This window comes from Chitinophaga ginsengisoli, assembly GCF_003014595.1.
Lineage (GTDB): Bacteria > Bacteroidota > Bacteroidia > Chitinophagales > Chitinophagaceae > Chitinophaga > Chitinophaga ginsengisoli.
The window spans coordinates 403,700-634,385 of the sequence record NZ_PYGK01000001.1 but is presented as its reverse complement, the minus strand read 5'-3'; the positions used below and the strand labels follow the sequence as shown (position 1 = coordinate 634,385).

200 protein-coding genes and 1 tRNA gene (2 of these 201 cut by a window edge) are annotated in these 230,686 nt (G+C 46.2%); 93 read left to right on the top strand and 108 right to left on the bottom strand.

What is annotated here, in order from left to right:
* The 4 genes from murA to CLV42_RS02680 form a co-directional block, all read right to left on the bottom strand.
* Window positions 1-152, bottom strand: partial view of a UDP-N-acetylglucosamine 1-carboxyvinyltransferase gene (murA, locus tag CLV42_RS02695; protein WP_106600343.1) — the beginning only. It extends 1,162 nt beyond the left edge of the window; only the first 152 of its 1,314 coding nucleotides appear in the window; its start codon is at window positions 150-152; its stop codon lies off the left edge, out of view.
* Window positions 149-868, bottom strand: a complete 720-nt coding sequence (locus CLV42_RS02690) for a DUF4290 domain-containing protein (RefSeq protein WP_106600342.1) — start codon at window positions 866-868, stop codon at window positions 149-151. The genes murA and CLV42_RS02690 overlap by 4 nt, the downstream gene beginning before the upstream one ends.
* Window positions 869-1,051: 183 nt before the next feature.
* Complete coding sequence (locus tag CLV42_RS02685) at window positions 1,052-1,978, bottom strand: tryptophan 2,3-dioxygenase family protein (protein WP_106600341.1); 927 nt, start codon at window positions 1,976-1,978, stop codon at window positions 1,052-1,054.
* 102 nt (window positions 1,979-2,080) lie between these two features.
* Window positions 2,081-2,548 carry an Lrp/AsnC ligand binding domain-containing protein gene (locus tag CLV42_RS02680; RefSeq protein ID WP_012788686.1) on the bottom strand — a complete coding sequence of 156 codons (468 nt, stop codon included), beginning with the start codon at window positions 2,546-2,548 and terminating at the stop codon, window positions 2,081-2,083.
* An 818-nt stretch (window positions 2,549-3,366) separates the two neighbouring features.
* Between CLV42_RS02680 and trmB the strand changes: the two genes are divergently transcribed.
* The 6 genes from trmB to CLV42_RS02650 all read left to right on the top strand — a co-directional run bounded on the left by trmB (window position 3,367) and on the right by CLV42_RS02650 (window position 8,092).
* Window positions 3,367-4,137, top strand: a complete 771-nt coding sequence (trmB, locus tag CLV42_RS02675; protein WP_245901424.1) for a tRNA (guanosine(46)-N7)-methyltransferase TrmB — start codon at window positions 3,367-3,369, stop codon at window positions 4,135-4,137.
* On the top strand, window positions 4,109-4,318 hold the full coding sequence (locus CLV42_RS02670; protein ID WP_106600340.1) for a DUF5522 domain-containing protein: 210 nt from the start codon (window positions 4,109-4,111) through the stop codon (window positions 4,316-4,318). Before trmB ends, CLV42_RS02670 begins: the two co-directional genes overlap by 29 nt.
* A gap of 146 nt (window positions 4,319-4,464) precedes the next feature.
* On the top strand, window positions 4,465-4,908 hold the full coding sequence (locus CLV42_RS02665; protein WP_106600339.1) for an IPExxxVDY family protein: 444 nt from the start codon (window positions 4,465-4,467) through the stop codon (window positions 4,906-4,908).
* Window positions 4,905-5,216, top strand: coding sequence for a 4a-hydroxytetrahydrobiopterin dehydratase (locus tag CLV42_RS02660; RefSeq protein ID WP_317047974.1), 312 nt, complete (start codon window positions 4,905-4,907; stop codon window positions 5,214-5,216). Before CLV42_RS02665 ends, CLV42_RS02660 begins: the two co-directional genes overlap by 4 nt.
* A gap of 17 nt (window positions 5,217-5,233) precedes the next feature.
* Entirely contained in the window at window positions 5,234-7,315 is a 2,082-nt protein-coding gene (locus tag CLV42_RS02655; RefSeq protein ID WP_106600337.1) for a histidine kinase, read from the top strand.
* A 21-nt stretch (window positions 7,316-7,336) separates the two neighbouring features.
* The gene (locus CLV42_RS02650) at window positions 7,337-8,092 is read left to right on the top strand and encodes a LytR/AlgR family response regulator transcription factor (RefSeq protein WP_106600336.1); all 756 of its coding nucleotides are present in this window, start codon (window positions 7,337-7,339) and stop codon (window positions 8,090-8,092) included.
* Window positions 8,093-8,165: 73 nt separating this feature from the next.
* On the opposite strand, the gene rho is transcribed toward CLV42_RS02650, so the two are convergent.
* Window positions 8,166-9,884, bottom strand: coding sequence for a transcription termination factor Rho (gene rho, locus CLV42_RS02645; protein WP_106600710.1), 1,719 nt, complete (start codon window positions 9,882-9,884; stop codon window positions 8,166-8,168).
* Between the two features lie 472 nt (window positions 9,885-10,356).
* Here rho and asnS point away from each other — a divergent pair, with 472 nt between their 5' ends.
* The 3 genes from asnS to CLV42_RS02630 all read left to right on the top strand — a co-directional run bounded on the left by asnS (window position 10,357) and on the right by CLV42_RS02630 (window position 13,830).
* Window positions 10,357-11,796, top strand: a complete 1,440-nt coding sequence (asnS, locus tag CLV42_RS02640) for an asparagine--tRNA ligase (RefSeq protein WP_106600335.1) — start codon at window positions 10,357-10,359, stop codon at window positions 11,794-11,796.
* Between the two features lie 517 nt (window positions 11,797-12,313).
* On the top strand, window positions 12,314-12,844 hold the full coding sequence (locus CLV42_RS02635; RefSeq protein ID WP_106600709.1) for an ExbD/TolR family protein: 531 nt from the start codon (window positions 12,314-12,316) through the stop codon (window positions 12,842-12,844).
* A gap of 29 nt (window positions 12,845-12,873) precedes the next feature.
* A complete protein-coding gene (locus CLV42_RS02630) occupies window positions 12,874-13,830 on the top strand; it encodes an isopenicillin N synthase family dioxygenase (protein WP_106600334.1) in 957 nt (318 codons plus the stop codon).
* A gap of 83 nt (window positions 13,831-13,913) precedes the next feature.
* Here the strand turns inward: CLV42_RS02630 and CLV42_RS02625 are convergent, their stop codons facing one another.
* Window positions 13,914-14,954 carry an alpha/beta hydrolase gene (locus CLV42_RS02625; protein ID WP_106600333.1) on the bottom strand — a complete coding sequence of 347 codons (1,041 nt, stop codon included), beginning with the start codon at window positions 14,952-14,954 and terminating at the stop codon, window positions 13,914-13,916.
* Between the two features lie 256 nt (window positions 14,955-15,210).
* On the opposite strand from CLV42_RS02625, the gene chrA reads away from it, so the two are divergent.
* Window positions 15,211-16,365: a chromate efflux transporter gene (gene chrA / locus CLV42_RS02620; RefSeq protein WP_245901422.1), complete on the top strand. Its 1,155-nt coding sequence runs from the start codon at window positions 15,211-15,213 to the stop codon at window positions 16,363-16,365.
* A 2-nt stretch (window positions 16,366-16,367) separates the two neighbouring features.
* Here chrA and CLV42_RS02615 read toward each other — a convergent pair whose 3' ends face one another.
* Genes CLV42_RS02615 through ku form a run of 3 tightly spaced genes read right to left on the bottom strand, consistent with a single transcriptional unit; the run spans window position 16,368 to window position 20,193 of the window.
* Window positions 16,368-16,805, bottom strand: coding sequence for a hypothetical protein (locus CLV42_RS02615; RefSeq protein WP_106600332.1), 438 nt, complete (start codon window positions 16,803-16,805; stop codon window positions 16,368-16,370).
* Between the two features lie 26 nt (window positions 16,806-16,831).
* On the bottom strand, window positions 16,832-19,399 hold the full coding sequence (ligD, locus tag CLV42_RS02610; protein ID WP_245901419.1) for a DNA ligase D: 2,568 nt from the start codon (window positions 19,397-19,399) through the stop codon (window positions 16,832-16,834).
* Window positions 19,396-20,193, bottom strand: a complete 798-nt coding sequence (ku, locus tag CLV42_RS02605; RefSeq protein ID WP_106600330.1) for a non-homologous end joining protein Ku — start codon at window positions 20,191-20,193, stop codon at window positions 19,396-19,398. Before ku ends, ligD begins: the two co-directional genes overlap by 4 nt.
* 97 nt (window positions 20,194-20,290) lie before the next feature.
* On the opposite strand from ku, the gene CLV42_RS02600 reads away from it, so the two are divergent.
* Window positions 20,291-20,638, top strand: a complete 348-nt coding sequence (locus CLV42_RS02600; RefSeq protein WP_106600329.1) for a hypothetical protein — start codon at window positions 20,291-20,293, stop codon at window positions 20,636-20,638.
* A 49-nt stretch (window positions 20,639-20,687) separates the two neighbouring features.
* Here CLV42_RS02600 and CLV42_RS02595 read toward each other — a convergent pair whose 3' ends face one another.
* The 3 genes from CLV42_RS02595 to CLV42_RS02585 all read right to left on the bottom strand — a co-directional run bounded on the left by CLV42_RS02595 (window position 20,688) and on the right by CLV42_RS02585 (window position 22,964).
* Window positions 20,688-21,779, bottom strand: a complete 1,092-nt coding sequence (locus CLV42_RS02595; RefSeq protein ID WP_106600328.1) for a DNA topoisomerase IB — start codon at window positions 21,777-21,779, stop codon at window positions 20,688-20,690.
* 135 nt (window positions 21,780-21,914) lie between these two features.
* On the bottom strand, window positions 21,915-22,571 hold the full coding sequence (locus CLV42_RS02590; protein WP_106600327.1) for a YciE/YciF ferroxidase family protein: 657 nt from the start codon (window positions 22,569-22,571) through the stop codon (window positions 21,915-21,917).
* Window positions 22,572-22,598: 27 nt separating this feature from the next.
* The gene (locus CLV42_RS02585) at window positions 22,599-22,964 is read right to left on the bottom strand and encodes a hypothetical protein (protein WP_106600326.1); all 366 of its coding nucleotides are present in this window, start codon (window positions 22,962-22,964) and stop codon (window positions 22,599-22,601) included.
* 317 nt (window positions 22,965-23,281) lie between these two features.
* Between CLV42_RS02585 and CLV42_RS02580 the strand changes: the two genes are divergently transcribed.
* The 3 genes from CLV42_RS02580 to CLV42_RS02570 are packed head-to-tail and all read left to right on the top strand — an operon-like array spanning window position 23,282 to window position 26,569.
* Window positions 23,282-24,676, top strand: a complete 1,395-nt coding sequence (locus CLV42_RS02580) for a sensor histidine kinase (protein ID WP_170117366.1) — start codon at window positions 23,282-23,284, stop codon at window positions 24,674-24,676.
* Window positions 24,663-25,118 carry a response regulator gene (locus CLV42_RS02575; RefSeq protein WP_106600324.1) on the top strand — a complete coding sequence of 152 codons (456 nt, stop codon included), beginning with the start codon at window positions 24,663-24,665 and terminating at the stop codon, window positions 25,116-25,118. The genes CLV42_RS02580 and CLV42_RS02575 overlap by 14 nt, the downstream gene beginning before the upstream one ends.
* A 2-nt stretch (window positions 25,119-25,120) precedes the next feature.
* A complete protein-coding gene (locus CLV42_RS02570; RefSeq protein WP_106600323.1) occupies window positions 25,121-26,569 on the top strand; it encodes a hybrid sensor histidine kinase/response regulator in 1,449 nt (482 codons plus the stop codon).
* Window positions 26,570-26,619: 50 nt separating this feature from the next.
* Here the strand turns inward: CLV42_RS02570 and CLV42_RS02565 are convergent, their stop codons facing one another.
* The 3 genes from CLV42_RS02565 to CLV42_RS02555 form a co-directional block, all read right to left on the bottom strand.
* The gene (locus CLV42_RS02565) at window positions 26,620-27,099 is read right to left on the bottom strand and encodes a low affinity iron permease family protein (protein ID WP_106600322.1); all 480 of its coding nucleotides are present in this window, start codon (window positions 27,097-27,099) and stop codon (window positions 26,620-26,622) included.
* A 117-nt stretch (window positions 27,100-27,216) separates the two neighbouring features.
* A complete protein-coding gene (locus tag CLV42_RS02560) occupies window positions 27,217-28,686 on the bottom strand; it encodes a sigma-54-dependent transcriptional regulator (protein WP_106600321.1) in 1,470 nt (489 codons plus the stop codon).
* Window positions 28,687-28,745: 59 nt separating this feature from the next.
* Window positions 28,746-29,174 (bottom strand): response regulator transcription factor, encoded by a 429-nt coding sequence (locus tag CLV42_RS02555; RefSeq protein ID WP_106600320.1) that lies wholly within the window; start codon window positions 29,172-29,174, stop codon window positions 28,746-28,748.
* A 650-nt stretch (window positions 29,175-29,824) separates the two neighbouring features.
* Between CLV42_RS02555 and CLV42_RS02550 the strand changes: the two genes are divergently transcribed.
* Both CLV42_RS02550 and CLV42_RS02545 read left to right on the top strand, forming a co-directional pair.
* A complete protein-coding gene (locus tag CLV42_RS02550) occupies window positions 29,825-30,808 on the top strand; it encodes a helix-turn-helix transcriptional regulator (RefSeq protein ID WP_106600319.1) in 984 nt (327 codons plus the stop codon).
* A 49-nt stretch (window positions 30,809-30,857) separates the two neighbouring features.
* Window positions 30,858-32,168: a DEAD/DEAH box helicase gene (locus tag CLV42_RS02545; protein ID WP_106600318.1), complete on the top strand. Its 1,311-nt coding sequence runs from the start codon at window positions 30,858-30,860 to the stop codon at window positions 32,166-32,168.
* A gap of 53 nt (window positions 32,169-32,221) precedes the next feature.
* Here CLV42_RS02545 and CLV42_RS02540 read toward each other — a convergent pair whose 3' ends face one another.
* The 3 genes from CLV42_RS02540 to CLV42_RS02530 all read right to left on the bottom strand — a co-directional run bounded on the left by CLV42_RS02540 (window position 32,222) and on the right by CLV42_RS02530 (window position 38,147).
* Complete coding sequence (locus CLV42_RS02540) at window positions 32,222-33,736, bottom strand: SusD/RagB family nutrient-binding outer membrane lipoprotein (protein ID WP_211303375.1); 1,515 nt, start codon at window positions 33,734-33,736, stop codon at window positions 32,222-32,224.
* Between the two features lie 22 nt (window positions 33,737-33,758).
* Window positions 33,759-37,055 carry a SusC/RagA family TonB-linked outer membrane protein gene (locus CLV42_RS02535; protein WP_106600316.1) on the bottom strand — a complete coding sequence of 1,099 codons (3,297 nt, stop codon included), beginning with the start codon at window positions 37,053-37,055 and terminating at the stop codon, window positions 33,759-33,761.
* Window positions 37,056-37,145: 90 nt separating this feature from the next.
* Complete coding sequence (locus tag CLV42_RS02530; RefSeq protein WP_245901418.1) at window positions 37,146-38,147, bottom strand: NAD(P)H-dependent glycerol-3-phosphate dehydrogenase; 1,002 nt, start codon at window positions 38,145-38,147, stop codon at window positions 37,146-37,148.
* 159 nt (window positions 38,148-38,306) lie between these two features.
* Between CLV42_RS02530 and CLV42_RS02525 the strand changes: the two genes are divergently transcribed.
* A complete protein-coding gene (locus CLV42_RS02525; protein ID WP_106600314.1) occupies window positions 38,307-39,320 on the top strand; it encodes a hypothetical protein in 1,014 nt (337 codons plus the stop codon).
* A gap of 248 nt (window positions 39,321-39,568) precedes the next feature.
* Here the strand turns inward: CLV42_RS02525 and CLV42_RS02520 are convergent, their stop codons facing one another.
* Together CLV42_RS02520 and CLV42_RS02515 are read right to left on the bottom strand one after the other, a co-directional pair.
* The gene (locus CLV42_RS02520; RefSeq protein WP_106600313.1) at window positions 39,569-41,614 is read right to left on the bottom strand and encodes a glycoside hydrolase domain-containing protein; all 2,046 of its coding nucleotides are present in this window, start codon (window positions 41,612-41,614) and stop codon (window positions 39,569-39,571) included.
* 110 nt (window positions 41,615-41,724) lie between these two features.
* Window positions 41,725-42,003 carry a hypothetical protein gene (locus tag CLV42_RS02515; protein ID WP_106600312.1) on the bottom strand — a complete coding sequence of 93 codons (279 nt, stop codon included), beginning with the start codon at window positions 42,001-42,003 and terminating at the stop codon, window positions 41,725-41,727.
* A gap of 213 nt (window positions 42,004-42,216) precedes the next feature.
* Between CLV42_RS02515 and CLV42_RS02510 the strand changes: the two genes are divergently transcribed.
* Complete coding sequence (locus CLV42_RS02510) at window positions 42,217-42,771, top strand: RNA polymerase sigma factor (protein ID WP_106600311.1); 555 nt, start codon at window positions 42,217-42,219, stop codon at window positions 42,769-42,771.
* A 92-nt stretch (window positions 42,772-42,863) separates the two neighbouring features.
* On the opposite strand, the gene CLV42_RS02505 is transcribed toward CLV42_RS02510, so the two are convergent.
* The 9 genes from CLV42_RS02505 to CLV42_RS02465 form a co-directional block, all read right to left on the bottom strand.
* Window positions 42,864-44,219, bottom strand: a complete 1,356-nt coding sequence (locus CLV42_RS02505; RefSeq protein ID WP_106600310.1) for an efflux RND transporter periplasmic adaptor subunit — start codon at window positions 44,217-44,219, stop codon at window positions 42,864-42,866.
* Between the two features lie 33 nt (window positions 44,220-44,252).
* Window positions 44,253-45,707, bottom strand: a complete 1,455-nt coding sequence (locus CLV42_RS02500) for a TolC family protein (RefSeq protein ID WP_170117365.1) — start codon at window positions 45,705-45,707, stop codon at window positions 44,253-44,255.
* 169 nt (window positions 45,708-45,876) lie between these two features.
* The gene (locus CLV42_RS02495; protein ID WP_106600308.1) at window positions 45,877-46,539 is read right to left on the bottom strand and encodes an ABC transporter ATP-binding protein; all 663 of its coding nucleotides are present in this window, start codon (window positions 46,537-46,539) and stop codon (window positions 45,877-45,879) included.
* A 72-nt stretch (window positions 46,540-46,611) separates the two neighbouring features.
* Window positions 46,612-46,791 carry a hypothetical protein gene (locus CLV42_RS02490; RefSeq protein ID WP_106600307.1) on the bottom strand — a complete coding sequence of 60 codons (180 nt, stop codon included), beginning with the start codon at window positions 46,789-46,791 and terminating at the stop codon, window positions 46,612-46,614.
* 102 nt (window positions 46,792-46,893) lie between these two features.
* On the bottom strand, window positions 46,894-49,281 hold the full coding sequence (locus CLV42_RS02485; protein WP_106600306.1) for an ABC transporter permease: 2,388 nt from the start codon (window positions 49,279-49,281) through the stop codon (window positions 46,894-46,896).
* A gap of 21 nt (window positions 49,282-49,302) precedes the next feature.
* The gene (locus tag CLV42_RS02480) at window positions 49,303-51,660 is read right to left on the bottom strand and encodes an ABC transporter permease (RefSeq protein ID WP_106600305.1); all 2,358 of its coding nucleotides are present in this window, start codon (window positions 51,658-51,660) and stop codon (window positions 49,303-49,305) included.
* A 43-nt stretch (window positions 51,661-51,703) separates the two neighbouring features.
* Window positions 51,704-52,393: an ABC transporter ATP-binding protein gene (locus CLV42_RS02475; RefSeq protein ID WP_106600304.1), complete on the bottom strand. Its 690-nt coding sequence runs from the start codon at window positions 52,391-52,393 to the stop codon at window positions 51,704-51,706.
* Between the two features lie 36 nt (window positions 52,394-52,429).
* Window positions 52,430-54,832 (bottom strand): ABC transporter permease, encoded by a 2,403-nt coding sequence (locus tag CLV42_RS02470; RefSeq protein WP_106600303.1) that lies wholly within the window; start codon window positions 54,830-54,832, stop codon window positions 52,430-52,432.
* A gap of 93 nt (window positions 54,833-54,925) precedes the next feature.
* Window positions 54,926-56,173: an efflux RND transporter periplasmic adaptor subunit gene (locus tag CLV42_RS02465; protein WP_106600302.1), complete on the bottom strand. Its 1,248-nt coding sequence runs from the start codon at window positions 56,171-56,173 to the stop codon at window positions 54,926-54,928.
* 287 nt (window positions 56,174-56,460) lie between these two features.
* Between CLV42_RS02465 and CLV42_RS02460 the strand changes: the two genes are divergently transcribed.
* From CLV42_RS02460 to CLV42_RS02440, 5 genes are read left to right on the top strand one after another with little or no spacing between them, the layout of a single operon-like run.
* Window positions 56,461-57,813, top strand: a complete 1,353-nt coding sequence (locus CLV42_RS02460; RefSeq protein ID WP_106600707.1) for a sigma-54-dependent transcriptional regulator — start codon at window positions 56,461-56,463, stop codon at window positions 57,811-57,813.
* A gap of 9 nt (window positions 57,814-57,822) precedes the next feature.
* Window positions 57,823-59,160 (top strand): sensor histidine kinase, encoded by a 1,338-nt coding sequence (locus tag CLV42_RS02455; protein WP_106600301.1) that lies wholly within the window; start codon window positions 57,823-57,825, stop codon window positions 59,158-59,160.
* A gap of 48 nt (window positions 59,161-59,208) precedes the next feature.
* Window positions 59,209-59,925, top strand: coding sequence for a lysoplasmalogenase (locus CLV42_RS02450; RefSeq protein ID WP_106600300.1), 717 nt, complete (start codon window positions 59,209-59,211; stop codon window positions 59,923-59,925).
* A 30-nt stretch (window positions 59,926-59,955) separates the two neighbouring features.
* Entirely contained in the window at window positions 59,956-61,554 is a 1,599-nt protein-coding gene (gene nadB, locus CLV42_RS02445) for an L-aspartate oxidase (RefSeq protein ID WP_106600299.1), read from the top strand.
* 11 nt (window positions 61,555-61,565) lie between these two features.
* A complete protein-coding gene (locus CLV42_RS02440; RefSeq protein ID WP_106600298.1) occupies window positions 61,566-62,426 on the top strand; it encodes a lysophospholipid acyltransferase family protein in 861 nt (286 codons plus the stop codon).
* 59 nt (window positions 62,427-62,485) lie between these two features.
* On the opposite strand, the gene CLV42_RS02435 is transcribed toward CLV42_RS02440, so the two are convergent.
* From CLV42_RS02435 to CLV42_RS02410, 6 genes are all read right to left on the bottom strand, one after another.
* Window positions 62,486-62,818, bottom strand: coding sequence for a BON domain-containing protein (locus CLV42_RS02435; RefSeq protein ID WP_106600297.1), 333 nt, complete (start codon window positions 62,816-62,818; stop codon window positions 62,486-62,488).
* Window positions 62,819-62,891: 73 nt separating this feature from the next.
* Window positions 62,892-63,701: an SDR family oxidoreductase gene (locus tag CLV42_RS02430; RefSeq protein WP_106600296.1), complete on the bottom strand. Its 810-nt coding sequence runs from the start codon at window positions 63,699-63,701 to the stop codon at window positions 62,892-62,894.
* Between the two features lie 96 nt (window positions 63,702-63,797).
* On the bottom strand, window positions 63,798-65,219 hold the full coding sequence (locus CLV42_RS02425) for an MBL fold metallo-hydrolase (RefSeq protein WP_317047973.1): 1,422 nt from the start codon (window positions 65,217-65,219) through the stop codon (window positions 63,798-63,800).
* A gap of 247 nt (window positions 65,220-65,466) precedes the next feature.
* Complete coding sequence (locus CLV42_RS02420; protein ID WP_012788619.1) at window positions 65,467-65,826, bottom strand: ArsR/SmtB family transcription factor; 360 nt, start codon at window positions 65,824-65,826, stop codon at window positions 65,467-65,469.
* A 294-nt stretch (window positions 65,827-66,120) separates the two neighbouring features.
* Window positions 66,121-66,798, bottom strand: a complete 678-nt coding sequence (gene tsaB / locus CLV42_RS02415; protein WP_170117364.1) for a tRNA (adenosine(37)-N6)-threonylcarbamoyltransferase complex dimerization subunit type 1 TsaB — start codon at window positions 66,796-66,798, stop codon at window positions 66,121-66,123.
* Window positions 66,799-66,817: 19 nt separating this feature from the next.
* On the bottom strand, window positions 66,818-67,495 hold the full coding sequence (locus tag CLV42_RS02410; RefSeq protein ID WP_211303374.1) for a 3-hydroxyacyl-CoA dehydrogenase family protein: 678 nt from the start codon (window positions 67,493-67,495) through the stop codon (window positions 66,818-66,820).
* Window positions 67,496-67,556: 61 nt separating this feature from the next.
* On the opposite strand from CLV42_RS02410, the gene CLV42_RS02405 reads away from it, so the two are divergent.
* Entirely contained in the window at window positions 67,557-67,937 is a 381-nt protein-coding gene (locus tag CLV42_RS02405; RefSeq protein WP_106600293.1) for a RidA family protein, read from the top strand.
* Between the two features lie 57 nt (window positions 67,938-67,994).
* On the opposite strand, the gene CLV42_RS02400 is transcribed toward CLV42_RS02405, so the two are convergent.
* The 4 genes from CLV42_RS02400 to CLV42_RS02385 form a co-directional block, all read right to left on the bottom strand.
* Complete coding sequence (locus CLV42_RS02400; protein WP_106600292.1) at window positions 67,995-69,644, bottom strand: L,D-transpeptidase family protein; 1,650 nt, start codon at window positions 69,642-69,644, stop codon at window positions 67,995-67,997.
* Between the two features lie 158 nt (window positions 69,645-69,802).
* Window positions 69,803-71,353, bottom strand: a complete 1,551-nt coding sequence (locus CLV42_RS02395; protein ID WP_089834638.1) for an Rne/Rng family ribonuclease — start codon at window positions 71,351-71,353, stop codon at window positions 69,803-69,805.
* Between the two features lie 435 nt (window positions 71,354-71,788).
* Window positions 71,789-72,625: a tetratricopeptide repeat protein gene (locus CLV42_RS02390; protein WP_106600291.1), complete on the bottom strand. Its 837-nt coding sequence runs from the start codon at window positions 72,623-72,625 to the stop codon at window positions 71,789-71,791.
* Window positions 72,626-72,648: 23 nt separating this feature from the next.
* Window positions 72,649-72,936 (bottom strand): HU family DNA-binding protein, encoded by a 288-nt coding sequence (locus tag CLV42_RS02385; protein ID WP_073084475.1) that lies wholly within the window; start codon window positions 72,934-72,936, stop codon window positions 72,649-72,651.
* Window positions 72,937-73,507: 571 nt separating this feature from the next.
* Between CLV42_RS02385 and mutY the strand changes: the two genes are divergently transcribed.
* From mutY to CLV42_RS02350, 7 genes are all read left to right on the top strand, one after another.
* Window positions 73,508-74,572: an A/G-specific adenine glycosylase gene (gene mutY, locus CLV42_RS02380; protein ID WP_106600705.1), complete on the top strand. Its 1,065-nt coding sequence runs from the start codon at window positions 73,508-73,510 to the stop codon at window positions 74,570-74,572.
* Window positions 74,573-74,751: 179 nt separating this feature from the next.
* On the top strand, window positions 74,752-75,207 hold the full coding sequence (locus CLV42_RS02375; RefSeq protein WP_089834641.1) for a single-stranded DNA-binding protein: 456 nt from the start codon (window positions 74,752-74,754) through the stop codon (window positions 75,205-75,207).
* A gap of 169 nt (window positions 75,208-75,376) precedes the next feature.
* A complete protein-coding gene (gene gldE, locus CLV42_RS02370) occupies window positions 75,377-76,738 on the top strand; it encodes a gliding motility-associated protein GldE (protein WP_245901415.1) in 1,362 nt (453 codons plus the stop codon).
* Between the two features lie 29 nt (window positions 76,739-76,767).
* The gene (gldD, locus tag CLV42_RS02365; protein WP_106600289.1) at window positions 76,768-77,364 is read left to right on the top strand and encodes a gliding motility lipoprotein GldD; all 597 of its coding nucleotides are present in this window, start codon (window positions 76,768-76,770) and stop codon (window positions 77,362-77,364) included.
* Window positions 77,365-77,458: 94 nt separating this feature from the next.
* On the top strand, window positions 77,459-78,034 hold the full coding sequence (locus CLV42_RS02360; protein WP_106600288.1) for a DUF3109 family protein: 576 nt from the start codon (window positions 77,459-77,461) through the stop codon (window positions 78,032-78,034).
* 124 nt (window positions 78,035-78,158) lie between these two features.
* Complete coding sequence (locus tag CLV42_RS02355) at window positions 78,159-79,535, top strand: LutB/LldF family L-lactate oxidation iron-sulfur protein (protein WP_106600287.1); 1,377 nt, start codon at window positions 78,159-78,161, stop codon at window positions 79,533-79,535.
* Between the two features lie 12 nt (window positions 79,536-79,547).
* Window positions 79,548-79,748 (top strand): YqaE/Pmp3 family membrane protein, encoded by a 201-nt coding sequence (locus CLV42_RS02350; RefSeq protein ID WP_106600286.1) that lies wholly within the window; start codon window positions 79,548-79,550, stop codon window positions 79,746-79,748.
* Window positions 79,749-79,752: 4 nt separating this feature from the next.
* Here CLV42_RS02350 and CLV42_RS02345 read toward each other — a convergent pair whose 3' ends face one another.
* The 4 genes from CLV42_RS02345 to CLV42_RS02330 form a co-directional block, all read right to left on the bottom strand.
* Window positions 79,753-81,078: an energy transducer TonB gene (locus CLV42_RS02345; RefSeq protein WP_170117363.1), complete on the bottom strand. Its 1,326-nt coding sequence runs from the start codon at window positions 81,076-81,078 to the stop codon at window positions 79,753-79,755.
* Window positions 81,079-81,091: 13 nt separating this feature from the next.
* Window positions 81,092-81,646: an RNA polymerase sigma factor gene (locus tag CLV42_RS02340; protein WP_245901413.1), complete on the bottom strand. Its 555-nt coding sequence runs from the start codon at window positions 81,644-81,646 to the stop codon at window positions 81,092-81,094.
* Window positions 81,647-81,759: 113 nt separating this feature from the next.
* Complete coding sequence (gene purH, locus CLV42_RS02335) at window positions 81,760-83,274, bottom strand: bifunctional phosphoribosylaminoimidazolecarboxamide formyltransferase/IMP cyclohydrolase (protein WP_106600283.1); 1,515 nt, start codon at window positions 83,272-83,274, stop codon at window positions 81,760-81,762.
* A gap of 12 nt (window positions 83,275-83,286) precedes the next feature.
* On the bottom strand, window positions 83,287-85,299 hold the full coding sequence (locus CLV42_RS02330; RefSeq protein WP_170117362.1) for a ComEC/Rec2 family competence protein: 2,013 nt from the start codon (window positions 85,297-85,299) through the stop codon (window positions 83,287-83,289).
* A gap of 782 nt (window positions 85,300-86,081) precedes the next feature.
* Here CLV42_RS02330 and CLV42_RS02325 point away from each other — a divergent pair.
* Entirely contained in the window at window positions 86,082-89,273 is a 3,192-nt protein-coding gene (locus CLV42_RS02325; protein WP_106600281.1) for a S41 family peptidase, read from the top strand.
* 251 nt (window positions 89,274-89,524) lie between these two features.
* Here CLV42_RS02325 and carB read toward each other — a convergent pair whose 3' ends face one another.
* Window positions 89,525-92,341 carry a carbamoyl-phosphate synthase large subunit gene (carB, locus tag CLV42_RS02320; protein ID WP_106600280.1) on the bottom strand — a complete coding sequence of 939 codons (2,817 nt, stop codon included), beginning with the start codon at window positions 92,339-92,341 and terminating at the stop codon, window positions 89,525-89,527.
* 504 nt (window positions 92,342-92,845) lie between these two features.
* Between carB and CLV42_RS02315 the strand changes: the two genes are divergently transcribed.
* Window positions 92,846-93,919, top strand: coding sequence for a hypothetical protein (locus tag CLV42_RS02315; RefSeq protein ID WP_146154298.1), 1,074 nt, complete (start codon window positions 92,846-92,848; stop codon window positions 93,917-93,919).
* 256 nt (window positions 93,920-94,175) lie between these two features.
* Here CLV42_RS02315 and CLV42_RS02310 read toward each other — a convergent pair whose 3' ends face one another.
* Both CLV42_RS02310 and CLV42_RS02305 read right to left on the bottom strand, forming a co-directional pair.
* Window positions 94,176-95,327: an MFS transporter gene (locus CLV42_RS02310; RefSeq protein ID WP_106600704.1), complete on the bottom strand. Its 1,152-nt coding sequence runs from the start codon at window positions 95,325-95,327 to the stop codon at window positions 94,176-94,178.
* Window positions 95,328-95,364: 37 nt separating this feature from the next.
* Window positions 95,365-96,111, bottom strand: a complete 747-nt coding sequence (locus CLV42_RS02305; RefSeq protein ID WP_106600278.1) for a DeoR/GlpR family DNA-binding transcription regulator — start codon at window positions 96,109-96,111, stop codon at window positions 95,365-95,367.
* Between the two features lie 94 nt (window positions 96,112-96,205).
* Between CLV42_RS02305 and CLV42_RS02300 the strand changes: the two genes are divergently transcribed.
* On the top strand, window positions 96,206-96,727 hold the full coding sequence (locus tag CLV42_RS02300; RefSeq protein ID WP_106600277.1) for a 5' nucleotidase, NT5C type: 522 nt from the start codon (window positions 96,206-96,208) through the stop codon (window positions 96,725-96,727).
* 2 nt (window positions 96,728-96,729) lie between these two features.
* On the opposite strand, the gene CLV42_RS02295 is transcribed toward CLV42_RS02300, so the two are convergent.
* Both CLV42_RS02295 and CLV42_RS02290 read right to left on the bottom strand, forming a co-directional pair.
* The gene (locus CLV42_RS02295) at window positions 96,730-97,218 is read right to left on the bottom strand and encodes a hypothetical protein (protein WP_106600276.1); all 489 of its coding nucleotides are present in this window, start codon (window positions 97,216-97,218) and stop codon (window positions 96,730-96,732) included.
* 132 nt (window positions 97,219-97,350) lie between these two features.
* Entirely contained in the window at window positions 97,351-97,974 is a 624-nt protein-coding gene (locus CLV42_RS02290; RefSeq protein WP_106600275.1) for a helix-turn-helix domain-containing protein, read from the bottom strand.
* A gap of 387 nt (window positions 97,975-98,361) precedes the next feature.
* On the opposite strand from CLV42_RS02290, the gene CLV42_RS02285 reads away from it, so the two are divergent.
* The 4 genes from CLV42_RS02285 (at window position 98,362) to CLV42_RS02270 (ending at window position 103,606) form a co-directional block, all read left to right on the top strand.
* Window positions 98,362-98,658, top strand: a complete 297-nt coding sequence (locus tag CLV42_RS02285; RefSeq protein WP_106600274.1) for a hypothetical protein — start codon at window positions 98,362-98,364, stop codon at window positions 98,656-98,658.
* A 208-nt stretch (window positions 98,659-98,866) separates the two neighbouring features.
* The gene (gene acs, locus CLV42_RS02280; RefSeq protein WP_106600273.1) at window positions 98,867-100,780 is read left to right on the top strand and encodes an acetate--CoA ligase; all 1,914 of its coding nucleotides are present in this window, start codon (window positions 98,867-98,869) and stop codon (window positions 100,778-100,780) included.
* A gap of 163 nt (window positions 100,781-100,943) precedes the next feature.
* Window positions 100,944-102,569: a RagB/SusD family nutrient uptake outer membrane protein gene (locus CLV42_RS02275; RefSeq protein ID WP_106600272.1), complete on the top strand. Its 1,626-nt coding sequence runs from the start codon at window positions 100,944-100,946 to the stop codon at window positions 102,567-102,569.
* A gap of 92 nt (window positions 102,570-102,661) precedes the next feature.
* Window positions 102,662-103,606 (top strand): alpha/beta hydrolase, encoded by a 945-nt coding sequence (locus CLV42_RS02270; RefSeq protein ID WP_106600271.1) that lies wholly within the window; start codon window positions 102,662-102,664, stop codon window positions 103,604-103,606.
* 239 nt (window positions 103,607-103,845) lie between these two features.
* Here the strand turns inward: CLV42_RS02270 and CLV42_RS02265 are convergent, their stop codons facing one another.
* The 6 genes from CLV42_RS02265 to CLV42_RS02240 all read right to left on the bottom strand — a co-directional run bounded on the left by CLV42_RS02265 (window position 103,846) and on the right by CLV42_RS02240 (window position 110,534).
* Complete coding sequence (locus tag CLV42_RS02265; protein WP_106600270.1) at window positions 103,846-104,418, bottom strand: L,D-transpeptidase family protein; 573 nt, start codon at window positions 104,416-104,418, stop codon at window positions 103,846-103,848.
* A 187-nt stretch (window positions 104,419-104,605) separates the two neighbouring features.
* Window positions 104,606-107,551 (bottom strand): M16 family metallopeptidase, encoded by a 2,946-nt coding sequence (locus tag CLV42_RS02260; protein ID WP_106600269.1) that lies wholly within the window; start codon window positions 107,549-107,551, stop codon window positions 104,606-104,608.
* A 94-nt stretch (window positions 107,552-107,645) separates the two neighbouring features.
* On the bottom strand, window positions 107,646-107,891 hold the full coding sequence (locus CLV42_RS02255; RefSeq protein ID WP_106600268.1) for a hypothetical protein: 246 nt from the start codon (window positions 107,889-107,891) through the stop codon (window positions 107,646-107,648).
* Between the two features lie 28 nt (window positions 107,892-107,919).
* Window positions 107,920-108,834, bottom strand: a complete 915-nt coding sequence (locus CLV42_RS02250; RefSeq protein ID WP_170117361.1) for an outer membrane beta-barrel protein — start codon at window positions 108,832-108,834, stop codon at window positions 107,920-107,922.
* A 23-nt stretch (window positions 108,835-108,857) separates the two neighbouring features.
* On the bottom strand, window positions 108,858-109,997 hold the full coding sequence (locus CLV42_RS02245; protein ID WP_106600266.1) for an anti-sigma factor family protein: 1,140 nt from the start codon (window positions 109,995-109,997) through the stop codon (window positions 108,858-108,860).
* Window positions 109,998-110,048: 51 nt separating this feature from the next.
* Complete coding sequence (locus tag CLV42_RS02240; RefSeq protein WP_106600265.1) at window positions 110,049-110,534, bottom strand: RNA polymerase sigma factor; 486 nt, start codon at window positions 110,532-110,534, stop codon at window positions 110,049-110,051.
* 369 nt (window positions 110,535-110,903) lie between these two features.
* On the opposite strand from CLV42_RS02240, the gene kbl reads away from it, so the two are divergent.
* The 7 genes from kbl (at window position 110,904) to CLV42_RS02205 (ending at window position 119,486) form a co-directional block, all read left to right on the top strand.
* On the top strand, window positions 110,904-112,106 hold the full coding sequence (gene kbl / locus CLV42_RS02235) for a glycine C-acetyltransferase (protein ID WP_106600264.1): 1,203 nt from the start codon (window positions 110,904-110,906) through the stop codon (window positions 112,104-112,106).
* Between the two features lie 347 nt (window positions 112,107-112,453).
* Window positions 112,454-113,257, top strand: a complete 804-nt coding sequence (gene blaOXA, locus CLV42_RS02230; protein ID WP_106600263.1) for a class D beta-lactamase — start codon at window positions 112,454-112,456, stop codon at window positions 113,255-113,257.
* 431 nt (window positions 113,258-113,688) lie between these two features.
* Entirely contained in the window at window positions 113,689-114,726 is a 1,038-nt protein-coding gene (locus tag CLV42_RS02225) for a VWA domain-containing protein (protein ID WP_106600703.1), read from the top strand.
* Window positions 114,723-115,514 (top strand): tetratricopeptide repeat protein, encoded by a 792-nt coding sequence (locus CLV42_RS02220; protein WP_106600262.1) that lies wholly within the window; start codon window positions 114,723-114,725, stop codon window positions 115,512-115,514. The genes CLV42_RS02225 and CLV42_RS02220 overlap by 4 nt, the downstream gene beginning before the upstream one ends.
* 75 nt (window positions 115,515-115,589) lie before the next feature.
* Window positions 115,590-117,533 (top strand): (E)-4-hydroxy-3-methylbut-2-enyl-diphosphate synthase, encoded by a 1,944-nt coding sequence (gene ispG / locus CLV42_RS02215; RefSeq protein ID WP_106600261.1) that lies wholly within the window; start codon window positions 115,590-115,592, stop codon window positions 117,531-117,533.
* Window positions 117,534-118,098: 565 nt separating this feature from the next.
* On the top strand, window positions 118,099-118,479 hold the full coding sequence (locus CLV42_RS02210) for a hypothetical protein (protein WP_211303373.1): 381 nt from the start codon (window positions 118,099-118,101) through the stop codon (window positions 118,477-118,479).
* A gap of 74 nt (window positions 118,480-118,553) precedes the next feature.
* Window positions 118,554-119,486, top strand: a complete 933-nt coding sequence (locus CLV42_RS02205) for a LysR substrate-binding domain-containing protein (protein ID WP_106600260.1) — start codon at window positions 118,554-118,556, stop codon at window positions 119,484-119,486.
* A 68-nt stretch (window positions 119,487-119,554) separates the two neighbouring features.
* On the opposite strand, the gene CLV42_RS02200 is transcribed toward CLV42_RS02205, so the two are convergent.
* From CLV42_RS02200 to CLV42_RS02180, 5 genes are all read right to left on the bottom strand, one after another.
* Window positions 119,555-120,052: a lipocalin family protein gene (locus CLV42_RS02200; protein WP_106600259.1), complete on the bottom strand. Its 498-nt coding sequence runs from the start codon at window positions 120,050-120,052 to the stop codon at window positions 119,555-119,557.
* 86 nt (window positions 120,053-120,138) lie between these two features.
* Entirely contained in the window at window positions 120,139-120,612 is a 474-nt protein-coding gene (locus CLV42_RS02195) for a hypothetical protein (RefSeq protein WP_106600258.1), read from the bottom strand.
* Between the two features lie 202 nt (window positions 120,613-120,814).
* A complete protein-coding gene (locus CLV42_RS02190) occupies window positions 120,815-121,279 on the bottom strand; it encodes a hypothetical protein (protein ID WP_106600257.1) in 465 nt (154 codons plus the stop codon).
* Window positions 121,280-121,789 carry an RNA polymerase sigma factor gene (locus tag CLV42_RS02185; RefSeq protein WP_106600256.1) on the bottom strand — a complete coding sequence of 170 codons (510 nt, stop codon included), beginning with the start codon at window positions 121,787-121,789 and terminating at the stop codon, window positions 121,280-121,282. It abuts the gene before it with no gap.
* Between the two features lie 80 nt (window positions 121,790-121,869).
* Window positions 121,870-122,337: an SRPBCC family protein gene (locus CLV42_RS02180; RefSeq protein WP_106600255.1), complete on the bottom strand. Its 468-nt coding sequence runs from the start codon at window positions 122,335-122,337 to the stop codon at window positions 121,870-121,872.
* 48 nt (window positions 122,338-122,385) lie between these two features.
* On the opposite strand from CLV42_RS02180, the gene CLV42_RS02175 reads away from it, so the two are divergent.
* The 3 genes from CLV42_RS02175 to recR all read left to right on the top strand — a co-directional run bounded on the left by CLV42_RS02175 (window position 122,386) and on the right by recR (window position 127,761).
* On the top strand, window positions 122,386-125,562 hold the full coding sequence (locus CLV42_RS02175; protein WP_106600254.1) for an ATP-dependent helicase: 3,177 nt from the start codon (window positions 122,386-122,388) through the stop codon (window positions 125,560-125,562).
* 83 nt (window positions 125,563-125,645) lie between these two features.
* Window positions 125,646-127,127 carry an Ig-like domain-containing protein gene (locus CLV42_RS02170; protein ID WP_106600253.1) on the top strand — a complete coding sequence of 494 codons (1,482 nt, stop codon included), beginning with the start codon at window positions 125,646-125,648 and terminating at the stop codon, window positions 127,125-127,127.
* A gap of 16 nt (window positions 127,128-127,143) precedes the next feature.
* Entirely contained in the window at window positions 127,144-127,761 is a 618-nt protein-coding gene (gene recR, locus CLV42_RS02165) for a recombination mediator RecR (RefSeq protein ID WP_106600252.1), read from the top strand.
* Window positions 127,762-127,954: 193 nt separating this feature from the next.
* On the opposite strand, the gene CLV42_RS02160 is transcribed toward recR, so the two are convergent.
* Window positions 127,955-128,146: a hypothetical protein gene (locus CLV42_RS02160; RefSeq protein WP_106600251.1), complete on the bottom strand. Its 192-nt coding sequence runs from the start codon at window positions 128,144-128,146 to the stop codon at window positions 127,955-127,957.
* Between the two features lie 503 nt (window positions 128,147-128,649).
* Between CLV42_RS02160 and CLV42_RS02155 the strand changes: the two genes are divergently transcribed.
* The 6 genes from CLV42_RS02155 to CLV42_RS02130 all read left to right on the top strand — a co-directional run bounded on the left by CLV42_RS02155 (window position 128,650) and on the right by CLV42_RS02130 (window position 134,478).
* Complete coding sequence (locus CLV42_RS02155; protein WP_106600702.1) at window positions 128,650-129,666, top strand: homocysteine S-methyltransferase family protein; 1,017 nt, start codon at window positions 128,650-128,652, stop codon at window positions 129,664-129,666.
* 32 nt (window positions 129,667-129,698) lie between these two features.
* On the top strand, window positions 129,699-132,449 hold the full coding sequence (gene metH / locus CLV42_RS02150) for a methionine synthase (RefSeq protein ID WP_106600250.1): 2,751 nt from the start codon (window positions 129,699-129,701) through the stop codon (window positions 132,447-132,449).
* Between the two features lie 64 nt (window positions 132,450-132,513).
* Entirely contained in the window at window positions 132,514-133,314 is an 801-nt protein-coding gene (locus CLV42_RS02145) for an exodeoxyribonuclease III (protein ID WP_245901411.1), read from the top strand.
* A 15-nt stretch (window positions 133,315-133,329) separates the two neighbouring features.
* A complete protein-coding gene (locus CLV42_RS02140) occupies window positions 133,330-133,632 on the top strand; it encodes a DUF4286 family protein (protein WP_106600249.1) in 303 nt (100 codons plus the stop codon).
* A gap of 306 nt (window positions 133,633-133,938) precedes the next feature.
* Window positions 133,939-134,208 (top strand): HU family DNA-binding protein, encoded by a 270-nt coding sequence (locus CLV42_RS02135; protein ID WP_029465307.1) that lies wholly within the window; start codon window positions 133,939-133,941, stop codon window positions 134,206-134,208.
* 153 nt (window positions 134,209-134,361) lie between these two features.
* Window positions 134,362-134,478 carry a 30S ribosomal protein THX gene (locus CLV42_RS02130; RefSeq protein ID WP_089829760.1) on the top strand — a complete coding sequence of 39 codons (117 nt, stop codon included), beginning with the start codon at window positions 134,362-134,364 and terminating at the stop codon, window positions 134,476-134,478.
* 80 nt (window positions 134,479-134,558) lie between these two features.
* On the opposite strand, the gene pdxH is transcribed toward CLV42_RS02130, so the two are convergent.
* Window positions 134,559-135,203 carry a pyridoxamine 5'-phosphate oxidase gene (gene pdxH / locus CLV42_RS02125; protein ID WP_211303372.1) on the bottom strand — a complete coding sequence of 215 codons (645 nt, stop codon included), beginning with the start codon at window positions 135,201-135,203 and terminating at the stop codon, window positions 134,559-134,561.
* 107 nt (window positions 135,204-135,310) lie between these two features.
* Between pdxH and CLV42_RS02120 the strand changes: the two genes are divergently transcribed.
* A complete protein-coding gene (locus tag CLV42_RS02120; protein ID WP_106600248.1) occupies window positions 135,311-136,396 on the top strand; it encodes a DUF3298 and DUF4163 domain-containing protein in 1,086 nt (361 codons plus the stop codon).
* Window positions 136,397-136,488: 92 nt separating this feature from the next.
* On the opposite strand, the gene pyrH is transcribed toward CLV42_RS02120, so the two are convergent.
* From pyrH to CLV42_RS02090, 6 genes are all read right to left on the bottom strand, one after another.
* Window positions 136,489-137,202, bottom strand: coding sequence for a UMP kinase (pyrH, locus tag CLV42_RS02115; RefSeq protein ID WP_089829756.1), 714 nt, complete (start codon window positions 137,200-137,202; stop codon window positions 136,489-136,491).
* Window positions 137,203-137,399: 197 nt separating this feature from the next.
* On the bottom strand, window positions 137,400-138,227 hold the full coding sequence (gene tsf / locus CLV42_RS02110) for a translation elongation factor Ts (RefSeq protein WP_106600247.1): 828 nt from the start codon (window positions 138,225-138,227) through the stop codon (window positions 137,400-137,402).
* A 132-nt stretch (window positions 138,228-138,359) separates the two neighbouring features.
* The gene (gene rpsB, locus CLV42_RS02105; RefSeq protein ID WP_106600246.1) at window positions 138,360-139,391 is read right to left on the bottom strand and encodes a 30S ribosomal protein S2; all 1,032 of its coding nucleotides are present in this window, start codon (window positions 139,389-139,391) and stop codon (window positions 138,360-138,362) included.
* Window positions 139,392-139,465: 74 nt separating this feature from the next.
* A complete protein-coding gene (gene rpsI / locus CLV42_RS02100) occupies window positions 139,466-139,855 on the bottom strand; it encodes a 30S ribosomal protein S9 (RefSeq protein ID WP_106600245.1) in 390 nt (129 codons plus the stop codon).
* Window positions 139,856-139,869: 14 nt separating this feature from the next.
* Window positions 139,870-140,313 (bottom strand): 50S ribosomal protein L13, encoded by a 444-nt coding sequence (rplM, locus tag CLV42_RS02095; protein ID WP_106600244.1) that lies wholly within the window; start codon window positions 140,311-140,313, stop codon window positions 139,870-139,872.
* Between the two features lie 605 nt (window positions 140,314-140,918).
* On the bottom strand, window positions 140,919-141,608 hold the full coding sequence (locus tag CLV42_RS02090; RefSeq protein ID WP_106600243.1) for a zinc metallopeptidase: 690 nt from the start codon (window positions 141,606-141,608) through the stop codon (window positions 140,919-140,921).
* 620 nt (window positions 141,609-142,228) lie between these two features.
* Between CLV42_RS02090 and radA the strand changes: the two genes are divergently transcribed.
* The 5 genes from radA (at window position 142,229) to CLV42_RS02065 (ending at window position 147,751) form a co-directional block, all read left to right on the top strand.
* Window positions 142,229-143,599, top strand: coding sequence for a DNA repair protein RadA (gene radA / locus CLV42_RS02085; RefSeq protein WP_106600242.1), 1,371 nt, complete (start codon window positions 142,229-142,231; stop codon window positions 143,597-143,599).
* Window positions 143,600-143,655: 56 nt separating this feature from the next.
* On the top strand, window positions 143,656-144,345 hold the full coding sequence (locus tag CLV42_RS02080) for a ComF family protein (RefSeq protein WP_106600241.1): 690 nt from the start codon (window positions 143,656-143,658) through the stop codon (window positions 144,343-144,345).
* A gap of 98 nt (window positions 144,346-144,443) precedes the next feature.
* The gene (locus CLV42_RS02075) at window positions 144,444-144,974 is read left to right on the top strand and encodes a glutathione peroxidase (RefSeq protein WP_106600240.1); all 531 of its coding nucleotides are present in this window, start codon (window positions 144,444-144,446) and stop codon (window positions 144,972-144,974) included.
* Between the two features lie 9 nt (window positions 144,975-144,983).
* Window positions 144,984-146,123 (top strand): DNA polymerase III subunit, encoded by a 1,140-nt coding sequence (locus CLV42_RS02070; RefSeq protein ID WP_106600239.1) that lies wholly within the window; start codon window positions 144,984-144,986, stop codon window positions 146,121-146,123.
* 128 nt (window positions 146,124-146,251) lie between these two features.
* On the top strand, window positions 146,252-147,751 hold the full coding sequence (locus CLV42_RS02065; RefSeq protein WP_106600238.1) for a PSP1 domain-containing protein: 1,500 nt from the start codon (window positions 146,252-146,254) through the stop codon (window positions 147,749-147,751).
* Window positions 147,752-147,991: 240 nt separating this feature from the next.
* Here CLV42_RS02065 and CLV42_RS02060 read toward each other — a convergent pair whose 3' ends face one another.
* Window positions 147,992-149,044: a nucleoid-associated protein gene (locus CLV42_RS02060; RefSeq protein ID WP_106600237.1), complete on the bottom strand. Its 1,053-nt coding sequence runs from the start codon at window positions 149,042-149,044 to the stop codon at window positions 147,992-147,994.
* 22 nt (window positions 149,045-149,066) lie between these two features.
* Window positions 149,067-150,536, bottom strand: coding sequence for a hypothetical protein (locus tag CLV42_RS02055; RefSeq protein ID WP_106600236.1), 1,470 nt, complete (start codon window positions 150,534-150,536; stop codon window positions 149,067-149,069).
* A 204-nt stretch (window positions 150,537-150,740) separates the two neighbouring features.
* Here CLV42_RS02055 and CLV42_RS02050 point away from each other — a divergent pair, with 204 nt between their 5' ends.
* Window positions 150,741-151,631 (top strand): SMP-30/gluconolactonase/LRE family protein, encoded by an 891-nt coding sequence (locus CLV42_RS02050; RefSeq protein WP_106600235.1) that lies wholly within the window; start codon window positions 150,741-150,743, stop codon window positions 151,629-151,631.
* A gap of 59 nt (window positions 151,632-151,690) precedes the next feature.
* Here CLV42_RS02050 and fabG read toward each other — a convergent pair whose 3' ends face one another.
* The 3 genes from fabG to lptB form a co-directional block, all read right to left on the bottom strand.
* On the bottom strand, window positions 151,691-152,440 hold the full coding sequence (gene fabG, locus CLV42_RS02045) for a 3-oxoacyl-[acyl-carrier-protein] reductase (RefSeq protein WP_106600234.1): 750 nt from the start codon (window positions 152,438-152,440) through the stop codon (window positions 151,691-151,693).
* 30 nt (window positions 152,441-152,470) lie between these two features.
* On the bottom strand, window positions 152,471-153,958 hold the full coding sequence (locus CLV42_RS02040; protein WP_449384884.1) for a GH3 auxin-responsive promoter family protein: 1,488 nt from the start codon (window positions 153,956-153,958) through the stop codon (window positions 152,471-152,473).
* 72 nt (window positions 153,959-154,030) lie between these two features.
* Complete coding sequence (lptB, locus tag CLV42_RS02035) at window positions 154,031-154,795, bottom strand: LPS export ABC transporter ATP-binding protein (RefSeq protein ID WP_106600232.1); 765 nt, start codon at window positions 154,793-154,795, stop codon at window positions 154,031-154,033.
* 213 nt (window positions 154,796-155,008) lie between these two features.
* Here lptB and metF point away from each other — a divergent pair, with 213 nt between their 5' ends.
* Window positions 155,009-155,962: a methylenetetrahydrofolate reductase [NAD(P)H] gene (metF, locus tag CLV42_RS02030; protein ID WP_106600231.1), complete on the top strand. Its 954-nt coding sequence runs from the start codon at window positions 155,009-155,011 to the stop codon at window positions 155,960-155,962.
* Window positions 155,963-156,239: 277 nt separating this feature from the next.
* On the opposite strand, the gene CLV42_RS02025 is transcribed toward metF, so the two are convergent.
* From CLV42_RS02025 to CLV42_RS02010, 4 genes are all read right to left on the bottom strand, one after another.
* On the bottom strand, window positions 156,240-156,941 hold the full coding sequence (locus CLV42_RS02025; RefSeq protein ID WP_170117360.1) for an outer membrane beta-barrel protein: 702 nt from the start codon (window positions 156,939-156,941) through the stop codon (window positions 156,240-156,242).
* Between the two features lie 252 nt (window positions 156,942-157,193).
* Entirely contained in the window at window positions 157,194-157,808 is a 615-nt protein-coding gene (locus CLV42_RS02020) for a porin family protein (protein WP_170117359.1), read from the bottom strand.
* A gap of 131 nt (window positions 157,809-157,939) precedes the next feature.
* Window positions 157,940-158,635 carry a porin family protein gene (locus CLV42_RS02015; RefSeq protein WP_106600228.1) on the bottom strand — a complete coding sequence of 232 codons (696 nt, stop codon included), beginning with the start codon at window positions 158,633-158,635 and terminating at the stop codon, window positions 157,940-157,942.
* 117 nt (window positions 158,636-158,752) lie between these two features.
* Window positions 158,753-160,156 carry a redoxin domain-containing protein gene (locus CLV42_RS02010; protein ID WP_106600227.1) on the bottom strand — a complete coding sequence of 468 codons (1,404 nt, stop codon included), beginning with the start codon at window positions 160,154-160,156 and terminating at the stop codon, window positions 158,753-158,755.
* A gap of 82 nt (window positions 160,157-160,238) precedes the next feature.
* Here CLV42_RS02010 and rlmD point away from each other — a divergent pair, with 82 nt between their 5' ends.
* From rlmD to CLV42_RS01975, 7 genes are all read left to right on the top strand, one after another.
* Complete coding sequence (gene rlmD / locus CLV42_RS02005; protein WP_106600226.1) at window positions 160,239-161,651, top strand: 23S rRNA (uracil(1939)-C(5))-methyltransferase RlmD; 1,413 nt, start codon at window positions 160,239-160,241, stop codon at window positions 161,649-161,651.
* Between the two features lie 12 nt (window positions 161,652-161,663).
* A complete protein-coding gene (locus tag CLV42_RS02000; protein WP_106600225.1) occupies window positions 161,664-162,494 on the top strand; it encodes a rhomboid family intramembrane serine protease in 831 nt (276 codons plus the stop codon).
* A gap of 18 nt (window positions 162,495-162,512) precedes the next feature.
* A complete protein-coding gene (locus CLV42_RS01995; protein ID WP_106600224.1) occupies window positions 162,513-163,265 on the top strand; it encodes a rhomboid family intramembrane serine protease in 753 nt (250 codons plus the stop codon).
* Between the two features lie 310 nt (window positions 163,266-163,575).
* Complete coding sequence (locus tag CLV42_RS01990) at window positions 163,576-164,691, top strand: endonuclease/exonuclease/phosphatase family protein (protein WP_106600223.1); 1,116 nt, start codon at window positions 163,576-163,578, stop codon at window positions 164,689-164,691.
* A gap of 79 nt (window positions 164,692-164,770) precedes the next feature.
* Window positions 164,771-166,273 (top strand): cysteine--tRNA ligase, encoded by a 1,503-nt coding sequence (gene cysS, locus CLV42_RS01985; RefSeq protein WP_106600222.1) that lies wholly within the window; start codon window positions 164,771-164,773, stop codon window positions 166,271-166,273.
* Window positions 166,274-166,304: 31 nt separating this feature from the next.
* Complete coding sequence (locus CLV42_RS01980; RefSeq protein WP_170117358.1) at window positions 166,305-167,294, top strand: M28 family peptidase; 990 nt, start codon at window positions 166,305-166,307, stop codon at window positions 167,292-167,294.
* A gap of 121 nt (window positions 167,295-167,415) precedes the next feature.
* Window positions 167,416-168,036 carry a DNA-3-methyladenine glycosylase family protein gene (locus tag CLV42_RS01975; protein ID WP_106600220.1) on the top strand — a complete coding sequence of 207 codons (621 nt, stop codon included), beginning with the start codon at window positions 167,416-167,418 and terminating at the stop codon, window positions 168,034-168,036.
* A gap of 307 nt (window positions 168,037-168,343) precedes the next feature.
* Here CLV42_RS01975 and recA read toward each other — a convergent pair whose 3' ends face one another.
* The 5 genes from recA to CLV42_RS01950 form a co-directional block, all read right to left on the bottom strand.
* The gene (recA, locus tag CLV42_RS01970) at window positions 168,344-169,354 is read right to left on the bottom strand and encodes a recombinase RecA (protein WP_106600219.1); all 1,011 of its coding nucleotides are present in this window, start codon (window positions 169,352-169,354) and stop codon (window positions 168,344-168,346) included.
* A gap of 270 nt (window positions 169,355-169,624) precedes the next feature.
* Window positions 169,625-170,317, bottom strand: a complete 693-nt coding sequence (locus CLV42_RS01965) for a phosphatase PAP2 family protein (protein WP_106600218.1) — start codon at window positions 170,315-170,317, stop codon at window positions 169,625-169,627.
* Window positions 170,318-170,361: 44 nt separating this feature from the next.
* Window positions 170,362-171,861, bottom strand: coding sequence for an RNA polymerase factor sigma-54 (gene rpoN, locus CLV42_RS01960; RefSeq protein ID WP_106600217.1), 1,500 nt, complete (start codon window positions 171,859-171,861; stop codon window positions 170,362-170,364).
* Window positions 171,862-171,907: 46 nt separating this feature from the next.
* Window positions 171,908-172,573, bottom strand: coding sequence for a ribonuclease HII (locus tag CLV42_RS01955; protein ID WP_106600216.1), 666 nt, complete (start codon window positions 172,571-172,573; stop codon window positions 171,908-171,910).
* A gap of 52 nt (window positions 172,574-172,625) precedes the next feature.
* Window positions 172,626-173,057 carry a hypothetical protein gene (locus CLV42_RS01950; RefSeq protein ID WP_106600215.1) on the bottom strand — a complete coding sequence of 144 codons (432 nt, stop codon included), beginning with the start codon at window positions 173,055-173,057 and terminating at the stop codon, window positions 172,626-172,628.
* A gap of 164 nt (window positions 173,058-173,221) precedes the next feature.
* Between CLV42_RS01950 and CLV42_RS01945 the strand changes: the two genes are divergently transcribed.
* The gene (locus tag CLV42_RS01945) at window positions 173,222-175,378 is read left to right on the top strand and encodes a S46 family peptidase (protein WP_106600214.1); all 2,157 of its coding nucleotides are present in this window, start codon (window positions 173,222-173,224) and stop codon (window positions 175,376-175,378) included.
* Between the two features lie 231 nt (window positions 175,379-175,609).
* Window positions 175,610-175,966 (top strand): IPT/TIG domain-containing protein, encoded by a 357-nt coding sequence (locus CLV42_RS01940; RefSeq protein WP_106600213.1) that lies wholly within the window; start codon window positions 175,610-175,612, stop codon window positions 175,964-175,966.
* A 66-nt stretch (window positions 175,967-176,032) separates the two neighbouring features.
* Here CLV42_RS01940 and CLV42_RS01935 read toward each other — a convergent pair whose 3' ends face one another.
* The 6 genes from CLV42_RS01935 to CLV42_RS01910 all read right to left on the bottom strand — a co-directional run bounded on the left by CLV42_RS01935 (window position 176,033) and on the right by CLV42_RS01910 (window position 183,556).
* The gene (locus CLV42_RS01935; RefSeq protein WP_106600212.1) at window positions 176,033-176,467 is read right to left on the bottom strand and encodes an META domain-containing protein; all 435 of its coding nucleotides are present in this window, start codon (window positions 176,465-176,467) and stop codon (window positions 176,033-176,035) included.
* Window positions 176,468-176,527: 60 nt separating this feature from the next.
* On the bottom strand, window positions 176,528-177,403 hold the full coding sequence (locus CLV42_RS01930) for a hypothetical protein (protein ID WP_106600211.1): 876 nt from the start codon (window positions 177,401-177,403) through the stop codon (window positions 176,528-176,530).
* A gap of 22 nt (window positions 177,404-177,425) precedes the next feature.
* Window positions 177,426-178,043 carry an alpha-ketoglutarate-dependent dioxygenase AlkB family protein gene (locus CLV42_RS01925; RefSeq protein ID WP_106600699.1) on the bottom strand — a complete coding sequence of 206 codons (618 nt, stop codon included), beginning with the start codon at window positions 178,041-178,043 and terminating at the stop codon, window positions 177,426-177,428.
* A 104-nt stretch (window positions 178,044-178,147) separates the two neighbouring features.
* Window positions 178,148-179,956: a translational GTPase TypA gene (gene typA, locus CLV42_RS01920; protein ID WP_106600210.1), complete on the bottom strand. Its 1,809-nt coding sequence runs from the start codon at window positions 179,954-179,956 to the stop codon at window positions 178,148-178,150.
* A 225-nt stretch (window positions 179,957-180,181) separates the two neighbouring features.
* On the bottom strand, window positions 180,182-182,437 hold the full coding sequence (locus tag CLV42_RS01915) for a patatin-like phospholipase family protein (protein ID WP_106600209.1): 2,256 nt from the start codon (window positions 182,435-182,437) through the stop codon (window positions 180,182-180,184).
* A 66-nt stretch (window positions 182,438-182,503) separates the two neighbouring features.
* Window positions 182,504-183,556, bottom strand: a complete 1,053-nt coding sequence (locus CLV42_RS01910) for a COX15/CtaA family protein (RefSeq protein WP_106600208.1) — start codon at window positions 183,554-183,556, stop codon at window positions 182,504-182,506.
* A 200-nt stretch (window positions 183,557-183,756) separates the two neighbouring features.
* On the opposite strand from CLV42_RS01910, the gene CLV42_RS01905 reads away from it, so the two are divergent.
* Window positions 183,757-184,185 carry a hypothetical protein gene (locus CLV42_RS01905; RefSeq protein WP_106600207.1) on the top strand — a complete coding sequence of 143 codons (429 nt, stop codon included), beginning with the start codon at window positions 183,757-183,759 and terminating at the stop codon, window positions 184,183-184,185.
* 110 nt (window positions 184,186-184,295) lie between these two features.
* On the opposite strand, the gene CLV42_RS01900 is transcribed toward CLV42_RS01905, so the two are convergent.
* Window positions 184,296-187,253: a glycoside hydrolase family 3 N-terminal domain-containing protein gene (locus CLV42_RS01900; RefSeq protein ID WP_245901405.1), complete on the bottom strand. Its 2,958-nt coding sequence runs from the start codon at window positions 187,251-187,253 to the stop codon at window positions 184,296-184,298.
* A 443-nt stretch (window positions 187,254-187,696) separates the two neighbouring features.
* Between CLV42_RS01900 and CLV42_RS01895 the strand changes: the two genes are divergently transcribed.
* Together CLV42_RS01895 and obgE are read left to right on the top strand one after the other, a co-directional pair.
* Window positions 187,697-188,284, top strand: a complete 588-nt coding sequence (locus CLV42_RS01895; protein ID WP_106600206.1) for an adenylate kinase — start codon at window positions 187,697-187,699, stop codon at window positions 188,282-188,284.
* A gap of 155 nt (window positions 188,285-188,439) precedes the next feature.
* Window positions 188,440-189,444, top strand: coding sequence for a GTPase ObgE (gene obgE, locus CLV42_RS01890; RefSeq protein WP_106600205.1), 1,005 nt, complete (start codon window positions 188,440-188,442; stop codon window positions 189,442-189,444).
* 134 nt (window positions 189,445-189,578) lie between these two features.
* On the opposite strand, the gene CLV42_RS01885 is transcribed toward obgE, so the two are convergent.
* Window positions 189,579-190,163, bottom strand: a complete 585-nt coding sequence (locus tag CLV42_RS01885; protein ID WP_146154297.1) for a collagen-like protein — start codon at window positions 190,161-190,163, stop codon at window positions 189,579-189,581.
* Between the two features lie 622 nt (window positions 190,164-190,785).
* On the opposite strand from CLV42_RS01885, the gene CLV42_RS01875 reads away from it, so the two are divergent.
* Both CLV42_RS01875 and CLV42_RS01870 read left to right on the top strand, forming a co-directional pair.
* Entirely contained in the window at window positions 190,786-191,526 is a 741-nt protein-coding gene (locus CLV42_RS01875; protein ID WP_146154296.1) for a hypothetical protein, read from the top strand.
* A gap of 3 nt (window positions 191,527-191,529) precedes the next feature.
* Window positions 191,530-192,219 carry a DUF2306 domain-containing protein gene (locus CLV42_RS01870; protein WP_106600201.1) on the top strand — a complete coding sequence of 230 codons (690 nt, stop codon included), beginning with the start codon at window positions 191,530-191,532 and terminating at the stop codon, window positions 192,217-192,219.
* Here the strand turns inward: CLV42_RS01870 and CLV42_RS01865 are convergent.
* The 3 genes from CLV42_RS01865 to CLV42_RS01855 form a co-directional block, all read right to left on the bottom strand.
* Window positions 192,164-193,318 (bottom strand): TPR end-of-group domain-containing protein, encoded by a 1,155-nt coding sequence (locus CLV42_RS01865; protein WP_106600200.1) that lies wholly within the window; start codon window positions 193,316-193,318, stop codon window positions 192,164-192,166. The genes CLV42_RS01870 and CLV42_RS01865 overlap by 56 nt on opposite strands.
* 390 nt (window positions 193,319-193,708) lie before the next feature.
* Window positions 193,709-193,784: transfer RNA gene (locus CLV42_RS01860), tRNA-Thr, on the bottom strand.
* Window positions 193,785-193,835: 51 nt separating this feature from the next.
* Window positions 193,836-194,147, bottom strand: coding sequence for a YbaB/EbfC family nucleoid-associated protein (locus CLV42_RS01855; RefSeq protein WP_106600199.1), 312 nt, complete (start codon window positions 194,145-194,147; stop codon window positions 193,836-193,838).
* A gap of 66 nt (window positions 194,148-194,213) precedes the next feature.
* Between CLV42_RS01855 and CLV42_RS01850 the strand changes: the two genes are divergently transcribed.
* Genes CLV42_RS01850 through CLV42_RS01840 form a run of 3 tightly spaced genes read left to right on the top strand, consistent with a single transcriptional unit; the run spans window position 194,214 to window position 199,148 of the window.
* Complete coding sequence (locus tag CLV42_RS01850; RefSeq protein ID WP_106600198.1) at window positions 194,214-195,461, top strand: NAD(P)/FAD-dependent oxidoreductase; 1,248 nt, start codon at window positions 194,214-194,216, stop codon at window positions 195,459-195,461.
* 2 nt (window positions 195,462-195,463) lie between these two features.
* Window positions 195,464-196,570: a DUF2891 domain-containing protein gene (locus CLV42_RS01845; RefSeq protein WP_245901403.1), complete on the top strand. Its 1,107-nt coding sequence runs from the start codon at window positions 195,464-195,466 to the stop codon at window positions 196,568-196,570.
* 16 nt (window positions 196,571-196,586) lie between these two features.
* Window positions 196,587-199,148 (top strand): DUF3857 domain-containing protein, encoded by a 2,562-nt coding sequence (locus CLV42_RS01840; RefSeq protein WP_106600197.1) that lies wholly within the window; start codon window positions 196,587-196,589, stop codon window positions 199,146-199,148.
* An 88-nt stretch (window positions 199,149-199,236) separates the two neighbouring features.
* Here CLV42_RS01840 and CLV42_RS01835 read toward each other — a convergent pair whose 3' ends face one another.
* From CLV42_RS01835 to CLV42_RS01820, 4 genes are all read right to left on the bottom strand, one after another.
* The gene (locus CLV42_RS01835) at window positions 199,237-199,539 is read right to left on the bottom strand and encodes a Dabb family protein (RefSeq protein WP_106600196.1); all 303 of its coding nucleotides are present in this window, start codon (window positions 199,537-199,539) and stop codon (window positions 199,237-199,239) included.
* A gap of 33 nt (window positions 199,540-199,572) precedes the next feature.
* Window positions 199,573-200,772: an FtsX-like permease family protein gene (locus tag CLV42_RS01830; protein WP_106600195.1), complete on the bottom strand. Its 1,200-nt coding sequence runs from the start codon at window positions 200,770-200,772 to the stop codon at window positions 199,573-199,575.
* Window positions 200,769-201,419 carry an ATP-binding cassette domain-containing protein gene (locus CLV42_RS01825; RefSeq protein WP_106600194.1) on the bottom strand — a complete coding sequence of 217 codons (651 nt, stop codon included), beginning with the start codon at window positions 201,417-201,419 and terminating at the stop codon, window positions 200,769-200,771. The genes CLV42_RS01830 and CLV42_RS01825 overlap by 4 nt, the downstream gene beginning before the upstream one ends.
* Before the next feature lie 108 nt (window positions 201,420-201,527).
* Complete coding sequence (locus tag CLV42_RS01820) at window positions 201,528-203,303, bottom strand: DUF4836 family protein (protein ID WP_106600193.1); 1,776 nt, start codon at window positions 203,301-203,303, stop codon at window positions 201,528-201,530.
* A gap of 263 nt (window positions 203,304-203,566) precedes the next feature.
* Here CLV42_RS01820 and CLV42_RS01815 point away from each other — a divergent pair, with 263 nt between their 5' ends.
* A complete protein-coding gene (locus tag CLV42_RS01815; protein ID WP_106600192.1) occupies window positions 203,567-203,854 on the top strand; it encodes a YciI family protein in 288 nt (95 codons plus the stop codon).
* A gap of 62 nt (window positions 203,855-203,916) precedes the next feature.
* On the opposite strand, the gene msrB is transcribed toward CLV42_RS01815, so the two are convergent.
* The gene (gene msrB, locus CLV42_RS01810) at window positions 203,917-204,384 is read right to left on the bottom strand and encodes a peptide-methionine (R)-S-oxide reductase MsrB (RefSeq protein ID WP_106600191.1); all 468 of its coding nucleotides are present in this window, start codon (window positions 204,382-204,384) and stop codon (window positions 203,917-203,919) included.
* A gap of 346 nt (window positions 204,385-204,730) precedes the next feature.
* Between msrB and mutL the strand changes: the two genes are divergently transcribed.
* On the top strand, window positions 204,731-206,620 hold the full coding sequence (mutL, locus tag CLV42_RS01805) for a DNA mismatch repair endonuclease MutL (protein WP_106600190.1): 1,890 nt from the start codon (window positions 204,731-204,733) through the stop codon (window positions 206,618-206,620).
* On the opposite strand, the gene CLV42_RS01800 is transcribed toward mutL, so the two are convergent.
* Entirely contained in the window at window positions 206,586-208,082 is a 1,497-nt protein-coding gene (locus CLV42_RS01800; RefSeq protein ID WP_106600189.1) for a gluconokinase, read from the bottom strand. The genes mutL and CLV42_RS01800 overlap by 35 nt on opposite strands.
* A 102-nt stretch (window positions 208,083-208,184) precedes the next feature.
* Here CLV42_RS01800 and CLV42_RS01795 point away from each other — a divergent pair, with 102 nt between their 5' ends.
* From CLV42_RS01795 to CLV42_RS01775, 5 genes are all read left to right on the top strand, one after another.
* Window positions 208,185-209,924 (top strand): GMC family oxidoreductase, encoded by a 1,740-nt coding sequence (locus tag CLV42_RS01795; protein WP_106600188.1) that lies wholly within the window; start codon window positions 208,185-208,187, stop codon window positions 209,922-209,924.
* 22 nt (window positions 209,925-209,946) lie between these two features.
* Entirely contained in the window at window positions 209,947-210,633 is a 687-nt protein-coding gene (locus CLV42_RS01790) for a gluconate 2-dehydrogenase subunit 3 family protein (RefSeq protein ID WP_106600187.1), read from the top strand.
* An 81-nt stretch (window positions 210,634-210,714) separates the two neighbouring features.
* Window positions 210,715-212,163 (top strand): Gfo/Idh/MocA family protein, encoded by a 1,449-nt coding sequence (locus CLV42_RS01785; protein WP_106600186.1) that lies wholly within the window; start codon window positions 210,715-210,717, stop codon window positions 212,161-212,163.
* A 195-nt stretch (window positions 212,164-212,358) separates the two neighbouring features.
* Window positions 212,359-213,657, top strand: a complete 1,299-nt coding sequence (locus tag CLV42_RS01780; protein WP_106600185.1) for a carboxypeptidase-like regulatory domain-containing protein — start codon at window positions 212,359-212,361, stop codon at window positions 213,655-213,657.
* 168 nt (window positions 213,658-213,825) lie between these two features.
* Window positions 213,826-214,422: a hypothetical protein gene (locus tag CLV42_RS01775; protein ID WP_146154295.1), complete on the top strand. Its 597-nt coding sequence runs from the start codon at window positions 213,826-213,828 to the stop codon at window positions 214,420-214,422.
* On the opposite strand, the gene CLV42_RS01770 is transcribed toward CLV42_RS01775, so the two are convergent.
* From CLV42_RS01770 to CLV42_RS01760, 3 genes are all read right to left on the bottom strand, one after another.
* The gene (locus CLV42_RS01770) at window positions 214,419-215,741 is read right to left on the bottom strand and encodes a D-alanyl-D-alanine carboxypeptidase/D-alanyl-D-alanine-endopeptidase (RefSeq protein WP_170117356.1); all 1,323 of its coding nucleotides are present in this window, start codon (window positions 215,739-215,741) and stop codon (window positions 214,419-214,421) included. The genes CLV42_RS01775 and CLV42_RS01770 overlap by 4 nt on opposite strands.
* 67 nt (window positions 215,742-215,808) lie before the next feature.
* Complete coding sequence (locus CLV42_RS01765) at window positions 215,809-217,146, bottom strand: Gfo/Idh/MocA family protein (RefSeq protein WP_106600182.1); 1,338 nt, start codon at window positions 217,144-217,146, stop codon at window positions 215,809-215,811.
* Between the two features lie 35 nt (window positions 217,147-217,181).
* On the bottom strand, window positions 217,182-218,153 hold the full coding sequence (locus CLV42_RS01760) for a formylglycine-generating enzyme family protein (RefSeq protein WP_106600181.1): 972 nt from the start codon (window positions 218,151-218,153) through the stop codon (window positions 217,182-217,184).
* A 173-nt stretch (window positions 218,154-218,326) separates the two neighbouring features.
* On the opposite strand from CLV42_RS01760, the gene CLV42_RS01755 reads away from it, so the two are divergent.
* From CLV42_RS01755 to CLV42_RS01745, 3 genes are read left to right on the top strand one after another with little or no spacing between them, the layout of a single operon-like run.
* Window positions 218,327-219,253 (top strand): hydroxypyruvate isomerase family protein, encoded by a 927-nt coding sequence (locus CLV42_RS01755; RefSeq protein WP_106600180.1) that lies wholly within the window; start codon window positions 218,327-218,329, stop codon window positions 219,251-219,253.
* A 46-nt stretch (window positions 219,254-219,299) separates the two neighbouring features.
* On the top strand, window positions 219,300-219,647 hold the full coding sequence (locus CLV42_RS01750; RefSeq protein WP_106600179.1) for a phage holin family protein: 348 nt from the start codon (window positions 219,300-219,302) through the stop codon (window positions 219,645-219,647).
* 11 nt (window positions 219,648-219,658) lie between these two features.
* The gene (locus CLV42_RS01745) at window positions 219,659-221,638 is read left to right on the top strand and encodes an alpha-ketoacid dehydrogenase subunit alpha/beta (RefSeq protein ID WP_106600178.1); all 1,980 of its coding nucleotides are present in this window, start codon (window positions 219,659-219,661) and stop codon (window positions 221,636-221,638) included.
* A 281-nt stretch (window positions 221,639-221,919) separates the two neighbouring features.
* Here the strand turns inward: CLV42_RS01745 and CLV42_RS01740 are convergent, their stop codons facing one another.
* Window positions 221,920-222,660, bottom strand: coding sequence for an NYN domain-containing protein (locus CLV42_RS01740; protein ID WP_106600177.1), 741 nt, complete (start codon window positions 222,658-222,660; stop codon window positions 221,920-221,922).
* 120 nt (window positions 222,661-222,780) lie between these two features.
* Here CLV42_RS01740 and CLV42_RS01735 point away from each other — a divergent pair, with 120 nt between their 5' ends.
* Complete coding sequence (locus CLV42_RS01735) at window positions 222,781-224,010, top strand: MFS transporter (protein WP_106600176.1); 1,230 nt, start codon at window positions 222,781-222,783, stop codon at window positions 224,008-224,010.
* 68 nt (window positions 224,011-224,078) lie between these two features.
* Here the strand turns inward: CLV42_RS01735 and CLV42_RS01730 are convergent, their stop codons facing one another.
* From CLV42_RS01730 to CLV42_RS01720, 3 genes are read right to left on the bottom strand one after another with little or no spacing between them, the layout of a single operon-like run.
* A complete protein-coding gene (locus CLV42_RS01730; RefSeq protein ID WP_106600175.1) occupies window positions 224,079-225,155 on the bottom strand; it encodes an iron-containing alcohol dehydrogenase family protein in 1,077 nt (358 codons plus the stop codon).
* 23 nt (window positions 225,156-225,178) lie between these two features.
* The gene (kdsB, locus tag CLV42_RS01725; RefSeq protein WP_106600174.1) at window positions 225,179-225,907 is read right to left on the bottom strand and encodes a 3-deoxy-manno-octulosonate cytidylyltransferase; all 729 of its coding nucleotides are present in this window, start codon (window positions 225,905-225,907) and stop codon (window positions 225,179-225,181) included.
* A gap of 9 nt (window positions 225,908-225,916) precedes the next feature.
* A complete protein-coding gene (locus CLV42_RS01720; RefSeq protein ID WP_106600173.1) occupies window positions 225,917-227,107 on the bottom strand; it encodes a DegT/DnrJ/EryC1/StrS family aminotransferase in 1,191 nt (396 codons plus the stop codon).
* A gap of 80 nt (window positions 227,108-227,187) precedes the next feature.
* Here CLV42_RS01720 and CLV42_RS01715 point away from each other — a divergent pair, with 80 nt between their 5' ends.
* On the top strand, window positions 227,188-227,610 hold the full coding sequence (locus tag CLV42_RS01715; protein ID WP_106600172.1) for a YybH family protein: 423 nt from the start codon (window positions 227,188-227,190) through the stop codon (window positions 227,608-227,610).
* Between the two features lie 138 nt (window positions 227,611-227,748).
* Here the strand turns inward: CLV42_RS01715 and CLV42_RS01710 are convergent, their stop codons facing one another.
* Window positions 227,749-227,940, bottom strand: a complete 192-nt coding sequence (locus CLV42_RS01710) for a hypothetical protein (protein ID WP_106600171.1) — start codon at window positions 227,938-227,940, stop codon at window positions 227,749-227,751.
* A 521-nt stretch (window positions 227,941-228,461) separates the two neighbouring features.
* Here CLV42_RS01710 and CLV42_RS01705 point away from each other — a divergent pair.
* Window positions 228,462-228,674: a general stress protein CsbD gene (locus CLV42_RS01705; RefSeq protein WP_106600696.1), complete on the top strand. Its 213-nt coding sequence runs from the start codon at window positions 228,462-228,464 to the stop codon at window positions 228,672-228,674.
* Window positions 228,675-228,754: 80 nt separating this feature from the next.
* Here CLV42_RS01705 and CLV42_RS01700 read toward each other — a convergent pair whose 3' ends face one another.
* Together CLV42_RS01700 and CLV42_RS01695 are read right to left on the bottom strand one after the other, a co-directional pair.
* Window positions 228,755-229,033: a hypothetical protein gene (locus CLV42_RS01700; protein WP_146154294.1), complete on the bottom strand. Its 279-nt coding sequence runs from the start codon at window positions 229,031-229,033 to the stop codon at window positions 228,755-228,757.
* Between the two features lie 11 nt (window positions 229,034-229,044).
* Window positions 229,045-229,812, bottom strand: a complete 768-nt coding sequence (locus CLV42_RS01695; RefSeq protein WP_106600169.1) for a glycoside hydrolase family 25 protein — start codon at window positions 229,810-229,812, stop codon at window positions 229,045-229,047.
* Between the two features lie 146 nt (window positions 229,813-229,958).
* Between CLV42_RS01695 and CLV42_RS01690 the strand changes: the two genes are divergently transcribed.
* Window positions 229,959-230,686, top strand: the 5' portion of a protein-coding gene (locus CLV42_RS01690) for an SPASM domain-containing protein (RefSeq protein WP_106600168.1). The gene runs 298 nt beyond the window's last position; only the first 728 of its 1,026 coding nucleotides appear in the window; it begins with the start codon at window positions 229,959-229,961; the stop codon falls past the right edge of the window.

Below are 230,686 nucleotides of genomic sequence, written 5' to 3'. Positions count from 1 at the left end.
ACATCAAGGATATCGGGGATGTTGCTGATGGTTACTTTCTCGGCTGTCAGGAGGACAGCGCTGATGATCTGTAAAGCTTCGTTTTTGGCACCCTGGGGCACAATATCCCCCTTTAGACGGTTGCCGCCTCTGACTTCAAAAGCACTACTCACTTGTTCCTATTTTTATTGTATTTGTTACTGTGCTTGTTACTGCTTTTCCCGCCGCTGTTTTTGAACTTGTTTTGCTGGAAGTTCTTACGTTTGTTGCTTCCACCGCTGCTACTGCTGCTTGTACGTGGCAGGAACTCAGCGCTTGTGTTGAAGTTAGGCGCGTTGGCTATTGCGGCTGCACTTGGCGGAGGGGTATAACCCGGATGGAATTCCAGTTTACCGTCAGTGATGCCGTTTAACTCAGCCTTGATAGCATCGTCATGCACACTTTCTTTGTGCCAGTTGCTATAAGCCAGTTTCATATAGTTGCCTATACATTGGGTGAACCCTTCTTTCTTTTCAGGATTATCCTCAGCGATCGCTTTATCGATCACCATCTCCAGGTTCTTGCCGAAGTGACGGTTGCGTGGATACTTCTTAGGATATGGCAAACGTTCCGGTTTTGCCCTTAGGGTTTCCCTTGTAGGGATCGGATAGGGTGATTCCACATCCAGTTTGAAGTCGGATATTAAAAACAAATGGTCCCATAGTTTATGCCTGAAGTCCTCCACATTGCGCAGGTGAGGATTCAGCGTACCCATCAGCTCAATCAATGACATGGCGTTCTGTTGACGGTGGTCAGCATCCTCGATACTCAGCACGTATTCTATCATCTTCTGGATGTTCCTTCCGTACTCCTTCATTATCAAATGGTTACGGGTTGTATTATATTCCATATGGCTAATTAAAAAATAATCTTTGTGTAAATATTGAAAGGTAAGATCTGCTTGCGCATTCACAAAGCAACAAAAGCTGATTGGAGAACATCTTTGTAACTGGTCTCGTCCCAGTACGGAATGACTTTTAATGTGAAAGCTACCGTTCTATGCAAACATACCAAAAATAATACTAATTAAGAATTATTCGAACGCCAGTTTCCCCCAGTTTTCAAGCTCTTCTTCCGTCCAGATCTCAGGGAAGAACACGATCCGCTTATGCCGGGGAGGCAGGTATTGTTGCCAGTTGGTACCACCGGTCGCTGCAATATCTTCCGGCTTGCGGTTCAGGTACCTTACGGCGGACTTATAATGCATCAGAGGCCATTTCACATTAATATTCAGGTCGTATTCCTTCAGCAGTGGCATCACCTCCAGCTGTTCTTCCGGCGACAACTGCTTGTATCGCAACTGCATATTGTTCTCCCGGTAACGCCCTGCCAGGAACAGGAATTCATGCATATACTTCTGCTCAAACTGCCGCAGGGTCAGCGTTTTCTTCCCGGTGGCCAATTCTGTGGCACCGCTACGCCAGTAGATATTATCCAGGACCTCAGACAGTTCACTGGCTCTCAGTCCTTCGCGCTGCGGCTCATACACCAGGTTTACCAGGGCAGTGGAGCATATCTCTATCTTACGGAATTGCCCGCTCTGGAAGCCGCTGGCTGGCAACAGTGCCATCCTGAACTGCAGGAACTGTTGTTTATCCATGCCATCAACCATAATCTCAAAAGAGTTAATCAGGTTCCGGAAATAATTATTGATACGCCTTAACTGTGTCTTAAACAGGTCTGCCGTCAGTACGGGCGCCTGGCATACCTGCTCGATGGCCTGTAATGCCAGTTTGAAATAGAGCTCTGTGATCTGGTGGTAAATAATGAAGATGTTTTCATCGGGTATAGGCGTTCGGGGATGCTGCAGGTTTAATAAAACATCCAGTTGGATATAATCCCAATAGGTAAGATAATCCGCGTACAGGAGCCCGTCAAGATAAGAAGAAAGATCCTGACCCATAGCGGCATACTTCTCTTCCAGCCGCTTTATTTTGTCGGCAATTTCAGTTGTAACCATAAATAATAAAATTAGTGATCCCTTCCCGGCCGCCAGATCATATGCTACACTACAGATAATATACTACAGATAAGCAGACAGGAAGGGGTGGCGGGGGTATCCCTATTCCACAACGTTGATAGTGCGGTAAAAGCTTTCTTCCAGTGAAATCAGCGTCTCGGTCCTTTCTATACCTTTTATTTTCTGTAATTCGTCGTGCAGTATCCTTCTCAGCTGGGTAATATCCTTACAGATGATCTCTGCAAACATACTATAACTTCCGGTGGTGTAGTTCAGACGAACCATTTCAGGGATCTTGCGTAATTCTTTGGCCACAGTATCATACATGGAACTCTTTTCGAGGTAGATCCCTATGAAGGCAATGACATCATAACCAATCATTTTTAAATCTACATGCAATTTTGTACCTTTAACGATACCCAGTTCTTGCAATTTCTTCATTCTAACGTGGATCGTGCCACCGGAAACGAACAGCTTCTTCCCGAGGTCAGCGTAGGAGATTTCTGCATTATGCATCATTTCACTGATGATCTGCAAATCTAGTTTGTCAATATTCAAATTGTGGCTCATTTTTACAATTTGTTTTGGAATGTTTTAAACCTATATGCAAATATTTGAAAAATTTCGAAAATTCAAAAATTTTTCTTAAAAAATTTGCAAGAAAAGGGTTATGTCTTTAGATTTGCATCATAATAGTTCTTCAAACGGCGGTTTTCAACAAATAGTCAGCCTAAAAAGCTGAATATAATCGAAAAAACACTGCAAATTATTGAATAACTAGCTCTTTTAAATTGTGGGGTGATGAAACTGGCAGACATGCCCTCTTGTCTCGGGGGTGGGGATCACAGGATAAACACAACATAATGGGTTGACCACTAATCTTATTTGTGTTGCGGCTAACTGCCTCGTGGAGGTTCGACTCCTTCCCCTACAGCGATTTTAAAAGCCTGTTCCGTTAAAAGCGGAGCAGGCTTTTTTGTTTTTATAGCATTCCCCCTTTCCTGCCAACCTATCTAGCCATACTCTCTTTCTCCACATATAAGACATTTATCTATTGTACATACTCCTCTCTTATAACCCAGTATATAATCAAGTATTTATATCGTCTCAGCAAAGCCGCTACCATAGTGTATTCCCTGAGATAACCCATATATAACCCATATATAAGCCATATATGACCCATATATAATCCATATCTAAGAGGTATGGGTTATATATGGGTTATATATGGCTGGATAGTAGTTTATAGATGAATTACGATAAGTAAAGCACCGGTAAATGGCTAAGTTCAGAATCACAGAAAAGCGAAGTTGAATGGATCAGGGGGAAACAAGGCGACAAACCCCGGGGGTGTTTATACCGCCGGGTGACAAACCCGGGGTTGATGGATGATAACCGGCGATCCCCCGGGTCTGGGTGGTACGTCCCGGGAAAACATTATTTTTGCAGCGATGGGACAAAAGAAATTACAACGCTTTGCTGAAATTGAGACGTTTCCGAATGTATTGATATACCCGGAAGGCATGCCTGGAAAATGGCATACGTTCTACAAGAATAACAATCCCCTGACCCTGGAACTGGCCTGTGGTAAAGGAGATTATACGCTGGGGCTTGCCCGCCGCTTCCCTGAACGGAACTTTCTTGGGGTGGACCTGAAAGGCAACCGCATCTGGCGTGGCGCCAAAACCGCCATGGAAGAGCCGATACCCAATGCCGGCTTCCTCCGTACCCAGATCGATAAATTAGGTAACTATTTCGCCCCCGGCGAGATAGCAGAGATCTGGATCACCTTCCCTGATCCGTTCCTGCGTAATTCCAAATCCAAAAAGCGTTTGACACATCCAAGGTTCCTGCAGTTGTATCAACCACTGCTGGCCAAGGACGGGACTATCAACCTGAAAACAGATTCTGCTGAATTATATGCCTTCACACAGGAAGTGATCGCAGCGAGCGGCTGTACCTTAGTAGAAGATATTCCGGATATCTATGCCATGACGGAAGTGCCACCCCTGTTACAGATAAAGACCTTCTATGAAGGAATGCACCTGGAAGACGGCCGTACCATCCGTTACCTGAAATTCAGGCTGCCGGAAGCTCCGCTTGACTGGCGTGCCATAAAACTGCCATCTGATGCCGAAGCCCTTGCAGGAGAGGATTGATTTCTATTACAATGAACACGGTTACATGGTGTTCACTGCACATTTCCTCCTGGAACGAGGCTACTGCTGTGGCAATGGCTGCAAACATTGCCCGTACTCATATGAAAAAGTACCGGAGCCTAAACGTACCGCCCTCCTTGCCAGCCGGCAATCCGATAACAAGGAAGAGCAAGGTCTGTGATGCAGGAATTACCTGCACCGGAAGGCATTAAAATAAAGGATAAGGGAATATTAAATTTTAAAGCCGTACTTTGGCCTCCCGAAAGGCAACAGGTAAAAACAGACTAAAACTAAGCCCCTGGCGCATACTGTATTAGAATTTATTATATGTCGGTATTAAAGTTAAAGCTGGACCAGGATCAACTGCTGGAAGATTTCTTTGAATCAACCCATGTTATTGGTATTGTGTCTTCCGCCCGCGACTACCAACTGTGCTGGCAGATTAATAACTATATGCACCTTGATTTCCGGGTAAATAATTCCCTGGAAATTAACCTGTCCAAAAACAACAGGGCATTCTACTTCAGCGTTTTTGAATTTGAGGAGCCGACAAAATCGTCTGTTCATTATTTCTATAATAATCACTGTCAGGCCGAGTTCCTGCTGCCTGAACTGAAGAATGTAGACTATCTCTGGATGGTCAAAGGCGATTATTATCAGTTGGCTGACGTTAAGAAATTAATCGAGCAGTTACGCCACGTAGAGCTTGTACAATTAGTATCTTTATTGGATATTAGAGAGATTAAAAATAAGATGAACCTCATCTTCTGACCGGCATTTCCCGGTTCGTTCCTTCGCCGAATTGCACCCGTGAACAAGGCTTTGTTTCATGTTTAAATTCTTTTGTTATGTGGGAAGAAAAAAAGAACCAACTATATCGTTCCTTCGAATTTAAAAACTTCAGAGAAGCGTTTGCGTTCATGACAAAAGTCGCTCTTGTTGCTGAAAAAATGGACCATCACCCTAACTGGACAAATGTTTATAATAAGGTAGAAATATCCTTGTGTACACATGATGCGGGGGATGTGATCACCGAAAAAGACCATAAGCTGGCGAAAGCCATAGATGGCTTGTTGTAAAAATATATTAGCAAACAGTGATTCGTATTTATTTACTTTTCCTGTTGTTTTGTTACTCCATTAATGCTTCGGCGAATACACCCGCAAAAGATACCCTGGTAGCAGATTTCGATCATCTGCGTTCAGCTGTTGATTTGCGGCCGTATGTCATGAGCCTGGAGGATAAACGGGGGGTACTGACACCACAACAGATTATCTCGGCATCATTTAACCACAACTATCACCTATTCCATGTAGAGAAAAAACATATTGGAAAGGGCAATAATTGCTGGCTGAAGCTGCACGTGAAAAACGCAGGCAGCCATGATTCTGTACTGACACTCTTCACAGGCTGGCATGACGACATGAACTGGTATGTGCAGGATACAACAGGCGGCAAACCCCGCATGCTCATGCAAACCGGCCTGATGAAAGATCATGGCGATGTTCACCGTTGGGAACATTATGGGTTCTGTGTAACAGTACCTCCTGGACAAACGCGTACTTTCTTTCTTCATATCAACAATAAGTACTATAACGAGAACGGGCTGATGCCTGTGCTTTTCAATGCCCTTCAATACGCGCGATTCCGCAGCGGACAACTGGAATATTTCCGTGGAGAGACGATCCTGATCCATGTATTGCTGGGTATGTTGCTGGTATGCCTGGCTATTGCCGTGATCAACTATATACAGTTGCCGGACAAATCGTACATGTACTTTGCGGCGTATATGCTGGGCCTGATCTTCTTCTTTACACTGCGACTGGAAAGCCAGCCCTACCAGTTGTCTGTCTTCTACCGATGGCCCATGTTGAAATATTACTGGGATATCCCTGCCCTGCTATTCTGCTTTTACCTGATGTACCTGGCATTCGGGAATACCTTCCTGAACCTGCAGGAGCGGTATCCTTTTATGGAGAAGCTATTTACATCAGTAGCAGCCATCATTGGTGGTATCATCATCATCTGTTTTTATTGTATTGCACAGGAGCAATACCAGGTGCCGGTGCTGATCTACAGTTATGTATATATTTCCACCTTACTCCCGTTTCTGGTAGTTTTCATAGCATTGGCCAAACGTTCCCGGCATCATCCACTGGTGCGCTTTTTTCTCTTTGGTTCCCTTTGCTTTTACATGGCCAGCTTTGGTTCCTTCCTGATGCTTGTCCGTCCCCTGGGACTGATCAATGCATTAGGAGAAATGTCGGCTCCCTCCCTACTGATAGTAGCAGGGGTATTACTACAATCCATGTTTTTCCTCGCAGGCCTTAGCTACCGGAATAAACTGGTACATCATGAAAGGACGCGTACACAGGAACTGCTCATCAAACAGCTGAACAAGAATAAAGAGCTGCAACGTAAGCTGAATGAGCAATTGGAAGAACTGGTGAAAGAGCAGACCACTGAAATATTACGCAAGAAGCAGGAACTGGAAGAACAACGTAAGGCGCACCTGGAAACGGAATACGATAAAAAGCTGACAGAAATAGAACTGAAAGCTATCCGTGCACAGATCAATCCACACTTTATTTTCAACTGCCTGAATTCCATTCAGCTCTTTGTGATGCAACGGGATTTTGAGTATGCGCAGAAATACCTGTCAGATTTTTCTTATCTGATACGTAAAACACTGGACTTCTCCCGACGGAATTTTATTTCCCTGGCAGATGAAATTGCGTATCTGAATACTTATCTTGGGTTGGAGAAAATGCGGTTTGAGCATAAGATGGAATACGAGATCATTGTCGATCCTGCCATTGCCACTTCAGAACTGGAAGTTCCCGCTATGTTGCTGCAACCTTATGTAGAAAATGCGGTGAAGTACGGGATGACCAACACGAATTATCCGATCGGCAAGTTGCTTATACAGTTCAATCAGACAGACCCGGATATGCTGGAATGCCTGATAGAAGATAATGGTATCGGTATTATCCGCTCCAAAACATTGCGTACCCTGCCCAAACACCACCAGTCATCCGGTATGGAGATCAGCTTTAACCGGGCGGAGCTGCTGAACAAAATGTACAATACAGGCATACATATCGACGTCATTGACAAATCGGAAAACAATGATACGGAAAGTGGTACTATTGTAAGGATCCTGATTCCCCAACTCTAAGCCATACAAGCATATTGGACTATGATAAAAGCTGTTATTATAGATGATGAGCGCAATAGCCGGGACATCATATCCCTGATGCTGGAAAAATATTGCCCTGATGTGCAGATTGCAGCAACAGCATCTGACTGTGCAGATGGTATTGCCACCATTCGCGAACATCAGCCGCAATTAGTATTCCTCGATCTTGAAATGCCCGATGGAACCGGCTTTGATGTGCTACTTGGCACGAAGGATGCGCCCCCCTTTGAAGCAGTGTTTGTGACTGCTTTTGAAAAGAAATTCCTCCACACCATCCGTTTCAGTGAAGTGGAGATCATACTAAAGCCCATTGACAGGGAAAGCCTGATGACGGCTGTCAACAAGATCACCGGCCGTATTCATGCCCATGCCAGCACGACCCGTTATAAAGTGCTCCTGGAAAATTTCAACAGTGGGAAGAATATTAATATGGACCTGGTGATCCCGGTTACACAGCAGGATGATATGATCATTCCGTTGAATACGATTGCCTATCTCGAAGCGAATACCGAAAAATGTACCATTCACCTGGTGGATAAAGAAGCGCTACAGGCGGAGCGTTCATTCCGTTATTACACAGATCTGTTTGGCGCGCTGCGTTTCTACCAGATCAACAATCACCAGATGGTGCAACTGTCGCAGATCAGTAATATTGAGCATGATGGCAATAAGGTGGTGCTGAAAAACGGCGTGAAGCTGGAGGTTGCCGACAGAAGGAGAAAAGATCTTGTCAGTCACTGGAAACAGTACAGATAATATAGAAAGTAGAGAAAAAGAAAATGCCATGTCTTGAGACATGGCATTTTCTTTTATCTGGATGATGGAGATATTATCCATTCATGGAGATCAGGAATTCTTCATTATTCTTGGTTCCCCTCATGTGTTGCAGCATGAAATGCATAGACTCTTCTGTATTCATGTCTGCGAGGTGATTACGCAGAATGTGAATACGTTTCAGGATATCTTTTTCCAGTAGCAGGTCATCACGACGGGTAGAGGAAGCAGATACGTCAATAGCAGGGAAGATACGTCTGTTAGCCAGTTTACGATCCAGTTGCAGTTCCATGTTACCGGTACCTTTGAATTCTTCAAAGATCACCTCGTCCATTTTGGAACCTGTATCGATCAATGCTGTAGCAAGTATTGTTAAGGAGCCACCGTTTTCAATTTTACGGGCAGCACCAAAGAACTGTTTAGGTTTCTGCATAGCGTTTGCTTCCACACCACCGCTCAATACTTTACCGGAAGCGGGAGCTACGGTGTTATGCGCACGGGCCAGACGGGTGATGGAATCCAGCAGGATCACTACATCGTGTCCACACTCTACCAGGCGTTTTGCCTTCTGCAGTGCGATGGCAGATACCTTCACGTGTTTTTCAGCCGGTTCGTCAAATGTAGAAGCAATGACTTCTGCTTTTACACTACGTTCCATATCGGTTACCTCTTCCGGACGTTCATCGATCAGTACTACCATGAGGTATACTTCAGGATGGTTTGTTGCGATAGCGTTGGCTACTTCTTTCAGCAACATCGTTTTACCAACTTTAGGCTGTGCTACGATCAGGCCACGCTGACCTTTACCGATAGGGGTAAACAGGTCCATGATGCGGGTTGAGTAGTTATTTGAAGTAGTGGTCAGGCGTAATTTCTCGAAAGGGAATAACGGTGTCAGGTAATCAAATGGTACACGGTCGCGTACTTCTTCAGGAGACTTACCGTTGATTGTTTCAACTTTCAGCAGTGCAAAGTATTTCTCACCTTCTTTTGGAGGGCGTACGGAGCCTTTCACAGTATCACCTGTTTTCAGTCCGAATAATTTGATCTGGGAAGGAGAAACGTAGATATCGTCTGGTGAACTGAGGTAGTTATAATCGGAGGAGCGCAGGAAACCGTAGCCATCAGGCATCATTTCGAGTACACCTTCACTGATAATTATACCATCAAATTCTATATTAAAGGCAGGTTCTTTCTTATTTGCAGGGAAGCGCTGTTTCTGCGCCAGTACCGGTTCTTCCGGCATTACGAAATCATCTTCGTCCTCTTCTTCCTCGTCTTCTTCTTCAGCTTGTGGCAAAGTTGTTATTACATCTTCCTCTTCTTCCTCTTCTTCTTCAGCATCTTCTGTAAACTGTGGAATGATTACATCATCATCATCGTCGAAAGTAAGAGAGGGGATGTCAAGGTCTATATCGAAGTTCTTTTTCTTTGGTTTGGTTTCCTGAGTTTTAGGTTCTTCTAATTCAGACTCTTTTGTTTTTACGCCGCTGGCAGCTGGTTTCCTGCCACGTTTAGGTTTTTCGTCTGCAGCTGTGGTTTCTGCTACATGTGCTTCTTCAGCTTCTTCGTCTTTCTTTGATTTCCGCTTACGTGTTTTCTTTTCTTCTCCATTTGCCGGGTTACCTTCAGAGGCCATTACTGCCTGCTTATCGAGTATTTTGTAGATAAGATCCTGTTTGCTCAGTTTTTTGGCGTTTGGCACATCAAGTTTCTCTGCAATGTCAAGCAGCTCAGGAACGAGCATGTCGTTCAATTGTAAGATGTCGTACATCATCGTGTGTTGTCAAATTTAAAAGTGTTGTGAGGTGGGTACCACTACATACCAACATACACCAATTACAAATAATTGTTTTTTGAGTCCAATAAATTTAATCTGGTTATTAAATCTGATAGGGAATGTTGAGTTTAGGACTGCCGATGAAGATGGAAATTAGAACTTAATCAGGCAGATTATAACGCAAGATTAAAACAAGTTTCGCTATTATCCAAAAAAAATGCACTGCTCTAACCCGTTACAACAGCAGCCAGACAAGCCTCCGTGCGGTACCTCCCCTTATAGAACCCTGTCCCATAGCCTGTCTATGGTCTTGATCCTCTATATCTATCAACATTCCTGCCAACCAGCGCTTAATGGGCCGCTATTTAATTTAACATTTTATTTACTCCTTCCGGCATTGCGATCAATTCTCCCTATGCAGTCTGCGCTATAACTCTTAAATTTGCACACCAAAATTTATATTAATATGAGCCAAAGAGTGAAAGTCAAGCAGATACTGCAGGACGAAAAAACAGATTATCCTGTTGTGGTAAAAGGTTGGATACGGTCTTTCCGTAACAATCAATTCATAGCGTTGAATGATGGCTCTACCAATAATAATATCCAGGTTGTACTGGACATGGATTCCGTAACGCCGGATCTGTTAAAACGTCTGACCACCGGGGCCGCTATCAGCGTGTCCGGACAGGTGATCCCTTCCATGGGTAAGGGGCAGCGGGTGGAAGTGAAGGCAATAGAACTGGAAATATTAGGCGACTGTGATCCGGAGAAATATCCGCTGCAGCTGAAAAACCGTCCCAGCCTGGAATACCTGCGTGAGATAGCACATCTCCGTTTTCGTACCAATACATTTGGCGCCATCTTCCGCCTTCGTCATTCCCTGGCATTTGCAGTACATAAATTCTTCAACGAGAGAGGATTTGTATACCTGCATACGCCTATCATCACGGCTTCTGACGCAGAAGGTGCGGGAGAAATGTTCCATGTAACTTCCTTTGATATCAAAAATCCGCCACTGACAGAAAGCGGTGAGATCGATTATAAAGAAGATTTCTTCGGCCGTGCTACCAACCTGACGGTATCTGGTCAGCTGGAAGGAGAACTCGGCGCCATGGCCTTTGGTGATATCTACACCTTCGGCCCTACCTTCCGTGCAGAAAACTCCAACACCGCCCGTCACCTGGCGGAATTCTGGATGATCGAACCGGAAATGGCGTTCTACGACCTGGAAGATAACATGAACCTGGCAGAGGCTTTCATCAAATCCGTTATCGGCTATGCACTGGAAAATAACAAGGAAGACCTTGAATTCCTGGCACAACGCCTGGCTGAAGAAGAAAAACAGAAGCCACAGCAGGAACGCAGTGAAATGGGACTGATCGAAAAACTGGAATTCGTACTGAACAATGAATTCATGCGCCTTACCTATACCGAGGCTATCGACATCCTGAAGAACAGCAAACCTAACAAGAGCAAGAAATTTAACTACCTGATAGAAGACTGGGGCGCTGACCTTCAGAGCGAACACGAACGTTACCTGGTAGAGAAACATTTCAAGAAACCAGTGATCCTGACAGATTATCCGAAGGCCATCAAAGCGTTCTACATGAAGCAGAACGAAGATGGTAAAACTGTAAGGGCAATGGATATCCTCTTCCCTGGCATCGGTGAAATAGTAGGTGGTTCACAGCGTGAAGAGAACTACGATAAACTCGTTACCCGCATGCAGGAAATGCACCTGCCTGTTGAAGAAATGAGCTGGTATCTCGATACCCGCCGCTTTGGTACCGCACCGCATGCAGGCTTTGGTCTTGGTTTTGAAAGGCTTGTGCTGTTCGTAACAGGTATGGGTAACATCAGAGATGTAATACCATTCCCAAGAACACCGAAGAGTGCTGAATTCTAAATAAATTCTGAACTCTAACAGAAAGATATAAACGCCGTTCCGTGATACAGGGACGGCGTTTTGTTTTAATGAATGTTTGTTATGTATCGTTGTCATTGTCATTGTCCCCGGGGTTAAAAACCCCGGGCTACAAACAATGAGGCTCCTAAAGGAGCCTATCGATGTTTTGTTTATCGGGTTTATGCCAGCATTATGTATTGTTTGTTTAATGGCATACATGCCAACAAAGCATAATAGACTCCGTAGGAGTCCCCTTGTTTGTAGCCCGGGGTTGCAAACCCCGGGGCCACGTGATGTACCCTGGGACCACGCGATGTTCCCCGAAACACATGACATTCCGGCGGGGATGCGATATCCCGGGGAATATATTCCCAGATATACGAAAACGTGCAACACAACAATTGCTATATATATCCCGACGCATACAATATCCTTTATGGAATTTCCCTACAGCCGCATCTATATCCTTGAAAGCGCTTTCAGTCATTTATTCTTATACCCTTTAAACCTATTCACAATGGCTGAAATAAATACCGGCAGCTCCGATCGCGGCCACAAAAAAGGCACCCGTTCAAGAAAATTAAGTACGCGTGTAGATATGACACCTATGGTAGACCTGGGATTCCTGCTCATTACTTTTTTCATGCTTACTACAGCGTTGGCAAAACCTCAGATAATGGACCTCAGGATGCCTGCAGACGATAAGGAGCATCCACAGATGCTGGCGGAAAGCAAATCGCTCACGATCCTGCTTGGTGCAAACAACAGCGTCAGTTACTATGAAGGCATCGGGAATGACCCTGCACATCCTCCGGTAGTAAAACATTCCTCCTTCGCCAATAGAAATGGCATACGCGATGTTATTATCGATAAACGTGAGCGTGTCATTCAGCAGCACAAAAAAGATGAACTGATGGTCCTGATCAAAGCAGATAAATATGCCAATTATAAAAACGTGGTGGACATTATGGATGAGATGCTGATCAATCATGTGGGAAGCTATGCCATGGTTGACATTACGCCGGAAGATGAAGCTTACCTAAAATGAGTTAACTTAGTAAGGTAAAATTCATTACTATGGCACTAACTCAATCCATTCCAGTTGTGGACCTCGCCGCATTTACTTCGGGCGATGCTGCCAGTAAACGCGCTTTTGTAGAGCAGCTTGGCAAAGCATACGAAGAAGTAGGGTTTGTAGCGGTAAAAAATCACGGCATTTCCGATGACCTTATTGCGAAACTGTATAAGTACGTACAGCTGTTCTTCACCTTACCGTCGGATATCAAGCGTTCCTATGAGATCCCCGAACTGGCCGGCCAGCGTGGGTATACATCCTTCGGTAAAGAACACGCCAAAGGGTATGATGCGCCGGATCTGAAGGAATTCTTCCAGTTTGGACAAACAGTAGAAGATGATGATCCCATCACTAACGAATATCCTCCAAATGTGGCTGTAAAAGAGATCCCGGCTTTTTCGCCGACCTTTTACGATGCATACCGCGCATTCGAAACATCAGGGAAAGCGCTGCTACAGGCAATTGCGATCTACCTGGGACTGGATGAGCATTATTTTGATGAATACATACACAATGGCAATTCTATATTGAGGGCTATCCACTACCCTCCTATCACACAGGAACCTGCCTCTGCTATCCGTGCAGAACAACATGAGGATATCAACCTCATTACCCTGCTGGTAGGCGCTTCTGCCGATGGTTTACAGATACTGGATAAACAGGATAACTGGGTGCCTGTGACTTCACTGCCGGAGCAGATCGTGGTGAATGTTGGCGATATGCTGCAAAGGCTCACCAACAATCGCCTGAAGTCTACTACCCATCGCGTAGTGAATCCTCCGCGCGACATGTGGCATACCAGCCGTTATTCCATTCCGTTCTTCCTGCATCCTAAATCAGAGATGCCGCTGAACGCACTGGAGAGCTGCATAACGGCAAATAATCCGCTGGCATATGAACCGATCACCGCAGGTGAATACCTGGATGAGAGATTGAGAGAGATCGGCCTGAAGAAATAATAGCCTCGCATAAATAGTAACAGGGCTGAAAAGACAGATCGTCTGTTTTTCAGCCCTGTTATATTCAGCAACTTCGTTGTTTGCTAATTCACAGTTTCCAGCGCCCCAGGTTGTTTTTTGGCCAATGTCTTTTCCTCTTCCAGCACAGCGCCGTTTCCACTGAACAGTTGTGCAAAATAATCTCTCATCTCCTGCGTCATCCGGTAATCATTCTGTGGAAAGTTCAGGAAGTAACTATGTTGCCGGCCTCCCTGGTCATGAAAATTAATATAGTTCGCATTGGCTGCCCGCGAACGTTTCGGCTTTTCTCCCAGCTGGGATGCAAGCGTAAGCAGGTGGGCCCCCTTCAGTTGCCAGTCTGACCTGTTGTAATTGATGTAGATCTTATTGGCAAACCGGATACGCTCTATCCATTCCTTATGGTGTTTTGAAGGTACACATGCAGCATTCAGTACCACATTATCAATAAAAGGTGTTTTGTTCAGCTGATCATAAGGCTGGTGTTTCATCATTTCCATGAAAATGATGTTCCCCATACTATGGCAGAAGGTAGAGACCTTTACGTGTTCCACCCAGTCTTCCTTATCCTGGCGGGCCTGCTGAATGAGCTGCAGTAACCGGAAGTACTGCGGGGCTGACAGGCGGGCATTGCTACGGGCGAACCTGAAGTTTCGGGAGGGTCTGTAAGTAGTATTGATGCTGGCATAGTCGAACATCACCACATTTACATTATACTGTGAGCGCATCAATAATGCCCGTTCCACATTGGCCGTGAAGATCTTTCCCATCCCTTCCGCATACACGACTACATCCCGTTTTTCCGGCATAAGTTGCATGGCATCTGTCAGGGTCGGTACCTGGAATACATTCCATTTCTCAGCCTGCTTTTGCAGCACGAAGTATTTTAGCCCTGTAGTATCTACAAATTCGTCCACGAAGCGTAAACTATCCCTGTTGAAGTGTCTGTTGCTCACAAATACAAGACAAGTATCCGTCAGCGCCGGCTTGATACAATTGGCCTGCAAACAAAAGTTGGTCCAGTAGGCATCGCTGTTGTAATAAGACAATTGTGCATGTGCGCTGAACGAAACTGTTATGCATAGGAGGATCAGGAGTCTTCTCATAAACTATATCTATTATTAAACCATTCAATACCAGTTTCTTAAAGGCTATCATACCAGGGTGGGAAATACTGATTGACCTGAAAGTACCATTTATTTACAACAAGGATTATGCCTGTACGTTTTTTACTTAACAGAAGAAAATCAACAGTTTGTCGTTTTCCTGTTTGATATTGTCCGGAAATTATTGAAATTCGGGCAGCCGATTAATGCCATTAACGTGTTTCTACGTCACATTCCTTTCCTACGGGCTGTCTTTATGCACAGCATCACAGCGTACGGGGGGCCCCAGGGTCACCTGGCTATGATGTTGAAAACATTTGTGCACCAGCGAAGGGATGTGACTGAGCAGGAACTGATGGAATACAATGCATTTTGTCAGCTATTGCCGGGTGCGTCTTCTTCCCAGACGCTGACCCTCATAGGTTACAAACGGGGTGGAGTAACATTGGCTGTAGCTACACTCCTGATCTGGATAGCTCCCGCGTGCCTGTTAATGGGATCACTCAGCTTCCTGCTGCAATACTTCGATCAGAAAGCGCTGAACACCGATATCTTTAAGTATGTACAGCCAATGGCTGTTGGTTTTCTGATATACGGCAGTATGCGGGCGTTTAAGGTCAGCATCCGCAGCCTGGCTACCGCTATCATTATGGCTGTATCCCTGCTGACGGCTTACTTCTTCAAATCACCCTGGACATTCCCCGCGCTGATCATTCTGGGGGGGATCGTGTCCAATTTCAGCGATAAGCGTATTCCGGACATTCAGGACAAGCCTAAGAAAATACAATGGACAAACATCTGGCTGTTTGCCCTGCTGTTCATACTGGCGGGGTTCTTTTCCGAGCTGGCACGTACGCACAACTGGATCACCCGCCGTCCGTTCAACCTGTTTGAGAACTTCTACCGTTTCGGCAGCCTGGTGTTTGGTGGTGGGGATATTTTGATAGCAATGATGCTGGAACAGTATGTATCGCGTGCAAATACCCGCTTTATGAACGCGGAGGAACTGCTGACCGGAGCTGGTATCATGCGGGCTTTACCTGGCCCTACTTTTTCTATTACAGCGTATGTAGGCGGCATGGTCATGCGCAACCTGGGTCCGGGTTATCAATTACTGGGATGCCTGCTGGCGCCTGTTGCCGTTTTTCTACCTAGCCTGCTGCTGGTTTTATTCTTCTTCCCCATATGGCATAATCTGAAGAAATATGTGGTCATCTACCGGGCATTGGAAGGAATCAATGCCACTGTGGTGGGGATCATGTGGGCAGCTACGATCATATTGTTCCTGGCCATCCCACTTACCTGGTATAACATTGCCATCACTATTGCCACTTTAGTGATACTCTCCACATCCCGTATACCATCCCCTTTTATAGTACTTGCCTGCCTGCTCTTAGGCTGGCTAATGTAGCATCACTCAGGTTTGGTCGTTGTCTGATCCCTTTTGAACACCATAGCGGCCAGGACCGCTGCCAGCAAACCAACAATAACATTTGAGAAAAACACACTACCAAACAGGTAGATCCAGAAGTTATTCTCCCGTTCTGCACCAGAGATAAAATGCAGCGCTACCGTGAACAATGTAATAATAAACACAGCCCATAGCGTAGTCCTGAACCCCATACCAAATAAGGCCCATGCAGAAGTTTTCTCATGGTGCTGGCTATTGTAATGAATAACGGAGAACAATATACCGAGGAACATCAGCAGATTGCCAAAATATCCTGTCCATAAAGCACCCGCCATATCTGTGTAGTAAAAGATCACGGTGAATACAATGGACACTACTGCTATCATGATCCCGTAAACAGGAGCAAGATTAACATGGTGACGATGATTTACTGTTTGCATAACTCTTCAGTTTTAAGGTGAAAAAATTATTGGGCTGTTGCCTCAATTTGCTGGATCACTTTACGCAGATCATTCTTTGTTTTATCAATATCCTTCCACAGGTCACCTACGTCCCTGATCCTGTCTGCCATGTTCCCGATATTGAAATCAGCAATGGCAAGATCGTCGGTCAGCTCATCCCAGTTCAACGGCGCCGAAACAGTAGCTCCCGGTTTTGGACGTACGGAATATGGCGAAGCGATGGTCTGTCCACGGCTGTTCTGCATATAGTCTATATACACTTTTTTATTTCGCTTTGACTTATTGCGGATCACGCTTGTGATAGCCGGCAATTCCTGCTGCACCTGTTTCGCTACATACTCGGCAAACAGGCGACAGGTTTCATAATTATATTTCGCTCCGGTAGGCACATAAATATGCAGACCTGAAGCACCGGAAGTTTTACAAAATGCCGTCAGCCCCAGTTGATCCAGCAGCGCCTTTATTGCCCGCGCTGTTTCTACCACGTATTTAAAGGCGATATTTTCGGGATCAAGGTCCAATACCAGGTAATCCGGATTATCGAGGTTCTTCACCCGCGACAGCCAGGGATTGATCTCTATACATCCCAGGTTGACCATGTATGCCAGTGTGGCGGCATTGTTACATACCAGATAATCCACATCACGGGAAGCAGACGCTGCATGCAGTTGAATTGTTTTCAGCCAGTCGGGCGCTGCTGCTTTATCAACATCCTTCTGATAGAAGCCTGCGTCGTTAATACCATTAGGAAAGCGGTGCAGGCTTAAAGGGCGGTCTTTCAGGAAAGGCAATACGTAGTCAGCCATCTCCATATAGTAATCCAGCAGTGTGCCTTTGGAGATCTTCTCATCCGGCCAGAATATTTTCTGCTGGTTGGTCAATGTCACCTTCTTCCCATTCAGGGTTACTACTCTTTCCTTTTCGTGTGTATGTGCAGTAGTAGTAGTAGTAGTAGTAGTAGTGGTATTAGTAGTAGCTTGTACTGCGGCTTTCTTTGTGGCCATCTTTGTAGATTTTGCGGTTTCCTTATGCACTTCCGTTGCCGGCTTGTCCTTTCTCAATCCCAGGAATATCGGCATACGCAGATGCCTGTCGCTCGTCCAGGCATGGAACTTTACCTGGCATACCAACTCGGGCTTTATCCAGGTAACGGGCGTATTCGTCTTCACTTTTTCTTTGAATGGAGAGGTCTTTTGCCGGAAAGGCTGCATCTTGTCGTAGAGTTCATTGATCAGTGCTCCATTCAGTCCGCCGCCACAGTTACCGACATATTTCAACTCATTATTATCATCATAAACCCCCAGCACCAGCGATCCTATTTTCTTTCTGCTTCCCTGCGGTTCAGTGTATCCGCAGATAATTGCCTCCTGTTCATCCACAATCTTGATCTTCAGCCAGGACATAGACCTGCGGCCTTCTGCATACAGACTTTCTGCCTCTTTGGCGATGATGCCCTCCCAGCCTTTCTGCTGAGCTGTTTTATATAGCTTCTCACTATCATTGAGCACATGTTCAGAGAAGATCACGGTCTTGCTGTCCAGCTGTGTAACAACATCCTTCAACAGCTCTTTCCGCTGAATAAGCGGCATTGCCTGCAGGTCCTGACCATCCAGCTGCAACATGTCAAAAACCACATACACCAGGTTGCCAGAGGCATTATTCTTATAGTTCTGCAAAGACTGAAAGTCGGACGAGCCATCTTTCTTCAGGATCACCACTTCTCCATCCAGTACGGCATCGTGTGGCAGGTCTTCCAGTGCCTCCACTATCTTCGGATAGTCTTTGTTAAAAGACAGATGATTCCTTGAATACAATTCCACCTTCCCTTTCCGCACATCGGCGATTGCCCGGTAACCATCCCACTTGGTTTCAAACAACCAGCCTTCCCTACTGAAGGGCTTATCTACCAGTGTTGCCATCATGGGTGTAAACTGTTCCCGCTTAGTGGGAGCGGCTTTTGCCTTTGCCCGCACTACTTTTTTTTTAGGCGCCTTCATCTTCTCTTTCTCCTTCACGCCTCTGTCCTTGATACGCTGTGGCGTAAAGTTCTCACTGTCGTAAGCCCCCTTTACTGCAAAGTCATCTTTGTGTTTCAGCAGCAGCCAGGCATTATCGTCTGAGTTTTTCATTTTCACCAGGGCAAACTCACCTTTCACTTTCTTGCCTTTCAGGCGTATTTTCAGATTGCCTTCCCGGATCTCTTTGTTTGCTTCTTTATCGAAGTCTTTTCCGTCTTCGTGCAGTAATTCATAGTTTCCTTTATCCCACACATAGACGAACCCTGCGCCATAATTTCCTTCCGGGATGACGCCTTCAAAGTCTTTATAATCGTAAGGGTGATCTTCTACCTGCATGGCCAGTCTTTTATCAGACGGGTTCATGGAAGGACCTTTCGGTACTGCCCAGCTTTTCAGTACGCCATCTACTTCCAGGCGGAAGTCGTAGTGTAAACGGGAAGCATGGTGCCGCTGAATCACAAAGATGTGCTGTTTAGCTGCACCCTTTTTCTTCGCGCCTTTAGGCTCGGAGGTGACGTTAAAATTGCGTTTTTCATCGTATGTTCTCAGGCTCATGATGCACGTTTTTTATTGCTGCCACCGCTGCGGCCGGGACTACCAAGACTTGCCTTCAGCTGGTCGAACAGATCAGTGCTCTTGGTATGTACTATCTTCATCTTCTTCACTGTGCGGCGCTTACCGCTTGCTTTGGCTTTGATGATATTGAGCAGTTCTTCATGATAAGTATCTTTAAACTGGCTGATGTCAAATGCAGTAGTATAACTTTCCACAAGTTGCACGGCCATATCCAGTTCCCGTTTGCTGATCTTGCTATCGGCAGGAAGTGTTAATTCTTCCGGTGAGCGTATTTCCTGTTCAAACCTCAGTTGTTGCAACATGAGGTAATTGTCCCTCGGGCGGATAATGACGAGATGTTCACTCGTTCTGAGTACAAAACGCCCCAGTCCGGCCTTACCCGTTTTCTGCAATGTTTTCAACAACAGTTCATATGCTTTCACGCCAGCCTTATCTGGCTCTATGTAGTAAGGCGTTTCAAAATAGATATCATCTATTTCTGCCTGTTCCACAAAGGATTCGATCGAGATGATCTTACTTTTTTCTGGTGCTGCTTCCTGAAAATCTTCGTCTTCCAGTATGACATACTCATCGTTATACAGGTATCCTTTTACGATCTGTTCCCAGGGCACTTCCTTTCCGGTATCTTCATTCACGCGTTTAAATTTGATATGGGCGTGATCTTTTTTATCCAGCATGTCCAGGTCCAGTCTGCTGTCCTGCACGGCGCTGTACAATTTGATGGGTATATTGACTAACCCAAAACCGATTGTTCCTGACCAAACAGCTCTCATAAAAAAATAATTTAAGGGTGATATTGAATGAAAACCAAACTATATGCCATGGCACGCGATTTGAATTTTTATTCCCTGTATCAAAAAACCTTTGTTTATGGAAAAGCCAGGCGAAATGACCACCCTTAGCCGGGTGATGCAAAAATTGCATGAAAAAGGCCTCGATCATGAATTGAAGATGAGTGATCACGGCAGAATGCAGAATATCGAAAAACAGAAAATATACAATCCGGAAGAACTCAAAATCATTAAAACCTACCGGTTTGAAGGGGAGTCCGATCCGGCCGATATGTCTGTGTTATATCTGATAGAAGACCAGGAAGGTGAAATAGGCTATGTGCTGGATGCATATGGTGCTTATAGTACGCATGAAGAATCCGGGTTTGACGAATTTCTCCAGAAAATACCAGTAGAAGACAGGGAAGATCAGTTGATCTTCGCATAACATAACTTACCTTAAAAAAGCAGGGTTCGGGATGAAGCGCCGGATGATATTAGCTAATTCCTGATCCCTGCTTTCTTTTTAAACCTTTCTTCTCCTGTGAGAGTGATTTCATAAATTTCAGCAGTATTTTTTCATCATTGTACAAGCCTCCGGCATCTTCCTTATTCCTTCCCGCCCTCAGTTCCTCCAGATAAGGTTCCAGGTTACATTGTTCATAGGCGTCCAGTATCCCTGGATGGATATAGTATTTCTTACACACCGCTCTTGTATTACCCAGTTTTCCGGCCACACTGTCGATAATATGTATCAGGTTCTGCTTACATTCTGTTGCTGAGCTGAAAGGAGTAAGATCTGCCAGCAGGTTAAGGGCATTGACAGTTCCTGACCATGTTCTGAAATCTTTGCAGGTATAGTCTTCTCCTGTCCATTGCTTCAGGTATTCGTTGATATCTCCCGAGTCCAGGCTTTTATGGTCTTCTCCTTCGTAATATTGAAACAATTCCTGACCGGGGATGTCCTTCACCTTCTGCAATAATTTGGCTAATTGGGCGTGTTTAAGCGTTATTTTATGCAGGACGCCCTTTTTCCCCTTGAACTTAAAAAAGGCCTTATTTCCGTCTATTTTCACGTGCTGTGCGTGCAGAGTGGTCAATCCATAAGAGCCATATAGCTTTTCATAGGAAGCATTACCTACCCGGATCAGGGTTTCCTGCATAACGCTAAGCGCGATAGCTGTAACTTTCTCTTTATCAAGGCTTTTCTTACGCAGGGCGGCGGCAATATACTTGCGTAATTGCGGTAGTTTCTCCCCAAAATGTAGCAGGCGGTCGTATTTGGTCTCATTGCGCACCTTTGCCCAGGTAGAGTGGTAGCGGTATTGCCTTCTTCCTAAGGCGTCGATGCCGGTAGCCTGCAGATGGCCATTGGCATATGGGCAGATCCATACCTCTTCCCAGGCAGGGGGCAGTACCAGGCCCTGAATCCTTGCCAGGGTGTCTTCATCTGTAATAATATCTCCATGCTGATCGCGGTACTGAAAGCCGTCTTTCACTCTTTCGCGGCTATATCCTGTAGTACCAGACTTCACATATCTTAATTTCACTGCTTTGGCAGTAGCCATTGCTTCGGCAATCAGGTCCATCATCAGTTGTTTTTCTATCCATCACAATTCCGGTGCATCATTCCGGTCATATAGCAGGCATTGCCAGCATGTAAGAAAGGCCTCTGACATTGTCATAATGCAGAGGCCTTCGGGTTCCCATCTGAAATGTTTTTCTTATTCAGCAGCAGCTTCTTCATTTACGGAAGATTCTGCCAGTTGAGTAAGTAATGCATCTGTTTCCTTTTCTTCGCTCAGGGTCTGATCCAACAGCCTTGCTGCATCTTCATGTCCCATTTTGCCTGCCAGAGTACGCAGGCTACCATAGCTGGCGATCTCGTAGTGTTCGATCTTCTGGCTGCAGATGATGATACCTGCATCTCTTACAGCGCTATCTTCTTCTGTATCGTCTATCACTTCCTGACCTTCTGCTATCAGGCCTTCCATAGCAGGACATTTTTTCGCCTTTGCAGTCTGACCAACGAATTCAAATACCTGTTCCAGGCGGCTTACATGTTCTCTTGTCTGCTCCTGGTGAGTAGCGATAGCATCAGCCAGTTCTTCTGAAGTAGCGGCCTTCTGCATTTTACCGAGGGCTTTCACCAGTGCTTTTTCTGCCCAGTAGATGTCTTTTAACAGATCCAGGAACAGTTGATGGAACTTAGAGTTGGGCATATCTTCATTCTGGCTTTTGCTGCTCCTGGAGCGGGAAGAGCTGCTGCTTGTTTTCTGAGCAGGTCGGGAGGAGGACATTGATTTGTTACCTGCAGCGCTTCTAGCTGTTGTTCCGGACTGGCTGCTTGTCCGTGATTTGGATTGGGTTCTTGTTGCCATGTTATTTGGAGTTTAATAGTGATCAATTTATTCTTCCGGAATGACCCTGGAATCATCTTTATCATAACTATCGCCTGTTTCCATGATCGTTGTGTCGGGGAAAAGGCTCGGCGATCTTTCCTGTACATCTTCCCTGTCCTGTTCCGCTATGAGTTCTGCCATTTCTTCTATTGCTGTTTCTTCTTTCTTTTTCTTTGCTTTCGGATTGGGAGGAGTACGTGTGATATCGTGATCAGGCACCTCATTCGGCACAGGAGGCGGAGGTCCTGGCGGAGATGGAGGAGGCGTTATTTCTGGTCCTGAAGGTCTTGGCGGTTCCTCTTTGGGAGGGGGTTGCTTTTCAGGCACTCCTCCCGGAGAAGGATTCCCTGCTGACATATGATAATATTGCATAGTCTGATTTTTTAACGTGATCGATTGCTTTTACGGGTGCTGTAGTAGCCGGATATACTTCAACTAAGTGTCGTTCAATATGAAAAACAAAGTTCATTCCATCACCAGCCAGCATACTTATAAGATACATATCAGACATAGCTATATTATGTTGAAATACTTTCCAGCAAAGCATTTCAGCAACACAATATCTACTATAACGAGTATATGAAGTGATTTAGCAGCCACGGCAGGAATGTTTGTAGAATATGCATTTCACTGTGTGGAAATTGTTGGATAGTTGTAAATTCGAAAACTTACTACAATCAGCGGGAAAAATGCACATACCTGTACAAAAGAAGATCAGACTAGGGTTCTTTATCGCTTTTACTGTTATTATTGTTGCCTCCATATGTTCTTTCCTGGTAACAAAGACGCTGCTGGATAATGCCCGGTGGCTGAATCATACTATTGAGATTTCCAAAAGCCTGGAGGTGATCACCAAACAGCTGAAGGATGCGGAATCGGCTGTCCGGGGATACAGTATTACCGGGGATACCACTTTTCTGCGCCCCAATATGCAGCAACGCAGTATCAAGATAGAAGATGAATATATGATGCTCCGCAGGATCACCGCAGACAACCGGCAACAACAACTGCACCTGGACACCCTGAAAAAACTGCTTGATAAAAAATATCAGCAGCTGAAAGCGGGAGAGGCGAAAGCGACCTCGCGTCAGAAGGATACCTCAGCTGTACAGGAGGGGGAAAAGTCGATGGCCCGGATAGACCGTAAAGTGCAGGATATGTTGAATATAGAGAACGCCAAGCTGCGGCAAAAGTCCAGGTTACAGAGCTTCTTTTCGGCCATCTGGATACCGGTGATCTTTATATCCTCGCTCATGGCGATCCTTATCGGCATCTATTCCTACGTCACACTTACGCGGGAATTCCGGTTGCAGCTGCATATTGAGTCCCGCCTGAAGTCTTATCAGCATGACCTGCAACAGAACATCAAGCTGCTGAATAAATCCAACGAGGAGCTGGAGCAGTTTGCCTATGTGGCCTCTCACGACCTGCAGGAGCCTTTGCGTAAGATCTCCACCTTCAGCGACCGCCTGCAGACGAAATACGGCGAGCACCTGCCCACTGAGGCCACTGACCTGATACTCCGTATGGTGGGCGCCGTAGGAAGAATGCGGATACTGATCAATGACCTGCTCCTTTTCTCAAGGGCCGGCCGTATCACACCTGAGAACATTGTAAAAGTAGATATGACCCAGCTCATACAGGAGGTGATCAGCGACCTGGAAGTGAGCCTACAGGAAAAGCGGGCGGTAGTCAACATCGCTCCCATTCCCATGATAGAAGGGACTCCTACTTCGTTCCACCAGCTATTTCAGAACATTATTGCTAACGCTATTAAATTCGCCCATCCTGAGAGGCAGCTGGTGATCAATATCAGGGCTGAGCAGGAAAATAATGAATGTAAAATATTTGTAGAGGATAATGGTATAGGTTTTGACCCTACATATGCCGAGCGCATCTTTTTATTATTTCAAAGACTACACGGCATGAGCGAATATTCCGGTACTGGTATAGGACTGGCCATTTGTAAAAAAATAGTGGATAGCCACCACGGTCATATTACGGCGTTAGGAACACCTGGCCAGGGAGCCACCTTTATCATTACATTACCTATCACACAAACCCTCTACAATGAAGAAAATTAAAAGTGCCGGAAAAATTAGCATTCTTATTGCAGATGATGATGCTGACGACAGAGAGCTGATCCGTGCAGCTTTTGATGAAAGCTGTACGCGGCATCACATCAATTTTGTCGAAAATGGCGAAGAACTGTTGCATTACCTGAATCGAAACGGCCACTATGCGGATGAAACGCTACACCCATTTCCACAGATCATCCTGCTGGATCTCAACATGCCTAAAAAGGATGGAAGAGAGGCACTGAGGGAACTCAAATCAAACAATGCTTTTAAAAGTATTCCCGTTATTATATTGACTACCTCCATGGAAGAAAAAGATATTCTTAGAAGTTATGAGCTGGGCGTAAACAGCTTTATCATAAAACCAGTTACCTATTCTGGCCTCGTGGAATTTACACGCGTGCTCGGGCAATATTGGTTCGAAATAGCGGAACTGCCAAATGTTTGAGAATGACAGATCAACCAGTACACATATTGATGATAGACGATGACGAGGACGACTTTTTCCTCGTCAATCAGTTGCTACAGGACATTTCTCCGGGACAATACCAACTGGATTGGGCGCCTACTTATTCTAAAGCGGTAGAACAGATAGACAGGAAGGTACATGACATTTACCTGGCCGACTACCGTCTGGGGCCTTATACGGGTATAGACATCCTGCACCATTTCCAGCAGCTGGATTACAAAGCGCCGGTGATCATGCTTACCGGTAAGGGCGACTACTCTATAGATAAGGAAGCGATGCAGGCGGGCGCTTCTGACTACCTGGTAAAAGGTGAGATCAGCGCAGACCTGCTGGAACGCTCTATCCGTTATGCGCTGGACGAAGCGCGACATCTTCGCATCATAGAAGAAAATGAGAAGAAGTATTTCGGCGTGTTCGAAAAGGCGTATGACCTTATTATCCTTGCAGACAGCGACAAGAATGTGATTGATGCCAATCCTTCCGCTATCAGGAGCTTACAATACAGCAAAGAAGAGATGTTAGGGATGAACCTCCGGCAACTCTTCTTCCAGGAGGACCAGTGCAAACATTTCTTTGATCACATTAACGCCCGGGCGGACTCCAGCCTGCGTACAGAGTATAACTTCGTCACCAAACATGGTAAGAAGCTTGACGTAATGGTCAGTGCCGTCATGCTGGATGAGCAGGAGCAGATCTTTTTATGTGTTGTGCAGGATATTACTGAAAGAAAGCGGGAGGAACTAGAAAAGCAACAACAGCAGAAATTCGTTGTGACGGGTCGTATTGCCCGTGTGATCGCACACGAGGTGCGGAATCCCCTCACCAATATCCTGCTGGCTGTCAGTCAGTTCAAGGGAGAGCCGGTAAGTGTGGAAGACAGCCAGGTATATGTCGATATCATTGAGCGGAACTGTACACGTATCAATCAGCTGATCACAGAGCTACTGCACTCTACCCGAATGATAGAACTGAACATCCGTCCTCATGGCATCAATGAACTGACAGACAAAGCCCTTGCGCTTGCGCAGGACCGCCTGCAGCTCAACGAGATCAGTGTCCGGAAAGAATACCTCAAGCAGGACGTAATGATCCCAGCGGATGAAGACAAGGTGATTATTGCGCTGTTGAATATTATTATCAATGCAGTGGAAGCCATGACACCGGGAAAAGGATTGCTTACTTTACAAACCGCCAAACAGCGGGATAAAGCAGTGATCACGATCAGCGATAATGGCCCGGGTATTCCGGAGGAAACCAAGACCCGTTTGTTTGATCCATTCTTTACCAATAAGCCCAAAGGAACGGGTTTAGGGTTGACGAGCACACAGAATATCATTATGAATCATAAGGGTACCGTACATGTGGAGAGTGAGATGGGAGCAGGAAGTGTATTTACTATTGTGCTACCACTGAACGGAGAAAATCAATAATCAGGAAATGAGTGCTGCAGACAGTCAAGCATTCATTTCCTGGTTTTATGTTACATCGCTTCAAACTTTTCATCCGTATTTTCAATTGCTTCTTCTACGGAGTGAGATTCTTTCATCGCCATTCTTTTCTTCGTCTCTTCTGCCAGTTTCATGTAGTAGTTATGCAGCGTATCCAATTCCTCTTCCGTCAGTTCTTCCACTACGATAAGGCGGTTGCTGGCCAATTTATTAGCTGCGATCAATTCATTCAGTTTCAGTTGTACTGATTTTGAGTCTTTATTCTGCGATTTCTGGATAATAAATACCATCAGGAAAGTGATGATTGTTGTACCCGTATTGATCACAAGCTGCCAGGTATCAGAGTATGCGAATATCGGTCCTGTAATGCCCCATACGATAATAGCCGCCAGCGCAATGAAGAAGGCCCATTGCGATCCGGTTGCCTGCGCCACTTTCGAAGAATAACGCTCAAATAATCCTGCTGTCTTCTTTTCAGCATTATCTGTCTGCTGCTTGTTTTGCGGAGCCATAAATACAAAGGTTTTATACTATCTAAAAGTGCAAATAACATACCGGACAGACATAGAAAAGGCCCGTTGGATAACGGGCCTGCATGTTGAGTATAAACAAACATTATATTGATATCGCTAATAGTTTATGTTTAATAATCTGAGTTTATTGTACAGGGTTTTACGGTCGATGTTCAGCAGCTGTGCAGCCTTCGTTTTATTATATTTCACCTCTTTGAGTACATTGATAATCTTGTTGTACTCAGCCTGCAGTGCCACTGTTTTCAGATCATTTTCATTTGTGATGGAGATCAGTTCACCGGACATATTCACCTGGTGATCTTCCTCATATGGTTGCTGTGCAAATGACTCTTTCATTTCCAGTGGTAATGTAGACAGGGTGATGTCGTCATGCTCCGGAGTGAGCAGGCATGCACGGCGTATCACGTTTTTCAGTTCACGGATATTACCTGGCCAGTTGTATCTGCTGAAGCATTCCCATACTTCATTCGTGATCTTACCGCAGTTCTTCTGTAGTTCTCTTTCTACCTGGCGCATGAATGCATCTACAAACAGTGGCAGGTCTTCCACTCTTTCGCGCAATGGCGGAATATAGATAGTGAACTCATTGAACCTGTGGAAGAGGTCTTCACGGAAGCGGCCCTTCGCAACTGACTCAGACAGTTTTTCATTGGATGCTACGATGATGCGTACATCTATCGGTATCTCTTTCAGGCTACCTACTCTGCGGATCACCTTTTCCTGGATCACGCGCAACAAGGCCACCTGTATATCGTAAGAAAGGTTTGCTACTTCGTCGAGGAACAGTGTGCCACCGTGGGCCTGTTCGAAGGCGCCTATCTTGGTATTAATAGCGCCTGTAAATGATCCTTTCTCATGGCCGAACAGTTCACTTGCTGCCAATTCTTTGGAAAGGCTACCGCAATCCAGCGCCACGAAGGGCTGGTTATGTCTTTTACTGTGATGATGGATGAGATGTGCTACTGACTCTTTACCAGTACCTGTTTCACCAAAAATGATGACACTATAGTCGGTAGGCGCCACCAGCTTGATCTGGCGGAATAGTTCTTTAGCACCATTACTCTCGCCATATACGTATTTATGACTTTTATCCAGCATCTCACCATCCGGTTCTCCTTCAGATGATTCCACTGCCGCACCGTTACCGGCGGAGGTGCCATTCACGGTACGTATCGGCATGGATTCTTCGCGTTCGCGCTCTGCGTCCATGTGTGCAAATGCTTTGTGTACCAGGTTCAATATTTCGTCCGGATAAAGCGGTTTGGAAAGGTAATCGTAGGCACCGTTCTTCACCATATCTACAGCAACTCTAACATCCGTATATCCGGTAATGATGATCACGATAGTACGTGGGTTGATCTGAAGAATATCCTGCAGCAACTGCGCACCGTCCGTGTCTTTCAACCTGTAGTCGCATAACACCAGGTCAAAAGTTTTCTCTTTCATCATTTTCAAAGCAGTTGCACCGCTCATGGTAGTATCCACCTTGAAGCCATGTTTACCTAAAAACTTGCTTAATAACGTACAAATATTGATCTCATCATCAATTATCAGAATATTTCTCATAATATTTATATGTGGTGTTTGACAACTGCTAGTTTAAATTTACAAATTAATCACCTATACTATTTCTGCCTTAACATATCACTCATCAATTCATCCAGGTTCGTCACATTAAATGGCTTAGCCATGAAGTAACTGGCCCCGGCGTTTAATGCTTTCTGCTTTTCCATGCCATTGTCGTACGCACTAATTGTTATCACCGGCAGGGCAGGGCATTTCTTTTTGATGGCTGGCAATGCTTCCAAGCCTGAGCCATCAGGCAAATGTATATCCAGGAAAAGCAAATCCGGTTGCTGATGCTGTAAGTATTGCATTCCTTCTGTTAGCGCATGAACATATTTCACTTTATATCCATGTTTCACAAGGCTTAACTGCAATAGTCTACAAATATCAGGTTCATCATCAATGATCAAAATAAACGACCCTTTGTTCCCCTTGGTCAATACTTTATCTGACGGACGGTCTATGTCCGTTTTTATATGCTGTGCCATGCTTTCACTTGTACCATTAAGTTGATTATCAAATGCTTGAAGGTGTATTCGTACAAAAACCGGTTCTATTATAATACTAAATCCGCGCTGATCCGTCCAAAATACTCAGATATCATGCATCCAAATATCAATCCATCGCCAACCCCATGATTTCCATAGGTATTCTCATCCTATTAGCTGCAATAGTGTAGAAATAATTCCACACTATTTGTAGACACTCCCCTAAATGCGATAAGATTTACAGCATTCCTCCGGGTAGAGATGGGTGGTATGGTAATTGAACCTTTTCAATGGAATAGAGATTTTTCATTCATAGCTGTTGTTTTAGTTATTGTCCCGGGTAGCGATTCCCGGGACAATTTTTTTTCATTAACATCTCATTCACACTTTTCTTATTTCAAGCATCTACATTTGATCATCCAATATGTTTAATCCATACATCTGCGGGTGCAGATGTCAAATATTTTAACAGGTTGTTTTCTTGTTTTAAGTAAAGAGCCAGGTTGTTTAGCCTGGCTCCTTTCATTCTTAATAATTACTTAACGTGGTTTATTTTGTTGTCTTTACTATTACAATTAATATTAACATGCTAGCTAGATTAGGCCTTTAATGCCCCTTTATCCACATCCCTCAGAGTAAATGTGACCTATATGAACGTGACTATCGAATATGGTATAGTCGGAATTCCTGAACACCATATAAAAATAACCCATCAGTTACCGCCACAGTATGCGGCTTATCGCTGCGATTTTGCAGATCCTGTCCTTGTGACCAGTCCGCCTGTGGATATTATTTATCATACGACCGTGGCCGATGGCTGCAGCCTCAGTAACAACATATTCATTGTTAAAGAACCCGTGCAGCTACTGCCGAAGGTGAAGGAAGGGGTAAGTATGGTATGCTGCATGATAGAGGGTAGCATCAACCTTACTTATGTAGATATGACAACGATTCCCCTGCTCCAGGGACAATATAATTGTTTTCATATTATCGGCTCTCAGCAACCTACGCTTTTTAGTCCGGGGATATATGAGGTGCAGTATTACGGATTTAGCCGGGAACTGATTGCTGTGTATACCAGTCATTCAACACTTGCCAAGAAATGGCTGTATAAGGTGGATATGGGCATGCCTATACTCCTCACCCCTACCCCGGGGATTATCTGGGATGGATTACATCATCTTAACCACGAACTCAAATTCTCGGTTATAAGTACTGGTCTACGGAAGACATGGTTGCTGGGCAAATTACAAGAGCTGCTAATTCTTATTCTTGAACAACAGGATAGTAATACGGTGTCTTCTTCGCAGGATATTACATTTAATACTATTAAAACCTTCATCCGTAATAATGTGGATAAAGAGCTGACTATTTCTCAGCTTGCTTCGACTTATTTTGTCAGCGCGTCCAAACTGCGACAGAGCTTTATAAAGTACTGCGGGATGTCGTTTAGTGATTATCAGCTGAAGGTAAGGATGGAAAGAGCGAGAGTGCTGTGTTTGGAGAATGAGGTGAGTATAGCGCATATTGCGTATGTGCTGGGGTATAAGAATCCATCGGCGTTGACAAAGGTGTATAAGAATTATTATGGGGAGACGCCGAGTGAGACGAGGAAGAATGGGGTACCGGGTTGAAAAAACCGCCCTCCAGCCCCTATAATAAGAAATACGTACTTTTGCCCTAATGCAAAAATACGCTAACATACTCTCCGCCTTCAAAATCGACGCGCTCAATGAAATGCAGCTCGCGAGCATTGAAGCCAATCAACAGGCTGACAATATCATCCTCCTCTCCAATACCGGCTCAGGAAAAACCCTCGGTTTCCTCCTCCCTGTATTAGAGTTATTAGATAAAAACATACCCGGCACCCAGGCATTAGTCATCGCCCCTTCCCGCGAACTGGCCATGCAGATCGAAAAAGTCTGGAAGACCATGAGCACTGGTTATAAAGTAACCTGCTGCTACGGCGGACACCTCAGAGAAACGGAAGAAAACAACCTGCTGGAAGCACCAGCATTGATAATAGGTACTCCGGGAAGATTGGGAGACCACATCCGTAGGGAGAACATCAAAACAGAAGGTATCAAGACCCTAGTCCTGGATGAATTCGACAAATCACTCGAACTCGGCTTCCAGGAAGAGATCGAATTTATCATTGAATCTCTGCCGAATCTGAAGAAACGCATCCTCACCTCTGCCACTGAAACCGTAGAGATCCCTGATTTCGTAGGACTCCAGGACCCGGTAAAACTGAACTTCCTCACAGAAGAAAAATCAGAAGCACTGGCTATTCAATATGTAGAAAGTGAGGATAAAGATAAGATAGACACCTTATTCAGACTGATCTGCCGACTCGGTAACCGGTCAACGATCGTCTTCTGCAACCACCGGGAAGCAGTAGAACGGACAAATGGTCTCCTAAAAGACAAAGGCCTGACAACCGTATTCTACCACGGCGCCATGGAACAACAGGAAAGAGACGCGGCATTGTGCAAGTTCAGGAATGGTACATCAAATATACTGGTAACTACCGACCTCGCCGCCCGCGGCCTCGACATTCCAAATATCAGGTACATCGTCCACTACCACCTGCCACACACAGCAGAAACATATACCCACCGTAACGGCCGTACCGCAAGAATGGACGCCAGCGGTACCGCTATCCTCATCATAGGACCAGATGAAAAAATGCCGGCCTATGTAGAAGAAGAAGCGACCCAAATCACGCTGGAAGACAACTACGAACTACCGGAAAAGCCCAAATGGACCACCTTCTTCATCGGCGCCGGTAAAAAAGATAAAGTGAACAAGGTAGATATCGTCGGCTTCCTGACCAATAAAGGCCAACTGAAGAAAGAAGACGTAGGGTTAATCGAAGTAAAAGACTTCTTCTCTTTCGTAGCCATCCGTAAAAGCAAAGCCGCTCACACACTCGCACTCATCCAGAAAGAAAAGATCAAAAATAAAAAAGTTAAGATCGACGTAGCAAAATAAAAAATCCGGCCGTTCACCAACAAAGGCGAACGGCCGGACAATGCAAAAAGAAATCACTTCGCTATCCAGGGACGCGTATTCAAGTCATCCGCACCTTGGCGGCTAACAGCTGTGTTACGATTAGTCCCGTTCAATGACTGCTCTTTCTGAGGATAAATAAATCTTACAGGTACCTTGTTGTCATTCAGGTTAGACGGTCCGGGAACGATCGCCGGCATACCTGTTCTCTTCCAGTCAAACCAGGCTTCCAATCCATTGAAGTAATAAGCGATCCATTTCTGTAATGCGATCTTCGCCAGCTTCTCTGCCTGTGCGCCGGTATAGGCTACGGTAGCTTGTGTCAGGTAGTTAGCTGGCATCGTTACGTCAATACCATATTGAGCAGGTACAATGCTCTTCCAATAGTTAAAGTTGGCAGTAATACCATTAGCGTAGTAAGTAGCCGCATCACCAGTAGTGATCATATTACGTTCCCTTGCTTCTGCCAGGGTGAACTCCAACTCAGCATAGGTCATGAGCAGGGCTCTTGGGGCTGCAGGATCTGGTGGGGCCTGACCGATGTCGTTACATACCAGGCAAGCGAAAGTATAACCTACCCTTGATACACCCTGTACACCACCATTATATTTTAACGCATCTGCGTCGTTCAATCCGTTCGGAATACCGGAGATTACCGGCGTACCAGCTGCCACAGACTTCTGCGTCGGACGACCGAACACTTTCAAACGGGGATCACCCAGTGTTGTCAGACGGTCAACCAGCGTCTGGCTCACCCTGAACTCATCAAAGGAACCTACACGCGCAGTATACATCGGCCATTGGTTAGGTGCTGCAGACAGGTATTTCAGTTCCGCATTATCTTCATTACCGGTGAAAACAGGATAGGTAGCAGCATCCGCAAGAATACTTGTCATTTCCGCACTTACATCCTTCTGCTTTGACAAACGCAGCAGATAACGCAGACGCAACGAGTTGGCCAGCTTGCGCCATTTCACGATCGCAGTAGCGCCGCCACCATACAGGATATCGCCTTCAAGATTAGGTCTCGCCTTAACCAAAAGGGCATTCGCTATTCTCAGATCTTTCAAAATGCCGGTATATACATCTTCCTGTTTATCGTACTCCGGCTGATAAATGCCTTCCAGGTTCGCCCTTCCGGCCTGTGAATAAGGTACATCACCATATGCATCAGTCACCTGGGCAAACATCCAGGACTTCAGTACCAGCGCTACGCCGAGATAAGGACTAGTAGAGTCAGTGCCCACAGCCCTCAAAATGTTCTGCAGATTACGGTAGTTGTTATACACCGCATCCCAGGTACCGTTCTGCTCTCCCCAGAGATAACGGTCTTCGTTCACAAACTGGATCTTCGCATGATGCTGTACAACGATGTTACCGATACCCCAGGCGGAGTTCACCTGCTGGTTCATCATATTCCTGATCACACCACTTAACAGCAGATCAGGGGTTACACTGGTGGGGTTATTCTCATTAGTATTCGTCTCACTAAAGTCATGCGTGCAGGCGGATAAAAGGCCGGCTAGTAAAAATATCTTTAAGAATTTCATAATTGCTTGTTTTGGATGATCATCATAATTTGAAGCTCAGGTTCACACCGTAACTACGGCTGCTCGGTAAACTCATGTACTCAATACCTGGCAATGCAGTACCTCCGGAATAAGACATCACCTCTGGATCAACGTGTGGTACATTATCCCACAGGAAGAGGTTACGACCCACCAGCGATACGTTCATACCTTTAATGATCCCCTTTTTGAAAGAACCCGGGAAAGAATAACCGATCTGCAACTCACGCAGCTTTACAAAGGATGCATCGTACATCACACCCTCTGCTATATTACGACCTCCGGTCCAGGCACTATGCCACTCGCGTACTGCTACTTTGGTAGTATTCTGTGTGAAAGCACCATCAGCCGTTTGTACTACGCCATTACCAATTACACCATTACCTGGTTTGCTGATATCATACCCATCCGCACGGCCTTCCAATGTTTCTTTGATGATACCACCTTCGCGACCTACTGTCTGCGTATGAGAATATAGTTTACCACCATGACGGATATCGAACAGGGCACTCAGTCTTACACCTTTATAAGTGAAGCTATTGCCAATACCCATCAGCCAATCAGGATTATAGTTACCCAGCCTGATCCTTTCTGTAGTAGCCACCGGACGGCCATTCGCCGCAAATACCATCTGACCGGTGAACTTACCACTCGGATCATAGTATGCTGCTTTAGGATCTGAACTCTGCACCCGCGCGAAACCGATACCATATAGATCTCCCATACGCTCTCCTACCCTCGCTTCTACAGAGACGCTCCTGTCAGCCATTACATAATTCTTCAGACCATCAGTCAGCTCAATAACTTTACTGCGGTTAGCAGAGAAGTTCACGTAAGCATCCCACGCGAAGTTTTTAGTTTTCACCGGAGTGACATTCAGCATTACTTCCACACCATTGTTACGGATAGAACCGGCATTGATTACACGACTTTCATAACCACTGGTATTAGACAAAGGAATATTCAGGATCTGGTTCTTGGTGTTACTCTGATAATACGTTACATCCAATCCGATCCTGTTCTGCAGAAAGCGGATGTCTGCACCAAATTCAAACGCAGAGCTGATCTCCGGTTTCAGGTTCAGGTTGGATAGACGGTTGGTCTCTTCATATACCTGGTATGCACCATAAGGATCGCTACGGTTGAAGGTCTGTGTGAATGCGAAAGGATCAGTATCATTACCCACCTGCGCGAAGCTGGCTCTTAATTTAGCGAAGCTGATCACAGCAGGCAGTTTGATCATATCACTGATAATACCGCTCAGCGCTACAGAAGAATAGAAATAAGAATTTTGCTCATTACCAAAAGCCTTCAGATCTTCCGGCAGACTCAGGGCGCTGCTCCAGTCGTTACGACCAGTTACATCCAGGAACAGTTTGTTCTTGTAAGAAACACCGGCAGAGCCGTAGAAACTGTTGATACGTTTACCAACATTGTTCTGGTTATTTACCAACGCTATCCTGGAATTGGTCAGACGGTAAATGCCAGGTATGTTCAATTGTCCGGCGATATCTTCATTGAAACGAGAAGTCTGACGCATCTGGTTGCCACCCAGTGTAGCATTCACAGAGAAGTCACTATTGATTGCTTTATCCGCAGTGAACAGGAAGTCTGTATTACGCTCCTGGTTGATGATGTTCACCTCGCGATACTCACCATATGGGAAACGCTGGGTACTGAATGCCCTGTGGTATTCCCTGCGCTCGCTGCTCCAGTCGGTAGCAGTGCGCACCTGCAGGTTCAGCCAATTGGTCAGATCATATCTTAAGATGATATTTCCGATGATACGGTCATAATACTGACCATTGGTGTTCTGGTAAACAGTTAAGTAAGGGTTATCATGATAGTTGTAGTTCCAGTTGTACTGCTGCTTGCCATCCAGGAACTTGCCATCCAGACCACGCTGCCAGAGACGTTTCAGGTCGCTTACACGTACAGATGCAGGTAACCAGCAGTTGAACAGGTACATGATACTTTCTGTACCATAGCTAATGGAAGGACGGTTATCACTTTCACCTTTGATATAACTTACAAAAGCTCTTGCGGTGAATTTAGGCGTCAGGTGATACCCTGCTGAGAAACTGGTGGTATGCCTGTCAAGCCCTGTATTAGGTACGATACCCTTCTGATGCAGGTTGGTATAGCTCAAACGGAAGTCGCCGTTGTCATTACCACCTACCAGGGCTACGTTATTGGTAATAGTATTTCCTGTTTGCAGGAAGTTCTTCAGATTATCATTATCCGGCAGCCATGCAGATGGAGTGATCACACTACCTGCAGGCGCGTTCATATCACCACCGGTATAAGGAATGGCCTGGCCATTCAGTGTACGGGGAGAGTTGAACTGCGGAAACAGTTGTCCTTTAAACGCTGGTCCCCAGCCTTCGTCAGTACCATCAGATAAACCAGCGCCACCGCCGTTTACGAAGGCGAAATCACCGCCACTGGCATTACCCTGGCCATATGTTTTCTGATACTCAGGCAGCTTCAGGGCTGATTCAAAAGTAACATTGCTGTTCACTTCCACACCCAGACCTTTCTGTTTCTTGCCCGATTTGGTTTTGATCATTACTACGCCATTCGCTGCGCGGGAACCATACAATGCGGCAGCGGCAGGACCTTTCAGGACGCTCATGCTTTCCACATCATCAGGATTGACAAAGCTGGCGCCATTTCCGAAGTCCACTTCCAGGTTGTTACTACCGGAGCCGCCGTTGATAGCATTGCTGATCGGTACACCATCCACTACGTATAGCGGCTGGTTCTTGTTCAGGTCTACTGAACGTTCACCACGGATGGATACCCTGGCGGAACCACCTACTCCCGAAGGACTACCAATCACAGTAACACCAGCTACTTTACCCGCCAGCTGATTCACAATGTTGGACTCCCTGGCAACAGTCAGGTCTTCGCCTTTTACTTCCTGTAAGGCATATCCCAGCTTCTTACGTTCTTTTTTTATACCCAGTGCGGTTACCACCACTTCACCCAGTCCCCGGGTATCTGTGGCCAGTATGATGTTGGCGGCAGCTCCACCTTTTACTTCCTGTGTAGTGAAGCCAATGCTGCTGATAATAAGGATGTCATCATTGCCGGCGGAGAGGCTGAAATTGCCGGCATTGTCTGTAATGGTCTTTCTGGCAGCACCTTTCACTTGTACGGTGGCTCCAGGTAATGGTTGCCTGTCATCTCCGGATATTACTTTCCCGGTGATGACCTGCTGGGCCATCGCTCCAAAGGAAAATAACAGGAGGAAAATGCCTGCAAGAAATGTCTTCAGGCGCAGACTGGTTGCGGTCATAGCAGAATATTAGGTTTAAGTAAGTTGTTATTCTGCTGCGAAGATTACAATCCAATCTTATCAAGGCTTTAACAAACCGTTAACAGTCAGTTAAATAAATCCCTTTTCCAGGGACAAGAAAACTTCACGGGGATTTAAGTGTTGCCATAACATGGTATAAACTGCCTGAGCCACAGGCATATAGGCGCCCACTTCCATGTTCATTTCGAATAAACACTTGCTGGCATAATAGCCTTCAGCGATCATATTCAATTCCAGTTGGGCGGCTTTTACGGAATATCCCTTACCGATCATATTACCGAAAGTGCGGTTACGGCTGTGGAGGGAATAACAGGTTACGAGCAGATCGCCCAGATAGGCGCTGGCGTTATAATTATGTGTACCTGCTTCTGTATGGTCTTTCCCATAGGCATCCAGGAACTGCTGCATTTCCCGGAAACAGTTAGTGATATATACACTGAGGAAGTTATCGCCATATTCCAGGCCATGGGCAATACCTGCACCCATCGCATAAATGTTTTTCAGTACGGCCGCCAGCTGCACACCGATCACATCGTGGTTCACGATCGTTTGCAGGTAACTGTTAGTGAACATATCTGCTATCTCCTGCGCAGACTTTTCCTGCTGTCCTGAAAATGTCAGGTAAGACAGCTTCTCATTCGCCACTTCTTCCGCATGACAAGGACCCGTGATCGCAAAATATTGTTCCGGTGGGAAATCGAACATTTCAGACAGGTAATCATTGATCAGCAGGTTGTTGCCCGGCACCAGGCCTTTCACCGCAGAAACGATCTTTTTGCCTTTCAGTGCCTCTGGCGTTAACTGTAGCATGACTTCTTCAAGAAAAGCAGAAGGTACTGCCAGTACCAGTACATCGCTGTTGGCAACTACCTGTTCCAGGTTGCTGCTCAGGTCTACTAAAGTTGTATCGAAATATACTGAGGTGAGATAATGCCTGTTGTGATGACGCAGCTGCATATAACGGATTGTATCTTCATTCCTGATCCACCAGGAGATCCTGTTCCCATTATCCGTTAAAATCTTGGCTAACGCTGTTGCCCAACTGCCGCTGCCTATAATACCTGCTTTCACGTATCTGTCTTTTTCCCGCAAAGTAAGGAATTAAGGGCTAATATTACCATATCGTTAAGCCCACCCCGCCGATGGTTAAAATGCCTTCTCTGTGAAACTTACTCTGGTAGTCCCTCATTATCCCGGCACTATTTATTAAAAGACAACAATTGCGAACCTATGAAAACACTCCTCCACAAACTGAGCCTGCCAGCTCTCCTGTTCGTGCTGGCATCCACCATCCTCGTTTCCTGTAGCAAAGAAGACGCGCAAAAATTGAAACCGGAAACGCTTGGCGCCACGCAGGCTGCTGTAAACTTCAATGAGGACCTGGCTTACCGCTGGGCGCCTGTTCACTACCAGGACGTTGACCAAACTGGTGATTACGCTGTTGGTGGTAAAGCTGACTACATCACCGCTATCAATTTCGATGGTGACTGGGTTGGTACCAACAACTGGAACAACATTGCAGGTAACTACACCGCTGCTGCCAATGTATATTATTCAGTAGCTGAAACCAGCACACACTGGTTCATCAACTACGCATTCTTCCACCCACGCGACTGGACAGATAACCCTTTCGGTTACTACCTGGACCAGCATGAGAATGACTTCGAAGGTATCGAGGTAATTGTCAGAAAAGATGGTTCTACCTATGGCGCACTGCAGGCAATGGTAACCACCTTCCACAAAGATTTCTTTAGCTATACCGTTTCCGGTAGCTCATGGCAGAATAACCACGAGACCAATGACGGTACCCTCACTGTGGAAAACTACAACAACGAATCTCACCCTACTACCGGTCAGGAAGCTAAGGGTCATGGCCTGAAGGCTTACCCTTATGTGAACATCGTTGGCGATGGTATCCGCTATGTGCCAGGCCGCACCGCTGGCGTTCCTACCGGTCCGGATGACCGTAACGTATCCTACAAACTGGTAGATGTTTTTGCTGCCGGTGGGTTATGGGAACAGCGTAACAATACCCAGCTGTTTAACAGCCCTTCAGGCGGTCTGGTTAGCAGCTACGGCGATGGCGGTGCCAACGCTCCATGGGCATGGAACGACGGCGACGATGGAGATGTTCAGAGCGGTGAGATCGCCACTGATCCTGCCAAGATGATCAACATCTACTACAAGAACCTGGGTACGTTCGACCTGACCTATATCCATAACCAATACAAGGGTATTAACTGATGCTGATAAGGGCCGGGTGCCTGGGGCTACTCATATATAAACTGTAGATGACCTACATATAACCCATATATAACCCATATCTTTTTAGATATGGATTATATATGGGTCATATATGGCTTATATATGGGTTATATATGGGTTATCTCAGGGAATGCACCAGGATAGCGACCTTACAAGGATTGTATGAAAAGCTATAAATGTACTCTCTTTGTTATCAGATAATTGTATAAGTATATAATGTGCTATATCTATTGTTGGCTGCCTATTTCTGCGATCCATTTGTTACCTAAACCTTGTTTCTCATCCGGCTTATCGCCGGCTACAATTTCCAGCTTTCCCCCATTGGTGATCTCTGCATGCGTGATCCAGTTACGGTCCAGTTTCTTCCCGTTCAACCATACCTCGTGGATGTAGACATTCCGGTCATTGAAGTTCTTTACGTGAACAGAGAAAGGTTTACCGCCCGGCCATTGCCATTCCACTGACTCGAACAAAGGAACGTTCAGGTAATATACCGGCGATCCTATACAGGCGGGAAAGATACCGGTGGATACCAGCACGAACCAGGAAGACATGGTACCGGCATCGTCGTCCATCGTTCTGACGTAGGCTGCTGGCTGGTTTTTGTAGATGATATCTATCTCAGACCCAATACCACGGCTGTTATCGTTGAAGTAATGCTGTACCATAGTATCCACGGCAATCTTGTGTATCAGGGCCTGCGATTTCCATGGCTGGTTGGTTACATTGTACATGAACGGTACCTGCAGGTCCGGTTGGTTGGCATGGCAGTAATAATCATCCCTAAAGAATTCGTCCAGTTGGGAAGTGTAAGCCTGCTCACCACCACATAACTCCATCAGGCCTTTCAGGTCAAAAGGCACAAACCAGCGGTACTGCCAGATAGTTCCCTGGTATAATCCCCTGGCCTGCATACGGTCTACATCCTTGCGGGTGAGGTCCTGGAAATCTTTCTGCCAGTGCTTTTTATATTCCGCCGCCTGCTGCCGGTACTGGTCGCCACGGGTTTTATCTTTTAAAGCATAATAGATCTCAGATAATGCCCAGGCATCGTAAGAAGACTCCAATGCCTTGTCAGGATGCGCATAATCGAGGTTCTTAACCTCCTTCTCCACCGAGTCGGCAATGGCCTTAAAATCGAGCTGATAGCCCTTTTTTATCGCGTCCAGCAGTACTACAATGGCATGTTCTGTTCTTACGGTAATAGACGGCTCATGCAGGGTAGCATAATCCTTTTTGCCATGCTGATATAATCCGGCGATGGAGGTGGTCATATCCTGGTATTCCTGTGGGAAGGCGATAGACAATAAAGGCAGCTGCGCACGATAGTTATCCCAGATGGCCCAGCCATTATAGATCTTACCGCTGGTGTGCTGCAAGGTGCCATTAGTGGCTGCATAAGCGCCATCAGGTTCAGACACTACGTAAGGAGATTGCATAGACCTGTAGAACAGGGAATAAAATAACTTCTCCCTTGCAGGATCACCTTTCACTTTGATATGGCCCAGGGCATTGTTCCAGTCCTGCTCACTTTTGTGTTTTATCACATCAAAGGCGTCCCGGTTGATAGCTGCTTTTGCATAGGAAGTACCTACAGAAGATAGTCCAACCCTTACACCAAGGTCATTTTCTGTAGTAGTCGCCACCAGTTCATGCGCCTGGGTGGCGGTCCATTTTACCGGATGATCTGTTTCCAGGTAATAGTAGATTCTGTATACACCGGCGCTACAGGTCGTTTTTGACTCGATCCAGCCGCTAACAGCATTTCCGTCAACAGTATGCTCCTCTGCTACAAAACGGCCTACATGGGCATGTCCCAGATCCAGTAGCAGTCCTTTTTTACCTACCGGGAAATGGTACTGGTGCTGGCCGGTGTTTTTGTATACGGTGAAAGAGGCGTTGATGCCATTGGTAAATCCTACATGATAATAACCTGGCGACGCCTGTTCCTCATATTTGATCAGGTCTGCCTTTACAGGACCATCACCGAGAAAGGGGCGCACCAGCAGGTTGCCACCACATCCCTGACAGCCTACACCCTCCATACGATTGTGGGTGAAGCCCAGGAATTCTTTGGCGAGATACTCGTATCCTGTATGGGTGTCGGGATAGGTTTCCGGGCCAATACTTAACATGCTGAAAGGATAGGAAGCTGAGGGAGACATTTGTCCATGATCCCCGGAAGAACCCAGGAACACATTCACCTGACCTGTTTGCTGAGCAGCTGCGGAAAGGGAAAGCAGGCTCAGTAAGTATAATAGACTCTTTTTCATACTAAAGCAAAAGCCCTAAATATATAGCACACAGCCCGCATATAACAGTTAACTGTTACAGGCGGGCTGTTAAATATATATTATCAGTATTTGCTCCTGATGAGGTGTATTTATTCGGCTGCTTTTACTACTTCTGCTTTCGCTGGTTTAGCCGGTTTAGCAGCTTTCTTGGCTACTTTTTTCTTGGCGATCGCTTTCTTTTTAGGTTTGTCCAGACCTTTACTCAAAAGTTTGGCAGCTTTCCTGATACGGTTCCTGAACTTAGTGTCCCCTAGTTCGGCTTTCAGATCAGCTAATAAGAGGTCCAGCTTCTTTTCAATGGTTGTGCGTGCTTCTTTACGCGATGCTTTAGCGGGCTTTGCAGCCTTCGCTGTATCTGTACTTGACATAATCCTTAAGTCGTTGTTTTATTCGATAACATAAATTTAATGTTAAATTAACATAGGCCAATGTTAAGTTTTTGCCGAGAGCGATACTGGTCTGTAATTTCCTGCTTGTCTATAGTTGTCAAGGCGCCCTCCAATATTAAGTCTTCATGATAATTTGACATCACCCTTTCTCCACGCCACTCCTTCCCCTATTTTTAGTGACCGCTTGGAAATATGACTACAGATCAACCCGAGACGCTGACAGACCTCCCCCACGTCGGAGAGTCGCCTGCCTTTGAAACCCTTTTTAACACTTACTGGGAATCCCTATACCAGTATACAGCCCGTGTATTGTGCAGTGAGGCCGATGCACAGGACCTGATCCAGGACCTCTTTACAGACCTCTGGGAAAGACGGCATACCCTGCGTATCACTTCCCACATCCGCTATTACCTGTTCAGCGCTGCCCGGAAGATGATACTTCGTAAGTTCAGGGACGATGGCCTGAAGGAGAAACACCTTGAAAGGTTTGTGCAGTATGAGGAACAAGGCACTGAACTCACTATGAGCGCTATTATCCACAAAGACATTATTGCCCAGTTGCAGGATGACCTGCGGGCCCTTCCCGAAAAGGAGCGCCAGGTATTTGCCTGGTCGCATTTTGATGAATTGAGCATCCGGGAGATAGCGTCAAAGACGGGGACAGCAGAACAAACCGTACGGAATCAGTTGAACAGTGCCTACCGGAAAGCGCGCCTGTTGATGAATAAACTGCTTATTGTCCTATAGATCCCGTTATACCTATACCATTTAACCATTTAGAGACATAAAAAAAGCGGCCCCGTTTTTACGAGGCCGCCCTTTTTTATGCTGGAATATTTTTACTTACCTGTGTTTTCAAACAGTTCTTTCTTCGGTACCACTCTTACCTTCTTGCCCTGATCCAGATCTTTGGATACTGCGGAATAAGGAGCACTGATCACTTTGTCTCCAGGCTTGAGGCCTGTTAACACTTCAATGTTGGCGTCATCCTGCACACCGGTGGTAACTGTCACCAGTTTCACTGTTTTATCAGCCTGTAGTACGAAAACAACCTCTTTCAGATCTTTACCGGTTTCCTTTGCAGCGGCCAGGTCTTCTTTCTTGGCACCTACTGCTTTGGAGCTGTCAACAATATCCCGGGTGGTTACTGCATTGATAGGCACTGCCAGCACATTGCTCTTCCTGCGGGTCTGGATATCCACGCTGGCACTCATGCCCGGGCGGAAGGGGAAGTTCTTTGGATGGGCGGGATCAATCAGGTCCTTATAGCTATCAGGCAGAATGCGGATATGTACGATATAGCTGGTTACCTGTTCTGCAGAAGAAGAGGAGGTCGCCGTACTGGTAGCAGCGCCTTTGCTGGAGCTGGCAATCTGTGTCACAATACCTTTGAACTTACGGTCGCTGTAGGCATCTACTTCTACAATAGCCGTATCGTTATATTTTACGCGGGGAATGTCATTCTCTCCTACATCCACCTGTACTTCCATGATGTTCAGATCAGCAATACGCATGATCTCTGTACCGCTCATCTGACCGGTGCCTACCACGCGTTCTCCTTTTTTAACAGGCAGCAGTGATACCACACCACTCATCGGCGCTACGATAGTAGTACGTTTCAGATTGGTGTTTGCTTCTGTCAGTCCTGCTTTTGCACTCTGTACAGCGTAACGGTTACTGTTCACCTGCTCTGAAGCAGCGTTATAGTCTGCCAGGGCTGAGCGGTAAGTAGCTTCTGCTGTTTCAAATTCACTGCGGGACACTACTTTCTGTGCCAACAGTTCTTTGTTACGGTCATAAGCAGCTTTGCTCTGTTCCAGTTTGGCTTTGAATGCATTGAGTGAAGCAGCGGTATTAGCTAGCTGGGCCTGTGCCTGGCTGAGGGAAGCGGTTGCCTTATCGCGTACAGAACCATATACATCGGCATAGATACGCACCAGTACCTGTCCTTTCTGTACGGAGTCGCCTTCCAGTACAGGAAGGTCTACAATTTCACCAGATACGTCAGAGCTGACCTTTACTTCTGTTTCAGGGTAGATCTTACCGCTGGCAGAAACCACCTCTATTATAGTTTTTTCAGCGGCATTATCTACTGCCACTTTTATGCTGTCGTCTTTACCGGCTTTACTTACGGCTACAATGACAACCGGCAAAATAATGATCCCCAAGATCCAGAAAAGTGTCTTTCTCTTCATATAAAACGGCGTATTTCAAAAGGAAGGGAGCTGCTACAGAGAGACCTTCTGGTCCCTGTAAAACTCCAGTAGTTTCATTCTAAATATATATTCGTATTGGGCTGATACCTTATCGATCTGCGCTCGGAACAGGTTGTTTTGGGTAGTAATATAGTCAATTGTATTCATTAAACCCAGATCGAACCTTTTGGTGGCAAAATCGTATGCACGCTGAGAAGACGCCACTCCTTTGGATGCGGCGGAGAACTTCTGTATAGCGGCCATTGCGTTGGCATGAGCAGTATAAATATCCCTGCGTAATTGCTGAAGGTCCTGATCCAGTGTCAGCTTTTGTGTTTCAATATTCAGCTTGGCTTGCTTTACGGCCGTTCTCTGTTGCCAGCCGTTCAGGATAGGAATGTTCAGCGAAAGTCCTACGGACTGACGGAAGTTATTGTTGATCTGATCGCTGAAAGGAATGGTAACCAGTTTATAACTTGGCGTCTGACCAGTAGACTTTACTGTATAGGTGGTTCCACCTATTGCCACTTCACCGATATCTTGTGTAAAAGGAGTATATCCTGTAATCACCTGGTTTTTCGCACTGTTGGCATAACTGGTGTTCAGGTTACCGGAGGCAGACAGGCTCGGATATAATAATCCTTTCTGAGAAGCGTAAGTACGCTCCAGGGATTTTATCCTTAACATATCGCCTTTTATGGCCGGGTTGTTTATCTGTGCGGCGCTGAAAACCATTTCAGGGTCTACTTCATCCAGGCGGGGAATGGCTATTTCAGTAATATTTCCTGGTACCTGTGGCACATAAGGCACATCAAAGCCCAGGTTCAGATAGGCTTTCATCTCTAATGTAGACATGATCACATTGTTCTGTGCTGTGATCAGGTTTACACTGTCATTCGCCAGTTTGGTTTCCAGGTCAGCCTGGTCACTTTCCGGTTTGGAACCGGCAATCACCAGCTTCTTAGTATTCTCCAGCTGGGAAGCGGTCAGTTTCACCTGCAGCTCACTGATATGTACCTGTTCCATGTTGAGCAGGATCTGTAGGAAAGAAGCGGCAATATTAAACGACACATTATTCTTCGCCTTCTCCAGGAAACGGTCCTGTGCCTGCGACTCATAGTTTGTGGCGGCTATCTGGTTACGACGGTAAAACCAGTTGAAGAGTGTTACATTGGCATTTGCCCCTGCACCTACGTTAAAGTAAGACTGGGTAATGATCGTATTGGTATACGGGTCAATGTTACGGCCGGAACCATAAGTAGCCTGCACGCCTGTGCTAAGGGTAGGGATCTGCGCTAACTTGCTTTGCTGGTACGTCAATGCTGCAAAACGCTTTTGTACGTCTTGTTGCTTGATCGATATGTTGTTTGCCAGCGCGTAATCAACAGAACGTTGCAGTGTCCAGGTGTCCTGCGCCTTTACGGTCGCAGAGTTAGCAAACAAGATGCACAGTGCCAGGATACATCCCGGGATTTTGGATATTTTCATGACCTTCCAAAAATATAATAATTGTGATGATAACATAAATAAATTCTTTATGAATGGCGTAAAATATTCGCAGACAAACAATTCCCGACACCGGGATCCCTATCAGACCCAGTGCCTGCGCACAACAGCTTGATAAGATTACCTGACGTCGGGAATTACCTGTTAGAAATTATGCGATTATCCCGTCACGGATCTGTATGATCCTGTGACCATAAGTTGCATTAAGTTCGGAGTGTGTTACCTGTACTATCGTAATCTTATCCTTTTCATTTAACTGTTTGAAGAGTTCCATGATCTCCTTGGCCTGATCTGAATGCAGATTACCTGTCGGTTCATCTGCCAGGATCACTTTGGGTTCTCCCACCAATGCACGGGCAATGCCCACCAGCTGTTGCTGTCCGCCTGATAACTGGCTAGGGAACAGGTCTTTCTTGGCCACAATATTAAAGCGGTCCAGGATATCGGCTACACGGCTTTTCCGTTCAGCGGCCGGCATGTTCTTATACAATAAAGGCGTCTCGATATTTTCGTACACGGTCAACTCGTCTATCAGGTGGTAAGCCTGGAATACAAATCCTATTGCTCCCCGGTGCAACTGCGTACGTTTCTTTTCATTCATTTTATGCACCGGTTCCCCGTCAAACAGGTACTCTCCCTGGGAAGGTTCTTCCAGTAATCCTAAAATATGTAGCAGGGTAGATTTACCGGAACCCGAAGGTCCCATAATGGATACAAACTCTCCTTCAAAGATTCTGAGATCAATATCTTTTAATATTTCGTTCTTACCAAATCCTACGGGATAATGCTTGGAGATATGTTTTAACTGTATCATTATTATATGCTGTTTAGTAGTTTAGCCGACCCGGTCCTCCCCGGTTGCCGGTCGTTTGTATTTCAATATAATCTATTCTGTTCTTAATGCCTTCACCGGATTCATGGACGCCGCCTTCACTGATTGTATACTCACCGTCAGCAGCGCGTATTTACGCTTGTAAGACGCCTCTACGAAAGAATATTCGAAGGGATAGAACACGCGGTTCCTCCATAAATTCCTCCAGGCTATTTTCAGATAATTCTTTATCATAAAATTTCTTTTTAGTAAGTAATTAAAAGCTATGGGCGGGTAGACACCTGCCCATGACACATTTCACTTGTCATATTTAAACGTAACTACTAAAGAAACTTCTTACTCGGTGCGTAATGATTTAACCGGGTTAGTCATTGCTGCCTTCATGGTCTGTATGCTGACTGTAGCCAGCGCTATAACCACCGCCACACTTCCAGCCGCCAGGAATACCCACCAGGGCATATCAATACGATAGGCGAAATCCTGCAGCCACTTGTACATCAGGTACCAGGCCAGCGGCGTTGCCACCACCAGCGCAATGGCTATCAGTTTAATGAAATCGGTAGACAGCAAGAGGAGAATATTATTAACGGAAGCCCCCAGTACCTTCCGGATGCCAATCTCTTTTGTACGCTGTATGACGATGTAAGAGATCAATCCCAACAATCCCAACGTAGCAAGGAAAATAGCCAGGATGGCAAATGTCAGCACCAGCTGACCGAAACGGAAGTCGCCCCGGTACTGGCGGTCAAAATCATCATTCACAAAGAAATAATTAAATCTTCCTTCCGGTACATACCTACTGTATATGGCTTCTACACCCGCAATGACCTTTTTAATATTTTTTGGATCAACAGTAATGGTCAGCGGGCCAAATGCTTCCGGTTCAATACGCATGGTCAGAGGAGAAACGGTCTCTTTCAGGGAGCGGTAGTTGAAGTTCTTCATCACACCAATAATGGTCCCCTTTCTTCCCCACTGGTCGAATTTCTTTCCAATGATCTCTTCCGGTTTGTTATAACCGAGAGAAGAAACCACCGCTTCATTCACCAGCATGGCCTGTGTGCTATCTGTTGCCATCTCAGGCAAAAAAGTACGCCCTGCCACCATTTTGATCTCGTATTGTTTTATGAAATCATAGTCTACAAAGTACAGGTTAATATTGCTCGCTTGCATCTCCCCGTTCTTCATCTCGATATTACTATATGCCGAGTTCTGGAACCTGCCCGGTATGGCAGATGAGAAGGTTACACCCGACACGCCCTGTACATTCAATACCTGCTGTTTGATGTCATGCCACCTCTCTTTCATATTATTGACACCACCAAACTCCACTACCAGCTGTTGCTCCTTTTTAAAGCCCAGATCACGGCCCTGCAGGTATAACAACTGATAGTAAACGATCATTACCCCTACTATCAATACAATAGTGATAACGAACTGAAACACTACCAATCCCCTTCTCAGGAACAATCCTTTGTTACTGCTGCTGAAAGCACCTTTCAGCACAACTACCGGTTTGTAAGAAGACAATACAAGGGCAGGATAAATACCGGCCAGTAAACCCACGCTTATTGCAATGAGCAGGAACCATACAATAGCGCCGGTGCTGAATATATTGTAAGCTATTTCCTTCCCGGCCAGCAGGTTAAAAGGAGGCAGTAGCAACTGGCTTAACGCCACAGACAATACGAAAGCGAATAAACTGAGCAACATGGTCTCACACAGGAACTGGAATGTGAGCTGCGATTCATACGCCCCTACCGACTTCCGGACCCCTACCTCTCTGGCTCTTTCTGTTGCCCTGGCGGTAGCCAGGTTCACAAAGTTAATAACAGCTATCAGGAGGATGAGAATAGCAACTATAGAGAATATGTATATATTGGTCATGCTTCCCTTTACAGGTGCGTTTCTTTTAGAGGTCATGTATACATCCTTCAAAGGTTCCAGATGTAAAGTGTAGTACATGTTATTCCCCTTCATTGTGCTTCCTATGTGGCTTTCCATAAAGGCAGGCAGCTTCTTCTCCAGTTTGGCAGGATCAGTCCCTGGTGTCAGCAGCAGGTATGTCAGCATACCAAAGTTACCCCATGACTCAGTAAGGTTTTGTCCCATTGCTTCAGCAGTAGCCAAAGAGAGTACCATATCAAAAGGCAGATGGGAATTCTCAGGCACATCCTTCATCAGCCCAGTCACCTTGATGGTAGCTTTTCCGCCGTCTATCTGAAAAGTCTTCCCTATCGGATCTTCCGATCCGAAATATCTCTTTGCATTACTTTCAGTCAGTACAGCTGTGAAAGGCGCTGTCAATGCCTCCTTTGCATTACCTCTGATAAGCGGGAACGAGAATACGTCAAAGAATGTGGCATCAGCATACACCATTTTATCCTCGTCATACTTATTATTACCGATGGCGACCAGTGTATTTGATTGATTTATCCTGACAGACGATACCACTTCAGGGAAATCTGCCTTGATATTAGGGCCCATGGGAGCAGATGTAATGTCTGCTTCTATCAGCTCTGTCGGTGTCTTTACATCTGTTACGACCCTGTAGATCCTGTCTTTATTTTTATGGAATGAGTCATAGCTCAACTCGAAACGCACGTACATAAATATCAGGAAGCAGCAGGTCATACCTATTGTTAGCCCCAGTATATTGATGAAGGAGTAGAATTTCTGCTTTCGAATATTCCTCCAGGCAATCTTCAGATAATTCTTAATCATTACAGTTCTTTTTATGGTTGGCTATTCAGTTCTTAAGGAGCGTACAGGATTGGCCAATGCAGCTTTCACCGCCTGGAAAATTACTGTCAGCAGTGCTACCATGATAGCCAGGCCGCCGGCCATTATAAATACGCCCCAGTTGAGTGTGATGCGGTATGCATAGTCTTCCAGCCATCTGTTCATAATATACCAGGCAAGCGGAACAGACAATGCTATTGATATCATGACGATCTTCAGGAAATCGCTGGTTAACAGCGTTACAATGTTGGTGACAGAAGCACCCAGTACTTTCCTTACACCTATCTCCTTCACCCTTTGTCCGGTGGCAAACGTAGCCAGTCCGAAGAGGCCCAGGCAGCTGATAAAGATGGCGATGCCTGCGAAATAGTTGAACAGTTTACCGGTACGTCTATCCAGTTTGTATATCTTGTCCAGATTGTCGTCGAGGAAATTATACCTGAAAGGAAAGCCCGCATTGTAGCGTTTATAAAGCCGCTCTGCGGATGCCACTGCCTTGTCCATTTCTCCTGGTTTTGTTTTCACATACACCATAAAACTAACGGGACTATAATGGATCACCAGTGGCCCAATTTTCTCATGGAGGGAGGCGTAATGGAAGTCTTTTATAACACCAATGATGATGCCGTCTTTATTCCAAAGTCTGAACTTCTTACCCACCGGGTCTTTCATTCTCATCATTTTTGCTGCCGTTTCATTAATGATGAAATGTGCAGAATCAGCCTTTGAGTTGGTAAAGTTTTGTCCTGCTGTGAATCTGAACTTCATCATTTCCATGAAGTTTTTATCTGCAGAGAATGCATGTGTTATCAGCGATTCATTCTTTTCTTTGCCATCCCAATAGGTATCGCCGGTACTGTTGTCAATGCCGGTCATACTTTGATTGGCCGTTGCCGCTGCGGCAATACCGGGAGAGCTTGACAACTCCTGTACAGCAGCTTCCAGGTGATCGTACATCTGGCCCGAGTAAAAGGAAAAGATATTCTCCTTATCATAACCCAGCGCTTTTGATTTTATATACCGCAGCTGCTGGCCCACTACCAGCGTACTAACGATCAGCACTGTGGCAATGAGGAACTGTACTACTACCAGGGCACGACGGAAAGACACGTTACTGCCGGAAAGGGTCAGTCCTCCCTTTAATGTTTTCAGGGGGTTAAACGAGGATAAAATAACTGCAGGATAAATACCAGCTACTATCAGGGTTACCAGCATGGACAGACCGATGGCAAATATCATTTGCAGGTTCTTCAGACCAAACGAAAGATGTTTGTCAGTAAGATTATTATAGAAAGGGATCAGTAAGAGGATCATAATAACAGCCAGTACCAATGCCAGTGCAAATACCAGCACAGATTCCCATATAAACTGAATGAACAGCTGCCTCCTGCTGGCGCCTACTATTTTACGAACACCCACTTCAGCAGCTCTTTGCATGGCCCTGGCGGTGGACAGGTTCACATAATTCACACAGGCGATCAAGAGTATCACTATGGCGATGATCAGGAATATCCGCACGATCTTGATGCTACCTTCACTCAGATCGGGGTTATACAGGTGTACATCAAACAGCGGCTGTACATTGTATTTTATTGCAGCCTCCTGCTGACCGTCCGGGCGTAATTTGGCCAGTCCGGCAGACACTTTTTCAATGGACGTATGGGGCGCCAGTTGCAGATAGGTAGTGAAAAAGAAGTCTCCCCAGTCATCATCCAGTGTGGTCCAGGATCCATTCCCTCCAAATTTTGCCTGAAGTATGCTGAACGGCAGCATGAACTCATACCGGATACTGGATTGCTCCGGAAAATCTTCCACTAGTCCGGTTACAACATAATTCTTTCCGTCTCCTGCTATAACCTTTCCCATTACATCCGTAGTGCCAAAGTATTTCAGAGCAGCGCTGCGTGTTACAACGAGAGAAGTGTTGTCAAGGAAAGGATGTTGTGCATCACCTTTCAACAAGGGGAATGTGAACATTGTGAAAAAGGACGGTTCCACAAAGCCTATCTTGATATCAAAGAAGTCATTATTGTTGTACGAGAACTTCGAGACGTCCCCCCAGTTATCCCTGGTGCGTACTGCCTTCTGTACACCGGGGATCTCTTTTACAGCATGTACCGCTACAGGTCCCGGCATACCTTCCCAGGTCTGTACATCAGTCCCTGAGGTAAAGCTGACGCTCAGCTTATAGAGGTTATCCCCTTTCTCATGGAACCTGTCAAAACTTAACTCATCCTGCACCCATACAAGTATCAGGATACCTACTGCGAGGCCGATAGCCAGGCCACCTATATTTATACTGCTGTACATTTTATAGCGGCGCAGGTTCCGCCAGCCGATCCGCAGATAGTTATTAAGCATGTGAGTAAGTTTAAATAATGATTGATGTATCTATACCAGGTGCTCAGACATGGAATTGTTCCTTGATATTCTCTGTCACCACACGACCATCGAACAGGTTGATCACGCGGTGCGCAAAACCCGCATCATAAGGGCTATGTGTTACCATCACCATGGTGGTGCCAGCTTCGTTCAGTTCCTGCAGCAGTTTCATTACTTCTTCCCCATTGGTGGAATCCAGATTACCGGTAGGCTCATCCGCCAGGATCATTTTAGGATTGGCTACTACAGCACGGGCAATGGCCACACGTTGTTGCTGACCACCAGATAGCTGCTGTGGGAAGTGGTTACGACGGTGCATAATGTTCATACGTTCCAGTACTTTTTCCACCTTGTCTTTTCTTTCACTGGCAGGTACTTTCAGGTATAACAACGGCAGTTCCACATTTTCGAATACGGTCAGTTCGTCTATCAGGTTAAAACTCTGGAATACGAAACCAATAGAACCCTTTCTGAGCTGTGCGCGCTGACGCTCGCTCATTTTGGCTACCTCATGATCCCAGAAATGGTATTCACCGCCACTGGGATTATCCAGCAGACCCAGGATATTCAGTAAGGTAGACTTGCCGCAACCTGAAGGGCCCATAATGGCAACAAACTCTCCTTCCTTTATTTCCATATTGATTCCATTCAGGGCAGAAGTTTCTATTTCTTCTGTTGTAAAGATCTTTTGCAGATTGACTGTACGTATCATCGACTTCGGTTTAATAATTTTTAAATTGGACGTATATTATTCACTTCTCAACAGCCCTGTAGGGTTAGCACTGGCGGTACGGAAGCATTGTAAGGCAATCAGAATATAGGTTAAACTGAAGGTAATAACACCCGCAATTATAAATGGCACTACACTCATACTGGTACGGTAGGCATAATCATCCAGCCAGCGATCGGCGATGAAATAGGCTACCGGCCATGCAATGATATTGGCAATTAATATAACTGATGTGTATTCTTTCAGGAACAGGTAAATAATATTTCGGGTATCTGCCCCCAGCACTTTTCTTACCCCGATCTCTTTGGTGCGGCGGGTGAGGCTGAAGGCCACCACACCGGCAGCGCCCAGCAATATAATGATAAAGTTCAGCGCTGTGGCTACATTAGCCGCCTGCTTCAGCCGGGTTTCTGTGTTATACATTGACTGAAATTTGTCATCCATAAAGAAATACTCAAACGGGGCATCCGGGAAGCGGGCCTTCCACACAGATTCAATACCGGCTATGGCCTTCCTGGCATCAGCCGTTTGCAGCTTGATACTGAGAAAGCGATAGTATGCCCCTGTATTCTGGGAAAAGAATATCATAGGTGCGATCTTCTGCTGCATATTGGTGAAGTGAAAATCCTTCACGATACCTTTTATCCTAAACGTTCCTCCCAGGGGGCCAGGCGCCTCTATTTGCTCTCCTACTCCTGTTTTCAGGTGTAAAGCCTTTACAGCGGATTCGTTGAGCACCACATCCATAGCGTTATCCTGGTCTGTAAAGAATGCGCCTGCTACTATCTTCAATCCGAAAGTAGCTGCATAATTACCATCGGTTACAAGCATTTCCACATTCACGGGTGCATCACTGGTGCCACCCGGAGGTATGACGGGTAAACTTCCTCCATTCATTCCATCAGGTACTTCATAAGAAATTGTAGCGCTTTTCACGGCAGTATTCCTCATCATTTCATCTCTTACCTGCTCTATACGTTTTAAACCTACGGTATCCCACTGCCGGGGTACGGAAGAGATGACAAACACCTGTTCCTTGTTGTATCCCAGTTCTTTTTTGAAGAAATAATCTATCTGCCGGGAGATGTACAATGTGCATACGAATACCAGCACTGCCAAAGAGAACTGTATTACCAGTGAGCCCTTTCTGAACAATAGTTCCCCTTTGCCTACAGAGATTTTTCCTTTCAACACTTTCAACAGATGGCTAGCTGTGAGCACGAAAGCGGGATAGACTCCGGCAATTATTCCCACAACAGCTACCAGCAACAGGTAAAACAACACCATCATTCCTGAGAAGGACCATACATGCGGTAAGGTTTTGTTCAGCACCTGTCCGAACAGTGGTCGTAACAGTTCAAAGAAGGCAATGGAAAGAAAGGCCGCTATAGCAGTCAGTACAAGTGATTCTGAGAGAAACTGTGCGATCAGCTGTTGGCGTCTGCCACCAAACACTTTCCGCAAACCGATCTCTTTTAACCTGTATACAGAGGTACCTATACTGATATTCACATAATTGATTACAGCCATCAGCAAGACGAAAAAGGCAATGACAGCCAGGATGTAACACATCTTTCTTACCAGTCCGTTATTCGTATCAAGGTAGAAGGTGTTCATTGCTACCAGTTGAATGCTCATGTTATCTTTCAGCTGCTGGTTACAGTTCATCATCACCAGTTTTCTGATGGGCACCGCCAGTTGTTCCGGCTTCACCCCTGGTTGCAGTTTTATATAAGAAGCCGTGCATACACTATTCCAATCCTTATCTGAATCAGGCCCAATGAAGTAACCAATGTTCGGCATAGGCATGAAAATATCACTCTTAAAACCGTTGATAGTAGTCACGGTATTGAGACGTGTTTCACTTTTCAGCACTCCGGTGATAGCATAGTTCCTTTTACCATTTTTGCGGGTATCAACAGTCAGCACTTCATCCAGTACATTCGTTCTGCCGAAAAATTTCATTGCCGTTTCCTCGGTGATCACAATGGAATTGTCATCCCTGAAAGGATGAGCGGGGTTCCCCTGTAACAGCGGTAGTCCAAAAGTGCTTATCGCAGTTGTATCGCCTGGCTGTAGGGACATCCTGAAATGGCGGTCCTTATAGGAGACGTTCGCACTACAGGGAAAAGTTCTGTAGTAATTGGCCACCAGGGAAGGGTAATTATCCTTTAATGCTTTGGCCAGCGGCCCCGGTGTAATGAGCGGCATGTACATATTTTCTGCTTTCCAGGCAGATTGCAGGTAATACTGCCGGGGGAGATCTTTCAGGTTACTGTTCACCTGTTTCTCTTCCCAGATGTATACGGCTATGAGCAGTGAGAAAGTAATACCTATAGCTAATCCTGCGATGTTGATAAAGGAAAACAGCTTCCGTTTGGCCAGGTGCCTTAATGCAATGGTGATGTACATGCCAGTCATGCTGTATATGATTTTCAGGTGAGCGTTCGTGGCGCCACCTCTGCCTGCTTGCAGAGGCGGTCACCCGGAACTAAAACAACTGTAACTGCCGGATTAAAATACTAAAACCTCTTTGTCTCCGAAATTCTCATACGAAGAGGTAATCACCTGTTCGCCCTCCTGCAAACCTTCCAACACTTCGAAATACTGTGGGTTTTTCTGTCCAAGGGAAATATTACGTTTCACCGCTCGCTTACCACCCTTATCTACCACATACACCCAGTTACCACCGGTATCAGAGAAGAAGCCGCCAACCGGCAACAGGATAGCCGAAGAGGACTTACCCAGCTCCAGACGGATAGGAGAAGATTGTCCGCGGCGAATACCTTCCGGTGTCTCCTTTTCAAACCGCATATCCACATTAAAACGTGCGTTCTTTATCTCCGGATATACTTTGATGATGGACAGGGGGTAACTTTTATTATTGAATTCAAAAGTCGCTTTCAGTCCGGGGAATACCCTGGCTACATAATGCTCGTCTACTTCAGCGCGCATCTTGAACCCATCCAGGTCATCTATCTGACCGATGTTCTGACCGGCGGTGATGCTACCTCCTACTTCTGCATCCACGGAAGACAGCTGTCCGTCTATGGGTGCCCTTAACACCAAGTTGTTCAGGTTATCTTTCATCATCTGCAGGTTACGCTGGGTACGTGAGATGGTAGATTCAAGGCGGTCTATCTGTATCATAGCATTCTCCTCCTGGAAACGCTGGCTTTCTATTTCTATCTGGCGTTTCTTCACAAGACGCTCATAGTCAATCTTATTCTTATTGAATTCCTGACGGGATACGATCTTGTCATCTACCAGTTGTTTGGTACGGTCGTACAGGTCTTTGGCCTGTTCTATCTGGTAATCCAGGTCAGCCACTGTCTGTTGCATGGTATACCTGTTCTGTTTCAGGGACTGCCTGGTGTTCTGTAACTCGTTGATCAGGCGGTAGATCTCTGTTTCGTGGTTCACGAAGTCCATCATCAGGTTCTGGTTTTCCAGGCGCAGGATGCTGTCTCCTCTTTTGACCATACTACCTCCTTCGAGGTATTTCTGGCTTACATAACCTCCTACGATGGCATCCAGGCGGATGGTTTTCAGAGGTAACACCACTGCCGTTACAGCTATATATTGATCAAAGGTCCCTTTTGTAACAGTAGACACGGTGATTTTATCCTTCTCGACATTCAACTTCGAGCGGTGATCAGCAAATATCAGATTATACAGAAGTAACATCGCGACAACGGCGCCCCCGCTGATAAGGGAGATCCTCTTTTTTGACCAGTACTTCTTTTCTATTTTTCTGTCCATAGGTTAAACTAAATTCCTGTTCCAGATAAGACAACCGGCATGCCAAAGCAGGAAACTCAATACTACAGAGGGATTCCGGCAATACCCTCTGAGTTTATCGTCCTGTAGCGCACACAGGACGTCCATTTCCGGACAATTTCCCTGAAGCCCGCCTTGGGCCGCAGGAAAACCGAAATCTTTTTATAATATTGCCAGTGGCCACATCCGCCAGGGCTGTCAGTTCACTCCTTCTGTCAGGAACACTGTTTGCGGATCATTTGCAGAAATCAATAGATAAGATCTTATTTATGACTACACCCTTGCCCGGTAAAATCCTTATTGTAGATGATGACATGGACGTGCTCAGAGCAGCCCGGTTATTATTGAAACGTCACTTCGAGCAAGTAGACTTTGAGCGTAATCCACAGAAGATACCCTACCTGGTGTCCAATTTCGAGTATGATGTGATCCTGCTGGATATGAATTTCACCCGCGACCTGAGTAGTGGCAAGGAAGGATTTGAATGGCTGGACCGCATCCTGGATATCCGGCCCGATGTGGCAGTGGTACTCTTTACAGCTTACGGTGATGTGGAGATGGCCGTAAGGGCCATCAAGGCAGGCGCGGTAGACTTTGTGCTGAAACCCTGGGAGAACGAGAAGCTCCTGGCAACCATGCAGGGCGCCTATAATAAGAAACATGGCAATAAGGATAAACTCAATGGCGCACCGGCGGCACCGCAGTCGGATGTACATATTATCGGCAACAGCCCTGCCATGCTACAGGTACTGGATACTGTAAACAGGGTAGCAGCTACAGATGCTAACGTACTGATACTTGGGGAGAATGGTACGGGAAAGGACCTGCTGGCCAGGCATATCCACCAGCTTTCCCTGCGGAATAAAAAACCTTTCGTGAGCGTGGATCTGGGCGCTATCAGCGAAACACTATTCGAAAGTGAGCTGTTCGGTCATGTTAAAGGCGCCTTCACAGATGCCCGGGAAGACCGGACCGGCCGTTTTGAAGAGGCGAACGGAGGCACCATCTTCCTGGATGAACTGGGAAATATTTCCTTACCCCTGCAGGCCAAACTGCTCACTGTACTGCAGAACAGGGCCGTTACCAGAGTAGGCAGCAACAAGACCATCCCGATAGACGTCCGCCTGATCACCGCTACCAACAGGAATATACAACGCATGGCAGCAGAGTATCAGTTCAGGCAGGACCTTCTCTATCGTATCAATACCATTGAAATTCAACTACCACCGTTAAGGGAACGCCAGGAGGATATTGTGCCGCTGGCTGAATACTTCCTGCAACTATATTCCTCCAAGTACAAGCGCTCAGTCAATTCCCTGCATGAATCGCTGGTACAGCAACTGCGCCAGTATGAGTGGCCAGGCAACATCCGTGAGCTGCAGCATGCCATGGAAAGAGCAGTCATCCTCTCACAGGGTAAAACACTCATGCCTAAGGATGTATTTGTAAAGAATCCTGTGCAGGATCAATCCCTTAACACCGGCTATAACCTGGAGGAAATGGAACGCAACATCATTTCCCAGGCCATGAGAAAATGCAATGGTAATATCACTGAAGCAGCCAGGGAATTGGGCTTGAGCAGAGCAGCCCTTTACAGAAGACTGGAAAAGTATAACATTTAGCACTTCACAATGAACAAGTTCAGTGTCAATATATTACTGCGTATCATCTTACTTACGCTCAGCACTATCACCAGTGTGTGGGTATGGACTGTCCTTGGCCCCTTTCCGGGAGTAGCCATGGGCATCCTCATTTGTATGCAGATATATGGCATGTACTATTACATCAACCGGGTGAACAGGAAGCTGACTTTATTCCTGGAATCTATCCGGTATGAAGACTTCTCCATCCGCTTCAGCGCTGACAATAAACTGGGGAAAAGCTTCCAGGCGCTGAACCATCAGTTCAATGAAGTGCTGGAGGCCTTTCGTCAGACCAGGGCAGAGAAAGAGGCGAACCTGAAGTACATAGACACCATCGTACAACATATCAGTATCGGCGTCCTGTCGTTCGATGCCGAAGGGCGCATAGAACTGATCAACCCAGCCGCCTTCCGTCTGCTGGGTATCTATCGGCTACGCAATATATCAGAGCTGAAAAACAGCCACCCTGCCCTGCCGGAATACCTGATGGAAATACGGTCGGGCAATAAACTGTTATACCGTACCCGGCAGGAACAGCAGCTATCCATTCATGCTGCCAGTGTGCGCCTGCAGGGGCGCCTGGTGAAACTGATCTCTATCCAGAACATTCATGCAGAGCTGCAGCAGAAAGAGCTGGAAGCCTGGCAGAATCTTACCAAGATACTCCGCCATGAGATCATGAACTCCGTCACTCCTATCGTGTCCCTGATCGGTACCATGCAGGATATTGTGGAACAGGACATCTCTCCGGAGGCTGCACAGAAAGAAGCCATTGCCGACCTGCAGGAAGCCCTGGAAACCATCAAGAGCCGCAGCAAGGGTATCATGAATTTTGTGAATGCCTACCGTGATTATACCACCCTTCCCAAGCCGCAGTTTACCCACGTGAACATCAAGGAGCTGTTGACAGGAGTAAGCAGCCTGCTGCTGCCGGAACTGAAACAGGCAGGTATTTACTATCACTATGAGATAGAATCTGTCAGTACAGAAATACATGCAGACGTGGCACAATTGCAGATGGTACTGATTAACCTTATTAAAAACGCTATGGACGCACTGGAACAGACGCAGACGCCATCCATACAGGTAAAGGCCAGCATGAACACGCCCAGCCAGGTGCATATTGAGATCACCGACAATGGACCGGGTATAGATGCTGATGCCATGAATAAGATCTTCATCCCATTCTATACTACCAAGAAAAAAGGCAGTGGCATCGGCTTAAGCCTTTCACAACAGATTATACAATCCCATGGCGGACAATTGAAAGTGAGCCGTTCCGGCAATAATGGTACGACCTTTTCGGTTTTATTGCCTGTTGCGTGAAACCATTCAGACAAAGAAATCGTACTTTAAGTACATTAATGCCCATTTATGCGCAAAGCAAGTTCTTTTCACCTGTTGTATGCGACCACGTTATTAGTTCACCTGTCTGCCATCTTTTTTCACCTGGCCATTCTACGCTATGTTTCCAAGTTCTTCCTGCCATTTATATTAATCGCTTATTTCGTTACCGGAACTGAGGGTATTCCCGCTGTTTTCCGTATTTCATTGCTGGCAGCATTGTTCTTTTCCGGCTTTGGCGACATGTTCCTGTTATTCTATGAACAAAGTCCGCTCTTCTTTACCTGTGGGCTGGTCACCTTCATGTTTTCATTACTCTCTTATATCGGCTTTTTCCTGAAGATCAGGTATACCAATTATCCCCTTCCATTATGCAATTGGCCCTTCATCCTGGGGATGGCGGCTATCTTCATTGCATTCATTTTCTTCATGCTGCCATACCTTGGCCAGATGACGCTGCTCGTGCTCATTTTTTCGGTTATCACCTACATCATGGTGCAGTCTGTGATGCATGCCTTCCGGCTCAGAGATCAGCCATCGGGCTGGTATTCACTGGCGGGGGCCTGTATCTTTATCCTATCCTGTGTGCTCATTGCCGTTCATTATTTTTACCATCATCTGGAGATGGGCGCCGTATTTATCATGATGACCTACGGGATAGCGCAATGGGGGCTGGTAACCGGCGGACTCCGTTATCTGCAGATGCGCAGGGGCTATGCTCCCCCTCAGCGAATGGGAACAAATTAAACCGTACATTTGGTGTTCGCTTATGAACTTATGCAACAGACAGATTTCTTAGTGATTGGTTCTGGGATTGCGGGACTTACTTATGCCCTTAAAGTGGCGGCAGCATGTCCTGATAAAAAAATCACCATCATCACGAAAACACGTGAAGACGAAACCAATACAAAATACGCACAGGGTGGAGTAGCCGTAGTGAATGATCTTGAGAACGACAGCTTTGAAAAGCATATCGAAGACACACTGATTGCCGGCGACGGCCTGTGTAATGAGCAGATCGTAGAAATTGTAGTAAAGGAAGGGCCGGAACGTGTTAATGAGATCATAGAATGGGGCGCCAACTTTGACAAGAATGCCGCCGGAGACTTCTCTCTCGGCAAAGAAGGAGGCCATTCGGAATTCAGGGTGATCCACTATAAAGATATCACCGGGAAGGAAATAGAACGTGCCCTGCTGGATGCAGTACATAAAAACCCGAATATAGAACTGGTTACCCACTGCTTCGTGGTAGACCTCATCACCCAGCACCATTTAGGTTATCTTGTTACCAAGGCCATGCCTGATATAGCGTGTTATGGCGTGTATGTGCTGAACCTCATCACCAATAAGATTGAAAAGATCCTCAGCCGTATTACCGTACTGGCAACAGGCGGGAATGGGCAGGTATACCGCAGTACCACCAATCCGACCATTGCTACCGGCGATGGCGTTGCGATGGTGTATCGTGCCAAGGGAAGGATAGAGAACATGGAGTTCATCCAGTTCCATCCTACAGCCTTGTATGAGCCGGGTGTGAACAATGCCTTCCTGATCACAGAAGCAGTACGTGGTGACGGGGGTATTCTCCGTAATATCCATGGGGAAGACTTCATGCATAAGTATGACCCACGTCTTTCGCTCGCTCCGCGCGACATCGTGGCAAGAGCAATAGACAGTGAGATGAAGATCACCGGTACGGAATATGTATACCTCGATTGCCGCCATATGGACCAGGAGAAGTTTGTACATCATTTTCCGAACATCCATGAGAAATGCCTTTCAATAGGTATTGATGTAAAGAAGGATATGATACCGGTAGCGCCGGCTGCGCATTATAGCTGTGGTGGTATTAAGGTCAATGAATTCGGCCGCACTTCCATTAACAACCTGTATGCCTGCGGAGAATGCTCCAGCACCGGGTTGCACGGCGCCAACAGGCTTGCCTCCAATTCCCTGCTGGAAGCCATGGTGTTTGCACACCGTTGCTACCTGGATGGTGTAAACAAAATTGACAGCACGGCTCATAAGCTCAATGTACCGGACTGGAATGCAGCAGGTACCACTGCACCGAAAGAGATGATCCTCATTACCCAGAGCCTCAAAGAGCTGAAACAGATCATGAGTGATTACCTGGGTATTGTGCGCACTAATGAGCGTATGCAGCGTGCCAGCCGCAGACTGGACATCCTGCATGAAGAAACTGAATCATTATACGAAAGAACAGAGGTATCGCCACAATTATGTGAACTGAGAAACCTGATCACTGTTGGCTACCTTATAGTAAAAGGCGCTTCCTTCCGTAAGGAAAGCCGCGGTTTACATTTTAATACTGACTATCCTGAAAAGAGCGCCCTGGTACAGAATATTGTGTTATAGAAATTGATGACATGTATTATTTGTTACTGGTATTTATGTACGGCATGTCAATGCTGCCGTTATGGTTATTATATCGCATAAGTGATGTTTTATACCTGATCGTTTATCACATTGTTGGTTACCGCAAATCAGTAGTATTTGAGAACCTGCGCCAGGCATTTCCGGAAAAGACGCCTGAAGAGATCACCCGGCTGGCAAAGAAATACTACCTCAACCTGACAGACATGATGGTGGAAACCGTCAAGCTGCTGACTATGCGCCCAAAAGAACTGCAGCGCCGCTTTACCTGCGACCTCACCGTACTGCATGAGTTATATGCGAAAGGCAAAAGCTGCCAGATGCACCTTGGCCATAATTTCAACTGGGAATGGGCGAACCTGTTCTGCATGCAGGGTGTTAAGTATCCTTTTCTTGTAGTTTATATGCCGCTGACCAATAAAGCGGGCGACCGTATGTTCAGGCATTTCCGCGAGAAGTCAGGCAGTATACTACTGCCGGCCAATGATATCAAGGAAAGTATGCAGCCGTGGATCAACAAGCAATATCTTATAGCACTGGTAGCAGACCAGAACCCCGGTAATCCGCGCCGCAGCTATTGGTTTCCCTTTCTGAACAGGATGACGGCCTTTTATAAAGGGCCCGAAATGACGGCAAGAAGAAGTGATATTCCGGTGGTATTTGTGGATATCCGGAAGACGAGGAGGGGTTATTATCATGCCACACTGAAACTGGCATTCGAGGAACCTTCGGCTGTACCGGAAGGAACTATTACAGAATCATTTGTAAAATACCTGGAACATAATATCCGGGAACAACCGGAAGTATGGGTATGGAGCCACAGAAGGTGGAAACATGTGTACAACGGGGAATAAATAAGGCTGAATTGACCAGTTAACCGCTGAGCCGTTTCTGATCAATTCAGCTTCTGAATCTATTTCACTGTACCGCTGTCTTTCTTCATTGTAGTATCTGCAGCTGCGGGTGGGGGCGGTGGAGGAACTGCTGCCTGCACCATAATGTTATTTGTAACGGCTTTTACACCACTGACGCCTTTAACGGCATCTTCTGCAGCCATTTTAGCCGCTTCGTCAGGTACTTCACCACTCAGGGTCACAACTCCTTCTTTCACTTCAGCACTTACTCCAGGGGTAGCGGTCAGTTTTTCGTTTACCGACTGCTGAACACTACTGTCGCTAGGCTGACAGGCAAATAAGCTTACGGCCAGGAACATCATTCCGGCCATCAGGAATGTTTTACATTTCATGGTTAAAAGTTTAACAGTTTAAAACAAATAACATGCTAGACTATGGGATTGTTCTATCACAAACAACTGTTAATCAGCCATTATCTGCAAAACCGGGGTACAAGGTCATCCCTCCATCCACGAAAAGGGTGGTTCCTGTTACATAGTCGCTTTCATCGCTGGCCAGCCATACGGCGGCTTTGGCAACATCTTCGGGTACCCCTACCCTGCCATATGGGATCAGTTCCAATAGCTTTTTTTCATCCTCAGGGGTATCCCAGGCGTCTTCGTTGATACGTGTTTTAATAGCACCGGGAGCCAGGCTGTTGACCCTTATTTTATATGGAGCCAGTTCCTGAGCCATAGACTGCATCAGGAGTTTTACGCCACCCTTGCTGGCGGCATAGTTCACATGTCCGGCCCAGGGTATTACTTCATGAACGCTGCTCATACAGATGATCTTTCCGGCAGCCCTTGAGCGGCCTTCAACAACACCTCTCCGTTTAAATTCACGGGCGGCTTCCCTTGCACAAAGAAACTGACCGGTAAGGTTTGTACTGATCACCTTATTCCATTGCTCTATTGTCATGTCCAGCAGGGCCGCATCCTGCTGAATGCCAGCATTAGCAACAACGATATCCACCGTACCATAGCGGGAAAATACTTCCGCAAACATGGCTTTGACTTCTTCCTCCTTGCTGATGTCGCATTGCCTGACGAAGCCATCACTGCCGGCAGCTTTGATCTTTTCCAGCACCGCTTCTGCCTCTTTCAGGCTCTTATCGCTATGGTGGTTCACAACCACATTGGCCCCCGCTTCTCCCAACGCTATGGCGATGGCAGCACCTATACCGCTGCTGCTACCGGTAACAAGTGCAATTTGTCCGTCTAAAAGTTTTTCCATTGCAAGGTTTTTCTGTAAAGGGTCAAAAAGCATACCTGCAAAAGAAAAAAGGCCCCGTGGTAGTACCAGGGAGCCTTCATTTCGGATATCTTAACCTTAGTTTAATACGTTCTTTTCCTTTACGACTTTCAGGCCTTTCTGTTCTTTCATGGCATTGTAACCACCTTCCACGTTGCGTAAGTTGTGAATACCTTCCCGTTTCATAATGGAACATGCAATAATGCTACGGTAACCACCCTGGCAGTGTACATACAGATTGTGATTATCATCGAAATCAGCCAGATTTCCCGGGTCTGTCATGTCGCTGAGGGTAATATTCATCGCACCCTCGATATGACCGTCTGCATACTCCGCAGGCTTGCGCACGTCCACAATTATGAGGTTGTTATCGTGTGGCAGGTCCATCGCCAGTTCATCCGCTTCTACGGTGATGATGAGGTCACGCTCTTCACCAGCAGCAATCCAGGCTTCGTAGCCTCCTTCCAGGTAACCCGCTACATGATCAAACCCAACGCGGGCCAGACGTACGATGGTCTCTTCTTCTTTTCCGGGACTGGTCACCAGTATGATCTCTTCACCAAATGGCAGCAGGCTGCCTGCCCATTCTGCAAAACGTCCTTCCAGACCAATGCTGAGTGAACCCGGTACAAATCCTTCTGTAAATTCAGCGGCAGGACGTGTATCCAGGATCAGAACCTCTTCCTTCATTTTCTCCTTGAACTCAGAGATGGATAAGGGACGGTTGCTTTTCTCCATTACGGCCTGCAATGCATCATACCCTTCTTTGTTGATCCGTGCATTGATAGGGAAGTAAGAAGGCGGTGTATTCAGACCGGAAGTTACTTCTTTGATAAATTCCTCTTTGTTCTCTGCCTTCAGTGCGTAGTTCGTGCTCTTCTCATCACCCAGCGTGCTATAGGTATGAGGCCCCAGGTTTTTACCGCAGGACGAGCCGGGACCATGCGCCGGATATACGATCACATTATCTGGCAGTACCTTGACCTTATTGTTGAGAGAATCATACAGGTAACCGGCCAGTTCTTCCTTGGTAAGGTTACCGCTAAACAAGTCGGGGCGTCCTACATCTCCTACGAAGAGCGTATCGCCTGTGAAAAGGCTATGCGGCTGTCCTGCTTCATCGCTTAACAGGTAGCAGGTAGATTCCAGTGTGTGACCGGGTGTATGTAATACTTCAAGCGTAAGTTTACCGATGGTAAATTTCTCCCTGTCTTTAGCGAGATATATCGGGAAGTTGGTAACTGCTTCAGGACCGTATACGATAGGAGCTTTAGTAGCAGCAGCGAGATCGAGGTGACCAGACACAAAGTCGGCGTGAAAGTGTGTCTCAAAAATATACTTAATGGTTGCGTTGCGCTCTTTAGCCAGATCAAGGTAAGCGTCTATATCCCTCAGGGGATCTATCACAACAGCTTCTCCTCCGGACTCAATAAAGTAGGCAGCTTCTGATAAGCAATTGGTATAAAGTTGCTTGACGAACATGGTTTTTGATTTCTGCAAATTTACGGATTTATCCGCAGGAGGGAACGTCTGACAAATGGCCATATATATGCCGCATTAAAATGTCTTTGCTACCCGTTATTTGCACAACCAGTATCAACGCGCGCAGCTGTTTGTGTACGTATGAATAACGTACACACCAATACATGCAGAAAAATCAGGGCCTAACTAAAAGTTCTTCAGCATACTCTTAGTTAGGCCCGAATATTTTTTTTGTACTCTGTTTGACCAGTACTCCAAAACCAGATTAGCCTACCAGCTCCTCTACGAATTTGGCAACTTCTGCTATACGCTGTTTGTTGATCGTATAGTGAATGAATTTACCATCTCTCTCTGTAATCACAATGCCGGCACGGCGCAGAATAGCCAGATGCTGTGACGCTACTGACTGCTCGAGACGCAGCTTAACGTAGATTTCAGTTACTGTCATTTTTTTGTGGTCTTCCAGCAACTTAATCATTTGCTGGCGCAGCTTATGGTTTATTGCACGCAAAACCATAGCAGCCTTCTTAACGGCAATGTAATCCAATTTTATTTGGTCTTTTTCATTGGTACCTCTAGAAATAATAAGAGTATTAGAAGAGGTCGTTAATAATGTTTTTTCCATCGCATAATAGTTTTAAAAAATGATGAAATGAAAGGGATCAACGGACAGTAAACCCATAACTTGTTAGAAAACAATAACCGGGTATCGATTTATACAAAAATATAATATTAGTCGTAATAAAAAAAACTTCTATACCTTATTTTTTAATATATGCAGGGCGTTTACTTGCCAAATAAACATAATTTGACAGTTCTATGACATAAATTGACGTAAGTGTAGGGATTACGCTTCTTAATAAGACGTAAGAAGCCTGTTATCATGCCAATGGAGGTCATTTTTCGCATTACAAACGACCTATTTTTTCATTGTAGAATGGAAAGGTTTGAGATAAAAAGGGCTGAAATAAGCTACATCTTCAAACGCTTTATGCTCGTAAGCAGCCGTAGCCAGCGGCACCATATCCGCAGCGTTTAATATATAAGGGACAAATAAGGCGTTGAGATTGACGGGCATTAGTTGCTGCCATTTATCGCTGCCATTACCGAAAAAATAAGTCTTCTTTGCTGCCACCTGCTCACTAAAGGCTTCCGGCGTGAGTACCAGCGCCTGTGGCGCCACTATGACATTCAGAGAAGCATCATATACTGCAGTATACACTTCCATTCTCCGCGCATCCAGCATAGGGCAATATAAGGCTTCCGTATCTTTTACGCGGGACAGTAAGCCCTGTGCCATCATCTGTAGGGTAGAAACAGCTATCAATGGTTTCTCCCAGGTATAACACAACCCCTTCGCGGTAGCTACACCAACACGTAGTCCCGTATATGAACCGGGCCCCGCACTAACAGCGATTGCGTCGATGTCTTCAGGCGTCACTTGTTGATCCCGCATGATCTCCTGTACAAACAATACCATACTGGCAGCATGATCCTGTTGTTTATCATTCACCAATGTCTGTAAAGGCTGTCCGTCTTTCGACAGACAAACAGAGCCGATTGTAGTAGCCGTATCGATATGCAGTATCAGAGACAATATATACAGTTTAATTATTTCACACAGCGGTTACATTGGTGCCTGCTTCCTGTGCCAGCAGCGCACTTATTTTATACCGTTCATTTCCCGTAGCCTTGTACACGGCGTCCAGCACACTATACACCTGCCTTACACCAATTTCTTTGCACCATTCAAAAGGCCCTTTCGGATAGTTGGTACCCAGCTTCATCGCAATGTTAATATCCTCACGTGATGCTGTCCCCTCTTCCGCAGCCATGTAAGCTTCGTTGATGATCATGCAGACAACTCTCGGAGTCACCAATCCTACTCTGTCTTCCACTATTTCATACTCCCAGCCTAATTCCTGCATGATCTGGCCCAGGAGGGCCTTCTGCGATTCGTCCATCACAGATACTTCCATAACAGGCATTCCCACAAATCCAGGCAGCCAGTTACACCCCATCAGGTTAAATCCCTGTTCAAACGCATAATTATTCATGACATCTGCAAGGGAAGTTCTCACTATAGCCACCAATATGGGTACCTGCGGATATTTTGCATAAATGCGGGCCCGCTCTGTATGTTCATCAAAATCCAGGTCTATCACCAGCCCGTAATCGTCCAGCGTCTCTATACGTTCTGCTGTTGTAACCTGCTGCACCCGGTGCCCACTTAAACCACCCTTTTTAAGGAAAGCAGCATAATGTTGCTCTTCTCCTATAACGAGGATATTCATGTGCAAAATTTTCGCAAACCTATTAATTAATAACTAATAATAAGACCCTATTTTTACGGTCATGGAAAAACAAATCATCAATACAAAGAATGCGCCTGCTCCTATCGGCCCGTACAACCAGGCCATATTATCAGGTAACCTGCTGTTTGTATCCGGACAAATAGCACTGAATCCGGATAACAACCAACTGGTACTGGATGATATCAAAACCGAAACTCACCAGGTAATGAAAAACCTGAATGGTATTCTTTCCGAGGCGGGTATGGACTTCGACAATGTTCTGAAGACGACCATCTTCATTATGAATATGAATGACTTCGCACAGATCAACGAAGTATATGGCTCTTATTTCACCGGCGACTATCCTGCCCGTGAAACCGTTCAGGTAGCTGCGCTGCCTAAGGGTGTGAATGTGGAGATCTCCGTGATTGCCAGCAAATAATTCCAAAACAGATGGCCGGTATAACAGCCATCTGTTTTCTCATATCATATCGGGCGGCTATTTGGCACCAAATAATGTAGCCGCCAGTCTGGCGTCATGTCCATATACATCGTCCCGGAAATTCAGTCTGCCATCACTGTCTACAAAAGCAGTGAAATACCCTATATATACGGGCACCTTCTCTTTCAGTGTGATAAACTTCTCTTTATTCCCGTTCATAGCCGCTACAATCTTCTGTTCCGTCCAGGATGAGTCTTTACGCAGCAGCCACTCTGCCAGGTGCTGGGGTTCTGACACACGTATACAGCCATGACTGAAAGTACGTTTGTTCTCTCCGAACAATCCTTTGGATGGCGTGTCATGCAGGTAAATGTTGTACTCGTTCGGGAACAGGAACTTGACCTTACCCAGTGCATTTTTCCCTCCGGGTTTCTGACGGATTATATAAGGGAAATTACCACCCGAATACTTAGCCCAGTTCAACGAACCCGCATCGACAGGGCTACCGCTGCCTGTTACCACTTCCATATTCTGGTGGGCAAGGTAACCAGGATTTCTTTTCATGGCCGGCAATACCTCATGCACCAGGATGCCGGGAGGCACATTCCAGTAAGGGCTGAACACGATGTACTTCATTTCATTGCTGAAGATAACTGTATTCGTACCCGGCTTTCCTACCACTACATTGCAGGTCCAATCCAGTTTATTGTTATCATAAACGTAGAGTTTAAATGCAGGAATATTCACCAGCAGGTACTCGGCCGGTGTTTCGGCTGGCACCCAGCGAATGCGTTCCATGTTGATCAGGATCTGCTGTATGCGTTTTCGCGGAGATACGTTCAACGTATTCAGCAGGGAAGGCTGGATAGTGCCGTCTTTCTTCAGTCCCATACGATCCTGGAAGTTGCGTATAGCCGTATCGAGCACTGGTGTAAAGACCTGGGAAGTATCTGCAGCTGCCAGATCGCCCAATAAGTGCAGGCGCTGTTTTATAGCTGCGACAATGGCGTCACTTTCCCCTTGTTTATAGAGCTTGCGTGATGCCTTCAGTGAATCCCAAGGAACTTTCTCCAGTGCTACCAGTTTTTTGAGCTGCTCCCGCAGCAGTTTATATTGTTTGTTCACCGGCTCTTCAAAAGTGTTGGCCGGTCTATTGACCATAGAATCGAGCAGGCTTTGCATATTGATCTTCTTCCGCGGGATGAACCATTCGAGCGACTTTGCACTGTCTGAGGTCAGTCCGCTCCATACCTTATTCCCATAAGCAAAAAACTGGGTGGTAAGCAACAGTTCTGCTCTGGGCATCCCCTTATCACCCCGGCGAAATTTCTCCCCTTCCATGAGCAGTGTATCGTACAATTCACGCAGGGGTTTACTGATGATGGTACTATCGTTCAGACCATAATCGGCATCTGCTTTCATCATATTGATAAAGTTACCCGCCTGTTCTGTCAGCTGACCATCGTTGCCTATCCAGGCGTAGTGGAAATCCCTTTGCCGGTAGAAGTCACGGATATATTCCGCGTAGGCGGTATCATGTTGCAGGAAGCTGTTCACCTGGTTACTGTCCAGTTTACGATCGATATATTCCTGTTGGGTATAATGGCTGGTATCCCTGTCCCGCCCTTTCTTTCTTCTACCACCTCCACCACAGGCGGAGAGTAGCACCGCAGTTAACAACAAAAAGCAGCTATAACGTAAAAACATAAACGTAACTGAGTTTTAGTAATAAGTCTGATTGTCCCTTACGGGCAGCATGTTTTGTAGAACAACAGCTATCCGGGCAATAATGTTTGAAGGCACAAATGTAAAACGCTTAACACGATATTGTGTTAAGCGTTTTAGATAAAGCAGTTAGGCTGGAATTATAATTTAATCTCTTCTTCGTTGGCGTCAAAGAAACGATATTCAGTAAGATGGTAGTTAGAGTCAGCTTTGACTTTGACCCATTTCTTATACTGGAAGTACCACTTCCACTGGCGGGAGGTCAGGAAGCCTTTGGCCAGGTAGGCATAAAATATAGGGTGTACCCGGAGGGTAAGCCCCTTATGCTGATGGTTAATCAGGTATTGCAGATTCTTTTCGACCTCGTCGATGATCAGTACGGAGGCGCCGATCTTACCTGTACCATGACACGTCGGGCAATCTTCCGCCACTGAAATAGTGACTTCGGGTTTCACACGCTGGCGGGTGATCTGCATCAGGCCGAATTTGGAGATAGGCAGGATGGTGTGTTTGGCCCTGTCCTGCGCCATGAATTTCTCCATGGCTTCGTAGACTACCTTTTTATTCTCCGGCAACTTCATATCAATGAAGTCGATGATGATGATACCTCCCAGGTCGCGAAGCCTCAGCTGGCGGGCTATTTCTGCAGCAGCTTCCAGGTTGGATGCAAGGGCATTCTGTTCCTGGTTATTGCTGGAGCTTTTATAGCCGCTATTGACGTCAATGACATGTAATGCTTCTGTCGCCTCTATGATCAGGTATACGCCGCTGTCCAGGTTGACGGTCTTCCCGAAGGAAGCTTTCACCTGGCGGGTAACGCCATAGTGATCAAAGATAGGAGCGCCGTTATGATAATGTTGAACGATGTCCTGTTTTTCGGGGGCTATCTTTTGGATATAAGCCCTCGTATCAGTGAACATGTTCCTGTCATTGATAACGATCTTGTTAAAGCTCTCGTTAAGAAGGTCACGTAATATGCTGGTTGTTTTGGCCTGTTCACTCAGTATTTTCTGCGGAGGTTGTGCCGCGCGCAGGTTTGCCTGTATATTTTTCCAGGTTTCCACGAGTGTGGTCAGGTCCTCATGCAGTTCTGCCGTTTTCTTTCCTTCAGCCGCCGTACGGACAATCACACCGAAATTGGGTGTTTTGATGGCCTCTACGATCTTCTGCAATCTCTTTCTTTCTTCGGAAGAATGTATCTTTTTAGATACAGCAACAATGTCATTAAAGGGTGTTAACACGATAAATCTTCCGGGTAGAGAAATTTCGCAACTCAGGCGGGGGCCTTTAGAGGAAATGGGCTCTTTTAATATCTGCACGAGGATGTTGGGCTTTCCGCCCAGCACATCTGTGATCTTGCCGGTCTTTACGATTTCCGGCTCATTCTTAAACTTTGTAAAATCAAACCCCTCGGGGGTTTTATCTGAAATAGCCTGCTGGGTAAATTTTAGTATAGAACGTATATATGGGCTAAGATCAGTGTAATGTAAGAAGGCATCTTTTTCAAATCCTACATCGACAAAAGCCGCATTAAGGCCCGGGATCAACTTTTTCACCCGCCCCAGGTATAAATCCCCTACAGAAAAATTGGGATTGCCGCTTTCGTGATGCAATTCCACCAATTTCTTATCTTCCAGCAACGCTATTTCCACACCAGTAGGTGCCGCATTTATAATAAGTTCCTTGTTCAAGCGTCCAAAATTTTAACCATTATAACTTCACCTTGAGTTATGCACGGCTATTTAACAACAGCTTACTGCATACCAGATTATAGCCGGCGAAACGCCAGCATACGTAGATGATGGATTGCTTAAGGGTTTAGCGATCAGCAGGTAATATCCGGAATTCTAAGCGGGATTTGTGGAAAAACCTGCATGACTTTAGCAATTTAACAATAATCGCCAAAATCATGCAGGATATATAAAAATTTTTGTCCGATCACCGCGCCGCAAATAAAACCTGGTTAGTATAAATGGCGGGAAACAGGAGAAAATTATTTCTTATTCTTCTTATGCCGGTTCTTTCTCAGTCTTTTTTTACGTTTGTGAGTAGCAATCTTATGTCTTTTTCTTTTCTTACCGCAAGGCATACGCTAATAAGTTTTTAAATGTTTATAAAAATGAATATTATTTTATACTCCTGATATAACTATCAATTTCGGCTTTCAGCGAGGGATCTTTCACCAGTGTCTTACATTTCTCCAGCAATTCCACTGCTTTTTTAACGTCACCTTTGCCCCTGTAAGCTTCCGCTAATACAAATACTGCTTTGGCCTCTTCAGGATGTTTCTGAGTGAATGACTCCATCCTGTCTATGGCTTTATCAAACTGATTTGATTGAATAGCAAGATTTGCCAATGTGATCTGAGCTTCTGCATTGTCAGGATTGGCTGCAACCACATCTCTGAGTTTCTGGACACCTACCATAGGCTCTGTATTCATATACAGGAGCGCCTGTTTTATCTTAAGGGAATCATTACCCGGACTGAGCGTTATCGCTTTGTCCAGCAGGGTAATGGCCTGTTTGGTCTCCCAGTTCATTACAGCAGGGTCCTCTGCGTGTTCCAGATGTTCTAAAAATAAATTGGCTGCAAAGGTGAGGCTTTTTTCGGAATTTTCCAACTTGGCGGATTCGCCAAGGTAATACGCAGCTATGGGTAGTTGGTTAAGGCTATCCCAGGAGGCATATAATTGTTTGTAAGCGGCTATCTGCTGGTTCTTAACATCGCCCCGGACAATGTTTTCCAGACGGGCAATAGACATTAATTTATCAGCTGGGACCTTTTGCTTGGCGGAAGCCAGCAAATCGTCGAAGGCAATAGATTTTCCCTCCTGACCCTCATGCATATGAGTGGCAGTTGGCATCGCTTTTTTATCCGAATGAGGTACGGTGCGGCCAAACGCAACCAATACAATAAGTATTGTTGCTGCGGCACCGACCAGGAGAATTTGTGATTTTTGCACGCCTTAAATATTAGGCTGCAAAATTACGAACTTTTAAGCTTCTTTACTTCTGCAACGAATTCTTTAGAAGGCTTAAAGGCTGGAATGAAATGCTCCGGAATCTCAACGGCAACGTTTTTCTTGATGTTACGGCCAATTTTAGCAGCTCTCTTTTTCGTAATGAAGCTACCAAAGCCCCTTATATAGATATGCTCGCCATTAGCCAACGCTTCCTTGACCTCCTTAAACATGGCTTCTAGTGTTACTAACACATCTACTTTAGGTATGCCGGTTTTTTCAGCAATATTGTTAATTAAGTCAGCTTTTCTCATAATTGAAGCGAAGGATTACTTGTCCCAAAATTATTTATTTTTTTTTAATTGCTGAATTTTAAGCAAATAAATTTAATCTTTTTTTCTTATACCAAGGTTTTGTATAATATATCTTACTGTAAATCACCTAGTAATAATCTCTAACACGATAACGGGCAACCGGAAAAAGAGAGGGAGGCCATGCTCTAACCCAGTACAAGTACACTTCCATTAGGGTAATCACAATATTTCACTAAACCACTCATTAACGAATATACAAAAAATAATATTCATTTAGTCTTTTTTTTCTTCACTTAACGAAAAAAGACCTGTCGGGATCAGGCACTAACAAATAAAAGGTCTTTGTCTATTATAACGCATTTTCCGGCATATTCGTCTATCGATCAACAAGTTCTGTTAAACGCCACTGCAAAACTGCTACAGCTGAATATTATCAAAAATAAATCTAATGCAATCTTACATTTTTTCCACTGCCATCGTTATCATGATTTTCCGCCCCCGATACTCATAAAAAATGGGGCTGGCGCCACCCTTACATTCCTATTTCATTGATCCCATTATATTTGCAGAAATGAAGCAGTTTTTTACGAACACCCTGCTGGAGTGGAACAAGCATGAGAACACCCGCTCCATGCCATGGAAGGGTGAGAAAGACCCCTACCGGATATGGCTGTCTGAAATTATTCTCCAACAAACACGTGTAGAACAGGGATGGGCTTATTATGAACGGTTCATACTGAACTACCCGACAGTACAGGAACTGGCGGCCGCTCCGGAAGAAGCGGTATTCCGCCTGTGGCAGGGACTGGGTTATTATGCCCGTTGTAAAAATATGCTGGCCGCTGCCAGGCAGATCGTATCAGGATATCACGGTCATTTTCCTAATACATACGAAAGCATACAATCGCTCAAAGGTATTGGCCCCTATACTGCCGCGGCCATCGCCTCCTTTGCGTACAACCTGCCACATGCTGTTCTGGACGGCAATGTATTCCGCGTACTCTCCCGCTTCTTTGATATAGATACGCCAATAGACAGTACCGCAGGCAAGAAACAATTCTCTGAACTGGCTCAGGAGTTATTGCCTCATGGCCAGTCGGCTTCGTATAACCAGTCCATTATGGATTTTGGTGCCGTAGTATGTAAGCCCCAGCAACCGGCCTGCAGTTCCTGCCCCCTGACTGGCAAATGCAAAGCCTTCCAGTTGGGACTCACCGGATTACTGCCTGTTAAGACAAAGAAGCTGGTTATTAAAAAGCGTTACTTCTATTACCTTGTGTTACAGTATAAAGACCAGGTTTACATCCATAAACGTACGGAGAATGATATCTGGCAGAACCTCCACGAGTTTATTCTGATAGAAACTTCCGGTCCGGAAGATGTAACAGCGTTACAGTCTTCAGCCGCCTTTAAAGACGTCATGAAAGATATACGTTACAACATGGATGCGGTTTCCGGGGCATTCAAACAACAGCTTACACATCAGACAATCTATAGTCAATTCCTTATGCTATCGGTTAACAAAAAGCCTGAAATGCCCGGCTATATGGCTATTCCACGGAATCAACTGGATCATTACGCCTTTCCGAAAACTATTACAGACTTCCTTAAAAACAGGGAACTTACCCTATTCTGATACGAAAACTGACTGTGTACCAACAGCGCTCAACTTGCTGCGGCAAGGTATTTGAGCTAAAGTATACGTTAAATTTTTCACTGTCGATTTGAAAAAAACATTAACTTTAGAAAGGTTGTTCATTTAAAAGAAGCGTATATTTTCAATAGTTTAAAATCAATAGATTAAAACCTGCAACAATGAGAGGTGTTAATAAAGTAATCCTGATTGGCAACTTGGGTAGAGATCCAGACGTACAGTTCTTAGAAGGTAACATTGCTGTAGCCAAATTCTCTCTGGCAACAACAGAAACATTCAAAGACCGGGCTGGCAAGCTAATATCCCAAACAGAATGGCATACGGTAGTATTATGGCGCGGACTGGCTGAACTGGCCCAAAAGTACCTTCACAAAGGAAGCCTCGTTTATATAGAAGGACGCCTCCGTACCCGCAGCTGGGAAGACAAAGAGGGTAATAAGAAATTTGCCACCGAGGTGGTGGGCGACAATCTGGTTATGCTTGACAAACGTATGGACCTGAACAACTCTGAGCATGCCATACATCATAGCAACACAGGTAGTAACACTGGTGACAATTTCCCCAATATGGAAATCCCCCCCCAATTAAACGATACAGCGGACGATCTTCCTTTTTAACTATCCGATAAAAAATACTAATTCTTTTTTGATTGATAATCCCTTTATGGGACATTACTTATATTTGCATATAGGGAAAGCGATTCAATTTAAGACCTGAATTACTTTCCCCTTTTTTTGGAACTTACTTTGCTATACGCTGGGAGTTCTAATATTTATCACGTCAAAGTTGAACAATTTGTACACCTATCCGGCAAGCATTCTATCTGGTAAGCTTACCCTGTTGCAAGCAGCGGCGCCAATCGCCACTCCGAACGTGGTTATTTATCTGCTTGTAATATTCATACTCCTACTCATGGCGTTCATTGTTTCCGGTGCTGAAGTGGCGTTCTTCTCCCTGAACTATAAAGACCTGAATGCACTGAAAACGAGGCAAAATACCAGCGGTAAGCTGATTACCAAACTTCTGGAAAAGCCCCGCTCCCTGCTGGCCTCCCTCCAGATAGCTGGCATCCTCCTATCACTGGCGTTTATTATGGTTACCAGCTACCTCATCACCCAGATGGAAGATCTACAGACCTTCCCCGTTGTGTCTCTGGTAGTACGTATAGCCATTATCATTTTTGTGCTGCTTTTCTTTGGCCAGGTGCTTCCCCGTGTATGGGCAGCCCAGAACAATATCCGTTTCGCTACCTACTTCGCCTGGTTTGTCAGCATTGTACATGCAACGCTGGAACCTGTAAGCGACTTTTATGTAAGCCTCAGCGAAAGCATAGAAGCCCGCTTCTTCCACCGTGGCAGTGGCGCTGTAAACTACCAGGAGATAGATGAGGCCATTGAAATGAGTGTAGATCCTACCGCTTCCCAGGAAGAAAAGAATATACTGAAAGGCATCCTCAAATTCGGTAACATCACTGTTAAACAGATCATGCACACCCGCCTGGATGTGTCAGGTATCGAGTATGAAGATCCTTTTGACGCTGTGGTAAAAAGAGTGGCAGACCTTCATTATTCCCGTCTTCCGGTATACAAAGGCAACCTCGATAACATCGTGGGTGTGATCCATACCAAAGACCTCCTGCCCCACCTCGATAAAGGCAAAAGCTTTGACTGGCATACCGTTATGCGGCAGCCTTTCTTTGTACATGGTCATAAACTGATCGAAGACCTGCTGTCTGAATTCCAGACAAGGCGTATGCATTTTGCTGTTGTCGTGGACGAATTCGGTGGTACCTCCGGTATTGTTACCCTGGAAGACATTGTGGAAGAGGTAATCGGCGATATCAAAGACGAATTTGACGAAGAAGAATTCAACTACAGTAAAGTAGACAACTATACCTACGTTTTTGAAGGCAAGACCATGCTCAATGACGTCTGCCGTATTATGAACATTGCGCCCGACACCTTCGAGGTGGTAAAAGGGGAAAGCGACTCTATCGGAGGCCTGATCCTGGAACTGGCAGGTAAATTCCCTGAAGAGAACAGCGTAATATCCCACGACGACTACGATTTCACCGTACTGGAAGTAAGCAAGATGCGTATCCAGAAAGTGCAGGTGACGATCAGGCAGAATGTGGAAGACGAGAACTAGTGCAGGACTTTTAATTACAAGAAGCTACTATGAAATTAACCGGGAATACTCTTTGTCTGCTGTTGCTGCTGGCTTTTTCCGCCTGTCAGCAAAACTATACGCCCAAACCGCGCGGCTACTTCCAGATCAACTTCCCTAAGCGGGAATACCGCCTGTTTGACGTTCCCGGCTATCCATACACCTTCGAGTATCCTGTATATGCCAATATCGTGAAGGACAGCCTCTTTTTTGGCGAGAAAACCGAGAATCCATACTGGATCAATGTGGAGTTCCCGTCCCTGAATGGTAAGATCTATATGAGCTATAAAGAGATTGACAAAGAGGGTAAGAACAAGTTCCAGAAGCTGGTGGACGACGCCTTCAAAATGACCTACAAACACACCTATAAGGCTGAATATATCGACGAAAAGATCATCAATACCCCTTTTCATGTAACGGGCGAGTTCTATGACGTAGGCGGTAATGCTGCCTCCGCCAAGCAATTCTATGCAACCGACTCCTCCCGCCACTTCCTCAGAGGCGCCCTTTACTTTGACGCCACACCCAATGCCGACTCCCTCGCTCCGGTACAGCAGTTCCTGCAACAGGATATGTGGCACCTGGTGGAAACGTTAAAGTGGAGGTAGGCCATTTACTATTTTCGTACCTTTGCGCCTTTAAAGGAATAGCAGCCCGGAAAGCTCGTGCCAACACATCCGGACTGCCGGCTATCGTTTTTATATGATCATCATTGACGACAAGTACATCAGCGACGAATTAATTGAGGAACAGTTCGTCTGCAACCTGGGGGCCTGTAAAGGCGCCTGTTGCGTTGCAGGTGATTGCGGAGCGCCGCTGGATAAGGAGGAAGTAAAAATCCTGAAGAAGATCTATCCGAAGATCAAATCTTACCTGCGTCCTGATGGCATCGCTGAAATAGAACACACAGGTACCAACACCATAGACGATGAATATGGCTATGTTACGCCTATTGTCAACAAAGGTATCTGCGCCTATGCCACTATCGATGCCCATGGTATTGTGGGTTGTGGCATTGAAAAGGCCTTTAACGATGGTGTAATTGACTACAAGAAGCCCATCTCCTGCCACCTCTACCCTATCAGGGTAAAAAAATATGAATCTTTTGAGGCCCTGAACTATGACCGCTGGGACGTGTGCAAACCTGCCTGTAAGAACGGTAGAAGCCTGCGCGTGCCGGTATACCGCTTCCTGCGTGATGCATTGATCCGGAAGTATGGAGAGGAGTTTTACCAGGTGCTCGACAAGATCGCCACCAAACAGTATAAGGCAGAATAAGCCTCCTTGCTGATGCTATCCCTTCATTTCCCTATCTTTACCAGTACTAATTGTTGTTTAATCATTCCGGTGCATCGTAAACCGGTATGGGTTTTGTAATTCCGAATCAGCAATCCGACAACTTATGCATCAGAATGCCTCCACTTTTCTTGAAAATAGTGAGAAGAAAGCGACAAACCTCAGTCATCGCCAGACGATCAATTATAACATCGGTAAGTATAATACCGCTGTCAAAGCTGGGAAACAACAGTTTTCCGATCTGAATACTGCGCGGGAAAGAGCGAAGAATATCAAGTGGAGAGCGCTGGAGAATCTGGATAAACACCTGGAAGAATTTGAGACCAACTTCACCCGCCGCGGCGGCAAAGTGATCTGGGCGGAAAATTCACAACAGGTGCTGGACGAAATCCTGGCCATCTGCGAGGCAAAGCAGTGCAAAAGTATTGTGAAGAGTAAGTCTATGGCTACGGAAGAAGTGCATCTGAACCACTTCCTGGCAGAACACAACATAGAATGTGTAGAAACGGACCTCGGTGAATATATCCAGCAGCTGGATAATGAACCGCCCTATCATATCGTTACGCCGGCCATGCATAAAAGCAAGGAAGATGTAGCCCAACTATTCGCCGAAAAGCTGGGGACCCCTCCTAACCTGACACCGCAGGAACTCACTATGGTAGCCCGGGAAAAACTACGGCAGCGATACCTGGATGCGGAAATAGGCATCACAGGCGCCAACTTTATCATTGCAGATATAGGCGGTGTTGCGGTAACAGAGAATGAAGGTAACGCGCGACTCAGTACCGCATTTCCCAAAACACATATCGTGCTGGTGGGCATTGAAAAAATGCTCCCCTCCATCAATGACCTGGCGCTGTTCTGGCCTTTGCTGGCTACCTATGGAACCGGTCAGCAGGTAACCGTATACAACTCCATCTTCAGTGGCCCTCGCCAGGAAAATGAGATAGACGGTCCCGAAGAGATGTACGTAATACTGATGGATAACGGCCGTACCAACATCCTGGAAGACACAGAAGCCCGGGAAAGTCTCTATTGCATCCGCTGTGGCTCCTGCCTGAATGCCTGCCCCGTTTATAAAAACATTGGTGGTCATAGCTATGGCACTACTTACAGTGGCCCCATTGGCGCTGTTATTACCCCCCATTTACAGGGAATGGATAACTTTATGCACCTCAGCTATGCCTCTTCTCTTTGCGGTAACTGTACGGAGGTATGTCCTGTAAGGATCAATATTCATGAATTGCTGCTCCATAATCGCCATAAAGCGGTGGAGGAGAACTATACCTCCGGCGGTGAGAAAATGTCCTGGTTTGGCTGGAAACAGGCCAGTCTGAGTCGCAGGATGATGAACCTGGTGGGAGGCAAAACCAAGAACCTTTTCATGAAGAAGTTCTTCGCTAAGGCCTGGGGAGACAACAGGGAATTGCCTGTCTTCGCACCAAAATCTTTCAATCAGTTATGGAAAGAAAGAAAAAAATAGTATCTTTTTAATATGACACTTATCGCTATACTGTTACCCTGGCTTTCTTTTATATTAAGAGGAAGAATACTCACAGGCATCGTGTGCCTGCTATTACAAATCACGCTGATCGGTTGGATACCTGCAGCTATCTGGGCCTGTATATCATTACAGAACTCCCGGGAAGACAGAAGAACAAGACGGCTGATTAAGGCGATGAAAGAAAGTAAATAAGTAATTATTTAGGGGCGAAGTGCACATCTATCTGCACGCGGGTAGCCCTACCATCGGAAGCGGGTTTCCATTCCGGACCTTCTCTCACTAATCTCAGTGCTTCTGCATCGCAGTCCGGTTGTAATCTTCTTGTTATTTTAATGTCTTCCAGCGTACCATCGGGCATAACGCGGACAGATACTCTTACCCTCCCGGTGATATTTGCAGCTGCTGCTGATGCCGGATAATGTACATTTTTAGCCAGGTATTCCCTGTACAGCTCATATCCATTTACAGGCATTGGAAGCTGGTAGACGTTTTCCTGCTGCATGCTGTAGCCTTCTTTTTTTCTGTAACCACTCTTTTTACCGTAACCGCTTACAACCACATCAGACAGGGCATTTGCCTGTTCTTTCAGTGTGATATCCAGGTTATTGTCCGACCTGCTTACGTCAAGCTTCTTTGAATTGAACCCTATAGCAGCTACTACGAGTTTCAGATCTTTTGTCGTATCGGCTACGCGGATAGAGAAGTTTCCCTGATTATCTGTCAGCGCGCCTTTATCTGTACCTTCCACTCTAACGGTGACTCCCGGCATTCCTTCATTATCGGGTGCCTTTACTTTCCCCTGGATCAAACGGGTTGTCATAGCCGGAGCTGCCGGAGCAGGAGCTACGGCAACCGGACTTCTGCTTACCATTTCCTCCTCCATTGCTTTATATGTTGGAGCTGCTGCCACCCTTCCTTCTATGCTGTCGGCCAGGGAAGGTGCTATGGCCAGCGGCTGCCTGATAGAGTCATCTTTCCACATCACATTGGCATTGACTAAAGAGGGTTCCATGGCAGCGGCAAATGCACCTGCTCTGGCAGTTTTAGCGGCCAGCAAAGCGGTATCTGACGGTATTGACACAGCCAGTGGCTTCTCAGGAGTAGCCTTTCCCCATGCTACCGGTTCTTCCCGGTTATAATACTGTAGTGTATCTGTAATAGAGCTGTCAGAAACCATAGCACGTTGCAACGCAATGGAATGATCTCTTTGTTTTTCAATCTGCATAAGCCAGAGCAATCCTGTACCCACTACTAATAACACTCCTGCAGCGGCCAACCAGCGGTAATTGAGTACAAATACGCCTCCTTTCTTTTCTTCCTTACCCTGTACTCTCCTTTCAAGACGTCTGTTCAGATCAGCCAGATGAACACGTTGATCTGGTTTGCGCTCGGCAAAACCTTCCAGCGCATCAGCCAGGAACGGATCGTCCAGGGCCTGTTTCTCCAGAGCATGCATCGCCTTGTTATCCAGCTCTCCTGCCAGATACCGGCGGATCAGCTCAGGATCCACGCTATGGTTCATATGACTGTGCTTATCAGGCATCTTGTTGGTCCATACAAATTTTCAGGTTTCGCTTACCGTTTTGAATATAGCTCTTCACTTTCTTCATATCATATCCGGTAATATCTGCTACTTCACGATAGCTTTTTTCCTTCAGGTAAAACAGGTCTACACTGCGCTTTTGCTCTTCCGGCAAAGTTTCCAGGCATTTTTCCATGCCCTGCAGATGTATTTCTATGCTTACTCCGTTCTCATGATGTGCAAAAGAGTCGTTTTCCATAACGGGGAGTCCTTCGAGAGAAATTTCCCTTCCCTCCCTGTTTTTCATGGAGCGCAGTTTCATGAGACAATGATTCTTTGTAAGCACATGCAACCAACTCTTAAAGTTCTGAATCTCATGCTGCTGCAACTTCACGATCAAGTCCTCAAAGATTTGCATAACGGCATCCTTACTGGCCTCTTCATCAAAATAGCGCAGGCATACACCATACACCAGGTTCATGTAGCGTTGGTATAACGCCGCCAGATAATCCAGCTGACCGGAGCGTTTGAACTCCTGTATCAGTTCTGCATCATCTGCATCCTTCATGATATTATGGTGTAAAAATGCCATAGCTTAGATGAACAATAGTAAAGAATTTTTAGCAAAAAAGCACTGGCGTCTGCCAGTGCTTTTTTATAAGCTTTTACAAGCTGAAAGGCTTAGTGTCTGAAGTGACGGGTACCTGTCATCACCATTACCATACCATTCTGCTTACAGAATTCTATTGAATCATTATCCCTTACGGAACCACCTGGCTGGATCACAGATGTGATACCTTCCTCATGAGCAATACGGACACAGTCATCGAACGGGAAGAATGCATCAGAAGCCATAGCAGCACCTTTCAGATCAAAGCTGAACTGGGCAGCTTTCGCAATGGCATGACGCAATGAGTCAATACGGGAAGTCTGACCACAACCTTTACCGATGAGTTGTTTATCTTTTACCAAAGCAATAGCATTGGATTTCAGATGCTTACATACGAGGTTAGCAAATTCGAGATCTGCCTTCTCAGCAGGTGTTGATGGTCTTGCGCCTGCTTCATTCCATTCCTGGTAGTTCCCTTTATCATTTTCCTGCAGCAATACGCCGTTCAGGACATTCTTATACACATATGGTGCTTTCACCGGCTGCAGCTGCTGCAACAGGATACGGTTCTTTTTCGCCTGCAATACAGTCAGCGCATCAGCATCAAAGCCGGGTGCGATCAGTATTTCGAAGAAGATCTCACTGATGGATTCAGCAGTAACTTTGTCAATCACAACGTTTGTTACCAGTACACCGCCGAAAGCGCTTTCTTTATCACCAGCCAGTGCTGCATCCCATGCCGCCTTTAAGGTAGGACGGCTGGCAATACCACACACGTTGGTATGTTTGATCACTGCAAAAGTGGTTTCTGTAAATTCCTGGATCAGCTGGCAGGCAGCATCCACATCCACGAGATTGTTATAAGACAGTTCCTTACCATGCAGTTTGTTGAAGATCTCAGACAGGTTACCATAGAATACACCTTTCTGATGAGGGTTTTCTCCGTAACGCATTACCTGGCCCTGCGGAGCAGATACCTGGAAGTAAGCAGCAGGCTCATTGTTCAGGAAGTACTGTGCAATAGCCACATCATAGTTGGCACATACTTCAAATGCTTTTGCTGCAAACGCCCTGCGCTCTTCTACACTGGTAGCGCCGCCATTGTCGGTCAGCACTTTTTCCAGATCAGCATACTGATCTTTAGAAGCAACAATCACTACATCTTTGTAGTTCTTGCCTGCCGCCCTGATCAGGGAAACACCGCCGATGTCTATTTTCTCAATAATTGTCTGTTCTTCTTTGGTGCTCTTCACTGTTTCCTCAAAGGGATACAGGTCTACAATCACCAGGTCCAGCTCAGGAATAGCATACTGTTGCAGTTGCTCAAGGTCCTGTGGATTCTCACGGCGAGCCAGAATGCCTCCGAATACTTTTGGATGCAGGGTCTTTACACGTCCGCCCAGAATAGATGGATACGCTGTCAACTCTTCCACTGCTACACACTTCACTCCCAGATCTTCGATGAATTTCTGGGTACCGCCAGTTGAATAAATAGTTACACCCTGTTCACCTAACTTTTTTACAATGTTCTCCAGGTTATCTTTATAGAAAACGGAGATCAACGCTGATTTAATTTGCTTTTGCATGTATGGAAATCATTAGAAATTTACAACATAGGCTCCCTGATCCGGAACCGAAAAGAAGCGCAAAGTTAGCACGTAACAATCACTTTTCCACTGTTGAATGTTCCGCAGCCTGCTGGAAGCATCAAAAATATAGCATCCTACCTCGAACATCTTTTCCAATTGTCTGATATCCACCCGTGGATTATGTGATAGTAAAAGATAATCTGTCCGGAACTTTTTCTGCGGAATGACCCATGGAAGGATGCTGTCTATAATTACCAGCCGTTTTTGTCCCAGAGAGAGGACCTGTAAGCCGGCAAATGCCGGCTTGACAACATCATTTGTGCACAGCCGCTGTTTCATCCCATACAGCACATATGCCGGCCGTAAATAGCGATTGTATAGTGAATCATTGCTCATCACTTCCTTATCGCCGGCGTTAGTTAACCGGTGCGCCCGGATAACATCCACCCATGTATGTCCCGGTATATTATAAACAACCATTTTATGCTGATACTGTTCATTTATCTGCAATGACATCAGGGCTATACTCCAGAAAGCAGCACCAGTCAGGGCCACCAGTAGTCCCTGTCGCCATCGATGGAGCCACCAGATGAGCAGCCCGGTGATACAGATATACAGGCAGATCATACTAACAGGATGCATGCTGATGTCTGCGATCAGCGCACCGGGTAGGTGTCCTATCCAGCTAACCGCCTTATTCATCCATTGCATTATCATCTGCAAGGCCCATCCTGTACCTTGTGCCAGTACAGGTATCCGGCCCAGTATCAGCAACAGGATCTCGCCGTAAAGTACAATGGTGGATAAGGGCACCGTCAGCATATTTGCAGGAAGAAAGAAAACAGGGAACTGATGGAAGTAATAGAGGCAAACAGGCAACGTCAATACTTGTGCAGCTAAGGTCAGCGCTGTCATATCCCATAACTTATCCAGCCATCTGTTACTGCTTTGCAGTAAATAATAGGTTCGCCGGTAACAGATCACGATACTTAACACCGCCAGGTAAGATAGCTGAAACCCCACATCAACGAGCAATCGTGGTTCATAACACAGCAACAGAAAGGCCGATGCAGCCAGTGTGTTGTATATGTTTGTATACCGGTTCAGCATAAATTTTCCAACGGTGATGAATGTAAACATCACGGTTGCACGTAGTACCGAAGCAGCCCCTCCTGTCAATAAAGTAAAGGCCCATAACAGCAGGATGATAAGACATCCTTTGCCCCCTTCCGAAAAGCGATGCTTTGGCCACCACCGTAGTATCCATAGTAGTCCACCATAGATCAGCGCCAGGTGCATTCCGGAAATAGCGATAATATGCACAATGCCGGTATTGGTATATTCCTGCACCATTTCCCTGTCAAGATCATAACGGTAGCCGATTAGTAAAGCGGCTGCCAGACCAGCTTCCCGGCCGCCGATATATTGTTGTAGCGTATGCAGACAGTATTCCCGGCAGCGCGATATGCATCGTATAACAGCATTTTCATCCCTTCCCGGCAGCAGCCTCCACCCAGCGGATCGCAGGAATGCCTGCCTGTATATCTGCTGACTGGCGCAATAACTGCGGTAATCAAAGGCGCCGGGATTACCACTGTGTTGTACGGGTGTTGTTTGTACTTGTATGAGTAAGCGGTCGCCATCTCGCAAGCCTGCTGCGGCGCTGTCTTTTGTTAGGTATACTAACAATTTACCTTTTGCAGGGATTCTCGTCCTGTCACGTATGATGTCGCGCACCTCTACAACCGTTTTGTAAGACCGCGGCCTTTGTTGTAAGGGTTCATTTACCATTACCAGCAATAGGTCTCCAGGCCTTGCCAGGGACTCAAAATAACAGCTACTCCGACGGATGTCAGATTGATATACCAGCAAACTCCCACAGCAAACAATCAGCAGTTGTAATGCGATACCCCGCACCCAGTCATACTGATATCGGAAACGAAAAGACAGTTTCTGGAAACCCAATAAGACCATTCCCGGCAAACCCGCCGCAGTAAGCAGTATGAGCGGATTAAACGGCATATATAACTGTATTGATATACCGACGGATAAGGATAAAATCAGGCGCAGAAATGGCGCACGTTTAAGAAAGGCTACAAACATGACAACTTAATATGGTTAACTAATTCAAGTAATGAAAGTAAGCTTTTCACACATGAAATATGTTTTTAAGGTATGATAAATATCCACCCGCTTGATAAGTTTATGGGGCAAAAAATATTTTTAAAATAGGACGCTTTTTACATATTCATAAAATATCATAATTATTAATTAGCTGTATTACAATAACATAATAAATTATACATTTCCACATCTGTTATTGATTAGTTAACATCTTTTTAATATTTAATATTTATAGTAAACTGCATTACCGGTCACGCTATTTATACACATAAATAGTCGTGTCTTTAATGGTTATTTTGAGGGAAAAGAAAGAGCCTGATCTTCATCAGGCTCTGATTATTTTAAGACGTTCCAATACTTCTTCAAGGTAATTATCAAGTGTAGCAAATGCCTGCGGGAACGGGTGTATTGCCCGGGCGATATTCCCCAGCTTCGCCTGAGATTCACTCCGACTATACTACAGGCTCCTACATATAGGCGCTCTAGTCCTACATTACACCTACTTTTCTATAGCGATCGCTATACAAAGTGCCTATAATGCTATAGTAGAGGGCCTATAGGATATAGCCTTCCCCGAATCGCCAGCGAATACCAACCCTATAGATCCCCCTATTTCGCCTTTATTCCCCGGGAAAAAGTATAAATTAGTACATACACATCAACTGTTTAACACCAACAAAATGCTAAGAAGACCTATTGCCCTGCTTATGACAGGTATTGCCTGCCTTACAGCCAGCGCACAATCGACAGAAACCCTGCTACTGCGTTCCCCATCTATCAACCAACACCAGATCGCTTTTAACTACGCCGGCGACATATGGACCACAGATGAAAACGGGCAACACCCACAGCGTATTACTGTCAATCCCGATATAGAACTGGACCCTATGTTATCGCCTGATGGCAAATGGATTGCCTTCAGTGGTAACTATGAAGGCAACGTCGATATTTATGTCGTGCCTGCAACAGGCGGTATTCCCCGTCGTATTACCTACCATCCGGATGCTGATATCATACGCGGATGGCATGGTAACGATAAGATCCTTTTCGCATCTACCCGTCAGTCCATTTCGCCCCGCTTCCAGCAACTGTATGAAATAAGCATAGACGGCGGCATGCCAGTAAAGCTGAAAATGCCGGAGGCACATCAGGGCAACATCTCGCCTGACGGATTATACACTGCCTATATCAAAAATCCTGACCCAACGGAAAGAGGCGGTACCTATCATCCGTTTAAGCACTACAGGGGCGGTAATATGCCACGTATCTGGATTTTCAATAACCAGACAAGTGCTGTAACAGAGATCCCTGATGCGGGCTCCAATAACATCCGTCCGGTGTGGCTGGGCAACGACGTCTACTTCCTGAGTGACCGTAACAGCACCATGAATGTCTTCCGGTATTCAGTATCTACCAAGACAGTTACACAGATAACAAACCACAAAGACTTTGATGTAAAGACACTTTTCTCTGACGGGAAAACGCTCGTATATGAGCAGGGCGGCCGTATCAACAAATGGGACGCGGCTTCAGGCAAAAGCACTGCACTCAGCATCAGCCTGCAGCCCGACCTGCCTTATAAGCGCCCTCATTATGTTAATGCCTCTCTTAATACACTCGGCAGCATCAGCCTCTCTCCTACGGGCATCAGGGCTGTAGTACAGTTCAGAGGCGATATTCTGACGCTGCCTGCAGAAAAGGGTGATCTGCGTAATCTTACCGCTACTCCCGGTATTCACGAACGTACACCGGCATGGTCTGCAGATGGTAAATCCATTGCCTATTTCTCTGATGCCAGTGGTGAGTATGCGCTGCATATCCGTGATCAGAAGGGAGAGAAACCCGCTGTTATCATTCCACTGGAACCAGGCTTCTATTATAGCCCTGTCTGGTCGCCGGATAGTAAAAAGATCGTATTCCGGGATAAACGTCTGCGCCTCTTGTACGTGGAGGTGGACAGCAGGAAGATCTCTGTGATAGATGAGGATCCCTACGATCGTCCCGACCAGGACTTCGACGCCAAATGGAGCCCAGACTCCCGCTGGATCACTTATAACAAAAGGCTCCCTAACAACCTGCAGGCGATCTTCCTGTACAACCTTACAGACAAGAAAAGCAATCAACTCACTGATGGCCGTAGTGAGGCTAATGAGCCGGTATTCAGCAAGGATGGCAAATACCTGTTCTTCTATGCAAGCACCAATTATGCACAGAATACGGGCTGGCTGGATATGAGCTCTTACGAACGGAATACGCTGAGCAATATCTATGTTGTGGTGCTGGCCAACAACCTGCCATCTCCGCTCGCTCCGGAGAGTGATGAGGAACAGGAGAAAAAAGAAGCTGCTAAAGATACCTCCAAGCTGACACGCATAGACCTGGAGAATATTGACCAGCGCATAGTGGCACTTCCAATGCCGGCGCAAAGTTACAGGCAACTGAATGGCTTTGTGAATGGCAAGCTGTTGTACCTGTCTGATAACACTCTTTACAGTTACGATATCGCGAAGCGCAAAAGTGATGTGCTTATGAGCGGCATTAACAGCTATGCTGTGAGTCAGAATGGAGAGAAACTGTTGTATGTTACATCTACAGCGGCGGGCATTGTGGGTACTGCCAGCAAAGCAAATGCGGGAGAAGGCACCCTGAACATTGGCAATATCCGTACGCTGGTAGATCCTGCTGCTGAGTGGAACCAGATGTTTGATGAACTATGGCGTATAGAACGTGATTTCTTTTATGTAGATAATATGCATGGCGCCGACTGGAAAGCCGTGAAAAAGAAATACCAGCGCTTCCTTCCTTATGTAGGACACCGAGATGACCTCAACTACCTCTTCAGCGAAATGATGGGGGAACTGGTAATAGGCCATAGCTATGTCAGCCAGGGAGATTTTCCGAAACCGGTCATTGAATCTGTAGGCCTGCTGGGCGCCGATTACAGTATTGAGAATGGCCATTACCGCTTTGCGAAGATCTATTCGGGATTAAACTGGAATCCACAATTCCAGGCACCGCTGACACAACCCGGTATCAATGTGAAAGAAGGGGACTATCTGCTTGCAGTAAATGGTATTCCGCTGGATGCTAAGACCAACCTTTACAGCCTGTTCCAGGCCACTGCCAACAAGCAGGTACGCATACTTGTCAATCAGCGGCCGGATACGAGTGGTGCGAAGGAATATACCGTCGTACCTGTCACCAATGAGGTGATGCTGCGCCATATGAACTGGCTGGAAGGCAATCGTAAAAAGGTGGATCAGCTGAGTAATGGTAAACTGGCTTATGTCTACATGCCTAATACCGGAGGTGACGGTTATAACTATTTCAACCGTTATTACTTCTCCCAGTTGGATAAGAAAGGTGTGATCGTAGACGAGCGCTTTAATGGCGGTGGATCAGCCGCAGACTATGTCATAGACCTGCTGAACCGTGACCTGCTGAACTATTGGGGTACCCGCGAAGGCCAGCCGATGACTACTCCAGGTAATGCCATATTCGGCCCGAAAGCCATGATCATCAACGGTTATGCGGGCTCCGGCGGCGATCTGATGCCGTTCATGTTCCATGAAAAGAAACTAGGACCACTGGTAGGTACTACTACCATGGGTATATTGGTGGGTATCTACAATTATCCGCAGCTGATGGATGGTGGTTTCGTGACTGCACCACGACTGGGCATCTTCAGTAAAGACGGCAAATGGATCATCGAAAACAAAGGGGTATCGCCGGATGTTGAAGTAGAGATGACACCGGCCGATGTTATTGCAGGCAAAGATCCGCAGTTGGAAAAGACGGTGGAACTGCTGATGAAAGAGATCAAAGACACGCCTGCTATGAAGAAGCCAGCCGGACCTGTAAGAGCAGAATAAAGCTGTCTGGCCTGGACATCCGCCATGGACGTAAGGCATTCCAAAAGTGATATTATCTTAACATGGGAGGAATAGGGTTGGCTTTCCGTGAGAGAACCGGGCCTTCGCCCTACATCAGACACGGCTTAAGCATGCCTTTGACATGGCTTTGAGTTGGACTTGATCTTAATATGAACAGGTGAAGATTATATAAGAAACGGGCGTATCAGTTATCTGATACGTCCGTTTTAGTATGATTAAGATGTACGCGCTTATTTACTCAGGTACATGCTCTTCTCCTTATACAGGGTCCTGAAATAAGGGTCCCTGAGATCTTTGATGAAACGGATCGCTTCACCGGTAGATTTCATTTCAGGGCCGAGTTCCTTATTCACGCCCGGGAACTTATTGAAAGAGAACACTGGTTCCTTGATTGCAAAACCGTCCAGTTTCTTCTCGATCACGAAATCTGTCAGTTTGTTCACGCCCAGCATTACTTTGGTAGCAATATTCAGGTAAGGTACCTGGTATGCCTTCGCGATGAACGGTGTGGTACGGGAAGCGCGCGGGTTAGCTTCGATCACGTATACATTTCCACCCTTGATAGCAAACTGAATGTTGATCAGACCGCGGATGTCCAATGCACGGGCAATCTTTTCTGCATAGTATTCCATGGTGGTTACTTCCATTGGGCTCAGGTTGAACGCGGGCAGTACCGCGTTACTGTCGCCACTATGGATACCAGCTGGCTCTATATGCTCCATCACACCCATTACATGGAAGTTCTCGCCGTCGAAGATACCGTCGATCTCTGCCTCCTGGCAACGGTCCAGGAAGTGGTCGATCAGGATCTTGTTACCCGGCAAGTGCTTCAGCAGGCTGAGTACAGATGATTCCAGTTCTTCTTCGTTGATCACGATACGCATACGCTGACCACCTAATACATAGGATGGGCGTACCAGTACCGGATAACCTACTTCTTTTGCTACTTCTATGGCTTCGTCTGTATTGTAAGCAGTACCGTAGTTAGGATAAGGGATCTTCAGTTCTTTCAGCAGATCTGAGAAACGGCCACGGTCTTCAGCGATATCCATGTTATCGAAAGAAGTACCGATGATCTTAATTCCTTTTTCCTCCAGGCGTTTTGCCAGCTTCAGTGCTGTTTGTCCACCCAGCTGTACGATCACACCTTCCGGTTTTTCCAGTTCGATGATCTCCCACAGATGCTCCCAGAATACCGGCTCGAAGTATAGCTTGTTAGCCATGTCGAAGTCGGTTGATACCGTTTCAGGGTTACAGTTCACCATGATAGCGTCGAAACCTGCTTCCTGGATGGCTTGTAAGCCGTGTGTACAGCAGTAGTCGAATTCGATACCCTGACCGATACGGTTAGGGCCGGAGCCCAGTACGATTACTTTCTTTTTATCTGAAGGTTTGCTTTCGTTTTCAGTATCGAAGGCAGAGTAGAAGTAAGGCGTGATCGCTTCAAACTCAGCACTGCAGGTATCCACCATCTTATAGGTACGGGTGATGCCCAGTGCTTTACGTTTTTCGTATACTTCGTGTTCTTCACAGTTGCCAAACAGGTGTACCAGCTGCATATCGGAGAAGCCCATTTTCTTGGCATCACTCAGCAGTTCTTTTGGAATGGTATCCAGATCATGTTCCTGCAGCTGCTTTTCCATGTTCACGATATCGTTGATCTGGTTCAGGAACCACTTGTCGATATAGGTCATCTGGTGGATGTGTTTCACAGAAACACCTTCCATCAGGGCATCTTTGATACGGAAGATACGGTCCCAGGTAGGCGTCTTCAGTCTTTCCAGCAACTGCTCACTCTTCATGGCAGACTTACCGTAGTAACCGAGGCCCAGTGCATCGTTTTCCAGGCTCTGGCAGGCTTTCTGCAGCGCTTCAGGGAAGGTACGGCCGATCGCCATTACTTCACCTACTGATTTCATCTGCAGCCCCAGGGTCTGGTCAGCACCCTTAAATTTATCGAAGTTCCAGCGCGGCATCTTTACGATCACGTAGTCCAGCGCAGGTTCAAAGAAAGCGGAAGTAGTTCTGGTGATCTGGTTTTCCAGTTCATCCAGTGTATAACCGATAGCCAGTTTCGCAGCGATCTTGGCGATAGGATAACCGGTAGCTTTGGATGCCAGTGCAGAAGAGCGGCTTACACGAGGGTTTATCTCGATCGCGATCAGCTCTTCGTTTTCAGGGTTCAATGAGAACTGTACGTTACAACCACCGGCAAAGTTACCTAGGTCGCGCATCATCATCTGGGCCTTGTTACGCATGTCCTGGAAAGCGGTATCGCTCAGGGTCATCGCTGGCGCCACGGTGATAGAGTCACCAGTATGGACGCCCATTGGGTCCAGGTTCTCTACAGTACAAATGATCACCACGTTATCATTGGCGTCGCGCAGCAGTTCCAGTTCGAACTCTTTCCATCCCAGTACTGCTTTTTCTACGAGTACTTCATGGATGGGAGACGCCTGCAAACCACGCTGCAGTGCTTCGTCCAGTTCGTCCTTGCTGTGTACGAAACCGCCTCCGGTGCCACCCAGGGTGAAGGAAGGACGGATTACCAGCGGGAATCCTATTTCCTGTGCGAATTCTTTACCCTCAAGGAAGGAATTAGCGGTTCTGGCCGGCGCAACGGGTACACCCAGTCGAATCATCCACTGACGGAACTGTTCGCGGTCTTCAGCCTTATCAATGGCTTTGATGTCTACACCGATCAGGCGAACATTGTATTTCTGCCATATTCCCAGCTCATCAACCTCTTTACAAAGGTTCAGCGCTGTCTGTCCACCCATGGTAGGCAGTACGGCATCAATCTGCTGTTCTTCCAGTATCTGTTCTATACTTTCTACCGTTAGCGGCAACAGGTATACCTTATCGGCCATCATAGGGTCAGTCATGATAGTAGCCGGATTGGAATTGATCAATACTACCCTGATACCTTCCTCTCGCAGCGAACGGGCTGCCTGGGAGCCGGAATAGTCAAATTCACAAGCCTGACCAATAATAATAGGACCAGAACCAATAATAAGAACAGATTTGATAGAAGAATCTTTCGGCATTTGCGTATTCTATTGAAAAATTTGAAACCTAACTGATTTTATGACCATTCACCAGACAAAAAAATCGTGCAAAATTAAGGGTTTCAAAATTTATTGTTGCAATTAAATTTAACGTCTTCAGAAGGCCCGCACTGCAAATCCTTTACTGACAAGACCTTAGCCCAACGAATAATATTAATACCCATATTTCGGCCGGCACACTCTCTGTTTCCAATCCCGGATTCCCACATATCCGGAAAAACACATATATTTATGCCGAGACTGTTATTGCGCTTTTGAGACCCGGTATGAAAAAACATGATTCCTTAATACCGTAGCGAAATCCCGGAAGAGAAGGTGAACGTATATAATATGATTTATTCTTCATATTATGTTTATGATTAAAATGGGTGGCAATATTTTAGAGATTAAGAGACACTTGTAAACGAACGATGAGCATTAGATCGTACTTTTTTAAATAACAGTAATTATAAATCTGATCATTAATTCAAACCCTGATACCTGATGAAAAAAGTTCTATTTTTCGGGATGCTGGCATGCAGTCTTGCATTTTATGCCTGCAAAAAAGACACTAAAGACGATGAAGGTGGCGGTGAAACACCTACAAAAATTGATACTGTTTACCTCAGCGACAGATCTGCACTGGCTACCAAAGTAAAAGTGGCATTCGGTATTGCCAGCAAAGGCAGCATACCTGCGGCAACATCCGAGAGTGGTACCCCTGTTCTGGTCGAAAATAAAAACATTGTAGACGCGATCAGCGGCCGTTATATCGTGATTAAACCTTCTTTTAGTTATTATGAGTCCACCATTAAAGGCTACTATGTGTCCATTAATGGAAGTGGCGGGTATTTCAAGATAGATTATGCCGCCAACCGTGGCTTTTACAGACAAGCGCCTCAGGTGCAGGGTTCCTTGTTCCGTGAGGGGGATTATGTTGACTCCTCCATCATTATCAAATTACCGAAATACATTGTAGGCGATACACTATCCCTCACCTATGCCGCTTACGATTCCCTGGGTCATGTCAGCAACCAGGTACCAGCGCATGTACGCATTCACAGCCAGAATGGTATTGCAGACTACCAGGATTTTGTCGGTACCTGGAAAGTAAACAGGAAAACAGATGCCAATGGGGTATGGCAGAACTACTATATTCCGGACACCTCCCGGACCAATTTTGCCTGTGTGAATAACCAGGTGCAATACTGCCTGAATAATCAGCAGACCTGTTTTCCCGGTATCGCGGCCATAACTGCAGTTACCAAATACGACCTGATGTTCACTGATATGAATGAATACAGTGAGTTATTCTCTGCTACGCTCTCCCGTGTTATCCTGGACAATTCCACCTGCGATAAGCTGAGCTATGGTACACAGACCATCAGCAAACTCGAAAAAGGCGGATGGTCATTCAATGCCGAAACAAAGATCATGACCATCGTGGTAGATAATAATGGGCTTGAGTTTGATAACTTTTATTCCTATCAGGTGAAGATCCTGGAAATGACCCCTCAAACGGTCACCTTGGTGCGGCTTGATAATACTTCCTATACAGTGGAACTTGTTAAAAAATAATCATCTCTTTATTTCACAATACGCAATGGGCTGATCATAATGATCAGCCCATCTATTTTTCTAAAACCCCAATTCCTCCCGGTTCTCCCCGATCCCCCGGTTGCACCGGGGGCTACAAACAAAACGGCACCTACGGAGCCGATCGCCCGGGAATGATTATATTATGTTCCTGATGTTATGAGCCCGCGCTACAAACACACGCTCCGTCTCAGGCGGGACCGTTTGCCGGGAATGATCATGTTTTGATCTACACCTGTTAGGCTTTCACTTTCTTGCTCATCACCGCTATAAACATCCCCATCAAAGCAATAATCGTAAAAGAAATACGCAGACTCGTAGCCTGTGCTATGAAACCGATTAACGGAGGGCCTGCCAGGAAGCCGAGATAGCCTATCGTAGATACAGCTGCCAGCGCCATACCTGGAGAAGATGGTTTACTACGGCCTGCCGCACTGTATACCAGCGGTACTACAGAAGACACACCTGCACCTACCAGCAGGAAGCCTAATATGGCAGTAGCGAAGTAGGGCAATGTCACTGCTATCAGCAATCCACCTGCGGTGAGGCCGCCGCTTAACTGCAACATCCTTTTGGTACCGAAACGTACGGTCAGCCAGTCGGCTACAAAGCGGAAAGCTGCCATTGTACTCATAAATGCGGTATACCCCAGACCTGCAGTCTTCTCTGAGGCCAGTACTACTTTTTTGAAATACACACCGCTCCAGTCGAACATCGTTCCTTCGCAGATCATGGAACAAAAAGCGATGACACCCAGCGTCAGCAGTATCTTGTCAGGCCAGGCAAGCAAAGGGGTCTTTTCTCCACCAGCGGGCGCATCATGTGTTACGGCATATCTGATAGCCACACCCACAATAGCGATGCCCAGCACCATGATAAACAGGAAGTGCTGATAAGGCACTATTGCCAGTGCTGCCATACCTGAACCAATTGACGCACCGGTAAATCCGCCCAGACTCCAGAGTCCGTGAAAGGAAGCCATAATAGAACGGCCATACATCGCCTCTACAAGCACGGCCTGTGTATTGACAGCGATATTGGCCATGTTGCCACAGAAACCGAATAATACCAGACAACAGAACAGCTGCCAGCTTTCCCCGGCTAAACCCAGTGTTGGTAATACTCCTGCGTATAACAGACCGGCTATCATCAGTACATGACGGCTGCCGTATTTACTTACCAGCACTCCGGCCACTGGCATTGATAACATAGAACCGATAGGTAAGGCCAGTAGCATACTACCTAAGGCTCCTTCAGAGAGATGCAACTTTTCCTGGATGGCTGGAATCCTGGAGGCCCAGCTGGCAAAACATAGTCCTGTCAGAAAAAACAGGGCGCTCACGGCAATACGTGTAGTTCTTTTGTGCGAATGACCGATTGTCAATTCCATACTTGTTGGCTTTGAAATACTTAAACTTTCTTGTTTGTCAGATAACATTTATTCCAAGCTGGCGGTAAGGTGCGGCCAGTGCCAGGCCGGCTTCGTCTGTTATAATTGTGTCCATAGCTGTTATGTTACATACCTTATAGGGCTCTGCAGTCCCCATCTTATCACTGGTTACCAGTGCAATGACCTTATTGGCCGACTGCACCATCACATTCTTCACCGCTGCTTCGTCCATATCCGGACCTGTCACTCCTACTTCGGTATGCAGGCTACATACCCCCATAAAACAAATATCGGCCCGTAGCTTTTCCAGCATCCTGATGGTATCAAGACCGGAAGTGACCTGAGAACTCTTGAAGATCCTTCCGCCGGTGAGTATCACCTCTACCTCCGGATGCTCCATTAATTGCATCGCAATGGGGATACTTGGCGTCACTACCGTCAGCTGAAGCGAAGGAGGGAACAGCTTTACAAGGGCATAGGTCGAGGTACCTCCGTCCATGATAATGGTTTGACCATTATGCAGGAAAGACAAGGCTTTGGTGGCAATGGCCCGCTTATCGTCTTCATGGATATTGATACGCTCATTAAAGGCAAATGGATTGGGAGAATGCGGAATAGCGCCTCCTCTGACCTTGATCAGCAGCCCATTCTGGGCCAGAACCTCCAGGTCGCGCCGCACGGTATCCTCAGATACCTGCAGATCATTACTTAGCTCTGTATGCAATACCTTATGGTCTGTCTGCAGCTTCTTCAGTATATAATCAAACCGCTCTTCTTTCAGCATAATATTGCAATTTCCTGCGAAAATATGAAACATTTTGCAATAACATGCTATGTACTTTCAGTTAAATAGCTAACTTTGCAAAAAACAGCAGAATATGGCAAGAATTGCAATCGACATGGACGGCGTTATGGCAGATACCACCCAGCAATATATTAACTGGTATGCCGAACGCTATGGCGTACAGGTAGATAAAGCGACCTTATATGGACAACCGGAAACATCCGGATTTCCCCATGGCAAAGAAGTGATACGCGGGTTCTTGTATGAGCCGGGATTCTTCAGGACCAAGCCTGTTATAAAAGACAGTCAGGAAGTGATCAAAGCGTTGTATGACAAACACGAAGTGTTCATCGTATCTGCCGCAATGGAGTTTCCTAATTCATTACCGGAAAAGCTGGAATGGCTGGAAGAGTTCTATCCGTTTATCGGCTGGCAGAATATTGTGTTCTGTGGATCCAAGACAATTGTGCAAGCAGACTATATGATAGACGACCACGTAAAAAATCTGCAGCCGTTCAAAGGAGAAGCACTGATGTTCACCGCTCCGCATAACGTGAATATAACTGATTTCAAAAGGGTCAACAGCTGGGAAGAAGTAGGCGCCTTGTTATTATAAGCCTACAGGTCAATCTTCGCCCTGTTGTTGATGCTATTATAGGCATAACCTTCGGGGTCTGTGGCCAGCCCTTTCCAGACTGGCAGGTACAACAGCTCGTAGGCCCGGTGTTCAAATGCTTCCGCATCGGCAATGCGTTCGGAGGTGTCATCACACCATGATAAACCTCCTCCGGGCCACTTTTTATTCAGTTCCTCGAGGATAGCGTGCATAAATGCAGGCCACCACATATCTGCAGAAAGTGCTACTTCCCGTATGATGAGGTGTACGGCAAACGGCATAAAAGTATAATCCTCCACCTTTATTAAGGCATTCCGCTGGTCATTATTTAACCTGGCGGCCAGGATATCGGCATACCGTTTTTCGGTAAATACCTGATCTGCAGCACCGCAAACGGGCATTACGAGGTACCACACAGGAGGGTCAAATGCATTAGGCAGATAGTTCATCAAAGCACGTTTGATAATACCATTATCATTATAGTAATTCACGTAAAACTATAATAATTTCATTACACGATAAAAAACCTGGGAATCACTTTCTGTGTGTTGTGGGTTGAAAATGAAAAGAATATGGTTATTGTATGTGTATAGGTCTTTAAACAGATATGCTTTCTTCCTGACTTATCCTTTTTTTGAACGGGCCTGTTTACGTAACTGCAAAATGTCCTTCTTGGCGGTTTCAAGCCCTTCTTTCAGAGAAGAATAACTTTTCAGCAGCTGGTTATGCTCTTCCAGCAGCTTGTAATATTTTTCCCGGAGAGCAAGCATTTCATCATTTTCCGCCTGCCTGGAGTCTTCCATTGTACCGGGATGAAGAAAAGAGTTGGTTGTCATCTCAAGGGCTCTGACCACTCTATCCAGTTCCTCAGCTCCGAAAATTTCCTTTTCGAAAAGATTATACATCGTTCTCCTGCTCATGCCCAGGCGTTTCGCCAGCCTCGTTTTATTCAGTCCCCTTTCTCCGATCAGCTCCATCAGCCGGCCACCGTGATGTAATACTGTGCTTTCATTTCCTTTCTCACCATTGGAAGAAGGGACGCTGTTCCATTCATAAAATTCTTCGGGAGTGATACTGATAATCTCACAAAATTTTTCGAGTGTGCTCCGCTTCATATCACTTTTACGCAAGTGATAATGCGCAATCTGGTTGGTGAAGCCGGCCATGTCGGCAAAGTCGACTATCTTTATTTTCTTCTGTTTTAATATTTGTTTTAGGCGTTGGCCCATGTGGATTAACCTGGACATGTATACTATATTTTACTAAACAGTGGATTGCATTGGTGCGCAATTCATACAATATAATAATAATTTCCATTTCATTATCACAATTGGAAATTCATATAGACAATATAGTTATCACCCTGATAATACCATTTCGATATCATTTTCAGAAAACAATTACGTTTACAATTCTCTCCTGATAAAAATGTTTACATTTTTTCTCGTAACACAGTAAGTATACTATATAATTATCTGCTAAATAACATTTTGCAAAACGAATAAATATAGTTGTGCAATTTTTTTTGAGGTAATATGTTTATAAATATATTTGCTTATATCACAATGATAATTAGTACAACTGAGAAATACTCTCAATTTAATCGGTAACACATTTAATCAAAATTTAGCAAAATGAAAAAATCAATGCCCTCGACGTCGCATCCGATCAATTTATTACAGGATGTGCATTCAAGGATGATCAATCTGCCTATCTACTTTCGCGAACGTGTATGTGAGGAATGCTCCTGGAGCATCCCTACATTCTATCGTAAGATGCGCAGCGCACTAAAGCCCGGTAGTGACAAAGAAAGGATTACTCCCAACCTTAGCAATGCGGAAAAAGAAAAAATCATGGCAGTTCTTGACGAAGTGTACGAGAGCTTTTGGGAGTACTGTGAAAAGTACAGGAAAAAACCAACCAGGAAGTAAGTAAATTCCGGACGTTCATGCCTATGCCCTTTAGAGTTAACTTCCCTTCTTTCAGCTGTCTAAAATAGTAAAACCCCTTACCAAACTCCTTCTTACACTTTTTGCACATACGCAGGATTCCTATTGACTATTGCCCATTTTTACTAAATTTAAGCTGCAGATTATTGATAACACGTACTTTATGACCAACAAAAACTGATTGCAAGCTATGGCTTACCCGTACCAGATCAAGAGCTTAGAAGAGTATCAACAGAATTATCAGCAAAGCGTAATGGACCCGGAAGGTTTCTGGGCGAATGTAGCTGATCACTTTTATTGGCGCCGGAAGTGGGATAAAGTGCTGGAATGGAACTTTAAAGACCCCGATGTGAAATGGTTTACCGGTGGTAAACTCAACATCACAGAAAACTGCCTCGACCGTCATCTCGGCACCCTTGGAAATACCCCTGCCATCATCTGGGAACCCAATGACCCCGAAGAGCGCCACCGTGTTATCACTTACCGCGATCTTTACAACAAAGTATGCCAGTTTGCCAATGTGCTGAAAAATAACGGTGTCAAAAAAGGCGACCGTGTCTGCATATACATGGGGATGATACCTGAACTGGCTATTGCCGTACTGGCTTGCGCCCGCATAGGCGCTATTCATTCCGTAGTATTCGGCGGCTTCAGCGCCCAGTCTATCGCCGACAGAATCCAGGATGCACAGGCCAGCCTCGTTATTACCTGCGACGGTGCTTTCCGCGGCAATAAAGACATCCCGCTGAAATCTGTCATTGACGATGCGCTCATAGGCTGCCCTTCCGTTAAAAAAGTAATTGTATGCACCCGCACCCGCACGCCTGTCAGCATGATAAAAGGCCGCGACCTCTGGTGGGAAGATGAGATCAAACAGGTGGAAACCATGGGCAATCCGCCCTGTGCTGCCGAAGAAATGGACGCAGAAGACATGCTCTTCATCCTTTACACTTCCGGTTCTACCGGCAAGCCTAAAGGCGTTGTACATACCTGCGCAGGCTACATGGTATATGCCAACTATACCTTTGTCAATACTTTCCAGTACCAGCCAGGTGAAGTTTACTTCTGTACCGCAGACGTAGGCTGGATCACCGGTCACAGCTACATTATATACGGCCCCCTCAGCGCCGGCGCTACCACCCTGATGTTTGAAGGTGTGCCTACCTATCCCGATGCAGGCCGCTTATGGTCTATCGTAGATAAATACCGCGTCAATATACTATACACCGCTCCTACTGCTATCCGCAGCCTGATGGGTTACGGTCTGGGTCCGGTAAATCATAAAGATCTCAGCTCCCTGAAGAAACTCGGCAGCGTGGGCGAACCTATTAACGAAGAAGCATGGCATTGGTTTAAAGACCACATTGGTAAAGGGCGCTGTCCTATTGTTGACACCTGGTGGCAAACCGAAACCGGTGGTATAATGATCACGCCGATTGCCGGCATTACCAAAGAGAAACCCGGTTATGCTACTTTGCCACTGCCAGGTATACAACCGATCCTCGTTGACGAGAATGGAAAAGAAGTGAAAGGCAATAACGTAAATGGTAACCTCTGCATCAAATTCCCATGGCCTGGTATGTTACGTACCACTTATGGCGATCACGAACGCTGCCGTACCACTTACTTTGCAACCTACGAAAATCTCTATTTCACCGGGGATGGTTGTCTTCGAGATGAAGATGGCTATTATCGTATCACCGGTCGGGTAGATGATGTGCTCAACGTAAGCGGACACCGTATCGGTACCGCAGAAGTGGAAAACGCTATTAACATGCACGCCGGTGTAGTGGAAAGTGCCGTTGTAGGTTATCCACACGATATCAAAGGCCAGGGTATCTATGCTTATGTTATTACAGAAAGACAGGTACACGATCCTGAACTAACCAAGAAAGATATCCTCCAGACAGTATCCCGTATCATCGGCCCGATTGCCAAACCAGACAAGATCCAGTTTGTAAGCGGCCTGCCGAAAACACGCTCCGGAAAGATCATGCGTCGTATCCTGCGTAAGATAGCTGAAGGAGAACTGGATAACCTGGGCGATACCTCTACCCTGCTCGATCCAGTAGTGGTAGAAGAGATCAAAAGAGGAAAACTCTAACGGAGAAATAATATTCATATTATAAAAAGGGTCAACATGTTTGGCCCTTTTTTTGTATCTTTGTGAACCCGAAAGAAAGGAAAACCTATACCTAAAACCAATATATAACAGGACAACAACTCACAAAACCTCGTGAATTAACGTTTTCCCAACACCAACATTTATGAAGAAATTATTATTCCTTGCCTTGTCATGCAGTCTGTGGGCGTGCAAAGACGACAACGATGTAAAACCTGAACCTGAAACACCGCAACAACCAACTGCCAGCGTTACTGTATGGGATGCCACACAATGGAGCCCAGAGCAACCTAAAGGAACACTGGCTGATGGCGCAACCGTAGAACTATATGCATCGCAACAGGATTACCTGACTAAAAAACCTGCCTATACTGCTACCACCAATAGCAGTGGTGTGGCTTCCTTCAAAGACATTCCTGAAGGCGAGTATTTCATGGTAGCCACGAAAAACGGCAAAACCAATACCTGGCGCGATGCCCAGAATATGACCCGGGTGTCTGATACCGTTTTCCAGTCAGAAGCAGAGATCAAAGATCCACAGCAACCAATACAGGACAATGTACTCCCTGGCGACTTCAAATACAGGGACCTGAATGGTGATGGTATCATTAACAACAATGATGTAGCTGCTGCGCCATTCTTCAAACTCATTGTAAAAAAAGATTCCGTTAATACCATCAGGACGCTGATCGGCTCTACTGTCAATCACGCATATACCACACTCGCGGCAGTGGAGACTGCATTCTCAAACGAGTTTCCAAAGATCAGTGCTGCTCACCAACAGGCAGTAATGCTGGATGGCGTGCTCAGTGATGAGGCAGATTGCCAGATCACCAACCTGCCAACCGGCTTTTGCGAACTGGACCAGTTTACATTTACAGCCGCCAATAGTATTATCACTGATGTCTGGAAGAACCACTATGCCAGCATTCTTCAGCTAAACAGAATGTTAGCCAGCCTCAATGGCATACAAGGAGATAAAGCTGCTATTATTGCACAGCTCAAAGGCTTCCGCGCATTTTTATACCTTGAGCTGCAAAATTATTTTGGAACATTGCCAATGACAGATGCGCTGCTGATGCCCGCAGGCATTTCCCCCGGCAGCATATACCTGACAAGATACAATATCAAAAAAGACCTGACCGATGCGATACCGTCATTGCCGGATGCTTCCCCTGCTGCCAAACCATGGTACATGACAGCTGCTGCTGCCAATATGTTGCTGGCCAGGGTAGCACTGCTGGAAATAAACGGTAGCGATGCTCTCACTTATACAGATAAAGTTATTGCCACCAAAAAGTATGCACTGACCGACTCAGCGAAAGTCTTTACCGCTCCTGCGAGCAACGAGATCATCTGGGATATTACCGCGAATATGAACACTCCTTTTAAAGATTACTTTGTTCGCGGCGGACTGACAGTTAATTTCTGTCCGGCTATCCGTTATACAGAAACGTATCTGATCAAAGCTATGGGCAAGATCTTATCAGAAGACCTTTCCGGTGCAAATGAGGCGATCAACACTGTACGCACAAGAGGTAAAAAACCTGCTATCACATTAGCAACGCTTGATGCCGCAAGGACTGAATTAACTGCGCTGTACAAGGAAGAATTGTATAGAGAAGGTTTCCGTTTCGCCCGCCTGGTACTTTATAATAAAGCCAAGGAAGTACTTGGCAGCAAAGGATATCAGGACAAAAATGCGCTATTGCCTATTCCTCAGTCAGTGCTTGAAAATTATCCAAATATCCATCAGAATGTAGGGTATTAATAGCTACTGATATTCAAGGCAGTTATCAACAACCTTTGTAAAAAAGCGGGTATATCAGCAATTGATATACCCGCTTTTTTTACTTTTACCCCATGAAGCTACTGAAACGCATCCTTCGCGTACTCCTTGTCTTATTCGTATTGTTGAATATCATCGCCGCTTTCCATGCCTGGAAGTTCACTCATTTTTATGCAGCTGGTAGCTTCAGAAATAAACTGCCCGAACAAATGAGTGTCCTCGAAAAGGCGCAGATATTGCTGCTGGGCGTACGTATTTCAAAATCCATTGTCAGGCATACTCCCGACGTTCCTTACGAAACCATTCATCTGACCACCAGTAACGGCTTACAACTGGAAGGATGGTGGATGCCCATTCCTTCTTCCAAAGGCACTGTTATTCTCTTCCATGGTTATGGTGGCAGCAAGGAAGGACCTATTCCAGAAGCGGCGTACTTTCAGAAGCTTGGCTATAATACACTGCTGGTTGACTTTCGTGCGCATGGCAACAGTGAAGGCAATGTGTGTACTGTCGGATATAAAGAGGCGGAAGACGTGATGCTGGCTTACAACTTTGTGGAGAAAAAAGGAGAAAAACATATCGTGTTATGGGGTGTTAGTATGGGAGCAGCGGCTGTTCTGAGAGCAGTACCTACCTATCACCTGCATCCTGATAAAGTAGTACTGGAATGCTCTTTTGCCACGCTTACCGACGCTGTTAAAGGCAGGATGCGGGCAGTAGGGTTACCCGGTACACCGTTCTCTCAGCTGCTTACTTTCTGGGGAGGTATAGAGAATGGATTCTGGGGCTTCAGCTACAATCCGGAAGAGTATGCACAAAGCATTACCATGCCCGCATTGGTATGCTGGGGCGTACATGACAACCGTGTTACCAGGCAGGAGACGCTCAGCGTTTACAGGCATCTCGGTACGAAGAAAAAAGAGCTGGTTATTTTTGAAGAATGCGGGCACCAATCATTCTGCAGAAGAGAAGGAACAAAATGGAAGCAACACGTACGGGAATTTCTGGCAGCCAGATAACTTTACTTTCCAGGAAATACACCAATAAAAAAAGCACGCTCCACCCGAATGAAGCGTGCTTCACAAGACCAACATCCGCCTTTATGATAATCATGATACCAGGTCGCGCCCGGTATCACTACAATGCTCCTGGCCAGGGCCATAGTGGCACCGTTCTTAATCATGAATAGCATGTAAGATCTACGAATGCGTTTCTTATAGTAAAGGTAAACATGCACACTGCTATGTGCATTACAGCATCAACGTCTTATTACAACAGGCGTCCCGACTTTGATAATCTCATACAGTTCACTGACGTCCGCATTCTTCATACTTACACAACCCAGGGTCCAGTTAATACGGCCTTCCACATAGTTGTCCCTGATACCGGAATTCCATTCCACGCCATGAATGCCTATACCACCACCAGGTGTAGCGCCGGCAGGAAGTTCTCCATCGTCCTGCATCTGGTGGAACCGGTTCCAGGATGCCTCATTCGGATAATCCAGCAGCATAAAACGATTCCAGAGCTTATCCACTCTCTTGCTTAGTATATGAAACGTGCCTTCGGGTGTCAAACGGTCTCCTTCCTGTCTTTTGGCCGACTGGTCTTTGTTTCCGAAAACTACCTTGTAGATCTTCCGGAGTGTGACATCTTCGTAAAGATATAACCGGTAGTCACTCTTATCGATCAGTAAAAATACCTTGTCAGGATCAATGTTACTGGGCAGTATTTTCACTTTATACAGGTAATCCTCATCACCTTTATTAGTAGTAAATCCTGATACACTCAGCGTCAGCACCAGGAGTATCAACAAGCAATAGCGATTCATTTTCACAGGGATTTTGCATTAATGTTAACGTTGAGTGTCAACTGATTATTGCAAATGGTTAAAAAATTCAGATGGCAAAAATAAAGAACCATCCGGAATTTCCGTCAGATGATCTCTGTACGGAACCGGATGGTTCATGAATATATAGGGCTATGCCCTTATGTATTTTGTACTATCGCTGTTTTGCTTAGTAACCGAAGATTTCTTCCAGTGACACTTTCTTTACATCGCCGTACTTCTTCAGATCGTCTACACTCACCTTCTTCTCTGAAGCCAGGATACAATAAGTGTACGGTTTCTTGGCAATGTTCTGCTCATGGAACTGCTTCACATTTTCAAATGTGATACCGTCAATCTGTGAATATACGGTCTTACGGTAATCAGTATCCAATCCCAGTTTCTTTGCCGCCAGGTAGTTGAAGATGATACCGTCCTGGGTAATACGTTCTGTTTCTATATCCTGTTTCAGACTCTGTCTGGCTGTTTCAAACAGTTTGTCTGAACGCGGAATATCATTCAGCAGTTCATTCATACCATTGATGGCCTCGTTCATTTTATCGGCCTGGCTACCTACATAGGCTACTACAGAATAACGTGCGTCTTTTCTGTCGGGGGTAGCATAATAAGCGTAAGTAGAATACGCCAGCGCTTTGGACTCACGGATGGTCTGGAATACAATAGACCCCATGTTACCACCAAAGTAACCGTTGAACATATCTACCAGTGCCGTATTCTCAGCTTTGTAGGTATCTGTGTTCCTTACCCAGTTCACCTCAGACTGTACCATGTCATAGTCTGTAAACAGTACCTGGTTGCTGCCCTGATCTATTTTATCAAACTTTACAGCAACAGGTACCGGCTTAAGTGCCGCTGGTACAACATGTTCTTTCTGTACGGCAGCTATTGCCGCATCCAGTGTTTGCGGGCCATAATAAATAACTGAATGCTGATATTCCGGTAAAGCATGCAGGATGTCTGCCAGCTGCTGTGCGGTAATACCATCCAGGTCGGCCTGGCTCAGTTGATTATTGAAAGGATTTTTTGAACCATACATAGCATAGCTTGCCAGTCCTTTCAGGATATTGCCTTTATTCAATTTACTGTCTGCACGACCTTTGGCCACACGACCTTTGAATGCAGTCAATGCCTGTTCGTTTGGCTGACAGTTCTTCAACAGATGCTCAAACAGGGATACTGCCTTATCAAAGTTCTCCTGTAAACCGCTAATGCTGATGGTAGTGACATCAGTACCTGCGGATACGTTGAAGTTACAGGCGATGTTATAGAATTCTTTACTGATCTGTTCAGTAGTATATTTATCTGTTCCCAGGAACTGGAGATACTGTGCTGCCAGCGGTAACAGTTTATTGTTCCAGCTGCCCATCTCGAAACGGTAATACAGGCGGAACAGGCTGTTGTCTTTATTCTGCACGTACAATACATCTGCAGCGCCCAGTTTACCCTTCTGGATATCCTTATTAAAGTCCAGCCACAGTGGTTGGATCTTAGATGCCGGCATTTCGTTCACTTCTTTCAGGAAGACAGATTGTGCCTCGCGGTTTACTTCCACCGGTGTAATAGCCGGCTTCTCTACCTTCTGAATATTTTTGTCCTCGCCCTTACGTTTATAGAGCAACACATAGTTGTTGGCAAAGTATTTATTAGCGAAATCAACGATTTGCTGTTTCGTTACTTTACCCATATCATCCACAAAGGATACATCTGTCAGCCAGTTCTTTCCTCTGTGTTTGATAAAACCGTCCATCAATGAACTGGCCCTGGTGTTATTACTTTCCAGTCCCTGCAGTTCTGACAGCTTGGCGTTGTTCACAATAGCTTTTACCATTGTCTCGTCAAACTCTCCTTTCTTCAGGATCTCCAGCTGTCCCAGTAACAGGTCTTTTACCTCTTCCAGGGTCTGGCCCTGTTTGGCGGTACCGTTCAGGGAGAACACAGAATAGTCTTTCCAGGTCATTGCACCGGCGCTTGCCTTCAGCACCTTCTGTTGTTTATTGATGTTCAGATCGAGCAGGCCTGCTTTACCATTGTTCAGTACTTCGGATACCACTGAGAGCAGTACATTTGACTTCACATCCAATGCGCCTGGCATACGGAAAGCGATCATCACATTTTCTGCATCAGGACCGAATACCTCTTTTACTATTGGTGCACTTATTGGTTTCTCTACAGGCGCTTTGTATTCGTTCACCGGTTTTGAGCGCATGTAAGAGAAGGCCTTATCTACCTGTCTGATCACCTGGTCAGGATCTAGATCGCCAGCCATTACGATGGCCATGTTATCGGGCACATAGTAGGCGTTATAAAAATCGCGGATCGCTTTCAGGGAAGGATTCTTCAGATGTTCTATCGTACCAATGGTGCTCTGCTGACCATAGTTGTGTGTTGGGAACAGGGAAGACAGCATCAGTTCATAAGACTTGCGGGCGTCATTATCCAGGCCCCTGTTCTTTTCCTCGTATACAGCTTCCAGTTCGGTATGGAACAGACGGAAAACCGGGTCTTTGAACCTTTCTGCCTGAACGGTCAGGAACTTGTCTACCACGTTGGAAGGAATATCTTCTTCATAGATCGTCTCTTCCACCCAGGTGTGTGCATTGGTACCCTGCGAGCCCATTCCAGCCATCAGTTTGTCATACTCGTTGGCAATGGCATACTTTGCCGCCAGACCGGATACGCTGTCTATCTGATGATATACTGTTTTACGGGCAGATAGATCGCTGGTATGATTGTAGTTATCATACAGGCCCTCAATCTTATCGAGATAAGGTTTTTCCTTGGACCAGTCCAGGGAGCCAAACTGCTGGGTACCTTTAAAAAGGAGGTGTTCCAGGTAGTGTGCCAGACCGGTATGATCGTGCGGGTCGTTGTTGCTACCGGCACGGACACCAATCAGGGTCTGAATACGTGGGTCCTTCTTATTAACGCTGAGAATAACGGTCAAGCCGTTCTTTAGTGTGTAGAAGCGTGCTTTCATCGGATCGTTGGTGATATACTTATAAGTATATCCTCCGGATGTGCTCTCCTTCCACTCATACTTTTGTTGTGCCCCTGCGATAGTGGACATAGCACAGGTGACCAGCAATGTAGAGATTGCTTTTTTAATGAGGTTCATGTATTGGTTTTTGAAAATTTACCAAATATAATGGTAATGCCCGGATGTGAGGCAACAGGAATTTGTTAAAAGGGATTAAAAGATGAGCAATGGCCTATCTTTTCCAGTCGTGCTCCAGGGTCGGGCCGTACTCGATATTAACAAAAAGTGCATCAAGGGCTACAGGGGTTTCCGTATGAGCTAAAAACAAGGGGCGCTCATAAGAGAGGCCATTAAATGATAGCCCATCATTTTGTCCCGGATGATGGGCATAAACCTTCACTCCTACAATTCTCTTTTCACATGAATGAGCCCATACAATAAATCCGGTACAGGCCAGAAAAGCAATAAAAGAACGCATACTAAACAAATTTTATCCCCCAAAAACGTTAAAAGCTATTTAAACGTATTCCTATTGAAAAAGGATATTGTTCTAAGCCATAATCGTGCAAAGGGGTTAACGCAAAATTACCATAAAGTTTGAGAGGTCCATAACCAATATCTCCCGTCAGGCTTAATTTCCACTTGTTGAGGTTGAATTCATCCACTTTTTTCTCTTTTCCCCGTTCCCTGCTGATCTGTTTCGTCCGGGCCTTTACCAGGTATCCTCCCATCACACCCATTCCCATTTTGAATGCTCGTGAAGGGCGGGCCGGATTACTATTGAAGTTCAGCATTACTGGAACACTCAGGTATTCAGCGAACAACTTATTCTTGGAAAAATTCACATTGTCACGGATGATCTCGGTGGGGTATCCTGGTACATAGGTAATATTTCTCGCAAAACGGTAGTTATTCATTTCGACGCCTAAGGCATAGATCAGATTCAATTTGTGTTTATAAATATTCAACCGTTGCTGGAAGAGCCAGATATTGACATTGATCGACTTCCCGGTAATCAGTTTGAATTCAGACGGTGTAAGCGGGGCACTACCTCCGCGGGGGGCAAGGGTATTCAAACCTGCTGCTGAATAGGTAAATGACTTATTATAGACATCTGATACTCCATTGGGCGCATAAAAGGCTAATGCAACGGCCCCGGTATAATCACTGCGATCTATATAATTATTGAACCCAAGGTCAACCACAAACCATCTGGTTTGCAGGTTCTTTTTCAACTTCTCCCTGGCGTATGCCGTATCATTGTAAACCTTGAAGATGCGTTTACCCTTTGTGTCTTTTCCCTTCACAATGATCAGCCCTTTGATCTGGATAGTCTCCACCAGGCTGTCGGCGGTCTGGGCACTTGCACCAACGCTTACAATAAGTAGTAACAATAAATAGCGTAAAACTTTACACTTCATATCAAAAAAATTCATTCATCGGATTATTTCTTCTTACGTGACAGGAACCTGGCTACGTTTGCTACTCCATTGAGTAGTTTACTGTCGCCATTCATTGTCACGGCCACCACCAGTTCACCATTTGCCGGTGTGGCTGCGGCAGCAGGAGGTGCGTTATTGATCTTCTCCGCATTTGCCATAACAGTTGTTTTATCTTGTACAGCAGTTACGTTTTGCGCCAGTATATTCTCCTGTTGTTCGGTCTTTTCCTGTAGTTGCTGCACTACTTCGCCGGAAGTAGATGCTGGTTGCGGTAGTTTGGCCAGTGCTGACAGGCGGCTATCGGGCTGACGATCGATACCGGGTTCCTGTTTCTGTTCATTAACAGCTACGTCAGGTACAGCAGTCTTATTCATCCTGGTATCAGTCCCTTTCTGAGCAATGACATTATCCTGGGATGTTTTGCCATTGGTATCGCCTGTAGCCCGGGCAATCGCGTTTGTCTCTCTTTTCTCATCCGCAGCGGCGGTTTTTGCTACCTCGCCGGCGGAATTGCCTGCCGGGTTACCTGCATCTGCCAGAGACGAAGTGCTCGCCTGCTGATCGGCTGACTGTTTTGCCGCAGGAGTATCTTTCTTTGCAACTGACTGTCTGCCAGCCATCTGCGGATTCTCTCCTGAACGCTGACCAGGGAGGAGCCAGACACTCAGTCCGACTACCACTGCAGCAGCAGCGCTCCACCACCACAGGGGCCGTACTTTGGAACGTTCCCTTCTTCTATATAGCGATGCTTTGTTCCCAAATGTTACAGCAAAATCAGGAGTTAATCTGGCGGTCTGCAATAACGACAGCTCCTGTTGTATATGCGGGTGCTGGCTGATCAAGGCTTCCAGCTCCCTTTTTTCAGATACACTCAGTTCATTATCAACGTAATCCAGCAGGAAGCGTTCATAATTTGTGGCAGACAGCGCTCCTGTATTTTTATAGAGTGCTTCTTTATCATTAAACCTCATTCCTTCGTCAGGGCTCAGCTTTGTGGCCTGCAGCAATGCCAGTTCCTTCCGGGCGTCCGGATGCTGCTGCATAAAGGCTTCCAATGCGGCCATCTCCTCCCCGTTCAGCTCACCATCAATGGCGCTGAGCAGGAATTCCTCGTAGTTCGATATGTTTATATTAACTGCCAAATCAAAGACATATAATTAATATGCAATATTACTTGATTCCGTTTAGCCGTACTAGATCACATTTTCCATCTTCACCAGGTACTGTTTCAGGTGTAACCTGGCTCTGTGCAGATAAACCTTTACCTGTGAGGGATTTAGCTGCATAATGTCTCCTATTTCCTCATAGCTGTAGCCTTCGTAATCCTTTAATAATATGAGTGAACGCTGAACATCCGTGAGTTTGTCCAATGCCTTCTCCAATACTTTTTTTGCGTCGTGGATCCGTTGTTCGGAAATCTTCGTTTCTTCTTTGAAATCGTCCACCAGCGTAATACGCTTCACCTTACGGACATGATCTATCATATTGTGGTAGGCAACAGTAAACAGGTATGACTTGCCTTTTTCAAAAGGCACATCGTTACAGTGCTTCCACAATATTTCAAACGCATTCTGTACAACATCTCTGGCGTCCTCGGTATGGTCTAAATTTTTAACAATAAACCGGAAGAGATTGTCCGCGTACAGGTCCACGCATTGATTGTACTCCTTTTCCGTCATCCGGTGTTGCGGGATTTTAGTGCTAATGTCCGACAATTACTTTATATCCACTCATCTTCCCCTCTATTCCAACCACACTATTTGTCTGTGCGCTTCCGTTCTACACGTATCGCTTCCGGACGGCAGGTTCCCGCATGGCCTGTTGCCATCCTTCAATAGCGCGGAAATTCAAACTCAGTCCGGACCCCGTTACCACACAAGATCAAATTAACGGGATCAACGTGCAGACATTACTATGACGCAGAGCGGTCCCCAAATGTTACAGCCCCGTCAAACTTTTTCCTACCCCGCCATAAAAGCCTGCATAGGTGACAGAATCGCAATACTTTTATTGCCATAACTTTGAACCAGGTTACAAATCTGCTATTTATGAACCAAAAATTCACTGCCCGCCTTCAACAGGAACTGGATGAAATACGCTCCGCCGGACTCTTTAAGAATGAGAGAGTGATTACGTCTGAACAAGGAGCTGAGATTCAGGTAAATGGAAACACCGTTATTAACTTCTGTGCTAATAACTACCTGGGCCTTTCCAGCCATCCCGATGTGATCAAGGCAGCCAAAGATGCCATTGATACTCACGGCTATGGCATGAGCAGCGTTCGCTTTATTTGTGGTACCCAGGATATTCACCGTGAGCTGGAACAGAAACTGGCAGAATTCCTTGGTACTGAAGACACTATCCTGTACGCGGCTGCTTTCGACGCCAACGGTGGTGTATTCGAACCGCTCTTCAATGAACAGGACGCCATCATCTCTGACGCCCTCAACCACGCTTCTATTATTGACGGGGTACGCCTCTGTAAAGCACAGCGTTACCGTTATGAACATAACAATATGGCTGACCTGGAGGCTAAACTGCAGGAATCCGCCTCCCTCCGCAGCCGAATTATCGTAACAGATGGCTCTTTCAGCATGGACGGCACCATCGCCCAGCTGGATAAGATCTGCGATCTGGCCGACAAATACGATGCGATTGTCATGATCGATGAAAGCCATTCTTCCGGTTTCCTGGGTAAAACCGGTCGCGGTACCCACGAATACCGTAATGTAATGGGCCGCATAGACATCATTACAGGTACCCTGGGTAAGGCCCTTGGTGGTGCATCCGGTGGTTTCACCAGCGGTAAGAAAGAGATCATCGACATGCTGCGCCAGCGTAGCCGTCCTTATCTCTTCTCCAACTCCGTAGCCCCCAGCATTGTTGGTGCTTCCATCTCCGTGCTGAAGATGTTGAGCTCCACTACAGCGCTCAGGGACAAACTGGAATACAACACCCGTTACTTCCGTACCAAAATGACGGAAGCAGGCTTCGATATCAAACCAGGCGACCACCCTATTGTTCCTGTAATGCTGTACGATGCCGTACTGAGCCAGCAGTTTGCTGACAAACTCCTGCAGGAGGGTATCTATGTAATCGGCTTCTTCTTCCCGGTAGTGGCAAAAGGCCAGGCCCGCATTCGTGTACAGCTCAGCGCTGCACATGAACAGGCTCACCTGGATAAGGCCATCGCTGCTTTCACGAAAGTGGGTAAGGAACTCGGGGTAATCAAAGAAAAAATTGCACAGTAATATATAAAGGAAAGCTGCATTAGAAAATAAGCTTCAGAAAAATCAAAAACGAACTGCAAAGGCTGGTCTATGGATCAGCCTTTTTCATTTTCTCCTGAACCATTCCTCGATAATCGTCTCTAGTTCCTTTCTGGTAGTATCTGTTCCCTGTGCTTCCATATCACTATACCGTCATTTCCATATCACTTTACCGGCATTTCTATATCGAATCGATATAGAGATGTCGGTAAAGTGATATGGAGATGACGGTATAGCGATATGGAGATATAGGGATCGGGACGAACTCAAAGCGATTTTAAGCGAGTTTTACCCTAAATAGCTACTTTTGCAGCACTAAAAAGATGTATATGAAACGAACTGGCTGGATACTCCTGCTGGTAGCCATTCTGGCGAATGCCTGCGCTCCGAACAACGTCAAGATCGAAAACGACTGGGAAAAGTATTTTGCTGAATACAAGGTTGAGGGATGTTTTATGCTGTTCAACAACAGCCAGGGTACCTTCAAGGTGTATAACATTGACAGGGCAAAGGAACGTTTCGTGCCTGCTTCCACTTTCAAGATCTTCAACTCCCTGGTAGGCCTTGAAACCGGTGTACTGAAAGATACGGCTACCGTTATTCCATGGGATGGTGTTGTACGCCCCGTTCCGGAGTGGAACCAATCCCTCAGTATGAAACAGGCTTTCCAGCTGTCGGCTGTTCCTTACTACCAGGAAGTAGCCCGCCGCATCACCAAACCTGTTATGCAGCACTGGCTGGATACTGTTAAGTATGGCAACATGAAGATCAGCCGTATAGATACCTTTTGGCTGGATAACAGCCTGCAGATCTCTCCGGATGAGGAACTTGGCTTCGTCAAGAAGCTGTACTTCGATGGACTGCCTTTCCATAAACTGACCATGCAATGGGTACGCTCCATCATGCTCATGGAGAAAACCAACAAATATGAGCTGAGCTATAAAACGGGTATGGCCACCGTTGGTCCTAAAACCATCGCCTGGATAACAGGTTGGATCGAAGAAAATGGACATCCTACTTTCTTTGTCCTGAATTTCGATACAGAAAATAAATCCCTCGATGTCAGGAACGTTCGCATGAACATCCTGAAAAACCTGCTGAAAGATGCCGGTTACATGGAAGGAATGAAATAAATAACTACGCTATTCAAGGCCATAGTTGAACAGGTCAAATACCTGCGGAACTATGGCTTTTTTATGCCTTTTATTGTAGTTGCCACGGTCAACAATTGGCCAGGGATAAGAAAAACGCCACTACTCACATATTTGCCACCGTCAACCAACTAATGCTCAATCCTTTATCAGTGGGAATCTCACAGAATAAGGTATCTGGTATCAGATCCCCCATCCATCAGTATAGCCGCTTTCCTCACCGCTTCCTGTTTTTCCGACTGCTTTGACCGTCCTCCTTTCCGGTAACTGCTTGTCTACCATCGCTCCCTACCCTGATAGCGTTAAAAAACTCCTAAATCAACACCTGCATATGAGGTAAAACGTACTAAAAAAATTATATTTGATCCCTGTGTCCGGTCTCCCTCATGACCGGCAGAAGAAATCTTTATTGGATGATGTTACGTTTTCAGCATAGTGAATACTTATGGGCACTGGTCCTGTTACTGGTACTGCAACTGGCATTCCTCAGCATATCCTGGTGGAAAAGACGTTCCGTTCGTAAACTGGGTGACCCTGTACTTGTAGAGAAATTATTTACGGGCTATTCCCGCAGGCGCTTCACTTTCCGTTTCCTGCTGATCTTCCTTGCCTTCCTTTTCGGCGTGATTGGTCTGGCCAACATTCAGAAAGGCAGCCGGATGGAAAAGATCACCCGGAAAGGAGTAGATGTGGTGATTGCCCTTGACGTCAGTAAAAGTATGCTGGCGGGCGACGTGAAACCTGACCGCCTGACCAGGGCGAAACAACTCATCTCCAAACTGGCCGACAAACTGGATAATGATCGCATAGGTCTGGTTGTATTTGCCGGCAACGCCTACCTCCAGATGCCACTGACCATAGACTACTCTGCCGCCAAAATGTACCTGTCTACCGTAGGACCAGAAATGATTCCTACACAGGGTACCGCCATTGGACAGGCCATCCAGGTCAGCGATGATGCTTTTAATAAGAAAGAGAGAAAACATAAAGCCCTCATTATCATCTCCGACGGAGAAGACCATGACGAAGCCGCTATCTCAAAAGCCAATGCAGCTTTCGACAACGGCGTTGTGATTAATACCATCGGTATAGGTTCTCCTACAGGTTCTCCCTTACCGGATCCTGAAACTGGCACCTACAAAAAAGACAAGGAAGGCAATACCGTTATTTCCAAACTGAATGAAGAGGAACTGAAGTCCATCGCCGCCGCAGGAAAGGGTATCTACGAACACCTCGACAACAATACCGAAGAGGTCGTGAATTCCCTGGTCCAGAAGATAGATAGCATGGAGCAGAAAGAATTCGGAGAAAACATCTTCACTGACTATAACAGCTACTACCAGTATTTCCTGGCTATCAGTGTGTTATTGCTCGTGGCCGAGTTCTTTATACCTGAAATCAGGCGCCGTGCACGCCCAAATGTTGTTGTTACCGCTACAGAAAAACCATGACGAAACTAACATTCACATATCAGACCTTGCTGGCCGGCCTTTTGATCTGCCTGTGCCAGAGCGCTTTCGCCCAGACCGGAAATAAATATATCCGCAAAGGAAATGATCTGTACAAGAATAAACAGTATACCGACGCTGAAGCCAACTATAAGAAGGCGCTGGAGGTAAACAAGCAGTCTGTAGAAGGCCGCTATAACCTGGGGAACTCCCTGTACGAGCAGAAACGTTATGATGATGCCCGCACCCAGTACGCCAACAGCTTTAAGATAGCACCTACCCGTGAAGGCAAGGGCGACGCCAGCTATAATATTGGTAATACCTACATGGAAGGAAAGAAATGGGAAGAGAGTATCAAGGCATATAAAGAAGCGCTGAAACAGAATCCTACAGACGAACAAGCCCGCTATAACCTGGCTTATGCGCAGGCTATGCTGAAAAAACAGCAAGGTGGCGGTGGAGACAACAAGGACAAAAAAGATAAGGATAAGAATCAGCAGAATAAGGATCAAAAGAACAAGGACCAGCAGAATAAAGATCAACAGAATAAAGATCAGCAAAACAAGGATCAGCAGAACAAGAACAAACAAGACGAGAATAAGGATAACCAGAATAAGGACAAGAACAAGAATAAAGAACAGCAGGACGAGAAACCTGAACCACAGCCAAGCAAATTGAACAAACAGGAAGCAGAGCGTTTACTCCAGGCATTAGGTCAGGAAGAGAACAAGCTGCAGGATAAAATGAAGAAGGCTAAAGGACAGGTAGTGCCTGTTGATAAAGACTGGTGATCGGGGATGGCGCTGCGCAATTGATCCATTCGAGATTTCTATTCATTACCTTTGCTGGATATTTGGATTTCTTTTATGCAGCTATATTGTAATTCACTAACGGAATATAAGCGACTGGCCACTTTAGAGGTAAAGGTTGGAGATCTGCTGATCGGTAATAATCATCCCGTACGTATCCAGACCATGACCACTACGGATACAATGGATACTAAAGGCACTGTGGAACAGGCTATCCGTTGTATAGAGGCCGGTGCAGAACTGGTGCGTATTACCGCCCCCAGCAAGAAAGAAGCAGAAAATTTGTTGCCCATCCGCAATGAACTGCGCAAAAGGGGATACACTACCCCCCTTGTGGCAGATATACACTTCACACCGAACGCTGCCGAGATAGCTGCCCGTATTGTTGAAAAAGTGCGTATCAATCCAGGTAACTACGTTGATAAAAAGAAGTTTGAGACACTCACTTATACAGACAGCGAATACCAGGAAGAGATAGACCGTATCCGTAAACAGTTCACGCCTCTGGTGAAAATATGCCAGGAACACGGCACTGCGATGCGTATCGGTACTAACCATGGCTCCCTGAGCGACCGCATCATGAGCCGATATGGGGATACTCCCATGGGCATGGTGGAAAGTGCGATGGAATTTCTCCGCATTGCGGAAGACCTGCACTACAGGAATATCGTGCTCAGTATGAAATCCAGTAATCCCCAGGTAATGGTACAGGCTTATCGCCTTCTTATCCATACCATGCAGGAACAACTGGGTCACTGCTATCCGCTGCACCTGGGTGTAACCGAAGCTGGTGACGGAGAAGATGGCCGTATCAAGTCTGCCGTTGGTATCGGAACCCTGCTGGAAGATGGCATTGGCGATACTATCCGCGTGTCTTTGACGGAAGATCCGGAATTTGAACTGCCCGTATGCCGCGACCTTGTGAAACGTTACACAAGCCGCCAGGAGCATACACCTATTCCTGCCGTAGAACAGCTGCCTTATTCTCCTTTTGACTATAAACGCCGCGAAAGCGTTGCTGTAAATAACATAGGTAGTAAACAGGTGCCTGTTGTTGTGGCTGATTTCAGTACCACCACCGGTATTACCCCGGGACATCTGCAGGCAGCCGGTTATCAATATGATGCCAATACCGACAAATGGAATATTGCTGATGCTGCGGCCGATTACCTGTTCTCCCGTGAACTGCTGTCTTTCTCACTGCCAGGCACTTTGAAAGTGATTGTACCACATGACATCTGGTACGGGGCTACAGACAAGGAGAAATATATGCCGCTCTTTACTGCGGAAGAATACCTGCAGTCCAAAGAGCGTTCTTCCATTATCAACTTCATCGATCATAATACCGGGGTAGCCTTGCCGGAAAATCTGCTGCAGCAGATGGCGAAAGACCATACCCTTGTACTCTGCCTCCACTCTTCCAATGAGCATGCCATGCCGGAGGTAAGACGTACGATGATCACCCTGCTGGAACGGCAGATACAGCAACCTGTAATATTGAAATGCTTCGCAGAAGACAATACTGCCGACGAGCACCTGATACATTATGCTACCGAAACCGGCGCCCTCCTGCTGGATGGATTTGGAGACGGTATGTGGCTGATCAGCGAAGCGACCGGTGCGAATGCTCCGGGTCATGCACTACTCAATAACATCGCCTTTGGCATTTTACAGGCTACCAGGACGCGTATTTCCAAAACAGAATATATCTCATGTCCCTCCTGCGGACGTACCTTATTTGACCTCCAGGAGACCACTGCGAGGATCCGGGCAGTGACCAACCACCTGAAAGGCGTTAAGATCGCTATTATGGGTTGTATCGTAAATGGTCCCGGGGAAATGGCGGATGCTGACTTCGGATATGTAGGCAGCGGCGTAGGAAAGATCACCCTTTACAGAGGAAAAGAGGTCGTGAAACGGGGATTGAACAGTGAGGTGGCTGTTGACGAACTGATCTCCCTCATTAAGGAAAACGGCATGTGGGTTGACACAGCGAATTAAAGGTTTGTAACGCGGACCGATCCCCCCTGATCCAGCAATAAACCGGGAAGCAAAACACCAATAGACTCTGTAGGAGTCTCCTTGTTTGTAGCCAGGGGTGATAACCCCTGGACAACGTAGGTGACAACCCCGGGAATGATGGGTGATTCCCCGGGGAATAACGCGGTAATCGCCCCGAAACCATATTAATTGAAAAAGGTCCCGCAGTTGCGGGACCTTTTTGATCAAGGTTAACAGGATGATTCATAAATCAATAAAGGGGGTCACTATATGTTCGTCAGACAATCGAATTGTGCGCTTCATCAACATTCACACTCCTTAACCATTTACAATAAGTTAAGGGGTTATCAAACATTTTGGGGTTAACTGTTATACTTTGTCAGGTGATACAAAGGTACGCTCATGACAAGCCCTTTGTCAAGCGTATCAATACGCAATCTCTTGCGGAAACTACGTTTCAAGAAACTGCAAATCACTACGTTAAAACATCCGAATAAATATTATAGGTCACCACACCTATCTATTAAAAAAATGCCTAATTTTTCACTCTAATCCAACAATGAAAATGAAAAAGATTTTAACAGCGGTGTTAGCACTTTTCATGGGTGCTTCTGTTACTATGGCGCAGACGCCGGCCACTCAGCAGAAACCAGCAAAAGCTGAACACAGAGCGGAAAAACCAGGTCAGAAAGCTAGCCGTCCGGCACTGGACAGCGCTTCCGGCAAACCAGTAAAGAAAGACGGTACTCCTGACAAACGTTTTAAAGAAAACAAAGAGAACAAGGAAACCAAAGCACAGGGTCCATTGAAGAAAGATGGTACCCCTGATAAGCGTTTCAAAGAAAACAAGGATGGAAAACCAGAAGGTCCTAAAAAGGCAGACGGTACTCCTGACAAGCGCTTCAAGGAAAATAAAGAAAAAAAAGCTGAAGAGAAAAAAGCTTAATCACATCACATTTTTCATAAGCGGTTATCCTGCCCCGGTAGGATAACCGCTTTTTTTCTTCGTACATTTAACTAATGTTGGACTTCAGGTTAAAAGTATTCTACACAGTAGCCAGGCGCCTCAGCTTCACAAAGGCTGCTGAAGAATTGTTCATCTCACAACCAGCCGTGACGAAACATATTCACGAATTGGAACAGCAATTGGGCATGGCGCTGTTTGAACGTATTGGTAATAAGATCAAGATCACCCGTGCCGGCCAGGTGATGCTCAAACATGCAGATGATATCTTTACCAGCTACCGTAACCTCGAGTACGAGATCAACCAGCTAAAGCATGAACAGGGTGGCCTGCTATCCCTCGGTGCCAGTACGACCATTGCACAGTATTTCATTCCGCCTCTGCTGGCGCAGTTCAACCAGCGTTATCCTGAGATAACGGCCTCCCTAATTTCCGGTAATACAGAACAGGTGGAACAGGCACTCTTCGACAAAACGATCCAACTGGGGTTGATAGAAGGCCGTTCAAAAAATCCCGTGCTGAAATATGTGGAGTTTGCAAAAGACGAAATAGCCCTCATCGGGAATGTGAAATATAACTATGGTGAGGGTAATGACGATACACCGCTGACAGCTACGGAGCTCAAGTCCATTCCCCTACTGATGCGCGAACAGGGTTCCGGCACACTGGAAGTGATCACCGATGAACTGAAGAGGCTTAAACTGAAGCTCACGGACCTGCAGATAGCGATGTACATGGGCAGTACGGAGAGCATAAAATCATACCTGCATTACGCACCTTGTGCGGCATTCCTTTCTCTGCATGCAGTGAAACGGGAACTGGAAGCAGGTGAATTTAAGATCCTGCCGGTAAAGAACTTCAAACTGGTAAGGAAGTTCCACTTCATCTATTTACAGGGGCAGCAGGATAAACTGGCCCAGTTATTCATGCGCTTTGCGCGGCAACATGCCGGGGTACAAACCATAGATCCTGAAAACAAAAACGCTTAACATTTCACAAGGCATACACCATGTAAATGTTAAGCGCTGTGCTATAATAACGTATAGCCTTGTATCGCTTAGCTACGTTGCAGGGTATATACGATATAACCAGTTTTACCTTCAAAGTTTACCGCTGCTCTCCATACCATAGAAGTACTGCTCAGAGAACTAATCTCTACACGGTAGCCATCAATTACATTCTTGGCTTTTACACCGCCGCCCACTTTCTTAAACTGGAACATGTCAACACCGCCCTGTTTGTATATAGACCATACGATGGCTTGTGTTGCGGTAGAACAACCATCTTCAGTAGAAGACAACGTATAAGAACCATTGTTATTGGAAGGCAGGATCCACTGGCTGCCTTTGAAGCAGTTGTAAGAAGCCTCGTCAAAAACAGTCACCTTAGAGCCTCTTGGAATACCGTCAAAATTAATATCTGTTACAACCCAGTTTCCTTTAATGGAACCTTTGCTGGCGCTTTGTGCTGTGTCGGTAGCGCCTTTTTGGGATTTACAGGATATGGCAAATACAGATGCTACGAGGCATAATACTGCAAGTGTAAGGTGTTTCATGTTCAAATAATTTGATGTTTAAATTGTCGGAAATGCAATGCATTACGGACGCAAGGTGGGAAAAAACAAGAAACGTACCAAATCGCTCAATGCACATCGGGAGGAGCCATTTCCGTATGAGTTGGGTATAAGCGCATTAAACGCTCTTCCATATTGCGGAACTGCTGATAAAAGTAAAGGGTACTAGCCACAAGCGCCATGATAATCACCATCATAGCAATGACGGTACAACGCCACCATATGCTGACAGTGATCGTGTTGTTACGTGGTTGTAATATATATGTCTGAGGTCCGTCTGTTTGTTGCCTACCGGCTTTCGAATAATAACCATTCCGTCCATGAGGTGTCAGCCTTTCAGCAATTTTGTTCCATACGACGGCCGGTGGCGTTACGCCATCTTCCATTACCTTCTGTAACCTGTATTCCGCCGCCGATATCTCGGTATTTAACTCCGGATACAGATTACGCATATGCTCGAATAACTCAGCCTCTTCATCAGAAGCTAAGCCAAGCAGATAACTTTCGATAATGCCACTTTCTATGTAATCATTAAGGTCCAAAGCGAAAAAGTATCTATTTATCTACGGCAAATGTTGCAACGCAGTTTCATCGCTGCGCATAACCATCAAATGTCAAATTAAGCTAATTCATTTCCAAATAAAAATCACATGATAATCAAAGGCCCTTCACAGCAAATTGATAATGAGATGTTTAATTTGATCGGCATAAGTATATACACCTATGTTACCACAAATATCTGACTTATTTTGGGGATGTTATCTGCTCAGTACGTATCTGCTGTCGTTCTTCTTTTCCTTTTTCCCGCGACTGCTGATATTTCAGGAAGAAATAAATCGCAAAGAAAAGGCAAACTTTGGAGAGGAGAAAAGTGATAATAAAGAACAGGCGCCACCACTTGTGAACAGTGATATGTTGGGAGTCCTTCGAGTGTATATTGATAAACGTGTAGCGCGAGTTATCGTCTGTTGGTGGTAGCTCTTCCCGCCAGTTGATGTGCTGGAATATACGTTGTTTAAGATATGGGGAGGGCAGCACTGCTTCTGCAAGGGCCGTTCTTTCTATTCTGCGCTCTACAGCTATGATCTCCGCATTCAATGAGGGATACAGGCGGCACATCTGCTGCAATTCCTCCATCTCACTGGCAGTTGCGATCCCCAGCACGTAGCTCTCGATGATCCCGCTTTGTATGTAGTGATTAAGTTCCAATTATTCCCCTAAAAATTTTCTGAATGCAACCATGACATCTTTCAGTTTTGTCATCACTTCATCGGGCTGTTCCCCTAACATGCGGGCGACTGCTTCTTTGGGCAGTCCTTTATAATAGCATAAGTGGAATATTGTCCTGCTTTCTTCCGGGAGTTTGTTGGCAAAACGCTGTAACAGGTTGCTGTCATGTTTCATCATATCATTGCTGTTACTCTCGCTTTCCTCCACTGCTGCTGCTTCCCTTAAGGCATGCTCACGGGCTATTCTCATCAGCCATCCGAATAAAGTAGCGCTTCCTGTCTCTTTATAAGCCGTAACGTTCTTAAATATATGTATGAATGTCCGGGTGAGTACTTCCTCCGCTGTCGCCGTATCCCCCACTACCTGCAGAATGATACTGTATAATGCGGGGCCATAATAGTCATAGACCAGTTCCTGGGCAACGGGATCTCCTGCTATCAATCGTTCAGTAATGATGTATTCGTCTATATGAACAGCCGCTTGCTGCAAGTGTTATAGGTTTAAGAGTAAACTAAGATAAACTATTAATTACTAACGATCAATTTCTTGTTATAACATCTTATTTTATCTTAGTTCATTTCGAACAAGCGTTCAATGGCAGCTTTGCGGAAGGCAAAGATGTCGCGCAGCTGCCGCTGCACAAAGAGTGCATGAGCGATACTGCCTAATATTCCGAAGGGCATGGCATAATGGACAATATCAGTCATTCTCACCCCTTCTGGTACCTCTTCAAAATGATGCTGGTGATGCCAGAAGCCGTACGGTCCCTGCCGTTGCTCATCCACAAAATATCTCCCTTCAGCTACATGCGTGATCTCGGTCATCCACCGCAAGGGAATACCCAGTACAGGACGGATCACATAGGTAATGATCTGCCCCGCATACACCGGCTTGTCTGTGGGTGGTGAGGTGACCACATAACGCATATACGACGGCGTGATCTTTTCCAGGTTATCAGCCCGTGAAAAGAATGTCCAGGCAAGATCCATACTGGTGTTTAATACCTGTTCATACTGCAAACGATAAATTTTTCCCATAACTTCATGTATGTTTTGTGTGGCCCGATGCCATGTTCAAATATAGTCATGTCCAGAGATCAGTACCAGCATCATTTCAGGGAAGTCTATGCCCGCCTGAACGTGCAGCAGCGCAACGCCGTCGATCAGACGGAAGGCCCTGTTATGGTCATTGCCGGCCCCGGCACAGGCAAAACACAGATCCTGGCAGCCCGTATCGGCAAAATACTCCTGGATACTGACTATCTGCCACAGAACATCCTCTGCCTTACTTATACAGATGCCGGAACCGTGGCCATGAGAAAACGCTTAACAGACTTTATCGGTCCCGATGCTTACCGCGTTAATATCCACACATTCCATTCCTTCTGTAACGAAGTGATCCAGGATAACCTGGGCTTGTTTGACAAACATCAACTCGATCCTGTTTCAGAGCTGGAAAAGATCCAGCTCCTGAAGAAACTGATTGATGGTTTCACAAAAGACAATCCCCTGAAACGCTACCGGGGTGACGTATACTTCGACATGAAAAACCTCGACCACCTTTTCTCTACCATTAAGAAAGAAGGCTGGTCTGTGGAATATATTACAGATGCTATCTCTGCCTATATTGAAAGCCTTCCTGAAAGGGATGCCTTCATGGCAAAGAAAGCTACCAGGCAATTTGCCAAGGGAGATGTCCGCACTGATAAAATTGCCCTGGAAAAGGAAAAGATGGTACGCCTCCAGGCCGCTGTGGAACAGTTTCCTATATACACAGCGCTGATGCATGCCGCCGGCCGTTACGATTTTGATGATATGATCAACTGGGTGATCGGGGCTTTTAATACCTATCCTAATCTGCTGGCCGACTACCGGGAACGGTTCCAATACATCCTGGTGGATGAATACCAGGATACCAGCGGTACCCAGAACAAACTGGTGCAACTGCTGACAGGCGGACAGGAAGCGCCCAACATCTTTGTGGTGGGCGATGATGATCAGTCCATTTACCGCTTCCAGGGCGCCAGCATCGAAAACATGGCGCAGTTTGCAGACACCTTTGCCGATACGCTGCACACCATCGTGCTGACACGCAATTACCGATCCGTACAGTCTATCCTGGATGTATCCATGTCCCTGATAGAAAACAACGGAGAGGCCCGGCTGGTGAACCAGTTACCGGGACTCAGCAAACACCTGGCTGCTGCTGCCAGTCACCTGATACCACTGGACATTCCGCCTGTTATCCGGCGTTACAATACTTCCCGGGATGAAATGATAGACATTACCCGGCAGATTGCACAGTTGCTGGATAATGGCGTAGCCCCCGGCAGGATCGCTGTGATTTACCGGGAAAATAAATATGGGGAAGAACTGGCCCGTTACTGCCGGTTTCAGGATATACCCTTCTATTCAAAACGGAGCATCAACCTGTTTGAAATACCGTTTGCCCGTAAGGTGCTGACCATCCTCCGCTATATTGCCTGTGAAATGGATACGCCTTACAGTGGAGACGATTTGCTGTTCTCCATTCTTCACTACGACTTTTACAACATCCCAGCCATAGAGGTCGCCAAGATCAGTATAAGGTCGGCAGAGAAAGGTTACCGGGAGAAATCCTCCATACGCCAGTACCTCCAGGAATGGCAACATACCCGTAATCTCACGCTTTTTACAGAGGCTCCTGAACAGGCCCTTATCGACTTCACCCGTATCATGGAACGGCTGATAAAGGATGCCCATAACCTCACCCTGCAACAGCTTTTTGCCGCCATTATCAATGAATGCGGTGTGCTTTCCTTCGTGATGAAATCACCGGAAAAGCCCTGGCTCATGAAAGTGCTGCAGTCCCTCTTTGACTTTATAAAAGCAGAAACGCACCGCAATCCGGATCTGTCACTGGTGCCCTTCATGGACATGACAGACCTGATGGCGCATAATCATATTACCATTCCCATCGTCCAGGTGTCGGGTAATGAAAAGGGTATCAACCTGCTCACCGCCCACGGCGCCAAAGGACTGGAATTTGAATATGTATTCATTGCCGGCGCCAACTCCCACCTCTGGGAGAAGAAAACCAGGAGCAATACCGGGTTCGCCTTTCCGGATACGCTCTTCACCACAGCAGTGACCAGTACTGATGAACAGGAACTCCGCAGGCTGTTTTATGTGGCACTGACCCGGGCAGAGAAATACCTGTATATCAGTTACCCGGAGTTCAAGACAGATGGCAAACCACTGGAGCCCAGCCTGTTCGTGACGGAAATACTGGAACAACATCCTCTGCCGGTGGAGAAAGTAATAATTCCGGAAGATGTGCTGTTCACATTCGAAACCCTCCAATATACCCATGGCGTGGCACCGGAAATAGCGAGAACCGATCAGCAGTTCATTGACAACCTGCTGGCCAGTTTTGTGATGAATGTGACCGCCCTTAACAACTACCTGGACTGCCCCCTGGGCTTCTACTATAAGAACCTGGTACGGGTACCTTCCGGCCGCTCGGAAAACACGGAGTTTGGCTCCGCCGTTCATTATGCGCTGGAAAAGCTGTTCCAGAAAATGCAGGAAAGCAAACAATACACATTCCCATCCAAAGAAGAATTCATCCGCGACTTTACCTGGAGCATGCTGCGGAACCGGGAAAGCTTCACCCGGGAATCCTTTGAAAGAAGGATGGAATACGGAAAAGATATCCTGGACAGTTATTACGATACCTATCTGGCACAATGGAATAAGGTGGTCAGCGTGGAACGGAATGTCCGCAATGTGGTAGTCAGCGGTGTACCCCTGAAAGGCAAGATCGACAAGTTGGAATTTGATGGGAACCGGGTGAATGTGGTGGATTACAAGACCGGCGATTTTGAAAAGGCTATCCGGGAATACCAAAAGTTTGCCCGTCCTGATCCTCTACACCCTGAGGGCGGGGACTATTGGCGGCAGGCAGTGTTTTATAAGGTCTTGCTGGATAATTATCACCAGAAGGACTGGAAAGTAGTCAGTACCGAATTTGACTTTATTGAGCCGAATAGGCAGAAAGTATATCATAAGGAAAAGGTGGTCATTACCCCGGAAGATGTGAGTCTCGTGACCCAACAGATCGTGGCTGCCTGGACAAAGATCCAGAACAGGGAGTTCTATACGGGTTGTGGCAAAAAAGACTGTGTATGGTGCAATTTCGTGAAAGATAATAAACTGTATGTGGCACTGCATGAGCTGGAAGCGGAGAATGAAATGGCGCTTCCCGCCCGTTTGGGAGACTGAATAGGGCGTACAGCAGACTGATTTGGATTTTACTGTTTGGAATTTGATCTTTGGAGCCGGTTTTTGGTATAATACTATAGATAATGAATCATAACTTTCGTGGCTGGGCTTACTGGCTGATAGTGATAAGTGCCTCCGTCTTTTTGCTCCAGGGCTGCGCCAACATTGTTCCACCCAGCGGCGGACCGAAAGATACGCTTGCGCCGAAGATAACGTACATATCACCACCAGATTCTACCCTCCACTTCAAGGCGCACAAAGTCTCCTTTACGTTTAACGAATATGTACAGCTGGACAATGTCTTCGAAAAGCTGATCGTGTCTCCTACCCTTAAACGTACCCCGACGGTAACTTCCAAGCTGAAAACCGTTACTATGGTGATCAAGGATACGCTGGCGGAGAATACCACCTATACTTTTAACTTTTCTGACGCCATCCGGGATAACAACGAAAGCAATCCTATACAGGATTTCCAGTATGTTATATCTACCGGCGATTACCTGGATTCCCTCCAGGTAAGGGGCTTTATTATAGACGCAGAAACCGGGAAATCTGACAGTAACGTGTCTGTCATGATTTACCGGAATACGATAGACTCTGTCGTATCTAAGGAGAAACCTGTTTATTATGCCCGTTCCAGGGGTAATGGGTCCTTCTGGTTCAGGAATATGGCACCCGGCGATTACAAGCTATTTGCCCTGAAAGAGGAAGACAGGGACCTTCAGTACAACCAGCCAAAGGAACTGATCGCTTTCGGCGACAGCCTGCTGCACCTGAGAGACCAGAACCTGAAAGATATCACCATGCTGATGTTCATGGAGCAGGACAGTACCATCAAGAAGCCAGAAGAGGGTGCCGCGGAACAAGCACCACCGGCTGAGGAAGAGACGGAGAAGGAAAAAAAGGAGAAGGAAAAAGAAAAGAAGAAGAAACGCACCCTGAATATCTCTCCTACCCTGGAAGACAATAAGCAGGAGCTGGGCAAACCGCTGCTGCTCACCTTCAGCGCACCCGTTAAAACGTTCGACAGCACCGCCTTTCGTTTATCGCAGGATACCGTGTTTACGCCAGTGACCTTTACAACTTCCTTCGATTCCACCCGTACCAAATTATCGGTGAACTTTGACTGGAAGGAAGGCAAGCCCTACAGGCTGATCATCCCTAAAGAATCCGTAGCTGATACAACCGGTGCCCAACCGGCAAAAGCAGATACCATCAGCTTTGCAGCTAAAAAAGAATCTGATTATGGCCGCGTAATGCTGACCCTGACGCTTAGCGACAGTACCAAATCGATGGTGAGTGATACAATGCATTATGTAGCCCAGCTGATCAAGGATAAGGAGATAAAATATTCCGGAAAAATAGAGCGGAACACCTGGGTGCAGAAGCGCATTACACCTGGGGAATATGAGGTCTGGATACTCCTGGATGAGAATAATAACGGAAAATGGGATCGCGGTGTGTACTATGGTACACCCAAAAAACAGCCGGAAAGGGTAGTCAGCTTCCCGAAAAAAGAGAATATTAAAGCCAACTGGGGGGTAAAGATCCCGCTGACGTTATAATTCCTAATTTTACATCATGATATTTTCCTCCGCCCTGATAGAAAATGCAGTTAACGAGTTTGCGCGGTTGCCGGGCATTGGCAAAAAAACGGCCTTACGCCTGGTATTGCACCTGTTGAAGCAGGATCCGGCACAGGTAAAGCTGTTTGGTGAAGTAGTGACCCGTATGCGGGACCAGATCAAATTCTGTAAGATCTGCCATAATGTTTCCGACCAGGAGATCTGTAGCATCTGTAGCAATCCTTCCAGGAATAAGGCCCTGGTATGTGTAGTGGAGAATATCCGCGACGTGATGGCCATCGAAAATACCCAACAGTTTAACGGGACTTACCATGTATTAGGAGGTATCATCTCCCCTATTGATGGTGTCGGCCCTGAACAGCTGAATATCTATTCCCTGGTGGACAGGGTACAGCAACAAGGGATTGAAGAGATCATCATGGCGCTCAGTCCTACGATTGAAGGAGATACTACGATCTATTATCTGTCCAAAAAACTCAAGGAGTTCCCGGTAAAGATCACGACAATCGCAAGAGGGATTGCCTTTGGTGGAGAGCTGGAATATGCGGATGAGATGACGCTTGCCAGATCTATCTCCAACAGGTTGCCGCTGGAGAGTTATGTGCAGAAGTAATCATTACACTGATCAGACGGCCGCCAGGCACATCTAAACATACATAAAAAATTAAGCAAAACGCTTAACACAGAATGGTCGCCCATTTCGTGTTAAGCGTTTTGCTTAAAGAGATACGGGTGCTGAACAACACCCGTGTGTGTTTAACCTGTAATTCCACGTTATGAAAATGCGATATGGTTGGTTAATGTTTTTATATTGAATGCTCATCACGCTGTTCACGTTCCTTTTCTCTCAGTTCCTGCCAGCGCTGCATCTCATATTTATTCAGAAAACAAATCTTAAAGACCTCTGATCCCTCTCTGTCAGCATCCGCAGGCACCTGGTACAGTCCATACTGCGCAAGGTGTTGCTGCAAGCTTTTTACATGCTCGGCAATACTCATTATAATAATGATTTAATGCAGGTTACGAAACTAAACGGTCAAATGGTGGTAATACGCCGGTTTAGCAACAACAGCCCTGGTTATAAAGGCAATTGTATGTAAGCATGTTCTGGGTATTGAAATGCCTTAACGATTGTTGTACGTCTTTTTGCATTGTAATTCTCGTTGTGGAAGTCTTACTTCCTATTACCCTACAAATATAGTAGACTTTTAAATCAAAACAAATTTTTTCTGATAAGTACATGTCATTACACTCTTTATCCGCATGGACGGCCCTCTTTCGGCATAAAAAGTTCTTCTCTGCTTCTGAGGATAATTACCTTATTGGCGCCTTTATGATATCTTTCCATAATATCACGCTGCTTAGCGCCGGCGGCGATGCGCTGCACTCGCGTAATAAGGTAATTATTAAGTACCTTTGTTTATTAGTTTCTGCGGGTGGATTTGTTTATTGTTCGACCTGCGGGTATTATTCAACCGTAACTAATAAACGTATTACAATTATGAAATCATTATCCCAATGCGCCGCAGAGCGCATTCTGATCATTGATGGGGCAATGGGTACCATGATCCAGCGATACAAGCTGGAGGAAGCGGATTACAGGGGTGAACGCTTTAAAGATTATCATCTGGATGTAAAAGGTAATAACGACCTGCTCTGTCTTACACAACCCCACATCATCGAAGCAATACATAAAGAATACCTGGAAGCGGGCGCCGATATTATCGAGACCAATACTTTCAGCAGCACTTTCATTGCCATGGCAGACTACGATATGCAGTCGCTTGCCTTTGAGCTGAACGTAGCCGCTGCGCGTATCGCCAGGAAAGCTGCAGATGAGTATACCGCCAAAAACCCTGATAAACCCAGGTTTGTGGCAGGTGCTATCGGTCCGCTGAATAAAACGCTGTCTCTTTCTCCCGATGTAAACAATCCGGGCTTCCGTTCCGTTACTTTTGACGAGGTAGTGAATGCTTACTATGAACAGATCAAGGGACTGCATGAAGGAGGCGTAGACATTTTGCTCATCGAGACCATCTTTGACACGCTGAACAGTAAAGCAGCCATTTTCGCTGCGAAAAAATACTTCCGTGATATTGCCCAGCCGGAACTGCCGGTGATGATATCGGGTACCATTACGGATGCTTCCGGAAGGACCCTGAGCGGCCAGACACTGGAAGCCTTCTACATCTCTGTGATGCATGCAAAACCTTTCTCTGTAGGGCTCAATTGTGCGCTGGGTGGAGAACAGATGCGTCCTTATATCTCCGAGCTGTCGCAGATAGCAGCCTGCAACGTAAGCTGCTACCCGAATGCGGGTCTGCCGAATGCCTTTGGGGAATATGATGAAACACCTGATCATACGGCACACATCATTGAAGATTTTGCCAAAGAAGGTTTTGTGAACATCGTAGGCGGTTGTTGTGGCACCACACCAGACCATATCCGTCACATTGCAGAACATGTAAAGACCCTGCCTCCAAGGCCTCTTCCTGTACAGGTGGAAGAACTGGCGTAAGTCTATACTGATAAATTACTACAGCAACACAAATGAGCGAAACAATCACTTCAGCAGATACTTTACAGGCACCCGAAACCAAAGTGATAAAACCATTCCTCCGTCTGAGTGGTTTAGAACCGCTGGTGGTAAGGCCTGAGACCAATTTCATTAATATCGGTGAGCGTACCAACGTAACCGGTTCGAAGAAATTTGCCCGCCTGATCCGGGAAGGCTTATATGAAGAAGCCCTCTCCGTAGCCCGCCAGCAGGTGGAAAATGGCGCGCAGGTACTGGATGTGAATATGGATGATGCCCTCCTGGATGGAGAAAAGGCCATGACCACCTTCCTGAACCTTCTGGCAGCAGAGCCGGACATCTCCAGGATTCCGGTGATGATCGACTCCAGTAAGTTCAGCATCATAGAGGCCGGCCTCAAATGCCTGCAGGGTAAGTGTATCGTCAACTCCATCAGCCTGAAGGAAGGTGAAGAGAAGTTCATCGAACAGGCACAGATCTGTAAAGCCTTTGGCGCCGCAGTGGTAGTGATGGCTTTCGATGAACACGGACAGGCTGATACCGAAGAGAAAAAGGTCAGCTTCTGCCACCGCTCCTATAAGATACTGACAGAAAAGGTAGGCTTTGATCCACAGGATATCATCTTCGACCCTAACATCTTCGCGATTGCCACGGGTATAGAGGAGCACAATAACTATGCGGTAGACTTCATCAACGCTACCCGCCGTATTAAAGAACTGATGCCCCTCACCAGCGTAAGCGGTGGGGTAAGTAATATTTCCTTCTCTTTCCGTGGTAACGATGTGGTGCGTGAAGCTATGCACTCTGCGTTCCTCTACTATGCTATCAAGGCAGGTATGAACATGGGCATCGTGAATGCTGGTATGCTTCAGATCTACGACGAGATAGAGCCGGAACTGCGTGAACTCTGTGACGATGCTATCCTGAACCGCCGGGAAGACGCTACAGAACGCCTGATCGCCTTTGCCGAAACCGTGAAGAGTAAAGGTAAGGTGATTGAAAAAGATGAAACCTGGCGTCAGGGCACCGTGGAAGAACGCCTGAGCCATGCCCTGGTGAACGGTATCACCGACTATATTGAGGCCGATACAGAAGAAGCCCGTCAGCAATACCCACGTCCGCTGGATGTGATTGAAGGTCCCCTCATGGCCGGCATGAACATCGTAGGCGACCTGTTTGGCAGTGGTAAGATGTTCTTACCCCAGGTAGTGAAAAGCGCCCGTGTAATGAAGAAATCAGTGGCCGTGCTTACTCCTTTTATAGAGGAAGAAAAGCAAAAACTGGTGGCGCTGAATGGTGGCGTGGTAAAATCCGCCGGAAAGATCCTGCTGGCTACAGTAAAAGGCGACGTGCACGATATCGGCAAGAATATCGTGGGTGTGGTACTGGGCTGTAACGGCTATGATATTATTGATATGGGTGTAATGGTACCCGCTGAGAAGATATTGCAGACCGCCCGCCAGGAGCAGGTGGACATTATTGGTCTCAGTGGCCTGATCACTCCCAGCCTCGACGAGATGGTAAATGTAGCCAGGGAGATGAAACGCCAGCATTTCGAAGTGCCCCTGATCATCGGAGGCGCTACCACTTCCCGTACGCATACAGCCGTAAAAATAGCCCCTGAATACGAACATGGGGTCATACACGTACTCGATGCTTCCCGTAGCGTAACGGTTACCGGAAGCCTGCTGAATAAGGCGCTCAAGAAGACCTTCCTAGACGATGTGAAGATCGAGTACCAGAAACTGAACGAAAACTTCCGGAACAAGAAACCGGTAAAACAATACCTCCCTATCGCAGAAGCCCGCCAGCATAAGGCTATCACCGACTGGAGCAACTATAAGCCGGTTGTGCCTAAAAAGCTCGGCATACAGGTGTTCAAGAACTATAACCTGGCTGATATAGCTGAGTTTATTGACTGGCAGCCCTTCTTTATCTCCTGGGAACTTCATGGTAAATTCCCGCAGATCCTGACGGATGAAATTGTCGGACAGGAAGCCTCCCGCCTCTTCGAAGACGCGAAAGCCATGCTGAAACGTATCGTGGAAGAGAAATGGCTTACTGCCAATGGCGTGATAGGCCTGTTCCCAGCAAACAGAAGTGCGGACGATACCATCTCCGTATTATCTCCCAAACCCGGCGCCGGCGCCGTTCATCTGGAATGCCTCCGTCAACAGATCAAAAAGGCACCCGGTCAGCCGAACTTTTCCCTGGCCGATTTCATTGCCCCGGCAGAAGCAGGCATCCAGGACTATATGGGCGCCTTCGCGGTTACAACGGGCGGTGATATAGAAAAATGGCTGGAAAAGTTCAAAGAAGACCACGACGATTATAGCAGTATCATGCTGAAAGCCCTTGCCGACAGGTTGGTAGAGGCCTTCGCAGAGCTGATGCACAAACGTGTAAGACAGGAGTTCTGGGGATATGCATCCGAGGAACAACTGGATAACGATGCCCTGATCCGTGAGGAATACTCCGGTATCCGTCCGGCACCAGGTTATCCGGCATGCCCTGAACATACCGAGAAATATAAGCTGTTCGACATGCTGGACGCTACTGAAAATACCGGTATCATCCTTACCGAATCTCTCGCAATGTACCCAGCCTCCAGCGTTAGCGGATGGTATTTCGCCCATCCTGAGGCCAAGTATTTTGGCCTTGGCAAGATAGAGAAAGACCAGGTAGAAGATTATGCCACCCGTAAAGGATGGACCGTAGAGGAAGCCGAAAAATGGCTACGCCCCGTACTCGAATATGACATGTAATGAGTCGATATAGCGGTAGTCCATCCATCATTGGACTACCGTTTTTTTTATAATTAACACCAATATGTCCATAGACCTTGGACGAATGAGCTACCACACCATGAGAATTGTATCCTATAATGTAAACGGACTGCGTTCCGCCATGACCAAAGGTTTTACGGAATGGCTGAAAACTGATCCCGCGGATATCGTATGCCTGCAGGAGATCAAAGCCCACAAAGACAATGTTGATTACCGCCAATTTGAAGAACTGGGTTACGAGCACTACTGGTACCCTGCAGAGAAAAAAGGGTATAGTGGGGTGGCCGTGCTGACAAAGATCACCCCTAACCATGTACAATATGGTAACGGGTTCATGCAGAGTGATGCGGAAGGACGTGTAATAAGGCTCGATTTTGGCGATATTACCCTTATCAATACCTACATCCCCTCCGGCACCAGTGGCGACGAAAGACAGACCTATAAATACCAGTGGCTGGACGAATTTTACGGTTACCTGGATCAGTTGAAAAGCACAAGACCGAACCTGGTAGTATGTGGCGACTATAATATATGTCACCAGCCGATAGACATCCATGACCCCGTAGGTAATAAAAAGTCGTCAGGCTTTCTGCCGGAAGAACGGGCCTGGCTGGATAAATTCTTCAGCAACGGATTTGTGGATACCTTCCGTCATTATCATCCGGAGCCGCATCAATACAGCTGGTGGAGCGTACGGTCTAATGCCAGGGCCAATAACAAAGGCTGGCGTATCGATTATATTAATGTTACAACTCCCCTGCAGGAGAGACTGAAGGATGCCCGGATCTGGCAGGATGTAAAGCATTCAGACCATTGTCCTGTATTCCTGCAACTGGGGTCTTAAAGCCAACTTCTGCACATGATTGTTTATAACGTCACGACCAAGGTATCACACTTCATCAATGACAGGTGGCTGCAATGGATGAAAGAAGAGCATATTCCGGCTATTATGGCAACGGGGCTTTTCCACGATTACCGCATCTGCAGGCTGCTTGAGCAGGATGACCAGGATGGACCTACATACTCAACCCAGTACTTTACAGATACATTGGAGAACTATCAAACCTACCTGGAAGAGCATGCACCGGCCCTTCGGAAGGCCGGCTATGACCTGTTCGGGAACCAGTTTGTAGCTTTTAACACAGTAATGCAGGTTGTGTAAATGTTAAACTTATCCACAGGAAATCCACTGATCACACGGGGTTTAGACTTTGGTACAATACTTGGAACACATACGCGTTTATATCAAATAGTACAGCAAATGGCCTGTCATAGCGGTTTTCAACAAAGTAAGGGGTTTCCCCTATCGCTGACATGTCAAGTGTTAATCTGCTGTAACCGTTATCTGTAGGCGTTTTCAGCCGATGATTTTTTGATTAAAAAAGATTCAAAAAATTTGGTAATCTGATAAAACGCGCTATATTTGCTCACATCAAACATTTTATTCACTAGTTAAATCTTACTAGCTATGAACAAAGCCGAATTAATCGACAAGCTGGCAAAAGATGCCGCTATCACTAAAACCCAAGCTAACGAAGCGCTGGATTCTTTCACTAAAGCTGTTGCTGATACCCTGAAAAAAGGCGGTAAAGTAACCTTAGTAGGTTTCGGTACTTTCTCTGTTTCTAAACGTGCTGCTCGTAACGGTAGAAACCCACAGACTGGCCAGATCATCAAGATCAAAGCTAAGAAAGTTGCTAAATTCAAAGCTGGTAAGGCTCTGTCCGACAAGCTTTAATCTGTTAGCTTAACTTATTCAAGCAAGGAACACTACTGTTTCTTGCTTTTTTTTTGCATTTAACAGCGGCTATTACGTAATTTGCGCCTAATTAGCGGGAGTTACATCCTCAGATTAACAAACAATCAAATAATAAACATCAAACTGTTTACAATGGGTAGAGGTGATATCAAAACCAAAAAAGGCAAGATTTCTAACGGTTCTTTCGGCAAGTCCAGACCTGCTAAACCAAAGAAAGCTGCTGCTGCTAAAGCTGAAAAAAAGGCTTAATGCAACTAGGAATTAGGAATTAAGAATTCACTCGAAACGATAATTCCTAATTCCTAACTTTATCCCCTTAACTACGCGCATCAAGGCGCCAGGCGTTCTATCTTCCACTCATTGCCTTCCATCGTGTATAATATTCTATCGTGTAAACGGTTGCTGCGTCCCTGCCAGAACTCCATTTTCGATGGCTTCACTATATAACCACCCCAGTATGCCGGACGCACAGGATCTTTCAACACATATTTCTCCGCCACTATTCTCACCTGTTCTTCCAGGAAACTACGATGTGGTATCACACGGCTCTGCGGAGAAGCAATAGCACCTATACGGCTGCCGGGAGGCCTGCTGTTATAATATTCATCACTCACATCAGTAGTTACCTTGCTAACAGTTCCGTCTATACGCACCTGCCTTTCCAGCTCCTGCCAGAAGAATAACAATGATACATTCGGGTTAGCTGCCATCTCTATTCCCTTACGGCTCTCATAATTTGTAAAGAATACAAAACCATCCGCATCAAAACTTTTCAGCAATACAATACGTGCTGATGGATACCCGTCAGGTGTACTGGTTGCCAGTGTCATGGCATTAGGTTCATTCAGCTGTCCACTGGTTGCATCATTCCACCAACGTCCAAATTGCGCTATGGGATCCTTTGCTACATCTTCCTCATCGAGGGAGGCCAGCCGGTAGTCTTTACGTAGATCTGCTACTTCTTTATTCAACATGGTCCTGATTTTAACTGCCACAAAGATACTTATAAACCCAGCACGTAACCGGTTGCAGCACTAGATTGATATATGACAGTGGTCAGTTTATTTAGTAATTTTAGCGCATGAGAACCATATTACTATTAGTTATCGCTTCTTGTGTGTTCGTCTCCTGTGGCAGGAAAACAAAGCAGCAGACGCAAACCGCAAAGGTCCCTGATCCTACCAAAACTGCTTTTTATTATCTCCACCTGAAAGGCACCATCGGAACTGAGCCTGTGACCATGGATCTTGTTAAATCAGGCATCTGGATCTTCCGTGGATATTACACCTATGACAAGATCGGGGAACCTATTATGATATGGGGCAGCCCTGAAGGCGATAAAGTGATCCTGTATGAGAATACCGACAGGAATGAAGAAAGGCTGTTTTCGGGCAAACTGGACAGTCTGGGGCACTTTACCGGCAAATGGAGGGGTAAGGGTACCTCTTATCCTTTTGCGCTTACTCCGAGCTTTGAAAATGCCGTTCCGCTCGATGTACTGTACGCTGCAGACTCAGTAGATCTCTTCCCCGGAAATCCCAATACACCCACCGGCCAGGCAACCAATAGCATTGTATGGCCTGCTGCCGGCTATGACGAGACTACTGCCACCTTTGTACGTAACTGCATCACAGATGGCAAATCCGGCATGAACGTAAACAGATATATCCACAGGGATATTGACTCTTTCCTGGTGACCTATAAGGTCAACGAAAAGGACCTGGATACAACAAATGGCATTCCTGCCACCGCCAACTGGGCGGCTGATGCCGATATCAAAATAGTATGGAACCAATATCCCCTGCTTGTACTCGAATATTTCAGCTATGAATTCACCGGCGGTGCACATGGCAACTATGGCGCACACTACCAGGTACTGGACCTGGAGAAAAAGAAGATCCTGAAGCCAGAAGATTTCCTGAAAGGCAACTATAAAACCGAGCTGATACCAGAACTGGAGAAGTCCTTCAGGAGCATTTATAAACTGGAGGAAGGGGAGAAACTGGAAACAATGCTACTCACTAAAGAGATTGTTCCCAACGATAACTTCCTGGTTACGGACAAGGGTATCGGATTCAGTTATACACCCTACGAAATCGGTCCTTATGCATTAGGCCAGGTGAACCTGTTCGTTCCCTTTAAGAACATCAAGTCCCTGCTAAAATAAAAACAGGGATCAGGGATTAAGAATAAAGCATCATGTACGGGACATTATTCCTTATTCTTAATTCCTGATCCCTGGTATTAAATCAGCTTAGATTAACCCTTTACGAGCGTACCTACATTCTTACCCATTATCACCTGCAGCAGGTTACCACCCTTATTCATATCAAATACGATGATAGGCAGTTTATTCTCCTGGCAGAGGGTGAATGCGGTCATATCCATCACGTTGAGCGATTTCTGATATACTTCAGAGAAAGTGATAGTTTCGAAACGGGTAGCAGTTGGATCTTTCTCAGGATCTGCAGTATAGATACCATCTACACGGGTACCTTTCAGGATCACATCTGCCTGTATTTCTATAGCACGCAGGGAAGCGGCGGTATCTGTGGTGAAGTAAGGATTACCTGTACCGGCGCCAAATATCACCACACGGCCTTTTTCCAGGTGACGGATGGCACGGCGGCGGATGTACGGTTCAGCGATCTGTTCCATTTTGATGGCAGACTGAAGACGGGTGTAAAGCCCTACTTTCTCCAGGCCGCTCTGCATGGCCATACCGTTGATCACTGTTGCCAGCATACCCATATAATCGCCCTGGGCTCTTTCGATGCCGGTTTCTGCCTCATTCATTCCACGATAGATGTTACCCCCCCCAATTACCACGGCTACCTGAACCCCCAGGTCGGTCACAGCTTTGATATCGTACGCATACTGCGTGATCACTCTGTGATCGATACCATAATTACCTTCTCCCATCAGGGATTCACCGCTTAGTTTGAGTAAAATACGCTTATACTTTGGCAACATGACTTATAGAAAAATGATATGAAAGTTAGTTAGTAAATGGTTTACAGTGCCCGAATATATAAAAAAATGCGGAACACGTACTTCCGGTGTTGGGGAAGGGGAAGTATAGATGATGTCCGGCCCGCGTTGCATTCCCGATATTAAGCACAAAAAAAAGGAGAGAATGATGATTCTCTCCTTTTAAACAGGTAATAAAATTACCCTAAAGCGATTCTTGTGAATCCGGTTACTTTCAGATCTGCGTTAACAGATTTCAGGTAATCGCCAACAGATTTGTTGTTGTCTTTTACGAAAGCCTGAGGTAACAGGGTATTTTCTTTGAAGAATTTATTCACTTTACCAACAGCGATCTTTTCAGCCATATCTCCGGTTTTGCCTTCTGCAGCGATCTGCTCGATAGCGATAGCTTTTTCACGGGCAATCAGTTCAGGAGATACGCCATCAGCGTCTACTGCGATTGGGTTCATCGCTGCGATCTGCATAGCGATATCTTTACCTACTTCTTCAGAAACAGGCACAGAGAAACCAACCAGTACACCCATACGGTAGTTACCGTGGATATAAGCAGTTACGGAAGCTGCGGTGATCTTTTCAAATTTAGCCAGGGTGATCTTTTCACCGATCTTAGCTACCTGATCGTTCACTTTATCATTTACAGTAGCACCATCCAGGGAAGCTGCACCCAGTTCTTCGATGGTGTTAGCGCCTGTGCTCAGGGCCAGGTCAACGATAGACTGAGCAAATTTTACGAAATCTTCGTTTTTAGCAACGAAGTCAGTTTCACAGCCCAGCGCTACTACTACACCAGACTTACCGTCTGCAGCAGTTTTAGCGATGATAACGCCTTCTTTGGTTTCGCGGTCAGAGCGCAGCGCTGCTACTTTCTGTCCTTTTTTACGCAGGTAATCTACTGCTTTTTCGAAATCGCCGTCGCTCTCTACCAATGCTTTTCTGCAATCCATCATACCTGCACCGGTTTGTTGACGCAGTTTGTTAACATCAGCTGCTGTAATTGTTGCTGCCATAACTTATAATGAGTTTAATATAGATTAATATTTATTCTTTATCAACTATTAGCTGAATTGCGAATCATGGAACAAAGAGGTCTAAGTCCACGATTCGCAATTGCTGTATTTTATAATGTCTGTATACGGAGATTATCTTCCGCCACCGCCTGGTCTAGGACCGCCGGAACCTGCAGGACGACGCTGTCCGCCGCCACCGCCGCCAGGACGGTTACCACCACCGCCACCAGGACGATTGCCGCCACCGCCGCCAGGACGGTTACCGCCGCCGCCACCAGGACGGTTGCCACCACCGCCACCGCGGTTACCACCACCAGGACCACGTCCACCGCCAGCACCCGGGCCACCAGGACCACGACCACCACCAGGTTTACGGCCTCTTTCACCACGATCATCACCACCTTCCAGTTCAAATTTCATTGACTGGGTATCTGCTTCTTCTTCTTCAACTACATCGTCAGTTTTCTCATTTGCTCTTTCTGCCAGACCTTCTGCGATTGCAGCTGCGATATAGTTAGTGATGATAGCGATAGATTTAGTCGCATCATCATTTGCAGGAACTGCGAAGTCTACTTTAGTAGGATCGGAGTTGGTATCTACCATACCGAAGGTAGAGATACCCAGGCGACGGGCTTCTGCCAGTGCAATGTGTTCGTGGCTGATGTCAACCAGGAACAGCGCAGCAGGAACACGAGCCAGCTGAGCGATACCACCCAGAACTTTCTCCATTTTTTCCTTATCGCGGGTTAAGGTCAGACGCTCTTTCTTGGTGATGCTATCAAGGGTACCATCAGCCAGCATCTTTTCGATGCTCTGCATCTTCTTAACGCTCTTACGGATAGTAGCGAAGTTGGTCAGCATACCACCTAACCACCTTTCAGTAACGAAAGGCATGTTAACGCGTTTTGCAGCTTCAGCTACGATTTCTTTAGCCTGTTTTTTAGTGGCTACGAACATGATCTTTTTACCACTCTTTGCAATAGATTTCAGGGCTGCAGCTGCATCCTGTAAACCTTCAACGGTTTTATTCAGATCTATGATGTGAATACCTTTCTTTTCTGCGAAGATGTAAGGCAGCATCTTCGGGTTCCATTTTTTCTTCAGGTGACCGAAGTGTACACCCGCCTCCAGTAACTGCTGCTGTAATGAGGTATTATTTTCCATGTTATTATACTCTGTTATAAAAGGTCAATGTTAATAATCTGCGTATCACATATAGCTCCACGCATTCATCACTATTAGCGTTTAGAGAACTGGAAGCTTCTTCTAGCTTTAGCTTTACCTGGTTTCTTACGTTCAACGCCTCTTGGATCACGTTTCAGCAGACCAGCTGCTTTCAGTGCCGGACGGTATTCGATGTTCACTTCGCAAAGTGCACGTGCAATACCCAGCTTAATAGCTTCAGCCTGACCCTTGATACCACCACCGGCAGCATTTACCTTTATATCAAATTTATCTGTAGCGTCGATAGTCTTCAGCGGCAGTTCTACCTGGTTCTGCAGGTATATCAGCGAGAAGTATTCTTTATAGTCTTTGTCGTTCACAACAACGTTACCAGTACCCTTGCTGATGTACACACGGGCTACGGCTTCCTTACGACGACCAATAGTATTTTTTTGCTTTTCCATGTATCAGAGAAAAATTAGAAAGTTAATGTTTTCGGTTTCTGCGCAGCGTGTGGATGCTCAGCGCCTGCATATACAAACAGTTTTTTGTACATGGCACGTCCCAGACGGTTCTTAGGCAGCATACCTTTTACAGCTCTTTCTATGATCAGCTCTGGTCTGCGACGAACCAGGTCTTTAGCAACTTCTGCTTTCTGACCACCTGGATAACCAGAGAAAGTCAGATATTCCTTGTCATTCCATTTATTACCAGTAAACTGAACTTTTTCAGCATTGATAACAATAATGAAATCACCACAGTCAGTGTGAGGTGTATAGTAAGGTTTGTTCTTACCTCTTAAGATTGCCGCAATCTTAGCGCTCATCCTACCCAATGTCAGGTTGGTAGCGTCTACGATGTGCCATTCACGCGTTACAGTAGCGTCATTGGCGGATTTAGTCCTGAAGCTTAAAGTATTCATTATAGTATATAATAAAGTTTTTACGTTCTGATATAACTATCCCAAACAAATTGGGAGTGCAAAACTAATCCACTTAATTCATAAAACCATACTTTTAGAGAAGTTTTTTGAATAGCACCTTTGTAACATATTGATTTTCAATAATAATTTTGACATGAAATTATTAACATAGACAGTGAATAATTAAGTGACGCCAATTTTCCGTTGCAGATCAGCCATTAATACATACTACGATTTAATAATAAGACAGAAGCACAGAAAAATAGGCATTCTCCTCTGCTCCGGCTATCATCCGCGGCGATAGGCTCCGGTAGAAGTCGCGTTGTTTGTAGCCCAGGGCGCAACCTTGGGTAGACGGAAAGGTCAAAATGATTCCCCGGGAGTCATATGGACGCCCACAGTTGTATTGTTCATGTTCGTTTGAGATTCGCTTGAGATTCGCTTATCCTCCCTTAATCTTCCCTTTTAAAGGGAGGATTAAGGGAGGATAAGCGAATCTCAAGCGAATCTCTACTATATCTCAATAGAAGCCCCGCACATAAAAAAGGCCGGGAAAGACCTCCTTCCCAACCTTTGGCATATTGATTAACAGATGATTAATAATATTAATCCCTGTTCCTCGCACCTGCGTAGATCATTATATATTGCAGCAGGGTCACTATAGATGCGATCGCTGCTACTACATAGGTCATCGCCGCCCACCACAAGGCATCTTTCGCCATATCATGCTCTTCCCGGCGCAGCAGGCTCGTATTATCCAGCCAGGCCAGCGCCCTTTTGGAAGCGTCAAACTCGACTGGCAGCGTTATCAGGGAGAAAAGTGTGGTCACGCCAAACAGGATAATACCTCCCAGTAGTAAGGCTGGGAAGACATTGATCAATAATATACCGCCCAGCAACACCCACTGTACAAGACTGGAACTGAACTGTACCGCCGGTACCAGTTTAGAACGCATCCCTAACCAGGGATAAGCCCGCTGATGCTGTACCGCGTGCCCACACTCGTGCGCAGCCACGGCGGCAGCCATTACATTAGCCCCTGAATAAACATCAGGGCTAAGATTGACAGTTTTATTGGTCGGATCATAATGGTCAGACAAAAAGCCATCTACAGAAACTACCTGTACATCATATATCCCATTGTCTTTCAACATCTTTTCTGCGATCTGTTTCCCGGTAAGCCCGGAAGAGGTTGGTACATTCCCATATTGCCTCATTTTGCTTTTCAATCGCCAGCTTACCAACATGCTGATCCCGATAAAGATCAGCGACGTAAACATAATACCAGGTGTCATAAATGAAGTTTGGATTCAATACAAAATTACTGGTAAGCATGATCAAATTGCCGTCCAAACCATGCCTTCCCGGGTGTTTTAGGATTTCCTTAAGAATTGGTCCGGTCTACCTCCCTTTTTACTGCCAATTAGGAAATTTAACACTGTCAATATGGCACCTTACAGAATTTTAAAACGTCAATCCCGACGTTATGACAGATATATTTTATGCTTTTATGACGCCGATTTCATATATAATTTAAGGCGGCATCATTCCTATTTATCAACCCTTTACGCTCTTTCAATGAAAGTATAATTGAATGCCTTTAACCGCTGAAACGTGCTATGGTGGCAGATCTGTCACATTATGAAAAGTCATCAAAAGTTATTCACATCAATTAAATAAACTTTTTTATTCTGTAGTCATTTAGTAATTTAGACGTGAATTTAATGGGTTAGTAAGTAGAAAGAGTCAGCAGAAATTTCTGTTGGCTCTTTTCTTTTTTACCCGATTTTCTACCGCCCCTTTTTTAAGTCAATTTTAATATCGTTACACCCTTTTCTCTCATTTTTTCATCATCACTTCAACGTTTATTTTTTCTTTTTTACGGAGCCGATGATTTCCGTTTTAAATTTGCCGCATGAAAATTAAAACTGCGTTCTTCTGTCAGAATTGTGGATACGAATCAGCTAAATGGACTGGTAAATGTCCTAGTTGTGGTCAATGGAATACATTCGTTGAAGAGAAAGTACAAAAAGATATTCCTTTACGTAATACCAACTGGCAACCTGAAAAAGAAAACGGCAGATCAGATAACATCGTGAACCTTTCGGAAGTGAGCGGAATAGAGGAAGAACGCCTGCTCACGCCCGACGCAGAACTGAACCGTGTATTGGGCGGCGGTATAGTACCCGGCTCCTTAGTACTTGTAGGTGGTGAACCTGGTATCGGTAAAAGCACACTGTTCCTGCAGAATGCATTGCAACTCAAAGACATCACTACATTGTACATCAGTGGTGAGGAAAGTGCACAACAGATAAAAATGAGAGCAGACAGATTACAGGTGAAGAATGACCTGTTCTATCTGCTGACTGAAACATCTACACAAACCATCTTCCAGGAAATAAAAAAGCTACGTCCGCAACTCGTTATTGTTGACTCTATTCAAACCTTACAATCGCCTTTCATCGAGTCTGCTCCCGGCAGCGTATCCCAGATCAGGGAAACAACGGCTGAAATGCAACGTTTTGCTAAAGAAAGCCATACACCTGTCTTCCTTATTGGTCATATCACCAAAGATGGCGCTATTGCCGGTCCGAAGATACTGGAGCATATGGTGGACACCGTGCTGCAGTTTGAAGGTGATCAGCATTATGCCTACCGCATACTCCGCACTATCAAAAACCGCTTCGGATCAACAGCAGAACTGGGCATTTATGAGATGACCGGCGCAGGATTAAGACAGGTTACCAATCCTTCAGAGATCCTGATATCGCAACGGGAAGATCAGCTGAGTGGTGTGGCTATTGCTGCTACTATGGAAGGCATGCGTCCTATGCTGGTAGAAGTACAGGCGCTGGTCACCCAGTCTGTATACGGCACTCCGCAACGTACTGTTACCGGCTTTGATCTGCGCAGATTACAACTACTGCTGGCTGTACTGGAAAAACGAGGTGGTTTCCACTTTGGTGTCAAAGACGTCTTCCTGAACATCGCCGGTGGTATTCGTGTAGAAGATCCTTCAATTGACCTGGCAGTGTTATGTGCGTTGCTGTCTTCCTATGAAGATGCAGCTATCAGCAGCAAGATCTGTTTTGCAGGAGAAGTAGGCCTCAGCGGAGAGATCCGTGCAGTGAACCGGATAGAACAACGTATTGCAGAAGCAGAAAAACTGGGATTTGAGAAGATCTTCATCAGTCGCTACAATAAAAAAGGAACAGATGTCAGCAAATTCAATATTGAAGTAGTGCCTGTAGGCAGAGTAGATGAAGTCTACAGAAGTCTCTTCTAATTTTACGTTTAACAGGTTTTCATTATTTTCAGTAGATCAAGCATCTATATCTGAAAATGAAAAACCTGTTATCCTCCCTGCTGGATCTCTTCTATCCGCATACCTGTGATGGATGTGGTACAGATCTTACCCGTACGGAACAAGTCCTTTGTCTTCGTTGCCTGTGCCGGTTGCCGCTCACCGGTTATCAACACCAGCAGCATAACCCGGTAGAAAAGATCTTCTGGGGAAGGGTGAATATCCGGCATGCCATGGCAGCTTACTATTACCGGAAATCATCTTTATTACAACAGCTCATTTACGAGTTCAAATACAGGCAGCGGGAGGACATTGCTACTCATTTAGGTCAGCAGATGGGAAATATCCTTTTGCAAAGCAGGTGGCTATACGAAATAAACAGTGTTATGCCGGTTCCCATACATCCTACCAAATTACAACAGCGGGGATATAACCAGGCAATGCTCCTTGCAAATGGTATTGGCAACATAACGGGAAAACCGGTTACAGAGAAAATACTTTTCAGAAGCAACTATTCTCCCTCACAGACCAATAAAGGTCGCCTGCTCCGCTGGCAGAATGTATCCGGCGTCTTTTCCATCCAACCTGCAGCCCAGTTAAAAGATCAGCATATCCTGCTCGTCGATGATGTGCTTACCACCGGCGCTACCCTTGAAGCATGCAGCAACCTGTTAATCAATGCCGGAGCCACTGTAAGCATTTGTACACTGGCCTTTGCTCACCATTAAAATAGCAAGCCATCCGCTTATCATTAACACCTTATATACAATATTTTACTTAATTTTATTTGCTTACAATTTTTACAATCACTCTCAATTTTAATTATATGACACTGAAGACACTGTTGATTTCAATACTATTATTCATGAAGAGCGGAGCTATATATGACTTTAAAGTAGATGGCGTTGATGGAGGCAAGATCAACTTTGCTGATTACAAAGGAAAGAAGATCCTGATCGTAAACACCGCATCTATGTGTGGAAACACCCCTCAGTACGCTGAACTGGAAAAATTATATAAGAAATACGAAAAGAACCTGGTGATCATCGGTTTCCCTGCCAACAATTTCGGCTCACAGGAACCTGGTACCAACGCTGAGATTCACGAGTTCTGCACCAAGAAATATGCAGTTACCTTCCCGATGGCTGCCAAGATCTCTGTAAAAGGCGATGACATCCACCCGATCTACAAATGGCTGCTGGCTGAAAGTAAAGCCAAACACCTCGAACCATCAGAAGTACAGTGGAATTTCCAGAAGTATCTGCTGGATGAAAAAGGTAACCTCGTAGCCGTATTCTCACCTAAAACTCAACCGCTTTCCCCTGAAGTAACGGCCGCGATAGAAAAGAAATACTAATTTGCGTTCATGCTTTTTTCGAATGTCATAGGTCAGGAAGATATACGACAACAATTAATTAAGTCCACGGAACAAAACCGTCTCAGTCACGCCAATATCATACTGGCGCCTGAAGGAGCCGGCGGACTTCCGATAGCACTTGCGTTTGCGCAATACCTGGTTTGCGAAGATAAACAGTCAGATGGCGCCTGTGGCAAATGTGGCGCCTGCATGAAAGCAGGTAAATACATTCATCCTGACATACATTTCTCTTATCCGGTCATCCCCCGTAAACCGGGCGATAAGCCGGTAAGTTCCGATTATGCAGCCGAGTGGCGGGAATTTATCGATGCCCAGCCTTATGGTAATGCATATGACTGGTTACAGTTTATCGGGGCAGAGAACAAACAGGGGAATATTACCGCTACAGAATGCCAGGATATCATCCGCAAGCTGAGTCTGAAAAGCTTTGAGAGTACCTATAAGATACTATTGATGTGGATGCCCGAATACCTGGGCAATGAGGGAAACAGGCTGCTAAAGCTGATAGAGGAACCACCGGACAATACCATTTTCCTGCTGGTGGCAGAAAACCAGGAGCAGATCCTGGCTACTATTCTTTCCCGCACACATCTGATCAAAGTCAATCCACTGCCGAAAGAGGTGATGATAGATGCACTCATGAAACGGGCGCAGATACCAGCTCCTAAGGCGAGACAGGCCGCAACGATCGCTGCCGGCAATTACCGGGAGGCGTTGCAATTGCTCCAGCAATCGGATGATGATTACCACGACCTGCTGCGCAACTGGCTCAACTATATTTTCACTGGCAACCGGGTAGCCCTTCAGGGATGGATAGAAGGCATCGCCAGTACCAAAATGGGACGCGAGAACCAGAAACAGTTCCTACGCTATTTTATCAACCTGTTGGAACATACTTTGCGGCTGAAATATATAGACAGAAGTCAGCTGGCCTTTTCCGATGAGGAAACAGACTTTGCAGGGAAACTGCAAAAGCTGGCAGATCTTCAGCAAATGGAGTTAATTATGCAGGAACTGGACAATGCCTGTTATTATATAGAGCGCAATGCGAACGCCAAATTGTTGTTTCACGCACTTTCTGTAAAGCTGCAGTATATCTTTAAAAGAAGGCCGATTCCGGCGGTATGACATATTAAGGGCATTTTCCGTTATCTTTGTTAATTCCGACCCTTATGTAATAAGGAGGAATTATATATATTAAAGCATCCGGTCCAATGCCCGGATGTATATTCATTTAATAATTTAAATCGATTAATATGGCTTGTGCCGGATGTGGTACAGGTGCAGAGGGGAAGCCGTCAGGATGCAAAAGCAATGGAGGATGCAGTAGTGGAGGCTGTAACAGGCTGAATGTATTTGACTGGCTGGCCAATATTCCCTTAAGTGACAGCTTAGCACCATTTGATATTATAGAGGTTAGCTTCAACAACGGTAGCAGGAAGGATTTTTTCCGTAACACCACCAAACAGTTGCTCGATAAAGGAGAAATGGTAACTGTAGAAGGCGTCAGTGGTTTCGACATCGGACAGATCAGCCTTACAGGCGAACTGGTTAAATTACAGATGAAGAAAAAGCGTATCGAAGATACCCCGGAAGTAAAGAAGGTACTTCGTCGCGCTACAAATGAAGATCTTTCGCGGATGAACGATAACAAGGCCCGCGAAAAGGATGCCCTCATCAGAGCCAGGGCAATTGCCCGCAGCATAGGTCTGGAAATGAAACTCGCAGAAGTGGAGATCCAGGCCGACGGCCGTAAGGCTACTTTCTTCTATACAGCAGATGACAGGGTGGATTTCCGTGAACTGATCAAACTATACGCCGGTGAATTCCGTGTAAAGGTGGAAATGCGTCAGATAGGCGCCCGCCAGGAAGCCGGAAAAGTAGGCGGTATAGGCAGTTGCGGAAGAGAACTGTGCTGCTCTACCTGGTTGACTGACTTCAAGAGCGTAAATACCACCGCTGCCAGATATCAGAACCTGTCTATTAACCAGGCAAAACTTTCCGGCCAGTGCGGCCGTCTGAAATGCTGCCTGAACTATGAACTTGACACTTACCTGGATGCACTGAAGGAATTCCCTGAAGATGCAGACAGCATCGAAACTGTTAATGGCGTTGCGACCCTTCAGAAAAGAGATATCTTCAAAAATCTGATGTGGTACGCCTACGGCGACAGTAATAAGCAATATCCGCTTACTATTGCCCGTGTGAAAGAAATACGCCAGCTGAATAAACAGAACATCAGGCCGGAAGACCTGAAGCCTGTAGAAGTGGTGACAGTTAAACCGAAAGAAGCAGACCTTGGCTTCGCAGATGTTGTAGGACAGATCAGCTTACGTACGCTGGAAAAAGCTTCCCAGAAACGTAAACATAAAGACAAGGAAAAACAGAAACATAAACAGAAGCAGGAACAACCGCAGCAACAGCAGCAGGGTGGCAAAAAACAGGAAGGTAAAGGCGATAACCAGAACCGTCCTCCACAGCAGCAAAAACAGCAGCAGAACCAACCTGGCGGACCTAAGCAACAGGAGAAACAGCATCCTAACGGTCCTAAACAACAGGAAAACCGTCCACAGCAGCAGCAAAAGCCAAAACAGGAACAACGCCCGCAGCAACAAAAGCCGCAGCAGAAACCGCAACAGGGCAATCAACCTAACGGGCCTAAGCCGCAGCAGGATAAGAATAATCCTAACGGACCTAAACAACAGGGAGGCGGAGGACATAACAGGCCACCGAAACCTCGCGAAAAACAGAAATAAATAACAATTGAATACTATTAAGAAGGCGCATCATGTTACTGATGCGCCTTCCTTATTTAAAGCCTTATAATAGCGGTTTCACTGTATCCTCAAGGGAGCAACCAATCGTAGCAATGCCGGACAATGGCATACCTGCGTATGCTTTACAGATGGGAACGTTCCCGGATTGGGTATACTAAAAGGCCGCCCGAAAGAACAGCCTTTGTTTAACAATTGGTTTTTGCTTATGAAAAAAAGAATTTAAGTTTCGTTTTCAAACAATAGTTTGTAGTAATACAGATTGGTACTCTCATCAAATCCACGCTCGATCATTTCCCTGTTACCATGTATATATATGTGAAAGTTCTTGTCCAGCTTCAGTATGCTCTTGAAAACCTTTTGCTGTTTTTTTACTGCAGGAGATGAAATATCAAACTCATCGGGGAACTCTTGCTGAAACTCCTGCTGAAATTGCTCTTTATATTCCTTGAATGACGCAATTGCATCGGGGTGGCCCAATACTTCCTGCGCAAAATCATCCAGCTGGAACTGCTCTTTTTCCTTAAAATAGGTTGCTGATTTGTTAAGAAGATCCACCTGATCTACACGGCTTATTTCATACTCGCCAGGCAGCTTATCGTGGATAAACTTCTTACACATGTTCACTGCCAGTTCTGTCTGGTGATAACTATCCTCACGGCGTTGTACCTGTAGGAAAGCATCTTTCCAGTAAACTGCTTCATTCTGTTTGCTGATGCTGTCTATTATGCTGACTTTGTACCCATTCTCTTCTTCGGTGTTAAACACCAGGCAACCTTTATCAAGTTTATTGATATTGATCCCATCTTCGTAGTTCACCTCATAGTTGTCATTTGAAAGGAATACTTTGAGATACGTATCTCTGTTCTCGGATTTAAAGATGCCAATTGCTTCGACGTCTTCTCCATCCACCTGACACTTACTAAAGTAGGCAATATATAATTCTCCACCCTTAATCTTTGGATGAGTGGAGTGCTTGTACAGATGCCTGGCAATATTTACTGATTGCTCGTGAAAATTGTCCCTGTTTTCAAAGATACGGCGGCAATATTGAAATATCTCATTTAATTGCAAATCAGCCTCATGATAAAAACGGAAGTACTCTGCGCTGTTGGTAAACGGTTGTATAAAGTACGTCAGCAACAGCTGGCTGATTGTTTCATCCTGCAATTCCAGCGGGTTCTGAGAGCAAATCAGCGGTTCTTCCTGTGAGGCATTTCCTACCTTATGTATAGAAAGGTATTCAAGGTCATTAAAGTCTGAAACATGTATCATGGCCCGGCGAAAATAGTGAAAACTATTTCACAAATTTCCCCGCCGGTGTAATGTGCAGTTCCTTGCCTGTCAGTTTGATAATTGCATCGCAGGTAAGCCTTCCGCGTCTTTCGTTATAATCGTCTTCCCTCTTCTCCATCTGTTTTGCTTTTACGTCTGCCAGCTTCAGTTTCTTCAGATTATTATACACGGTATACCTGTCAATGATCTTATTGTCCTTGTTCACAGTTAAAAACTCCAGGAAGTTTTCCCCAGCCTTGTTAAAGGAGTGCAATCCTACAAGAATATTGTCTTTGGCCCGGATCTGGAACAGTGAGGCATATTGATGATTCCCCCGCTTGCCTTTGAAATATTTGATAAGCGCCTTTTCATTGTACAGCTTTGAACTATGTACAATAGATGTGGCCTGCCGGCCGATGATCTTGCCGCTGGGCAGCACCTCATATTGCATATTGTACACCGTCCTGAAACGGAAACTGCTATCCAGTTCCCTTCTGTCTTCTTCCTGCAGGTTGATGCTGGCGTCTTTGTCCACCATACATTTCCTGTAAATAGTCTCTGAATGTTCTCCCAGACTACCACCATACACCACGATCCTATCTACCGCTTTTCCCTTTTTGTAGGTGATCAGTTTTACCTCAGGATAAGTTAATCCCTCATCCAGGTAAATGGTATCCCGGGCATATAACAGGGCCGTTGCCCTTCCCGGTATTTCCAGTCTGCCCAGGGCATACAAAGGGTCAGGACTTTCCTCCTTAAAATCATAGTAAGGGGTCAGCCTCGAAACAGCCTTTAGCTCTTTTGTGCTGACGGTATCCAACGTGGCAGGTAGCTGCTCTTCAGGGAAACGGGCCGCATATTTCTCAAAAGATTCTTTCTCCTTTGGTACTTCCTTTATTGTTCCTTTGCGTCCTATCCTGTAAAAACGAAGAGTAGTATTTACTTTCTGACTGCCTTCCACATAAGTGGAATGACGGGCCCTTACCTCAATGAGAGAGTCCAATCCTATATAGAACCACTGGTTGGTAAACTCGGTAGAAGTAGTATCCTTTACTGCAACAATTTCTTCCTCCTCCTGCCCTGGCTCCCTGCTTACATTGGCCGCTATCTGCAAACGGGACTTCTGTTCTCCGTTGTCATTATACACCACCAGGTAAGTCCTTTTCTCATGATCGTTCACCTCGCAGGCATAGATAACGGGAGTGAATCCATTAACGGTAGCAAAACGGCCGGCTGTTACCCGCTGAAAGGTATCCGTACCCAGGTAATGGGCATAGTCTTTTATCTCCTTCAGCTCATAGGCATTCGGATAAGGTAATTTCAACTGCGTCAGTCCGTTGATGAAATCTAGATGCTTCATCACGCTATCCGGTACAATCGGCGCTATATTGATACTCTTGTTCTGTTTAGCGGCATCGGGTTGGGAGCTGTTGTTACAGGAAGAATGAAGGATCAGCCCCAACAGGCAAACAATAGGTATAAGTCTGAACATAATAGGACGTTTACACAGGACTAATAACGCTACAAATATATAAGTACTTCTGTAATATATTAATAGTTTGATTACCAAATTTTTGAACGGTAGTTATTTGACACATTTTAGCCCCTGACGGCGTAGCAGCGGTCAATTTTGTCTTATTAACCGTTTAAAACTCCTATCTTTTCTTAACTTGATAACTCAACGTAAATTTTTATCATGAAGCAGCATATCTGTTTATTACTGGCTTTAACCGCCGGTTGTGCAGTCATGGCACAGGACAAATCCACGGCATTATATCAGACGCAGGACCTCACGAAGGAGAATATGTTCTCTGTCAACATTGAGGGACCCAACTTCGACAAAGCAGGCAATCTCTATGTGGTGAACTATCTGCATGACGGGACCATCGGAAAGATCAGCACGAAAAACGGCAGTGGTGAAGTGTTTGTGACCTTACCAGATAGCAGTGTGGCCAACAGTATCCAGTTCAACAGCAAAGGCAATATGTACCTGCCGGACTTCAAGGGCCACAACGTACTGGAAGTGGATATGAAGACGAAAAAGGTAAGCGTTTATGTGCATTCTGATAAAATGTTCCAGCCAAATGATCTCTGCATCAGCAAGAAGGATGTGCTCTTCGCGTCAGATCCCGACTGGAAAAACGGTAAAGGGCAGATCTGGCGTATCGATAAAGGTGGTAAAACTGTACTCCTGGATGGTAATATGGGCACTGCCAATGGTATTGAGCTGAGCCCTGATGAAAAGACCCTCTATGTAAATGAAAGCGTACAGCGTAAGATCTGGAAGTTTGATGTAGATAAGGATGGAAATATCAGCAATAAAAAACTGTTCGCCGAATTCCCTGATTATGGTTTTGATGGCATGAAATGCGACAAGGCAGGCAACCTGTATGTAGCCCGCTGGGGCAAAGGAGCGATCGTGGTATTAGCACCAAATGGTAAGGAAGTACGGGAAATTCCGCTGAAAGGCAAGCAGTGCAGCAATCTCACCTTTGGAGGCAAAGACGGTAAAACCGTATATGTGACATTGCAGGACAGGAAATGTATGGAGATGTTCAGAGTAGCGATCCCCGGGAAACGATATTAAACAATCAGGGATCAGGATTTGCAATACCGGCAATTCCTGATCCCTGATCAAATATGACATTACATGTTCAGTCCACCGCAGGCGCTGATCACCTGACCAGTTACATAGCCGCTCATGTTGGAAGCCAGGAACAGACATACATTAGCGATATCTTCAGTGCTACCGAAGCGACCCAGCGGAATTTGTGCCAGATAGTTCTTCGCGCCTTCTCCATCTTTCAGGTAGTGGGTCATATCCGTCTCAACGAAGCCAGGTGCTACCGCATTGCAACGGATGTTGCGGCTTCCCAGCTCAGCTGCGATAGATTTGGTAAAGCCGATGATACCAGCTTTGGAAGCGGCATAACTGCTCTGACCTGCGTTACCCTTCATACCGATAATGGAGCTCATATTGATAATGGAGCCGCTCTTTGCTTTCATCATCGGGCGGATCACATGTTTGGTCATGTTATAAACACTCTTTAGATTCACATCCATTACCTCATCCCACTGGTCAGGGCTCATACGCAGCAGCAGGTTGTCTTTAGAAATACCGGCATTATTTACGCAGATATCTATTGCACCAAATTCTTTCAGTACATCGTTTATGAGCGCCTCACTTTCTTCGAAACTGCCAGCATTGGATTTATAGGCTTTTGCCTTTACACCCATTGCCTGTAGCTTTTGTTCCAGTGCTTTAGCCTTTTCGTCAGAGCTAAGATATGTGAATGCAACGTTTGCACCCTGTTCTGCAAATTTTATCGCGATAGCTTCTCCTATACCTCTGCTGGCACCTGTTACAATAGCTACTTTGTTCTCCAGTAATTTCATATAGACGTAATAGTTGTTAGATGATTAAATTTAGATTTTGCCAGTGATGCCGGCGAATTTAAGAATTTCTTCCACATGCTGCCGCTCGTTATTGAGGCGGGGTACTTTATGCTGACCACCCAGTTTACCCTTACTCTTCAGCCAGTCGGTAAAGGTTCCTTTGGGCAATACATGTACTACCGGGCGGCGCAGCGCCATATCTTTATGACGTTTGGCTTCATAGTCCGAGTTGATGGATTTGAGGGTGTTGTCCAATACATCAATAAACTGCTCAAGGTTTCCAGGCATCACATCAAAGTCCAGCAGCCATTCATGCCCACCGGCTTCATTCTCACTAAAGTAGATAGGTGCTGCGGTATAGTCGTTCATTACCGCGCCTGTTGCCTCGCACGCTTTGGCAATAGCCACATCAGAGTTCTCTACGATGAGCTCTTCCCCGAAAGCATTGATGAAAGATTTGGTACGCCCGCTTACCCTTACACGGTAAGGTGCCAGAGAGGTGAACTGAACAGTGTCTCCCACCAGGTAACGCCACAATCCTCCGTTGGTGCTAATGATCAGGGCATAGTTCTTACCCATTTCCACATCCTGCAGTTGCAGGGTTTGCGGACAGGGCTTTCCGTATTCCTCCATTGGCATGAATTCATAGAAAATGCCATGGTTAAGGAACAGGAGCAGGCCCTCCTCCCCTATGACGTCCTGTGCGGCAAAAAAGCCTTCAGAAGCGTTATAAGTCTCCTGGTAATACATATCCGGTTTACGGATCAGCTTTTTGAACTGTTCTCTGTATGGCGTAAAACTTACGCCGCCGTGCATGTACAACTCCAGGTTAGGCCATACATCAGCCAGGTTATCTTTCCCGGTGATTTCAAATATACGTTTGATCAGTACCAGTGTCCAGGTAGGCACACCGGCAATGGAAGTGACATTCTCATGTATCACAGCATTCGCCATCCGTTCGATCTTTTCCTCCCACTCGTCCATCAGGGCGATGGAAAGGTCGGGCGTACGGATCATATTGCCATAGAAAGGCATGTTCTGCAGCATCACCGCACTCAGGTCGCCGAAGTAAGAATCACTTTCGGAGTCCAACTTATTGACCTGGTGGCTACCTCCTATTACCAGCGATTTTCCGGTTAGCAGGCGGGAGTCAGGAAAATTATTATAGTACAGTGATAATACGTCACGGCCGGCACGGTAGTGACAGTCATCCAGGCTCTCTACAGAGACAGGTATGAATTTGCTCTTATCGGCGGTAGTGCCGCTGGATTTGGCAAACCATTTAATCGGCGTATTCCATAAGATGTTCTGCTGCCCCTCCATCAACCGCTGGATGTAGGGCTTGAGGCTATCATAATTATGAATAGGCACCCGCTGCTTGAACTCTTCTATCTTATATATCTGTGAAAAGCTATATTGCTTGCCAAACTCAGTGTACTGAGCGGCGCTGATAAGATTCTGAAATACCTGCTGCTGCACCTGCAGGGGGTATTGCATAAAATATTCTATGCGCCCCATGCGCAAACGCGCCAATTGTGATATTGCAGGACTTAATATTCTCATAATAGGATCAGGAGCGTAGTTGTAGTTTTATAGTTGTTTAGCTGCTTCGTCCAGGTAATTCTTACGACGTAAAATAAAATTCTGGCCAAGATACACTTTTCTTACCTGTTCGTCTTCAGCTAACTCTTCGGCTGAACCGGCTTTGAGGATCTTTCCTTCGAAAAGCAGGTAAGCCCGGTCAGTGATGGAGAGTGTTTCCTGCACGTTATGGTCTGTTATGAGGATCCCTATGTTCTTGTATTTAAGGCGGGCAACGATTGACTGAATGTCTTCCACGGCTATTGGGTCGATACCTGCAAAAGGTTCATCCAGCAGGATGAACTTAGGGTCTACCGCAAGCGCGCGTGCTATTTCCGTACGCCGGCGTTCGCCACCACTCAATACATCTCCGGGGCTCTTGCGCACATGGGTAAGACGGAATTCCTCCAACAGGCTTTCCAGTTTTTCCTTCTGCTCCGCTTTCTTCAGATTCGTCATTTCCAGTACAGCAGAAATATTATCTTCCACACTCAGCTTACGAAACACGGAAGCTTCCTGAGGCAGATAGCCGATTCCCATCTTCGCCCTTTTGTACATTGGCAGCTTTGTGATATTCACCTCATCCAGGTATACCTGCCCCTCGTCGGGCTTGATGAGCCCCACTACCATGTAGAATGTGGTTGTTTTACCGGCGCCGTTAGGGCCAAGCAAACCCACGATCTCTCCTTGTGTCACTTCTACAGATACATGGTTCACTACAGTCCTGTGACCATAGCGCTTTACCAGTTGATCTGTATGTATTTTTAATGCCATATGTTCAAACTTAGCAAAAATACACTTTTCATTTAGCTTTCAATATTTAACTGTCGTCAGTCCTCTTAGCTTATGTAAGAGTACTACATTTTTATCTATGAATAGTGTACAATGTATTAAAATATTCGGCCTTTAAGCGAAAAAACAGATGATAATTCTAACGGATGTATTACTTTTGCCCGGCATTAACTTAAGCTCACTTTTATTTCTACTATGAAAGTAACAGAACATATTGCGCAGGCAAAAGATACGCTGATCTCTTTTGAGATCCTACCTCCCCTTAAAGGTAAGAGTATCGAGTCTATATATGAACATCTTGACCCATTAATGGAATTCAAGCCCGCCTTCATTAACGTTACTTACCATAGAAGTGAGCATATGTTTAAGAAAAGAGCTGACGGCACCTTCGAAAAAGTAGAGATCCGTAAAAGGCCGGGTACCGTAGCCATCTGTGCGGCATTAATGAACCATTATAATGTAGATGCAGTTCCACATCTTATCTGCGGAGGTTTTAGCAGGGAGGAAACAGAAAACGCCTTGATCGACCTCAATTTCCTTGGGGTGGATAATGTACTGGTACTACGTGGAGATGCACCCAAAAATGAGACCTTCTTTGAACCTGAACCACATGGGCATCGTTATGCAGACGAGCTGCTACAGCAGGTTGTACATATGAATAATGGTATCTACCTGGAGGAAGACCTGCAGGGCGGTGTAAAAACAAAGTTCTGTATAGGCGTGGCAGGCTACCCGGAGAAACACTTCGAAGCACCGAATATGCAGACAGATATGAGCTATCTGAAGAAAAAGGTAGAAAATGGCGCCGATTACATCGTGACACAGATGTTCTTCGATAACCAGAAATTCTTTGACTTTGTTACCAAATGTCGTGAGGCAGGTATTACTGTACCAATTATTCCGGGGTTGAAACCCATCACCAGCCGAAAACAACTGACCATACTGCCCCGTACTTTCCATGTAGACATTCCGGCCGATTTTGCTAACGAGATCCTGAAATGTAAAACAGATAAAGAGGTGGAAGCAGTAGGTACCGAATGGCTGATACAACAGTCTAAAGAACTGAAGGCTTTTGGCGTGCCCGTATTGCACTACTACACGCTGGGTAAACCGAACGTGATCCGCAAAGCCGTTGAAGCAGTAGTATAACAATTAAATGTATTCCTTATAAAGCAAAGCGGTCCGCCTATGGCGGACCGCTTTTATATTGAATGGTAACCGTTTTTCTTAGTAAAAATGCCATTACGTGGAAACGTAGCAGCATGTCCGAATAACTGTCACACTTTTTGTCTTTTTGTTGCGGATAATCACGATGAATTATCCATCTCTAAGACGATTATATCTCGCATTACCCCTATTACCTATAAAAAAATTAAGGGAGCCCCTTTCAAGGAACTCCCTTTTATATCATAAATCTTTTTCTTTTTTAATAATCCTCTCTGTCCAGCAGGATACCCAGGCTCAATGAAAAATAACTGTTGGTGATCTTTGCGGAGTTTGTACGGTCAAGATTCAGAAATCCGCGGGTCAGATTGGCGCCGACTACCATCAGATTATTGAATTCTATTCCCACCATCAGGTTACCTCCTGCATCAAATCTGCGCAACTGCGTTCCTGGAGCAATGCCCCTGTCTTTGTAGTTAAATTCGATTGCATGAGAATCAGTACTGACAACAGATCCATTATAAATCAGGTCCAGATCATAGGTACCGTTCAGGCCATAAGCTACATAAGGTCCTGCACCTACTACAATCTTACCGAGAGAAACCGGGAATTTAAGCACCATGTTCAATGGCACTTCCAGGTAATGTAATTTCAATTGGTTGGCAGATTCCACAAATACGCCCTGTTTGGAAGGTAGTGGGCGGAGGTAAGCGCCTTTGGTAATGTACCTGATCAGGGGCTGAAAATAAAGTCTTCTGTAAACTGGTACGTTAATCATAAGGTCAGCATGTAGATTTGTTAGCTGACTGCTGGTGCCAAGGCTGTTGCTTTTATATCCCTGGCTATTTTTTATCTGTGTGGCAGACAAGGTAAGGCCACCCCTTAATCCAAGACTTACCTGGGCGTGAAGGGGTAATAGGGATATTAACAGCGTTAAAAAGAAGAGTGTAAAAAATTTACTCATGCGTTTTACGTTGTGTTGTAATAAGTGTACTTGTATTGTCCTCTTAATATAGGGTTCCTTAGGGTTCATAACACGGGATCTCCCCGTCATAAATACGGGCATAAAAATAATGTAAATACTCGCAAATTCAGATTTAAATTATGTGCATGTATCAAAAATACTGGTGCGCTAACATCAGAAGGGAGGGGCTTTTCAAAACAAAAAAGTCCCTCCGCCATTGACGGAAGGACTACTTATTAAATATTGCTTGCCTTAGAATTTGTAACCTACAGACACACCGAAAGATGTGTTCCTCCAGCTACGATCATTGTCAGTATTATCATACGCATTCACCAGTCCCAGGTCGGCATTGATACCGAGGTACAGACCAGCTTTCATTTCATAACCAGCCACGATACCCAGACCAGCATCGAAGCGTTTCAGCTTTCCACCAATAGCGTTTGATTCATCATCAAAGGCTTTCCAGTCAGCGCTTATGTTACCAACCTTACCTTTGTGTTTACCACCTATGCCATAAGCCACGTATGGACCGGCACCGAGGTTCAGCCAACCATTACCTACTTCTGGTTTGAACAGGAAGTTGATAGGCACTTGCAGATAAGATAATGTCGTTTTCAGATTGTCGTTGGTTTTGCTTCCTTTACCTTCATACAGTAACCCTGTGCCAATAAAGAATTCATCTGCAAGGGGTAAATCGGCTGTAACGCCGGCTCTCAGGCCTACCACCAGGTCACCGGTTTCCTTGCTACCTCCACCTTTAACGGTTGCACTTGAGAAATTTGGTCCTGCCACAATACCGAATTTTGTCTGGCCAAAAGTAATGCCTGCAATCATCAGTGCGGCAACGGATAATAATACCTTTTTCATATGGTGTTTTAATTTTTGGTATAGCATCCGACAGGCGTTAAAGGATGCTATACCAATTTCTTAGCTATTGTTTTGTTATTAACAGACGTTGCCTGGTTACGCCCAGTTTAAAAAATTTGATTTTTTCTGCATTAGAACAAATAACCTAAAGACACACTAAACACCCTGTTCTTGTTCTTATCATTCCTACTGTCTTCTCCACCTGAGTTGATCTTACCAAAGCCATATCCGTACTGTGCGGATACCAGGACATTCTTGAATTCAGCACCTACCTGGACGTTACCACCCCAGTCAAACCTCTTGTATTTGTTTAATCCCTGGTTAGGATCTCCCTCGTTAAATGGGGTATCATCATCCCATTTAATTTTAGATTCCGTACTGGTGGTTACACCCGCCAGTGTAGTAGATACTTTGTTCTTACCTGCTACACCAAATGCGAAATAAGGACCAACACCTGCAAACAGCTTGGTGTTTGTACCAACGGGAATTTTACCGATAAAGTTTAACGGAACTTCAATGTACTGGGGCCGGGTTGTATATTTCCTATATGGAACAGTAGTGCTGTTGTCTTTGTCTCCGGATACTAATTTCGAGCCTTTGGTCGTATAAAACACACCTGGCTGGAAAGAGAGTACCTTTGGCACCAAAGGTAAATCGGCAATAAGACCGACGTGATAACCGGATAATGAACGGTCTTTATCCACCGTACCATTATTGTCCACAGAAAGAGTAGAAAGGTTCCATCCGGCTTTTACACCTACACGCGCCTGAGACATTGCTCCGAAAGAAATCGCAAGGGCTGCAAACGAAAGGATAATCTTTTTCATAATCTTAACATTTTGATCACACGGTCAAAATCCAAAGACTATGCCAAAGGAATTTGCAGCAACCTTATCTGATTGCAAACAAGTGAATTACAACGAAAAATAATTATTTATATTTGATTACTTGCGAACTGTACCGCCCTTTGTCTCCAACTTTTCGAGGAAATCACTGAGCTGTTCAACACCCAACCTTTTGGCCAGGATCTTTTTCTTTTCGTCCAGCAGATACACCACAGGCGTGCTGTATACATCGTACAAACGGCGGTAATTACTCTGGGCATCAGGGTCCCATGCATGGATCCATCCATTGAGCTTGTGCTCTTTGATAAAAGACTGCCATTCATCTTTGGTGCCTTCCGTTTTGAAGCCGATCATAGCCACCCCTTTGTTTTTCCAGCTGGCATTATAGGCGGAATCAAGTTTGGGAACCTCTATCTTGCAGTGGCCACAGGTAGGATCCCAGAAAACGAGGATAGTATATTTTGCTTTTGTGGTATAAAGGGAAACGGCCTTCATGGAAGAATCCTTCACTTCCAGAGGCGGGGCCTGTTGTCCGATCAGGTTAGGCGCCATGGAATAAGCCCGGGAGATGATCTTGTTCAGCTGATCATCCTTCAGCCAGTAAGCCTCGCCGGATACGTAGTATTTCTCCACCAGGTGTACGAATACAGCATCCATACCCATGTATTTGGAAGTTTCGGCCGTATAGGTCAGCCACCAAACCACGAATTTGAACATCTCCTTATCTTTCCTGGTCTTCGCAATGAGGTTATCTGCTTCCATAATAATGGAATCAGGCTCCATGGGCACCAGCTGCGTGAAATACCTGCTCAGTTTCTTCTCAATGATATCTGTTCTTACCAGTCTGCCGTCGCTCAGGTTTACGCTATCCCAGTAGTGCGATTTATAGTAGCGGTAAGCGAAGGTAGAATCCCCCGCAGGAGCAGTTGGCACCTCAGGGTCTTTCATTGCCCTAAAGATGCTGGTCAGCAGGCTTTTGGGATATCCTCCCACGATGCCATTACGGAAGTTCTGGAGTTTCTTGCCCAGTTCCTGTTGTAAGGACTTCGCCGCCGCACTGTCTGCAGCTGTATGTTTAGCTAGCATGGCATTGAGCGCTTTGTCCTGTGGCGCTATTTCCTTTGACAGAAACTTGTTATATGACTGGAAGATCTCGTTCTCTTTGGAGGTCTTGAAGACGGTCTTGTTGATCAGATCAGTAGTGTCGATACTAACAGAGAACTGCTGGTCCTTATTATCAAGCAGCATCTCAAAATAGCGCTGCCTGCCCGGAAGCAGTACAATGTAAATTCCCCCTGGCAATGCTTCTTTATTCCTCATGACAGCAACACCCTGTGCATTTATCTGGGCGGAGTCAGCAAGGTAGAAGCTTTTGCCCATATAGTGTGCCAGCGATAATTGTCCGCCTGTATACTGTTTTAACTGGAAAGTAAGTTCGTAGCCCTGCGCCTGTAACTGCCAGTGGCAGAAAATGCAGGCGAGTAATATCATAAGTTTACGCATAGGATATCGGTTACTGTAAAAGTAGCAAGGAAAAGGCAATTTCACAAAATCAGTGATCAGCTAAAATCCTACCTTTGCACCCGTGAGGAAAAAAAATGTTATTCTTGAAAAAGTCCCTGTAAGCGCATATGCGGCAGAGGGGAAAGCACTGGCCCGCATAGATGGCAAAGTGATATTTATTGAAGGCGGCGTGGTGCCGGGAGATGTCGTGGACGTACGTCTTGGTAAAAACAAAAAAGACTGGGCTGAGGGTAAGGCCATCCATTTCCATTCCTTGGCATCTAACCGTGTTGACCCTTTCTGTGAACATTTTGGTAACTGCGGCGGCTGCAAATGGCAGATGCTGCCTTATTCGCTGCAGCTGGAATACAAACAACAGCAGGTGGCCGACAACCTCCAGCGCATCGGTAAACTGGAATTGCCTCCCATGCAACCCATCCTGGGCTCAAGGCATACCACCCACTACCGCAACAAACTTGAATTCACGTTCAGTAATAAAGCATACCTCCCGGCTGAGGAACTGAATGAAGACGGCAGCATTCCCCGGCGGAATGCCCTGGGCTTCCATGTACCGAAGCTGTTCGACAAGGTGCTGGACATTAATACCTGCTACCTGCAGGCAGAACCTGTCAATGCCATCCGGAACACTATCCGGGAATATGCACTGACCAACGAGCTCTCCTTTTACGACATCCGCGCCAAAGAAGGATGGCTCCGTAACCTGGTCATCAGGATCTGTACCACCGGTGAGGTAATGGTCAACCTCGTGATCCATCACGAGAACAAAAAGGACAGGGAAGCCCTGCTGGACCACCTGCTGGCTACCGTTCCTGGCATTACATCCGTACTGTATACCATCAATCCCAAGCTGAACGATACGATTTTCGACCTGGAACCCAAGGTTTACTTTGGAAAGGGATATGTGGAAGAAAAACTGGAAGACTTTACTTTTAAAATAGGACCTAAATCCTTTTTCCAGACCAATACATACCAGGGAGAAGCCTTGTACCAGGTGACCAGGGAGTTCGCCGGATTAACAGGAACAGAAATTGTTTACGATCTCTATTGTGGTACAGGCAGTATTGGTATTTTTGTGTCCCGGCAGGCAGGCAAAGTGATCGGTATAGAGCTGATAAAGGAGGCGATTGACGACGCTGTTGAAAATGCCGCCCGCAACAATGTGAACAATGCGCAATTCTTTGCCGGAGATGTAGTGGATATTTGCAATGACGCTTTCTTTGCCCAGCACGGACAGCCGGATGTTGTGATCACTGACCCGCCAAGGGCCGGCATGCACGAGAAACTGGTTAACAAGCTACTCGAAATTGCTGCTCCCCGCATAGTATATGTAAGTTGTAACCCGGCTACACAGGCCAGAGACCTGGCTTTACTGGACGCTACGTATAGTGTCAAAAGGATACAACCGGTGGATATGTTCCCACATACACACCACATTGAGAACGTGGTTTTACTTGAGAAAAGAATTAATCATTAAAGAATAGGAGAAATGAGCGAGTTCAGGCCCGGCAGATTTGAAATACTCCCTACGGTGATCAAAAACTTACTGATCATCAACGGATTGGTGTTCCTTGCACAGAACACATTAGGGAGCAGCATCGGGAATAACAGGATTGATGACATTTTCGCGTTGCACTACTGGGGGTCGGATCTGTTCAAGCCCCATCAGTTCATTACACACCTGTTCATGCACGCCACCGTGGGGCACCTGTTCATGAACATGTTCACCCTTTGGATGTTCGGCGCCACGCTGGAAAACATCTGGGGGCCTAAACGCTTCCTGATCTTCTACATGGTATGCGGCCTCGGGGCGGCACTCTGCCATATGGGTGTGCTGACCTACGAAAACGTGAGGCTGGCACACGATGCCAAGGCATTCCTCAGCGATCCTTCCATTGCCAATTTCAGATTGCTGGACACCCGCTATGACCTTGACGCAGGCAGATTCCGGGTTGAAGGCATAAAGACTATATTCTACCAATTCCCGAACGATCCAGGTGTTATTAACGATACCAAAACGTTCATCCGCCAGTTTGCCCTGGACTATCCGGATAGTGCTACCCTTGGCGCCTCCGGTGCGGTATTTGGCCTGCTGTTCGCATTCGGATACCTGTTTCCGAATAATCTCATTTACCTTTACTTCCTGTTCCCTTTAAAAGCAAAATACTTTGTAGGGATCCTTATCCTCCTGGAACTGTATTCCGGTATCCAGAACTCGGCGGGAGACAATGTAGCACACTTCGCGCACCTTGGTGGCGTCCTTTTCAGCTACCTGCTGCTCAGGATATGGAACAGGAATAACCGCAGGCATTTTTATTAACATAAAAGATCTTGTGTCATGATGCACATTGAAGAAAAAGATAACGCTCCCCTATCCATGGGAGAAGAAAAGAATATGGTAATGCAGCTATTGCTGTTGAATATTACTGTATTCATTTTGCTGTTTTTCACAGAAGTTCTCTACCGTCTTGAAGGCAATACGTTGGCCCGTTATTATGATAATGTACTATTGCACGTGGCACTGCCGGCCAACATTACAACATTGCTGCACAATCCCTGGTCACTGATCACGACTATGTTCGTGCATAACAATTTCTGGATGATTGTCAGCAACATGATATGGCTGGCCTGCTTTGGTACTATGCTACAGCATCATGCAGGCCGTCAGCGTATCCTGCCACTGTATCTGCTGAGTGGAATTGTGGGTGCGATATTTTATCTGCTGGGCATGCAGCTCATCCCATCCTTCCGGGAGCTGCAGTCTTTTGCCTTTACCTGCGGCGCTGCTCCTTCAGTGATGGCCCTGGCAATTGGTGCCACTGTAGTCGCACCCAGGTACAGACTGTTGCCCAACCTGCCGATCCCCTTCTGGATCATTACCGTTGTCTTCATCCTGGTGAATATCATCACCCATGTGGTTAACAGTAATGACCTGACCATGGTCCCTGCATTGATCGGTGGCGGATTAACCGGCTTCATTTATATGCAGCAGTGGAAAAAAGGCAATGACCTGGGAGCAGGTTTTAACAGGTTCTCACATAAGATCACTCACCTGTTCCATCCGAAAACACACCTGCATATCGTCAAATAGTATAACAATCTTCTTATACGCAAAGCCCTCCTGTATGTTGCTATCCGCAGTTCATCCGGAGGGCTTTTCTTTTCCAGAGCCTATCCTCTTTCGGCACCCTTTCAGCAAAAGAGTATCACATCGCCGGACACATTCCTTCAGGTGCCAGCACTGCGAATAAATTACAGCCCGAGGTATTCACCATTAAAGATCCGGACCTATGTAACCCTTGCCCGAAAAGGGTTACAGCATTTTACTGCTATGGCAGGCTTATCATTATCATGCACGAATTCATCATTTCTCCTATCTTTAAGCAAAAATGCGATAGGAGTTGAGATTTCTGAGGTTATTCACAAAAGGTTTCTTCTTAACGGTTAACACCATTGTAGTGCTCCTTTTCCTGGTGGCCTGCCTGGCGCCCTATGTCTCTCCTGAGCACTGGTGGCCTATCAGCTTTATCACACTGCTCTTCCCTTTGCTGTTACTTATCCTGGTACTCTTTTTTATCTGCTGGTTACTCTTCGATTATAAATACTGTCTCTTACCCATGCTGCCGATAGTGCTCGGATGGAAGTCCATTTCTGCTTTCATCGCTTTCAATTACCCCACAGCAGGGAAACAGTTTGCTAACCCTGCCAATAGTCTGAACGTCATGAGCTATAATGTAAGCCAGTTCGGACTATACCGCGAAAAAGACAGCAAATACAACAGGGAAGCAATGTTTGCCCTTATCAAAAAACAGGAGCTCGACATTCTCTGCCTACAGGATTTTTACACCTCTGAAAAGAAGAATGACTTTAACAACAGGGAGGACATTTCCCGGGAAATGAAACTACCCTTCCGTTTCTTCTCCAGTGACTTTAACCGGGACGGCATGCAACACTGGGGCTCTATCATCTATTCCCGCTACCCCATCATCAAGTCGGACAAGCTGAAGCTGTCGAAAGGGCCTCTCAGCGAGAGTCTGATCTATGCAGACATTGTACGCGAGAAGGATACCTTCCGCATTATCAACATGCACCTGGCCTCTTACCGCTTCAATGAGCGGGATTACCGTTCGATTGAAAAGATCAGAAAACAGGAAGATACCGGCCTGGTGGCTACACGCAATATTGTGCAAAAAATGCGCGACGCCTATGTGGGTCGCAGCAGACAGGCCGATATTGTGGCTTCATTTATCAAGACAAGCCCTTACCCTGTTATTGTGTGCGGGGACTTCAATGATACGCCGGCATCCTACACCTATTTCACCATCAGAGGCCCTTTACAGGATGCCTTCCTGAGAAAAGGCAGTGGCATCGGCCGGACTTACGCCGGACTGGCCCCTACCTTACGAATAGATTACATATTTGCCGACAAATTATTCAGGATCAATTCATTCAGGAAGATTACTTCCGGGCTGTCCGATCATTATCCCGTGATCGCCAATCTTAGTCCTTCACGGTAATGTCACTCACGAAACAATAACTATCTTTGCAATCCTACGCAAAAGCTAGCGTAGCTTACACGATCTGAAATTATCTGATATGTCTGAGCTTAAAATATATAATTCACTACATCGGCAAAAGGAAGTATTCACCTCTCTCTATCCCGGACATGTCGGTATGTATGTATGTGGTCCTACCGTATCGGGGGAATCGCACCTGGGTCATGCCCGCCCGTATATCACATTTGACGTTGTTTACCGGTACCTCCAGTTCCTGGGGTATAAAGTGCGTTATGTAAGGAACATCACAGATGCAGGCCACTTCGAAGAAGAAGGCCGCGAAGCTGAAGATAAGATCGCCAAACGCGCCCAGCTGGAAAAGATGGAGCCTATGGAACTGGTGCAGAAATACACCAACCTGTTTCACTGGGCATTCCACCGGTTCAACTGTCTGGAGCCCAGCATAGAACCAACCGCTACAGGTCATATCATTGAGCAGATCGAAATGATCAAAACGATCATGGAAAAAGGTTATGCCTATGAAAGGAATGGCTCTGTATACTTTGATGTGAAAAAGTATGCTGAAACACACGACTATGGTATCCTGAGTGGACGTGTGCTGGAAGACATGCTGGAAACCTCCAACCGTGAGCTGGAAAATCAGGATGAGAAAATAAACAATGTAGACTTCGCCCTCTGGAAAAATGCCCCGGCAGAACATCTCATGCGCTGGCCCAGCCCCTGGGGAGAAGGTTTCCCCGGATGGCATATTGAATGTTCTGCTATGAGTAGCAAATACCTCGGCAAGCAGTTTGATATTCACGGTGGCGGCATGGACCTGCAGTTCCCACATCATGAGTGTGAAATTGCACAAAGTGAGGTTGCCCATGGCGAACTGATGGCCCGTTACTGGATGCACAATAACATGATCACCATTAACGGTCGCAAGATGGGTAAGGCGTATAATAATACCATCAAGCTGACTGAACTCTTTACCGGCAATCACCATTTGCTGGAAAGAGGCTACAGCCCGATGACCATTCGCTTCTTCGTATTACAGACACATTACCGCAGTACGCTCGACTTCTCTAATGAAGCCCTGCAGGCGGCGGAGAAGGGGCTGCACCGTTTATGGTCAGCTTACGAAGTATTACAGAAACTCACTTATACCGCGGCAAACGGCCAGCCGGTAAATGAAGAACTGGATAAACAGGTACGCGACTGGTGCCATGAATGCCATGAGTTCCTTAGCGATGACTTCAATACCGCCAAGGTACTGGCCAATTTATTTGAACTGGCACCTGTGATCAATTCTATCAAAGGCGGACAGGTGAAAATGCATGAATTGAGCGAAGACACATTCCAGTTATTACAGAAGACCTGGAGCACTTTCCTCATCGATATACTTGGCCTGCAACCAGAAACACTTAACACTGACAACAGTAAGCTGGATGGTGTAATACAACTGCTTATCGAGATGCGTAAAGAGGCAAAAAGCCGTAAGGACTATGCAGCTTCTGACAAGATCCGTAATCAGCTGTTAGCTGTAGGTATACAACTGAAAGACGAAAAAGATGGTAGTATCACCTACTCCATACAGTAAAGCCGTTATGATCAAACAGCCATTAGTTAATATGTACAAAATACTCAGCATTGCTGCAGGCATTTCATTGTTCATGCTTGCCTGTAATCAACCGGTAAAAACCAACCAGCAGGAAGATGCTAATAAGGGGCAGCAGTCAGTTGCACCTACCGTTAATGTACCTGCGTTTAATGTAGACAGCGCATTTGTGTATACTGAGAAACAGGTAAGCTTCGGCCCCCGTATTCCCAATACAGCTGCCCAGAAGAAATGTGCAGACTGGCTTATCGAACAACTGAGACCACTGGCAGATACAGTATATGTACAGCGTACAAATGTGATCGGTCCAAAAAAAGTATCACTGCCTTGTATCAATATCGTCGCCAGTTTCAATCCTGCTGCTACACAGCGTATCCTACTGCTTTCCCACTGGGATACCCGTCCGCATGCAGACCAGGACGCCTTTGATAAAACCAAGCAACTGGATGGTGCAGATGATGGCGCCAGCGGTGTAGGTGTACTACTGGAAACAGCCCGTCAATTGCATGCACAAAAGCCACAGGAAGGTATTGATATCCTGCTGACAGACGTGGAAGATTACGGCATCAGCGAGGAAGAAAACAGCTTCTGTTTAGGTACTCAGTATTGGGCAAAGAATCCGCATGTTAGAGGCTATAAGGCAAACTATGGTATCCTGCTCGATATGGTCGGCGGCCGCGCTTCACAGTTCTATATGGAAGCAGGCTCTCAACAGTATGCATACGGTCCGATGAAGATGTTCTGGGACGTAGCGAACCGCCTGGGATATTCTGATTACTTCCGGTATGAGAATATTGGTGCCGGCATCACTGACGATCACGTATACGTGAATACCATTGCCAACATTCCTACTTTTGATATCATTGCATTGCAGCCAAACGGTAACTTTGTACCACACTGGCATACTACCAACGATAACATGACTGTGATCGATAAACATACCTTACAGGTAGTAGGACAAACTATTCTTGAAGTGCTTTATAAGCAACCTTTCGAGTACTAGCACTAAATATCCCGGAAGTAAGACTTCCTGCAATGCTCCAGATGATGCAAAATTTAATACCTTGCTTCATCTGGAGCATTCCTTTTTTATCCATGGTTATTTCTTCTTTTAATCGTGATCTATGAGACAATCCGCCGAAGAACACCTGCTACATCTCAGCAAAGACAAAAAGCTGGCAACAATAATGGCGAATCCTCTTCCAGCCCTTACCAAACGTAAGAATATCGCGCTGAGGTTAATAGGGTCTATTATGAGCCAGCAATTAAGTGTGAAGGTAGCCACCGTGATCTATGAACGGTTCCTGGCATTGTATGATGGAAAGGAACCTTCTCCACAGCAGATACTGGATACGCCGGCGCCTACGCTAAGGGCTATTGGTCTGTCAAATGCCAAGGTGAGTTATGTACACAATGTGGCGCGGTTTGCTGTAGAAGAACAGCTGACGGATAAGCAGCTGCAGAAAATGACGGATGAAGAGGTGATCAAATATCTTACACAGATCAAAGGCGTGGGCAGATGGACGGTCGAAATGTTGCTCATGTTCTACCTGGGCAGAGATGATGTTTTTGCCATTGATGACTGGGGATTACAACAAGCGATGATCAAGATATACAAGCTGGATAATACGGATAAGAAAGCTTTCAGGGAAAAGTTGCTGAAGATCTCCGGCAAATGGTCGCCTTACAGAACTTACGCCTGCCGTTATTTATGGGCCTGGAAGGATATGAAGCCTACGGCATAACGCCCCTCTCACAACAAATAGTACAAAAAAATATCCCCGCCCAGGAGAAGGCAGGGATTTACGTTAATACTAACTAACCCAATGCTTATATCTAAAACTAAAACAACTAATTTTTAAGGCTGTAGCGTCTACGCAACACTACTTTCACTACTCATACTACTAATACCACTCATACTACCCAGTGAACATATATATGTCAAAAGCCGTAGTACTTCATATGGTCACAGCACTTCACCAGGCGGCACACTTTTACATGCACCACTACTCATTCATCCTGTACTTACGAGACAGTAATGTTAATGCTTAATTAAGCCTGTGCCTGTTGCTCTGCCAGTTTCGCTTTGATCTTACCTTCAATTTCAGCAGCTACTTCCGGATTATCCAGCAACAATTGTTTCACGGCATCGCGGCCCTGGCCCAGCTTGTTCGTATCATAACTGAACCAGCTGCCGCTTTTCTGGATGACGCCGTATTCAACACCCATATCGATAATTTCACCCATCTTGGAAATACCTTGTCCAAAGATGATATCGAATTCAGCCTGGCGGAAGGGAGGTGCAACTTTGTTCTTTACTACTTTTACTTTCACGCGGTTACCCACGGCTTCATCACCATCCTTGATCTGGGTCATACGACGAATGTCCAAACGCACAGAAGCGTAGAATTTGAGCGCGTTACCACCGGTAGTAGTTTCCGGGTTACCAAACATCACTCCTATCTTTTCACGCAGCTGGTTAATAAATATGCAGCAGCAATTTGTTTTCGAAATTGTAGCGGTCAGTTTACGCAGCGCCTGAGACATCAAACGTGCCTGTAAACCCATTTTGCTTTCTCCCATCTCACCTTCCAGTTCACCTTTTGGTACCAGGGCAGCAACGGAGTCAATCACCACTACGTCCACGGCGCCAGACAGGATCAGACGGTCTGCAATTTCCAGGGCCTGCTCACCATGGTCAGGCTGGGAGATTAGCAGTGCGTCCACATCCACACCCAGTCTCTGGGCATAAGAGCTGTCAAACGCGTGCTCCGCATCTATGATTGCGCAGATACCACCCTTCTTCTGGGCTTCTGCAATTGTATGAATAGCTACCGTTGTCTTACCGGAAGACTCTGGTCCATATATCTCAATGATCCTTCCTTTTGGGAAACCACCGATACCGAGCGCAATATCCAGACCCAGGGAGCCTGTCGATATTACTTCCATCGGCTCTGAGCCCTTCTCCCCCATCATCATCACGGATCCCTTACCGAAATCCTTCTCGATCTTGTCCATTGTAAGGCGCAGTGCCTTGAGTTTGTCAGTATTGGCTGTAGACATATTAGTAAGTGTTTTTTACAAATTTAATGGTGTGCTAAGTTATGATCTAATTTTCTATTATCCTAAAATTTTTAGCATTTTGGCCATAAATACTAAACCTTGTAGTAAACAGAATCAACCTTTCACATTTATTAGTTATGCGGTTTATAATAAGTTTAAAGGGCTAACGCACAACAGAAGCATATGTCAATGTTCAAATAACACTACAAAGATGAGCAGGCTTTACGCACTGGATGTGCGTAGCCAAAAAAAGTTTTTTTACGGGCTTTTTTATCCTGCTATACCATATGCTATCAGCTGTGAGAGGATCCCTATTATAAAGCCGGTGTAGATCTCCGCCGGAGTGTGAGCCCCCAGTATAAGCCGGGCTGTAGCTACGATTCCTGAGAGCAGGAACGCAATCATCAGCGCAAGGCTGATATTCATATTTAACCCGATCATCAGCATCAGCAGGAAACCGATCACACCTCCCCATCCTATCGTATGCATACTGATCTTCACATAGGTGTTAGCCACCATACCAATTACGATGGCAATGAAAACGCCCAGGAAGAATGCATTGAAAAAGGGAGGCGCGGCACCCTGACGCTTAAAGGCGAAATAGGTCCAGAAGTAAAATGTAGTGCAGGCTATATAAGGAATGATACGGTCTTTCTGTGACCGCAACTGGAAAGACGTTACAAAACCCAACGCTTTACACAGCGCTACCACAAACAGTGGCAGGAACAATGTGGTAAACGCCACCCGGATATACAGCAGGTCAAAAGTATAGCGGATACTCTCCTGTTTGAACAGGACAAAATATTCAGGCATCGCATTGACCAGCAGCACCGTTACCAGTAGCGGCAGGAATAAGGGATGCGTCAGGTAAGAGATCACTTCAGCTACCTTCTGCAATGCTGGTGAAAATGCCGGCTTATCCTGCCGGGAATTATCCGTTGTGGGTATGATTACTTGTTCCATTCACAATTTCCGTCTCTTTTAAGGCAGGACGGCCGCCACGTCAATTAAAGTTCTTTCCTCAGCCTGGCTACCGGGATATTCAGCTGCTCACGGTATTTGGCTACCGTACGGCGGGCAATGTTATACCCTTTGTCCTGGAGCATCTTCGTCAGGTTTTCGTCGCTGAGCGGCTTACGTTTGTTTTCCCCCTCTATCAGGTCAGACAGGATCTTTTTCACTTCACGGGTAGAAACCTCTTCACCGCTGTCAGTAGACAGCGATTCACTGAAGAAGAATTTCAGCTTAAAAGTACCAAACTCTGTCTGCACATATTTACTGTTAGCTACACGGCTTACTGTAGAAATATCCAGTTGGGTAATGTCAGCAATGTCTTTCAGGATCATCGGGCGCATAGTCGTCTCATCCCCTGTCAGGAAGAACTCCCGCTGATATCCCATGATGGATTCCATTGTTGACAGCAGGGTATGCTGTCTTTGCTTGATTGCGTCAATAAACCATTTGGCTGCGTCAATCTTTTGTTTGATGAACAATACCGCCTCTTTCTGACGCTTATCCTTTTTGTCGCCTCTGTCATATTCCTTTAACATGTCCCGGTATCCTTCCGAAATCCGGAGGTCAGGGGCATTTTTGGAATTCAATGTCAGCTCCAGCTTACCGTTATTGTTCAGGATAAAGAAGTCCGGCACCACATAACTTTCCGCCTTATTCAGGGTGGCAAAGTTACCTCCTGGTTTCGGCGTTAATTTGATGATCTGCCCAATAGCTTCCTTCAGGGTTTCATCACTCATATTCAGGCCCTTCTGGATCTTCTCGTAATGCTTCTTGGTAAATTCATCAAAATAATTCTCCAGGATCTGGTAAGCGCCCGACACACCCGGATCGTCCTGCGGTTTGCGTTTCAACTGCAGCAACAGGCACTCCTTCAGGTCAGTGGCACAGATACCCGGAGGATCAAATTCCTGGATCTTGCGGATCAGATCTTTGATCTCATCTTCATCAGTAGCCACATTCTGGGAAAAAGAAAGGTCATCCACGATCGCACTTACTTCCCTGCGCAGGTAACCATCATCGTCAATACTGCCGATGATCTGTTCCGCAATGCTGTTCTGCCTTTCATCCAATTCCAACATTCCCAGCTGGCTCAAAAGATGCTCATGAAAAGATGTTTCCACCCTTACCGGAATAGTTTTGTTCTCATCCTGGTCAGGATAGTTATCATCCCGGAGTTTATAATCGGCTATATCATCATCTCCCTCACTTACATACTCAGATATATCAATATTGTCGTATTCGTTCTCACTCCCATCGGGTTCAAACTCGTCTTCCCCCTCCTCTGAATCTGCTGTATTGCTAAACTCCTCCTGGGGATCCTTAAATTCGTCTTCATGCGCCTCTTCCCCGTACTCCAGGGCAGGGTTCTCCTCCAGCTCTTCCTTGATACGTTCTTCAAGAACAGCCGTAGGAACCTGCAGCAGTTTCATCAGCTGAATCTGCTGAGGCGACAATTTCTGTAATAGCTTCTGCTGTTGTGTCTGCTTTAACATAGTCTAATCCTATCCAAGGGCAAAATTAATAAACAATAGTTTTTTGCTAATCTTCTGTTTCTTCCGGTGAAACCACCTTCACCACTGTATATTCACTTACAGGAGTGTCAAAATCCAATTCCAGTTGTTCCTCAGGCAACAATCTAAATGATTTCCGGTGAAATGGCGTATCTCCATGTTCACGGATTGCATCCCTGTGTTGTTGTGTAGGATATCCTTTATTCTCGAGCCATCCAAAATGCGGGTATTGTTCATGCAGCTGCTGCATATAGTCATCCCGGTAGGTTTTCGCCAATATGGAGGCTGCTGCTATGGAGGCATATATGCCATCGCCTTTTATGATACAGGCATGAGGAATATTTCCATAGGGTACAAAACGATTCCCGTCAACTAATATGTAACCCGGTTGCTGCTTCAGTTGTTCCAGTGCCAGGTGCATGGCCCTGAAAGAGGCCTGGAGAATGTTGATCTTGTCAATCTCCATGTTATCCACACTGGCCACCGCATAGGCAATCGCTTCCCGTTCAACTACAATACGGAGTTTTTCCCGGTCTGCTGCTTTTAGCTGCTTGGAATCATTCAACAGTTTATTCCTGAACTTAGGCGGCAATATTACCGCTGCCGCAAACACAGGACCTGCCAGACAACCTCTCCCTGCTTCGTCGCAGCCGGCTTCAAAAGCGATATCTTTTTGGTGATAAGAACGTAACAAGGCTTTTTAGTATGATTATTGCGGTAAAGGTAGGGAATTTCGTTTCTTATCCCTACCGGAATAATTCTTTGAAATCCGCTTTAAATTCCTTCCACTCCTTGTCCGTTTTTTTCATCAGGGTATCAACATCTTCCCGCGTACTATCCCAGGCATCTGCACCACCGTTTTTTAACTCGGTAAGTTTATCATCTATCTGATCTCTCAGTTTCGCCAGTTTAGCCTGCGCCTTTTTACTTTTCTCAGAGCCATCTTTTTTCAGTTCATCCATTTTGGCGTCTATATCCTGTTTACGTTCTTCAAGACCTTTCCTTAAACTATCCCGTTGGGCTTCCATATATTCCCCGGCTTTTTCCGCCGTTTCTCTGACATCCTGTCCAATTTTTTCCACACCTTCCTTCAGTTCTTCTTTTTTTTCTTCAGTCCGGGTCTTTTCCTGGCACGCCAGGAAGGCCATTGCCGTCAATAGCAGCAGTACTCTTTTCATAAGTAGGCTTTTAAAGTGATTTTTTTATGTGTCCGAAACCCGCCAACCACATCCTTTTTACAAATGCCATTCCAGTTTTAACTATCACCGTTTACCACAGACAGTATGGCGCATATTGAAAAATTACATAGGTTTGAGACTGCTTTTTAAAAACGCTACCAATTATGAAAAAAAATCTCCTGATCCTTCTGTTACTGCTGGCGGCACAATTCGCCAAAGCGGATGAAGGAATGTGGCTGCCCTATTTATTGGGACAGCAGGTGTACAATGACATGGTGAAGAAAGGTCTGAAACTGACGAAAGAACAATTGTACAGCATTAACAAAGCGTCACTGAAAGACGCCATTATCATTTTCGGCGGTGGCTGTACAGGAGAAATAGTGAGCAATCAGGGGTTGATATTTACCAACCACCACTGTGGCTACGACGCCATTGCTACTGCCAGCTCAGTAGAGCACAACTATCTTAAAAACGGCTTTTACGCCCTTGACAAGCAACAGGAGATCCCCGCCAAAGGATTGTCTGTACAGTTCCTGGTACGGGTAGAAGATGTGACCAAACAGGTACAGGATGCCCTGAAAGGCATGAGCGGCCAGGAAAGACAGCAGCAACAACAGAAAACCGTTGCTGACATCGTCAGCCAGGCCATTAACGGCACCAACTACGAAGCAAAAGTATTACCCATGTTCAAAGGCAACCAGTACCTGCTCTTTGTATATGAACGTTATAAAGATATCCGCCTGGTAGGCGCTCCGCCTGAAAGCATTGGCAAATTCGGCGGCGATACCGACAACTGGGAATGGCCCCGCCACACCGGCGACTTCTCCATCTTCCGTGTATACACAGACAAGGATGGTAAACCAGCTGAATATGCTGCCGGCAACATGCCGCTGAAACCAAAGCACTTCCTGCCGGTATCCATCAAGGGTATAAAAGAGAACGACTACGCCATGATATTCGGCTATCCCGGCGGTACCAACCGTTACGAAAGCTCTGAAGGCGTAAAGCTGAAAATAAGTGTGGAAAACCCTTCCATCGTAGGCCTGCGCAGCGTTCGCCTGAAATATATGTTTGAGCAGATGAAGAAAGATCCGGCTATCAAGCTGAAACTGGCCTCTTCTTATGCCGGTATCGCTAACTACTGGAAATTCTTCGACGGAGAAACCAAACAGCTCGTGAAATACAACGTGCTGGAAGATAAACAGAAACAGGAAACTGCTTTCGAAAAATGGGCACAAGGCAAAGAAGAATATGCGAATATCTTCCCTGACTATGCTGCTTCTTACAAAGCATGGACACCTTACGCTAAACACCGTATCTACATCAACGAAGGTATTATGGGCTCTCCGCTGGCTGCTTTTGCGGGCAGCCTGATGGCGGTGGAAAAAGCATTGGTACAATCCGGCACTTCCTCCGACATGATCAAACAGAGCATCATGGCGGCAGATAAAGCGCGTACGGCTTTCCTGGAAGAGGAAGACAAAACCAGCGACCAGAAAATACTGGCGGCTACCTGTCACCTGTTCTATACAGATATTCCCCTGGCACAACATCCTATCGGATTTTATGATGCCATCAAAGCGAAATTCGGTAGCCTGGAAGATGATAACACCTACCGCCTCTGGGCTTCCGCCATCATGTCGGGCTCTATGATCCTGAATGACGCCCGTTGGAAAGCATTCATCGCTAATCCTGACGCCGTAACCCTGCAGACGGATCCTGCCTTCGCCTATTCCAGTGCGTTCATCAAGAATTTCACGACAAAATATCTGCCGCTGTACAACCAGTTCGTGGCCAAAAACAATGATCTGGGCCGCGTTTACCTGAAAGGAAGAATGGAAATGGAACCCACTAAAAAATGGTATCCTGATGCCAACTTCTCTATGCGCCTTACCTATGGCCAGGTGAAGCCATATGCACCCCGCGATGCCGTAGCTTACGACTACGTATGTACCATGAAAGGCGTAATGGAAAAGTATGTACCGGGCGATTACGAATTTGATCTGCCGGAAAACTATGTTTCCCTATACAATAAAAAGGATTTTGGCCAGTACAAAGACCTCCGGAAAAATGATATCGTTACCTGCTTTATCACAACCAACGACATTACCGGCGGTAACTCCGGCTCTCCTGTGCTGAATGCCAACGGAGAACTGATTGGTCTTGCTTTTGATGGTAACTATGAGGCCCTGAGCCACAAGATCCAGTTTGATGCTGTATACAACCGGACTATCTGTGTGGATATACGCTACGTACTTTGGTGCGTTGATAAACTGGGCGGCGCCAGCAACATTATCAATGAGCTGAAACTGATTAAATAAATACTTCCCTGCATAAACGAAAGGGCTGATCAACAATAATGATCAGCCCTTTCGTTTACACGGTACCAATACTCAATTTCTAATATTCAGGTATTTATACCCATTGTTAATCCATCAATACTCCTTATCTTTGCGTCCGATTTAATTGAATTGAAAAAACCAACAGTCGCAGTTAGCTCCATACACTACAAAGCGCTGTTTTAAACCCTGAACCCCAAAAAGAATAATTTTATGTTTTACAGGAAAATTAATCTGGCTATTGCAGCCATGATGATGTGCTGTCTGTACAGTTGTCATGTAAATCCATCTGCTGAAAGAACATCCTTACGTATACAGGATACCCTTCCCGCAGGCGTTACTGATATAGTTCTGACCATTAATGGGAAAGGCTTCAGCAATGTTACAACTGACAATAAAGTAATAGTAGATGACGTCGAAGCGTCAATCATCAGTGCATCCGACAATCAGTTAGTAGTACGCATCCCTGCAAGGAAATCAGCCAAAATAGCTGTTACCGTAAAAGTAGGTAATGAAGTATCTGATACTGTTCTCGTGGACAATCAGATCGTGATGCTGGCTGGTAGATAATATGAAAATGCGGCGCATGGCGGAATAAGTTATTCCGTATATGCGCCGCATTTATTTTATGCCTTATTATTTTGTTATTGCCGTTTTTTTAAACCCATCAAACAGCATGGCAATTCTACCGCTATCGCGGAGTTGTAATTGCCGCTCTTCAAACTTCATTGTATAAGTACGATCACTCAGCATGCGCAGGAAAGCGCTCTCCCTTTCATTGGCCTGTGCATCCACACACGCCATACGGGTGCTTATTACCTTCCCGAAAGTGATCTCGTTGCCATCCAGCTGATATTCACCAGCCACCTTGTTACAGCCACCGTTGCCATTAAAGCGATGTGCAGCTGTATCAAACTCCAGCCATATCGGTGATTTTTCCTGGACAGTTCCATTCATATTGACAAGGCTCCATCTTTTATCCTGAATACTGCCAATCTGTTGTTTCGCAACCTTTTGCTGGCTACAGGTATTGGCAAGCAGTACAAGGAGCATCGTTGTTAATCTGACCATAGTTCTGTGGTTTATGGGTGTGATGATACATGCTCAAGAACAAAAACCACTCCATATAGTTTACAGTTTACTGATCTTACGCAACACTTCCTCATAATAGGTCCGCTTATCTGTAGCTGTAATTTCTATCACCTTTACATCATTGGCTACCAGCATCTCCAGCTTAAACTTGGCACCCGGTGCCAGTTCTGAAGGGATATAATAATACAGGGCATTGCTTACCGGAATCGTATTCTTCTGGAATTTCTGCCTCGCTCTGTAGGTCAGCAACCACCACAGGTCTGTTTCTACAAAATCGAGCGACAGGCCAAATATGTGGATATCCCTCGTAAAGAAAAGATCCAGCCAGGAGTCTTCCGTGACGGGTAAGTGCTGGCTGATACGCTGCACCAGCGACTTCCGGGGCGCCTGCGGACTGGTATATGTCGTGCCAGACACAACATAGTTCCGCATTTGCTGTAGCTGGCCGCCGTAATGCTCAAATCCGAGATTGATGCTCAGCGGGTTCAGGCAATCGCCATGAATATGCCAGTAATTTGTATTGCCTATTTTATACTTCCTGAAAATGCTAAAGATCCTTTCCAGGATCAACCCATCACTCTGTAAAGGAATTTCTCCTTCCAGCGTGAACTCATAATTCGTGGTCAGAATGTGTGCCGGCGCGAGGTTGCGGATTGCGGCATGAATATCATTCTGTTCTATCTTGAGCGTTTTTTTTGCAATAAAAGATTTCAGTTCCACCTCTCTTATATGCGCCTGGCGGATGGCCGTCAGGAAGATCTCTTCATACAATAAAGGGAATGGCTTTCTCTCGTCCAGTTGTATACAACCGTCCGGAAGGCAGAATGTAACGATGTCATTAAGAAGGTCTCTCCAGCTCTGGCCTTTCGACATGTTATTGATATCATTGCCAATCAGTAAGATGGGGTTTTTCATGACCTTGTCTTTTGGTTATTTATCACACGTTGTGTATCACCCTGAATGTGAGATTAATTCTCTCTCCTGATACTTTGGTTGTTTTCGGCACCTGGTGTTGCCAGTGATGTTGCAGGGCGCCTTTCATGATCAGCAGCGATCCGTGCTGCAATTCCAGCTCATATTTCAATCCGGCCTGCTGGTGGCGCAGCATAAACCGCCGGGTGGCACCGAGATTGAAAGATGCAATGACCGGGTTCCTGCCAAGTTCCGGCTCATCGTCTGCATGCCAGCCCATGGAATCTTTTCCGTCACGGTAACGGTTCAGCAAAACGCTGTTGAAACACACACCTGCTTCGGGTTCTATCTGTTCTTTTATGCGCAGCAACTCTGCCGTCCAGGCCTGCGGCGTATAGGTGTTACCGGAAAACGCATAGGTGCTGCCGGCATCTCCATACCATGCCATCAGGCGGGGAAACAACACTTCTTTACCATACATCTTCATACGCTCCTGCTGCCATTCGATCTTTTCCATCAGCGTCTGCATACAAGCAGTAGCCTCCGGCAGGGAAAAGAACTGCGGATAGTAAACCAGCTCACCATCTTTCAGGGTAATGTGCTGACTGGCGGGATCACTGAATAATGGTATTTGCGGTGCCATCAATACAAAGATACAACGGGGCTGCGCATCCAATATACGCGTTGTAAAACAAAAAGCCGCCCCGTTATTCACGAGGCGGCTGATATCTTGCAAAACAGTTGCGCTTATGCGTCTGCCTTCATTGATTTAGAAAGTCTCTTTCTATCTTCTTCATCCAGGTAAACTTTACGCATACGGATGTTGTTTGGCGTTACCTCGATACACTCATCGTGCTGGATATACTCCATACATTCTTCCAGTGTCATCAGGGTCTTAGGCGCAATGCTGGTTGCAGCATCACTACCGCTCGCACGCATGTTGGTCAGTTTCTTACCTTCATTCGGATTCACTACCAGGTCACCTGGTTTGTTGTTTTCACCGATGATCATACCTTTGTACACTTCCTCTCCTGGGTCTACAAAGAAGAAACCTCTATCCTGCAGTTTATCCAGGGAGTAAGCGGTAGTAGTACCTGCCTCTTTAGCCAGCAGTACACCGTTGTTACGGCCCGGGATAGCACCCTTCCATGCTTTATAATCGTTGAAACGGTGTGCCATTACAGCTTCCCCTGCGGTGTTGGTCAGCATCTGCGTACGCAGACCGATCAGACCACGGGAAGGAATTTCAAATTCCAGGTGCTGCATGTCACCTTTGGTTTCCATGATCAGCATTTCACCCTTACGACGGGTTACCAGGTCGATCACTTTACTTGCAAATTCCTGTGGAACGTCAACTACCAGTGTTTCGTATGGTTCACATTTCTTACCGTCGATATTTTTCAGGATTACCTGAGGCTGTCCTACGGTCAACTCAAATCCTTCACGACGCATCGTTTCGATCAATACACCTAAGTGCAGGATACCACGACCATATACCAGGAAGCTATCAGCGCTGTCTGTATCAACTACGCGCAGTGCCAGGTTCTTTTCAGTTTCTTTTACCAGACGGTCACGCAGGTGACGGGAGGTAACGAACTTACCGTCTTTACCAAAGAACGGAGAGTTGTTGATACTGAACAGCATGTTCATGGTTGGCTCGTCCACGCTGATAACAGGCAATGCTTCAGGAGCATCGAAGTCAGCAATGGTGTCACCGATATTGAAATCTTCGAGACCTACTACCGCACAGATATCACCTGGCTGTACTTCAGTCACTTTCTTTTTACCGAGTGCTTCAAAAATGTACAGTTCACGTACACGGGATTTTTTGATACTGCCATCTGTCTGTACCAGGGAGATCGGCTGACCTTCCTTAATGGTACCACGTGCTACACGTCCGATAGCAATACGGCCCAGGAACGTAGAGTAATCCAGGGAAGTGATCTGCAGCTGCAGGTTACCTTCAGGGATCTTTGGTTCTGGTACATGCTTCAGGATACCATCCAGCAGCGGAGTGATATCTTCACATTGAGTCAATGAATCGTTGAACCAGCCATTCTTACCGGAACCGTAATAGGTTGGGAAGTTCAGCTGCTCTTCAGTAGCGTCCAGGTTAAAGAACAGTTCGAATACCGCATCATGCACTTCGTCAGGACGGCAGTTCGCCTTGTCAACCTTGTTGATCACAACAATAGGTTTCAGGTTCAGCTGCAATGCTTTCTGCAGTACGAAACGGGTCTGCGGCATCGGCCCTTCAAAGGCATCTACCAGCAGGATCACACCGTCCGCCATTTTCAATACTCTTTCCACTTCACCTCCGAAGTCGGCGTGGCCTGGAGTATCGATCACGTTGATTTTCACCCCATTGTACTCAACAGATACGTTCTTACTGAGGATGGTGATACCACGTTCCTTTTCCAGGTCGTTGTTGTCCATGATCAACTCACCTGTTTCCTGGTTTGCCCTGAAAACATTGGTGTGATGCAGGATTTTATCAACCAGGGTAGTCTTACCGTGGTCTACGTGCGCAATGATTGCTATGTTACGGATATTCATAAATCTTGTTCAATTTGTTCTGGCTCGTTGACACAGGTCGGGCCAAAGAAGGCGCAAAGTTACAATAAAATGTGGAAAAAGTGGGGATACGCTTTTAAATAATTGTGATCATTTCTCCAAATGATTCACTAAAAATCCGAGCTCATGGTTGGCAATGGACTATTTATCAACAGTTTAATGCCGATTTTTAACGTATGTGTTCAGCCCGGCGCTCCCCTTATTTCTCTACTGATTTCCTTCCGCCAGCAGTGGACGGCCCAGCGTATTCATCACACTGTCGAATGAAGCCTGATTAGTCGGATTATCCAGCGCTCCGGCAATGTCGATCTTTTCACGGGAAGTCAGGTGCCAGCTCAAGGCCGCTACCTTATCCTCCTTCTGGGGCACATACTGGAAAATAACCCGGTGGAATTTTCCCGGGAAATACCCTTCCAGGTAGGCCAGTTCATTGTCCTGTACAAAGTCCTGCATAGCGCTCCAATGTGCCTGCATCGTGAACAATGGGTCTAACATCATGTCATTCAGCTTCATAGACTGTTTGATGGACTTGATATCATTCTTACGCGTATCCCTCACCTGGATGAAAACAATCCCATCCGTATTCTCATTGACCCAGTCACGGAATGTATGCAGGAAACGCATGGCTGATTCCTGTCCGAAATTATCCCTGATACCCGCATCCATCACATCCACAATAGGTTGGCTGGGCAGAAATACATTAGGCAGTACATAGGGGAATGTAGCACACATCCTGATGGCACTTGTAATACGCAGGTTCTGTGCCCCCTGGTTGGCAAAATACTGGGAGAAATCCACCCCATCCACATCCCGTACGCTTCTTACATGCGGCGAGTAGTCAGGCGCACACAGGTAGCTGACCGGCTGTGGCGAGATGATCAGGCGGCGGCCATCTGCATTGATCGTCGCATTCCAGATCAACATAGGGATCTTCGCCTGCTGTTCCGGCTCCCGGTAATCGCCAATGGTGCCGGCCAGTACATTGTTGGTATTGGTGTTCAGCTGCATCTCAAAAGCAAATCCCCTATCCTTTGCATACCGGTTATTTCCTATTTTGAATGAGCGGAAGGGCGTAATAAAATCATTCACCGCCATAGACGTGAACACACAATTCAGCAGGTCACGGGAAATACGTTCTGTGTAACCGCTGTCCTGCACATTGACGGGCCGTCCCAGCTGTTTTTCCCTATACAGTTCCCGGAAGTACGATGCACCCATCATACCGCCGGACGCGCCCGTCATCAGGAAAGTATTGTTCATCAGCTGTCCTTTCATCAGGACATCCAGCCGCTGTAAAACATTCATGCTCCAGGTGGCCGCCCGCAGGCCGCCTCCGCTGAAATTGAGGATGATCATTTTCGGCTTTCCCGGACCTTTGTATTTCGCCTTCCAGTTCTCCAGGATCTTCAGTGTCTGCTCCTTATCACGCTCTGCCCGTTCTGCAGTAAAGAACTGCTGCAGGGCAGTAACACTATATTCCGGCCTTTGCTTCCTTTCTCCGTAATTAAGCCCGTACGCCTTGTTACGGTTGTCCAGCAGGTCATGTTCTACCAGCCAGTTCAACCCGACCAACATGATCAGTACCATGGGAATAGCCCAGCTCTGCAACAGATATGCATACGCACCGGCCACACCGATGAGGAACGCAAAAAAGATCATTACACTCGCGCCCGCAGGTATCCTGAATACAGGATAATCCATCAGGAAAGCCAGGATCATCAGGAAGATGAGCGCACAACCCACCGTGATCATCGCTGCAAAGTGATGCTGCTTGAGTATACTATCAAGATAATGCTTGTTGTAGTGGTCTACATTCCTGGCCCGGCGGATCTTCCAGGGAGAGTTAAAATAGTTGTGTACAGGCAATGCATTTTCGTCTTTTTCCTGCGTGGGCTTCAGCACCAGGCGCAGGAAATTGCGGGGATTACCAAACTTCTTTTCCAGCCTGCGGCCGATATTTTTGTCCGCGTTAAAAAAGTAAAAGAAACTGAAGAAGACGATGAAAAGATATCCGCAGATAAATCCTTCTGTCAGTAATAATATTTCAGGCACTGAACTCAACTGCTGATAGCGCTGGTATTCCCAGCCACGGAAAAGCAGGTTGACCATAAAGGCAATGGGTACAATAGAATTGTTCAGGCAGTATTTAAAAAAAGGCTGGGAGGTAGTAGCAAGAAATTTAAAACGGCCGGTATGCAAAATGAAAGTGGTAATGTTCCAGCTCATTGCAAACAAACCGGTTGCCAGTCCCAGGATAGAGGTACTGTAGAAGTTCACTTTGCCCAGGTACTCTGGTGCAAGGTACAAGGCGTCACCACCAAATACTTTGGCAAATTCCCCGTTTATAGTGCTGAAAAGTATAGCCCAGAACACCAGTAACACCTGGTACTTGCGGAAATGAAGCAAGAACAGTTGTATAGGGAACGAGTAAAAGATCCTGACCAAAAAAGATTTCACTTTCATCCGTTACGCTAATTACAATAAACTTACGAAAAAGTTTAACATGTTCTTAGCCGGATCTTTGATCTCCTATACTTTGGCTGCCTTATTTCTGCTGAGGTATAAAGTCCATACGAGAGAAAGTAATAACAACATCCCCACACCCTGGTGAAGTATGGCCTGCAGAATGGGTATCCTTACCTGACTGCCAAGCAGGGTGAGCACTCCCAGCATTACCTGCAGCAATACCAGCAGTAAAGGCACGTAACGGATGCGGTGCAGCAGACTGTGCTCGGGTGCTTCCGAAGTTTTCCACCACCATATTACCACCAGGATAGTGATAAGATAGGCCAGTCCACGGTGAATGAACTGTATAGTGATCGCATTGTGCGTAATATCTGTCAGTAGATTGCCCTGTGTGAACATGCCCACCGGCCACCACATACCATTGATATCAGGCCAGGTATTCGCTACCAACGCGGCATGCAGGCCCGCCATGAATGCGCCAAAGATCAGTTGTAAGGTCAGTATTCCCAGCAGCCAGCCGTTCAGTTTGCGCAGGCCGGGCATGGATAAAACTTCCTTCTTGTCAGTGCTCAATTTCAGGGCAAACCAGAATGTATAACAGAGTAATACCAACGCAGCAATAAAGTGAACGGCCAGGCGTATATGGCTCACATACAGGTCTTCTGTATTCAGACCGCTCTGTACCATGATCCATCCGATAGCGCCTTGTAAGCCCCCCAGGATAAACAGGATAACCATCGGTTTCACCATAGAAGCGTCCAGTTTCTTCTTAATAAGAAAATAAACAAATGGAATGGCGAATACCACCCCGATGAAGCGGGCCCAGTCACGGTGCAGCCATTCCCAGAAGTAAATGGCTTTAAAATCGGACAGCGTAAAATGCCGGTTCACGTACTGGTACTGGGCGATCTCTTTATATTTATCAAAAGCTTCCTGCCAGGCGGCTTCTGTCATAGGAGGCAACGCCCCCAGAATAGGTTTCCATTCTGTGATGGACAGCCCCGAACCGGTCAGCCTGGTGATACCTCCCAGCAAAACCTGAACGATCAGCATTCCCACTCCTATATATAGCCAGATAGCCACCGGCCGCTGTTGTTGTAATCTCGATTTTTCCATAAACGCCAGCAAAGGTAGGTATCAATTAACAATTAAGAATGACATTCGTCATCTCTTCCTGACCGTTTCATAATCCTATCTTAACCTACGCGTAACTTTCCGTTAATGTATCCCACCGATCTTTGCGGCGAATTAAGGAACCATGTATTAGCTAATACAAACAGGACAACACCATCTAAACAAAAACAAACAATTTTTGTATGAAACGCATATCGTTTTTATTAGCCGCCATCCTCGTAAACGTATCTTTTTCGAAAGCCCAGGAGGCTACCTATGCATACAACGACACCAATGTAAGCATGGTAGTGAACAATGATGAAACCCCAGCTCCGGTAACTACCTTCAAACTGAAAGTTGCCCAGCTCGATCCTGAAGCACTTGTATTTAAGATCACTGTTGAGAATCCCGGCATTGAGAAAGTAACATTAAGCATCAAGGATGCCAACAACTATGTACTGCACCAGGAATCACTGCCTGTTACCATGCTGTATGTAGCAAAATTTAACATGCAGGAACTGCAGGACGGAACTTATACTTTCGAGATCAGAAGAGGCAGGAACAGACTGGCAGAAAAGACTGTGAACATCAAGACAGAAACAAGTATCAATAGAACAGTATCAGTACAATAAGCAATCCGTACAGAAAGATATTGGGAATCATAAAAAAATAGTGCCAGATGAATGGCCGTAAAGGCATACTTCACCTGGCACTATTGCCTATTTATCCCGCTCTCCTATACCTATTTCTTCCCTTCCATCGCCTCATACAGCACTTCCATCATATTCTCGCGCACATGCTGTGTTATCAGCTTCTTGTTATCCCCGCCTGCCGGGCAGACACGGTTGCTCAGGAAGATGAATACCAACTGTGACTGCGGGTCTACCCATATACAGGTGCCTGTAAATCCGGTATGCCCAAACGTCAGCGGCGACGCACTCTTACATGGGTATGCTTCTCCATGTTTGCCATTGTCTTTCTCCGGCTTATCAAAGCCCAGTCCGCGCCTGCTCATATTGCTGTTATAGGCAGTGAACAACTGCAGCGTTTCAGATTTGATATATTCCTTTCCGTCGTATTTACCTCCATTCAATAACATCTGCATGAGAATACCCAGGTCCTCTGCCGTAGAGAACAGTCCGGCATGTCCTGCCACACCGCCAAACATGGCAGCGCCCGGATCATGTACATCTCCACGTATCCACTGACGGCGGAAGACAGGTTCATTTTCTGTAGGCGCCAGCTGTGATAACTGGAAGCGTTCCCGCGGACGGAAGCCTGTATTTGCCATCCCCAGCGGTTCATAGAACGTTTCCCGCACATAACGGTTCAGTTTTTTGCCTGTTAGTTGTTCTACTATCTCTCCCAGGAAGATGAAGTCATTGTCGCTATACACATATCCCTGCTGTGGTTTCAGCGGACTATCCAGGATGCGGCGATACATTGTATCCACATAATCGCTTCTCATGTACATATGTTCCGCTACCCGCACGGAGAAGGTAGAATCTGCATAGGCGTGGAACAGGGTGGTATCCGGTACTCCTTTGGCATCTATCACATCTTTGTAGAAGGGAATGAAGGCCACCAGTCCTGCCTGGTGCAGCAGTATATCGCGGATGCGCAGACCTTCCTTGTTGGAGCCTTTCACCCATGGCAGATAATCTCCCAGTTTGCCATCGAGGTTGATTTTTCCTTCGTCGTACAAACGCATCACAGAGATGGTGGTAGCACATATTTTGGTCACCGACGCCAGATCATATAAGGCGCTGGTGGTAACAGGTTCGCGCTTACTGTAATCAAAATATCCGAAGGTTTTATCGTACACGATCTTACCATCTTTCATAGCCAGGATCTCACAACCTGGTGCAGCGCCTTTGACGATCATCTGGTTGGCCAGTACATCTATCTTCTGTAGTACCTGGCTGCTCATCCCCACTGTTTCCGGTTTCACATGCTGCAATTCTGCTTTCACAACCGGGGCCGGCGGCGTCTGAGCCTGAATAATACCGGTTCCATAAGGGAAGTTAGGACATACCGTTACCGGCAGTTTTCCCTTTGCCACCTGCTGGCCAAACAGGATAGCGGCCGCTGTACGTTGTGTGATCTCATCATCCTCATAAGCGGCGATAATGGTTGGCGCATCGCAGAAATACTGGATAGCATACGGGTTCCCAAATACAACGGTAGCTGAAGGCATTTCCTGCTGCAATTGCTGGATCAGCAAGCGCTCAGCTGAACTGATGCCGAAATTGTTTGCCGGACGGCGGCCATAGTTATGCAGGCTGATAATCACCGCCTGATAATCCCGCTTCAGGCGTTCCACTACCTGTGGCACCTGTGTTTCCGCCTGACGGGCCGTGAAAATGAAAGAATTCACATCCGGCCGGATGGCTTTCACCGTTTGCAGGAAAGCATTATTCACATCCGCACCTACTGCAATCACCGCGACCTTACCGGGCGTAAGCTGGTTGAAGGGAATCAGGTTATTATCATTCTTGAGTAAAGTAATGGCATGCTGCGCGATATTCCTGGTCAGGGAATCTGTGGCCGCATTCAGATCACTGGTGAGGTTATTCACATCGATGACCTGCGGCTTGTTCAATCCCAGTTTATACTTGGCCAGCAGCACCTTCTTTACCCGCTCATATACTTCTTCTTTAGAGATCTGTCCTCTTCTGATAGCACGTTTGATGGCGTCTACACTTCCTGAAGCAGTGGAAGGCAGCATCATCATATCGTTACCTGCCAGCAGAGATTGGGCAGCCTCTTCCCCGCCAGTATAGAACTTGGCGATCCCCTTCATTTCCAGTGCATCTGTGATGACAATGCCTTTATAACCGAGCTCTCCCTTCAGAAAGTCGGTAATGGCTTTATGCGAAATGGAAGTGGGTGTATTAGGCGTGCTGTCGAGCGCCGGAATGTACAGGTGTGCCATCATCACACTCTGCACGCCTGCTTCTATTGCCTTGCGGAAAGGATAGAGCTCCAGCGAATCCAGCTGTTGCCTGCTTTTACGGATCACCGGCATATCGAGATGAGAGTCTACATCCGTGTCTCCGTGACCGGGAAAGTGTTTAACCACCGCCATCACGTTCTGGTCCTGCAGGCCTTTGATGACCTGCACACCCATGCGCGCTACCTGGAATTTATCCTGACCAAAGGAACGGTCATTGATCACCGGATTGTTAGGGTTGTTATTCACGTCCATGTCTGGGGCATAGTCCACATGAATACCCAGGCGCTTGCATTGCATGGCCAGTACCTGTCCGTACCTGTAGGCCAGTGAGCTGTCCTGCATGGCGCCCAGCATCAGCTGACGCGGCAGGGGCGTTACACTGTCCAGGCGCATACCCAGGCCCCATTCCCCGTCTATGGCAATCATCAGCGGGGTTTTGGAGATGGATTGGTAGTAATTAGTAAGATTGGCTTGCCGTACCGGACCTCCCTGGAAGAAGATGAGGCCTCCGACTTTGTTGTCCTGAATGTCTTGCGTAACTTTTCTAACGTGGTCTGCACCGAGGTTGGAATGTGCCCGGATCATGATCAGCTGGGCAATACGTTCATCGTCGTTCAGGGATTCGAAGACGCTGTCCACCCAATGGGCGGCACCATCATCCTGTTTTACTTTTACCGGTTTACTGCTTTTTGTATCCTTTAGCACCTGTTTTGGCGTTCCAGGCCCTGGTTCCTTTCCAGGCATCCGCCGGGGCATACCCCCTCCTATCATGCATAGTGAAGAGAGACCTAAAATCATTAATTGCTTCATCATCATCGACTAAACTTACAAATTATTACTCCATAGTAGATCACATGCGGACCATCGATCCGAATATTTTTATGTTTAAACAGCTAAATTTTTTTGCTCGACAATTTGATCCGTGACTTCATACGGCAGTAGAAATGTTTATATTTACGTTAACCTGTGGTATGATTTATTTATATAATGTCTGTAAAAACGATGCGTTAACCGTTACACATCAACAGTGAACTTCTTAAAAATATTCCATTATTTACAGCAAATCATTAAAACATATCTAGGAAATTTCTTAAATATTTTACGTTATTCAAGCAATTGCAATTTTAGTTACCAATACATTCAATTGTTTGCTATATTTGCAGTCTTGCTAAAGCTTTTTTTAAAACATGGTCAATATCATTTTATTTGGCCCTCCCGGTAGCGGAAAGGGCACTCAGAGTGCTAACCTGATTAATAAATTCGGGCTCATTCACCTGTCCACCGGCGATTTGCTGCGCAGTGAGATTGAAGCCAAAACACCACTTGGCCTTGAAGCCAAAAAAGTGATGGACCAGGGTATACTGGTGCCGGATGAGGTGGTGATCGGCATGATCAGCTCCAAACTGGATGCCAACCCGGAAGCAAGAGGCTTTATTTTTGACGGATTTCCCCGTACTACTGCCCAGGCAGAAGCGCTGGATAAATTACTGGCCCTGAAGAAGACTTCCATTTCCGTTGTACTGGCGCTGGAAGTACCTGAGCATGAACTGATCAGCCGTCTGCTGGGTAGAGGTGCTACCTCTGGCCGTCCGGACGATGCGAATGAAGATGTGATCAGGGCCCGTATTGTGGAATATCATAATAAGACTGCTCCTGTAGCTGACCACTATGCCAAATACGGCAAGTTCAAGAAGATCAAGGGTGAAGGCTCCGTTGAGGAAATTTTCGAGCGCCTGAGCAAGGAGATCGATAGCCTGGTAGAAGAAAAAGTATAACAGACTACTTCTATATATTTTAAACGCAAAGATTGTAAGTAAGCATTTTAGCGCCCTGGGCGTAGTTAAAATGCCTGAACTTAACGATCTTTGCGTTTTTATATTTACGCCACCCCCATGTGGGGACGCGTAACATTAAGCATAAATCAAATACTTTGGAAAGAGGCAACTTTGTTGATTACATAAGGATCTACGCCAAATCTGGTAAGGGAGGTGCAGGTAGTGCACACTTCATGCGTACCAAATATAACCCGGAAGCCGGTCCCGATGGTGGTGACGGTGGCCGTGGCGGGCATATTATCCTGAAAGGGAACTCCCAGCTATGGACCCTGCTGCACCTGCGCTGGTATAAGAACGTGGTGGCAGAAGATGGCGGTAACGGCCGTGACAATAACAGTACCGGTAAAAACGGAGAAGATATCATCATTGAAGTACCCCTCGGTACCCAGGCATTTGATGAAGAAACCGGCGATCTGGAGGCGGAAATCCTACAGGATGGAGAAGAAGTGATCTGGATTTCCGGCGGACAGGGCGGACGTGGAAACAACTTTTTCAAATCGCCCACCAACCAGGCACCTGATTATGCCCAACCGGGTATGCCCAGCACAGAAGGCTGGAAAGTGCTGGAATTGAAAATGCTGGCAGATGTTGGGCTGGTAGGATTCCCCAATGCGGGGAAGTCAACCCTGCTGTCTACCATCACGGCTGCCAGACCTAAAATAGCGGACTACGCATTTACCACCCTGACCCCAAACCTGGGCATGGTACCCTATCGTAATGACCGTTCATTTGCGATAGCAGACCTTCCTGGTATCATTGAAGGGGCCCACGAAGGTAAAGGACTGGGACACCGCTTCCTGCGTCATATCGAGAGGAACTCTGTGCTGCTGTTCCTGATCCCGGCAGATAGCCAGGACCATAAAAAGGATTTTGAGATCCTGGTAAATGAGCTGGAACAATACAACCCTGAATTGCTGGATAAACAGTTCCTGCTGGCCATCAGCAAAAGCGATATGCTGGACGATGAGCTGAAAGAAGCGATCTCAGAAGAACTGCCTGATAATGTGCCGCATGTATTCATTTCTTCCGTTACCCAGCAAGGTCTCTCTGAGCTGAAAGATATGCTGTGGCAGGCATTGAACAGTAATACAGAAAAATAAATAAAAAAGGAACCAGGCATTGATTAAGGATCTTATCCCGTTTTCAATGCCTGGTTCCCATATATATCGTTTAGTCTATCTCCGTTAGAAAGACCCCACTACATATACACAATATCAGATGCCTGGCTGTCTGCTTAATTCTTCAAGCCCAGGTATTGCTGCACCGCTTTATAATTGTTCCAGTCTATCGGCGCTTTACGTGCCGGCGTACCTCCTGGTATCAGGATATACCTGTACTGCTGGTATTTCACACTGTTCTGTGTCACAGTGCCGACATTCGCATTGGAATACAGTTCGATGGTATTGAGGTAGAAGAGCGAAGTGATACTCAAACCAGAGAAGACGTTAATATACGGTAACGGTATAACGGTCGGGTCTGCGGCGCTGAAGCCATTCAGGTAAACCTTGATCTCCCCACTGGTCAGCATATCGAGTGTAAGCCCGGTTACATTTATTTGCGAAAAATAACCAATGGTATCAATAGTGCCGTCTGTGTTATGGACAGTATCCGCCTTAAATGTCACATCCAGCCAGTCAGAATAGATCACATTGGCAGTACCTTCCGGACCGGCAGGGCCAGCGGGACCAGCAGGACCGGCGGGGCCAGCAGGACCAGCGGGACCGGCAGGACCAGCAGCGCCATCCTTACCGCACGATACGGCAAACAATGCGAAAGCCAGTAAAAGGCAGGAAATAATGTTGAAGGACATTCGTTTCATGAAGTAAAAATTTTGGTTGTTATCAAATTTGGGTAAATATGCTGTGCTACTATGCTCGAATATGCCCGAAAAAGAACAGATAATGCAAGCGATACAGGGGTTGCAAAAATACGTTACTCACGGAATTAATACTTCACTAAATATACAAAAGAAACGGCGAGTTTTAAATATCTTGGTACATAGAATTTATTCATGTCATGGATGAAAGTTCTATGGAAAACACGTTGCAGGAAACCATCCTGCTAAATAGCCGGCTGCGCGAAGAACTCGAAAAGACCGGCTGCGTGAAAGGACGGCTGAAAGCAGAACTCACGACTACCTTACTTATCTCTTTAAGTTGCATCAAAACGGGGATAATAAGCCCAGCTTACGGTGGGATTTCGATTATCCGTTACAGAAAGCCGTCCGGGATTATATCGAAATATGCGCCTCCGATATGGCTGTTCTGGAAGTGGATATAAACCTGATTACAAACACTTTTCACTATACACAAGTCACTACCCCACAACAACAGCAACGCAAACAGGGTTGCTGACAAGGAAGAAGAAAAGAGGGGAACATTTTCTCAACCATGGAGCAGCATAAGTCTGCATTTATTACTTACTTTACAAAAAAATACCCTGTGAAATATATTATTACAGCATTCATTGGTGCATGCTTTATCAGTGCATGCCGGCCATCCGCCCCAAGCACCACCACCACTACCGCTGACAGTACCACCACAAAAGAAGCCGTAGAAGAGGTTCCCCTGGAAGCAAGGATATTGGGCACCTATAAAGGTGATTTTGATGGCAGTCCCATTTACATCACCATCAACTATTGCAGCGGCAACAAAATAGCCGGTTATAATACGCACAAAGGCCTCAGAAGAAATGTAAGCGGCAGTATTACCAACAAAGGAGATAAACTGGATATCCAGCTTGCCGAACCCGGCGATCATGAGTTCGACGGTGTTTTCTCCCTGGTGATGGATACCTCGCTCGCTAAAGCCAGCGGCTCATGGAAACCGGCCAACAATAAATCCCTGGGTGAAAAGCAACTATCACTCCTCAGGATGAAAAAGGATGCCGAATACCTGGGCTACCTGTCGGGAGACCATTGTGATGTATCCTTTGATCCTGATGGCAGCTGTACGCTGAACTATTACGAGAAAGTAAATGATTCGACCTTCTCAAAACAAATGAACACGCTGAGAGGTACCTGGGAAAAGCCATCAGATTCCGTTTTGGTCGTGAACTGGCAACCCAATCCTGCTTATCAGCAACGGTCTACGACATTTGCGATCGAATACGAGGGTGAAGGGATCTATAAAGGCGTTGTTGGCCTCAGAGGAGATCTATTCTATTTCAATGAATCTTATTGATCTATGCCCCTGCTTTCAAGACGTCTGATCTTTTACCTGTTTGCAGCCGTCATCTTGTACACATCCTGGCTGATGCTGTTATTGAGCCTTCCCTATACTTCTTTCGACAGGTATGTGGACTTTCTCAGGACCAAGCAGCTGGTATATCATATCCGGCACTGGCGGATCAGTTTTTACGTGCATGTGTTTACCAGTATCATCGTATTGGTAGCGGGGCTCTTACAATTCAGCTATTATCTGCTAAAAAAATTTCCCGGCCTGCATCGCAGGTCCGGGAAAATATATGCAATAGTCATCTTGTTCTTTAGTGGCCCTGCCGGCCTGATCATGGGCTTTTACGCCAATGGCGGGTTACCTGCCCGTATCAGTTTTGTGTTGCTGGCATCTCTGTGGTTGCTCACCACTTTTCTGGGTTGGCGCTACGCGCTACAACGCAGGTGGCGCTTACATACCAACATGATGATCAGGAGCTACGCGCTCACCTTATCAGCCATTTCATTGCGTCTCTATGCTTTTCTTATCGGCACTTTTAATCTCCCCATCCATCCCGTGCAGGCATATATTCTGATATCCTGGCTCAGCTGGACATTGAACCTGCTGATCGCAGAAGCCATTATCCGCTGGGGATTGGGATATCTTAGAGATTCATTCCCAGCAGATTCTCCTTCCTTACAAAATGGCCGTCTGCTGTAATACTGTATAGTTGTTTTTCCAGCAGCTTCACGTCCACCAACTCATTGTCTTCATAACCCTCTTCTTCGGGGTTCTTCTTATACACCTGATTAAACAATCCTATCTCAATATTGCCATTCTCCGTTAATGTGGCTACACGGAAAGGATCTTTCAGTTTTTCGTGTCCACCTATCAGCATTTTGTCGATCAACTTACCAACGTGGTCAAAGCTGACGATATAGTACTCCGGAGGAACATCACCACCCATGATCACATTTTTTACAGCATAAACAATCGTCTTAACACTATCCGTCGCTTTTGCCAATCCCACATGATAAAATTCGTAGCCTACATCGCGGGAAAATTTATCATTGTCGCGCATTTCTGCTACAAAACGTTCATACTCATACGATATATAGTCTTCTCCCAGTTTATTGCCATACTTCTCATCCAGCACCAATGGATAGACAACCGGCTTGAACTCATGCCAGAACAGGTTCCATTGCAGCTTGTCGGGATCAGTAGCACCACTCAGGGCCGCAGTAACCGTCGTCTTAAAATCCATGAAGTTCCTCAGGTATTCGAGGTCTTTATCCTCAAAAATGTTTTTGGCATTGCTGTATCCGAACTCAATAGCAGATATCAGATAATAACTGGCAGCCTTCCCCTCCTCCGCCCTGGAATATACGCAGGCTAGGTTATACAGCACTTTTGAAGTAGGCTTATAATCCAGTGCCTCTGCTATCTGGTAAGCAGCAGCGGCATCCTTCAGATTGTTCAGCTCTGCCAGCGCATTACCTAGCTCAAAATAGGTTCTGGCCTGTGGCTGTTCCTGGATGGACTGCTTAAACAGCTTCACCCCTTCTTCAGGATTCTTCTGATTCCTGTAAGCATCCACTCCTTTCAGGAAATACTTATCTGAAACCTTGTTCTTACCCTTCGTGATCCTGAGTGCACTTAGCACCAACTCCTTGTCGAATATCTGGTCTTCTCTGATCACAGCGGTGAATTGTCCCTGCCCCGGATGTTGGGGGTCAGTCTTTGTTGTAGCGCCCGGGGTGTTTGGGGCATTGCAGGCAAACAGGGAAATACCTGCTGCCAACAGTAATACATAGCGCATAGGAAATTTCTTTAATCATATAAAGATAATAACAAGTATTAAAATAATGCATCAGCTATTATTCGACTTATTAAGGGTGACATAGGGTCCTTTTCGGGCATTGTTCGGTATTGTTAGCCATTTATAAACTATCCTCAACCCATATATAACCCATATATAACCCATACTTCTTAGATATGGGTTATATATGGGTTGTATATGGCTTATATATGGGTTATATATGGGTTATCTCAGGAAATACACTGGGATAGCGGCTTTACAAAGTTTATTTAAAATACTTACTTTGTAACCTCCTGATAATAAATAGTATTTACCTTAATTCAACTTTGCATAACTCGCATAAAAAAACCACTGGCAATAAAATTACCAGTGGTTTTAACGAAGTTGCTATGGAGCCAACCATGGGATTCGAACCCACGACCTACAATTTACGAAACTGTTGCTCTACCGGCTGAGCTAGGTTGGCAGACAGTCTACGCAATATAAGCCATTCAGCTGCGAGGCAGCAGCGCTGCTTTTAAAGCAGGCCACCTAAAGGCCCCAGCATACCGCCGGCGATGCCTTTCATTTCAGATTCCCAGGCATTTTCTGCATTCTTCAATGCCCGGTTCAGTGCTGTGATCATCAGATCTTCCAGTTCTTCCTTATTGTCTTTTTCGAGCAGGCGTTCTGCGATGTCGATACTTTTTACCTCACGGTTACCTGTCACAACTACCTTTACTGCACCGTCTCCGGCCTCGCCGTCAACAGTGATCAGGGCCAGGCGGTCTTTGCTTTCTTTCATTTTAGACTGCGCTTCCTGCAGTTTTCCAAATAGATCTCCGAACATGGTTAGTTGATTTTAGCCCGCGAATATATTCCTCTTTTCTTTATCTTAACAGCTTAAATGTACAGGATGTTGGAAACTAAAGTATGTATTGTTGGCGCCGGTCCTGCCGGAGCTGCGGCAGCCCTCCAGCTGGCGCAACTGGGTATTGAATGTATCATAGTGGACAAAGCCGTTTTCCCAAGGGATAAAGTCTGTGGCGACGGCCTGAGTGGAAAAGTGATCACTGCACTGAACCGTATCGATCCTGCCATTGCTACCCGTCTGAAAGAAGCCAATTTTAAGGTGAACAGCTGGGGCGTTACATTCGTTTCTCCCGGCAGGCATAGCCTGGATGTTGGTTACAGACCCGATTACAACAGCCATAACAAAGACCATAAGGAAACGCCTATCGGTTATGTGTGCAAACGCATAGACTTTGATAACTTCCTGGTAGATGAGATCAAACGCAGACCAGAGATCAAACTGCTGGAAGGCGTTACTGTGGATAAGTACGAACTGCAGGAAGATGGTTATGTTGTGACCGGCAGCAACGGTTTCCACGTAAAGGCACAGCTGCTCATTATTGCCAATGGCGCACACTCTTCTTTCACCAAAGAAGTAGCTAATATCACCATGGAGCCTGAACACTATGTGGCCGGTATCCGTGCTTATTACAAAAACGTCAGCGGTAATAATGCCGACAACTTCATAGAACTGCACTTCCTGAAAGAACTCCTTCCCGGCTATTTCTGGATCTTCCCCCTGCCAAACGGAGAAGCCAACGTAGGCGTGGGCGTGCTCAGCGAAGCCGTACGTAAAAAGAAGATGAACCTGAAGAAGTCTATGCTGGATATCATTGCCAATGATCCCGTATTTAAAGAGCGCTTCAAAAACGCGGAACTAGTCAGCAATATCGAAGGGTATGGCCTGCCACTTGGCAGTAAGGTAAGGGTCATCTCCGGCGAACGTTATATGCTGGTGGGCGATGCGGCTTATCTCATTGATCCATTCACTGGTGAAGGTATCGGTAACGGTCTGTATTCCGGCCGTATTGCTGCTTTAAAGGCGGCGGATGCACTGAAAGCAAACAACTTCTCTGCTACACAACTGGCGGCTTATGATGCAGAGGTATACCGTGTAATGGGGCCTGAACTGAAACTGAGTCACCGCCTGCAGAAGCTGATCAAATATCCATGGCTGTTCAATACCCTCGTGAAGGTGAGCAGCCGTAACAAGCAGCTGCAGGAACTGTTGTCCTGCATGTTCTATGAGGTAGACCTGCGTAAGAAGCTGGCGAAACCATCATTCTATGTAAAAATGTTATTCAACCGCTAACCGTGAAGAGAACATTTATTCTGATATCCCTTATAACCGGTATCCTGATGTCATCCGCATCTGCACAAAAGGCTTTTTATACCCGCAACAGCAGCGGTTTGCTGGATCTCACGCCGGAAGGGGCGGCACATCTGGCAGAACTGCCTTTGCGCTGTATGCAGCAGGAGTTCCCTTATAAGACGGGGATTGTCTTCTCAGACACGTCCCTTGTTACCAATCCAAAAGTCTATCATCCGGCCTTTTACGGCTGTTTTGACTGGCATAGCAGCGTGCATGGTCACTGGATGCTGGTACGCCTCCTGAAGTCATTCCCTGATCTGTCAAAGAAACAGGAAATCATTACCAAACTATCCCAGAACCTGACAGCGGCCAACATCACACAGGAACAGCGGATCTTTCAGAATAAGGAAAACAATGGGTTTGAACGCATCTACGGATGGAGCTGGCTGTTACAGCTGCAAAGGGAGCTCCTGACCTGGAACGATCCCCTGGGAAAAGAGCTGGCTGCCAATGTAGAACCACTGGCCACGCAGTTTTCCAAAGCCTACATAGACTTCCTCGGAAAGCTGGTATATCCTATTCGTGTAGGTGAACATACCAACCTTGCATTCGGCCTGTCACTTGCCTGGGATTATGCCGCTACCGCGAATGATACTGCCCTACAGCAGGCTATCCGCCAGGCAGCTATGCGTTTCTATGCAGCAGACAGGAACTGTCCTGCGGCATGGGAGCCGGGCGGTTTTGACTTCCTCTCTCCCTGCCTGGAAGAAGCAGACCTGATGTGGCGTATCCTGCCGGAAAAGGAATACCAGACATGGATCAGAGCCTTCCTGCCTGAACTATTTGCTAAAGAAGTGACGGTGTTCAAAGTAGCCCAGGTGAAAGATGTAACGGATGGTAAGCTGGTACACCTGCATGGTCTGAACCTGAGCAGGGCATGGTGCCTGTATGGCATTTCACGTCATGTTACGGCCAACCGGGCCGCCATCCTGCAGTTGGCGAACCTGCACCTGGAGTCTGCCATTCCACATGTAGCCAGCGGCGACTATGCCGGTGAGCACTGGCTGGCGTCCTTTGCCGTGTATGCGCTGACCACAGAAAATAATTAATTGCCTATTTATTCCTATGCACCGTATATCGCTGCTCATTGCCTTATTGATCTGTTGTTTCTATGCCGGGGCCAATGCTCAGCAAAAAAACTTCTCTATTACACCCGAGCCAAACTGGCTCGTTCCCTATAAACCTGACCTCAAGCAGGTACCTGATGCACGCGACGTCAGCAACGGGTACTATATCCTGCTGTTTGAAGAACAGCAGCATGTGGAGCAATCTGCCGTTTACCACCATATGATCAGGCAGATCGTATCGGAAGCCGGTATCCAGAATGGTGCAGAAGTGACTGTCGACTACGATCCGGTATACGAAAAACTGCATTTCCATAAGATCCTCATCCGCCGTAACGGCAAAGTGATCAACCAGTTACAAGCATCCAAATTCAAGATCCTGCAACAGGAAGATGACCTCTCCCGCTTTATTTACAGTGGCGTGTATACGGCATACTTCATCCTGGAAGATGTGCGGAAAGGAGATCAGATAGAGTTTGCCTATACGATAGAAGGTGATAATCCCATCTTCGAACATAAGTTCACCAGCCTGTTTTACCTGGCATTCAGCAATCCGGTCGTGAACTTTCACAAGAGTATCATTGCTTCTCCTAACCGGGAAATCCGGTTTAAAACTTTCAATAATGCCCCTATGCCCGACAGGCAGATGGTAAACGGGATGCAGGTATACAAATGGGAAATGACCAATATCCCCTCCGTCGAAATGGAGGATGATATACCTGCATGGTTTGACAACTTTCCGTCGGTACAGGCTACCGAGTATAAAAGCTGGCAGGAGGTGATCCAATGGGGAGACCGGGTAAATAAGGTGCCTCCTCCCGGTGCAGCTCTGATGGCCAAGATCGCTGAGTTTAAGCGGGAAGCGGGCAATAGCAGGGAGAAATACATGTTGAAGGCTGTCCGCTTCGTGCAGGATGATATTCGTTATATGGGTATTGAAATGGGTGAATACTCCCATCGTCCCAATACGCCCGACAAGATACTACTGCAGCGCTTTGGCGACTGTAAGGATAAATCACTATTGCTGGCTACGATCCTGAAGGCAAATGGCATCTACGCCAGCATGGCCTATGTGGATACCTATACCAAGGGGCATGTAGTGAATTATCTGCCGGCGCCAGACCTCTTCAATCATGCCATTGTTTATGCAAAACTGGATGATAAGGAATACTGGATAGACCCTACTATCAGCTATCAGCGTGGTAATCTCTCGATGCTGACGGTGCCTGATTACCAGCAGGGCCTTGTCATTGACCCGACGGGTAAAAATGGCTTCTCCCCTGTAACAAATACAGGCAAGGGTAAGACCATCATCCATGAACATTTCCAGCTGCCTTCCGACAAAAAGAACAAAGGTTCGCTGACCGTTACGTCCACCTTCACCATGCAGTATGCAGATGATCAGCGGGACGGACTAGCCAACAGCAGTAGGAAGGACAATGAGAACACTTTCCTCAATTACTATAAAAATGCCTACGGCGCTGTGACTATCGATTCTCCCCTGCAGGTAACAGATATTCCTGATAGCAACCGTATTGTGATCAGGGAAAGTTACATCCTGCAATCTCCCTGGAAGAGCGATAGTACAAAGGAGCACGCCAACAACTTCAATATGAAGGCCAATCTGCTGAGAGACGCCTTACCAGATTATGCGGAGGAAGACAGAAAAGTAGCACCGCTGGAACTGCGTTATCCCTTCTCGCTGGATTATACCATCACGATCGAGATGCCTTCCACCTGGACAGTAGACGAGGAAGAACTGCACATCAGGAATGAATATTACTCCGTTCATTTTGTGCCTTCGGTGGATGGCAACCTGGTAACAATGCATTATACTTTTGAGACTTACCAGGACCATATTCCTGCCAGCTTTCTGAATACCTATATCAAAGACCGCAAAAAGATTGACGGGTTTCTGGCCTATAATTTCTACTGGGATCTGGATGAAGGAACACGAAAGGACAGTCCTTCAAAGGGATTCAACTGGCTGGTCATCTGCCTGGGGATATTCTTTGCAGCTGTATTTACACATCATGCACTCCGATTCAACAAGGTAACAATACTGCCTGCAGGTACTTATGCCTATCCGCCACAGATCGGTGGATGGCTGGTGTTAATGGGCATCGGTGTTTTCACTAGTCCCTTAAATATTTTCAACGGCCTGCTAAAGGCATCGATATTCAATAACAGTATGTGGCAGCAACTGGATAAGGCGACCAATGCCACACATAACCTTTCCATTCTGCAATTGTTGCTGGTCACCGAGCTGGCGAGCCAGATCGCTATGCTGGTCCTTAGCCTGCTGCTGGTATCACTTTTCTATAAAAAGAGGGACACATTCCCAAGGGCGATGATCTTTTTCCTGGCTTGCAACCTGACCATTAACGTGCTGGATAATCTTGCCTGCAACTATATTTTTGAAAAGAAAGGCTGGGATAGAGAAAATATAATGCAAATAGTACAGTCTTTTGTAGCTGCTGCCATCTGGATACCTTACCTGATGATGTCAGAGCGGGTGAAGGAAACGTTCATCATGCCGCATGATAAAGAAATTACCCACTAAAATAAAAGACCAGCGATCAGGTATAATACGGAGATCAATTGCCGTATTCATTCCTGGTCACTGGTCTTTTACTGATGATTCTAATCGCTTAGATCGTTTCTGAATCGTAGATCAGCACTTTATCCCACAGGTGCTTGCAATTCTCCACAAAAGCCAGATGTATCGGGTGTTGCTGGTATACATCGTGTCCCGCTTCGTCATTAAACACGGTCAGTTCACAATAGCTGTAACTTCTGTCTATCACCGGACGGTCAGTAGCTGCAGGCTTACCTACGTTGAACATTACCAGTGATTCGATCGCTGAAAGCGACTGTACTCCTTCTTCAAACTTTTTGATATCAGCTGCTGAAAGACCTGGCTTCAGCCAGAAATTTACGACGTGTACAAACATCTCAATATAATTTAAGTGTATAAAACTAAGTTATCAGCTGATGGCGTTGATGTACTTCCTGACATTGACCCTGTTCACGATGTACACCAGCACCAGTACCAGCAAGGCTGCGCAGGCGGTACCCACAGCAAGCCATTGGGCAATGAACATATCATGTTCCGCCAGCTTTGCAGATGCCCACCATTGCAATGCGGCCACCAGCAATAAGGCTGCTATTCCGATTGTAATATACAACGGAACAAACTGGCGCATCAGGTAGCGTTGTAACTGACGGGGGGCCGTACCCAGGGTCACCAGCAGCTGGATCTCTTTTTTACAGCTGGCAATCACCAGCTGGATGAACATACTGAATACCAGCAGCGCAAACACCAGCAGGATCAATCCAAAGAAACCGATAACGGATACGATGGTCTGCACGATGAGTTTTGTCTTGCTGTATTTAATCTTATCCTGGTTGGTAGTATATCCTTTATCTTCCAGGTATTTAGCCAGCACAGGGTTGGAAGGATCTTTTGTTTTGATGATCACACGGGAAGGTGATGCAGCCTGCCCGGAACCAAACTTACTATTGGCCCAGTCCATAAAACTGTTGGGCACCAGGAAGGATGTAATACGATCTGAGAAACCAACAATACGTCCGGTAAACTCCTGTGTCATCAATCCCTGTGAGATGGTAACCTTCATTGGCAATGCCTTTATTGTTTCCTGCGAAACCTGCGGCAGGCCCTGGCTCAGGGCAAATCCGAAGTTATAGAGGTTCAGGAAATCATTTGGAAGGATGATAGGGATGGTATTATCCGAAGGAGTCCATTTCCACTCCTCATTCTTCACATCAATGAATGAATCCGGCACGGATTCAAAGAACATATCTGTGTAGAAATGCAGGTCGCCGGGAGCAGCGGCGGTTACTTTATACTGATTGGAGGTAATAAAGCCGAAAGCCTCTGTGAATGGTTGTTTCTGCAAATCTGTTATTTCTGCAGGGGTAAATTCACTTTTGGCATTCTGCCCCATCATGGCGTTGGTGATCTTTTTATTGATGACCAGAAAGTCTGCACTTTCATTGGCATTCCGTTGATTGTGCAGTAGCTGGTCGAAGTCAGTATGCGCCTGGATAGCGATGAGCAGGAGTATCATGGCGATACCCAGTCCACCGGCAGCCATGATCAGGCGGGACCTGCCGATGCCGGTCTGTATGATCTTTTTGAGTAACTGGTAGAAAGATGGCATCATAAGTTATAGTGTGAGTCATATGCGAACCTGGTATCGTTGTCCAGGTCTGTTAAAATAAATCCGGCCTTACGGGCTTTACATTCTTCCCCAATCAGCTGTGCTGCACGGTTTGCATTGTCTTCATCCAGATGGCTGAATGGCTCATCCATGATCAGCCATTGGAAGGGCTGCACCAGTGCACGGATAATCGCTACACGCTGACGTTCTCCGTAGGAAAGTGTTCTCCCGCTCTGGTTCAGTACGTGGGTAACATTCAGGCGGGCGGCCATTTCCTTCACCTTCTCTGCAGAACAATAAGGCTGGGCGTTCATCACTCTTTTCAGTTCGATATTCTCCAGGGCAGTCAGCTGTTCAAAGATGCGCAGGTCCTGGAAGATCACACTGACCTGTTCCTGCCGCATACCAGCAATAGCATCTTTGGAATAAGTACCCCATGGCTTGCTGTTCACCAGCACCTGTCCAGTATAGTCAGTTCTGATGTGGTACAGGTAGTGAACAAGGGTTGTCTTGCCGGTACCGGAAGGGGCTTTTATTTTAGTGAAGCTACCGGGGGTAAATGTGACGGGCCTGTTCCAGATTTCTGAAGACCGTTGCAGGATCTTATCCCGCAGGGGAACAGGCACCAGGTTATCTAACTGTATCTGCATGTAAACTGGTGTTCTTAATGATGACCCAATATAGAGCTTTTTCCAAATGAAAAATGTCCATGGCAGTTGTAACCACCATGGACATTCTATCTCAATACGTTATTACGATTAGTGTGTTGCTTTTTCTTCTGCTTCAGCAGCAGCGGCAGCAGCAGAATCCGCCGCAATAACAGCAGTGGCTTTAGCAGCATCCGCTTTTTTCTTCTCTTCCAGGAACTTCGCAGTCTCAGTACCCAGGTTCACCAGTTGCACCAGGCTGTTCTCAGTTTCGTTCTTGAAGTTCAGCACGATTTCAGAATGCTGGGTTTTACCGTCGAAAGAGTTACTTATAGCGGTCATATCTCTCAGCAGGTTCTTGAACTTTCCGGCCAGTGGTTTACCTTCTGCAGGGATCTCTTCGTCAGGAATGTTGTTCACGATCTTTTCGAAGTTCACATAAGCACCCATTGGTTTGCCTTTGATCTTGCTCACGAAATCGTTGTCCAGACCAGTCGCCTTTCCTTTACCGGCCAGGTATTCCTGGAGTAATGCATCGTCAGATGCACTGGTCACCAGTTTGTCGGTAATAGAGATCGCTGGCATACCAGGCATGTTCTGTGACATTACATACTTGTCGCCCTGTTTGGTAAAGAAGCCTTTCAGCATCGGAGAAGACATTACTTTGTCAAAAGCAGCCTTATCTCCTACTTTCATAGCAAATACCCATTTGGATTCGGGAGCAGTAGTAGAATCGCCCTCGATGTACTGGCTTGGCTTTTTCTTTACCTGGAAATCTGAAGCAACAAATACCAGCTGGCCTTTGAAGGCGTTCAGGATATCGTCCAGGGTCAGGCCGGAGCTCTGCAGGCCCATATTAGCGATACCATCCAGACCGGTGCTTTTTACGATATCACCGATCATGCGGAAATCAAAACCGTATACAACAAAGCCAGTGATATTCTGGGAAGGATATTTTTCCAGCATATCCAGGTCGGCTTCCATATTACCATATTTCTTATAGATGCTGGCGAGGTCTTTACCTACGTAGGAAATACCATCTACCAGCACCTTACCTTTTTCAAAGTTAACGGCGCCGGTGTAGTAGCAACCTGCGAGTAATGTTTTGAGGTTAGCAGGCATCATCGCTGCCTGTGCATTATAGACAGGCTCCGGATTGATGTATACGCTCAGATCGGCGTTGTTCTTCAGCAGATCATTGAACGCTTCAATAGAACCAGCTGTTTCATCCTTTTTCAGGTGGAACAGGTGATCTACTTCAGTTACCCAGGTCTGCATATCATCAGCCGCTGTTACGAGGCTGGCCGGCTGGGCGTTGTTGCTGTCTGAAGATTCTTCGCCCTGATTGCTGTCGGGCGTTGGAAGACCGGTAGGCGGCAATGCTTTCTGCATAGCATCTCCTTCAATACCTTTCAGATAGATAACGGTACCTTTGTTCCAGGCAATTACGCCGCCCTGCTTATCTTCCAGAACATACTTGAAGTCTGGTTTTGACTGCAGGGAGAAGTTGCTGATATTCTTTTTCAGGTACTCCTCGAATTTAGCAGCATCTTTCAGTCCGCTGGTCAGGGTGACATAAGACTGGTTTTTGCTGTACACGACAGATACGAAAGCGTTTGACTGCAGGTCCAGTCCGGAATTTTCGATGTCTTTCCAGAACTTCTGCACATCGCTGGTGCTGTCTTTTTCCTGTACTGCAGCAAAGAGTTTGTCCATTGTAATACCGTTGGTAATCAACTTCTTGCTGATCTGTTTGCTATTTACGCTGAGTACGAGGCTGGCTGTTTTGGGAATATATTTGCTTTGCTCCGGCATCTTGGAACAGGAGGTAAGCAGGATAGCTATAGCCGAGATAGCTAGTAATACCTTTGAAAACATTTTTCTCATAATAAGGGGATCAAAATTAATAATGAGTGAATAGGACGCTAAAATACTTTCTTTTTCGTTTACTACCTTATAGAGGGCTACTATAAATTAATGATTTTATTTATATATTAGCGTTTGGGACGTCTGTGCCGGGCATATAAGCGATATCGGCGGTAAAACATTCATTTCTACGTTATTATTATAAAAATAAAAGCTGCAATAGTTTTATACCTTTGTGTAAAGAGGTCTAACATGATTATAAATCCTATTATTGAAACGCCGTTATGTACTTAATTCTTTTACAATACATCCGTCCGGTAGCTGCCGTAGAGCATTATATGGAGCAGCATAGAGCATTTCTTGAGAAGTTCTATAAGAGCGGGCAATTTATTCTGGCGGGACGCCGTAAGCCAAAATCCGGAGGGTTGATCATTTGTAAAGCTTCAAGTCGCAGAGAAGTGGAAGCAATCATCAGCGAAGATCCACTAGACAAACACCAGCTGGCGCTTTATGAGATTATCGAGTTCGAGCCAACATCTTACGTTACCGAGTTACAGTCTTATCTTTCCTAGCAGGAATGCCTGATTACGTTACTGCTTTTTTACAGGCATATTCGCAATCAGGCATTTACTCATTAATGTTTTCCCTTGAAGTTTTTATCGGCTTCTTTCGCCTGCTCAAAGTCAAGTATCACGGAATTGATACAATAACGTAACCCGGTAGGCGGAGGGCCATCGTCAAATACGTGTCCGAGGTGTGCCTTACAACGGCCGCACATCACTTCGGTACGGTGCATTCCATGTGTATTGTCGGGTGCATAGATCACACTTCCTTTAGTAACAGGCTCGAAGAAGCTGGGCCAGCCGCAGCTGCTTTCGAACTTTGCGTTTGATACAAACAGCGGGTTACCGCAGGCGGCGCAATAATAGGTGCCCGCATCTTTACTGTTCCAGTATTTTCCCGTAAATGCGTATTCGGTTCCCTTTTCCCGGGCTATATTGTATACTTCCGGCGATAAGCGTTCTTTCCATTCATCGTTGGTGAGATTCACTTTGCTGGTGTCCGTTTTTGAGTATACATCACTCTTTTTCTGGTCTTCCATGTGCTTATTTTTTGGCTCCTGTTGAGAGTAGGTGCAGTTGCTAACTAAGATGGAAAGGCTCAAAATTATCAGATTCCTCCAGTTCATAGCTGAAATAATTTATGATTAACGTCTTATTAACAAGACAATCGTGTGAATAAGTTATATTCCCACACTACAAATAAAGGTACGAATTGCGGGCTGCTCCGGTTCAGATGCAGGCGGGTACAATCATTCATTTAACAATTCTATAGCAACTGTTCCTTATATCCTGTTTGCCTGCCATACTTCTTTACCCCCACTTTACCCCCATCTTCGGTATCAAACATTAAACTTTCCTAACTTTACAGCAAAAGGCACATAATAAGTGACGGATATCATCAATCTTTTACCAGACAACATAGCCAATCAGATAGCAGCAGGGGAAGTGATACAAAGGCCTGCTTCAGCAGTAAAAGAGCTGCTGGAAAATGCTGTGGATGCAGGTGCAACAGAAATACAGCTCATTATCCGGGATGCCGGTAAAGAACTGGTACAGGTGATCGATAACGGGAAAGGAATGAGTGAAACGGATGCGCGCATGTGCTTTGAAAGACATGCTACTTCCAAAATACAGACCATAGACGACCTTTTCTCCATCCGTACTATGGGTTTCCGTGGTGAAGCACTGGCCTCTATTGCTGCCGTTTCACAGGTTGAACTGAAAACCCGCCTGCGCGGTGCAGACATTGGCACCTACATAGAAATCGACAACAGTGCGGTAAGGAAACAAGAGATCTGCCAGACAGCAGAAGGCACCAGTATTGCCATGAAGAACCTGTTCTTCAACGTACCGGCCCGCCGTAACTTCCTGAAAAGCAATGCAGCTGAAATGAGACATATCGTGGATGAATTCATCCGCGTAGCCATGGCTTTTCCTCAGATCCAGTTCACCCTCACCAGCAATACACAACAGCTGTTTTACCTGGAAAAAGGCTCACTGAAACAACGCGTCATCGCTATACTCGGCCAGCATTATAATGCCCGGCTGGTGTCTGTCAAGGAAACGACAGATTATATGGATGTGTATGGATTTGTGGGTAAACCAGAAACAGCTAAAAAGACACGTGGAGATCAGTTCTTCTTTGTGAATAACCGCTTTATCAAAAGCCCGTACCTGCATCATGCCATCATGAATGCTTTTGCGGAAATGATCCCCACGGATAGTTATCCGCTATATGTATTGTTCATTGACCTGGATCCGGGTCATGTGGATATCAACGTACACCCTACCAAACAGGAGATCAAGTTTGACGATGAGAAGGTGATGTATGCATTCATTCAATCCGCTGTGAAACATGCGCTGGCACAATTCAACATTACGCCAACGCTCGACTTTGAACTGGACCCCGGCATTCAGCAACTGGATGCGGTGAGCAAACCTTTTACAGAACAGCAACAGGCTAAGTCTGTCAATACTTCTCTATACAAGAGCTTTACACAGGCCAACCAGGCGCATACGATCGATACTACCAGCAGCAGTAACCTGAAGCACTGGAAAGACCTGTATGATATCGGTAATCCAATAGCTGCTCCTGCCAATGATACCATCGGCAGAATACAGGAAGAAGCGCGCTTTACGACCTCCGCTCCTGTGGAGAACCGTCCATCAGCCGCATCCATGATAGATGAGCGCTGGCAGGATACCACCATTGATCAGAAGGTACCCGTACAGGTACATCAGCAATATATCCTTTCACAGATCAAGTCAGGTTTTATTCTGATAGATCAGCAGGCAGCACATGAGCGCATTCTGTATGAACGCTACCAGCGTGCCGTACAGGAAAGCCCTATGGCCACACAGCAAAGCCTGTTCCCGCAAACATTGCCCTTACCACCTGCAGACGCTGCCCTCCTCTCGGAAATGCTGCCCGACCTGCAGGTACTGGGATATGATCTGGAGCCCTTCGGCAATAATACATTTGTTGTAAGAGGTACACCGGCAGATATCCAGAGTGGTAACGAACAGGCCAGCATAGAAGGATTACTGGAACAGTTCAAGAACTTCAGTATGGAACTCAAGGTTCCCCGCAGGGAACAGCTGATACGTTCCATGGCCCGCAATAATTCCATTCCGTCCGGTAAGTCATTGTCTACCCGCGAAATGCAGAATATCATTGATGAACTGTTTGCCTGTTCCATGCCAAATGCGGCGCCAGGCGGCAAGTACACGTATATTTCCTTTAAGCTGACCGACCTGGCAAAGATGTTTGGATAACCGGGAATATGTCTTTCAGTGCGGCATATAATTTTCCATGCACGGCATAAGCCTTTTTATATACTTCCGCATGTGCTGCTGCCGGAGAGAATACTTTTTCTTCTACGGCGGTAAAACTGGTAGGGAGCCTTAATGCCTGGAATCCCAGTAGTACGGCCCCCATAGCAGAAGCATCGCTTTCATGACGCAGGTACATCGGGCGCTGAAATACATCTGCCATGAGTTGTACCCATTCCGGCGAGTGTGTAAAGCCCCCGCTAACGGATATCTTCTCTACTTTTCCGGCAGTTTCTTCCAGGGCTTCTGTGATGCTGAGCAATCCGAAGGCCATCCCCTCCAATAAGGCCCGCAGAAAGTGCCAGGTTGTATGTTGTGGTTGTACACCAATAAAAGCACCTTTCGCATGTCCATCCCACATGGGTGCACGTTCACCATGCAGGTATGGCAGGCATAACAATCCCTCCGCTCCCGGAGGCGTGTTCAGGGCCTGTTGCAAACCGGCATCTACCTGTAGTGGCTTGTCAGACACTGTTTGCAGGAATGAATCCAGATACCATTGCAATACCACTCCCCCGTTATTGATGGCGCCGCCGGTTACAAAGTGCCCCGGTGTCAGTACGTAAGTGAATAATCTTCCTTGCGCATCCGTCACCGGTTCTTCAATAGCCATACGCACAGCCCCGCTGGTGCCGATAGTCAGTGTAGCATGTCCTTTATCCAGTGCATTACTGCCCAATTGTGCCAGGCAGCCATCACTGGCGCCGGCGATAAAACGGGTATTGGCAGGTAGTCCCAAGTCGCGGGCCACATTTTCCAGTAATCCCTCTATGATACTGTCACTACTTACCGCCTCTGGTAGTTGTGCCGCCGTAATACCCGCCGCTTCCAGAGAGGTCTTGTTCCATGTCAGCTCATGAATATTAAACAAGCCGGTAGCAGAAGCGGTAGAATGATCTGTAATATACCGGCCAAAGAAATGATAAAATATATACTCCTTGATCCCGATGAAACTAGCAGCAGACTTGAAAATATCCGGCGCCTGTTCTTTCCACCAGATGATCTTACACAAGGGAGACATGGCGTGTACAGGAGTACCCGTTTGCTGTTGCAGCGTAGCTGCTAAAGGCGTCTTGCGTATGCGGTCTGCTATACCCTGGCTCCGGTTATCTGCCCATATGATCAATGGGGTCAGGGCTTTACCGTCCTTATCCACCGCCATCACACTATGCATAGCTGTACTGAATGATACTGCCGCAGGTGGATCTTTCATGATCGTGGCTACACTTCTGATGCCATTTCTTACTGCGTCCAGTATCACGTCAGGCTCCTGCTCACTATGCCCGGGTTCGGGGTTGCGAATAGGGTATTCCTGCTGAGAATGGGCCATTACTTTCCCGTCCTGCCGTATTGCCAGCACCTTAGCGCTGCTTGTTCCAAGATCCACTCCTATTATATATTCCATCACTATGTTTTTGTAAATTTCCTTTTATACTTTTTTCCTAGTAACCTTAGAAAATAATTTATAGATTTAAAATCACTTTAGCTCAAATAAATTATCCACGATATGGCTTTTCAGATCAAACAGAAAGGACCTGTTTATGACATTTGCATTGTTGGCTCAGGCGCAGGTGGCGGTATGGCTGCTAAAATACTCTCTGAGGCCGGTCTTAAAATAGCCCTTTTGGAAGCAGGGCCCAAATATGATCCGGCAGACCCACAACAGATCACACAATTAAAATGGCCCGATGCATCACCACGCAGAGGCGCCTCTACTACCCGTCCCTTTGGTGATTTCGACGCGGCTTATGGCGGCTGGGAAATAGAGGGGGAACCTTATACCACCAGCGGCGGCACCAAATTCGACTGGTTCCGTTCCCGTATGGTGGGTGGACGTACCAATCACTGGGGACGTATCTTTCTGCGTTTTGGTCCGCGGGACTTCAAACATAAAAGTTATGATGGTCATGGAGATGACTGGCCGCTCAGCTATGAAGATGTGGCGCCCTATTACGACCGTGTTGATAAAATGATCGGTGTATTTGGCACCAAAGAAGGGATGCCCAATGAACCGGACGGCCACTTCCTGCCGCCCCCGAAACCAAGGCTGCATGAACTGATGCTGCAAAAGGCGGGTGTGAAACTAAACATTCCGGTGATCACTGCGCGTATGTCCATGCTGACACGTCCGGTGAATAAAGAGCGTGGCGCCTGTTTCTTCTGCGGACAGTGTAACCGTGGCTGCCAGGTATATGCTGACTTCTCCTCTTCTTCCGTACTGGTAAAACCTGCTATGAAAAGCGGGCATGTAGACCTGTATGACAATGCGATGGCCCGTGAGGTATTGACGGATAAAGAAGGTAAGGCCACCGGTATTTCCTTTGTGGATAAAACTGATCTTCAGGAATATACAGTAAAGGCAAAAGTAGTGATACTGGCTGCCAGCGCCTGTGAATCTGCCCGCCTGCTGCTGAACTCAAAATCAGCACAACATCCTAACGGACTGGCCAATTCAAGTGGTGTAGTCGGTAAATACCTGCATGACTCTACCGGATCATCCCGTGCGGCATTCATGCCTAAACTGATGGACCACAAACGCTATAATGAAGATGGCGTGGGTGGTATGCACGTGTACATTCCATGGTGGGAGGACAATAAGAAACTTGACTTCGCCCGCGGGTACCATATAGAATTCGGTGGTGGTATGCGTATGCCTTCTTATGGCGGCTTCTCCGGTGTTGAACGCTTTAATGGTAAATACCCTGGTGCTGATGGCAAACTGAAACCCGCAGGGGGCTATGGTGCATCACTGAAAGATGACTACCGTCGCTTCTATGGCGCGACTATTGGTTTTGCCGGCAGAGGAGAATGTATTGCACGTGAAGACAACTACTGCGAAATAGATCCGAAGGTAGTGGACAAATGGGGTATTCCTGTGTTGCGCTTCAACTATACCTGGAGTGAGCATGAGATCAAACAGGCCAAACACATGCAGGATACTTTCGAACAGCTCATACATGAAATGGGCGGTGTTGCACTTGGCACCAAGCCTGGTCCTGAAACCATGTACGGCCTGGAAACACCCGGCAGGATCATCCACGAAGTGGGCACTACCCGTATGGGCGATGATCCAAAACGTTCTGTACTGAATAAATACAATCAGGCACATGATGTGAAGAACCTGTTCATCGTGGATGGCGGTCCGTTTGTATCGCAGGCTGACAAGAATCCTACCTGGACAATCCTCGCTTTATCCATGCGTGCATCCGAATACATCATGGGCGAACTGAAAAAACAAAACATCTAACACGACTCAACTCATTTGACATATGGACAGAAGGGAATCACTCAAAGCGCTGACCATTGGCTCTCTCTCAGTAGGCGCTATTCTGACCGGCTGTGACGATAAAAAGACAGCCACAAAAGATAAAGACGCAGCAGGCAAGCTGCCCTCCTATGGCCGTACCGAAGCAGAAACAGCCAGAGACGCGGTCCTCATGGCAGAAACATTCTTTACTGCTGCAGAAATGAAGACCATCACTGTACTTGCGGATATCATTATTCCTGCTGACGAACATTCCGGCAGCGCCTCAGAAGCCAAGGTACCGGAGTTTATCGAGTTCATGGCAAAAGACCAGCCACAGTTCAAATTGCCGCTGCGCGGAGGTTTGCGCTGGCTGGATGTGCAATGCGCAAAACGTTACAACAACGCCTTTACAGATTGTACTTCTCAGCAACAGCTGGAGCTGATAGACCAGATAGCTTATCCGGAACAGGTAAAACCAGACATGGTACAGGGTGCGGCGTTTTTCAGCCTGATGAGAGACCTGACGGCGAATGGTTTCTTCACCACCCAGATGGGTATCAAAGATATTGGTTACAAAGGCAATACGCCGAATGAATGGGATGGTGTTCCGGCAGATGTATTAGAACATTACGGACTGTCATACGATGAAAAGCTGCTGCCCCTCTATGTGAAAATGGAGGACAGAAGTAAGATCATGACATGGGAGTGAGTAGTTCGATACTCCATACATCACTAATAACAGTCATTTTCTCTCATTTTCTATTATATTGATCGGTAAATTTTGTTACATATGGTCCAGGAAAAAAACAATCAGGGAAGTCATGAATCCCGCAGATCATTTTTAAAGAACGGCGCTCTGGCAGCCGCCGGCTTTATGATCGTTCCACGTCACGTATTAGGAGGTAAAGGTTTTATTGCACCCAGCGATCGTTTGCGCGTAGCCGGTATAGGTGTGGGAGGTAAAGGTGAAAGCGATCTGTCTGAGATCGCGAAAGGCCCGGCAGATATTGCATATCTGTGCGACGTTGATACCCGCAGGGCTGCCAACTCCGTTGCCCGTTTTCCCAAAGCGAAATTCTATAAGGACTTCCGGGAAATGCTTGATAAAGAGCACAAAAATATAGATGCTGTTACTGTATCTACTCCAGACCATCAGCATGCCGTAGCTGCCATGGCGGCCATGCAACTGGGCAAACACGTATACGTTCAGAAACCGCTCACCCACGACATCTTCGAAGCACGCGCACTGACTGCTGCTGCCAAGAAACATAAAGTGGTGACCCAGATGGGTAACCAGGGTGCTTCCGGCGACGGTGTACGCCAGATGATGGAATGGTACAATGCCGGCCTTATCGGTGATGTACACACGGTATACTGCTGGACAGACCGTCCGGTATGGCCACAGGGTATTCCATGGTCAAGCATGAAGGCAGAAGTGCCAAAGGAACTCGATTGGGACCTCTGGCTGGGTACTGCCCCTTACAAAGATTATATTGATAAACTGGTGCCTTTCAACTGGCGTGGCTGGTGGGACTATGGTACCGGCGCATTGGGCGACATGGGATGCCATATTATAGAACCACCTTTCCGCATACTGGGCCTGGGCTATCCTAAATCAGTAGAGTGCAGCGTAGGTAGCGTATATGTGGATGAGTTCAAACGTGGTTATTTCCCTGAGAGCTGTCCTCCGTCTTCTCACGTGATCCTGAAATTTGATGGCAAGAACGGTAAAGAGATCACCCTCCACTGGATGGATGGTGGTATCCAGCCGGAACGTCCGGAAGAACTGGGACCAAACGAGGTAATGGGCGACGGTGGTAACGGCGCTATCCTGATCGGAGATAAAGGCAAGATGATGTGCGGCACTTACGGTAGGGATCCTCAGCTGCTGCCTACCAGCAAGACCAAGCAGACGACTGTACCGCAAACTATTGCACGCGTACCGGAAGGACACTATGTACAATGGGTAAATGCAGCTATAGCCGGTGCTAACAGCGATAAGAATAAGCTGATCAGTTCTCCGTTCTCTATTGCCGGTCCGCTCACAGAAACCCTGTTAATGGCGAATCTGGCTATCAGAAGCTTCGACATCAAGAAAGAAAAAGATGGCAGAACATCATTCCCGGGCCGTTATATCAAACTGCTGTGGGATAGTAAAGAGATGAAGATCACCAACTTTGATGATGCCAACCAGTTTGTAAAAAGAACATACCGTCAGGGCTGGAGCCTCGGTGTATAAACTTATGCAACTAAATGATAATCAAAGGGGAAGGCTGCAAAGCTTTCCCCTTTTTCTTTGGCTATCAGCCAGTTAAGTGCTATATTTACTTCAGCGGATCATAATCCCCATCCCCAGAAATATATGCAGTTATCAAGATTAATCCCACTACTGCCAACTTTCGTGTGCTTACTACTGGTAAGTGGTTGTAAAAAAATGCTTTCTGAGGAAGGTACCCCGCCTGATGATACACCTCCCGTTCAAATAGTAAAGACCAGCATTGAGGGCCGTATATTGAATGAACAGTTACAGCCCGTACATAATGCAGTGGTAACTGCCGGAGGGGAAAACGCAGCGACAAATGAAGACGGGCATTTTCTGTTGGAAGACGTGAGCGTACCAGATGATGCTGCGGTGGTAACGGTGGACAAGTTCGGCTACTTCAGGGGATACCGGACACTCATGGTACGTGAAGGCAAGCAACAATATATCCAGGTGGAATTAGTATTGCAAAACCAGAATAACATCGATGCCAATACCGGCGATCTTATTCAATTCCCGGAAGGCACGCTCACGGTTCCTCCTAATGCCGTTCTCGTCTCTGAAAACCAGCCCTACCACGGCACAGTAACTGTCCGTTCCTTTTATATACACCCCGAAGCCAGTACCGTGGCGGACCAGATGCCGGGAGACCTGCGAGGTATCGACAAGAGCAACAAACAGACCGGTCTGCGGGTATTCAGCATGCTCGTTTTCACGATGGAAAATAATTTCGGTACGGTCCTCCAACCCGATCCCGCAAAGCCTGTCAGCTTTGAACTCATGATACCCAGTGAACTCGCATCCGACGCACCACAGCAGATCCCTTTATGGCATTTCGACGGCACTACCGGCTTCTGGAAAGAGGAAGGCCAGGCTACCCGTCAGGGAAGTAACTATGTAGGTACCGCCGGTCAGGCAGGGTTCTGGGCTTGCGCAACGACCTTCCCGCAGATCACCCTCACCGCCAAAGTGCTAAATCAGCAGAACGCACCTGTGTCCGATACCCGCGTTGCAGTGCTCACGAAAACAAACTTTATTCCCACTTTTGGATATACCAATGTGGAAGGCATCTACTATGGTAAAGCAGCCTCCAACGTGCCCCTGATTATGACACTGACAGACAACTGCCTCAACCTGCTGCGTCAGCAGGAGATCGGCCCCTTTAATGCGGCTACAGAGATCAGCAATGTGAACGTGACGCTTCCCGAAGGCCAGACCCTCGTGATCAATGGAATCGCGAAAGACTGTGACCGCTTTAATGTGGTAAATGGTACAGTGATCGTTAATGTGGATAACCGGAATTACGCCGCCCATATTTACAACGGTAAGTTCAATCTCACGGTGGTGCGCTGTAGCCGTCAGCCGGCTAGCGTCACACTTACCGCTACTGACAACCGCACGAACACGACTTCCATTACCACCTTACAGGCAAACAGTGGAACGATCGCTCCGTCACTGAGAGTGTGTAACTAAAATCTTTTATTCCTGAAACACAATAATTTATTCGTTTCACTACCATCACTTTTTTACTACATTTACGGCCCTTACGATTCCTATGCGCCCTGTACATTCTATTAACTTTTGCGTCTATATATGTTGTATAGGTCAATGTTTTTTGTCGGAGCATTATCCATATTCTCTATGTCTGCCTGTCGTAAAGAAAAAAGTCTTGAAGCACTCAACACTGATTTCCACTGCGGCTACGCACCTTACTCTACCGGGTCTTCCTTTACCTATCAGTACACCAACAGTAGCGGGGATACTTCACAATATACCCTCCTGGTAAAAGGCGATACCACCATTAATGGGCATCAGTATTCCATTCTTAACGATGGTTATGTCGATCAGTTTATCCGCTGCAACAACGGCAGTTATTTCCTGTATGAAAAGGGAATATCCCTGGAGGACTATGAAGTCGAGGGCGGGGACAGACTGTTTCTCCACGATGATTACGGAGAAGGGGCTACCTGGAATGACACCGTATCTGTAACCATTTCCGGTTTAGCGCAGAAAGGGCTATTGCAATACCATATTCTTGGGCAGCAGATCACGCATACCGTATTGGGTAAGGAATATAAAAACGTCATTGTTGTACGACAGGATGCGGCCGTACTGGTTGGAGAGTCGGCATATCCGGCAGGCACCATTGCCACCTACTATTATGCGTTGGGAATAGGATATGTAGAGACCATCTCGGCTACTGATACTATCCGGCTGATGAACTATAGCATCCGCTAGTACTTGTCCCATACCTGCGTCAGGAAATGTTCTACCGTTCTTCTGACGTTGGTGGCGCTGTTGTTATGATTGTTCACCAGTACACTGAATACCAGGGTCTTGTTCTTTTTCGTAACGAGATAGCCGCTTAATGCCACACAGCCAGATAAAGTGCCTGTTTTGGCATGGACAAACTGTTGTTTGTAATAGTTCCTCAACGTGCCTTTGCCGCCTGTAGGAAGCAAGGCATACAGTCTTTCTGTAGGATAGGTTTTATACATATCCGACAGTACGCTTACGAAGTCGCGCGGAGAGAACAGGTTATATCTTGACAGGCCGGAACCATCCACCCATTTAGGCGTGTCGGGTAAATTGCTCAGGAAGCTTTTCTCCATTAACTCAATGATACGGTAGGTACTGATCGTATCCCAGAGACGTGCTGCACACATCATCAGCGATTGTTCAGCAAAAAAGTTATCACTTCTGTGCATCATCGGCAGGAAGAGTGAATCCGCAGGAATACCTTTCAGTAATGTAAAAGCGGTAGATGGTAGTACGGCTCCTTCAGGCAAGACGGTAACCGGCTTATGTAATGTGTCTTGTAATCTGTAAGCTAGATCACCAGCACAGCCTGTAATGAAAGGCACTTCTGCGTCCTGAACACTCTTGTCATTTCCATTAAAGGTCAGGGAAAAGCGGTTACTCCGTTCATCTCTTTCCCCCAGAAGTTCTTCCAGCGTATCATTTCTGCGGAAAGAGAAATGGGCTGTATCGCTGAACATGCGTGGTAAGATCGTTGTCGTATCTCCATGATGGCGGATGCGGGCCACGTTGCCATACATAGGCCAGTCGTTCAATTCAGACTGGTAATAGTCCTGGTAATCGCTCCATGCCCATCCGGGGCCGAAACGTTTATTCTCTGATACAGTAGGTACTATCGTGATCCGTTTGGTGGTCTGTTGCAATAGCTGCCAGGCGGGTTGCAGGGTGTAATCCGGATGTAGGAACGAAGGATCTGCTGTGCCTTTTACATACAATACGGAATCTGTTTCCAGGTAGCGCATTGCAGGCAGGGAATCGCCCAGCAGGCGCAGAGCAGTATAGAGTGTAAATATCTTGGTATTGGAGGCGGGTGTGAAATAGTGATCGTCCTGGTAGCTGTACCAGTATTTCCCGGTAGCCGGTTCATAGATACAGACACCGGTATGTGCCTGACGCAGGGCGGGGCTGGTCAGTAATTCCTCTTCAGCCCACCTCTTGATCTGGCCATATTGTGCGAAAGCCGTCTGCTTCACCAGGAATAGCAGGCAGCCTGATAAAACAATCCTGAATAGTCTCATATACATCCTATAAAGCGAAGGCCCCTTGACGGGGCCTCCAATATCCTTGTTATAAATATACTATGCATTAACTAAAATATCTAGTGATCCCCGGTTTTGCATAGGCATAGTTACCAGATGCATCCGGCACTATCGGAGGGGCTGCATCAAAGGCATACTTCGCCGGTTGCAGGTTCAGACCTGAATTGAGCGCCTTATCAAATGCAATGGTCTGCCCGGAGTAAGTGGCCAGCCTTCCGATAATAGCAGTCAGCGTTGTCTTAGCGGCTCGCTCTGCATCCCAGAACTTATATTCTCCTTTTGCGATAGCGGCAAACAGTTCATCGTGTTCCGCCTGGTAAGGCTGGTTTTCTTTTGACTTATCAAACTGGTACAGTACTTTTCCTTTGTGGTCTTTGATCACCGCCTTATCCATATACATACGGCCTTTTCTCCCCACGATCTCTTCATCTACCTTGCTGTCAGCATCTTTCCAGTGGCGGCACTGGCTATTCATCACCACCCCATTACCGTAGCGGTATTCTACAAAGTGGTGATCATAGATCTCACCGAACTCCTTGCCGGTACGTACCGAGCGGCCACCCATCCCCATGGCCGTTACAGGATAATCGTTCATGAACCAGTTACCCACATCGATATTGTGAATATGCTGTTCTACGATATGATCGCCACACAGCCAGTTGAAGTAATACCAGTTACGCATCTGGTATTCCATTTCCGTATACTCAGGCTTACGTGGTCTTACCCATAGTGCGCCCTGGTTCCACCATACCTGCATAGATACGACATCGCCAATGATACCGTCCTGGAAACGTTTGTACATCTCACGGTAGGAAGTCTGGTAGCGGCGCTGTAAGCCTACCACCACATTCAGTTTCTTGGATTTTGCCACTTCAGCAGCTTCCAGCACTCTCTTGATACCTGCAGGATCGGTAGCTACAGGTTTTTCCATGAAGATGTGTTTTCCCTGTTTAACTGCTTCTTCAAAATGAATAGGACGGAAACCCGGAGGCGTTGCCAGTATCACAACATCTGCCAGCGCAATGGCCTTCTGATATGCGTCGAAGCCGGTAAACTTGTTTTCTTCCTTTACGTTCAGACGGCCGGGCTTATCGCCTACTTCATCTTTGATATTGTTATAGCTGGCGTTCAACTTGTCGGCAAAAGCATCTGCCATTGCCACCAGTTGTACATTTTCTTTTGTACTGAGCGCCTGTACAGCTGCACCGGTACCACGACCACCACAGCCGATCAGGGCTATCTTAATTACATTGTCTGCGCCTGAAAAGAAGTTGGCCTGGGACAGCATAGGAGCTGCCAGCAGTCCGCCGGCTAATAGAGACGATTGTTTCATAAAGTCTCTGCGGGTTTTTCCGTGGAATTGATGTAGTTCTTCCTGTTGCATGATAAGTTTTTTATGAGTTAATGTGGGGGGATGTGCTATCTGGCACCTTTGTATTGATCTATGACGGTTTCAAAAAATTGCTCGGCTTCTTCTTTTGTCGGTTGTTTCAGCGGACGCACGATGCGGAATCCAATGAAGGGCGCATCTGCGTTCCACCAGAAACTCTTGGGAATCTGCGGGTCCCGGCGGTTCCAGTTCGGGTCAGATTTCAGGCGGTTGGCACAGCGCAAGCTGGCTGCGTCATCATGATAATTACCACCCTTGATGGTTCTCGGTGTTTTGGCTGTTGGCTTATTCCAGGGGTCAGTATCTGATACATGCTGCAGGTATTGCTCATCATACTGGTCCAGCGTCCATTCAGCTACATTGCCCAGCATATCGTACAGTCCCCAGGCATTGGGTTTCAACTCTCCTACTTTGTGATATTTGTTATCGCTATTGTCCGCATACCAGGCATATTCCTTCAGCTTTGATGCGTCATTACCGAAGGGGTAAGCAGTAGCAGCGCCTGCGCGGCAGGCATATTCCCACTCAGCTTCTGTAGGCAGGCGGTAGAAAACACCGGTTTTTGCATACAGCCATTTGCAGTACATCAGTGCACCATATTGGCTCATACTGTTGGCCGGGTAACCGCCTACTTTCCCCATGCCAAGCGTCAGATCAATATAGGGAGGACTGGGCCTTGTCATTCCATCAGGAATGGGTGTTTTATCTTTCTCCGGATCAGAATATACGTCATACTGCTCGAAGGTCACTTCATTAGCGCCCATCCAGAAAGCAGCGATCTTCACTTTTTTCTGAGGGCCTTCATCAGCATCCCTTCCTTTCTCATTTTCCGGGCTTCCGATGGTGACTTCTCCTGCGGGGATAGGCACCATTTTAAAGGTCAATGTAGTGCCGGGCAGCTTTTCTTCATACGTGGCAAACGGCTGGTTGATAGTCTCCTGTGCGAATGCCGTACCGGTCAGCATACTTCCCAGCGATAAGGCCAATAGTCTGTTTTTCATAACACTTCTTGAAAGATAAAACCTGTAATGCCTGTGAATTTATTAAATCAAATAATGGAATGCAACGTTTTTCTGCGAAAAGGCGTCAAGTGTACACTTTTCCTCATTTGCCCCTTGCACCGGAATCAAAAAGCGATTACATTTAGTATTCATGCAATCAACCCTTTAACGTTATGGAAAGAAGAAAATTCCTTCAGCAAAGCACATTGGCAGGACTATCCACGCTGGCTATAGGCAGTACGGCCGCAGCGGCAGGCAACGGTCTCACAAACCCTACACCTGCCGGGAAAACCTTTAACCTGAACTATGCCCCCCACGATGGGATGTTTAAAAACAATGGTGGCGCCAGCTTTTTAGATCAGATCCAGTTTATGTATGACCAGGGTTTCCGGGCCATAGAAGATAATGGCATGATGAAACGTGATCCTGCAGAACAGGAAAAGATCGGAAAACTACTCAGCAAACTGGGTATGCAGATGGGCGTTTTTGTGATAGATGCAGGCGACAACTGGAAGGTATCCCTCACTACGGGTAAACAGGAGTTCAAGGATGCTTTCGTAAAAATATGTAAGCAGGCACTGGAAACGGCCAAACGTGTGAATGCCAAGTGGGCAACCGTGGTACCCGGTTATTTTGAAAGGAACCTGCCTATTGGCGTACAAACAGCCAACGTGATTGAAGCTTTCCGTATGGGGGCAGCCGTACTGGAAAAAGAAGGGCTGATCATGGTAATGGAACCATTGAGTGATAACCCGGACCTGTTCCTGCGTACCGCAGAACAGAGCTATGGTATCTGTAAAGCGGTGAACAGTCCCAGCTGCAAGATCCTCTACGACATTTACCACATGCAGCGCAATACCGGCAACCTGATCCCGGTGATGGACCTATGCTGGGATGAAATTGCGTATATCCAGATAGGAGACAATCCAGGCCGCAAGGAACCTACCAGCGGTGAGATCAATTATAAGAACATATTCAAGCACTTACATAAAAAAGGCTTCAAAGGCGTGTTAGGTATGGAGCACGGTAATGCCAACCCCGGTAAAGAGGGCGAACTGGCCGTGATAAAAGCTTACAGGGAAAGCGATGATTTTCTGTAAGCCGGTATAACATCAATTTTGTTACCTTCCCGAAAAAATTCATCACATGAACTTTCTCATCCGCTTACTGGTAACGGCGCTGGCTGCCATGCTTTCTGCATATGTGCTGCCAGGTGTAACTATTAAGGATTTTACGACTGCCCTTATACTTGCATTGGTATTGGCTATCTTGAACCTGTTGGTAAAACCAATACTGATTATACTAACACTTCCTGCTACGATACTTACACTGGGATTGTTCCTGTTGGTGATCAATGCTGTCATTATACTGCTGGCTTCTAACCTTGTAAAAGGATTCAAAGTGGACGGATTCTTCTGGGCGCTGATCTTCAGCCTGGTCCTGACCGTTGTAAGCGGTATCATGCATAGCATTGCGGGAGGCGATAACGACTGAGTTTTAATACCATGTATTTTGAACGTGCACACATCAGTGATGGGGAATTGCTCGCTTTTTATAAAGCCTTGTTATATCCCCGGCTGGTAGAAGAGAAAATGTTGCTGTTGCTGCGGCAGGGGAAAGTAAGCAAATGGTTTTCCGGCATCGGGCAGGAAGCTATTGCAGTGGGTGCCACTTTAGCGTTGGATAACGACGAGTGGATCCTGCCCCTGCACAGGAACCTTGGTGTGTTCACTGCACGGCAGATGCCATTACAGCAACTGTTCCACCAATGGCAGGGCAGCCCGCTGGGTTTTAGCAAAGGACGGGAACGTTCTTTTCATTTCGGCAGCCGGCAACATCACATCTGTGGCATGATCTCTCACCTGGGGCCTCAGCTATCTATTGCTGATGGCATTTCCCTGGCACATAAACTAAAAAAGGAAGACAAGGTATCCCTGGCCTTTACCGGCGAAGGTGGTACCAGTGAAGGTGAGTTTCATGAAGCGCTAAATGTAGCGGCTGTATGGGACTTGCCCGTCATCTTCCTGATAGAAAATAACGGCTATGGATTAAGCACCCCGGTAGAAGAACAATACCGCTGTGAACAGCTTGTACAAAGAGCCGCCGGCTATGGTATGCGGGGCATGCGCATCAACGGGAATAATCTCCTGGAAGTGTATCATGCTATAAAAGAGGCGAAACGTCACGCCCTGCACGAACAACAGCCAGTTTTAATAGAAGCGATGACCTTCCGCATGAGGGGTCATGAAGAAGCAAGTGGTACCAAATACGTACCTCCTGCCCTCCTCGAGGAATGGGCCAGACAGGATCCCATCCAGCATTTTGAAGGCTTCTTACAGTTCCTGCAACTCATCAATGAAGAAGGCATTCACGATATCCGGGAAGCGCTGAAACATGAAATAGACCGGGAGATCAATACCGCCCTGGCGGAAGTTTCTCCGCCTGTCAGCGAAGCGGATGAACTGAAGGATATTTACGCTCCTGCGCCCTCACCTATTCCTCCGGTTGCGGGTGCCGCTACCCATGATAAACGTTTCATCGATGCCATTTCCGAAGGACTGGATCAGGCAATGGTACAGTACCCTAACCTGATACTCATGGGACAGGATATTGCGGAATATGGTGGTGCTTTTAAGATCACAGATGGTTTTGTTGCAAGGTATGGAAAGGAACGGGTGAGGAATACGCCCCTTTGTGAAAGCGCCATTGTGGGCGCCGGACTTGGATTATCCCTGATGGGGTACAAAAGTATGGTGGAGATGCAGTTTGCCGATTTCGTCACCTGCGGCTTCAACCAGATCGTCAATAACCTGGCAAAGATCCATTACCGCTGGGGGCAGACCGCCGATGTTGTGGTCCGGCTACCGGCAGGCGCTGGTGTAGGGGCTGGCCCCTTCCACTCCCAGAGTAACGAAGCCTGGTTCACACACGTACCCGGGCTGAAAATAGTATATCCCGCCACCCCGGCAGACGCCAAGGGCCTGTTACTGGCTGCATTTGCAGATCCTAATCCTGTATTGTACTTCGAACATAAAGCGCTGTACCGCAGTATCAGCGGTCCGGTGCCGGAAGCACCCTACACGATAGAAATCGGGAAAGCCAACTTAATACAGACCGGAGACGATATCAGTATCATCACCTATGGCGCTGGTGTACACTGGGCGCTGGAATACAGCAAACAACATCCGCAGTTATCTATTCACATCCTGGACTTGCGTACCTTATTGCCGCTGGATTATGAAGCTATCCGGGAAGCAGTGACCGCTACCGGCAAAGTGTTAATTCTTCATGAAGATACGCTTACCGGCGGGCTGGGAGGAGAGATCAGCGCATGGATAGCAGAACATTGCTTTGCACTGCTGGATGCTCCCGTAATGCGCTGTGCCGGACTGGATACACCGGTTCCGTTTGCAGCATCACTGGAGAAAAATTTCCTGGCTAAAACACGTATGCATCAATATATAGAGCAACTCGCAAACTATTAGGCGAATATGCATGTTGGGATTTTTAAACAGAATGCGCTAACTTGCAGCCCTGACCACTAAACATTTTTTTTATGTTGCTTGAAGTAATCAATAACGTAGAGACTACTGATTTTTACAGGGCTGGAGACAAGATTGCTCACTATCTGACTTTCGGTGTTATCGCTCTGTTTGCATTAATGTTCCTCTACGCTGCTATTAAATACGCTAAGCGCTAGTATCCAACTTATTAAGATATTAAAAAGGCTGTTTTACTCCAAAAGTAGAGCAGCCTTTTTTATGTCTTATTTTACCTTGACATAGACCAGCTTCCCCATCTTCTTGCTGCTTTCGCGGATATCTATTTCGAAATCCTCAAAGCTTTTGATTAACTGTAACAGCTTGTTATATCCAAAGTTACGGGCATCAAAGTCGGGTTGTTTCTTCAGCAGCAGATTTCCCAGCTCTCCCAGGTAGGCCCAGCCATCTTCATCTGCAATATCATTGATGCTGGACGACAGCATGTTGATGACATCTTTGTCTGCCTTGCTGATGCCTTTTCCATTTCCTTTGTCTGTCTTCTTTTTGGCAGACGATTCCTTGCCTACACCCGCCAGGATCTCCAGGTAGATGAACTTATCGCAGGCAGCCCGGAAAGCACTGGGCGTCTTTTTCTCTCCCAGCCCGAATACACGCATCCCTGCTTCCCGCAGCCGGGTAGCCAGACGGGTGAAGTCGCTGTCGGAGGTAATGAGGCAGAACCCGTCCACTCTTCCGGTATAAAGAATATCCATGGCGTCGATGATCATGGCCGAGTCTGTGGCGTTCTTGCCGCTGGTATAGCTGTATTGTTGGATAGGCGTAATGGCATTATCCAGCAGGACCGTTTTCCAGCCGGTAAGGGTAGGTTTTGTCCAGTCTCCATATATCCGTTTGAAAGTCGGTATCCCGTATTTGGCCACTTCTTCCATCATGGCTTTTACACTGGCGTAAGGAATATTGTCTGCATCGATGAGGACTGCCAAACGGAGCTCTTTGTTTTCCATATCTATACATTGGGGTGTTTACAAATTTACTACATACTAGCCGCAGGCTGGTAAAATAATATAAGTTGTATTTTTCACCTTAACGGGCTGGGGTTCTGCCCTTTATTGTAACTTTGCTGCATGGATCAGTCGCCCGGGAGAATTTACACTTTCCATTTTGTGATGTTATGCCTCAGCAATGCACTGTTTTCCGCCAGCTTTAACATGTTGCTTCCGGAATTGCCTGCCTATCTGACCCGGATGGGCGGAGAGGATTACAAAGGATATATTCTTGCACTTTTCACACTGATGGCCGGATTGTCCCGCCCCTTCAGCGGAAAGCTGACAGATACAGTCGGCCGTGTACCGGTCATGATCTTCGGCTCGCTGGTGTGTGTAGTATGTAGCATGTTGTACCCACTTGTCAGCTCAGTTGGCGCCTTTTTATTACTCCGTTTCTTTCATGGTTTTTCCACAGGATTTAAGCCTACCGGTACGGCTGCCTATGTTGCCGATATTGTACCCTCGACCCGCAGGGCGGAAGCTATGGGAATGGTAGGCTTGTTCAGTACAATAGGTTTGGCCATGGGGCCTGCTATTGGTGGCTACATTACTAATCACTGGGATATCCACATCATGTTCCAGGTGTCCGCAGTATTTGCATTGCTGTCTGTTGTGATCCTGGTGGGTGGTATGCGGGAAACGCTGCAAAACAAACAGCCGTTCCGCTTATCCACATTAAAGATCTCCAAGAGTGAAATATTCGAGCCCCTGGTACTGGCGCCGGTGATCGTTATCTTCCTGACATATCTCAGCTACGGCGTACTGTTCACCATCATTCCGGATTTCAGCACTTACCTGGGCATTCAGAATAAAGGATTGTTCTTTACCTTCTTTACAGGCGCATCTATCAGTATCCGTCTGTTGGCCGGTAAAGTGTCTGATAAATATGGCCGTGTACCAATCCTGAAGATATCCACCATTACTATGGCTGCCGGTGTTTTCCTGCTGGCTATTTCACATACGCCGGCCATGATGCTGACTGCCGCTGTTGTGTATGGCGTATCTGTAGGTATGAACTCCCCGGCTATCACCGCCTGGACGATCGACCTTGGTCATCCAGAACATAAAGGCCGCGCATTGGCCACCATGTATATTGCAATGGAAGCAGGTATCGGCCTTGGCGCTTATCTGTCTGCCTTTATCTATCACAATGATGCCCGCTTCTTCTCACTCACATTCTACAGTACAGCTATCGTGACATTGATGGCGGCCTGCTATCTCCTGTTTATTTATCACAACCGCCGACTGCAGGTCATGTGGCGTTTTGTTCATATGCGGGGGGTACCTATCAGAAGATTCCTGCGATAAGTTATTTATAGAAAAGCCCCCTGTTTTCAGCAGGGGGTTTTTCTTATAAGTAGTTAATAATGTTTATATTAAAACTGCTCGTACAATGTACGGAGGCGCTCGCGCGTCATCTGTTCTTTCCAGTCTTTACCCAATGCATTTTCCCACAATGGCGCCATGCCCAGAGATACGTCGATCATCGCATTGAATTGCTCGTCAGACAGACCTTTGGTAATGCCCTGCGGGATGTCAATATTATGCTTCTTCACCATTTGCTTGAACTCTCTCACCCCTTCCGGATAAAATTCTTCCAGCTTATCAAACACGATACAGTTGCCAATACCATGTTTGGTACCGAGCAGGTATGACAGGCCATAGCTTACCGCGTGTGCCACCCCTACCTGCGAATAAGCGATACTCATACCACCTGCATAAGACGCCATCATCAGTTTTTCGTCTGCATCATCATCCCAGGTGTTTTTCTCCAGGAAGATTTCCTGGCAGAGACGCAATGCTTCTTCTCCGTATGAACGGCTGAATGCATTCAGGTAAGTACCCTGCAGAGATTCGATACAGTGGATATAACAATCCATCGCTGTATAGAACTGCTGGTTTGCCGGCACGCCTTTTATTAACTCAGGATCCAGTACGATCTGGTCGAAAGGTGTAAAGTCGGAGTTCATACCCAGTTTACGGGTAGGCCCGGTCAGTACACAAGTACGGCTTACTTCAGCACCAGTACCAGACAGCGTAGGAATACCCACTTTATACACACCGGCCACTTTCACGAGGTCCCATCCCTGATAGTCCGCGGAAGAACCGGGGTTCTTCATCATCAGTGATACCGCTTTGGCCATGTCCATTACGGAACCACCGCCAATACCAATGATACCGCTTACTTCACCAAATTCCGCTACCAACTCGTCTCTTACTTTATCCACATATTTGGTCTTTGGCTCGTCAGTAACATCAATGTATACGATCTTATCCTTACCTCTCAGGGGAATACGTTTAGCAAAAGCCTCGTTACCCTGGAAAAAATAGTCTACAAAGAATATCATTGGCGCTTCGCCCTTACGGCGGGGAGCCAGTATCTCATCAAGCTGGTCAAACGCACCACGGCCAAACACCACGTAATCGACCATTTTAAAGTTCCTGAATTTCATCTCAGTCGTTTAATGATTTAGTATTACAGTAATTTCTCCGCCTTCAGCAGATCTTCCGGCGTATCGATCTCCACACCCATATATTCTGTCACCACCATTTTCATGGGGATCCCATTTTCCAGGTAGCGCAGGCATTCTATCTTTTCCGCAGCTTCCAGCGGACTTACCGGCATTTGGGTAAAGGCCATCAGTGTCTGCCTGCGGAATGCATAGATCCCGATATGCTCATAATATACGGTCTGAATATTCTTGTCGCGTGGGTAAGGAATGACAGAACGGGAAAAGAACAGGGCATTGAACTTTTTATCTACCGCTACCTTCACATAGTTCGGGTCTTCGATGGATTGCGGGTCTTTCAGCACCTGCATCAGGGAGGCTACCTGTACCTGTTTACCTTCTTCCCCCTCAAATACTTTCAGCAACTTTTCCAGCGGTTCTTTCTGGGTAAAAGGCTCGTCTCCCTGTACATTCACAACGATATCAACATCCGCACGGTCTGCAACAGCTTCTGCTATACGATCGGTACCGCACTCATGTTCCTTTTTGCTCATCACGGCTTTACCACCGTTGCTGACAATTTCATTGTAAATGATCTCGCTGTCGCAAACCACCATTACCTCGTCAAACACGCCGGTATTCACGGTACTTTCATAAGTACGCAGAATAACGGATTTACCTCCCAGCTTAGCCATCAGTTTACCCGGGAAACGGGTAGCCCCATAACGGGCGGGAATCAAGGCTACTTTCTTCATGCTTATCGTTTATAGGGCGCTCTTTACTGCATTCACCAATTTCTCAGCACGCTGCTGTACCTCTTCATCACTCCAGCTCAGGTTGATCGGCGTACAGATACAGCGGCTCATGATAGCGTCTGAAACAGGGAACTGTTTTACTTTATACAGCTCCATAGCCTGCTGTAGTCCTGGTGCAAAACGGAATAGCATGGAGCTTTGCTTGAAGTGCTCCCAGTTACGGATATAGTGCCAGTTATTGTCATACCAGTAAAAGGCTGGTAATCCGGCAGCTTTCATGGCAGCGGTTGCTGCTCTTGCCTGACTTTCTTCCGGCAGGAAGAATGCGAGGAAGGTAGCGCTATCGCCATCTGCATCAGGCAGGCGACGGAAGGTTACGCCCGGCACAGTAGCCAGCGCATCCTTGAAGATCTTTTTTGTTTTCCGGTGGATACTCAGGAAGGTATCCAGCTTGCGTACCTGCGCCAGGCCCACAGCAGCATGCAGTTCGGAGATACGGTAGTTATACCCGATAAATGGATGCAGGTCAGCACCACGATCTACACCAAGGTGATCATGACCATGGTCGGAATATCCGTCACATTTGATATAAATATCCTTATCGTTTGTTACAATAGCACCGCCTTCAGCACAGGTAACCGTTTTCACAAAGTCAAATGAGAATGCACCGGCATGACCGATCGTTCCCAGCGCTTTGCCTTTATAGCTGGCACCAAAAGACTGGCAGGCGTCTTCCAGTAAAATCAGGTTGTGTTTGTCGCAGATCGCCTTCAGTGCATCCAGGTCGGCCATGGCGCCACACATGTGTACGGGCATCACCGCTTTGGTGCGGGGAGTAATAGCGGCTTCCACAGCTGCGGGGGCCAGTGTCAGGGTATCATCCACATCTACCAGGACAGGTGTTGCCCCTACGGAAATGATACACTCAAAGCTGGCCACAAATGTAAATGTGGGCATAATCACCTCATCTCCGGCACCAATTCCCAATGCAGCCATTACTGTTGTGAGGGCGGCGGTACCGCTGGATACCAGCTGTGTGTGGGCAACGTTCAGTTTTTCAGAAATGGCCTGTTCAAGCTCTTTAGCTTTCCAGATACCCTTACGGGGACCATCGAAGCCATAACGCATAAAAATGCCTGTTTCCAGTACATCGTTTATTTCCTTGCGTTCTTCCGGGCCAAAAAATTCATATCCGGGCATAAGTTGTTGATTTTTGCAAAGGTAGTATAATCAGATTGCCCTGCATCGCAAAAACTGTTTATCTTTTACTAAAAATTACCATGCGTTTATTATTGTTCCTTATCCTGTTGGCCGCTCCGTTTACAGCGGCCCGCGCACAGCAGCCGCAGTCTGCCATCAGAACATTATTACAGCAACAAACCTCCTCCTGGAACCGGGGCGACCTCGACGCTTTTATGACCACCTACTGGCAATCCGATTCCCTGATATTTATCGGGAAGAGAGGCCCTACCTATGGCTGGAAGGCAACCCTGGATAATTATAAAAAGTCCTATCCTGACACAACAGCTATGGGAAAGCTGACGTTCAACATATTGGAAATGAAGCCGCTGGCCTCAGATGTTTATTTTGTAGTAGGTAAATGGCACCTGCAAAGAACGGTAGGTGATCTTGAAGGACATTTCACGCTCATCATCAAGCGCATTAAAGGTAGCTGGAAGATCATTGCAGACCATAGTAGCTAGAAAAAGAAAACCATCCCATGAATGGGACGGCCTGCTATACACCACAACATTAAAGAAGAATGTTACTAATCGTTTTTCCCTCAGCGGGAATACCATGGTTACATTAAGAGGTCAATCAATAAAAACTATGGTAACGACTTAGTTATTAGTATCCTGATCGCGCACCACTGCATTTTCTTTTTCAGGCTTCTCTGAGAGGTCTACATGCAGTGGATTACGAGAATTATCTGCTTTGTCGGTTTTTAAAATCTCAACGGGATGCTGTTCAATCTCATTTGCTTCTTTGGAAGGTTTCTTATCGTCCTTTCCATGTTCTTTTTCACTTAGCATACATTTCCGTTTGAAGGTTTTTAAAATGCGTCATCGTTCGTACAACTTATACTTTGCAAAGTCTGTTCCATGTCTCAAATCCACGCTAATTGCGCGTTACACGGCAGTTATGAGTAACCGGCTCCACACAACACACCCCAAACCGTTGTATCGTATGTGCAGCACTTTCCACAAAGCGGCATAGGCCGGGTTTGGTGCAATAGATTGCACTTTTGGCCATCTGATTTGTTTTAGCATTTTTTTAGCAGGCCTCCTATTAACAATATTATAATATAGTTACTCCAAACTCAATACTGCAGAGGAATAGCGTCTGAAAACACTAACATTGTTTTAACTTTTATGCGCTTGCTAATGGCATAGATATTGAACATTCTATCATCCAGCCGTGTTGATAACCATGATAGTTATACCTCAGCAATAGTGCACAGTTACCCTGACGCAAAACACGGACGAGCAATCGAAAATTGGCAACTTGGATTATCTACAATATAAAATTCTATAACAAAAAAATAAATGCTACTATGAACATCCGGGGATACCAGTGGTCGGTACTGAAGAAACTGCTAAAGCAGCGTTTCAGTGAACTTTCAGACGAAGACTTGGTGTTTGAAAGAGGTAAAGAGAGGGAACTGTATATGAGGCTTGGACGGAAAACCGGCAGGTCTCAGGAAGATGTTGCCCGCATAATCAAAGGTATGCAACAAGCATATTTGCAGCAGTCCACATTGCTGTAGGATCGTAAGTGATCAATTATATGTTACCCGTATGGGCCCAAAAGCCTGTAAGAGTAATGCTATAGTTGATCACTTCTTTTTTAGTCGTAATTGTCCTGCACATGTTCGTTTTTCCGCCACATCTTCCAGACTATAAACAGGTAGCCTGCCAGTGAAAGCACCAGCCAGCTATAGAAAAAGATCATTCTGCCGGGAGTAGACTCTTCCGGTATGGCAAACCCTAGATATAACCCTAGAAAAACATTTATCAACATCCAGAAGAAACCCAGGAACACCGTCCGCATGATCCGAACGAAATAGTTCACGATCCTCATATCGAAAGGCTCCTTTCTATCCTGCTGTGGTTCCTGATTTTCCATATCAATTATATTTAAGGGAGGCATAATTTACGAAGTTCCAGACTGTCCCCTCTGAAAACGTTGAAATCAACCGTAGTAGAGATCCCGTTCACCCGGCCTATATCGCTGTGCTGCCAGAATAACCAGTGGCGTTGTGTAGATGGCCGCTCTTTCTGATAATAGTGGGCCACCCATAAGGGATAACGGTCAAATTCCTCTCCAAGATATGTTTCGTAAAAGTGTATGTTAGTATAAATGATCGGCTTTACCCCATAAGCCTTTTCCATCTCTTCCAGCCAGATCCTGGCTGTAGACCTGATCACTGCCGGCGGCTGATTATTATGTACTTCTATATCCAGCACCGGCGGAAGATCCCCCGATTCGAGCTGCACAACATTCTGAAAATTGATCACCTGCTTCAGCGGGTCGCGGGTGGAATAGAAAAAGTGGTATGCCCCCCTTACAATACCTGCCTTCCTGGCTTTCTGCCAATTCTGCTTAAATGAGGCATCCTGCCGGGTAATACCTTCCGTCGCCTTGATAAATGCAAAAGAGATATGGATACGTTCCACCTGCATCTGTTCTACCGCCGCCCAGTTAATATTCTTCTGGAATTTCGATACGTCAATCCCATGAATGGAATAATTAACCGGCATGTCGATCCCAAATTCTTCATACCTGACAAAATTCAGGGCTTCCTCTCTCTCTCGCCACCATAGCCATGCTCCAAATGTTGCACATAGGAGGAATAACAGGGCGAAAACTAAACGCCTGGATTTCTTAATTCGGAGTTTTGGCACTTTATATTTATTCGGCTTTTCACATTAGAGGGATGGGATTTAATGCTCACATTTTCAATCTTATTCCCAATTTCACAGCAAGTATAATTATTATTATACATAACCGGCATAGATATCTTAATTTTACAACAATAAGTGATGTTGTTATGCCTGATTTCAATCTAAATGATACCCTCAATCTGATGTCCAAGTTCACGCTACGCCGTGGTTGGAACGCCGCCAAGGTGTTAAGCAGCTACTTTGTAAGCAAATGGACCGGCAAACCTATTCAATGGGGTTACCCTATCTCGGTATCATTCGAGCCAACAACATCGTGTAACCTGCGGTGCCCTGAATGTCCCAGTGGATTAAGGGCCTTTACCCGTCCTACTGGCATGCTGCAGCAGGATTTCTTCCGGAAAACAATAGATGAGATCTATAAAGAACTCTTATACCTGATATTTTATTTTCAGGGAGAACCTTTCCTGAATCCTGGCTTCCTGGAAATGGTGAAATACGCTCATGCGAAAGGTATCTATACAGCCACCTCTACTAACGCCCATTACCTCACCGAGGAGAATGCCCGTAAAACAGTAGAAAGCGGTTTGGACAGGTTGATCATCTCCATCGATGGTACAACACAGGATGTGTATACCCAATACCGTGTAGGTGGTAACCTCGAGAAAGTGATACAAGGCGCAAAGAATATCGTGAAATGGAAAAAAGAACTAAACTCAAAAACGCCGTTTGTCTTTTTCCAGTTCCTGGTCGTAAAACCTAATGAGCATCAGATTGAGGATATAAAGCAACTAGCCAAGGAGATCGGTGTGGATGAAGTTCGCTTTAAGACGGCCCAGGTATACGATTATGAGGAAGGTAACCGCCTGATCCCGAC

Excerpts from the sequence above, each read along its gene's own strand:
- CLV42_RS02690 (WP_106600342.1), bottom strand. The coding sequence starts at position 868 with ATGGAATATAATACAACCCGTAACCATTTGATAATGAAGGAGTACGGA.
- CLV42_RS02685 (WP_106600341.1), bottom strand. The coding sequence starts at position 1,978 with ATGGTTACAACTGAAATTGCCGACAAAATAAAGCGGCTGGAAGAGAAG.
- CLV42_RS02680 (WP_012788686.1), bottom strand. The coding sequence starts at position 2,548 with ATGAGCCACAATTTGAATATTGACAAACTAGATTTGCAGATCATCAGT.
- trmB (WP_245901424.1), top strand. The coding sequence starts at position 3,367 with ATGATAACCGGCGATCCCCCGGGTCTGGGTGGTACGTCCCGGGAAAAC.
- CLV42_RS02670 (WP_106600340.1), top strand. The coding sequence starts at position 4,109 with ATGCCGAAGCCCTTGCAGGAGAGGATTGATTTCTATTACAATGAACAC.
- CLV42_RS02665 (WP_106600339.1), top strand. The coding sequence starts at position 4,465 with ATGTCGGTATTAAAGTTAAAGCTGGACCAGGATCAACTGCTGGAAGAT.
- CLV42_RS02650 (WP_106600336.1), top strand. The coding sequence starts at position 7,337 with ATGATAAAAGCTGTTATTATAGATGATGAGCGCAATAGCCGGGACATC.
- rho (WP_106600710.1), bottom strand. The coding sequence starts at position 9,884 with ATGTACGACATCTTACAATTGAACGACATGCTCGTTCCTGAGCTGCTT.
- asnS (WP_106600335.1), top strand. The coding sequence starts at position 10,357 with ATGAGCCAAAGAGTGAAAGTCAAGCAGATACTGCAGGACGAAAAAACA.
- CLV42_RS02635 (WP_106600709.1), top strand. The coding sequence starts at position 12,314 with ATGGCTGAAATAAATACCGGCAGCTCCGATCGCGGCCACAAAAAAGGC.
- CLV42_RS02630 (WP_106600334.1), top strand. The coding sequence starts at position 12,874 with ATGGCACTAACTCAATCCATTCCAGTTGTGGACCTCGCCGCATTTACT.
- CLV42_RS02625 (WP_106600333.1), bottom strand. The coding sequence starts at position 14,954 with ATGAGAAGACTCCTGATCCTCCTATGCATAACAGTTTCGTTCAGCGCA.
- chrA (WP_245901422.1), top strand. The coding sequence starts at position 15,211 with ATGCACAGCATCACAGCGTACGGGGGGCCCCAGGGTCACCTGGCTATG.
- CLV42_RS02615 (WP_106600332.1), bottom strand. The coding sequence starts at position 16,805 with ATGCAAACAGTAAATCATCGTCACCATGTTAATCTTGCTCCTGTTTAC.
- ligD (WP_245901419.1), bottom strand. The coding sequence starts at position 19,399 with ATGAGCCTGAGAACATACGATGAAAAACGCAATTTTAACGTCACCTCC.
- ku (WP_106600330.1), bottom strand. The coding sequence starts at position 20,193 with ATGAGAGCTGTTTGGTCAGGAACAATCGGTTTTGGGTTAGTCAATATA.
- CLV42_RS02600 (WP_106600329.1), top strand. The coding sequence starts at position 20,291 with ATGGAAAAGCCAGGCGAAATGACCACCCTTAGCCGGGTGATGCAAAAA.
- CLV42_RS02595 (WP_106600328.1), bottom strand. The coding sequence starts at position 21,779 with ATGGACCTGATTGCCGAAGCAATGGCTACTGCCAAAGCAGTGAAATTA.
- CLV42_RS02590 (WP_106600327.1), bottom strand. The coding sequence starts at position 22,571 with ATGGCAACAAGAACCCAATCCAAATCACGGACAAGCAGCCAGTCCGGA.
- CLV42_RS02585 (WP_106600326.1), bottom strand. The coding sequence starts at position 22,964 with ATGCAATATTATCATATGTCAGCAGGGAATCCTTCTCCGGGAGGAGTG.
- CLV42_RS02580 (WP_170117366.1), top strand. The coding sequence starts at position 23,282 with ATGCACATACCTGTACAAAAGAAGATCAGACTAGGGTTCTTTATCGCT.
- CLV42_RS02575 (WP_106600324.1), top strand. The coding sequence starts at position 24,663 with ATGAAGAAAATTAAAAGTGCCGGAAAAATTAGCATTCTTATTGCAGAT.
- CLV42_RS02570 (WP_106600323.1), top strand. The coding sequence starts at position 25,121 with ATGACAGATCAACCAGTACACATATTGATGATAGACGATGACGAGGAC.
- CLV42_RS02565 (WP_106600322.1), bottom strand. The coding sequence starts at position 27,099 with ATGGCTCCGCAAAACAAGCAGCAGACAGATAATGCTGAAAAGAAGACA.
- CLV42_RS02560 (WP_106600321.1), bottom strand. The coding sequence starts at position 28,686 with ATGAGAAATATTCTGATAATTGATGATGAGATCAATATTTGTACGTTA.
- CLV42_RS02555 (WP_106600320.1), bottom strand. The coding sequence starts at position 29,174 with ATGGCACAGCATATAAAAACGGACATAGACCGTCCGTCAGATAAAGTA.
- CLV42_RS02550 (WP_106600319.1), top strand. The coding sequence starts at position 29,825 with ATGAACGTGACTATCGAATATGGTATAGTCGGAATTCCTGAACACCAT.
- CLV42_RS02545 (WP_106600318.1), top strand. The coding sequence starts at position 30,858 with ATGCAAAAATACGCTAACATACTCTCCGCCTTCAAAATCGACGCGCTC.
- CLV42_RS02540 (WP_211303375.1), bottom strand. The coding sequence starts at position 33,736 with ATGAAATTCTTAAAGATATTTTTACTAGCCGGCCTTTTATCCGCCTGC.
- CLV42_RS02535 (WP_106600316.1), bottom strand. The coding sequence starts at position 37,055 with ATGACCGCAACCAGTCTGCGCCTGAAGACATTTCTTGCAGGCATTTTC.
- CLV42_RS02525 (WP_106600314.1), top strand. The coding sequence starts at position 38,307 with ATGAAAACACTCCTCCACAAACTGAGCCTGCCAGCTCTCCTGTTCGTG.
- CLV42_RS02520 (WP_106600313.1), bottom strand. The coding sequence starts at position 41,614 with ATGAAAAAGAGTCTATTATACTTACTGAGCCTGCTTTCCCTTTCCGCA.
- CLV42_RS02515 (WP_106600312.1), bottom strand. The coding sequence starts at position 42,003 with ATGTCAAGTACAGATACAGCGAAGGCTGCAAAGCCCGCTAAAGCATCG.
- CLV42_RS02510 (WP_106600311.1), top strand. The coding sequence starts at position 42,217 with ATGACTACAGATCAACCCGAGACGCTGACAGACCTCCCCCACGTCGGA.
- CLV42_RS02505 (WP_106600310.1), bottom strand. The coding sequence starts at position 44,219 with ATGAAGAGAAAGACACTTTTCTGGATCTTGGGGATCATTATTTTGCCG.
- CLV42_RS02500 (WP_170117365.1), bottom strand. The coding sequence starts at position 45,707 with ATGAAAATATCCAAAATCCCGGGATGTATCCTGGCACTGTGCATCTTG.
- CLV42_RS02495 (WP_106600308.1), bottom strand. The coding sequence starts at position 46,539 with ATGATACAGTTAAAACATATCTCCAAGCATTATCCCGTAGGATTTGGT.
- CLV42_RS02490 (WP_106600307.1), bottom strand. The coding sequence starts at position 46,791 with ATGATAAAGAATTATCTGAAAATAGCCTGGAGGAATTTATGGAGGAAC.
- CLV42_RS02485 (WP_106600306.1), bottom strand. The coding sequence starts at position 49,281 with ATGATTAAGAATTATCTGAAGATTGCCTGGAGGAATATTCGAAAGCAG.
- CLV42_RS02480 (WP_106600305.1), bottom strand. The coding sequence starts at position 51,660 with ATGCTTAATAACTATCTGCGGATCGGCTGGCGGAACCTGCGCCGCTAT.
- CLV42_RS02475 (WP_106600304.1), bottom strand. The coding sequence starts at position 52,393 with ATGATACGTACAGTCAATCTGCAAAAGATCTTTACAACAGAAGAAATA.
- CLV42_RS02470 (WP_106600303.1), bottom strand. The coding sequence starts at position 54,832 with ATGACTGGCATGTACATCACCATTGCATTAAGGCACCTGGCCAAACGG.
- CLV42_RS02465 (WP_106600302.1), bottom strand. The coding sequence starts at position 56,173 with ATGGACAGAAAAATAGAAAAGAAGTACTGGTCAAAAAAGAGGATCTCC.
- CLV42_RS02460 (WP_106600707.1), top strand. The coding sequence starts at position 56,461 with ATGACTACACCCTTGCCCGGTAAAATCCTTATTGTAGATGATGACATG.
- CLV42_RS02455 (WP_106600301.1), top strand. The coding sequence starts at position 57,823 with ATGAACAAGTTCAGTGTCAATATATTACTGCGTATCATCTTACTTACG.
- CLV42_RS02450 (WP_106600300.1), top strand. The coding sequence starts at position 59,209 with ATGCGCAAAGCAAGTTCTTTTCACCTGTTGTATGCGACCACGTTATTA.
- nadB (WP_106600299.1), top strand. The coding sequence starts at position 59,956 with ATGCAACAGACAGATTTCTTAGTGATTGGTTCTGGGATTGCGGGACTT.
- CLV42_RS02440 (WP_106600298.1), top strand. The coding sequence starts at position 61,566 with ATGTATTATTTGTTACTGGTATTTATGTACGGCATGTCAATGCTGCCG.
- CLV42_RS02435 (WP_106600297.1), bottom strand. The coding sequence starts at position 62,818 with ATGAAATGTAAAACATTCCTGATGGCCGGAATGATGTTCCTGGCCGTA.
- CLV42_RS02430 (WP_106600296.1), bottom strand. The coding sequence starts at position 63,701 with ATGGAAAAACTTTTAGACGGACAAATTGCACTTGTTACCGGTAGCAGC.
- CLV42_RS02420 (WP_012788619.1), bottom strand. The coding sequence starts at position 65,826 with ATGGAAAAAACATTATTAACGACCTCTTCTAATACTCTTATTATTTCT.
- CLV42_RS02410 (WP_211303374.1), bottom strand. The coding sequence starts at position 67,495 with ATGAATATCCTCGTTATAGGAGAAGAGCAACATTATGCTGCTTTCCTT.
- CLV42_RS02405 (WP_106600293.1), top strand. The coding sequence starts at position 67,557 with ATGGAAAAACAAATCATCAATACAAAGAATGCGCCTGCTCCTATCGGC.
- CLV42_RS02400 (WP_106600292.1), bottom strand. The coding sequence starts at position 69,644 with ATGTTTTTACGTTATAGCTGCTTTTTGTTGTTAACTGCGGTGCTACTC.
- CLV42_RS02385 (WP_073084475.1), bottom strand. The coding sequence starts at position 72,936 with ATGAGAAAAGCTGACTTAATTAACAATATTGCTGAAAAAACCGGCATA.
- mutY (WP_106600705.1), top strand. The coding sequence starts at position 73,508 with ATGAAGCAGTTTTTTACGAACACCCTGCTGGAGTGGAACAAGCATGAG.
- CLV42_RS02375 (WP_089834641.1), top strand. The coding sequence starts at position 74,752 with ATGAGAGGTGTTAATAAAGTAATCCTGATTGGCAACTTGGGTAGAGAT.
- gldD (WP_106600289.1), top strand. The coding sequence starts at position 76,768 with ATGAAATTAACCGGGAATACTCTTTGTCTGCTGTTGCTGCTGGCTTTT.
- CLV42_RS02360 (WP_106600288.1), top strand. The coding sequence starts at position 77,459 with ATGATCATCATTGACGACAAGTACATCAGCGACGAATTAATTGAGGAA.
- CLV42_RS02355 (WP_106600287.1), top strand. The coding sequence starts at position 78,159 with ATGCATCAGAATGCCTCCACTTTTCTTGAAAATAGTGAGAAGAAAGCG.
- CLV42_RS02350 (WP_106600286.1), top strand. The coding sequence starts at position 79,548 with ATGACACTTATCGCTATACTGTTACCCTGGCTTTCTTTTATATTAAGA.
- CLV42_RS02345 (WP_170117363.1), bottom strand. The coding sequence starts at position 81,078 with ATGAACCATAGCGTGGATCCTGAGCTGATCCGCCGGTATCTGGCAGGA.
- CLV42_RS02340 (WP_245901413.1), bottom strand. The coding sequence starts at position 81,646 with ATGAAGGATGCAGATGATGCAGAACTGATACAGGAGTTCAAACGCTCC.
- purH (WP_106600283.1), bottom strand. The coding sequence starts at position 83,274 with ATGCAAAAGCAAATTAAATCAGCGTTGATCTCCGTTTTCTATAAAGAT.
- CLV42_RS02330 (WP_170117362.1), bottom strand. The coding sequence starts at position 85,299 with ATGCCGTTTAATCCGCTCATACTGCTTACTGCGGCGGGTTTGCCGGGA.
- CLV42_RS02325 (WP_106600281.1), top strand. The coding sequence starts at position 86,082 with ATGCTAAGAAGACCTATTGCCCTGCTTATGACAGGTATTGCCTGCCTT.
- carB (WP_106600280.1), bottom strand. The coding sequence starts at position 92,341 with ATGCCGAAAGATTCTTCTATCAAATCTGTTCTTATTATTGGTTCTGGT.
- CLV42_RS02315 (WP_146154298.1), top strand. The coding sequence starts at position 92,846 with ATGAAAAAAGTTCTATTTTTCGGGATGCTGGCATGCAGTCTTGCATTT.
- CLV42_RS02310 (WP_106600704.1), bottom strand. The coding sequence starts at position 95,327 with ATGGAATTGACAATCGGTCATTCGCACAAAAGAACTACACGTATTGCC.
- CLV42_RS02305 (WP_106600278.1), bottom strand. The coding sequence starts at position 96,111 with ATGCTGAAAGAAGAGCGGTTTGATTATATACTGAAGAAGCTGCAGACA.
- CLV42_RS02300 (WP_106600277.1), top strand. The coding sequence starts at position 96,206 with ATGGCAAGAATTGCAATCGACATGGACGGCGTTATGGCAGATACCACC.
- CLV42_RS02290 (WP_106600275.1), bottom strand. The coding sequence starts at position 97,974 with ATGTCCAGGTTAATCCACATGGGCCAACGCCTAAAACAAATATTAAAA.
- CLV42_RS02285 (WP_106600274.1), top strand. The coding sequence starts at position 98,362 with ATGAAAAAATCAATGCCCTCGACGTCGCATCCGATCAATTTATTACAG.
- acs (WP_106600273.1), top strand. The coding sequence starts at position 98,867 with ATGGCTTACCCGTACCAGATCAAGAGCTTAGAAGAGTATCAACAGAAT.
- CLV42_RS02275 (WP_106600272.1), top strand. The coding sequence starts at position 100,944 with ATGAAGAAATTATTATTCCTTGCCTTGTCATGCAGTCTGTGGGCGTGC.
- CLV42_RS02270 (WP_106600271.1), top strand. The coding sequence starts at position 102,662 with ATGAAGCTACTGAAACGCATCCTTCGCGTACTCCTTGTCTTATTCGTA.
- CLV42_RS02265 (WP_106600270.1), bottom strand. The coding sequence starts at position 104,418 with ATGAATCGCTATTGCTTGTTGATACTCCTGGTGCTGACGCTGAGTGTA.
- CLV42_RS02260 (WP_106600269.1), bottom strand. The coding sequence starts at position 107,551 with ATGAACCTCATTAAAAAAGCAATCTCTACATTGCTGGTCACCTGTGCT.
- CLV42_RS02255 (WP_106600268.1), bottom strand. The coding sequence starts at position 107,891 with ATGCGTTCTTTTATTGCTTTTCTGGCCTGTACCGGATTTATTGTATGG.
- CLV42_RS02250 (WP_170117361.1), bottom strand. The coding sequence starts at position 108,834 with ATGAAGTGTAAAGTTTTACGCTATTTATTGTTACTACTTATTGTAAGC.
- CLV42_RS02240 (WP_106600265.1), bottom strand. The coding sequence starts at position 110,534 with ATGACGGAAAAGGAGTACAATCAATGCGTGGACCTGTACGCGGACAAT.
- kbl (WP_106600264.1), top strand. The coding sequence starts at position 110,904 with ATGAACCAAAAATTCACTGCCCGCCTTCAACAGGAACTGGATGAAATA.
- blaOXA (WP_106600263.1), top strand. The coding sequence starts at position 112,454 with ATGAAACGAACTGGCTGGATACTCCTGCTGGTAGCCATTCTGGCGAAT.
- CLV42_RS02225 (WP_106600703.1), top strand. The coding sequence starts at position 113,689 with ATGATGTTACGTTTTCAGCATAGTGAATACTTATGGGCACTGGTCCTG.
- CLV42_RS02220 (WP_106600262.1), top strand. The coding sequence starts at position 114,723 with ATGACGAAACTAACATTCACATATCAGACCTTGCTGGCCGGCCTTTTG.
- ispG (WP_106600261.1), top strand. The coding sequence starts at position 115,590 with ATGCAGCTATATTGTAATTCACTAACGGAATATAAGCGACTGGCCACT.
- CLV42_RS02210 (WP_211303373.1), top strand. The coding sequence starts at position 118,099 with ATGAAAAAGATTTTAACAGCGGTGTTAGCACTTTTCATGGGTGCTTCT.
- CLV42_RS02205 (WP_106600260.1), top strand. The coding sequence starts at position 118,554 with ATGTTGGACTTCAGGTTAAAAGTATTCTACACAGTAGCCAGGCGCCTC.
- CLV42_RS02200 (WP_106600259.1), bottom strand. The coding sequence starts at position 120,052 with ATGAAACACCTTACACTTGCAGTATTATGCCTCGTAGCATCTGTATTT.
- CLV42_RS02180 (WP_106600255.1), bottom strand. The coding sequence starts at position 122,337 with ATGGGAAAAATTTATCGTTTGCAGTATGAACAGGTATTAAACACCAGT.
- CLV42_RS02175 (WP_106600254.1), top strand. The coding sequence starts at position 122,386 with ATGTCCAGAGATCAGTACCAGCATCATTTCAGGGAAGTCTATGCCCGC.
- CLV42_RS02170 (WP_106600253.1), top strand. The coding sequence starts at position 125,646 with ATGAATCATAACTTTCGTGGCTGGGCTTACTGGCTGATAGTGATAAGT.
- recR (WP_106600252.1), top strand. The coding sequence starts at position 127,144 with ATGATATTTTCCTCCGCCCTGATAGAAAATGCAGTTAACGAGTTTGCG.
- CLV42_RS02160 (WP_106600251.1), bottom strand. The coding sequence starts at position 128,146 with ATGAGTATTGCCGAGCATGTAAAAAGCTTGCAGCAACACCTTGCGCAG.
- CLV42_RS02155 (WP_106600702.1), top strand. The coding sequence starts at position 128,650 with ATGAAATCATTATCCCAATGCGCCGCAGAGCGCATTCTGATCATTGAT.
- metH (WP_106600250.1), top strand. The coding sequence starts at position 129,699 with ATGAGCGAAACAATCACTTCAGCAGATACTTTACAGGCACCCGAAACC.
- CLV42_RS02145 (WP_245901411.1), top strand. The coding sequence starts at position 132,514 with ATGTCCATAGACCTTGGACGAATGAGCTACCACACCATGAGAATTGTA.
- CLV42_RS02140 (WP_106600249.1), top strand. The coding sequence starts at position 133,330 with ATGATTGTTTATAACGTCACGACCAAGGTATCACACTTCATCAATGAC.
- CLV42_RS02135 (WP_029465307.1), top strand. The coding sequence starts at position 133,939 with ATGAACAAAGCCGAATTAATCGACAAGCTGGCAAAAGATGCCGCTATC.
- CLV42_RS02130 (WP_089829760.1), top strand. The coding sequence starts at position 134,362 with ATGGGTAGAGGTGATATCAAAACCAAAAAAGGCAAGATTTCTAACGGT.
- pdxH (WP_211303372.1), bottom strand. The coding sequence starts at position 135,203 with ATGTTGAATAAAGAAGTAGCAGATCTACGTAAAGACTACCGGCTGGCC.
- CLV42_RS02120 (WP_106600248.1), top strand. The coding sequence starts at position 135,311 with ATGAGAACCATATTACTATTAGTTATCGCTTCTTGTGTGTTCGTCTCC.
- pyrH (WP_089829756.1), bottom strand. The coding sequence starts at position 137,202 with ATGTTGCCAAAGTATAAGCGTATTTTACTCAAACTAAGCGGTGAATCC.
- tsf (WP_106600247.1), bottom strand. The coding sequence starts at position 138,227 with ATGGCAGCAACAATTACAGCAGCTGATGTTAACAAACTGCGTCAACAA.
- rpsB (WP_106600246.1), bottom strand. The coding sequence starts at position 139,391 with ATGGAAAATAATACCTCATTACAGCAGCAGTTACTGGAGGCGGGTGTA.
- rpsI (WP_106600245.1), bottom strand. The coding sequence starts at position 139,855 with ATGGAAAAGCAAAAAAATACTATTGGTCGTCGTAAGGAAGCCGTAGCC.
- rplM (WP_106600244.1), bottom strand. The coding sequence starts at position 140,313 with ATGAATACTTTAAGCTTCAGGACTAAATCCGCCAATGACGCTACTGTA.
- CLV42_RS02090 (WP_106600243.1), bottom strand. The coding sequence starts at position 141,608 with ATGACACCTGGTATTATGTTTACGTCGCTGATCTTTATCGGGATCAGC.
- radA (WP_106600242.1), top strand. The coding sequence starts at position 142,229 with ATGAAAATTAAAACTGCGTTCTTCTGTCAGAATTGTGGATACGAATCA.
- CLV42_RS02080 (WP_106600241.1), top strand. The coding sequence starts at position 143,656 with ATGAAAAACCTGTTATCCTCCCTGCTGGATCTCTTCTATCCGCATACC.
- CLV42_RS02075 (WP_106600240.1), top strand. The coding sequence starts at position 144,444 with ATGACACTGAAGACACTGTTGATTTCAATACTATTATTCATGAAGAGC.
- CLV42_RS02070 (WP_106600239.1), top strand. The coding sequence starts at position 144,984 with ATGCTTTTTTCGAATGTCATAGGTCAGGAAGATATACGACAACAATTA.
- CLV42_RS02065 (WP_106600238.1), top strand. The coding sequence starts at position 146,252 with ATGGCTTGTGCCGGATGTGGTACAGGTGCAGAGGGGAAGCCGTCAGGA.
- CLV42_RS02060 (WP_106600237.1), bottom strand. The coding sequence starts at position 149,044 with ATGATACATGTTTCAGACTTTAATGACCTTGAATACCTTTCTATACAT.
- CLV42_RS02055 (WP_106600236.1), bottom strand. The coding sequence starts at position 150,536 with ATGTTCAGACTTATACCTATTGTTTGCCTGTTGGGGCTGATCCTTCAT.
- CLV42_RS02050 (WP_106600235.1), top strand. The coding sequence starts at position 150,741 with ATGAAGCAGCATATCTGTTTATTACTGGCTTTAACCGCCGGTTGTGCA.
- fabG (WP_106600234.1), bottom strand. The coding sequence starts at position 152,440 with ATGAAATTACTGGAGAACAAAGTAGCTATTGTAACAGGTGCCAGCAGA.
- CLV42_RS02040 (WP_449384884.1), bottom strand. The coding sequence starts at position 153,958 with ATGGGGCGCATAGAATATTTTATGCAATACCCCCTGCAGGTGCAGCAG.
- lptB (WP_106600232.1), bottom strand. The coding sequence starts at position 154,795 with ATGGCATTAAAAATACATACAGATCAACTGGTAAAGCGCTATGGTCAC.
- metF (WP_106600231.1), top strand. The coding sequence starts at position 155,009 with ATGAAAGTAACAGAACATATTGCGCAGGCAAAAGATACGCTGATCTCT.
- CLV42_RS02025 (WP_170117360.1), bottom strand. The coding sequence starts at position 156,941 with ATGAGTAAATTTTTTACACTCTTCTTTTTAACGCTGTTAATATCCCTA.
- CLV42_RS02020 (WP_170117359.1), bottom strand. The coding sequence starts at position 157,808 with ATGAAAAAGGTATTATTATCCGTTGCCGCACTGATGATTGCAGGCATT.
- CLV42_RS02015 (WP_106600228.1), bottom strand. The coding sequence starts at position 158,635 with ATGAAAAAGATTATCCTTTCGTTTGCAGCCCTTGCGATTTCTTTCGGA.
- CLV42_RS02010 (WP_106600227.1), bottom strand. The coding sequence starts at position 160,156 with ATGCGTAAACTTATGATATTACTCGCCTGCATTTTCTGCCACTGGCAG.
- CLV42_RS02000 (WP_106600225.1), top strand. The coding sequence starts at position 161,664 with ATGAGCGAGTTCAGGCCCGGCAGATTTGAAATACTCCCTACGGTGATC.
- CLV42_RS01995 (WP_106600224.1), top strand. The coding sequence starts at position 162,513 with ATGATGCACATTGAAGAAAAAGATAACGCTCCCCTATCCATGGGAGAA.
- cysS (WP_106600222.1), top strand. The coding sequence starts at position 164,771 with ATGTCTGAGCTTAAAATATATAATTCACTACATCGGCAAAAGGAAGTA.
- CLV42_RS01980 (WP_170117358.1), top strand. The coding sequence starts at position 166,305 with ATGTACAAAATACTCAGCATTGCTGCAGGCATTTCATTGTTCATGCTT.
- CLV42_RS01975 (WP_106600220.1), top strand. The coding sequence starts at position 167,416 with ATGAGACAATCCGCCGAAGAACACCTGCTACATCTCAGCAAAGACAAA.
- recA (WP_106600219.1), bottom strand. The coding sequence starts at position 169,354 with ATGTCTACAGCCAATACTGACAAACTCAAGGCACTGCGCCTTACAATG.
- CLV42_RS01965 (WP_106600218.1), bottom strand. The coding sequence starts at position 170,317 with ATGGAACAAGTAATCATACCCACAACGGATAATTCCCGGCAGGATAAG.
- rpoN (WP_106600217.1), bottom strand. The coding sequence starts at position 171,861 with ATGTTAAAGCAGACACAACAGCAGAAGCTATTACAGAAATTGTCGCCT.
- CLV42_RS01950 (WP_106600215.1), bottom strand. The coding sequence starts at position 173,057 with ATGAAAAGAGTACTGCTGCTATTGACGGCAATGGCCTTCCTGGCGTGC.
- CLV42_RS01945 (WP_106600214.1), top strand. The coding sequence starts at position 173,222 with ATGAAAAAAAATCTCCTGATCCTTCTGTTACTGCTGGCGGCACAATTC.
- CLV42_RS01940 (WP_106600213.1), top strand. The coding sequence starts at position 175,610 with ATGTTTTACAGGAAAATTAATCTGGCTATTGCAGCCATGATGATGTGC.
- CLV42_RS01935 (WP_106600212.1), bottom strand. The coding sequence starts at position 176,467 with ATGGTCAGATTAACAACGATGCTCCTTGTACTGCTTGCCAATACCTGT.
- CLV42_RS01930 (WP_106600211.1), bottom strand. The coding sequence starts at position 177,403 with ATGAAAAACCCCATCTTACTGATTGGCAATGATATCAATAACATGTCG.
- CLV42_RS01925 (WP_106600699.1), bottom strand. The coding sequence starts at position 178,043 with ATGGCACCGCAAATACCATTATTCAGTGATCCCGCCAGTCAGCACATT.
- typA (WP_106600210.1), bottom strand. The coding sequence starts at position 179,956 with ATGAATATCCGTAACATAGCAATCATTGCGCACGTAGACCACGGTAAG.
- CLV42_RS01915 (WP_106600209.1), bottom strand. The coding sequence starts at position 182,437 with ATGAAAGTGAAATCTTTTTTGGTCAGGATCTTTTACTCGTTCCCTATA.
- CLV42_RS01910 (WP_106600208.1), bottom strand. The coding sequence starts at position 183,556 with ATGGAAAAATCGAGATTACAACAACAGCGGCCGGTGGCTATCTGGCTA.
- CLV42_RS01905 (WP_106600207.1), top strand. The coding sequence starts at position 183,757 with ATGAAACGCATATCGTTTTTATTAGCCGCCATCCTCGTAAACGTATCT.
- CLV42_RS01900 (WP_245901405.1), bottom strand. The coding sequence starts at position 187,253 with ATGCCTGGAAAGGAACCAGGGCCTGGAACGCCAAAACAGGTGCTAAAG.
- CLV42_RS01895 (WP_106600206.1), top strand. The coding sequence starts at position 187,697 with ATGGTCAATATCATTTTATTTGGCCCTCCCGGTAGCGGAAAGGGCACT.
- CLV42_RS01885 (WP_146154297.1), bottom strand. The coding sequence starts at position 190,163 with ATGAAACGAATGTCCTTCAACATTATTTCCTGCCTTTTACTGGCTTTC.
- CLV42_RS01870 (WP_106600201.1), top strand. The coding sequence starts at position 191,530 with ATGCCCCTGCTTTCAAGACGTCTGATCTTTTACCTGTTTGCAGCCGTC.
- CLV42_RS01865 (WP_106600200.1), bottom strand. The coding sequence starts at position 193,318 with ATGCGCTATGTATTACTGTTGGCAGCAGGTATTTCCCTGTTTGCCTGC.
- CLV42_RS01855 (WP_106600199.1), bottom strand. The coding sequence starts at position 194,147 with ATGTTCGGAGATCTATTTGGAAAACTGCAGGAAGCGCAGTCTAAAATG.
- CLV42_RS01850 (WP_106600198.1), top strand. The coding sequence starts at position 194,214 with ATGTTGGAAACTAAAGTATGTATTGTTGGCGCCGGTCCTGCCGGAGCT.
- CLV42_RS01840 (WP_106600197.1), top strand. The coding sequence starts at position 196,587 with ATGCACCGTATATCGCTGCTCATTGCCTTATTGATCTGTTGTTTCTAT.
- CLV42_RS01835 (WP_106600196.1), bottom strand. The coding sequence starts at position 199,539 with ATGTTTGTACACGTCGTAAATTTCTGGCTGAAGCCAGGTCTTTCAGCA.
- CLV42_RS01830 (WP_106600195.1), bottom strand. The coding sequence starts at position 200,772 with ATGATGCCATCTTTCTACCAGTTACTCAAAAAGATCATACAGACCGGC.
- CLV42_RS01825 (WP_106600194.1), bottom strand. The coding sequence starts at position 201,419 with ATGCAGATACAGTTAGATAACCTGGTGCCTGTTCCCCTGCGGGATAAG.
- CLV42_RS01820 (WP_106600193.1), bottom strand. The coding sequence starts at position 203,303 with ATGAGAAAAATGTTTTCAAAGGTATTACTAGCTATCTCGGCTATAGCT.
- CLV42_RS01815 (WP_106600192.1), top strand. The coding sequence starts at position 203,567 with ATGTACTTAATTCTTTTACAATACATCCGTCCGGTAGCTGCCGTAGAG.
- msrB (WP_106600191.1), bottom strand. The coding sequence starts at position 204,384 with ATGGAAGACCAGAAAAAGAGTGATGTATACTCAAAAACGGACACCAGC.
- CLV42_RS01800 (WP_106600189.1), bottom strand. The coding sequence starts at position 208,082 with ATGGAATATATAATAGGAGTGGATCTTGGAACAAGCAGCGCTAAGGTG.
- CLV42_RS01795 (WP_106600188.1), top strand. The coding sequence starts at position 208,185 with ATGGCTTTTCAGATCAAACAGAAAGGACCTGTTTATGACATTTGCATT.
- CLV42_RS01790 (WP_106600187.1), top strand. The coding sequence starts at position 209,947 with ATGGACAGAAGGGAATCACTCAAAGCGCTGACCATTGGCTCTCTCTCA.
- CLV42_RS01785 (WP_106600186.1), top strand. The coding sequence starts at position 210,715 with ATGGTCCAGGAAAAAAACAATCAGGGAAGTCATGAATCCCGCAGATCA.
- CLV42_RS01780 (WP_106600185.1), top strand. The coding sequence starts at position 212,359 with ATGCTTTCTGAGGAAGGTACCCCGCCTGATGATACACCTCCCGTTCAA.
- CLV42_RS01775 (WP_146154295.1), top strand. The coding sequence starts at position 213,826 with ATGTCTGCCTGTCGTAAAGAAAAAAGTCTTGAAGCACTCAACACTGAT.
- CLV42_RS01770 (WP_170117356.1), bottom strand. The coding sequence starts at position 215,741 with ATGAGACTATTCAGGATTGTTTTATCAGGCTGCCTGCTATTCCTGGTG.
- CLV42_RS01765 (WP_106600182.1), bottom strand. The coding sequence starts at position 217,146 with ATGCAACAGGAAGAACTACATCAATTCCACGGAAAAACCCGCAGAGAC.
- CLV42_RS01760 (WP_106600181.1), bottom strand. The coding sequence starts at position 218,153 with ATGAAAAACAGACTATTGGCCTTATCGCTGGGAAGTATGCTGACCGGT.
- CLV42_RS01755 (WP_106600180.1), top strand. The coding sequence starts at position 218,327 with ATGGAAAGAAGAAAATTCCTTCAGCAAAGCACATTGGCAGGACTATCC.
- CLV42_RS01750 (WP_106600179.1), top strand. The coding sequence starts at position 219,300 with ATGAACTTTCTCATCCGCTTACTGGTAACGGCGCTGGCTGCCATGCTT.
- CLV42_RS01745 (WP_106600178.1), top strand. The coding sequence starts at position 219,659 with ATGTATTTTGAACGTGCACACATCAGTGATGGGGAATTGCTCGCTTTT.
- CLV42_RS01740 (WP_106600177.1), bottom strand. The coding sequence starts at position 222,660 with ATGGAAAACAAAGAGCTCCGTTTGGCAGTCCTCATCGATGCAGACAAT.
- CLV42_RS01735 (WP_106600176.1), top strand. The coding sequence starts at position 222,781 with ATGGATCAGTCGCCCGGGAGAATTTACACTTTCCATTTTGTGATGTTA.
- CLV42_RS01730 (WP_106600175.1), bottom strand. The coding sequence starts at position 225,155 with ATGAAATTCAGGAACTTTAAAATGGTCGATTACGTGGTGTTTGGCCGT.
- kdsB (WP_106600174.1), bottom strand. The coding sequence starts at position 225,907 with ATGAAGAAAGTAGCCTTGATTCCCGCCCGTTATGGGGCTACCCGTTTC.
- CLV42_RS01720 (WP_106600173.1), bottom strand. The coding sequence starts at position 227,107 with ATGCCCGGATATGAATTTTTTGGCCCGGAAGAACGCAAGGAAATAAAC.
- CLV42_RS01715 (WP_106600172.1), top strand. The coding sequence starts at position 227,188 with ATGCGTTTATTATTGTTCCTTATCCTGTTGGCCGCTCCGTTTACAGCG.
- CLV42_RS01710 (WP_106600171.1), bottom strand. The coding sequence starts at position 227,940 with ATGCTAAGTGAAAAAGAACATGGAAAGGACGATAAGAAACCTTCCAAA.
- CLV42_RS01705 (WP_106600696.1), top strand. The coding sequence starts at position 228,462 with ATGAACATCCGGGGATACCAGTGGTCGGTACTGAAGAAACTGCTAAAG.
- CLV42_RS01700 (WP_146154294.1), bottom strand. The coding sequence starts at position 229,033 with ATGGAAAATCAGGAACCACAGCAGGATAGAAAGGAGCCTTTCGATATG.